This is a genomic window from Desulfomicrobium escambiense DSM 10707 (genome assembly GCF_000428825.1).
GTDB lineage: Bacteria > Desulfobacterota > Desulfovibrionia > Desulfovibrionales > Desulfomicrobiaceae > Desulfomicrobium > Desulfomicrobium escambiense.
This window is the reverse complement of the sequence record NZ_AUAR01000004.1, coordinates 57,672-246,769: the sequence shown is the minus strand read 5'-3', so window position 1 is coordinate 246,769 and position 189,098 is coordinate 57,672. Positions and strand designations below refer to the sequence as shown.

Sequence of the window (189,098 nt, the reverse complement as noted above, 5' to 3'; positions counted from 1 at the left end):
GGGCTGCCGCACCCGGTGCAGAAGTCCAGGGAGGCCAAGCACAACCCCCTGCAGCGCCTGACGTACCTGGGCCTGACGGCGATCCTGTTGACCCTGCAGATGGGCACGGGCCTGCTGTACTGGCTCTACAACGACTGGGCCATCTGGAACCTGACCTTCCTGAACCTGCGCCTGCTGGCGCTCATTCACCTGGCCTGCGCCTTCGCCATCCTGGCCTTCGTGGTGGTCCACGTCTATATGACCACCACCGGCCACACCCTGACCAGCCACGTCGCGGCCATGTTCAGCGGCTGGGAGGAGGTCGAGGAAGGCGAAGTGGCCGAGTGGGAAGTGCACGAGAAACGCTGAGTCATCCTCCCCTCAAGACTCGGGGCCGCGGTCCGCTGCTTGCGGGCCGTGGCCCTTTCATTGCGAGCAGTTCATTCACCGATGATCTTGACCAGCACGCGCTTGAGCCTGCGCCCGTCGAACTCGCCGTAAAAGATTCGCTCCCAGGTCCCGAAGTCGAGCCGCCCATCGGTCACGGCCACGACCACCTCCCGGCCCATGACCTGCCGCTTCATGTGCGCATCGGCATTGTCCTCGCCGACATTGTGCCGGTACTGCGCCACGGGCTCATGGGGGGCGAGCCTCTCCAGCCACTTCTCGTAGTCGTGGTGCAGACCCGACTCGTCGTCGTTGATGAAGACCGAGGCGGTAATGTGCATGGCGTTGACCAGCACGAGGCCTTCCCGGATGCCGCTCTCGCGCAGGCAGTCCTCGACCTCGCCCGTGATATTGATGAAGGCCCGGCGTGTGGGCACCTGAAACCAAAGTTCCTTGCGATAGCTTTTCATGCCTTCCTCCTGTGAGTCCTGCCGCCGTGTACCCTCGGGACAGAGCGGGTTCAAGCCGAACGTCCAACGGATTCCGGCGGGCGGGCGAAATCAAGGTCGCCGCCACGCGTTCATCCGCATGAATGAAAATCCTGCCCAACCGGTCACCCAACTTCTCGTCTTCATTGCACTGCGGGAATCAACGTGAATTTGTTCCCAACATTGACCCGACGCCGGTTCCCGGATATTGGTAGGACCAATTTCCATTCCAACCAAGGAGCAGCCCATGACCTACATTCCCGTCGGCGGACTGAACGTCGCAAAGCCCCTCTATGACCTTATCCGTGAACAGGTCGCGCCCGGAACGGGCGTGGCGGACACCGCTTTCTGGGCATCCCTGGAAACGATCCTGCGGGACCTGACCCCGCGCAACCAGGCGCTGCTGGCCAAACGCGAAGAACTGCAGAAGCGGATCGACGCCTGGCACCGCGAGCGGACGGGCAAGGCCCATGACCCGGCGGCCTACAAGGAATTTCTCATGTCCATCGGTTACGTCGTGCCGGAGGGGAGCGCCTTCTCCATCAGCACCGCGGGCGTGGACCCCGAAATCTCGACCATCGCCGGCCCGCAGCTCGTGGTGCCCGCCACCAACGCCCGCTACGCCCTGAACGCCGCCAACGCCCGATGGGGCAGCCTCTACGACGCGCTCTACGGCACCGACGTGCTGCCTGAGGACGGCGGCGCGACCCGGACCGGCAAGTACAACCCCGTGCGCGGCGCCAAGGTCATGCAGTTCGCGGCCGCGTTTCTGGACAAGGTGCTGCCCCTGGCCACGGGCAGCCACGCCGACGTCATCGAGTACCGCACGCGGACGGAAGGCGGAATGGAAGTTTTCGAGGCCGCCCTTCCCGGCGCCGCCACAGGCCTGCGCAACCCGGCGGCCTTCGCCGGCTACGCGCCCGGCACCCTGCTCTTCAGCAACCACGGCCTGCACATCGAGCTGTGCATCGACCGCGCCCACCCCATCGGCTCGGCCCACCCCGCGGGCCTCAAGGACGTGATCCTGGAGGCGGCCGTGACGACCATCGTGGATTTCGAGGACTCCATCGCCGCCGTGGACGGCGAGGACAAGGCCCAGACTTACGCCAACTGGCTGGGCCTGCTGCGCGGGGACCTGCAGGCCGCCTTCGACAAGGGCGGCAGGACCGTCTGCCGCAGCCTGAACCCCGACCGCGCCTACACCGCCCCCGACGGTTCGATCCTGACCCTGCCCGGCCGCAGCCTCCTGCTGGTGCGCAACGTCGGGCACCTCATGACAACGGACGCCGTGCTCCTTGACGGCCATGAAATCCCCGAAGGCATCCTCGACGCCATGGTCACGGGCCTCGTCGCCGTGCACGACATCAAGGAGCTCGGCTCCCTGCGCAACAGCCGCGCCGGCAGCGTCTACATCGTCAAGCCCAAGATGCACGGACCCGAGGAAGTGGCCTTCGCCTGCGAACTCTTCGACCGCGTGGAGGACGCCCTGAGCCTCGGCCGCCACACCATGAAGATCGGCATCATGGACGAGGAGCGCCGGACCTCGGTCAACCTGAAGGAGTGCATCCGCGCGGCCAAGGAACGGGTCATCTTCATCAACACCGGCTTCCTGGACCGCACCGGCGACGAGATCCACACCAACATGGAGGCCGGCCCCATGGTGCCCAAGGCGGCCATGAAGAACCAGCGCTGGATCCTGGCCTACGAGGACTGGAACGTGGACACGGGCCTGGCCTGCGGCTTCTCGGGCAAGGCCCAGATCGGCAAGGGCATGTGGGCCATGCCCGACCGCATGCGCCAGATGGTCGAGACCAAGCAGGCCCACCCCCTGGCCGGCGCCAACTGCGCCTGGGTGCCATCCCCGACGGCCGCGACCCTGCACGCCATGCACTACCACGAGGTGGACGTCTTCGCCCGCCAGGCCGAACTCGCCGGGCAGGCCAGGGCCAGCCTGGACGACCTGCTGACCCTGCCGCTGCTGGAAGGAAAGCTCGCGCCCGAAGAGATCCAGCGCGAACTGGACAACAACTGCCAGGGGATCCTGGGCTACGTGGTGCGCTGGGTCGACCAGGGCATCGGCTGCTCCAAGGTGCCGGACATCACGGACACGGGCCTCATGGAGGACCGCGCCACCCTGCGCATCTCCAGCCAGTACCTGGCCAACTGGCTACATCACGGCCTGTGCACCCCGGAACAGGTCCTCGAAACCCTCAAGCGCATGGCCGCCGTGGTGGACCGTCAAAACCACGGCGACCCGGCCTACCGCCCCATGGCCGCGGACTTCGAGGCCAGCGTTGCCTTCCAGGCCGCCAAGGACCTCATCTTCAAGGGCATCCGGCAGCCGAGCGGCTACACGGAACCCATCCTGCACGCCAGGAGACGGGCGCGCAAAGCCAAAGACCTCAAATAAGACTCCACAACGCGAAAGGGGCGGAATTTCCGCCCCTTCGCCGTTACAGCACCCTTCTGGCCTCCTGCCACAGGATCGAGCACCCGACCCCGCCGAAAATGAGGCCCACGCCGCCGTCGATCCACCGGGCCAGCCCCGCGTACATGGAGCGCATGCGGCCCGTGGACAGAAAGATGGCCAGGAGCGTGAACCAGGCCGTGACGATGACGATGACCTCGGCACCGTAGATCCAGCGCACCGCGCCGGGCGTGTCGGGGGTCATGAACTGGGAGAAGATGCTCAGAAAAAAGAGGGCCGCCTTGGGGTTGAGCAGGTTGCACCAGAACCCTTCGCGCCAGCCGCGAAAGGGGGAATCCTTGGATCCGGCCGGTACCTCCTCGACGCAGACTTCGGGCATTTCGGACTTCCGCGCCACGAGGCAGCGCGCCGCGATGTAGAGCAGGTACAGCGCCCCGCAGATCCTGATCAGCCCGAACACGGCCGGGCTCGACGCGATGACCAGGGCCAGCCCCAGCACGGAGTAGACCACGTGCACGACCAGCGCCGACCCGATGCCCAATGCCGTCATGACCCCGGCCATGCGCCCGCGCGAAAGGCTGTTGCGCAGAACCATGAAAAAATCCGGCCCCGGCGCCACCGCCACGGCCACCCCCACCGCAAACACCTGCAAAAACCCGCTCTCCACCTGAACCTCCTCAACATCACTCATGTTCATCCGAAAATTTCTTCGATCCGGTCCCGGATACGCGGCAAGGCTTTGGGTCGGTTTGCGGGGCGCGACGAAACTTCCTCGCCGGCCTCGTAATGCTTCCCGGCCTTGATCTCCGGTCAGTCGCTTTCGCTTCGGACGGGACACGGCCGGGAAGCAAACGATGCCAGGCTCGGTCGGACAGTCGCCGCGTCCCGCAAACCGACCCAAAGCCGTCTCGGAGCCACTTCGCCCACTTTCATCCGGCCCGCTGCACCGACCTCACCAGCCGCACATGAAACCTGCACGTCCTGTCCTGGGCCAGCACCGCCGCGCCCCCGACGTCCACGAACCAGGCCGACGTAAAGCTTCTGCGGTCCGCCGTCCACAGCCACAGATACCTGTCGCCGAACGGACGCCGGCAGAACTCTCCCAGTTCCTGCCCTGGCCGCAAGAGCGACACGGCCTCATCCACCGTGGGCATGCGCCAGCCCTCCGCCGCCACGGCATCCCGCCGCGCCAGGGCCATCCCCTCTTCCCAGGTCATGGGCCAGGGCGAGACCGGCCCCCAGACCAGACCGGTGCACCGGTCCAGCCATCCGTCCGCGATCTCCTCCAGCTCCGCTTCGTGAAACGTCCTCGGCCTGCACAGCCCGTCCAGAAAGCCGAAGGGACAGGACCGGGACACTCCGGTGCGCACGGGCTCCTTCCGCAACGCGCCCATGACTTCGCACTCGGCCTCGCGCAGCACGCAGTCCGCCCCGGCGCGCCTGTCCAGGTCAGCCTCCAGGGCACCCAGGGCCGCCCGCATGGCCGACGCGTCGGGGAACCGCGCTTCACGGTCCGCGGCCAGGGCACGGGCGAAAAATTCCTTCCAGACATCTGAAAAAAGCTCCGTCTGCGCGATGCCTTCTTCGGGCAGAAGACCCGTCAGCAGCCGGTGCAGGATCACGCCCACGGCATAGAGGTCGGACCGGGCGTCGGCCGTCTCGGGCCGCGCCTCCTGCTCGGGCGCGGCGTAATAGGGCGAACCGACCTTGAGCCCGCGCGGCCTGGCCCACGCCTCCCCACGCAGCCGCGAAAGGCCCATGTCGATGAGCCGGACCGTGCCGTCCGCGCCGAGCATCAGGTTGGCCGGTTTGACATCCAGATGCACGATGCCCCGGTCGTGCAGATACCCGAGCCCGTCGAGGGTCTGGCGCACGAAATCCAGGGCCGTGCGCGGCGGGACAATCCGCGTCGGCGCCTCCATGATCCGGCCCTCGCCGATGAGGGAGCCGACGTTCATGCACAGGTATTCGAGGACCATGAAGGGCCGCCCCCGGTCCTCGTCGAGGTCCCAGACCTGGGCGATGTTGCGGTGGTCGCATCCGGCCAGGATGCTCGCCTCGCGCAGGAACGCCTCGCGCACGGCTGCCGCGCCCATGAGATCCACAAGAATCTCCGGCGGTTCCAGGAGCTTCAGGGCCATGACGCGCCCGAGCTCCCGGTGCCGGACCTTGAAGACCCGGCCCATGCCGCCGCGCCCCAGAGGGCCGAGGACGGTGTAGCGCCCGATGTCCATCACCACAGCCTCGACCCGTAGAACTCGGGAAAGCCGCGCTCGCGGATCTTCGCCACGGTGGCGGCGATGTCGTAGGGCACGAAGCGCACGTCCACGGTGTTCCCGTCCGTGTCCCAGAGAAGATATTTCGCGTTATTGTTGCCGTCGCGGGGCTGCCCTACGCTGCCGGCGTTGACGATGCAGGGCCGGTCCACGAGGCCGAAGCGGCCCGCCCCGAGTTCGCGGCGTTCGATCCCGGCGCCGTCCCGGAGCAGCAGCATGAGTTCGTGGGTGTGCCCGACGAAGGTCAGGGGTTCGCCCCGGTCGAACCAAAAGGCCAAACGGTCGTCCGCGGCCTGGTACAGGTACGTCGTCACGCTGTCGGGCGGAAACCCGTGCACGAACCGCGCTCCGGCCAGCATGATGAAGCGCGGCAGGCCGGAGATGAAGGCCAGGCTGTCGGGGGACAGGAGAGCGGCGGTCAGGGCCAGGCCCTTTCTGGCCGTGGGGTTGAACCAGGACCGCTCGGACCGGCTGACGATGCCGAGCTCGTGGTTGCCGAGGCAGCAACGCGCCCCCCGGTCGCGCACGGACCGCAGCACCTCGTCGGGGTTGGGCCCGTAGCCGACCATGTCCCCCAGGCAGACGACCTCGTCCACGGCGAAAGCCGCCATGTCCGCCCAGACCGAGGTCAGGGCTTCGAGGTTGCCGTGAATGTCCGAAAGAATCGCAACGAGCATGCTTTCCCCATACGCCGAAGGCCGAGCCGCCTCTTTTCATTTGTCCCGGAGGGTGTTAAGCGGACGCTCAACCCAACCGTGAAGACATTCAAACACCGCCATCATTCCAATAAATTAGACGCTCAAGGAACGACCATGATCCGCAAATACATCCTCGTGTGCCTCTTCGTCCTCTGCCTGTCCTCGCCCGCCTCGGGCGCGACTCTAGGCGACGTCACCCTGCCCGACACGGTCACCGAAAGTGGGACGGAACTGAAGCTCAACGGCATGGGCATGCGTACCTTCACATTCTTCGACGTATACGCGGCCGGCCTGTACCTCTCCTCGCACTCGGGCGACCCGGCGGCGATCCTGGCCGCCGACGCGCCTCGGGTCATGACCATGCATTTCCTGCGCGAGGTCGGGGCCGAGAAGATCGCGTCGGCCTGGCTGGACGGCCTGGCCGCCAACACCCCGGCGGCCGACGCATCCCTGAAGGAGCGCTTCGCCAGCCTCGGCATCATGATGGAAACCCTGGACAAGGGACAGACCCTGGAATGCGTCTACCTACCAGCCAAGGGCACGACCATCCGGGTGCGCGGCCAGGTCAAGGGCGTCATCGAGGGCAAAGATTTCAGCGACGCCCTGCTGGCCTGCTGGATCGGCCCCAAGCCCGGACCCGGCGAAAAATTCAAGGCCGGCATTCTCGGCCAGCGTTAGACGCAAGGCGCCTCAGGGCGCCTTTTTCATTTCCTGTTCCAGGGAAAATAACGGCTCACGGCCTCCCAGGCGTAGCGCACGCCGCGGATCACGAACAGACCAAGCACCGTCAGCAGGGCGGCGTTGGTCCTGGCCGCCTGCACCGCGGACTCCTGAAAATAGGATTTGGCCTGCCGGTACTCCTCCTCGACGGGGGTGACCACGGGCGCGGCGTCGGATTCCTCCGCCTTCTCCACCGGCACAAGGGCACCCTTCTTCTCGTCCATCACATCTTTCTCCCTATGAATTCGCCCACCAGGCGATTGAAAGCATCCATATCCCCGCGCACACCGTAGCGCAGGGCCACATACGCGTCCGCGATCTCACGCGCCGCCGACCCCAGGTCCGGACGCTCCAGGCCGATGCGCCCAGCGTAGTCCACCGGTCCTTCCGAAGGCCGTCTGGGCAGCCCTGCCCGCTCCATCGCGCGGCAGAACCGGGCGTACAGGATGGCGACCGGGTCCGTGTGGGCCCGCCGCGAACGCAGCATGAACCAGAAGACCGTCCCCAAAACGACCGCCAGCCCCATGGCCAGCAGGCCCGCCAGCTTGCCGGCTCCGGCGCGGGTCGACGGGTCGAGGCCCAGACGCTGCCACAGGCCTCGCTGCCTGTCGTGGCTGAAACCCAGCACCCACTGGTTCCAGGAGTTGTTGGCCGCGTCCCAGCCCAGCTGGAAAAAGCGGCCTACCCGGCGCAGGGCCCGCAGTCCTTCGGGCACGGCCTCACCCTGCCCCTGCGGGGAGAACACGGCCTCGGCGCCCACGGTCAGCCGCTGCGGGGCGACCACGGAGGTCGGGTCCACCCGCAACCAGCGCCCGTCCTCCCAAACCTCGACCCAGGCGTGGGCGTCGGACTGGCGGACGATGAGGTACTGCCCCATGGGGTTGAACTCCCCGCCCTGGTACCCGACCACCACCCTGGCCGGCACGCCGGCGCTGCGCAGCAGGAAGGTCATGGCCGAGGCGTAATGTTCGCAGTATCCCCTTCGGGAGGCAAACAAAAACTGATCGATGATGTCCCCTTCCATGGCTCCGGGCTGCAGGCTGTACACGAATCCGCCCTCGCGGAAAAGGTCCAGGGCGGCCGCAATCAGACCGCGCGTTCCGCGGCCCTCGCCCCGCCACCTCAGGGCCAGCTCCCGGGCCTGAGGGTTGCCGTCCTCGGGCAGGGCCGTCCATTGCGGGCCCACAGGCTCAACGGCGGGCGCTGCCGGGGCGGAAACGAGGTCGTAGCGCATGCGGGAACGGATTAGGCGCAGGCTGACCAGGGTCCGGTCCGAACGCAGCACGGTCCCGCGCGGGGCGATGACCGGCAGGTCCAGGGCGAAGAGCCATTCCTTGCCGTGGGGCTCCACGGTCAGGGCGTACTCCGTCCGGTCCGGCGGAAGTCCGTCGGCCTTCTCGGCCAGTTCGAAGGGGAGGTTTCGGAACCATTTGCTCCCGTCGAATGTATCGAGCACGAGGCCGCGCCAATACAGGCTGTCGCGATCCGGGGCCGGGCCGAAAAAGTCCACGCGGAAGGCGACCTCGCCGGACAGGGACAGGCTCGAAACGGAGCCCGGCTCCAGGGTGCCGCTGAAGCCCGTGACGCCCTCGTCGCGGTCGTCCTGCACACCCCACAGGGCGCCCGGCAGGCGGGGGAAAAAGACGAAAAGCAGCAGGGCCAGCGGCAGGGACTGGGCCAGGAGCACTGCGCCGCTGCGCAGGTCCGGGGCCAGAGTGGGCCGGGCCGAGTGCAGGTGGACCAGAGCAGCCGTCACGGCCAGGACCGACAGGATCATGTACGCGCTCATGAGCAGGCCCTGGGAATAGAGCACGTTGGTCACGACCACGAAATAGGCCAGAAAAAGAAGGGCCAGCATGTCCCGCACGGACTTGCTCTCCACGGCCTTGAGCCCGAGCATGAGGGACAGGAGTGCCACGCCCTCGTCGCGGCCGAAGGAGCGGCCGTAGTACGCGAAGACCAGGACTAGGCAGCCCAGGGCCAGGATGACGCGCAGCCAGCGCGGCGGAACGGGCCAGCCGCGGTACTGCATGCCCAGGGCGTAGCCCCAGGACGCGCAGACGAAGCCCGCAACGAATGCCGGGACCCGCAGGAGATGCGGGGCAAAGGCCACGGCCAGGGCGGCCAGGACCACGCTGAAGCGCCGCTTGTCATGGATCATGCGGCCTCCGGCAGGAGGGCCAGGGCCTCCAGGCAGCGATGGGCGTGGGCGGCGCCGCTGCCCGGCTCGATGAAAAGGGCCGGCAGTCGCAGTCCGTAGCCGAGGCCCCGGCGTTCGGCCTCACGCACCAGCCCGGCCAGGAGGCTGATGCGCTCCTCGTATTCCGAGGCGCGGACCTCGTTCCAGTCGAAGACGATGGTCCGGGCCACGCCCGAGCGGTACTCCTTGGAAAAGAGGCCCAGGCCGCGGGCCGAGGCCTTCCAGGAGATACGCGACGGCCCGTCCTGGGGCCGGTAGGGCCGGATGCCGCCGAACTCGCCCGACTGGGCCACGGCGCCGAGGCCCCCGTCCTCGCCCGAGCCCTGCATGAGGTGCCAGTCCAGGGCGTCCACGGGCAGAAGGCGCGGGTAGACCAGGCCCGTCACGGGCAGGATGAGGGGCGACCAGGCCCGGAAGAGGCCCAAGGGATAGCGGGTGCTGACCACCACCTTGTCCAGGGGCAGCGGGCCGCGCCGGACCGTGGGCACGCCCAGTTCCAGTTCCCTGCCCTCGCCCGCTGCCAGAGACGCCTCGGCCGCAGCCTCGCCGACCCGCACCTGCAGACGCCTGCGCTCGCGCCCCGCGGCGCGGAACATGAGCTGCAGCCGGGCCTCGTCTCCGCAGTAGGCCGGCAGGAGCCGCCCGTGCTCCAGTTCCAGCCCGGCCAGGTTGGCATAGGCATGGATGGCCGAGACCACGGCCACGCTGCCGAGGATGAAGGTCAGCAGGAAGGCGAGGTTGTTGGTGTAGTTGATGGCCGCCAGGAGCATGGCCAGGAGGAAGGCGCCAAAGACCATGCCGGCCCTGGTGGGCAGGATGAAGATTCGTTTGCGGCCCAGACGCGCGGGCAGATCGGCCCGCAACCGGGCCAGCACTAGGTTGCGGATGAAACGTGGCAGGGCCATGCGCCGCTCCCGGCCCCGTCAGGGGATGGGCACCGCGTCGAGGACGGCGGCCATGTCCACGGGCGTGCCGCCGGCCGGGCGCAGGCGGTGCACGGCCAGACTCGGGAAGACGGCCTGCACGTCCTCGGGCAGGACGTAGTCGCGGCCGTCCAGGAAGGCCCAGGCCCTGGAAGCACGCACCAGGGCCTGCCCGGCCCGGGGCGAGAGCCCGTTGACGAAGCGCCCGCCGGCCCGCGTCCACTCCAGCAGGTCGCGCACGTAGCGCAGCAGCGGCGTGCTGGTGCGCACGTGGTCCGCGCGCTCCTGCAGGTCCAAGATCTCGTCGGCGCCGGTCACGGCCTCGGGCAGGACGGGCCGCCCGCCGTGCTGGCTGCGGCCCAGCAGCTCCAGCTCCGAGTCCAGGTCCGGGTAGCCCAGGCTGATGCGGAAGAGGAAGCGATCCAGCTGGGACTCGGGCAACGGGTAGGTTCCGGCCTGGTCCAGGGCGTTCTGGGTGGCCAGGACGAAGAAGGGCCGGGGCAGCAGGCGCGTGCTGTTGTCCAGGCTGACCTGCTGCTCCTCCATGACCTCAAGCAATGCGCTCTGGGTCCGCGGGGTGCCGCGGTTAATCTCGTCGGCCAGGAGCACGTTGGTGAAGACCGGGCCGGGGTGGAAGACGAAGGAGGCCTCGGCCGCGTCGAAGACCGAGACCCCCAGCACGTCGGCCGGCAGGAGGTCGTTGGTGAACTGCACCCGCTTGAAGTCCAGGCCCAGGACCGTGGCCAGGGCCTTGGCCAGGGTCGTCTTGCCGATGCCCGGAATGTCCTCGATGAGCAGGTGCCCCCGGGCCAGGAGGCAGGCCACGGACAGGCGCAGCTGCGTCTCCTTGCCCAGGACCACGCCGCCCAGGAGTTCCAGGGCCTTCTTCAGGGTGCCGTTCACTAGGCCCCCAGGAGCTGGCCCATGGAGTAGAGCCGGCCGGGTTTCTGCCCCGAGAGCCAGGACGCCGCACGCAGGGCGCCGCGGGCGAAGTTCTCGCGGGAGTGGGCGCGATGGGTGACCTCGATGCGCTCGCCGGGGCCGAAGAAGTAGACCGTGTGGTCGCCGACCACGTCGCCGCCGCGCAGGGCGTGCACGCCGAGTTCCTCGTGGGGACGGGCGCCAATGATGCCCTGGCGGCCGTAGTTACCGACGTCCTCCATCTTCCAGCCGCGGGACTCGGCCAGGACCTGGGCCAGCTTCACGGCCGTGCCGCTGGGCGCGTCCTTCTTGTGGTGGTGATGGATCTCGGTGATCTCCATGTCGTAGGCCTCGCCCAGGATGCGTTCGAGCATGGGCAGGACGCGGACCAGGGCGTTGACGCCGATGGACATGTTCGGGGACCAGAAGATCGGAATATCCCTGGCCAGGGTCTCCAGCTCCGCCAGCTGTTCGGCCGAGAGGCCGGTGGTGCCTATGACCACGGGGTTGCCGGTCTTGGAGGCCTTGCGGGCCGTGGACAGGCTCACTTCCGGAGCCGTGAAGTCGATGACGGTTGCGCCCGGGCAGGACGGCAGCAGGTCCTGCAGGTCATGCGCCACGGGGCAGCCCAGGAGCTCCAGCCCGGCGCTGTACTCGGCCCGCTCCACAACCCCTTGCACGCTGAAATCGTCGGATTCCGAGGCCAGACGGACCAGGGTGGAACCCATCCGCCCCTTGGCGCCCATGATGATGACAGGAATGCTCATTGTCCCAACTCCTCGTGTTGATGGTTCTCGTCCACGCCGATCAAGCGCACGTACTCTTCCTCGTTCAGGATTGCGGTGCCGAACTGCCGGGCCTTGGCCGTCTTGGCCGCCCCGACGTTTTCGCCGCAGACCAGGTAGTCGGTCTTGGCGTTGACGGCGCTCTGCACCAAGGCCCCCAGGGCCCTGGCCTGCTCCTGCATTTCCTCGCGGGAGCCGCGCATCTTGCCCGTGAAGACCACGTGCTTGCCCGCCAGGGGGCTCGCTCCCGCCGAGCCTTCGGACCGTGCCGCGCCCGTGGGACGGATGTTGAAACCGAGGGCGAGCAGATGGCGCAGGGTCGGGGCCATGCGTTCGAGACCCGCGGCGACGGAGCGGGCAGTGACGGCGCCGAAGCCGCGGATGGCTTCGATCCGCTCCTGCCCGATGCCAGGCAGTTCCTCCAGGCGGAAATTCTCCAGGAGCTTGCGGCTGTCGCCCTTGCCCAGATCCTCTATGCCAAGGGCGGCCAGGAAACGCCAGTCCTCGACCTCGCGGGTGCGGCTCAGGTACACGGCCTCGGCCAGGTTGGCCGATTGCACCGGCCCGAAACCCATCGCGCGGAAATCCTCCTCGCCCAACTCGTACACCTTTTCGAGGCTGTCATACCCCGAACGGACGACTTTTTCCACGGTCTTGCGGCCGAACCAGTCCGCGTTGCCCAGAATCTTGAACCAGTGCTCGATGGTCTGCACGACCTGGTCCGGACAGTGCTCGTTGCGGCAGAGCAGGAAATCGTTCTCACGCTCGAGATGCGTGCCGCACGAGGGGCAGGCTTCGGGCAGGTGCGCAGGAGCTGGGACGAGAACCTCCTCGACCTTGGGGATGACCTCGCCGCTGCGGATGATCTCGATCTCCGCTCCCGTCCCCAGGCCCTTCTTCTCCAGGAAGCCTGCGTTGTGGGCTGTGACGCGGCGGATGGTGGCGCCCGAGACGTTCACGGGGCTGACCATGAGCACGGGCGTGACCTTGCCCGTGCGGCCCACCTGCCAGACCACGTCCTCGACCTCGGTCACGGCCGTCTCGCCCTTGCGCTTGACGGCGACCTGCCAGCGGTAATGGTGGCTGGTGGCGCCCATGGTGCGGCGCACGTCCTCGTCCGTGACCTCGACGACCAGGCCGTCCTGCGGGTAGTCGACCTGCGCCGAAAGCTCGGCCCATATCCCGTCCAGGCGGGCCAGCAGCTCCGCCCCGTCCACCACCTCGCTCGGCAGTTCGCTGTACGGAACGAAATGCACGGCCTCGTCGGCCAGGGCCCTGGCGGCCAGTTCGTTGACCGTGTCCGAGGACACGATGCCGACCACGAGGTTGCGCGGGTGCTCGAAGGCATCGGACAGGTGCTCGTCGAAATAGCTCCGCAGGATGACCATCTCGCCCACGCCCCGGCCGCGGCCGCCCAGGGGGATCATGCCCTTGGCGAAGGCCGAGCTGACCTCGTAGCCCGATTCGCCGTTGCCGCGCGTGACGAAGAAGGTCCCGTCGTCGCGGCCGGCCAGGCCGTCGAGCTTGGGCGTGACGCGGTAGCGGACGTCCGTGATGCCTATCTCCCCTGCCTCCTTCTCGACCCGGGCCACGAAGCGGGCCAGTTCCTCGGCCGTGTAGGCCTTGTCCGTGGACAGCATGGGCGCGGGATGGCGGATTTCGCGCTTGCCGGCGAAAGTCTCGGGCTCCACGCGATGCAGGAAGGGGTGGTCGGGTCTGAGTTCGCGCAGCCGTTCGACAAGCTGGTCGTACTGCGCGTCGCTGACCACGGGCGCGCCGCTGCGGTAGGCTTCGTTGTACTCCGCCAGGCGCTCGGCCAGGCGGTCGGCCTCGGACGGCAGGTTCAGGGGCAGGCTCATGCCTCGCCTCCGGCGGCCCGGCCCGCGGCCTGCAGTCCGGGAAAATTCTCAGGCGGGCCCACGGCCACCAGGGTGTCGCCGGCCTCGATGGACGTTTCGGGGTGAGGGTTGAAGATCATCTTCCCGGAGGCCTTCTCGATGGCGATGATCATGAGATTGAAGCGCGGCCGGATGCCGGAGGTGATGAGGTTCGTGCCGACCAGCTCCGAGCCGGGCCGGATCAGGATTTCCTCCATCTGCAGGTTGTGGCCCTGGGTGGCCAGGTCCATGAAATCGGTCACCGTGGGCCGCAGCATGACCTGGGCGATGCGCTTGCCGCCGATCTGGTGCGGGGTCAGCACGCGGTTGGCCCCTGCCCGTTCCAGCTTGGCCACGGACTCGGGCCGGTCGGCTCGGGCGATGATGGTCAGCCGGGGGTTGAACTGGCGCGAGGACAGGGTGATGTACACGTTCTCGGCGTCCTGGCTGACGCAGGCGAAAAGGCCCTTGGCGCGCTCGACCCCCGCGGCCAGCAGCAGTTCGTCGGTGGTGGCGTCGCCGGCCAGGAAGAGGTGGCCGTCGCGCTCCAGCTCGAACAGCAGGTCGGGATCCCTTTCGAGGACGACCACGGTCAGCTCCTCCCGCCGGAATTCCTCGGCGATGACCGCACCGATGCGCCCGTAGCCGCAGATGATATAGTGATTTTCCAGGGAGTCGATGATCTTCTGCACCTTGCGTTTCCCCCATAAGTCGTGGAGGCGCCCCTCGACCACGACCTGCGTGAATGCACCCACGAGGTAGGCGAAGCTGCCCACGCCCATGAGAATGAGAAAGGAGACCATGAGCCGCGCCCGGTCCGACAGGGGGTGCAGCTCCATGTACCCGACGGTGGAGAGGGTCATGACCACCTGGTAGAAGCTGTCCAGCAGGTTCCACCCTTCCACCGCCATGAAAATGAACAGCCCGTAGAGGAAGACGCCCAGCAGGAAGCCGGCCCCCAGCACCAGCGGGAAAAAGGAGCCGAAACGGAACTTCACGGTCTGGTAGAGGCCGGTGAAGCCCTTGAGGCGGGCGGAGCAGCCGGGCAGGAAGCGGCGCAGGAACGAGCTGCGCAATGAGCACGTGTTCATGGTCGTGTCGCCTTCGAGCCTTCCAGGCTGTAACGTTTTTCCAAGGCCTTGATGCGGTCCCTGATGCGCGCGGCTTCCTCGAACTCGAGCATCTCCGCGGCCTTGCGCATTTCCCGAGCCAGTCTCGCCACTTCCTTCGCCGCGTTGTCCGGGCCGGGGTCGTACTCCGCGGTCCGCTCGGCCGCCCGCTCCTGCTCCTTGATTTCCTGATGCAGGTCGTACAGCACGTTCTCGGACTTCTTGCGGATGGACTGCGGGACGATGCCGTGCTCCTCGTTGTGCAGGGCCTGGCGCTCGCGCCGCCGCCGCGTCTCGCCCATGGCCTCGGCCATGGAGCGTGTCACGTTGTCGGCGTAGAGCAGGACCTTGCCGCGCACGTTGCGCGCCGCGCGGCCGAAGGTCTGGATCAGGGACCGGGTGGAGCGCAGGAAGCCCTCCTTGTCCGCGTCCAGAATGGCTACCAGAGAGACTTCCGGTATATCAAGGCCTTCGCGCAGCAGGTTGATGCCCACCAGTACGTCGAACTCCCCGGCGCGCAGGGCCTGGATGATGGCCACGCGCTCCAGGGTGTCGATGTCCGAGTGCAGGTAGCGCGCCCGCACGCCCCTGGCCTGCAGGAACTCCGTCAGGTCCTCGGCCATGCGCTTGGTCAGGGTCGTGACCATGACCCGCTCGCCCGCCGCGATGCGCTCCAGGCATTGCCCCATGAGGTGGTCCATCTGGCCCTTGGTCGGCACGATCTCCATCTCCGGGTCGAGCAGGCCCGTGGGCCGGATGATCTGCTCCACGACCACGCCCTGGGCCCGCTCCAGCTCCCAGGGGGCGGGCGTGGCCGAGACGAAGACGGACGTGCCGATGCGTTCCAGGAACTCGTCGAAGCACAGGGGGCGGTTGTCCAGGGCCGAGGGCAGCCGAAAGCCGTAGTCCACGAGGGTCTGCTTGCGCGAGCGGTCGCCGTTGAACATGCCGCCGACCTGGGGCACGGAGATGTGCGACTCGTCCATGAAGAGCAGGAAATCCTTGGGAAAATAGTCCAGCAGCGTGGCCGGCGGCTGCCCCGGTCTGCGGCCGTCGAGGTGCAGGGAGTAGTTCTCGATACCGTTGCAGTAGCCCAGTTCCTCGATCATCTCCAGGTCCAGCTGGGTCTTCTGCTCCAGGCGCTGGGCCTCGACGAGCATGTTGTTGGCGCGGAAATACTCCAGCCGAAGCCGCAGTTCCTCGCGGATGTCGCTCATGGCCCGGACCAGGTTGTCGCGGTCCGAGACGTAGTGGCTGGCCGGGTAGATGACGGTCTTCTGCACGCGCGCCAGGATCTCGCCCGTCAGGGGGTCCGTCTCGTAGATACCGTCGATCTCGTCGCCGAAGAACTCCAGGCGCAGAGCCTGCTCGTGTTCGTAGGCCGGGATGATCTCCAAAACGTCCCCGCGCACGCGGAAGGTGCCGCGGTGCAGGTCGTAGTCGTTGCGCTCGTACTGCACGTCCACCAGCCGCCCGATGACCGTCTCCATGGCGATGGGCTGCCCGCACTCCACGGGAATGACCATCTTGGCGTAGTATTCGGGCGAGCCCAGGCCGTAGATGCAGGACACCGAGGCCACGATGATGACGTCGCGCCGCGTCAGCAGGGCGTGGGTCGCGGCGTGGCGCAGCTTGTCGATGTCCTCGTTGATGGCCGAATCCTTCTCGATGTACGTGTCCGAGTGCGGCAGGTAGGCTTCGGGCTGGTAGTAGTCGTAATAACTGACGAAATACTCCACGGCGTTGCTCGGGAAGAGCCCCTTGAACTCGTTGTAGAGCTGGGCCGCCAGGGTCTTGTTGGGGGCCATGATCAGGGCCGGCCGCTCCGTGCGGGCGATGACGTGGGCCATGGTGAAGGTCTTGCCCGAGCCGGTCACGCCCAGGAGGACCTGGTCGCGCACGCCCTGCTCCACCCCGGCGCAGAGGGCGTCGATGGCCGCGGGCTGGTCACCGCGGGGCACGAATTCGGATTCAAGCTGGAAGAGGGACATGCGTACCTGCACGCCGCGCGGCGGGCGCGGCGCCGAGAGGGGCTATCTGGGTCTGACGCCCAGCACGTTGGGTGCGGGCCAGAAATTCCGGTTGCTGCCTTGAAAGAAGTCGGACTGGTATTCGCCCACGAACCGCCCGACATAGCCGGACACGTCGACGTACATGGCCGCGTCGGCCCCGCCCTCGACGTACATGGCGCCGATGAGGTCCAGGGGCAGGTCCAGGAGGGCCTGGGCGAACTCGTGCAGGGTCACCTGCGGCCTGCAGTGGATGAACAGCACGCGATTCGACACGTCCATGCCGATGGCCGCGGCCGAATGGCGGCGATCGTTCTGGGCCCAGAGATTCTCCCGCTCGCGGCTGATGAGGCGGTAGTTCTGGATGATGCCGTCATAGGCCGTGAGCACGGCCTCCCAGTCGGGGTCGAGCTTGCGGTCCACCCAGCGCACCCGAGGCAGGGAGGCTTCGCGGGGCTGGAATGCCAAAAACGCGCCGTAGCTGGGATGCAGGAAGTCGCTGACCAAGACGCTGGAATCGCGCATGTAGCCGGTGCTGCGCAGGCGGTCGTCAGAGCGGAACATGCCCGCATTGATGGCGGCCACGAAGCCCGAAAGCCTGGCCCAGTCCTGCATGCTGCGCATCTCGCCCGTTTTCAGGGCCGCGCCCAGAGCCAGGTCGTAGCGGTCCGGGTCGATGCGCAGCACGGCCATGCCGCCCTGCTGTCCTGCCAGATCGCCGACCCGGTCCGGAACCAGGAATTCGCGCAACTCCAGTCCGGGCGCCAGCAGCCTCCAGTCCTCCGCGTGCAGCGCGGAGGCTGTGGCGCAGAGCACCAGAAGGGAAAAGAGAGCGCGAGGGAGAATGGCGAACATGCGGGAGACTCCGTTGGGCCACGGCCTGGCCCATTGCCGATACATTCCACAGAAGCGGAATCATTTCAAGCAGAACCGGCCGACCGGCATTGAAGCCCGCGCCGAACCGTGCTAGACTGCATGAAAAATTGACGCCAACGCCTGCTCACGGAGGAAGGTCTCATGGAGATAGTCCGCAAGGAAGCCCAGTCCCCGCCGCCCTGTCCGCGCGGCCATGTCGCCACCGTCTGCATCCGGGCCTTCAAAGGCCGCAAGGATGTGCTGGTCCACCTCTTCCGGCCGCAGTGGGATCCCACTGAGGAAACAGGCTACCCTTGGGCCGAACTCGTGCGAGAGGACGCGGCAGGGGGCCGCGGCAACAGCCGCGAGGTGCTCATGGAATCCTTCACGGCCGAGGAGATGGACCGGATCGTCGAGTATCTGGCCGGCCGCTATGCCGAGCGCCTGACACGCATCACCACCAACGTCCTCGAATTCCCCCTGCCCGGCGGCCTGCTGTCCCTGCGCTCCATGCCCGAGGGCAAGGACATCGGCCGCATCCGCTTCGAGATCGTGCCGGGCTACCCCCTGCCCTTCACCGTGCACGGGCTGTACGACCTGAGCCAGCACAAGCCCATGGACCCGGGCGGCACCCAGAACTAGCTGTGACTGTCAAAAACTCATAATTCGCAGGCAGACCGTTCAAAAATGGTGAGATGCAAGGAAGCGAAAAAAGCCAGGACGCGCAGTGTATTGCACATACATAAGCGGTCTGGCTTTTTTCGCTGACGCCGCAGATCGCCGTTTTGGGACGGTCTGCTAGCCCGCTTCGCCCTCGAATGCCTGCCGCAGGAGGCGGAACAGGGCGCGTCCGTTCTTGGACGGCTTGCCTGCCTCCTTCTCGGCGGCCGCAAGACGCGCCAGGCGGTTCAACTGCTGGGGGTCCAGCCCGAAGCGCCCGACAAGCTCCGTCAGCACCTCCCGGTCACCGCCCACCAGGGCGTCCCGCCACTCCTCGATCTGATGGAATTCCTCGGCCTGCTGGTAACGGAGCTGATCCAACTCATCCATGGCCTGCCGCAGGGGCTCCGGGTCGATCTTGCGCATGACCGTGCCGATGAACTGCAGCTGGCGCCGCCGGGCTTCCTTGTCCTTCAGGGTGTGGTAAAAGCGCACGGCCTCGGCCAGGTCCTCGGGCAGGCCCAGGCGTTCCAGCTGCTCGGGCGCCAATTCCAGGAGGCTCTCGCCGAGCTTCTGCAGGGCGACCATGTCGCGCTTGCGCTGTGACTTGCTGGGCCGGCCTTCCCAGTCCTCCTCGTTTCCATAGACGAATTCGGTCATGTTGGACTCCGTAAAGTTCGTTCAGGGCCGCCCGCAGACCAGGCCGCCGTCGCGCAGGGTCCAGGCCCCGCGCAGGAAAGGCAGCTCCAGGGCCGCTTGCAGCCGGGAGAGAAATTCGACCCTGGGCACCTCGAACCCGCCGAAGCGGAGCATGTGCGCCGTGGTCTGCTGACAATCGAAAAGCGTGAAGCCAGCGCGGTCCAAGGCCCGCATCAACGTCACCAGGGCGGCCTTGGAGGCGTCGGGCTCGCGGTAGAACATCGATTCCCCGAAAAAGGCCCCTCCCATGGCCACGCCGTACAGCCCCCCGGCCAGTTCGCCGCCGGACCAGGCCTCGACGCTGTGGGCGAAACCCAGTTCGTGCAGGCGGCAGTAAGCGGCCAGCATCTCGGGCACGATCCAGGTGCCGTGGGCCCCGCACCGAGGCGTGTCGGCGCAGAGGCCGATGACCCGTTCGAAGGCCGTGTCCAGGGTGAACGTGAAGCGCCCCTGGCGCAGGATGCGCTCCAGACGCCGGGGCACGTGAATCCGCGAAGGTTCGAGGATGAGACGCGGGTCCGGACTCCACCACAGGATGGGCGCGTTCTCGCTGTACCAGGGAAAGATACCCTGGCCGTAGGCCATGAGCAGGCGCTGGGGCGAGAGGTCCCCGCCCACGGCCAGCAGCCCGTCCTCGTCGGCGTGGGCCGGGTCGGGGAAGACGGGCTGGGCGTTCAGGGCGAAGACGGTCATGGGGTCATCTGGGCGAGAAGGTGAACTCCAGCTCCTTCCCGTCCCGAAGGCCCACGCGCACCGCGCCTCCCGCGGCCAACTCGCCGAAGAGGATCCGGTCGGCCAGCCTGTCCTTGACCTCCTTCTGGATGAGCCGTCCCAGGGGACGGGCGCCGAAGGCGGGGTCGAAGCCCTTTTTCGCCAGCCACGATCGCGCCTCGGGGGTCAGTTCCAGAGTCACGTTCTTGGCCGCCAGCTGAACGCCCAACTCGGCCATGAACTTGTCCACGATCTGCTCCATGATGTCCTGGGTCAGGGAATGGAACGTGACGATGGCATCCAGGCGGTTGCGGAACTCGGGGCTGAAGAGCTTCTCCACGGCGGCCAGGCCGCGCAGGCCGCGGTCCTCCTCCACGCCGGCCTTGAAGCCGATGGCGTTGCCGCTCATCTCGCGGGCGCCGGCGTTGGAGGTCATGAGCAGGATCACGTTGCGGAAGTCGGACTTGCGGCCGTTGTTGTCCGTCAGGGTGGCGTGGTCCATGACCTGCAGCAGGATGGAGAACATGTCCATGTGCGCCTTCTCGATCTCGTCGAGGAGCAGCACGCAGTGCGGGGTCTTGCGGATGGCATCGGTCAGGAGGCCCCCCTGCTCGAAGCCGACGTAGCCGGGAGGCGCGCCGATAAGCCGTGCCACGGCGTGCTTCTCCATGTACTCGCTCATGTCGAAGCGCACGAAGGCCACGCCAAGGCAGCTCGCCAGCTGCTTGGCCAGCTCGGTCTTGCCCACGCCCGTGGGGCCCGTCAGCAGGAAGGAGCCCAGGGGCCGCTCGGCGTTGCCCAGGCCCGCGCGGGAGCGCTTGATGGCCTGGGCCAGCTGCTCCACGGCCTCCTTCTGGCCGAAGACCTGGCTGCCCAGGTCCTTTTCGAGGTTGGCCAGACGGTCGCGGTCCGAGGACGTGACGCGGGAACTGGGGATGCGGGCCATGCGCGCCACCACTTCCTCCACGTCGCGCCGGGTCACGGACTTGCGGCGGTTCTTCTCGCCCGAGAGGACGAAGATGGCGCCGGCCTCGTCGATGACGTCGATGGCCTTGTCGGGCAGACATCTGTCGTTGATGTGCCGGGCGGACAACTCCACGGCCGCGGTGATGGCCGAAGGCTGGTACTTCACGCCGTGAAACTCCTCGTAATAGGGCCTCAGGCCCATGAGGATCTTCTCGCTCTCGGCCACGCTGGGCTCGACGATGTCGATCTTCTGGAAGCGCCGGGACAGGGCCCGGTCCTTCTCGAAATGGTTCTTGTACTCCTCGTAGGTCGTGGAGCCGATGCAGCGCAGTTCGCCCGAAGCCAGAACGGGCTTGAGAATGTTGGAGGCGTCCATGGACCCGCCGCTGGTGGAGCCGGCGCCGACGATGGTGTGGATCTCGTCGATGCACAGGATGGCGCCGTCCATGGCCTTGAGCTCGGAGATGACGCCCTTGAGGCGCGCCTCGAAGTCGCCGCGGTACTTGGTCCCGGCCAGGAGGCTGCCCATGTCCAGGGCGAAGATGCGGGTCTGGGCGAACTGCTCGGGCACCTCGCCGCGGGCGATCTTGAGGGCCAGGCCCTCGGCCACGGCCGTCTTGCCCACGCCGGGGTCGCCGACGAAGATGGGGTTGTTCTTCTTGCGCCGGGCCAGGACCTGCAGGGTGCGCTTCAACTCCTCGTCGCGGCCGACCAGCGGGTCGATCTTGCCTTCCATGGCCCTGGCCACCAGGTCCACGGTGTATTTCTCCAGGGCGCTCTGCTTGCCGCCTTCCCTGGGCTCGGCCTCGACCGCCCCGCCCGCGTCGGGGAGTTCGTGGGAAATGTATTCGAGGACGCCAAGCTTCGTCAGGCCCTGGGCCTTGAGGTAATAGACCGCGAAGGCGTCCTCCTCCTCGAGCATGGCCGCCAGGAAGTCGCCCGCCTGGACCTGGGCCTTGCCGGCCGACTGGATGTGCAGGATGGCGCGCTGCATGGCGCGCTGCACGCTGACCGTCTGTACGATCTCGTGCTCTGGGCGCGGGTTCACGTCCAGATGGTCCGTGAAGAACTGCACCAGCTGCTTGCGCAGGCGGTCCACGTCGATGCCGCAGCCCTGCAGAAGATGCTGACCGTGAGCGTCCAACGTGTAGCTGTACAGCAGATGCTCCAGGGTCAAAAACTCGTGCTGGCGCAGCTTCACCTCGCGCACGGCATTCCCGATGATTCTTTCCAACTCCTTACTCAGCATTCACACCTCTTCCATGGTACAGCGCAGGGGGAACGACCTGGCCTTGGCCATCTGATGCACGATCTGCACCTTGGTCTCGGCCACCTCGGCCGTGTAGATCCCGCACAGGCCGATGCCCTTTTCGTGGACGCTCATCATGATGGCGAAAGCCTCGGTCTCGGACTTTCCGAACACATTCATAAGCACCTCCACGACGAAGTCCATGGACGTATAATCGTCATTATGCAGCAAAACCTTGAACTGCCGCGGCTCCTGCAGTCCGTCCTCGACGATGACGTCGGGCTCGGAGCCTGGAACCTCATATGGTGCGGTCATGGCCCATCCTATTCGTCTTCGCCGTACTCGTCGATCCAGGTCTGGAGGATTTCCACGACCTGCCTGGCCTGCTTGACCGAGGAGATGTTGAACTTGGAGTGAGGCGAAAACCGCCCGTTACGCTTCTGGTAGCGCCCGACCCGGAACTTGACGGGCCCGAACTCCTCCTCGCCGCGGCCGACCTCCTGGTAGGCGAACATGACCGTGGCCCAGGCGCCGCGCGTCAGCACTTCCTTCTTTAGTTCGCGGACCTTCTGGACACCGTCTTCGTCGGACCAGTCTATGGAAATATCGTCGATGGTTTCGGCCATGCTTTCTCCTGATGTTGTCTTGGGAATGCCGCCCAGCCGGGCGGCGCTGTAGATGGGAAGCGCCCCGCCGGGACTATTAATGCCGCGTGCGGTAAAAGCAAGCCTCAAAAAGCCGTCCGCCACGAGGGTCTCGGTGCCCGCGCATTGCCCACAAGAAGATGCGGAGAAACGAAAGCCCCATGCGATGTCGAATCGGCCATCCGTCGCACCCCTGAAATACCGTTACCCTTCTTGCCAATGCCGACAAATCGTCCTAAAATTGTTTTGATATTATAACATACCGATATTTCGAACTTTAACATGGAGACAGGAGATGGAGAAGATTCTGATCGTCGGCTGCAAGAATACCATGGACGATGTCTGCATCGGGTGTTCGCGCTGTCTTGTGGCATTCAACAGGCGGGTGGGGATTTTTGAGCTCTACGAAGACACGGAGGCGGAGATCGTCGGCATGGTCGGTTGCGGCGGCTGCCCAGCCCCGGCCATCGTGACCCGTCTGATGCAGGTCAAGCTCTGGAACGCGCCCATGAACGAAAAGCCCACGGTCATCCACATCGCGCCGTGCATCGCCGAACAGTGTCCCCACAAGGCCGAGATCATCAAGAAGATCACGGCAAAGGCGGGAATCCCGGTGATCGAAGGGACGCACCCCTACGTGCCTTCCGACATCTTCGCCTGACCGGCCGAGAGGGTCCGGGCGCGGGTTCGGACTCTCCCCCTTTTTTGCGTCCGGGGCTCAAGGCTTCGGAAGCGCCTCGGAAAGCCTGGCGACATCCCTCGGGGGACACGGTGCAGCTGGCCCGGCGGCGGCATCGTGCGCCGCTTTCCTTGAGGCGGTGCGCACATGCGTGACTTTTTTTCTACCCCTTCGAGCCAAAATATATTAGCTAGCATTCCCGTCTGAACTCATCGTTTCGATTTCGCAACACTCATTTATCCGAAGGAGCTTTTCATGCCTCTGAACGTTGTTGTCATCGGCGGCGTGGCCCTTGGACCCAAGGCCGCGTGCCGCATAAAGCGATTGGACCCCGACGCGAACGTGACCATGGTCGACGCCAGCAAACTGATCTCTTACGGGGGCTGCGGCATCCCATACTACGTATCCGGCGATGTCAGCGACCACCAGCAGCTGCAGGAAACGAGCTTCCACATGGTCCGTGACGAGCAGTTCTTCCAGGACTGCAAGGGCTTCACGGTCATGACCGAGACCCGCGCCCTGTCCATCGACCGCAAGGCCAAGACCGTCCTGGTCCAGCACAAGGACGGCACCCAGCGCGCCCTGCCCTACGACAAGCTGGTCCTGGGCACGGGCAGCACGCCCCGCAGGCTGCCCATCCCCGGAGCCGACCTGGGCAACGTCTTCACCGTCTCGACCCTGGGCGAGGCCATCCGCATCAAGGAGCAGGTTGCGGGCGGCGGCGTCGGCTCGGCCGTCATCGTGGGCGGCGGATTCATCGGCCTGGAGATGGCCGAGTCCTTCGCCGACATGTGGGGCATCGAAACCACGGTCATCGAGGTGGCGGATCAGGTCATGCCGGGCTTCATGAGCAAGGCCATGGCCACCATCGCAGAAAAGCACCTGGCCGAGAACGGCGTCACGGTCCGCACCGCCGAGATGGTCCAGGCCATCGAGGGCGAGGACGGCAAGGTCACGCGGGTGGTGACGGACAAGGGCGCCATCGACGCCGACCTGGTCATCCTGTCCGTGGGCGTCGTGCCCAGCGACACCCTGGCCCGCGAGGCCGGGCTGTCCTGCTCCGCCCGCGGCGGCGTCATCGTGTCCAAGACCATGCAGACCTCGGACCCGGACATCTACGCCGGCGGCGACTGCGTGGTCATCGAGAACATCGTCACGGGCAAGATCGGCTACTACCCCCTGGGCTCCCTGGCCAACAGCCAGGGACGCATCATCGGCACCAACGTGGCCGGCGGCAGGGAGACCTTCGACGGGGTCGTTGGCACCTACATCATCAAGCTCTTCGACCTGGCCTTCTCCGGCACCGGCCTGTCCCTGCCCGTTGCCCTGCGCGAGGGCTTCGACGCCTTCAGCACCCACGTCATCATGAGCGACCACTCCCACTTCTACCCCAAGCGCGACATGGTCAGCCTGGAGATCGTGGTCGAACGCCGCACCGGACGTGTGCTGGGCCTGCAGGGCGCCTGCCAGAACGGCGACTCCCTCAAGGGCCGCATCGACACCATGGCCGCCATCCTCAAGTTCCGTCCGACCCTGCGCGACGTGTCCAGCCTCGAAATGGCCTACGCTCCGCCCTTCGGCTCGGCCATGGACGTGCTCAACGCCGCCGCCAACACCGCCGAGAACATTCTGGTGGGCAGGAACGTTTCCATCCAGCCGGTGGAATTCGCCAAGCTCTGGGAAAACCGCGTACAGGAAAACCTGCTGTGCATCGACACCCGCGAGTGGGGCAACGCCGAACCGTTCGTAAACAAGTACCCGGATTTCTGGAAGAACATTCCCCAGGGCCAGATTCGGGGCAGGCTCGATGAAATCCCTAAGGACAAGAAGATCGTACTGCTGTGCAACACGGGCGGCAGGTCGTACGAATCCCAGGTCATCCTCCGGCATGCCGGCTTCCTGGAGCCGGTCAACCTGCAGGGCGGCATGGGCTTCATAAAGCAGCTCGGCTTCGACCCGAGCCAGGACGCTTAGGACTTCGGCCGGCCCTACGGGGCCGGCCTTTTGCTTTCCGGCTGCAGCCAACACTGCGCGACCGCATGGAGGACACACATGACCAGACTCGTTGCAGCCATCGCGCTGCTCTTTCCCGCACTGGCCTGGGCCGCGCCGACCCAGATCACGCTCTTCCCGTCCTCGGCCCAGGTGGAGGAAGTGTCGGCCCCGTCGTGCGCTCCGGCGGACGGGGGCCTGTCGTCCTGCACCCTGACCCTGCCCGGCCGGGCAGACCCGGCCACCCTGCGCTTCGGCAAGCTGCCGGGCACGGCGTCCATCGCCGACCTGACCTGGAAGGCCCGCCACGACCCCGATCAGGCCGCCCTGGCCCCCCTGCTGGCCAAACGGGACGAACTCACGGCGCAGCGGGATGAGGCCGCGGCCGAACTTGAAGGCGTGCGCGGCCGGCTGGCCTTCTGGAAGGCCCAGACCGAGCCGGGCCAACAGACCGTGGCCGCCCTGCGAGAGCTGGCTGCGGAGCTTGGTGCGAACCTGCGCGACGGGACCCGGCAGGCCCAGGCCCTGGAAAGGAACATCGCCGACCTGAACGGTAAGATCGCCAGGGTCGAGGAGGAGATCGCCGCGGCAGCGGGCCGGCAGCGCACGGTCTGGGAGGTCACGGCACTGGTGTCCGGCAACGCCCCGGGCGAACTGGCCTACTCCTACACCCTGGCCGACTGCGGCTGGACGCCGCTCTACCGCCTGGAGGCCCTGCCCGCGGCCGGGAAGATCGACTTCTCCTGGCAGGCCAAGGTCTGGCAACGCTCAGGCCAGGACTGGAAGGACGTACGTCTCTTCCTGGCCACCATGCAGCCCGAGACTCAGGCCGAGCCCTCGGACCTGCCGCCCTGGGAGATTCGTCCCATGCAGATTTTTCAGAAAACCATGGCCGCCCCGGCCATGATGGAGATGCGCGCCGGTGCCGCCGACGAAATGGTCGCGGCTGCGCCGGCTCCGCCCCGCGAGATCCGCCGTGCCACCTATGCGGCCTGGGACATGGGCAAGAAATCCCTCCCCGCCGGCGCGGAGCGAATCATCGACATCGAGCGCGGAACCTGGCCGGCCGCCTTCCTGCACCTCATGCGTCCGAGCCTAGACTCCAAGGCCTACGTCCAGGCACGAACCGAGTTCAAGGAGCCCAAAGAACTTCCGCCCGGCACGGCCTTCTTCCTGCTGGACGGCGCCATCGTCGACCAGCGCGAGTTCGCCCTGTCCGGACGCGAGGGCACGCTGTTCTTCGGCACGGACCCGCTGCTGACCTGCGAGACGGTACTGGGGGACAAGAAGACCGGCGAGAAAGGCCTCTTCGGCCAGAAGCAGTCCTTCGTGCGCCAGTGGACCCTGACCGTGCGCAACGCCGCCGCCCGCCCCGTCCAGGTCCGCATCGAGGAGCCCCGCCCCCTGCCCCGCGACGAGCGCATCACGGTGGAACTGACGGCCAAGCCCGAGCCCCTGGCCGAGGACGACCCGGAACTCCTGGCCTGGAACGCCACGGTCCCGGCCGGGGGGCAGAGCGTCATCGACCTGGGGCTGAAGATGACGGCCCCCGATGACCTCCACGTGGATCCGGGCTGGCGCTGGTAGGCGCCCCGGCCTGCCTGCAAGCGCAAACGCGCTCCGCCTCGCTCAGAGGGGGAGCGCGTTTTTCGTCAGGACCGGTGGAAACCAAAAAATCAGCCTCGCCTTGCCCTGCCTTCATCCTTGGGCGGCGCCAGCGGCGCACCGCACTTTTCGCAGCGGTCCCTGCGCCTGTCGTCGACCGAAGCCTGCTGCCTGTGTCCGCAGTGCGGGCAGACCAGCGTCCGGCCCATCAGTTTACGCACCATCTCGACGAGAAACATCACGCCTCCCCCGGGCCGGTCCCGGCCCCGTCGCCGTGTCCGAGAAAAAGCCCAGCCTTGTCCGAAATCACGCTCTGTTCGCCAAAGACATGGGCCCTGTCACCGGCGGCGAAGACCCAGTCAGCGGCAGGATTGAGCACTGTCTTCCCGTCCCGCTGCACCGCCACCACGGTCAGGCCATGCTCCTTGCGCAAGTGGGTCTGGGCCAGGCTCCTGCCTTCGACGAACGCCCCGGGCGCCACCGCCAGCACCATGGCACCAAAGGATGAGCACGTCCCTTCCAGGCTGCAGGCGTCGGCCGTGTTCAGCATGGACCGCCTGAGCATCCCGTACCCCTCGGCCCGGATCTCGCGCACGAAGCGCTCGATGTCCGCCTTGGGCACCAGGTACGTCGACAGGACGCGGATGAACATCTCGACGGAGGTCTCGTACTCCTCGGCCACAACCTCCTCTGCGCCGAGCTGCATGAGAGGCTCGATCTCGGCAACAAAGCGGGTGCGCACGACGATGTGCAGGGCCGGGTTGTGAGCCCGGGCCGTGGCCACGATGCGGCCGATGGCCGCCGGGTCCGAAATGACCACGGCCAGGATGCGCGCCTTGGCCACGTTGATGTGTTCGAGTACCGCCGCCTGGGACGCGTCGCCGTAAAGTATGGGCTCGCCCTTGGACCGCTCCCGGCGCACGGTGTCGGGGTTCATCTCCAGGATGACGTAGCGGATGCCGGCCGCCTTGGCCGCCCGAGCCAGGTGCCTCCCACCCAGGCCGAAACCCGCGATGATGAGGTGGTCGCTCATTTCGGCCTCGGCCTCCCTGGGCGGCGCGGCCTTGAGGCCGGGCGGCATGAGCCTGACCAGGCGCTCGGAGATGGCCGGGACTGCGGCGATGAGAAAGGGCGTCACGGCCATGGTCATGATGGCCACGGCCAGGAAGTACTGGTATTCCGTGTCCGTGAGCAGATTGCTGCCCATGCCCACGCCGGCCAGGACGAAGGAAAACTCGCCGATCTGGCACAGACACAGGCCGCCCAGGATGGCCACATGCCACGGATAGCCAAGGAGCCGGCCGGCCACGGCGGCCAGGGCGGCCTTGAGGACCAGGATGGTCGCGGTAAGTCCAAGGACCTGCGGCAGGTGCGTGATGACAAAGGCCGGGTCCAGGAGCATGCCGATGGACACGAAGAAGACGCTCGTGAACACGTCGCGGAAGGGCAGCACCCCTTCCAGGGCCGAATGGCTGTACTCGGACTCGCTCATGATGAGCCCGGCCAGGAAGGCGCCCAGGGACAGGGACAGGCCGACGTTCGACGTCAGCAGGGCGATGGCGAAGCACAGGCCCAGCGTGGTCATGAGGAAGAGCTCGCGGCTACGCGTGCGGATGACGGCCTCCAGAACGCGCGGGATGAGCTTCCTGGCGGCGACGAAAAGGACCCCGCCGACCAGGGCCGCCTTGACGGCCATCTCCCCCAGAGACAGCCAGGGGTTCCCCCCCGCGCCGGCCAGCAGGGGCACGAGGAGCATCATGGGCACCACGGCCACGTCCTGGAAGATGAGCATGCCCAGGGAGATGCGCCCGTGGGGCGCGCCCAGCTGGGCCTTCTCGGCCAGGAGCTTGAGCACGATGGCCGTGCTCGACAGGGCGGCCAGGAAGCCGATGAACACGGCCTTGCCGAGCCCCACCCCGAAGACCATGAAGGGCAGCTCGAAGACGGCGATGGTCAGCAGGACCTGGGCCGCGCCGCCGATGAAGACCGGTTTCCTCAGGCGCTGCAGCTCGTCCAGGGACAGCTCCATGCCGATAACGAACAGCAGCAGGATGACCCCGATCTCGGCGAAGATCTCGACCTCGTGCTCCGCGCCCACAAGGCCCAGCCCATACGGCCCGGCCAGGACGCCCGTCAGCAGGAAGCCGATGACCGGGGGGATCTTGAAGCGGTGGCTGGCGATGATGACGGCACAGGACAGGCCGAAGATCATGACCACATCCGACAGAATGGGTATTTCGACGCTCATGCCCCGCTCCCGGATGCCTGCTGCGGCCGCACGCGCCGCCGGTAGCTATCTGCGAATTCCAGGAGCCGCCTGGCCCTGCGCTCCATGTGCGCCACCCATGCCTCGAGGACCTCGCCGCCCTCGGCGGTCATGACGTACACCCGTTTGGCCGGCCCGGACCCTTCGGCCTCCCACCTGGATTCGACGAGCTTCTCCTCCTCCATCTGGCGCAGGTGGCGGTAGACCATCCCCGGCGGGACTTCGTCGCGCAGGAAGCCATATTCGGGCAGCCGCTGCAGCAGCTGATAGCCGTAGGACGGCCCGTCCAAGAGAGCCATGAGAATCGACGGCTGGATGTATCGTTCGGGCTTGGCACTGCCTGCGTGTCGTGCGCCGGATTCTTTTTCACTCATTGACATATATCCTTTGAGAACATATTTTCATTTACAACAAACCACTCCAACCAGGGAGGCCATATGAGCAGCTTTATTTTTGTACGTGAAAGACGCAAGGTCGAAAAGGGTGAAAAGCGCCCCCGCTTCCGCGTGGTCGGCACCACCGGCGATATCAAGATTCACGCGGAACACGCCCGCAAATGCGAACTGGACGAGATCGCCCGGGTCAGCGGCGCGCAGATCGTCTATCTGCCCAGCGACGGGGATGGAAAGGAAGGCATGAAGAAGGGCGAATAGCCCGGTCAGCCGATTCTCTGCCGAAAGAAAGGCCGACCCTTTGCGGGGTCGGCCTTTTTTCGTGGCATCAAGACCGTGTCAGTCCTTGTAGACGATGGTCCCGACATGCTCGCCGTTCAGTGCGGCCAGAATGTGCTCGGGATGCCGCAGGGCGTCGATGACCTGGAATTGCTTCAGGCACTTGGAGTTTTTGAGGAAGGTCAGGACAGGCCGCTCGACGATGAGATCGTCCAGATCCATGGTCATCAGGTCGGAGACCGAGATGCGATCGATGAACTGGAGTTCTTCGATGTTCTTGGCCTTCTTGGGATCGTCGCTGTACAGGCCGCGCTCGTCCTTCAGGTAGATGAGCGACTTGGCCCCGATGTTCTCGGCCAGCAGAAACGCCCCGCTGTCCGTGCGGTGCGGCGGAATGGAGCCGAATTCGGCCGGGTGCTCGAAGAACCCGTACGGGGGGATGCCCGTCGTGATGGGCAGGTAGCCCTCCTGGCAGAACATGGTCAGCTGCTCCAAATGGTCGCCGTGCCCGATGCGCACGCCGCCGTGCTTGGCCAGAAGCACGGCCAGCATCTCGGCGTTCTGGGACGAAACCTTGTCGCCGAGTTTGGACAGCACGCCCGTGGGCATGCCCAGGTCCACACCGATGTTGTAGACGTGGCGGGCGCGGGTGCCGCCGCCGGTCATGAGCAGGATCTTGAACTGCTCCTTGGCCTGGAGCAGCACGTCGATGATAGGGAACAACGCCTTGGAGCCGCGGTCCATGATGGACTGCCCGCCGATCTTGAGCACGTTCACGTCCGGGTGCATGCGGAAGTATTCCGCCGACTCGGTTTTGGCCAGGAACTTCTTGCTGACCAGGGACTCGCCCATGAGGGGGGTATCGATGTGCAGCCTGCCGGCTTCGGATTTTTCCTTGATGAGAGAAGAGCTCAATGTCGCCTCCGTGGTTGTGTGTGAATTTCCGTGAAGGCCCGGCGGAGCCTGAAGCCTCGACTTCCCGCGTACGCTTGACGCGCCGCGATCCCATGTCAGTCAAATAATCAAATCCCCGGCCGCATGCCAGGACAATCTGCGATTCATGGCCGTGTCAACCTCGCGTTTGCCGCCGTCGATAACGTTCTCGGATGCGCAGCCGAAGTCTTGGGCTGCAAATCCTGAAGAATATTTTCACAAGAATTAAATCACAATCAATATCGACATGTTAGAACAATCAGCCCTGTCTCAAAATTCTTGACGACATCTTCGAACATACGTATTTGTCTTCCATATAGACACGAAAATTATTTTAAGCGTGTCAATAAGTCAAGGGCCCAGTTCATTCCGCATCTGTCCCGATCCAGCGAGGTGACCACATGGCTCAAGAAACCCAGACAAAAACGGAAGCTCACGCCTCTTCTCCGGAACGCCCAGGCAGCAGGGCCGGCAAACTCCTCAACGATTTCCGGTTCGATCGCGTCGAACTGGCGGGGTCGTTCGGTGACCTGGGGACCCTGCTCCCGATTGTCGTCGGCATGATCCTCATCAACAAGCTCAGCCCCACGACCGTCTTCCTTTCTTTCGGTATTTTCTACATCATAACAGCTTGGTATTACAAACTTCCCGTGCCGGTTCAACCCTTGAAGGCCGTGGGTGCCATCGCCATCGCCTTTCCGGGCGAAATCACGGAACCCGTCATCGGAGCGGCGGGCGTAATTTTCGGAGGTCTGCTCCTGCTGTTCTCCCTGACAGGCATCGTGGACAGGCTGGCGAAGCTCTTCACGCCGCCGGTGGTGCGGGGCATCCAGCTTGCGCTGGGGCTGGTATTCCTCAGGAAGGGGGTCGAACTGATCGTCACGAAGGACCTCTTCATGTCAGGAGTGGCTGGCCATTTTCCGGATTCGAACATCAACCTGATCCTGGGCTTCATCGTCTTCGCCCTCGTACTGCTCCTGCTCGACAACAAGCGGGTGCCGGCAGCCATCGCAGCCGTGGGCTTGGGCATTGCGTCCGGATACCTGCTGGGCGGCCTCGACGGGCAGGTCCTGGCCCTCGGCCCGACAAGCGTCCGGGTCATGTCGTTTTCACTGCACGACCTCTGGACAGCCTTCATCATGCTGATCCTGCCCCAGATACCCCTGACCATCGGCAACGCCTGCGTCGGCACGGCGGATACATGCTCGGTCCTCTTCCCCGAGGACCCGAAGCTGGCCAAGGCCAAGGCGGGCAGTTTCGCCTTCACCATGGGACTGGCCAACCTGCCTGCGGGATTCTTCGGCGGCGTCCCCATGTGCCACGGCACCGGCGGACTGGCGGCCCACTACCGCTTCGGTGCGCGCACGGGGGGAGCCCCCCTGATGATCGGGGCCATCTTCGTCGTCCTGGCCCTGGTCTTCGGGCAGGCCGGCTTCACCTTCCTGACGCTTATCCCCAACTCCGTGCTGGGCGTTCTGCTGATCTTCGCCGGCCTCGAACTGTGCCCCCTCGTCAGGAGCCTGAAGGCCAACGAGGAGTATTTCGTCGCCCTGCTGATCAGCGGCATTTCTCTCGCCGTCCCGAACATGGCCTGGGCCTTCGGCATAGGCATCCTCGCGGACCTCTTCATCCGCAAGGCGAAAATCAAGATCTAGCAAGCCTTATCACAAGACGCGCCGGCAGAGGCACGGCATCCGCCGGACGAAAGCAAGCGCCCCGCATGTGCGGGGCGCTTCGTTGTGCAGACTTTCCGTGAAGTCGATCTGGCCAGCGTGTTTCCGCTTCGGCACAGGACCGCCTCGACAACTCGGCCGGCACTCATCCGGGATTTCACCACGTTGCTCGAAACTCCTGTCGGCAGGCAGCGTCGGGGGGCAACAACCCTCCGGGAACGGCTTGTCCCGAAGGCTAATAAATCGGGCAGCTCGGCGGCAGGTCCGGCACACGCCCCCGGGCCAGACATTGCTGGAGCTCTTGCCATAAACCCGCCCTGTTTTCCCTGGCTACGACCTGCACGCCCATCCATTTTTCGCAGGACGGAGACAACCCCACCGGATTGCTGACCCATGCGTACCCGGCCCGGACCATCTCTTCGTTGACACTCATGCCCTCGATCCAGACCAGACTGCGCATGCGGCCAAGCAGATCGCGCCCGACGTTGATGACATGAATCGACTTGCTTTCGACCAGCCGTGCAAAATACTGCGTACACTCATCGCCGAAATACTGGGTCTTGCGCGGCGCCTCCACTCCGTACAAATGAATGCGAACAATTTTCCCGTTGCAATTCATGACCTCTACAGTGTCACCGTCCAAGACATTGACGACTCGTCCCTGCCATGCATCGACCCTACCCGGCATGAGAACCAGCATGGCCAGGAGGAAACCAGTGTGCACCACTGCACGCAGTACAACCCAGTGATCCAACGGAAAGGCCTGAGAGAGGATAACGATCATTCCTGAATGCCGAGTGCTTCTACTCACTTTACCCCCGTGCGAGTTCGCCAAATTTTTGTCAAAGTCATACGGAAAAAAATACGAAACATCACGAACACATCAGACTGCTTCACCACAACGGGATAATTTTCTTTCCCGCTTTCTGACTGCAAACTCTTCCCGTCGACATGTTCGGGACGTCTCACTGCAAACAACGGACCGAAACGAAGACCAGGGCATTGACGAACAGACGCTTCTCGGATCATTTGCATGGTCGGAGGGCTCACCATGCGCGCATTCAAGGGCTCCTTGCAGCTCAAGTTCGTCTCGTCCATCATCTGCATCGTCGTGCCACTGCTGGGGATCATCTTCTTCTGGCAGGCCATGGCCGAGGAGCGGCAGGCCTGGACGCAGATGATCAACCAGGCCCGCGTGCTGACCCGCCAGATCATCCTGACCAGGCAGTGGGTGTCCGACAGCCAGGGCGTGTTCATCCGCCAGGACTCGCCCGGCGCCCAGGGCGGCGGGGGCTTCTATTCCGACCTGCTGCCAACGGAGCGCGGAACCCTGCAGCGCTTCACGCCGTCCATGGTCACCAAGCGCCTTTCCCTCTACTCTTTCAGCCAAAACCTCTACCGCTTCCGCCTGGCCGGACTGGCGCCCATGAACCCCGAAAACCGCCTCGACGACTTCGAGATGGAGGCCATCCGCAGCTTCGCCCAGACCGGCAGCCAGGAGTACTACGCCCTGGACAGGGGCGACGGCGATGCCGTCTTCCACTACTCCGCCCCCCTCTTCGTCGAAGAGGCCTGCCTGTCCTGCCACAAGAACTACACCAGCGGGACCATCAGCGGCTGTCTGAGCGTCTTCCTGCCGGCCCAGCACGTGCTCGACGCCCTCGGACGCAGCCGGGCCCAGCTCTTTGCCTCGGCCCTGGCCCTTATCGTCCTGACGGTCCTGACCCTCTACTTCCTGGTCCGCCACCTCGTGCTCAAGCCCCTTGGGCGACTGGAAGCCGTGGCCGACGGCATTAGCCGAGGAGAGTTTCCGGGCGAGGTGCGCATCGGCAGCGGCGACGAGATGGACCGCCTGGGCAAGGCGCTCCAGGACATGAGCGGCAAGCTGGTGGAGAGCCGTTTCCGGCTGGAGGAGAAGGTCAGGAACGCTACGGGCGAATTGGCCCTGGCCAACGAGGAACTGAAAACCCTGGACCGCCTCAAGACGGATTTCCTGGCGACCATGTCCCACGAACTGCGCTCGCCCCTGACCTCCATCCGCGGCGGCTTGGACTACCTGCGCCGCACCGAGACCGCCTCCGACAGGCAGGACTACCTGCAGATCATGGACAAGAACCTGCGCCGCCTGGTGCATCTGGTCACGGACATCTTCGACATCACGCGCATCGAGGCGGACAAGGTGCAATGGAACTTCGCCACGGGCGACCTGTCCGAACTGGTGGCCGAGGTGGTCGAGATCATGGCCCAGCAGGCCGAGGAGCGGGACGTGCGGCTGCGCTTCGACCCGGCCGGTCCCATGCCCGCGCGCATGGACCTGGAGCGCATCGAGCAGGTTCTGGTCAACCTCACGGACAACGCCGTCAAGTACTCTCCTCCAGGGGGGACGGTGAGCTTCGAGCTCGCCCGTGAGGGAGGGGAAGTCCGAGTCAGGGTCAGGGACCAGGGGCCGGGTGTGTGCCCGGAGGACAGGGAGGCCATCTTCAAGAAGTTCCACACGGCGCCGTCGTCGGGACGGGGGGAGAAGCCGGGCGGGACGGGGCTTGGCCTGGCCATCTGCAGCCAGATCGTGCGCGCCCACGGCGGGAGGATCTGGGTCGAGGACAACCAGGACGAGGGCAGCGTCTTCACCTTCACCCTGCCGGCAGGGAGGCTCCCGTGAGCACGGCGCGGCGCATCTTCGCCGTCGGCGACATCCACGGCTGCAACGCCAGGCTGACCATGCTCCTGGAACGCCTGCCCCTGGACCTGGAACAGGACGCGCTGGTCTTTCTCGGGGATTACGTCAACAGAGGGCCTGACTCGCGCGGGGTCATCGAGACGCTCCTGGACCTGCGCTCCCGCTGCCCACGCGCCGTGTTCCTGATGGGCAACCACGAGGAGATGCTGCTGGAATACGCCGCCGACGGCGACATCGACAGGCTCAGGCTCCTGCACGAGATGGGCGTCGAGGCGACCCTGGCCAGCTACGGCGCGGCCATGCGCGACCTGCAGGGCCTGTCCTTCCTGCCCGACTCCCACCGGGAATTCCTGGGTTCCCTACGCATGTCCTGGGCCAGCGGGCCGTACCTCTTCGTGCACGCCGACGCCTGTCCCCTGGCCGGCGACGCGGGGACCGCCCGGAAGGGCCACACTCCCGCCGCGGACCAGCTCCTGGCCAGCCGGCGCCTGGCCGGAGAAACGCCGACGGGTTCAGACCAGCTGGTGGTCTTCGGCCACACGGCCTTCGCCACGCCGCTGGTCCGGCCCGACCGCATCGGCATCGACACCGGTGCGGTCTACGGGAACATGCTCACCGCCCTGGAACTGCCGGCCATGCGCTTTCATCACGCCTGACCGCCCCCCTCGTCCCCGTCGAGAATCTTCGCCGAGTCGTAGACCCCGTCCAGGAAGCCGCGTGCCAGACGATGGGCCGTGCCGTCGTCGCGCATGACCGCGTCCAGGCACCGGCTGAAGCCGATCAGGCGGCCGAGCATGACCAGCCTGGCCCTGACGGCCTCCCGGCTGGCGCCGGTCAGGGAGGCCGTGACCAGATCGCCCTTCACGGACGTGACGAACCCGCTCTCTTCGAGCACCTCGCGCAGGAAGAGCGCGCGGCGGCTCGTGCGCTCGGCGCTCGTGCCGCCGCCCTTGAAGCGGAAGCGCACGTAGTTGGCCTGGGCGCTCCCCCCGCACACGGCGTCGAGCATGGCGAAGTGGTATTCGACGCGGCTGTTGAGATTGAGGTAGTCCCGGGCGGCCAGGGCATAGTTGAAGGAGCCCACTGGGCGGGCCGAGGCCGCGTCGAGCATGTTGCGCGAGAAGAGCCCCGACAGGGCCGAGCCCACGGCCCCCGGATGCCAGGACAGACCGGGCGTGGTCAGGCCTTCGCACAGGGCGGCCAGGGGCCTGGAGAGGATGTCGCCGGGGCCGAGGACCCGACGCCGCAGGCCGCCCCACCGGACCCCGGGCGCAGGGGCGTCGCGCCGCAGCCCGCCGCCCACGTCGACCACCAGGAAATGAAAGGGCACGCCGATGTCCAGAGGATGGAGCAGCCCGCCCGCCTCCTCCATGACCATGTCCCCGGCGTGGAACATGGCCAGCACGGCCATCTCGTGCGTGTAGCGGATGAGGTCGTGCAGGGAACGGCACTGGGCCAGGGAAAAGGTCGGGCCGTAGGCGTCGGTCAGGTTCAGCGGCGCCACCCGGCTGCGCAGCGTCTCCCGCGACGGGTCCAGGGTGCACCGCGCGGAGCCGTCCTGGGCCGCGCCACGCGTCCGTCCGCCCTGCGCGGGGAAGGCGGACCACAACTCGGGCGAGGCCTCGGTCACCTGGCCGTTGTCCGCGTCCAGCACCACCCACTGCTGCGCCCGCAAGGTCCGAGTCGCCCCGGCCGCGCCGGTGATCATGGGCAGGCCGAGCTCACGCGCGATGCATGACAGGTGGTCCGTAGGGTTACCTTCGTCGACGACGAGGCCGGCGAAGCGGGCCAGGTGCGGCGAGGCCTCGACCATGCTTTGGGGCAGAACCAGGACGCGCGTCCCGTCTTCGGCCTCGGGCATGGCCGCGACAACCTCCTCGAGTTCCGCCGCGCCGCGCACCGTCAGGACCCGACCCACGGCCTTGCCGGCGCCAGCGCACATGCCCGTGACCAGTGGCTCGGCCAAGGGGCCGGCCGGAGCGGCGCCCCCGCCGGCGACACGCAGGGGCCGGGCCTGCAGCAGATGGATATTCCCGTCCTTGTCCAGGGCCCACTCGATGTCCTGGGGCATGCCGTACAGGTTTTCGACCATCTCGCCGAAGCGCGCGAGGCGACCGACCTGCTCCGGGGAAAGGAGCGCCACCTCCCGTTCGGCTTCGGGCACCTCCTCCTGGCGCACCCCGCCCGCCCCGTCCGCCACCTCGCGCACGGTCTTGCCGGCGACGAAGACCTCCCCCTCCCCTTCTCCCTCGGGGGCGTCCGAACGCCTGGGCCGGTACAGGTCCGCGGGGGCCGCGCCGCCCACGGCCAGGGTCCCCAGTCCGGGCACGGCGCTTACGAGCATGCGTCCGCTGCCAGGGCGCCCCGGATCGCGGGTCATGAGCACCCCGGCCGCACGGGCCCGGACCATGCCCTGCACGAGCACGGCCAGGTCAAACGCCGCCGGATCCATGCCGATGCGCTGCCGGTAGGCCATGGCCCGGGCTCCGAAGCCGCTGGCCACGACCTCGCGGAAGGCGTCGAAAAGCGCCTCGTCCCCGACGACGTTGAGGACCGACGTATACTGACCGGCAAAGGAATGGGCCGCCGTGTCCTCGGCCACGCCGCTGCTGCGCACCGAGACGGCCGCACCGTTCGCAACGGCCGCGCCCATCGCGCGATGACAGGCCGACAGGGCCCCGGCCAGATCGGGCGGCAGGGGCGCGGACAGGATCATCTCCCGGATGGCCGCGGCCGCCTCCGCAAAACCGGCCCGTCCAGCCTCCACGTCGCCCATGGCCCTCCTGACCCCGGCCTCGATCCCGCCCTGCTGCAGAAACCTGCGGCAGGCCCGCACCGTGCAGACGAAGCCGTCGGGAACCGGCAGGCCCATGCGCCGCAGGGTGGCCAAGTTGGCGGCCTTGCTCCCGGCCAGACGGTGCGCGGACGGGTCGACCGCATCCAGGGGGAGGCAGGGCGCCGCGTGGCGCGGCAGGCTCGCCAGGGCCGCCAGGCTCTCGCGCACGTCGCCGGACATGCGGCCGTGCAGGGCGTAGAGTTCCTCATGGGCGTCGGCGGACAGGAGATTGAGGCCGTCGACCAGTTCGAGGGTCACGGCCAGGAGCTCCTCGGCCAGGGGGGACAATTCCTCGTCTTCGCCGCGGGCCAGGACGCGGTCCAGGTCGATGACCAGTTCCAGGGCCCGGCCGTTGTTCTCCAGAAACACGCGGAACGCGTGATAGCGCGCCTTGACCTCGTTCAGGGCCAGCTCCTCCCGCTCGGCCCGGCGGGCGCGCCAGCGGTCGACGATCAGGCGCCACGGGTTCACGTCGTCGCCTCGGCCGTCTCGACAGGCTCGTCCGAAACAGGGGGAGGCATGAACCGCGCGGAAAAATCGTCGAGGATGCGCCCGACGTCCCCCTCGTCGCCCATGACCGTGTCCATCTGCCGGCAGTAGGCGGTCAGGGCACCGAGGGTCTCAAGGGCCACACGCAGGCTGTAGTCCTCGGCCAGCTTGAGGCGCCCGACCACGAGGTCGGCCTCGCGCGTGACCAGGAAGTCCATGCGTTCGAGGACCAGGGCGATGAAACGGGCCCGGCGCTCGCGGCGCTTTCCCGCGGCCAGCCCGCCGGCGAAGCGGAAATAGACGTAGTTGCGGCTTTGCTCCGGGCCCAGATAGGCGTCGACCACGCTGAAATGGTAGCCCATGCGCAGGCTCAGATTGAGGTAGTCCGCCCCGGCGACGGCCAGAGAGGCGCCCTGGGCCTCGGTCCCGCCTTCGAGCATACCCATGGTCCTGGGCATGTTGGCCATGATGTCGCCAAGGCCCAGAGCCGAGGCGCCGTCATCCCAGGCCGCCGGCCGGTTCAGGCCACGCAGGAAGATCTCGAAGGGAACCGAACGCACGTCGTCCACGCCGACCTCATCCCCGGCCGCGGGGTCCACACCCCCGCCGACGTCGAGAACCCGCATGTCCAGAGGCACCCCCGCATGGAGACGACGCGAACGGATGGCTCCGAGGCCGGGCCGCCGCTCCTGGAAATGAGCCAGTTCGTCCACGGCGCGGTCGTGGCAGAAATGAAGGATGTCGTGCATGGTGCGGCAGCCCTGGACCGAAAAGCCGGGCGCTGCGGGGTTGACCAGGTGCAGGGGCATGATGAAGCGCAGCAGGCGGCGCAGGGTCCGGTATTCCGGATCCGTCGGGCTCAGGTCGCCGGCCGCGCCGTGCCGCAGCAGGGAGTCCAGGACACCGTCGTAGACCACGCCTTCGCCCGCATCGACGGTCACGCTGCGGCCGTCGGGGATGAGGCGTGTGGCGTCGGCCAGCCCGAAGACGGCCGGCAGGCGCAGCTCGCGGGCCACGGTGGCCAGGTGGCCGGCGGCGGTGCCGTACTCCGTGACCACGGCCGAGGCCATGCGCAGCACGGGCGTCAGGCGGGGCGAGGCCGTCCTGGCCACGGCCACGGCGCCGAGCGGAAAGTCCGCGGGCGCAGTGTCCTCGCGCACATGCACGGCCAGGCCGGCGGCCACGCCCGACTGCACGAGCTGGCCGCCCCTGGCCAGCACCGTGGCGCGGGCCATCTCCTCGGCCAGTTCGCCGTCCGAAGGCGCCTCCAGGCGCACGGGCCGGGGGCTGACGCGGCAGATGACGCACGCCTCCCCGGCGGCCTCGCGCCACTGCGCCTCGACCGGCACGCCCAACATGCGTTCCAGGGTCATGGCCGTCTCGGCCAGGGATTTGAGGGCCGAAAGCGGGATCAGGGCCGAGCCGCGGCCCATGGAGCGGCTCACGGCGTCCGTGGCCCGGCGGCCGTCGGCGAAACGCCTGCCGCCCTGGCGCGGCGTGATCTCCGACCGGACCATGTCGAAGGGGTGGACACGCCGCAGGAAAAACGCATCGTTGCCCGCTCCGGTCTGACGGGCCTCCACATGCAACATCTCCGGCTCGTCCTGGGCGCGGGTGCGAACCGCCCCGCTCACGTCCGCCGTCGGCACGGACAGCACGAGCACCGCCAGCGGCCCCGGGCAGGCCCGCGCCTCCCGTTCGATGCGCCGAACGAGTTCCAGCGCGGCGGGCAGACTCCCTTCCGGGCCGTGGTCCGCCTCGAACGCGAAAAGGTCCCCGGGCAGATCCCCGACGTCCTCGACGAAATCCCCTCCGGCGCGCACTCCGGCGACAAGGAGCACGCTTCGCTCCTCGCCCATGGCCTGCAACGCCGCCGCCAGGGACGATTCGGCCGTCTCCCGCGCCGCCGAAGTCTCGACCGGCGTCCCGACCCGCCCCAGCAGCGCGTCCACACCGACCGTCGTAAGCACCGCGCCGCGCGCCGCGCGCACGCCCGCGTGGCGCCCAAGCTCGGCCAGGCAGACGGCCTCGATGCCGACCAGGGGCTCCAGCTCCCACCCGATGTCCTCCAGGGCGAGGACCGGCGCGCCGGCGCGGCCGGAGTTCCCTCCGGCCAGGATGGCGTCCAGGACGGCCAGGATGTCCTGATAGCGGTCGTAGAGGGGGACGTAGGCGTTGCCCGTCAAGGCGTTCAGGCAGTAGACGGCGTGGTGCACCAGGGACGAGACGCGGCGCACGGAGCTTTCCAGGAAGGGCCGGTCGAAGATGTACTCGCCGCCCAGGGCCTGCTCCATTTCGGCCATGCCGGCCAGGGCCGTGTTGTTCAGTTCGAGAATGGCCTTGAAATTGTGGAACAGCGCCTGCAGACGCCAGACGCTCATTTCCGGCGTTTTCCCCCGCCGTCTGAAGATGCCGGACCGTTTCACGGGCGCGCGCTCCTCATGCGATGCGGATCGGGGATGCGGACCGGTCCTTGCCGTCGCGCAGCTCACCCTCGATGCGTTTGACGCAGTCCACGATGTCGCCGAGCTTGAAGGGCTTGGCCACGAAATCGAAGGCGCCCTTGCGGAACGACTCCTTGGCCGTCTCCAGGGTGGCGAAGCCGGTGATAACGATGACCCTGGTCCGCGGCGACGATTCCAGCGCGCCGGACAGCACCTGCATGCCGTCGGCCCCCTCCATCTTCAGGTCGGTGATGACGATGTCGAAGCTCGCCTCGCGCAGCCGGGCCAGGGCGCCGGCGCTGTCCGTGAAGGTTTCGACGTCGTATCCGGCCTTCTGGAAGGCCGGCTTGAGCCGCTTGCAGACGATGGGCTCGTCGTCGAGCACCAGAATGCGCAGCCGCGCGCCGTCCTGTTCCGTTTCACTCCTCATGTTCACCTCCGATGGAATCGCGCATGGCCTCCAGGAAGGCCCGGACATGCCGGGCCACGTCCCGCTCGCTGTGCAGCCGGGCGTCGAGCTGGCGCGCATAGCCGACAAGGCCGCCGAGCATGCGCAGACGGTGGGCCATGCGGGCCGCGTCCAGCTTCTTGACCCTGCCTACGACGAGGTCGCCATGGATTTCAACCCGGAAATCATAGCGTTCGAGCACCTCGGCCACGAACCTGGCGCGCCTGGAGCGGCGGATGAAGTCCGTCACGCCGCCCAGGAAGCGGAAATAGATGTAGTTGTCGTTGAGCTCGTCGCTGCAGTACGCGTCGATGATGTTGAAATGATACCCGAGCCGCATGTTGAGATTCATGTAGTTGCGGAGCACGACCACGAGGTTGCGGCCCACGGCTTCGGGACCGGCCAGGGAGGCGCTGAAGGTGCGGGTCACGCTGGCCATGAAGCTGCCCAGGTCCACGGACACGGGCTCCGTGCACCACATGCCGCAGACGTCCATGCCGGCCAAAAACTCCCGCAGGGGAACCGAGACGACCTGATCCGGCCGGACGGTCTCGGATTCGGGCGGGCACTCGACCCCGTCGCCGCCGTCCACAAGCAGCAGGCCCAGCGGGGCCGACGTCAACAGGCGCCGCGGCGAGGACAGGTCGGCCGCGCCGCGCCGCTCGCTCAGGTGAATCAGTGCCTCCACCGCGCTCTCGTGGATGTAGCGGGTGATGTCATGGAAGGTCCGGCAGGCCGAAGGCACGAAATTCTCCCCGTGCGGGTCCACGAGGTTGAGGGGCGCGATGTGCTTGAGCAGGCGCCGCAGCAGCCGGTACTCGTAGGAATCCTCGAAGGCGTCGTCCTCGGTCAGTTCGAAGCGGCCCACGGCGCCGATGCGCCCCCGGAAGACCGCGTTGCGGGTCGTGTCGAGGGTGATCTCCTCGCCCTCGCGCAGCAGTGCGGTGGCCACGCCGGCGTTGACCAGCGTCGGCACGCGGAACTCGCGGGCGATGGTGGCCATGTGCCCGGTGGGCGAACCGACGTCGGTGATGATGCCGCGGGCCTGGCGCATGACGCGGGAATAGCGCGGCGAGGTGTGCCGGGCCACGAGGATGGCCCCGGCGGGAAAACTCTCCAGGTCGGCGTCGGAGCGGACCAGGCGCACCGGGCCCGAAGCCACGCCGCGCTGCGCCACCAGACCCCGGCCCTCGAAGATCACCTCCGCGTCCCATGGGACCGTTTCGGCCGCGGCCGGATTTTCTGCGGCGGTCGTGGTCAGGCGCAGAGGGCGGGTCTGCAGGATGTGCAGCGTCCCGCGCCCGTCGAAGGACCACTCGATGTCCTGGGGCCGCTTGTAGTACCGTTCGATGGCCAGGGCGGCGTCCGCCAGTTCCTGCGCCTGGGCCGCGGTCAGAAGCGGCTCCTCGTCCGGCCCGTCGTTCTGCGGGCTCACGGTGCGGATCGCGTGGGGCTCGATGCGCTCGACGAGCATGGAGACCGCCGGGCCGCTGCCGTCGACGACGGTCCGGCACCCGCCGTGCGCCGCGTCCACGGCCATGACCTCGTCGGCGGCCGGGGCGTAAGAATGGAGCACGCCGCTGACCCGCCCGCGGACCATGAGCTGGCAGCCAACGGCCATGGACACCTCGTGCTCGCGGTAGCCGCGCATGATGCGGTACCTCCAGGCCGTGGCCGAATAGGCGCTGGCCACCACCTCGCGGTAGGCGTCCATGACGCGGTCCGGGACCACGTCCAGCACCGAGGCGTACTGCCCCGCGAAACTCGATTCGCCGTCCTCGTGCCAGGCGCTGCTGCGCACGGCCAGCAGCGCGTCCAGTCCGTCCCGGCCGGCCACGAGCCGCGCGGCCGCGGACCCGACATCGCGGGCCAGCCCCCTCGGCAGCGGGGCGTCGAGGATGCGGCGGCGCATGTCGGCGGCCAGTTCGTCCAGGGCCGCGGCGTCTTCGCCGTCCCAGGCCGCGATGCCCTTGCGGGCGCGTTCCAGCAGCCCCGCGGCGTTCATGAAATCGAAAAAGGCGCGGGAGGTAATGACGAAACCCTCCGGCGCGGTCAGTCCGAGACGGCCCCTGATGTCGCCGATGTGGGCCATCTTGCCGCCGACCTGTTCGATCTGGTCGTGGCCGACGTCCCGCAGTTCCAGGATGTAGGCGTCGCCCTCCACCTGCGGCCGGCCGGCCAACTCCTGCCAGAGCAGGTTGCGGATGCGTTCGAAGGCCATGAACAGGTCAACGTTCTTGCGCTGCGTCAGCACGCTCAGGTCGGAGATGAGCTTGAAGACGTGGTCGCCCATCTGCTCTGTGGTCTGCTCGATGTAACGCCTGTCGAAAACGTATTCGCCCCCCAGCTTGTCCCCCATGTCGGCCATGAGTTCGAGGATGCGGTTGTTGCGCTCCAGGATGTGCTGGAACTTCTTGAACAGCACCGCGAACGGGAGCTGCCTGGGCTTGGGGCGCCAAAAGGCGAACACGTTTCCGAACAGGTTGGACATGATGGGGCTCCGGATCAGTGCGCGCCCTTGCTCTGGAAGACCAGCCCGATGGCCAGCCCGCTCAGGATGGCGATGACCGTGGCCAGGACGCCATACAGCAGGCCGTTGTCGAAGGCCATGTGGCTGAGCCAGGCGGGCAGTCCGACGAGCTTCGCCCTGACGGGCATGGACGCGGTGTCGAGCACGGCGCCGTCCTGAACCGCCAAGGCCTCCAGGGTATACTCGCCGGGACTGAGGGCCGAAGGAATGGCCAGGCTCGCGGTGAAAGCCCGGACTCCGTCCTTGTCTTCCGCGAACTGAACCTGCTGCGCGGATTCGGCGTAGAGGCCGTTCCCGATTTTCAGGCGCAGCAGTTCGGTCACGGCATCCAGTTCGTCCGCGGCTGCGGGGTGCTGCTGCTCAATGCTCTCGTGCAGGCCGCCGACGCGCAGGGCGGCCCCGGCAGCGCCCAGGTCGTCAAAGCTTCTGGAGGCCGCCACCAGGTAGACGCCGGGCACGTTCTCGAATTCCACCGTGCCGACATTCATCCACAACAATCCGAGAACCTTTCCTTTCTCGCGCAGGTGCAGCGTTTGCGGCGCACCGACGAGACGCAGCACCACGTCGCTCCCGGCCGGAACCTCGCCGGACACGCGCAGGGTCGTCCCGTCGTACAGGGCGTCCATCAGGATCTCGTCCGGCGAAGACGTCAGGTCGACCTGACCGGCCGCATGCGCGCTTCCCGCGGCCACCAGGCCGAGCAACAGGGAGATGCAGACGAATTTAAGCAAAGAAGCATGCATATCAATGTCCTCCCATGTACGCCAGAAGCACGTCGGGCCTGGCGAGCAGATCGTAGAGCATCTTGACCATGACCAGGAGCACCAGCGAGGCCAGCAGGATCTTCAGCTGCTCGCCGCCGAGCTTCTTGCCGAGCTTGGCGCCGACCTGGGCGCCGACGGAGGACGCCAGCAGAAGCAGCAGGGCCAGGACGAAATCCACGGTGTGGTTCTGGGAGGCCTGCATGATGGTCACGTTGATGCAGGTGAACAGGATCTGGAACAGGCTGGTCCCGACCACGACGTGCATGGGCATGCGCAGCAGGTAGACCATGACCGGCACCATGATGAAGCCGCCGCCCACGCCCATGATGGCCGCCAGCACGCCGACCAGGGTGCCAAGGACCAGCGGCATGAGCAGGGAGATGCGGATGCCCGAGCGCGGGAAGTCCATCTGCAGGGGCATGCTGCGGAGCATCCTGGCGTAGCCGGATTCGGGCTTGGACTTGGACTCGGCCTTGGGCTGCCCGGAAGCGCGCATGGACTGCAGGCTCTCCAGGAACATGTAGCCGCCCACGAACCCGAGCATGAGCACGTAGGTCAGGCTGATCAGGAAGTCCGCGTTGCCGAGCTGTCGCAGCACCTTGATGATCTGTACGCCGACGCTGCCGCCGGCGATGCCGCCGACCAGCAGCAGGAGACCCATCTTGATGTCCACGTTGCCCATGCGGAAATGGGCGAAGGTGCCGGAGGTCGAAGCCCCGACGATCTGGTTGGAGTCCGAGGCCGCGGCCACGGTCGGCGGGATGCCGAACATCATCAGCAGCGGGGTCATGAGAAATCCGCCGCCCACGCCGAATATGCCGGACAGAAGCCCGACGGCGCCCCCGAGTCCCAGGATGACGAGCACGTTCACGCTGTTCCCGGCAATGGGCAGATACAGGTTGAAGGACAGGTCCATACGCTCCTCTTCAGTTGAATGTATGTTTGATCGGGGCCACGACTTCCACCCTGCAGGCGACGCGATGCCGGATGGCCTTCAGGGAGGCGCACTCCCCGTCCGCGCTGCGCGTGTCCCCGTCGGTGGCTTCGTACACCAGCAACGTGACTCTGTTGTTCTGCGTAAAGGCGATCACCTCTTCCTCATAGACGCCCTCCGTGACGAAATAGTTGATGCGGACGCCTTCGGCCTTGAAGACCTCCAGCATGAGTTCGAGGCGCTCCCTGACCGTGGTCTCCAGTTGCGCTTCGGTATAGGACAGACTCCGCGACTGTGGCGGAATGACGAGCAGCACGTTCACGTGCACATGGACGCGCCTGGCCAGGGAGCAGGCGCGCGAAAGCGCCTCCCAGGCGTTGTGCTTAGCGTCGATGGCAACGAGAATGTTTTCCATGGGTTCCTCTCATTGCCGACGACAAAGCAAGCTTGATGCCTGGGAAGAATCTATTTTTTATTGTCAATAAATCGGATAGTTACGAATAAAAATACGTGCCGGGCGTTTTTTCTTATTTCATTATGAAACATGACATGTTATTCACAAAGTCACCTTGTTTCAAAATGAAATAACGATAGCCACGGAGTCCGGCATGAACAGCAGCCCGGCATCACAACCCTCCCCCTGGTACGCCCTGCTCCGCCAGATCCATTTCAGCTCCATCAAGGGCAAGATCTTCATCGTCTTCGCCGTCGCTTTCCTCTCCACTGGCGCCCTGACGGCCCTCAACTACTGGAACCTGTCGACGGTCATGGAGCGCATGGTGCTGAGCGAGCACTACGACGACCTGCTGAACAACATCCTGGAGATGCGGCGCTTCGAGAAGAACTACCTGATCTACGGCAGCCGCCTCAGCTTCACGGAGATCAGCGCGAACATGGACGCCATCGACGAACTCATCGACATGCTCCGGGACGACCTGCCGCGCTTGGTCGGCGCGCAGGAGTTCGACGGCTTCCAGCAGACCGCCGGCGACTACCGCAACTGCATCATCGCGCTGACCTCACCCGCGTCGCAGCAAGCCGGGGCGGCTTCCGCTCCGGGGGACCGGGACGTCCAGCTGCGCAACCTCCGCTCCCTGGGCAAGGTCCTGACAGATTCCGCCGAGCGCTACAGAAAGATCAAGCGCGCCCGGATCCACGACACGATCCAGCGCACGTCCATGCTGCCCTTCGCCTTCCTGGCCATCGTCCTCCTGCTCATGATCCTGCTCATCAAGCTCATCTCCAGCGGGCTGCTGCGTCCCCTGGACGTCATCCGCGACATGACCAGCGTCGTGGCCCGCGGGGATTTCAAGCCCATCTCCTACGACGGCGTCCGCCTGGAGGAGGTCGCGGGGCTCATCGACGCCTTCAACCGAATGGCGCGTGAACTGGAGGCCAATCAGGAAGACCTGCTGCAGGCCCGCAAGATCGCGGCCATCGGCACCTTCACCGCGGGCATCGCCCACGAGCTCAACAACCCCATCAACAACATCGCGCTGACGGCCGAGAGCTTCGACGAGGAATACGGGGAGAGGATCGACGAGGACGGGCGGGAAATGCTGCGCGACATCCTGAGCCAGTCGGAGCGCGCCGCGGACATCGTCAAGAACCTGCTGGACTTCTCGCGCACCGAGAGCCCGACCTTCCAGTGCCTCCCGCCGGGGCAGGTCCTGTCGAGCACCATCAGCCTCGTCAGAAACCAGGCCCACGTGGCGGGAATTCAGCTCGAACTGGAGCTGGAGGACGACCTGCCCTGCGTGCAGGGCAACCTGCGCAACCTGCAGCAGGTCTTCACCAACCTGCTCCTCAACGCCATCCAGGCCACGCCCGCCGGCGGGCGGATCGGCGTCTCGGCGCGGCTGGACCGGGAGGAGCGGCAGGTGCGCATGAGCGTGCTCGACAGCGGCCCCGGCGTGCCGCTGAACATCAGGCAACAGATCTTCGAACCGTTCTTCTCCACCAAGGAGGTGGGCAAGGGCACGGGGCTGGGACTGGCCGTGAGCTACTCCATCGTCAAGCGCCACGGCGGGCGCATCGAGGTCCACGGCGAGGAGGGTCAGGGGGCCGAGTTCGTGGTCACCTTGCCGATACCCAGGAACACGGACAGGAACATCGAGGAGGAGGGCGCATGAATCTGCGCGTGGCCATCGTCGACGACGAGGAAATAGTCTGCCGCCGCCTGAGCCAGGTCCTGGCCAAGGAAGGGTTCGAGGTCGAGGCCTTCATGATGGGGCGTTCCTTTCTGGAACGCATGGTGCAGCTGCCCTTCGACATCGTGTTCCTGGACATGCGCCTGCCGGACATCAGCGGCCTGGAGCTGCTGCCGCGCATCAAGTCCCTGCGTTCCGAGGCGGAAGTCATTATCGTCACCGGGCACCAGAGCGTGGAGACGGCCATCGAGGCCATCCGCAACGGAGCTTTCCACTACGTCTGCAAGCCGGTCAACCTGACCGAGATCCGCCTCCTGGCCCAAAACGCCAAGGACAGGATCGCCATGCGCCTGGAGAACATCAGGCTGCGCGAGGCCCTGAAGGGCGACACGGGGCTGTCGGCCATCATCGGCAACAGCCCCGCCATCCAGGAACTCTTCGCCATGATCCGCAAGGTCGCGCCCGTTGACTGCAACGTCCTCATCCAGGGCGGCAGCGGCACGGGCAAGGCGCTGGTGGCGCGCTCCATCCACCAGCTCAGCCCCAAGCGCGACCACCCCTTCGTGGCCTTCAACTGCGGCGGCTTCACGGACGAACTCATCAGCAGCGAGCTTTTCGGCCACGAACGCGGCGCCTTCACCGGCGCCACGGCGACCAAGGTCGGGCTGCTGGAGGCCGCGGCCGGGGGCACGGTCTTCCTGGATGAGATCGGCGAGATGCCCCTGCCCATGCAGGTCAAGCTTTTGCACGTCATCCAGGAGCGGCGCATCCTGCGCGTCGGCGGCACCAAGCCCATCGACCTGGATATCCGCATCATCGCGGCCACGAACAAGGACCTCAAGCACGAGGTGGAGATCGGGGCCTTCCGCGAGGACCTCTACTTCCGGCTCAACGTCGTCTCCCTGTGCCTGCCACCCCTGGCCGACCGCCGTGAGGACATCCCGCTGCTGGTGCGCCATTTCACCGAGAAGTACAGCCTGGCCTTCCACAAGCAGATCAGCGGCATCAAGCCCCAGGCTCTGCAGCTCCTGTGCGGCTACAGCTATCCTGGAAACGTGCGCGAACTGGAGAACATCGTCGAGAGGGCCGTGGCCCTGACGGACAACGAGGAGATCGACATCCAGGACCTGCCGCGGGACCTGCAGCAGCTGGAGTTCAAGACCATCGAGGGCGACGGGCTGCCGACCCTGGAGGAGATGGAACGCCGCTACATCGTGAAGGTGCTGGAGAAGACGGGCTACAGCAAGAGCCTCACGGCCCAGGTGCTCGACATCCCGCGCACCACGCTGTGGCGCAAGCTCAAGGCCTACGGCATCGAGTGACGGGGCGGTTCTTTGCGGGAAGGAAGCGGCGATTCGCCCGGCTGTTCGCAGACGATCTTTTTTGTCCGCGGCAAAATAATCATTGACACCCAGGCACGAACCACCTAGACGTCTCTGGTCCTGACGGGAGTGAACGGCATCATGTGAAACGCCTTTTCGCGGCCCGGCTCCTTCTGGTAGCTGTTTACAGAAGGAAAACGGATATTTTTTTTACTTTTTTTCTTTTGAGGTTATTGTCTTGGCTAAGAACATCTATGTTGGTAATCTGCCCTGGTCCACCACCGATGCCGATCTGCGGAACATGTTTTCCCAGCACGGTGAAGTCACTTCCGCCCACGTCATCGAAGACCGTGAGACCGGCCGTTCCCGTGGCTTCGGCTTCGTCGAGATGGACGAAGAAGGCGCCCGCAAGGCCATCCAGGCCCTGAACGGCGCTGACATGCAGGGCCGCGCCCTGAAGGTCAACGAGGCCCAGCCGCGCGAAAGCCGCCCGTCCCGTCCCCGTTACTAAGCCGCATCATCAGATCACGAAGAAGCCCGTCCCAGACGGGCTTTTTTTTGGCCCGCCGTTCACCCGCAGTCCGATTTCCGACCGGTTCACCGCCCCCATAACACGTGGCGCCAGACTCCACGACTCTCCCAAGACATCGCAGCGGTTCGACCCGGAGCGAACATTCCCCCCTACGTCGCCTCGAACCTGTATCCCACGCCGGGGATGGTCAGGATGAGACGCGGCGCCTGGGGGTTTTCCTCGATCTTCTTGCGCAGTCGCTGCACGTGCACGTCCACGGCCCGGCTGTTGGCGTAGAGTTTGGAGTCGGCCCAGTTCTGGCCCTGAATGAAGTCGCGCGACAGGGTCTCGCCGGCATGGGAGACGAAAAGCTCAAGCAGGGCGAACTCCGTCCTGGTCAGATCGACCTCCCGGTCCTGGATGGTGGCCGTGTGGTCGCGGTAGTTCAGGCAGACCTCGCCCGAACGGCACGTCGCCGCGGGCTCGCTGCGCCGCGCGCGGCGCAGGACGGTCCGGATGCGGGCCGAGAGTTCCAGGGCGTTGAACGGCTTGACCAGGTAGTCGTCGGCTCCGCATTCGAGCCCGAGCAGCTTGTCGGCCACCGTGTCGCGGGCCGAGAGCATGATGACCGGCACATCGCTGTCCCGGCGCAGGATCTGACAGACCTTGATGCCGTCGATATCGGGCAGGCCGAGGTCCAGCAGGACAAGATCCGGCGCCTGCGCTTCCACCGCCGCCAGGCCGGCGCCGCCGCTCGACGCGCTCCGCACGGCAAAGCCGTCGAGTTCAAGGTTGGCGGTCACGGTCTTGACGATGTCCTGGTCGTCATCGATGATGAGAATGCTCTGACGTGTCATGAAAACCCTTGAGAATCCGAGCCGTTGAAGATTCAGGCCAGCCTATCGGCAGCCTCCGGCCATATCCGATACACATGTTTCAATTTCGTTACAACTTTAACTCCCAAAACGTGATTTTTTGTGGTATCGAGCCTAGATATTTGAAGCCCGACCAAGCTGGATGTGGTCGGACACAGTGAAGGACCCGGTTCACGCACCTGTACAGGAGGGAGTATGACCCAAAAGAAAGATGCATCCCGTGGACGCGGATGGCGGCTCGCGCTGCCCCCGGCCATCGCGGGCATCGTGGTAACGGTCGGGGCCGCCCTGGCCATGACGGCCACGGATCAGGCCATGTTCTGCGGCAGTTGCCACTCCATGGCCGAAGCGGCGCTGACGCACAAGAGATCCGTGCACGCCGAACTTGCCTGCAACGAATGCCACGCCCCGCACAACCTCGCCGCAAAGCTTCCGTTCAAGGCCAAGGAAGGCACCAGGGACATCCTGGCCACGGTCACCAGCACCATCCCGGACCTCATCCACCCCGGAGAGGACACCAAGGCGGTGACCCAGGAGAACTGCCAGCGCTGCCACAGCGCGACCACGTCCACCGTGGTCATGCAGAGCAAGACGTTCTGCACGGACTGCCACCGTCACGTTCCCCACACTCCGAAAATCCCCGTAGCCAAAAGGAGCGCCGCCGATGCGTAGCACCAGAACACTTTTCATCATGCTGGCCGTGGGCATGTCCCTGGCCTTGGCCGCCTGTTCCGACGTCACCGAGCCCAAGACCCCTGAATTCAAGACCAAGCTCAAATCCGACGAAATCAAGAATTCCGCCTTCAAGGCCGAATTCCCGCTGCACTACGAAACCTACCTGCGCAACAACGAATCGACGATCATGACCGAATACGGCGGGTCCGTGCCGTACAACAAACACGACAACGTCCATCCGCTGCCCGAGGGCTACAAGCACGCCCAGCCCTACCTGAAGAACCTCTGGCTCGGCTACCCCTTCAGCTACGAATACCGCGCCGCGCGCGGCCACACCTACGCCATGAAGGACATCCTGAACATCGACCGCCTGAACCGCTACGACGAGAAGGCCGGCCTGCCCGCCACCTGCTGGAACTGCAAGGGCGCGAAGATGAACGAATGGATCGGCAAATACGGCGACGACTTCTGGGCCAAGGATTTCAACCAGTTCCGCGAAGAAGTCGACATGGACGAAAACACCATCGGCTGCGCCAACTGCCATGATCCGGCCAACATGGAACTGCGCCTCTATTCCGTGCCCCTGCAGGACTACTTGAAGGCCGAAGGCAAGGATTTCAAGACCCTGCCGCGCAACGAGCAACGCGCCCTGGTCTGCGGCCAGTGCCACGTGGAATACTATTTCCAGGACAAGGGCTTCGGCCCGGCCAAGAAGCCCGTCTTCCCCTGGGCCGAGGGCAAGGACCCCGAACAGATCTACGCCTACTACAAGACCCACGGCGACACCAAGACCCCCGGCTTCGAGGGCAACTTCGTGGATTGGGTGCACCCCGTGTCCCAGACCCCCATGCTCAAGGCCCAGCACCCCGAGTACGAAACCTGGCACAACGGCGTGCACGGCGCGGCCGGCGTGAGTTGCGCCGACTGTCACATGAGCTACACCCGCCTCGACGGCAAGAAGAAGATGTCCAACCATCACTGGACCTCACCACTGAAGGACCCGGACATGAAGGCCTGCCGCCAGTGCCACACGGACAAGTCGCCCGACTACCTGCGCCAGCGCGTCATCTACACTCAGGACAAGGTCTGGGAACAGCTCATGGTCGCCCAGGACATCTCGGTCAAGGCGCATGAAGCCATCCGCATGGCGAACGAATTCCAGGGCGAGAAGCCGGCCGACTACGACCAGCTCATGATCGACGCCCGCGAAATGTGCCGCAAGGGCCAGTTCTTCTGGGACCTCATCTCCGCCGAGAACAGCGTCGGCTTCCACAACCCGACCAAGGCCCTGGACACCCTGGCCAAGTCCCAGCAGTACAGCCAGAAGGCCGTGGACACCGCCATCAAGGCCGCGGCCTTCACCACGGCCCAGGCCCTGTCCGGCGACATCAAGGAACTCGTGCCGCCCATTCTGGAACACAGCCGCAAGCTGCAGATGGACCCCGAGCACATGACCAAGCACCAGTGGTTCAAGTACCTCAAGCTCACGCCCAAGTCCGAACAGATCTGGGACGAAAACCGGCGCTTGGTGCCCAAGCCGGCCGCCGGCTGACATCGCCCTTTCCCGCATCACTGCACTCGACGGGGTTCCGGCACAGCGCCGGAACCCCGTTTTCAGTTCCGCGAACCCCGATTCGTCCATGAGTAGCCGGATTTTTCGCGGCCGAGCCTTGTTCTTTTCCCCCAAACAGGATAGTAAATACGCATGGCTCTCGTTAAAAACTATCGTTATTATCAATAGACTCAACCCCCCGGAGGTCCGGCTCATGGCAGAAGAAGTGGCAGTAGGCTGCACCCGACCGACTTCAGAAGTGGAACACGAACCAGAGGCAACACACCAACCCGCGGCACCACCAACCCAAGGAGCGCGCCCCATGATCCAGGTAGGCAAGAAGGCCCCCGATTTCTCCGCCCCGGCGTATTTCAACGGGGGATTCGTCAACATCAGGCTGTCCGACTACCTCGGAAAATGGGTGGTCCTGTGTTTCTACCCCGGTGACTTCACCTTTGTCTGAGCGACCGAAATCTCGGCGGTCGCCGAGAAGCACGCGGAATTCGCCAAGCTGGGCGTGCAGGTCCTGTCCATGAGCACGGACAGCATGTTCGTGCACAAGATGTGGGTTGACGACGAGCTTTCGAAAATGATCACGGCGAAGACCGTGCCCTTCCCCATGCTGTCCGACGGCGGCGGCAATGTCGGCAGGATGTACGGTATCTACGACGAGGCCGGCGGCGTTGACGTGCGCGGCCGATTCCTCATCGACCCGGACGGCAACGTCCAGGCCTTCGAGGTCCTGACGCCGCCCGTGGGCCGCAACGTGAACGAGACCCTGCGCCAGATCCAGGCCTTCCAGCTGGTGCGCGAAAGCAAGGGCACCCAGGCCACGCCTTCGGGCTGGCGCCCCGGCAAGCAGACCCTCAAGCCCGGCCCCGGCCTGGTCGGCAAGGTCTGGGAAGTCTGGACCGTGGACAAGGCCTTCGACTAGCCCCGACATCTCCCTTCATCACGAAGCGCCCGCTACTCCGGGCGTTTCGTGTTCCCAGCCCTCTTCATTCCCTAACGATCGACGACCAGACCAAGCGGTCCTGCCGGTCCCTGGTCACGGCCGACGACTGTCCGACTGAGCCAGGGTATCGTTTGTTTCCCCGTCGCGTCCCGCCCGAAGAGCAGATTTCACTCCGGCAGGCGCGACGGGGAAACATTACGAGGCCGGCGAAGAAGTTTCGACGGCCCTGACCAGGGCCCGGCAGGACCGCGACCGCACCGCCACACCCCTTTTGCCTACATACCACGCCCACAACTACTCATCAAACAATGGATTACCACAAACAATCAGCGTATTGATTTTCCTCATGAGCATCGTTCTCTTCCACGGGACTCCACCCAAACGGACGGACATCTCCAAGACCGATCGGCTGGAAGCGGCGTTGCAGCCCTCCACCGGCCGCTGCCTCGTGACCGGTCTCTCCGTCCCGCCGCAACCTCAACCGGACACGCATCCATGAAACGCATCATCGCGCCGATCCTCCTCCTGATCGCCCTGGCGGGAGGCTGGTACGCCTGGAAAACCCACTCCGCAGAATCCCGCAAGGATTCGCCCGCATTCCACGGCAACATCGACATACGCGAAGTGCGCCTGGGCTTTCGCGTCAGCGGGCGGGTACGGGAGATTCTGAAGGAGGAGGGGGACGCCGTGACCCCGGGAGAAATCCTGGCCCGTCTTGATGACGAGCCCTTCCGCAACGCCCTGGATCAGGCCGAGGCCCAGGTCGGGCAGTTCTCGGCCCGCCTGGAGGAACTGCGCAACGGCAACCGCCCCGAGGAGATCGAGCAGGCGCGCAAGATCCTGGCCGCCTCCGAGGCCGCACTGGAGAACTCCCGCCTCGTCTTCGAGCGCCAGCAGCGGCTCGTGGGCCAGGGAGCCGTGGCCCGCCAGGATTTCGACACCGCCAGCACCGCCTACCGTGCCTCGCTGGCCCGCCGCGATGAGGCCAGGGCGCGCCTCGACCTGCTGGAGGCCGGCACCAGGGCGGAACAGCTCGCCCAGGCCGAGGCCGTCCTGGGGACGGCCCGCGCCGCCCTGGCCCAGGCCCGCACCACCCTGGCCGACACCGTCCTGTCCGCGCCCGAGGCCGGCGTCGTGCTGACCCGGTCCGTGGAGCCCGGCAGCATGGTCCAGGCCGGGGCCACGGCCCTGACCGTCAGCCTGCTCAACCCGGTCCGCGTCCGGGCCTACGCGCCGGAGCCGCTGCTGGGCCTCGTCCGGCCCGGCCGCGAGGTGCTGGTTTACACCGATTCCCGCCCCGAACCCTACCACGGCCAGGTCGGCGACGTCTCGCCGCGGGCCGAGTTCACGCCCAAATCCGTGGAGACCGAGGAACTCCGCACATCCCTGGTCTACCGCTTCCGCGTCGTGGTCCGCGACGACGACGGCCTGCTGCGTCAGGGCATGCCGGTCACGGTGCGCCTGAAGGACTGACCATGGCCGCCGTCGAACTCCACGACCTGGGCAAGTCCTTCCCCGGGATGGACCAGCCCGCCCTTTCCGCCATTTCCGGGACGATCTCCGCCGGGAAGGTCACGGGCATCGTCGGCCCGGACGGCGCCGGCAAGACCACCCTCCTGCGCCTCATGGCCGGCCTCATGCGCCCGGACTCCGGAGGTCTGACGGTCCTCGGCCGCGACCCGGCGACGCAGGCCGGCGCACTGCGCCTCAGCGTCGGGTACATGCCACAGAAATTCGGCCTCTACGAAGACCTGACGGTCATCGAAAACCTCACCCTGCACGCCGATCTGCGCGACGTATCCGGCGAGGAGCGCGAACGCGCCTTCGCCCGCCTGCTGGCCTTCACGGGCCTGCACCCGTTCACCGCGCGGCTGGCCGGCAAGCTCTCGGGCGGCATGAAGCAGAAGCTCGGCCTGGCCTGCGCCCTGCTCGGCAGACCGTCGCTGCTCCTGCTTGACGAGCCCGGCGTGGGCGTGGACCCCATCTCCCGCCGCGAACTGTGGAGCATGGTGCGCGAGCTGGCCGGCCAGGGCATCGCCGTGGTCTGGAGCACGTCCTACCTCGACGAGGCCGAGGCCTGCGACGAAGTGCTCCTGTTCAGCCAGGGGCGCCTGCTTTTCGCCGGCAAGCCGCAAGACCTGACGGCGCCCATGCGCGGGCGGTGCCTGCATCTGGGAGGCGTCGAGGGGCGCAGGCGGCAGGCCCTGGCCCGTCTGCTGCAACGTCCGGAAGTGACCGACGGGGTCATCCAGGGCGCTAACCTGCGCATCGTGCTGCGCGAAGGCGCGGACCGGCCCGACCCCCAAGGCCTCGGCATCCTCGGTCAAACGGAGTGGAAAGCGGTGCCGCCGCGCTTCGAAGACGCCTTCGTCGATCTCCTGGGAGGCGGGCCGGGCGGGGAATCGGCCCTGGCCCGGGCCATGCCCGCGCGGGAGAGAAGCAAGGAAGAGCTGATCAGGGCCGCGGACCTGACCAAGCGTTTCGGGGACTTCACGGCCACGGACCGCGTCACCTTCTCGGTCCGCCAGGGCGAGATCTTCGGGCTGCTTGGGCCCAACGGGGCGGGAAAATCCACGACTTTCAAGATGATGTGCGGGCTGCTCGCCCCAACTTCCGGCCGGGCCGAGGTCATGGGCATCGACCTGGCCCACAGCCCCGCCAAGGCCAGGCAGCGGCTCGGGTACATGGCCCAGAAATTTTCCCTCTACGGTCAGCTCACGGTCCGGCAGAACCTCGATTTCTTCTCCGGGGTCTACGGGCTGGCCGGCGGACGCCGACGCACGGCCGTCGACGGGATGGTCGAATCCTTCCACCTCCAGCCGTTTCTCGACGCCCGGACCGACGACCTGTCCCTTGGCTTCAAGCAGCGCATCGCCCTGGCCTGCGCGGCCATGCACGAGCCGGACATCCTCTTCCTCGACGAGCCGACCTCCGGGGTCGACCCCGTGACCCGGCGCGAATTCTGGAATCATATCAATGGAATGGTCGAGAAAGGGGTGACGATCATGGTCACGACGCATTTCATGGACGAAGCCGAATACTGCGACCGCATCGGCCTCATTTTCCAGGGCCGGCTCATCGCCCTGGCCCCCCCCGACGACCTCAAGGCCGGCGTGGCCGGACCGGCGCTGCCCGATCCGACCATGGAGGACGCCTTCGTCGAACTGATCACCCGCATGGAGCGCGCATGAGCGGCTTTTCCCGGACCAGGCTGTGGGCGCTGTGCCGGAAGGAGGCGCGCCAGATCCTGCGCGACCCCAGCAGCGCCATCATCGCCTTTGTCCAGCCCATGCTGCTGCTGTTCATCTTCGGCTACGGCATCAACCTGGACATGGACCACCTGCGGCTGGGCCTGTGCGACGAGGACGGCGGGCCTGCGGCTGCGGAGTTCACGGCCCAGCTGACGGGGTCGCCGTACTTCGAGATAACGGGCGCAAGCCGCCCCCGGCTGGACCTGCTACTCGAAAACGGGGACATCCGGGGCTATGTCGTCCTTGCCCGCGACTTCTCGCGGCTCCTGGACAGCCCCGGCGAGACGGCGCCCGTGCAGGTCGTCACCGACGGGGCGGAACCCAACACGGCCAATTTCGTCGGGGCCTTCGTCAGCAACGCATGGCAGCAATGGCAGCAGACCCGGGCGAGGGACCGGGGGGAAACGGCGGCGCAGGGTGTGGAGGTGCAGACCCGCTACTGGTTCAACCCGGCCGCCGTCAGCCGCCACTACCTCATTCCGGGGTCCATCACCATCATCATGACCGTCATCGGGGCGATGCTGACCTCCCTGGTCGTGGCCAGGGAGTGGGAACGGGGCACCATGGAGGCCCTCCTGGCCTCCCCCGTGACCCGGACGGAGCTGCTCCTGTCCAAGCTGCTCCCCTATTACACCCTCGGGATCGTTTCCATGGTCGTGGTCGTGCTCTGCGCCGTCTTCGTCATGGGGGTCCCTTTCCGAGGATCCATCGCCGCGCTGTTCCTCGTGACCACCGTCTTTCTCCTGAGCATGCTCGGCATCGGCCTCTTCATCTCCTCGACCATGCGCAGCCAGTTCGACAGCGCCCAGACCACCCTCAACGTGGCGTTCCTCCCCGCCACCATGCTCTCGGGCGCGTTCTTCGTCATTTCGAGCATGCCCGCGCCCGTGCGGATGCTGACGTACATCCTCCCGCCCCGCTACTTCGTCAGCTCCCTGCAGACCATCTTCCTGGCCGGCGACGTCTGGCCGATCCTGCTGCCGGACATCGCCTTCCTGACCGGGACGAGCATCCTGTTTCTCGCCCTGACGGCCCTGAAAACAGCCCGCAGGCTGGATCAATGAACATGAACGCACTGCACCGCATCGCCGCGCTGATCCGCAAGGAACTGCACTCCATCCTGGCTGACCGGCAGAGCCGCGTCCTGGTCGTCATGCCCGTCATCCTGCAGGTCATCCTCTTCCCCCTGGCGGCCACTCTGGAAGTGAAGAACAACACCCTGGCCGTCCTCAACGAGGACGGCGGCCACGCCTCCGTCGAACTGGAGCAGCGTTTCGCCCGGGCCGCCGCCTTCACGAAAATCCTGCATCTGACCGGGGCGGAGCAGATCGCCTCGACCCTCGACGAGCAAAAGGCCATCGCCGTGGCACGGTTCCCCCAGGATTTCTCCCGGAAGCTGAACCAGGGCGTCCCGGCCCCCCTTCAGCTGCTCCTGGACGGCAGAAGGTCCAACAGCAGCCAGATCGCGGCCGGGTACATCCAGGAGATCACCACGGGCTTCGTCGCCGAACGCCTGCTCGCCGCCGGTGCCCAGCCCGCCTCGACCCTGGTCGTGATCAACCGCTACAACCCCAACCTGGACTACCGCTGGTTCGTCCTGCCCTGTCTGGTGCCCATCATCCTGACCATCAGCGCCCTCATCCTCACGGCCCTGTCCGTGGCCAGGGAGCGGGAGCACGGCACGTTCGAGCAACTGCTGGTCTCCCCCCTGACCCCGGAGATGATCATGCTGGGCAAGGCCGCGACCGTGCTTGTCGTCGGCCTCTTCCAGGCCTCGATCATCATCCTGGCCGCGGTATTCCTGTACGGGGTGCCGCTGTCCGGGTCCCTGGCCCTGATCTACGCCAGCTCGATCCTCTACTTTCTGGCGCTGGTGGGCGTCGGGCTGTGCATCAGCGCGGTTTGCGCCACCCAGCAGCAGGCCTTCATCGGCTCCTTTTCCTTCATGATGCCGGCCATTCTCCTCTCGGGCTACGCATCCCCAGTGGAAAACATGCCCCGGTGGCTGCAGACCGTGAACTGGATCAATCCCATCCAGCACTTCATCGTCATCGTGAAGGGCATCTTCCTCAAGGACGTCTCCCTCGCCTTCGTGCTCGAAAACTGCCTCCCCCTGGCCGTCATCGCCATGGTGACCCTGACCACGGCCGTGATCATCTTTCGCCGCAAATTCGGCTGACGGCTCCGGGCGTCACGAAGCCCGCCCCGACTCCTTCCCTTCCAGAAGCCGCGCGATCTCGTCCTCGCCCATGGGCTCGGGGTGCTTGATGTCCAGGCTCCGGGACCACTCGCGGGCGAAATCCTTCTGCAGCCACATGTTGAGGCCCATGGTCAGGCCCATGGCGATGAGGGCGCCGAGACTGGCCAGGAGCATGTCCTTGTGCGCGTCCCAGACGTCGCCCTGGGTGCCCAGGTAGGCCGCGCCCAACTCGCCGCCGAAGACCTCGGCCGCGGCCCACTCGACGAGTTCGTAGAGCATGGACGTGGACATGGTGAAATCCAGCGGCAGGAAATACCCCCAGAACCCTTCGGCGTTGGCCATGCGGAAGTAGATCTCGCGGATGGGGTAGGCCAGGAGCAGGCCGTAGGAAAAATGGACGACGCGGTCGAAGTTGTTGCGCTCCCAGCCGACGATCTCGTTGAAGGTCGTGCCGAAGGCGGCCTGGAACCAGGCGTCGTAGGGCACCTCGGCGTAGGTGTAGTGCGCCCCGATCTCGTGGATGCCCAGGAAGATGAAGATGAGGGTGTAGGAGATGCGGGAAAAGGGGAACTTTCCTGCGGACAAGAACATGAAGACGAAGAAAACGAGGACCAGCACATTTTCCAGGATCCAGTCCTTGCGGTCGAAAGGATCGACGGCCAGGACGGCGAACTCGACGCAGAAGAGAGCCGTCAGAAAGAGGAAGTAGGACTGATGGGAAATGCCGCGGATCCATTTCATCATGTTTTCTCCTGCTCGGATGCTTACGCGGGCGTAACCTCGGCGATGATGCGGGCCAGGGCGTCCATGTCCACGGGCTTGGACAGGTAGGCGGTCATGCCCTCGGCCAGAAAGCGTTCCCTGTCGCCGGCCATGGCGTGGCCGGTCAGGGCGACGACGGGAAGATCGGCGGGGATGTCGGGGTGGACGCGGGCGCGGATGCGGCGGGTCGTTTCCAGGCCGTCCATGTCCGGCATCTGAATGTCCATGAGCACGCAGTCGAAGGTCTCCCGTTGCAGGATGTCCAGGGCCGCACGGCCGTTGTCGGCCACCGTCGGCACGTGCCCGAGCTTGCCGAGCATTCTGGTCAGGGCCAGCTGGTTGATGCGGTCGTCCTCCACCACCAGGATGCGCCGCCCAGTGACCAATGGCGCCGCGGGCTCTCCCGCGGTTTTGGAACAGACGCGCTCGCCGATGCCGAGAGGCACGGCCACCTCGATGGTCGTTCCCCGGCCGGGCTCGCTCTGCATGGCGATCCGCCCGCCCAGCATGTCCACAAGGCGCCTGACGATGGCCAGGCCCAGGCCCACGCCGCCGTGGGAGCGCACCGACGAGCCGTCGACCTGGGTGAAGGGCTGGAAAATATCGTTCTGTCGTTCGCGCGGGATGCCCACGCCCGTGTCCGCCACGGAAAAAACGACCGCCATGCCGGCGTCCCTGTCCTCCCGCCGCGCCGTGATGCGGATGCTTCCCGTGGACGTGAACTTCACCGCGTTGCCGACCAGATTGAACAGGATCTGCCGCAGCCTCCCCTCGTCCCCGACGACCTGGGAAGGGATGGCGTCGTCGATCTCGAAGGAGAGGTCCAGCCCCTTGGCCTTGGCGGAAATGGCGAAGAGGTCCCGCACGGAGTCCCGCAGGTCGGCGAAATGAAACTCCGCCGTTTCCAGCGGCAGCTTGCCCGCCTCGATGCGCGACAGGTCGAGGATGTCGTTCAGGAGCTGAGTCAGGCGGCGGGAGGAACGGATGGCCGTGAAGACCGAGTCCTTCTGGTCCTCGTCCAGATGGGTGCGGCTCAGCAGCTGCAACATGCCGAGGATGCCGTTCAGGGGGGTGCGGATCTCGTGGCTCATGTTGGCCAGGAACTCGGTCTTGGCGCGATTGGAGGCCTCGGCCTCCTGCCGGGCCCTGGCCAGGTCCGAAACGTCCGTGAGCACGCTGACGTACCCGGCGACCTCGCCGCGGCTGGTCTTGAGAGGCGCCCTGGTGGCCAGCATGCGCCGCATGCAGCCATCGTCGAGGAGGCATTCGAGCGCCGCCTGCTCCGCCGGAGCCGACTCGATCACGAAGGACGACCCGAAAAGGATTTCCGGCTCGCCGACCAGCTCCTGCTCGGACCGGCCGACAAGGGAGCAGTAGGCGGGATTGCAGCGCAGAATGCGGCCGTACATGTCCTGAACGGAAACCGGGTTGGGCAGCCCCGAGAGAAGCGACGAGAGAAAGGCATGCTGCTCCTCCAGCCGGTCCCGGGCGGAGCGAAGTTCCTCGGTGCGCTGCGCCACGGCCAGTTCCAGATCGCGGTACTGGTCGGCCTGGCGCATGATCAGGGCCAGCAGGGACGACAGGCGGTTGAGGCTGCGCACGATGATCTCGATGCCCTTCGTATCCATGAGGCCGAGCAGCACGAGGGCCCCCACCATGTTCTCGCCGACGCGCAGCGGCACGACGACGGACTCGCCAAGGCCCAGGGCCTGCAGCAGCGCGCCGGCCGGAGTCTGATCCTGCGGGCTTGCGATCATGGCCTGGGTTGACGCGTGGCTCAGGTGGATGAGCCGGTCTATCTCGGGCCTGTGCACCAGTTCCGCGTGCCGGACCGGACGGACGGCCAGGATGCCGTGCGGTGCGTGATGACCCTGGCAGGCGGCCACGGCCACGGCGCGGACCCCGAGCAGTTCCCGGATCTGGTCGGCCACGTGTTCGGCGCAACGCACCGGGTCGTTGGCATGTTCCAGGGTGCCCACGGCCAGATCGGTGAAAAGCTGGTAATATGCAGGTGAATCAGCCTTCACGCAGCTCCTCCAGGGCGTCGGCGATGCTCGCCTCCAGGCGGGAGAGCCCCGTCTCCCGCACCGACATGGGCAGCCCGAGTTCGCGGGTGATCTCGTTCAGGGTGAAGCGGGGCACGGGAACGACGCCCGTGTCCAGATACATGAAGCGGTCGTGAACCTCGCTCAGCATTTCCTCCACGCCGCGCCCTCCCGCAAAGCCCAGCTCCTGTTCGAAGACGTCTCGCCAGCGCCGGGTCCATTCCGGCAGGAAAAAGAACACTCGGGCCTTGCGTAGCCGCCTGTAGTCCTCGCGGCCGAGCATGATCTCGCAGCAGTTGATGCCGCGCGTCTTGGCAAAACCGGGCCGGCGGCTGAGTTCGACGATGCGCGGCGTGCAGTCGCCGTAGATGAAGAGCACCCGTGCCGGCCGACGGACCTCCAGCAGTTCGTCGATCCTGTCCTGAAGCTTCTCGGGCCGCATGTGTAGCATGGAGTCGAGAAACACCGGGCGCAGGCCGGGAAAGTTCGGGCTCAGGGCCAGCAGTTCTTCCCTGAAGATGCCGCAGGTCACGGCCAGGACGTCCGTCACGTCACGGCCCCCGCGTCCAGGACGGCCCGGCGCACGGCCAGCAGGGTGTCCGGGTTCGTGTCGAAGGGCACGTCCGCGTGGCCCGAAGCCAGGATGAAGGCCCGGTCGCCGGCCCGATCGGCCAGAATGTCCGAGGCCAGGACCCGCGCCTCCTCCGGGGCCGCGCGCACCAGGGCCGGACCGCTCAGGTTGCCCAGGATGAGCCGCCCGGGGCCCAGGATCTCACGGGCGCGGGACAGGCTGTCGCGGGGGTCCATGACGAAGCCCGGCACGTTGGGCAGCTCGGCGTAATGGCGGAGATGGTCCTCGATGCGGTTGCCCCCGTGGTGGAAGACGACCGGCCCGCGGGACAGGCCGAAGCAGCGGGCCAGGGTGGGCAGAATGGTTTTTTCGAGCAGGCCCGGTGTGACCAGCCGCAGGTTGGCGAACATGACGGGGCAGGCCAGAAAGGTCGCCCCGGCATCGAACAGGGCTGCGGTCAGCCGCAGAAAATGGTCTTCGGACAGGTGCATGAACGCGGCGGCACGTTCGGGGTCGAACAGCAGGATTTCGAGCCAGGTCTCGATGCCCAGCAGCATGGCCGGCAGGTCCACGGGGGCCGTGACCACGGCGCAGACGGGCCTGTCCGCCCCGAATTCCCCGGCCAGCAGCCGCGTGGCCTCCACGAGGTAGCCCACGCCCGGGTCGAGCAGCAGGCCCTCGCCCAGGGGCTCGGCCAGATCCGGGTCGCGGAACGGCGGTTTGCGCACGTTGGGCGCGAAACGGTCCAGCCAGACCTCCTCGCCGCCGTAGGCCAGGGCCTCGAAAGGCAGGACGAAGGGCGTGAAGAGAATGTCCGGGTCCAGCAGGTCCACCACCTCACGCTGGCCTTCGAGGTATCGCCGCGGCACGGTGAAATACTCCCGCACCGGGCAGCCCGTGAGGCGCGCGCCGTAGAGGCTCAGGGTCAGGGTGAAGGCCCTGCGGTCCGCCGGTTCGCCGCGCAGGGCGCAGAGGACGCGTTCCAGGCTGGTCATGTCCCCTCCCCTTCGGGCCCGCCGGCCCAAAGCCGATCGAAGAGCGCCGGGGCCTGGATGGCGCTGGCCGCGGTGCCGTCGCCGCCGACCTCCCGCACGAGCTCGGGCCGCAGCTTGAAGACGGCCCCGCCCACGGCCAGGCGGATGCGTCCCGACAGGCCCCGGGCATCGAGTTCCGCCCGTACGGCCCGGATGTTCTCGGCCGTGGTCAGCATCATGGCCGAAACGCCGATGACCCGCGCCCCGTGTTCGAGGGCCGCGTCGACAAAGGCCGCAGGCGACACGTCGTTGCCCAGGTCGACGACCTTCCATCCGGCGGCGCGCAGAAAGACGGCCACCATCTTGCGGCCCAAGGAGTGATAGTCGTCCTCGACATTGCCGAGGACCACGGGCCCCTTGACGTCGAGCCGCAGATCTCCGTGGGACGAGACCGCGGCCAGCAGGACGTCCTCGGCGATCTTGCCGGCCACGTAGCCCTGGGCCAGGGAAATGCGCTCCCGGCTCCAGTCTTCGCCAACGCGCTGCAGCACCGGCTCCAGCAGGTCGTTGACGGCCGCCTGGAATCCCCGCTCATGGGCGAACCCGAGCAGCATCGCCACGGCCCCCTCGCGCTCGGCGTCGAGCATGAGAGAGAACAGGGTCTCCTTGAGCTTCTCGATATCGGTCGTATTTCCAACTGTCATGTCCCCTCCCGAGGCCGGTGGCATGTCGTATGGATTGATCATATTTTCGGCGAGTTGGCAACGCCGAACGCGTCTTTGCACACACGGCGAAGCGATCTCCCACCACGATCGGCGCGGGCCGAACCACCTGTTGACTTCACGGCCCATGGTGGCAAAGTCGGGGTTTACTTTTCCGTCCCGCACACCTATTGGACCCGGCTTCCGCAGGCATCTGGCCGCGCGGGAGCCCACATCCCGGCGCGGCGAGATCGCGCCCGCACCCTTCGGAGGAAAACATGAAGCGTTTTCTGGTTTCCCTGGGGCTTTCGGCCCTGCTTCTGTGTCCGTCCATGGCCATGGCCAAGGACCTGACCATCGGCCTCATCCTGGTCGGCCCCTACAACGACAAGGGGTACAGCCAGGCCCAGTACGAGGGCGGCAAGTACGTCGAGGAGAAGCTCCCCGGCGCCAAGCTCATATACCTGGACAAGGTCAACCCGGCCGACCGTCCCGGCCTGACCATCCCGCAGGTCGTCGACGACCTGATCGAGAAGGGCGCGGACCTGATCATCGCCGGGTCCGACGACATGAAGGACGGCATCCGCGAGGCCGCCAGCCTGCATCCGGACAAGACCTTCATCCACGCCTCGGGCGACGACGTCCTGACCGGCAAGGCCCCGGCCAATCTGGGCAACCTTTTCGGGCGCATGGAGTACGGCAAGATGATGGCCGGCTTCTCCGCCGCCCTGACCTCCAAGACGGGCAAGATCGCCTACCTGGGCCCGCTGATCAACGAGGAAACCCGCCGCCTGGCCGCCTCCGCCTTCCTGGGCGCCCGCTACGCCTGGACAAAGGTGCTCGGCAAGAAGGCCGAAGACCTGCAGTTCAAGGTCAGCTGGATCGGCTTCTGGTTCAACATCCCCGGCGTGACCACGGACCCGACCCAGGTCGCCACGTCCTTCTTCGACGGCGGCTACGACGTGGTCATCTCCGGCATCGACACCCCCGAGGCCGTGACCGTGGCCCGTCAGAAGCGCGACCAGGGCCGCGACGCCTGGGCCATCCCCTACGACTACGCCAAGGCCTGCGAAGGCCAGGGCCCGACCTGCATCGGCGTGCCCTACTTCAACTGGGGCCCGGACTTCCTGCGCCAGGCCAAGGCCGTGCAGGGCGGCACGTGGAAGCAGGATTTCGAATGGGTCACCCCGCACTGGGCCGACATCAACGACCACGACGCCTCCATTGTCGGCTTCAAGGCCGGCGAAGGCCTGAGCGCCGAGAACAAGGCCAGGCTCGACGCCTTCGTCGCCGACCTCGGCGCCAAGAAGGTCAGCCTGTTCAAGGGCCCCCTCAACTTCCAGGACGGCTCCGTCTTCCTGAAGGACGGCCAGGAGGCCTCGGACGAGCAGGTCTGGTCCCTGCCGCAGCTGCTGCAGGGCATGGAAGGCCAGTCCAGCGCCAAGTAAGATGATCGTCCTCACCGACATCGGCAAACAGTACGGCCGGGTCCGGGCCAACGATTCCATCAGCCTGACCCTGGAACCCGGCCGCATCTACGCCCTGGTGGGAGAAAACGGGGCCGGTAAGAGCACGCTCATGCGCATCCTTGCCGGCCACACCGTGCCCGACGCCGGGACCATCACCGTGCGCGGCCGGTCCCACGCCAGGCTGACCCCGGCCCTGGCCGCCAGCCTGGGCGTGGGCATGCTCTACCAGGACCCTCTCGACTTCCCCGCCCTGCCCGTCTGGGAGAATTTCAGACTGGGCGGGACGGCCCGCACCAGGGACCAGGTGATCGACAAGCTGGGCGAGCTGTCCAACCACCTGGGCGTCTGCTTCCTGCCGGGCGAAGCCATCTCATCCCTGACCGTGGGCGAGCGCCAGCTGCTGGAACTCCTGCGCCTGCTGGACCTCGGCGCCACGACGCTCATCCTCGACGAACCCACCACCGGCATCACCCCCGAGCAGAAGCGCAGCCTCTTCGGCCTCCTGACCCGCCTGGCGCGGGAGGAGGACCACACGGTGGTGCTCGTGACCCACAAGCTCTCCGAAGCCCTGGAGATGGCCGACGCCATCTTCGTCATGCGCCAAGGCCGCCTCGTGTCCACGTTGGAAACGCCCTGCGGAGAGGACGAGCTGGTGCGCCTCATGTTCGGCGAGGCCGTGGACCGGGCCGGGGACGTCCCGCCCGTGTCCGCCCCGCAGACGCGCCGCATGGTCCTGGACCGGGCCGTCTTCGCCGGGCCGAAGTACCATCTGGGCCCCCTGGGCGTCTCTGCGGCCCCCGGCGAGATGATCGGCCTGGCCGGCCTCGACGGCAGCGGGCAGGAACTCTTCCTGCGCGGCCTGTGCGGCCTGGACCGCCTGGCCGAGGGCGCACTCGAGCTCGACGGCCGCCGGTTCGAGCGCAACGACTTCAAGGCGCTGCACAAAGCCGGCGTGCATTTCGTGCCGGCCGACCGCATGAGCCAGGCCCTCTTCCCGGACCTGTCCATCCGCGAGCACATTCTCCTGGCCTTCCCGGACCAGGCCGCGCGCCTGGAGGATTTCCGCCGGGAACAGTGCGAAGGCCGCTTCAACCTGCGCGCCCACCCCGACACCCCGGCCAAGTCCCTCTCCGGCGGCAACCAGCAGCGCCTGCTCCTGTCTCTGATCCCCGACGGAGCCCCGCTCCTGCTCATGGAACACCCCACGCGCGGCCTGGACGCGGGCTCGTCCCTGCAGGTCTGGGAACACCTGCGCGAACGCTGCCGGGACGGCGCGACGATCTTCTTCTTTTCCCCGGACCTGGATGAGGTCATCGAGCACAGCCACCGGGTCCTGGTCTTCTTCGACCGCATGCTCGTGGCCGACGTTCCCCGTTCGGCCGCGACCGTCGAAACCCTCGGCGCGCTGATGGCCGGCAAAAACCTGGAGTCCTGGCATGCAGCGTAGCGTCTGGATGGAACAGATCCTGTGGCTGCTGGCCGCCCTGGCCCTGGCCCTGGTCCTGACGGTCCTCGTGGCCCTGCCTTCGGGCGCGCCCCCCCTTGAAACCCTGCGCATCCTCGTGCTGGGCGGTCTGGGCTCCATGTCGAAGTTCGGCCAGGTGCTGACGGTCTTCGTGCCGCTCATGCTCTGCTCGGCCGGTCTGCTCGTGCCCTTCACGGCCCGGTTGTGGAACATCGGCATCGAGGGCCAGGTCGTGCTCGGGGCCGTCTTCTGCACGGGAGCGCTCATGCCCGTGGACCAGGGCGGGCCCGCGCACATCGCCATGGCCCTGGCGGCCGGCATGCTCGGCGGGGCGCTGTGGGCGCTGCTGGCCGGACTGCTGAAGACATGGGGGCGGGTGCACGAGATCTTTTCGGGTCTGGGCCTCAACTTCGTGGCCATGGGCCTGACCATCTGGCTCATCTTCGGACCCTGGAAACGCCCCGGAGTGGCCTCCATGAGCGGCACCGAGACCCTGGACGCCGGCCTGTGGCTGGACCGCATCGGCGGCCTGGCCGCCAGCTGGACGGCACTTGGCCTGGCCTGCGCGGCCATCTGCCTCGTGGCCGTACTGCTGACGCGCACCCAATGGGGCCTGGGGCTCAAGGCCGTCGGGCAGAACCCCAAGGCAGCCCGCCTCTTCGACCTGAGCCCCAGACGGCGCATGCTGCAGGCTTTCGCCCTGTGCGGCGCCCTGGGCGGCCTGGCCGGGGCCGTGCAGGTCCTGGGCGTCTACCACCGCCTGCTGCCGAGCATCTCCTCGGGCTACGGCTACACGGCCCTGCTGGTGGGCATGATGGCGTCCTTCCGCATCCTGCCCGTGCCCTTCATCTGCCTCTTCTTCGCCGTCCTGAACGTGGGCTCCATCCAGCTGCCCCTGCAGCTGAACCTGGACTCCTCCTTAAGCGGCGTCATCCAGGGCTTCATGGTCCTGTCCGTGTTCGTGACCCAGGGCCTGCGCGCCTGGCTCATCCGCCGCAGGGAGGGATGCTGATGCACGAGTTCGCCCTCGTCCTGGCCGGGATACTCCTGGCCGGCGCCCCGCTGGTCCTGGCGACCCTGGGCGAGACCATCACCGAGAAGGCCGGGGTCATCAACCTGTCCCTGGACGGCACCATGCTGCTCTCGGCCATGGCGGCCTTCGCCCTGGCATCGGCCACGGGCAGCCCCTGGACGGGCGCCCTGGGCGGCATGGCCGTGGGCGCGGCCGCGGCCGCCATCCTGGGCCTGACGAACATCTATCTCGGGCAGTCACAACTGGCCGTGGGCTTCATCCTGACCCTGCTGTGCCGCGACCTGGCCTATTTCCTGGGGCATTCCTACTCCCGCCAGCCCGGTCCGACCTTCGGCCTCTGGGGCATCCCCGGCCTGTCGGAGACGCCCGTGCTGGACGCCCTGCTCGGGCGGCAGTCGCCGGTGGTGGCCCTGAGCCTGGCGGCCATCGTGCTGTGCTGGTGGTGGATGTACAAGACGGTCGGCGGCATGCGCCTGCGGGCCGTGGGCGAATCGCCGCGGGCAGCCTTCGGCCGCGGCATCCGCGTGCGGCTGACCCGGCTCGCGGCCTGTCTGATCGGCGGGGCATTGGTCGGCTTGGCGGGAGCGGCCTATTCCCTGGCCGTGAAACCGGGCTGGGGGCGGCCCCAGGGCTGCGAAGGCGCGGGCTGGATCGCACTGGCCATCGTCATCTTCGGCGGCTGGCACCCGGTGCGGGCGGCCATCGGCGCCTATTTCTTCGCGGCACTGCAGGTTTCGGGCATCTACCTGCAGGAGCTCTTCCCATCGGTCCCGGCCCAGGTCTTCCAGGTGGCGCCCTTCCCGATGATGATCGTCACGCTCCTGGCCGTGAACATCGGCCGCGTGTCCATCGTGCAGGACTTCATGCGCCGCTACCCGTTCCTGAAACGCTTCTCGGGCAGCTGGCCCATCACGTCGCCTGCCGCGTTGGGCCAGGATTTTGACCCGAAGAAGGGGCTGTAACGGCGACGTCCTGAAAAGCGGGCCTCCGGTTTGGGCTTCGTATATCTCTCAGCCTTCTACAGCCGCATCTCTCCCTCGGCCAGGCTCTTGAGCCGCTCCATGTCCAGGATGCTGATCTCCTTGCCCTGGACCTCGATAAAGCCCTCCTGGCTGAGCTTCCCGAGCACGCGCGAGAGGGTCTCCTGGGACGTGCCTAGGATGTTCGACAGCACGCCCTTGGTCACGTTCAGCTTGACCCGGACCGAGACGGGCTTCAGGGACTGCTGGTGGACGAGGTAGGTAGCCAGGCGCTGGGGGATCTCCTTTAAAGACAGGTTCTCGATGAGGACCGTGAATTCCCGCAGGCGCCTGGACAGCACGGCCAGCATGTTCATGGCCAGGGACGGGCTCTCGCGGTAGAGTTCGATGAGCTTTTTGCGCGGGAAAAAGTAGAGTCCGGCCTTGCCCATGGCCTGGGCGTTGGCCGGATAGGTCATCCCGGCGAAGACGGGCACCTCGCCCACGGGGTCGCCGGGGCCAAGGATGTGCAGGATCTGTTCGCGACCGTCGAATGACATCTTGAAGACCTTCACCTGCCCACTGGCCACGACATAGAAGCCGACGCCCTCCCTGCCCTCCTGGAAGAGCATGTCGCCCTTGTCGAACTCGCGCAGCTCGCCGATGCCTTCCAGCCGCCGCAGCTCATCCTCGGGCAGACCCCTGAAGAGCGTGCTCTGCCCCATGATCGTCATGAAATCCATCCGTACCGTCCTTATCTGGTGAAAACGAAGATGTTGGCAGAGAACACGTCCGGGTCGAACCCACTGCCGGCGTAGTCCGAGACGTGCTCGACCAGGCGGAAGCCGCGCGCCTCGTGGCCGGCGACGATGTCGGCCGACGGCAGGGGATGCAGGCGCACCTGGTCGTCGAAGACCCGCCTGCCCTCGATGTCCAGGCCCGTGCGGAAGGTCAGGCCGTCGGGCGTGATGTCCTCGTAGGCGCGGTGAAAGACCGCCCCGTCCATGACCTTGGCCGGGAAGGTGAAGGCGGGCAGGCCCAGGACGTAATCCCAGTTCATGACCTGCACGATCCAGACGCCGCCGGGCATAAGCCTCGCGGCCACGTTCTCGACGCACCCCCAGAACCTGTCGCGGGACAGGTGGGCGGCCGTGTTGCCGATGGAGTAGATCATGTTCCAGGGCCCGCCGAGGGTCGGGAACTCCGCCATGTCCATGACATGGAACTCGGTCTCGGGCCCGCGCGTCCTGGCTTGGGAGATCATGGCCGGATCGAGGTCCACGCCCACGGCCCGGACTCCGTCGCGGGTGAAGGCCGCGCAGTAGTCGCCCGTGCCGCAACCCAGGTCCAGCACCGGCCCGCCCCGGTCGCCGAGATGATGGTTCAGAAAGGCGTAGACGCCCGGACTGAAGGGAAAAATGCGGTCGTACCACTCGGCGAACTTGGAATACATGGACATGGTGACCTCCTTGTGGTGAACGCGAATCAGAACATCCTGATATGTCCGACCCGCCCCGAGGTCCAGCCCGAAGGGGCTGAAACGCTGTGCCCGATCCTGGATGCCGGGCAAGGTGGATGAAAATCGTCCACTAAATGGTTGAAAATCGTCCATGAAATGGTTGATTTTCAACCACACAAACCATACATTGCCGTCCATGTACACACGCCATATCTCATCCAACATTCTGGAATCACTGACAGACACACCTGTCGTGCTTATCCGTGGTGCACGTCAGACCGGTAAAACGACCCTGGTTCGGGACCTGATTCCGGAGCACATCTCGTCGGAATATGTCACCCTGGACAACGCCACGGCGCTCTCGGCGGCTCAGAACGACCCGGCCGGGTTCATCGCGGGGATCGGTAAACCGGTCGTCATCGATGAGATTCAGAAAGCGCCGGTACTCCTGCCCGCCATCAAGGAGCATGTGGACCGGGACCGCACTCCCGGCAGCTTCATCCTGACCGGCTCCGCAGACATCATGGCCGGCCTGCGCGTGACCGACTCCCTGGCGGGCCGCATGGAACTCTTCGACCTGTGGCCCCTGTCCCGGGCGGAAATCCGGGGGTCAAACGCCAACCTCGTGGACGCCCTGTTCGGCCCGGACCTGGACTGGCCCGCGCCGACCGAGGCCGATGTCATGAACGCCGTACTCACGGGCGGCTACCCCGAAGTGCTGGCCAGAAGCGGCGAACGGCGCAGGCAGGCCTGGTTTTCCGCGTACGTGACCACCATCGTGGAGCGCGACGTGCGCGACATCTCGAGCATCCAGGACCTGACCGCCATGCCCCGCCTGCTCCAGCTCCTGGCCTCGCGCACCGGCCAGCTCCTGTCCTACGCCGACATCTCGCGCGGCCTGACCATCCCCCAGACGACGCTCAAACGCTACATGGCCATCCTGGAGGCCACGTTCCTCATCCGCGAACTGCCGGCCTGGGCCGTGAACATCGGCAAGAGGGTCACCAAGGCCTCGAAGCTCCTCTTCTCGGACACGGGTCTGGCCGCCCATCTGGCCGGGATGAACCCCGACCGGCTGACGCACGACCGACATGCCTTCGGACACCTCCTTGAAAATTTCGTGGTCTGCGAGATCGCCAAGCACGCGACATGGTCCCGCAGCAGGGTCGCCCTGAACCATTTCCGGTCCCACGCCGGCCAGGAGGTTGACCTCATCCTGGAAGACCCGGCCGGCAACATCGTCGGGGTGGAAATCAAGGCCTCGGCCTCGCCCACGGCGTCCGACTTCAAAGGCCTGCGGCTCCTGGCCCAGTCCTGCCCCGGAAAATTTCTGCGGGGCGTCGTCCTGCACCTCGGCCACGACACCGTCCCATTCGGAGAAAACCTCCATGCCCTGCCCATTGCGGGCATGTAGCGAAACGTAGCGTACCATCAACACGTCAGACATCAAAGGACAGCAATGAATCCGACTCAGCAGCTCCTCATCAAGAATATCCTCCAGGCCCCCATCCAGGACGATCCGAACCAGGAGATCGTCTACGCAGGAACTCTCCGCTTCACCTACGCGCAGTTCCGCGAGCGCGTGGCCCGTCTGGCCGCGGCCCTCATGGCCCAGGGCGTGGGTCCCGGCGACACCGTGGCCGTCATGGACTACGACAGCCACCGCTACCTGGAGTGCTACTTCGCCGTGCCCATGATCGGCGCGGTCCTGCACACCATCAACATCCGCCTCTCGCCGGAGCAGATGGTCTACACCATCGGACATGCCGAGGACGACGTCATCCTCGTCAATTCCGACTTCCTGCCCCTGCTGGAGCAGATTCGCGGTCGGCTCGACACTGTGGGGAAATTCATCCTGCTGACCGACGACGGGGACGCGCCCGCCACCTCCCTGCCCCTGGCCGGCGAGTACGAGGCGCTCCTGGCGGCAAGCGAACCCCTGGCCGACTTCCCGGACTTCGACGAGAACACCCGCGCCACGACCTTCTACACCACGGGCACCACGGGCCTGCCCAAGGGCGTCTTCTTCAGCCACCGCCAGCTCGTCCTGCACACCCTGGGCGGCCTCGCCGCCCTGGGCACCAACGCCACCCAGGGGCGCTTCCACCGCGAGGACGTGTACATGCCCATCACGCCCATGTTCCACGTCCACGCCTGGGGCATCCCCTACATGGCGACCATGCTCGGCGTGAAACAGGTCTATCCCGGCAGGTACGTACCCGAGGCGCTGGCCCGGCTCATCAGTGTCGAAAAAGTCACCTTCAGCCACTGCGTACCGACCATCCTGCACATGCTCCTGACGGACCCCAAGTGCGCGCAGTACGACCTGAGCGCCTGGCGCGTGGTCATCGGCGGCGCGGCCATGCCCAAAGCCGTCTGCGCCGCCGCTCTGGAGCGGGGCATCGACGCCTTCACGGGCTACGGCATGTCCGAGACCTGCCCCATCCTGAGCCTGTCCCATCTGTCGGACACCGAACTGCAGCTCGACCGCGAGACGCAAATCGCCCTGCGCACCCGCACGGGCAAGGCCCTGCCCATGGTGCGGCTGCGCCTGGTGGACGACGAGGGGCTGGAAGTCCCGAACGACGACAAGACGCCCGGCGCCCTGCAGGTCCGCACGCCCTGGCTGACGGCCTCCTACCTGAAGGACGAGAGCAACTCCAAGCGGCTGTGGACCGACGGCTGGCTGAACACCGGCGACGTGGCCTGCCGCAACGCCGAAGGCAGCCTGCGCATCACGGACCGCACCAAGGACGTCATCAAGGTCGGCGGCGAGTGGGTCAGTTCCCTGGAGATGGAGGACATCATCCTGCAGCACCCCGACGTGGCCGAGGCCGCAGTCATCGGACGGCCCGACCTGCGCTGGGGCGAGACGCCGCTGGCGCTGGTGGTTCCCAAGCCCGGCGCCGCCCCCCAGGAGAAGGAAATCGTCCAGCACGTCAAGGGTTTCGTGGACAGGGGCGTGCTGCCCAAGGAGGCGGTGCTGTTGCGGGCGCGCCTGGTGGGGGCCATCGCCCGCACCAGCGTGGGCAAGACCAACAAGGTGGCCATGCGCGAACTATACCTGAAGGACATCGAGGACTAGACGCACTGCGAGCTTACGTCCGGGGGCCTTCCTGCTGCGCAGGGAGGCCCTTTGTCATTCCGGACCGCCGGACAGGCCGAAACGCCGCCTGTACGCGCCCGGCGAGAGCCCCGTGAGTTCCCGGAAAGCCTTGAAAAAGGCCGTGGCGTCGGCATATCCCACCATGGACGAGATTTCGCCCGTCGACTCGCCGCCCGTTTCCAGCAGGCGCTTGGCCCGCTCAATGCGCACGGCCTGCAGATATTGGGCGGGGGTGCGGCCCACGGCCCTGCGGAAGCGTCGCAGCAGGGTCCGCCCGGTCAGGTGCGCGGCCGCAGCCACTTCGCCGATCCTCACGGGCCGGGCGTGGTTGTCCTCGATCCAGCGCCGCGCCACCGCCACGGCCTCGTCCCCGGCGGAAGGCAGGGGCAGCAGGCTCATGTACGGGGTCTGACGGAGCCTGCCGGGGTCGAGAAGAAGCGTCCTGGCGCAGGACAAGGCCGCCTCCGGCGATATGTGGCGGGCGACGAGGTGCAGGGCCAGATCGAAGTAGGCCGTCACGCCGCCGGCGCAAACGTAGTCACCGCCGTCCACGAGCATGCGGTCCGGCTCCAGGGCCACGTCGGGGTAACGGGCGGCGAAGACCTGCGCCAAGCCCCAGTGGGTGGTGGCCGGACGCCCCCGGAGTATGCCTGCCTCGGCCAGGAAGAACACGCCCGCGCAGGCACCGCAGGCCACGGCCCCGGAAGCGTGCGCCCGGCCGACCCACGAAACCGTTGCCGCATCCGGTTCCGTCAGGCCGAAGGCCGGCGGGACATAGACGATGTCCCACTGCCGCAGACCCGCCCCAGCGTCGCCGAGGGCGGCGTCCGCCTGCAGCAGGGCGCCGGCGAAACAGCGCACCGGGGCGCCGTCGGCGCTCAGCACGGCGGTCTCGAACACCTCCCGTCCAGAGGCCAGATTGGCCACGGCCAGCGTATCGGAAAAACCGTGCACGCCCGAGGCGAGGCAGGAGTCGTAGGCCAGGATTCCCACACGCATATGCCCTCCCGATTGTCGATTTAGACAATTTTTTTGTCCAAACAGACCATTCCGTCAAGCCTTTCCAGCCACTATGTTTCCTGCATGCGCGGCGAAGGTCGCCGTGCCGAAACCCGGGAGGCATCCATGAACGCATCGCACAAGGCCCTCATCGTCATCGACCTGCAGAACGACTATTTTCCGGGCGGGGCTTTTCCCCTCTGGAACGCCGCCGCGACCCTCGGCAACGTCCTGGGCGCCATGAGCAAGGCGCGGGAGGCCGGGATGCCTGTCATCCTCGTGCAGCACGTGGCCGACGCCGCCAGAGGCCTCGCGCCGTTCTTCAACGCCGGCACCACGGGCGTGGAGCTGCACCCGGATGTCAGGGCGGCGGCGCCGGACGCCCGGGTCGTGATCAAGGTGAACGCGGACGCCTTCCTCGGAACGGAACTGGAGGGGATTCTGAAGGCGTGCGGAACGGAGGAGATTCTCGTCTGCGGCATGATGACTCAGAACTGCGTGACCCACACGGCCATCTCCAAGGCGGCGGAAAAGTACCGGGTGTCGATCCTTGCGGACTGCTGCACCACGGTCAGCGAGATGATCCACCTCATCGCCCTGAACGCCCTGGCCCCCAGGGTCGCGGTGATCGCTGCGGCTGAGGCGCTGTGACCGGACCCGTCGGGCATGAAAAACACTTTCTCTGCGCCGTCGTTTGGGGGTAACGTGCCTGCAACATGACATGGGAGGTTACCATGAAAGCGCAACTCCTGCATACATACGGCGAAACGCCTGATTTCCGCCCGGGCGAAATCGGCGCGCCGGCCCTGAAACCCGGCCACGTGCTCGTGCGGGTGGCCGCCACAAGCGTGAACCCCATCGACATCAAGATGCGGGTCATGCAACCGGCTTTCGCACCGGCCCTGCCCGCCGTTCTGGGCATGGACGTGGCCGGCGTGGTGGAGGCCGTAGGAGAAGGCGTGGAAGATCTTTGGCCCGGCGACGAGGTCTTCGGCTGCGCCGGGGGCATCGCCGACCTCCCCGGAGCCCTGGCCGAGTTCATGCTCTGCGACGCGCGGCTGCTGGCCCCAAAGCCGACGAACCTGACCATGGAAGAGGCGGCCTCCCTGCCGCTTGTGACCATCACCGCCTGGCAGGCCCTCTTCGACCGTGCGCGGATCACGCCTGGACAGTTCGTGCTCGTCCACGCCGGGGCCGGGGGCGTGGGGCATGTGGCCGTGCAGTTGGCCAAGGCCGCGGGAGCCCGCGTGGCGACCACCGTGTCGTCGACGCAAAAGGCAAACCTGGCCAGGGAGTTGGGCGCGGACAAGGTCATCGACTACCGCCAGGAGAAGCCCGAGGCTTACGTGGCCAGGCTTACGGACGGCAGGGGGTTCGACATCGTCTTCGACACCGTGGGAGGGACAAACCTGGACGCGTCCTTCGCCGCGGCGGCGCCGGGGGGCGCCGTGGTCTCCACCAACACGCGCTCCACCCACGACCTCTCGCCCATGCACGCCAAGAGCCTGAGCCTGTCCGTTGTCTTCATGCTCCTGCCTCTGCTCACCGGCCAGGGGCGCGAGGCCCACGGCGAAATCATGCGTCAGGCCGCGAAGCTGGCCGCCGGGGGCAGGCTGCGCCCACATCTCGGACACACGCTCTCCTGGCGGGACATCGCCAAGGCCCACGATCTCGTGGCCGCAGGCCGGACCATGGGCAAGGTCGCGGTGCGGATCGACTGACGGCGGCTGGGCGTCCCCTTGTTCCGGGCGGGATCGTGCTTATGAAAATCCGTTGACCGGCAACCCAAGCAACGGAGAGCCCCATGCGCACCCCATCCATCGATCCCGTCCGCTTCTCCTCCCACCGCGGCCTGAACCGCTTCCAGACCCTGCTCCTGCTCGGCCTCATGACGGGCTACGCCGGCTTCGTCGGCTGGATGCTCTGGGGGCCCGACGGCCTGTGGTTTCTCGTGATCTGGGGCGCGTTCCTGCTCATCTTCTCCCCGCGGCTCTCGGCCCGCTGGGTGCTCAGGATGTACGGCGCCCGCCCCGTTTCCCCGGCCCAGGCGCCAGAATACCATCAAGCCCTGTCCGTGCTGTCCGGCCGCGTCGGCCTCCCGAATCCGCCGTCCCTGTGGTGGGTGCCGAGCCCCATGGTCAACGCCTTCGCCGTCGGCAGCCGCGACGCGTCGGTCATCGCCGTGACCGACGGCCTGCTGCGCACCCTCTCCCCGCGCGAGCTCGTCGCGGTGCTGGCCCACGAGACGGCCCACATCGCCCACGGCGACCTCTTCGTCATGGGCCTGGCCGACGTCATCTCGCGCATCACCTCGGCCATGAGCTTCGTGGGCCTCGTGCTCATCTTCCTCTCTCTGCCCCAGGCCCTGGCCGGCGGCGACGTGGACTGGTGGCCCCTCATCCTCCTGGCCGCAGCGCCGCAGGTCAGCCTCCTGGCCCAGCTCGGCCTGTCCCGCACCCGCGAATTCGACGCCGACCTGACCGCCGCCCGCCTGACCGACGACCCCGACGGGCTGGCCTCGGCCCTGCTCAAGCTGGAACGGGTCCAGAACGGCTTTCTACGGCGCATTTTCTTCCCGGGCCGGGGCCTGCCCGAACCGTCCTGGCTGCGCACCCACCCGACCACGGAGGAACGCGTCAGGCGCCTGCGCGACCTGCGGCCGGAACGGACGCCAGGCGCCTGGGGCGGCTATTCCTTCGAACCGCCCTCCTTCCCCCACGTCCGCCTGCGGCAGCGGCCGCGCGGGGGCTGGTGGGGATACTGGTACTGACGTGTGGGATGCCGGCAAGGTGCTGGCAGCGATCCATGTCTGGATTGACGGCGTGAAAAGGCCCGGACCTACGGCACGAGGCCGCGGTCGGCAGGAAACTCATTTGGCGAGCAGAAATTCGTCGTACATGGCCCGGTAGTCCTCGACGGCCCCGGCGGGAAGCCAGCGTTCGAAGGCCTGCCTGTACTCCTGCGTGCCCCGATGACGCTGCAGCACGGCGTTGACCCGGACGATCATGTCCGATCCCCAGGCGGTGCGCGGCGCGGCGATGCGGCCGACGACCGGGACCAGCGCCTCCTTCAGGGGGACGAGGGCGATGTCGCGCTCCCGGCCTTTCATGCGGGCCACGTACGTGGCTTCGAAGGGGTAGGCCAGCACCCCGTCCACCCTGCCCCGCAGGAGCATGTCCAGCAGGCTGCCGAGCAGGTTGGAGCCCGTGTGGGCCACGATGCGGGGCTGGTCGGGCGCGGTCCGCAGCACGGTATCCACCTCGGGGCCGTAGGACCTGTCCACGGCCACGCCCAGGACCTTCCTGGCCACGAATTCCCGGAGAGCAACCCGGCCGCCCTGAGCGTTGCCCGCATCGTCGGCCCTGACCACGAGGCAGGCCGGCGGAACGAGCACGCATGGAATCGAATACTGCATGCAGGCATCCCGCTCCGGGTTGGGGATGATCCCCACCGCCAGAACCTTCTCCCCTTTTTGCATCCAATTCATGGTCCGGCTCAGGTTGGCGGTCAGGACATGATGGTCCAGGTCGGGCATCTCGCAGCGCATGAGGCCGTGGATCATGTCCGACGGCCCCTGCCCGGCGTACGGCCCGTCGACGATGCGCAACGGGGGGAAATCCGCGTGCATCCAGGTCACGGCGTTGGCTGCGACCTCGGCTGCCGGACACGCCCATGGCAGGCCGAGGCAGACGAGGAGGAGCATTGTTTTGCATAAATTCGACAACATACAAGAAATGTAAGACAAAACCGCGTAAACTTCAACATTGTTGCCGCCTGTATGACATTCGCGTTCCACGCGAGAGGGGGACACAAGCTGCAACTCCCGGCCAGAATTGCCGAATTTTCGCTTTATTCGGCGGCTCGACAGGCTTATGGTTCGGAAAATTTCACGGAGGAGCCGCCATGTCGCACCACTCGCACCGCTCCGGCTACGCGGAGCTCACCGAACGCCTGAACCGCTGTCCCCAGGGCGCCCCGCCATCGACGTCCCTGCACAAGATCCTGAAGATCCTCTTTTCCGAGCGTGAGGCCGAACTCATCGCCCTGCTGCCCATCAAACCCTTCACGCCCGAGAAGGCGGCCGAAGTCTGGAAGATGGACCTGACGCAAACCCGGAACATTCTCGACGACCTCGCGGGGCGGGCCATGCTCGTGGACATCGTGGCCGAAGACGGAAGCACTACCTACGTCCTGCCCCCGCCCATGGCCGGGTTCTTCGAGTTCTCCATGATGCGTACGCGCGGCGACATCGACCAGAAAGCCCTGGCCGAGCTCTTCTACCAGTACCTGAACGTCGAGGAGGACTTTGTCCGCGCCCTCTTCGCCGACGGCGAGACGCAGCTCGGCCGCGTCTTCGTGCAGGAGCCAATGCTCTCGGCCGAAAACGCCGTGCATGTGCTCGACTACGAACGGGCCAGCGAGGTCATCCGCACGGCCTCCCACCGGGCCATCAGCACCTGCTACTGCCGCCACAAGATGCAGCACGTGGGCCGCGACTGCGACGCACCCAAGGACATCTGCATGACTTTCAACACCTCGGCCGCATCCCTGTCCCGCCACGGCCACGCCCGACCCGTGGACACGGCCGAGTGCCTGGACCTGCTGGACCAGGCGCAGGAACACGGGCTGGTGCAGTTCGGAGAGAACGTGCGCGAGCGGGTCAACTTCATCTGCAACTGCTGCGGCTGCTGCTGCGAGGCCATGATCGCGGCCCGCAAGTTCGGCAGCCTCCACCCCGTGCACACCACGAACTTTCTGCCCAAGGTGGACGAGAACGCCTGCACCGGCTGCGGCAAGTGCGCGGCCGCCTGTCCCGTGGAGGCCATGGGCGTGGTTTCGGCCAACGACCCGCGCCAGCCCAAGCGCAAGAAGGCCCGCGTGGACGAGAACATCTGCCTGGGTTGCGGCGTATGCGTGCGCGCCTGCCCGGACAAGGCCCTGTCCCTCAAGCCGCGGGAGAAGCGCATCATCACGCCGCTCAACTCCGTGCACCGCACCGTGGTCATGGCCCTGGAGCGCGGCAAGCTCCAGCACCTCATCTTCGACAACCGCGTCCTCTGGAACCACCGCGCCCTGGCCGCAGTGCTGGGCGTGATCCTGAAACTCCCGCCCATCAAGCAGGCCATGGCCACGAACCAGGTCAAATCGCGGTTCATGGAATATCTGGTGCGCAAGTTTCCGGTCTGACGATGCACGCACGACGCCGGACGGCCGACCCGGGAAGTTCCCGGGCCGGCCGTCCGTTTTCAAATATCGCGGTTACGCTCTGCACAGCGCGGCCTCCGGCCCTGCGGCCGGCCTTCAACTCAGAGCACGCCGAGAAAAAGATATCCGCACAGCATAACGCCCATGAATCCCACAACCACGTTGATGGCCATGGCCGCGCGGGTGTTGTAGCCGACAGGGATGTCCATCTCGTGCAGGGAGGCCAGGAAATGCCTGTGCTGGAGCACGGAATAGATTTCGACGAAGGCGCCGAGCAGGATGAAGCCCATGCCGCCGATGAAGGACAGGTGCCGCTGGGCCCCGAGCACGCCCTGCACGCCCAGGATCTGCATGTAGAGGCCGAAGCGCTCGACGACGAATCCGAAGGCCATGAGTGAGATGCCCGTCCTGTTCCAGGAGAAGAGCGTGCGCTCCGCGGCGAAGAGCACGCGCGGGTCCGTCTGTCCGGTCATGATGTCCTCCTTGGGGTCCGGCTACATGGCTCCGCGGCCCAGGTTCACGCCCGTGGCCTCGGCCGTGCGGATGAGCTGGTGGTCCAGGGGCACGGTGCGGCACAGCCCGGCCAGTTCCGAGAGGGGCACGAGCACGATGTCCGGCGTCTTCAGGGCCACCATGGTCCCGAACTCGCCGCGCGCCGCCGCGTCCACGGCCGCGGCGCCCAGGCGCGTGCCGAGCACCCGGTCGAAGGCCGTGGGCGAGCCACCGCGCTGGATGTGACCCAGGACCGTGGTCCGCACTTCGAGGGGAATGCGCTCCCGGATCTGGTTGGCCAGGTGGAAGCCGATGCCGCCCAACTGCTCCACACCCTGCAGGCGGCTGGCGGCCGTGCCCTGGGTGATGCGCTCCCCGCCCTCCTCGCGGGCCCCTTCGGCCACCATGATGATGCTGAACGGGCTCTTGCCGCGGATGCGGTACTGGATCTTGGTCACCACGTTGTCGAGGTTGTAGGGGATCTCGGGAATGAGAATGATGTGCGCGCCCCCGGCCAGCCCCGACTCCAGGGCGATCCAGCCGGCGTTGCGGCCCATGACTTCGAGGATCATGACCCGGTCGTGGCTGCGCCCGGTGGTGTGCAGCCGGTCCATGGCGTCACAGGCCACCTGCACGGCCGTCTGGAAGCCGAAGGTGTAGTCCGTGCCTTCGAGGTCGTTGTCGATGGTCTTGGGGATGCCGACCACGGGCATGCCCATCTGCTGAAACTTGTGGGCCAGTTCCAGGGTGCCCTCGCCGCCGACCACGAACAGGCAGTCGAGGCCCAGCATCCTGAAGGTATCCATGGCCTGCTCGGACAGGTCGCTGACCGTGATCTGCCCTTCCTCGTCGAACTCGCGGTAGGCGAAGGGGTTGCCCTTGTTGGTCGTGCCCAGGATGGTCCCGCCCAGGGTCAGGATGTCCTTGGTGTTCCCGGTGGTCAGCTTCATGGTGTGGCCGAAGATGAGGCCGTCGAAACCGTTTTCGAGACCCAGCACCTCGGCGCCGTACTGGATGATGGCCGTACGGGTCACGGCCCGGATGACGGCGTTGAGGCCGGAACAGTCGCCCCCGCCGGTCAGAATACCCACTCGCTTCAAAGCCATGATCCCTCCTGGAAAATGCGATGATTACATGACATTGCCCCTACATCGGGTCGTCCCACACGTCCATCTCCGGCGTCGGAAGCCCGACACGAGTCGTGATGGGACGTATGGAAACGCATCCGCAGCACGGCATTGATCATGCTATCGGCCGATGTCCGTTCCCGCGAAACCCTGAACAGGGTCTCGGTCATGGCAGCCTTCTCGCAACCTGCCAGGCCTCGAATTCAGAAAGCCGGAGCCGGTACCGCGCCAGAATTCCCGGATGGAGCCGCTTCAATTCATCCTGCACCATTTCGACAAAGGCTTCGCGGTCCCGTATCCCTACCCTGTCAGCCGCGAACCGCTCCACAGCCGGCAACACGTCGTTACGTCCGGTCCGCACGAGACCTGCGACCAGCTCCCGCAATTCCTGCCGATACCGGAGCCGGATCGGATCAGGGTCCGCCAGGCTCTTGCGCACGGCCACATATTCCCGTGCGGAGCGCTCATAGGCCCAGACAAAAAGGTCGCGGAGCAGTTCGATGCGGTTCATTTCGTACACGCCCAGAATCGCGTCCACATACGTCCTGTCCGGCACGTCGATGAACGTCAGGGGCGACAGGTTGCTCTTGATCAGCGGGATGTTGGCGCCGAGGCGGGAGACCCGCTTGTTCACGTCTTCGAACGGCTGCAGGTACGGGATGTGAACCAGCACGAAGAACGCCTGTTCGAAAGGGTCCACGATGGCCGCAGCCTTGCCGAGAATGGCGTGGAAGCACTCCGTGACGACCTGGGGCAAGGCCAGGGGTACGAAGACGGACCCGCCGAAATGCACGGGCCGGGTGCGCAGGCGTCCAGATGCTTCCGGGTCGGACATCAGGTTCTCGGACAAAAGCCCATGCAGGCTGAGAAAGGTCTGCGCGTCGAAACCCACTAAATCCGCCTCGTCCAACAGCAGTTCGATGGCCGCCTTGTGGTTCAGGATCATCTGGGCATCCTGGGCATCCTTGCCTTCGGCCTGGCGACCGAACTCGATCAGGTTGCGCGTTTCGAGACGAGAATACGTGTTGCCCTCCAGGCGGCTCGAGGCCCAGGAAAGGTCGATCAGCAGCCGGTTCAGAATCGCCCGGCCATGCGTCCCCGCCGGCCTGTCGAACGCGCCCGTGTCGCCGATGCGCCGCAGATGCCGCCTGGCGACTTCGCCCAGGTACCAGGTTGAATTCGGGACATAGTCATCGAGAAAGTTCCGCTCATACCCGACCGGGTTCCGGCCGGCTCGCGGGCGCCGGATGTAGGCCAGAATCTCCCTGCCTTCCTCGGACAGGGGGATGCTGGCCTCGGCGTCGGCCTCGGCGCTGGACAGCCCAGACTCCGCCTGCTGGCCGAACGCGGCCGCGGCGCTCAGGCTGTACACGGTGGCCCGGCCTTGACCGGTAACCGCCAGAAGGCCACTCTCCCTGAGTTCGGCCAGCCAGCGCTGGACTGTGCGCGGATGCGGAGGATCGTTCAGAGCTTCCCGAATGCCGGTACTGGTCAGCCCCCCGGTATGATGCAGCAGAATTTCGCGGATTTCCGCCTTTCGCTGTGTGGAAATAGGCATGGTTGGGCCTTGCCGTGGTGAAAAGTGACAAATCGCGACATCATGCATGTCGCGATTTGTCGTGATTGGCAAGAAATATGTCGCGATTTAAGCGGCGAACGGCGCTTTTTGAACGGGAACGAACGGTGAGCGCCAATCATGACAGGCACATCTTCCAGAAGGAAGAACGCTCCACCAAACAAGAAGCTGAACGCTGCAATCGATGGACCGCGCCTTGAGGGTCCAGAGGACACGCAGTCCCGGAAACGTCGAGGACCTGCCGACATGATGCCGGCAGGCCCTCTGATTTTGATCTGTCGATCGAGGTTCCGGACCCGCGCCTTACCCTTCGGACGTCGTCGGGTCGATGATGGTCTTGACCTCGGTCACGCTGTTGGCAGGGAAGCCGCCGCGGGTGGCGTGCTCGCGTACGGCCGCCTCGTTCTCGGCGATGTAGACGCAGTAGATCTTGTCCGGCGTGACAAAGCTCTCCACCCACTGGATGGACGGGCCCATCTCCCTGAGCACGCCGCAGGAATGCTGGGAAATGCCCTTCAGGGTCTCGGCGGACATGCTGCCCGCGCCGGGAATCTCGCGCTCGATGATGTACTTCGGCATACAGTCTCCTTCCGGTTAGAGGACCGTGGCGGGTAAATGCGGGTCATACCGCCACAGGAATTTTCCGCGGAAGCGGTACATTCAAATACACGGCCAACATGCACCATATCCTGGAAAACCGGGGGATTGGATGCCTGGTTTAGCTCATCGCAAGACGCATGGTGCCCCAAAAAGATACAGTTTCGGTGAATTTCGTATCACTATGATCCACAATTCGAAATCCCTTCTCCCCGCCTCTGTCCCGTCACTGCAGAGCCTGGTCCAGATCGGCCAGGATGTCGTCGATGTGCTCGATGCCCACGGACAGGCGCACCAGGTCCGGGGTGATGCCGGCCGCGGCCTGTTCGGCCTCTGACAGCTGCGAGTGCGTAGTGCTGGCCGGGTGGATGGCCAGGGACTTGGCGTCGCCGACGTTGGCCAGGTGCGAGACCAGGCCCAGGCGGTCGATGAAGCGCCGCCCGGCGTCGAGGCCGCCCTGCACGCCGAAGACGACCATGCCGCCGCAGCCGCGCGGGAACATGGTCTTGGCCAGCTGGTGGGACGGGTCGCCCGGCAGGCCGGGATAGCGCACCCAGGACACCTTGGGGTGGGCCGACAGGAATTCGGCCACCTGCAGGGCGTTCTCGCTGTGGCGCTCCATGCGCAGCGCCAGGGTCTCCAGCCCCTGCAGGAAGATCCAGCAGTTGTCGGGCGAGAGGCAGGCGCCGAGGTTTCTGAGGGGCACAAGGCGCAGGCGCATGATGAAGGCCAGGGGGTTCAGCTCGCCCAGGTCATGGGCGTAGCGCAGGCCGTGGTAGGAAGGGTCGGGCTCGTTGTAGAGGGCGAACTTGGGGTCGGTCCAGTCGAAGGTCCCGCCGTCGATCACGGCCCCGCCGATGGCCGTGCCGTGCCCCCCGATCCACTTGGTCAGCGAATGCACGACGATGTCCGCGCCATATTCCAGAGGCCGGAACAGGTACGGCGTGACGAAGGTCGCGTCCACCACCAGGGGCAGCCCGTGCTCGTGGGCGATGGCCGCCAGGGCCTCGATGTTGGCCACGTCCAGGGCCGGGTTGCCGATGACCTCGGTGTAGATGAGCCTGGTGCGGTCGTTGATGGCCGCGCGCACGGACGCCGGGTCGTGGATGTCGACGAAGCGCGTGGTGATGCCGGCGTCGGCCAGGATGGACGCGAACATAGTGTGCGTGCCGCCGTAGAGGGTCGAGGACGAGACGAGCTCGTCGCCCTGGCGGCAGATGTTGATGACGGTATAGTGGATGGCCGCAGTGCCCGAGGCCAGAGCCAGGGCCGCCTTGCCGCCCTCGAGCATGGCCAGGCGCGTCTCCAGGGCCTCCTGGGTAGGGCTGCCGAGGCGCGTGTAGATGTGCCCGAGCTGGCGCAGGGCGAAGAGGTCGGCGGCGTGATCCGCGTCCTTGAACATATAGGCCGAGGTGCGGTGCACGGGCACGGCGCGGGAACCCGTGGCGTCCGGGGCGTACCCTGCGTGCAGGGCCTTGGTCTCGAATCGTTGCATGTTTCCTCCTTTCCGGGCCAGGCCCGGGGTCCGCTCCTCACGCGGCGGTTATCATGAAAATTCCGTATGATGCCAGAAGATTGGGCCAGAAACGCACCTGTCTGGCCGACCCGTCCGGGGCCGGGTTCACGGCCAGGGAGCGGGTGATGGCGAAGGGCACGGCCCGTGAATATGTCTTGAAATCCTCCAGGCTCAGCACGCGGATATTGGGCGTGTTGTACCACTGGTACGGCAGTTCCGGCGTGACGGGCACATGGCCGGAGAAGGCCATCTGCAGGCGGACCTGCAGGCAGCAGAAATTGGGGAAGCTGACGATGCCCCGCCGCCCGACCCGCAGCAGCTGATGCAGGAGTTCCGTGGGCCTGTAGGCCTGCTGCAGGGTCTGGGACACGACCACGTAGTCGAAGGCCTTGTCCGGGAAGCCGGGGAGCTCCGTGTTGATGTCGCCGTGGATGACCGAGAGCCCCTGGGCGACACAGGACACCACCTCGTCCTCGTCGTGCTCGATGCCCAGCCCCTTGACCCCCTTGGTGTCGCGCAGGTGGCGCAGGAGCCGGCCGTCGGCGCAGCCCAGGTCCAGCACGCGGCTGCCCGGCTCGATCCACGAGGCCACGATGCGCAGGTCGAAGCGCAGGTCCGGCGCGGCGTCCGCGCAGCGTTCAGCAGCCATGGAGCCCTCCCAGGAAGCCGCGGATGACGGTCTCCAGCCGCTCGTCGGGCAGCAGGAAGGCGTCGTGCCCCCACGGCGCGGTGATTTCGCAGAAGCTGACGTCCCGTCCAAGGGTCTTCAGCACGTCCACCACCTGGCGCGACTGGTAGGTCGGGTAGAGCCAGTCCGAGGTGAAGGACACGAGCAGAAAGCGGGCCGCTGTCCCGGCCAGGGCGCGTCTGGCGGGACTTTCGGGGTTGGCCAGGTCCAGGTCGAAATAGTCGGCGGCCTTGGTCACGTAGAGGAAGGCGTTGGCGTCGAAGCGCTCCACGAATTTTTTGCCCTGGTGGTGCAGGTAGCTCTCGACCTGGAAATCGCCCTCGAAGTTGAAGGCGAAGGCCCCGCCGCGCAGCTCGCGGCCGAACTTCACGTGCATGGACTCGTCCGAAAGATAGGTGATGTGCCCGATCATGCGCGCCACGGCCAGGCCCAGGTCCGGCCGCACGCCGTCGTAGTAGTCGCCGTTCTTCCAGTTGGGATCGCTCATGATGGACTGCCGGGCCACCTCGTTGAAGGCGATGGCTTGGGCCGAGTGGCGGCTCGTCGTGGCCAGGGCGATGATCCCGTCCACCATCTCCGGGTAGCTGGCCGCCCACTGCAGGGTCTGCATGCCGCCGAGGGACCCGCCGACCACGGCCCGCAGGCGCTCGACGCCGAGATGGCGCACGAGCTCACGCTGGGCGCGGACCATGTCGGGGATGGTCACGATGGGGAAATCCAGGCCCCAGTAGCGACCCGTGGACGGGTTGATGGAGGACGGGCCGCAGGAGCCCATGCAGCTGCCGATGACGTTGGCGCAGATGACGAAGTGCCGGTCCGTGTCGATGGGCTTGCCGGGTCCCACGTAGTGCTCCCACCAGCCGGGCCTGTCGTCGCCGGCATGGTAGCCGGCGACGTGGGCGTCGCCCGTCAGGGCGTGGCAGATGAGCACGGCGTTGGACTTCTCGGCGTTCAGTTCGCCGTAGGTTTCGTAGGCCAGTGACACGGGCCCCAGCCCCACCCCGCTGTCGAGGGCCATGGCGTGGGGCGGGTGGGCGAAGGTGAAGGACTGGGTGCGGACAATGCCGACGGTGGGTTGCGTCATCAGGTTCTCCGTAGTGGCGGGCGGGATGCCCGCAAACCGAACATCTATGAACATCCGCCCAGAGGTCAAGGCCGGGGGACTGCGCCGCTCCGTCTGGCCCTCGGCCCGCAGACGTGCTATGGGGCGCGAAAGCAACCACCGGAGGTCCCATGCTCAGAACCGACCTGCTCGAACAGCTCGACACGCCCACCCCGTGGGACATGATCATCATCGGCGGCGGGGCCACGGGCCTGGGCTGCGGCGTAGACGCGGCCAGCCGCGGCTACCGCGTCCTGCTCCTGGAGGAGCGCGACTTCGCCCAAGGCACGTCCAGCCGCTCCACCAAGCTCGTGCACGGCGGCGTGCGTTACTTGCAGCAGGGCAATGTGGCCCTGGTCATGGACGCCCTGCACGAGCGCGGCGTGCTGCTCCGAAACGCCCCCCACCTCGTCACCAACCAGGCCTTCGTCGTGCCGGACTACGCCTGGTGGGAGCGGCCCTTTTACGGCATCGGCCTCAAGCTCTACGACATGCTGGCCGGCAAGCTCGGCTTCGGCCGCTCGCGCATCCTCTCACGGGCCAAGACCCTGAACATGATCCCCAACCTCGAACCCACGGACCTGCGCGGCGGGGTCATCTACTACGACGGCCAGTTCGACGACGCGCGCCTGGCCGTCACCCTGGCCCGGACCATGGAGGACCTGGGCGGCCTGCCCGTCAACCACATGGGCGTCACGGGCCTGCTCAAGGACGGGGACGGCCAGGTCTGCGGCGTGGAGGCCACGGACTCCCTGACCGGGGACATTCGCCACCTGCGGGCCAAGGTCGTCGTCAACGCCACGGGCATCTTCGTGGACTCGGTCATGCGCCTGGATGACGCCACGGCCCCGCCGCTCATCGCCCCGTCCCAGGGCATCCACCTGGTCCTGGACAAGTCCTTCTCGCCCGGCGACACGGCCATCATGGTCCCGCACACCGACGACGGCCGCGTCATCTTCCTCGTGCCCTGGCACGGCCGCGTCCTGGTCGGGACCACGGACACGGCCCTGGACGCCCCGGCGGCCGAGCCCAGGCCCCTGGACGAGGAGATCGAATTCCTGCTGGAGCACGCCGGCCGCTACCTGACCCGCGACCCCAGGCGCAGCGACGTGCTGAGCGTGTTCACCGGCATCCGGCCCCTCATCCGGGCCCAGGGCACCGACCGCACGGCCTCCCTGTCCCGCGACCATCACCTGACCATCTCCCAGAGCGGACTGGTGACCATCGCCGGCGGCAAGTGGACCACGTACCGCAAGATGGGGGAGGACACCGTGACCCAGGCCGCGCGCCTGGCCGGCCTGCCGTCGCACTCGTGCAAGACCGAGAACCTGCCCTTGCACGGCTGGATGAACGGCCTGGACCCACGCGACCACCTCTCGGTCTACGGCAGTGACATCGAGGATATCCGCGAACTGATCCGCCACGACCCCGAGCTGGGCCGCCCGCTGCACTACAAGCTGCCCTACCTGCGGGCCGAGGTGGTCTGGGCCGTACGCCGCGAATGGGCCATGACCCTGCCCGACGTGCTGCGCCACCGCACCCGCGCCATCGTGCTGGATGCGGCCGTGAGCATGGAGATCGCCCCCGAAGTGGCCGCCATCATGGCCCGGGAACTGGGGCGCGACGGCGAGTGGGCCGAGGAACAGGTCCGCGCCTACCGCGAACTGGCCAGAAGCTGCCTGGCCGAGTGACGCAACCGGGCACGCCGCCGTATGGACTGAATGGACTGAATGGACGGGATGGCCCCGATGGACAGGGCCCGACCCAATGCCTTCAGGGGGCGTCCATTTCGTCCATACGGTCCATGCCGTCCACCTCGTCCATTATTCCTGCCCCTTGCCCCCCAGCACGGCCAGCGCCCTGGCCGGGAAATCCGTGATGATGCCCGCGGCGCCCTCGGCGGCCAGGCGGAGCATGTCCTCCGGGCGGTTCACGGTGTAGACGTTGACGTCGAAGCCGGCCTCCCGAAAGGCGGCCGCGCGGCCGGGCGCCAGGGTGCGAACGCAGGGGTTCAGGGCCGCGGCGCCCAGATCCCGCAGGCTGGCCAGGATGTCCGCCACGGGCGCGGCCGTGGCCTTTTCGTCCAGCAGCAGGCCCACGGGCACCTCCGGGCACAGCTCGCGGAAGAGTTCCAGCGAGGCCCGGCGGAAGGACGAGACGAGCACCTTGTCGCCCCCCAGCCCCGATTCCCGGATCAGCCGGACCGTCTCGTACACCAGCAGGGCGTCGTCGCCGCCCAGCATGTCCTTGATCTCGACGTTCACGGCCAATCCCGCGCCGCGGGTCCACTCCAGGGCCTCGGCCAGGGTCGGGACGCGCTCACCGGCGAAGGCGGCCAGTTCCTGCGGCGAAACCTCGCCGGCGGCCACGGTCCCGAAAGGGTCTCGCCTGGCGAACCAGCTTCCGGCGTCCAGTGACCGGAGCTGCGCCAGGGTCAGCCGGTCCGCGAGATGGTCGGCCCGGCCGGGCATATCCGGCCGCCGAGCGATGTCCGTGACACGCCGCAGGCCCTGGTCGTGGGCGACCACCACGGCGCCGTCCAGGGTCAGGCGCACGTCCAGCTCCCAGCCGAAGGCGCCCTGGGTCAGGGCCGCCCGGGCCGCGGCCAGCGTGTTTTCCGGGGCAGCGCTACGCGCCCCGCGATGGGCCCAAACCTTGGGAAATGCACTTGGATGTGGCATGAAAAGCTCCTGATGGGGGCAAGAATTGTGGACGTTATGGACGGTATGGACCTCATGGACGATATGGACGCCCCCAAAAGGCACTGGGCAGGGCCCCGTCCATCGGATCCATCTCGTCCATAACGTCCATTTCGTCCACCAAAAGCCCAGCCCTTCCTATCCGCGCAGCGGGCAGACCACCTTGCCGGTGATATCCTGCACGTGCCGCTCCGCAGTATCGTCCGAGAGGCGGTACCCGATGGCTTCGATGGCGTCCAGATTCTCGAAGAAGAGGTCCACGACCTTCGGGTCGAACATGCCGCCGCGCTCGCCGCGGATGAAGTCCAGGACCTTCTCCTTCGGCCAGGCCTTTTTGTAGACGCGGCCCAGGGACAAGGCGTCGTAGACGTCGGCCAGGGCGCAGATGCGCGCGGACAGACTGATCTCCTCGCCCTTCAGGCCGCAGGGGTAGCCGGTGCCGTCCCAGCGTTCGTGGTGCTGCAGGGCGATGGTCCGCGCCGCTGCCATGAGCTTGCGGTCCGAGGTGTGCAAGATGCGCTGGCCGATGACGGTGTGGTGCTTGATGCTCTCGTACTCCTCGTCGCTGAGCGTCCCCGGCTTGTTGAGAATGGAGTCCGGGATGCCGATCTTGCCGATGTCGTGCATGGGCGCCGCAGCCTCGAGGATGAGGATGTCCTCGGGGCCCAGGCCGTACTTTTCGCCGAGCAGGGCCGAGTAGGCGGCCACCCGCCGCACGTGGTTGGCCGTCTCCTGGGAGCGCGACTCGATGACCTCGCCCAGGGTGGTCAGCATTTCGCGCTGGGTCTCGATCATCTCGCGGTTGAGGGTCATGATCTCCGCGTTGTCCCGGTTGATCCTGCGCTGCTTGACGACGTTCAGGACCAGGAGCGCGATGATCACGCCGAGCACGACGATGACGACGAGGGCCCAGAGGATGACCTCGCGGTGCAGCTCGAAAAAGGACAGGGGGCGGTTCAGGACCAGCGCGCCCTGCGGCAGTGTCTCGACAGGGATGGAGAAACGCGAGAGCGCCGCGAAATCGTAGGTATGCCGGTTCACCTCCTGCAGCCCGCTGTAGGCATGCGGGGGGTTCTTCCCGGCCAGGCGGTCCAGCAGGGTCCGGGCAGCCATGCGGCCGTGCCCGAAGGCGCTGGTCACGCACCCGCCGACCACGCCCGTGCCCATTTGAAAGTCCCAGGCCACGTAGACCGGCACGGGCGAGGCGGCGGCCAGGGCCCGCGGGATGTCCTCGGCCGCAAAGACCTCCCCCGCCGCGTCCTGGAAATAGACCAGCAGGTAGATGATCTCCCCTCTGGCCCGCTCCCTGGCGAAGACTTCGAGCTGAGCCCTGGTCATGGGCGGCGCCACGTCCACCTCGACCTGTCCGGACAAAGCCCTGGCCTGTTCCAGAAACTCGCGCAGGATGGACTTGCCCGTAAGGGTGCCGTCGATGACCACATGGACCTTCCGCGTCCCGGGGTTCTGTCTGAGGGCCGCGGTGAGCGTCTCGACGTGCGCCAGCCGCTCGATGATGATGTTCATGTCCTCGGCGCCCGGCGGCACGGACTTCAGGTCGTTGATGCCGCAGGCCGCCACGGGTGTGCCGGGAAACAGCTCGTCCCGGTGCCGGACCGTGAAGTCCAGGGCATGGTCGTCGGTCAGGATGATCCCGTCGAACCGCTCCCCGGCGTACTTCTCGCGGAACAACTCCAGCAGGCGGGCCTGGTACGAAGGCGAATCGCGGTGTTTGGCGTCCATGTGCTCCACGCGCCAGCGCGCCCGAACCTCCGGGGCGTCCAGAACCGAGACGATCCCGGCCTGCATGTCACGCGTCCAGGCATAGTCCGGGGCGTAGGAGTGGATGACCAGCACCCTGGGGCCGTCCTGCCCGGCCGAGGCCGCCGAGGCTGGCGCCACGCCCGCTGCGAAGAGGAGGACCATGGCCCAACAAAGAAACGATCGGATATCCATGATGCCTTCCTACCACCCCGCTGCGGTCTGGGGCAAGGAATTCGAAGAGTCCACCTCCGCAGCCCTAAATGAGGGGCGCCAACTCCTCGACAACGCGTAGCGCGCCGGCCTGGACGAATCCGGGCCCGAAACGCCTCCGCCAGGATGAACCCCGTGCTTTCGGCGCAAGGCCACGTCAGGTCGGCCGCGAATCAGCCCAGGCCGCCCGCAACATGACCGTTTACAGAACCCCGGACTCCTCCTATGGGAGTTTGCCCTGGTCGGAGGGCTGTCCGCGCAATCGCGGAAGCCCGGCGTTCCATTCCCTGTTCCCCATGTCCGTTCCCAGCCCCGGACCCAGGAACGCTTCGACCCAAATCCATAGAACAAACACCGAAGGCGCCGTCCGGACCGGGTGGCGCAGTGGAGCAGCATCCATGCGATTTCGTTCCGTCTCTTTCTGGGGGCCGGTGGTCTCCCTGGTTCTCATCGCGGCCGCCCTGCGCTTTTTGAACCAGGAGCTCAGCCACGTCAGCGTCGGACAGATATGGTCCGCCCTGTCCTCCATCCCGCGCCAAGGCATCGGCCTGGCCCTGGCCCTGGCCGTGCTCAACTACATGGTTCTGGCCGGGTACGAGCTCTTCGCCTGCCGCTACGCAGGGGTGCCACAACCCCTGAAGCGCATCGCCATCTCGTCCTTCATCGGCAACGCCTTCGCCAACACCCTGGGCTTCTCCTTCCTTTCGGGGAGTTCCATCAAGTTCCGCCTCTACGCCGCCTGGGGTTTGTCCCCGGCCGACGTGGGACGCATCACCATCTTCACCACCGTCAGCCTCTGGCTCGGTCTGGTGGGCCTGGGCGGCTTGGCCCTGCTGCTGAGCCCAGAAGCCGCCCACACCCTGGCCCTGGGCGGCGACATCCTGGGCGCGCTCTTGGCGGCGCTTCCGCTGCTCTACATCCTGATGTCGACCCGCTGGCGCTCGCCCCTCTCGATTCTGGGCTTCCAGATTCCGGCCCCCGGAACGGCCATGGCGGCGGTGCAGGTGCTCTTTTCCATCCTCGACTGGGGCCTGTCCGGCCTGATTCTCTACGTGCTGCTGCCGGGCGATCCGGGACTGACGGTCTTCTTCACCCGCTTCATGCTGGCCCAGCTGGCCGGCGTGGCCAGCCAGGCTCCTGGAGGGGTGGGCGTCTTCGAGACGGCCTTCATGCTGCTCACGCCCGACGCCGCGGACAACGGCAGCCTCTTCGCCGCCCTGCTGGCCTTCCGCTGCATCTACTACATCCTGCCGCTGCTGCTGGCGGCCCTGACCCTGGCTGTGCGCGAAGCCCTGGAAACGGTCCCGGTCCTGCGCCTCCTGGCCCACGCCGGCGTGCGCGGCAGCGCGACCATGGTGCCCCAGGCCCTGGCCGCCCTGACCTTCGCTTCCGGGGCCGTGCTGCTCCTGTCCGGCGCCACGCCGTCCCTGGCCGGCAGGCTGCTGTGGCTGAAGGACCACCTGCCGGGCTCGGTGGTCGGCGGGTCCCACCTCATGGGCAGCGTCATCGGCATGTGCCTGCTCTTCCTGGCCCGCGGCATCCAGCGGCGCCTGGACGTGGCCTTCCACCTGACGGCGGTCATGCTGGTTCTGGGGATGCTCGCGGCACTGCTGCGCGGCGGCGACTACGAGGAGGCGATCATCCTCGGCGTCGCCCTGACGCTGCTCGTGGTCAACCGCGCGCGCTTCTCCCGTCATTCGAGCATGTTTTCGGACCGTTTCACCCCCGGCTGGATCGTGGCCATGGCCTTGGTCCTGACTGCCACCACGGCCCTGGCCGCCACGTCCTGGAAACTCGGCGGCCAGGCCGACGACTTCTGGCTGACCCTGACCACGGACGGCTCCGTGCCCAACGTGGTCCGCGCCTGGGCCGGGGCCGGAACGGCCGGACTGTGCCTGGCCTTCATGCGCCTGCTGGCGCCGGCTCCCTACCGCCCAGCCCCCGTGGGCCCCGAGGACGAGGCGTGCGTGCGCGGCATCGTGGCCGAAACCCCGCACACCCGCGCCAACCTGGCCCTGCTGGGCGACAAGACCTTCCTCTTCAGCCAGAGCCGCGAATCCTTCCTCATGTTCGGCGTCACCGGACGGACCTGGGTGACCATGGGCCCGCCCGTGGGCCGCGAGGACGAGGCCCAGGAGCTCATCTGGCAATTCCGCGAGACCTGCGACCGCCACTGTGGGCGCCCCGTCTTCTACGGCGTGCCCCAGGACCGGCTGCACCTCTTCTGGGACACGGGCCTGAGCCTGCTGAAGATCGGCGAGGAGGCCATCGTCGACCTGCCGTCCTTCCACCTGAACGGAGCGTCACGGCAAGGGCTGCGCTACAAGAAGAACAACCTGGAAAAGAACGGCTGCGTCTTCGAGGTCATTCCGCCCGAAGGGTTTGCGGGCATCGACGACGAACTCCGGGCCGTGTCCGACGCCTGGCTGTCCCTCAAGAACGCCCGCGAGAAAGGGTTCTCCCTGGGGCGCTTCGACCCCGACTACCTGGCCCGCTTCCATACGGCCGTGGTCCGGCAGGAGGGGCGCATCCTGGCCTTCGGCAATGTCTGGACGGGCGGCAGGACCGAACTGGCCATCGACCTCATGCGCTTCGTGCATGGCGCGCCGCGCGGCGTCATGGACTACCTGCTCTTCATGCTCATGTTCTGGGGCCAGCAGCAGGGCTTCGCGCGCTTCAACCTCGGCGTCTCGCCCTTCTCGGGCCTGGAGACCCACGCCCTGGCCCCGACCTGGAACAAGGTCGGCAACTTCCTGTATTCGCACGCCGAAGACTTCTACAATTTCAGGGGGCTGCGCGCCTTCAAGGAGAAGTTCGGGCCCACTTGGGAGCCGACCTACCTGCTGGCGCCGGGCGGCCTGGCCCTGCCGGGAATCCTGACCGAAGTGGCCGCGCTGGTGGCCGGCGGCGTGCGCGGGATGGTGGGCAAATGAAGGGCCTGATCCGCCTCGCCGCGCTTCTGGCGCTTCTGCTCCAGGCCGTGCCGGCTCCAGCCGGAGGGCTCCCGGCCGCAGGGCCACTGGCGTTCGGCCCCTTCGGGGAGCTGATCCTGCGCGGCCGGCAGACGGACCCGTCCATGGTCGCCATCGTGCTCTCCGACGACTCCGGCTGGGACAAAACCGAGGAGGAACTGGCCAGGGTCGCCGGAGAGGCAGGGGCGCTGGTGGCGGGCGTGGACGTGCAGCGCTACTTCGCGAACGTGGCGCGGGAGAACTACGAGCCCAACGTGTCCCTCGAACTCGAATCCATGAGCAAGTACGTGCAGAAGAGCCTGGGCCTGCCCCGGCTCACGGCCCCGCTGCTCATCGGCCACGGCGCCGGGGCGGGCATCGTCTACGCGAGTCTGGTGCAGGCGCCCGCCGGGACGTTCCCCGCCGGCGTGAGCCTCGGCTTCAGGCCGGAGCTGAAACTGACGCAGCCCTTCGGCTTCGGCCGCGGGCTGACCTGGACAAGGACGGCCGGTGGCGTGCGCTACGAGCCCTTCGCCAAGGCGGAACTGCCCTGGACCGTGGTTCAGGCCCAGAACGACCCGGTCTTTCCGGAATCCGCCCTGCGCGGCTTCACGGACGGCATGAAAGGCGTGCGGTTGAAGATTCTGCCCGACGCCACGGATTACGCCGACACGGCCATGTGGCGCGACATCGTCCGGGAGGCCGTGGAAGCCCATGTGCAGCACGAGCCCGACCTGAACGCCGGGCACCGGGGCGACGTCGACGACCTGCCACTGGTGGAGGTGCCCGCCGAGGGCCAGGCCTCGGACACCCTGGCAGTGTTCGTCACGGGCGACGGCGGCTGGGCCGGCATCGACAAGGACATCGCCGCCCTCCTGGCGAAAAGCGGCGTCGGCGTCGTGGGCCTCGACTCCATGAAGTACTTCTGGACCAGGCGCACGCCCCAAGGCGCCGGAGCGGACCTGTCGCGGATCATGCGCCACTACCTCGCGGCCTGGGGCTCGAAGCGGGTCGTCCTCATCGGCTTCTCCCTGGGGGCAGACGCCCTGCCGCCCATGGTCAACAACCTGCCCCCCGACCTGCGCGGCACCGTCCGCCAGATCTCCCTGCTGGCGCCGAGCAGGTTCGTGGAACTGGAGTTCCACGTCTCGGACTGGCTCCACGACGACGAGGCGGCCCAGGACATCGCCCTGCTCCCCGAGGTCCGAAAGCTCGCGCCCATTCCCCTGCTCTGCCTGCACGGACAGGAGGAGGAATCGTCCCTCTGCCGCGAACTGGGCCCGGACGAGGCCACCATCGTCACGCTTCCCGGTTCCCATCACTTCAACGGCGATTACACCCGGGTCGCGGCCCTCATTCTGGATCACCTGCGGAAATTCTGACCCCTCGAGGTCCGGCGACAAGCCGACCTCCCAGTATTGCCGGGTTTTGCGCGAAGCGGACCAGGCTGCACGCAACACGCCGGTCGCAATGAGTCGCGCCCGCCCGGTTTCTGCTGACTTTTTCCATCAAGGGCGCTACAACGGCGCATCCGACGCGGGCTTCACGCCCCGAAAACACGGCGTGCACCGGCACCGCCGCAACCCCGACCGAGGCCATGACCGACTTCTACGAATCCAACGCCCGGGCCTACTTCGAGCGCACCAACCGCATCGACCCATCGCCCATCCTTGAACCGCTGCTGCCCTACCTGCAGCCGGGCGGCGCCATCCTCGACATCGGCTGCGGTTCGGGCCGCGACCTCAAATGGTTCAAGGCGCGAGGCTTCGACCCAACGGGCCTGGAGCGCTCCCCGTCCCTGGCCGTCCTGGCCAGCGACCACTCGGCCTGCCCCGTGACCATGATCGACCTCTTCGACTACAACCCGCCCATGCACTACGACTGCATCCTGCTCATCGGCACCCTGGTCCACCTGCCCAAGCCGGAATTCCCCAGGGCCATGAGCAAGGCCAAGCGCATGCTCAAGGCCGGCGGCATCATGTACGTCAGCATGAAGGCCTGGGGAGGCAGCGAGGAGGCGGGCGACGGACGGGTCTTCCAGCTCTGGTCGGACTCGGAACTGCGCCGCGAGTTCGACAGGGCGGAGCTGCGCGTACTGGAGCACACGCGCAGCCGGTCCCTGCTGGGCAACCGCGACGTCTGGCTTGGGTACATCCTGCGCGCCGATCAATAACCAGCGCCGACGCCGCGGACGACCACGGCCGCAGAAAACACCCGTAGGGCAACCCGATCCGGGTCGCATCCGGCCCGACGAGGTGCTGTTTGGATGGTTGGGCGGACTTTCCGACTTGGGGCTTGCATGAAAGCAAAGAGCGGGCTAGAGGGGTTTTTGTTTCGAAGTTGGAGATTCATGGGAAGCATTCCGAAACGGCGGAGTGCTTCCTGTTTTTTTGTACCGTGCAAACCCGAAAGGCGTTTTCGTTCAGGAGCAGCCATGTCCAAGTGCGTCAAACTCAACCGTGCAGCCGTTGCCGTCGTGCTGCGTCGCCCCGTGGGCACCTGACCACGCCCTGAAGATTCCGGTCTAGTACCTGGGGGCGTGTCATCGGCATGCCCCCTTTTTTTTCGCCCCCTGCATCCCGCACGGCCGGGCCCGAACCTTTTGCAGCACATGCGCCCAGGAGGTGACCATGAGCACGAAACCCGAAATCATCATTACGACCCAGGACGCCGAGCGCCTGGAGATTCTGCTGGACTCCCTGTCCTCCGTGGCATTCCCGGCCAAGGCCGGACTCGCCGAGGAACTCGACCGCGCCGTCAGAGTGGACCCGAGGCAGGTCCCACCGACGGTGGTGACCATGAATTCCACCGTTCGGTTCGAGTTACAGCCGTCAGGCGGGGAGCGTTGCCTGAAGCTCGTCTACCCCGGCTCGCGCGACAACGACGAGGAGACGGTCTCGATCCTCGCCCCGGTGGGCAGCGCGCTGCTCGGCCTGTCCGAGGGCGACGAGATGCCCTGGCCCCGGCCCGGAGGCGGCACGCTCCGCCTTGTCATCAAGGAGGTCGTGGATCAGCCCGAACGCTCCGGGAACTACGACCTCTAGGATCATACGCCGCCGAAGCGGCCATCGTCGCGTTTTCAGGGGGCACGGCCCCCTGTTCCTCGCCAACCCTCAACGCCGCCACGAACGGAGGAGTACATGGTGGATCTCTCGTCAAAGACAACGGCCGCACTGCTGCCGACGGACATTCTGTTCCAGACGCCCTACTGGGCGCAGGTCAAGTCCCGCCTCGGTCTGAGGCCCCGCGCCTTCGACATCGCCACGGGCGGGCCGGGAGGCGACGTCCTCGTGCTGCTCAAGACCCTCGGGGACAAAACGGTGGCCATCGTGCCGCAGGGCCCCGAACATGCGCCGGAGCAGGAGGAATACGGGACCTTCATCGAAAACTTCTCCCTGGCCCTGGCCAGGCATCTGGAACCGGGCGTGGCCTTCATCCGCTACGACCTGCCCTGGACCTCCCCCTATTCCGACGAACTGCGAGAGGGCGGACGGACGGCATTCCCGGAGGGCAGGGTGCGCGAGATGCGCATGAACATGGGCACGCGGCACTGGAACATCCGCAAGTCCTTCGAGGACCTGACCGTGGCCAGCTCCCTCGTGGTGGACATCGGCGGAAGCGAGGAAGCCATCCTCGACGGCATGAAGCCCAAGACCCGCTACAACATCGGCCTGGCGCAGCGCAAAGGGGTCACGGTACAGACCGTAGGCCGGGAAAAGCTGCCGGAATTCTACGCCCTGTATTGCCAGACGGCCCGCCGCAACGGTTTCAAACAGTGCGGCTACGACCATTTTGCCGCCCTGTTCCAAAGTCTGGCCTCGTCGCCGGATCATTCGGAGCTGCTTTTTCTGCTCGCCCGGCACGGACGGGACATCCTGGCCGGCGCCATCGTCGGCATCTCCGGCAACGCCGCGAACTTTCTGTACGGCGCGTCGGCCAATACGAAGCGCAACCTCATGGCCCCGAGCCTCATGCACTGGACAGCCATGCGCCATGCCCGCGAACGCAGCTGCACGACCTACGAAATGGGCGCGGTCTCGCCCGGCGTGGACCCGTCCCACCCCTTCTACGGCCTGTACCGCTTCAAGACCGGCTTCGGCGGCCGCATCGAATACCGCTGCGGCTCCTGGGACTTCCCCCTGGATCAGGACGCCTACAGGGAGTTCAGCAACGCCGAGAGATTGTACAGAAGCGGAAGCAATGCATGACGGGGCGGGGCCCAGGCCCCGCCCCGCCTTCGTCCGCGCGAACCCGCGGGCTGCGCAGCGGCCGTTCGGAGCGGGCGTGATGGCGCCGCGCAATGCAGGACAACCCCTCATCGACCGGGAGAAAATGACCGCCTTGCGTCAGACACATGCTTGATGACCGGTTATGAGCTTGAATTCTCTGGCAATAACAGGCAACGTCACGTCCGTTCGGACAGCGCCGGGTGCGCGCCCTCGAACGGAGTCCGACCCCTTGGCCTTGGAGCAGACGTCTTACGCGATGTACGCAACTGCGCCTCGACTTGACTGCGCATGTTCCGCGATTCAGCGGCCAGCCGGTACACATGTCGACGTAGATGGCAGACTGAATTCTCCATACGCACGTACATGGATCTGATATCGAAATATAATCCACAGAAATAAAATTAAACACACATAAAATTAAAATTTTTTTAAATTTAAAATTCACAAAATAAGAAACTAACACACCTATCATTTATTAAAAAAAATGCTATTCAACAATATTGACTGGAAAAATATCGACTGGATAGAAGAGCTGAAGAATAATATTGTCAGCATAAATCAACTTCAGGAACTTTTCCCCGACACTGCAAAGGAAGAAGCGGCGCTCAGGGAGGTCGCCCAGATTCATCCAGTCAACATACCGCGATACTATCTGAGCTTGATTGACCCCAGCGATCCTGACGATCCCATCCGCAAAATGTGCTTCCCCTGCGCCGACGAGCTTATCGTGGCCGGAGCCATGGGGGAAACCACCCAGGACCCCTACGGGGACGACAGCCACGACAAGGGGCACGGGCTCCTGCACAAATACGACTACACGGCGCTGATCGTGGCATCAGAGTACTGCGCCATGTACTGCCGCCACTGCTTCCGCAGGAGGACCGTCGGGCGGACCCGGGACAGGAGTTCAGAACGCTTCGCCGGCGCCGTCAGCTATATCGCGCAACATCCGGAAATAACCAATGTCGTCATCTCCGGAGGCGACCCGCTGATGCTGCCCACTTCCCTGCTCCGGCAACTGCTGATGTCCCTTGCGGAAATCGACCACCTGGATTTCGTGCGGATCGGAACGCGGGTTCCGGTCACCTATCCGTTGCGCCTTTTCGACAGGGAGCTTCTGGACCTGCTGGACGAATTCAACGAGAGGAAAACTCTCTATCTGCCGACGCACTTCAACCACAGCAACGAAATCTCCCCCACCGCCACCGAGGCGGTCAATGGGCTCAGACGACGCGGGATCACGGTCAACAACCAGGCGGTGCTGCTGCGCGGCGTCAACGATTCCGCGGACAGCATCGTACACCTGATGCGCGGCCTGCTGCGCATCGGCGTCAATCCGTACTATCTGTACCAGTGCATGCCAGTGGCGAGGGTCCGGCACCATTTCCAGATTCCGTTGAAACGGGGGATCGAGATCGTCGACGCGGCCAGGCAGCGGCTCGATGGATACGGAAAGCGCTTCAAATTCATCATCGGTCACGACATCGGCAAGCTCGAAATTTGCGGCATGCATGACGGCAGGATCGTGCTCAAACAGCTGCATGGCCGATCGGGTCAGACCGAACTCGCGTCCCGCATCATCCTGCAGGACATCGATGAAAATGCCGGATGGGTATCGTTCTGATGCGCAGGTATGAGCCAGAGGAAAACGCGGAGACGCTCCAGGTGGTGCTCCCCGGCCCCACGATGTCCGGCTGCGGCCCGGGCCGGTTCCTTGCAAGGACAGATTCCGCAGCGCCACTCGAAACGGACGCACCGCGGACGACCCTGTTCTGCATCCCCCACGCCGGCGGGAGCGCAACCTACTACGCGAAGCTGAAGAGCTTCCCCGCGCGTCACGTCGCCTTCCAACCCCTGGAGATGGCGGGCAGGGGACGACGCAGCCGGGAGCCCCTGGCGACGAACATGGACGACATCGTACACGATCTCTTCCGCCACATCGCGCCCGTGGCGCGGACCGCACCCTACGCGATTTTCGGACACAGCATGGGCGCACTGCTGGCCCTGCTCTGCACCATGCAGGCGCGCGCGGCCGGCCTGCCGCTGCCGCAGGCCCTCTTTGTCTCGGCCTGCGCGCCGCCCGACGCCATGACGCGCAAATCGTCCGCCCCCGTATCGTCCCTTTCCCCGGAGCATTTGTGGCGGCACGTGGAGCAGCTGGGAGGAATCCCGACGTCCATCGCCGCCTCCGCCGAATTCCGCGCCTACCTCACGCCGATCCTCCACGCGGACTTCACGGCCCTCGACTCGTGGCGTCCCGAACCTGTTCCGCCGCTGCCCGTTCCCATCGCCGTCTTTCTGGGCGACCAGGACGCCGTGGGCGAACCCGTTGCCCGGGGATGGAGAAAATACACGACAGGCGGCTTCTCCATGCACGCCTTTCGCGGCAACCACTTTTATCTCCAGGACCATTGGGAAGCCTTGGCAGCGCACATGACGCAAACCATTTCCGGACTGCACCATGCGGGGTGAACACCCTCCCGACGCGTCTGAAATCCAGCACCGGCCAGAGCCGCCGGCTTCCCGCGAGGTTCTGGTTCTGGCAGCAGACATAGGCATCCTGGAGCGCAGCCACGAAGCGTCCCTCCTCGACCTCATCCCGAAGGAGCAGGCCCTCTCCATCCGCCGCAACCGTCTGAGCCTGGACCGGCAGCGCCGCATCCTGGCCAGGCTGCTCCTCGCCTTCGGGCTCGGGCTCCTGGACGGCTGGGACTTGCGGACCGGACTGGATTCCCTGCGCCATGAACCGCAGGGACGACCGTGGATTTTCGGCAGTTCCCGCCCGGTCAGCATCAGCCACGCAGGTCGGTGGGCCGTCGGAGGCATCGGCCCGGCCCGCGCCGCAAATGGCATCGGCGTGGATGCGGAGGAAATCAGGCCAATGCAGGCGGAGGACTTCCGTCTCGTATTCTCTGCGCGGGAACGTGAGGAAATCAGGCAGGCAGCCGTTCCCGCCTCGGAGTTGATCCGACGCTGGACGATCAAGGAGGCGGTCCTCAAGGCCGCCGGCACGGGCCTTCTGGATGATCCGCTGCGCATCGACACCTCGGGAAACGGTGTCTCCAACGGCATCCGCTGGCGTCACCTGCCGCTGTCGGAAGGCTATTGGCTGACCGTGGCCGGACTGCCCCACGGCGTCCCGACCAGGCTCGTCACGCCCTCGCGCGACCGGTTGCTGGCGAGCCTGGAGGCGACGGCACCCGGTGCGGCACCGGGTCCGGCCTGAGCGCAACACGCGAATGCACAACACGAAAAGGCGGAGATTGGCTTGAAAATCGTCATCTGCGGCAAGCACGACCTGGCCGGAAATCTGGCCCTGAACAGACTGGTGAACATCCTGGCGCCGCGGCATGAGGTTCATGTCGTCCTGTCCGATCTCGTGCTCAAGGCCGAGCGGCAGAATCCCCTCGCCGGACTGCTGTTGAAGCATGAGCGTGACCTGCCCGTGGCCAACCTTTATCCCTGGCTGGACTCCATGTTTCCCCGCGGAAGTCACGCCGCCTTCCAGACCCCCGCGGGGCTGGCTGCGACCCACGGCGTACAGGTGGAACTGTGGGGCTGCCCGCGCACGCCCCAGGCCGTCGAGGCCATGCTGCGTCTCGCGCCCGACCTCATCCTGTCCTGTCGTTACGACTACATCCTTCCGGAAGAGATGCTCCGGATTCCCCGCCTCGGCGCCTATGGCCTCCATCCCGGGCAGCTACCGCAGATCCGGGGGCTGTGCGGCCCCTTCCAGGCCATGCGGATGCGGCACGAACGCTCGGGGTGCACCCTCTTTCACATCGACCCCGAGATCGACAACGGAGCCATCGTCGACATCGGCTGGACCGAAATCGACTATTCCCGCTGCCTGCTGTGGAACTTCGTGCAGACCTATTTCGCCGGAACGGAAACCTTCCGCCGCCATCTGCCGACGCTTGAAGCCGGACAGCTCCTGCCGGGCTCCCTCCAGGACAAATCCGCGCAGCGGTACTTCTGCTACCCCACCGAAGCGGAATTCGACCGCTTTCTCGCCGATGACGGCAATCTCGTGGACCAGCAGGATTACCTGGACCTTCTCAGCCTGTATCTGCCGCACGGCCGGCAGGACGCCCTCATGCCGGAACTGGAGCGGATGGTCACTGCCGCCCGCGGCTGATTCGCCAGCACAGGGGAAAGGCCAGTGCCAGAACACAGACCGTAACCCCGGCCGCGACCAAGGTCCAGGTCACGCTGCAGCGCACCAGCGCCACGCCGAAGAGAACGGGTCCGAGCACCTGCCCCGAACGCTCCAGCGTACGGTACACGCTCGCGGTTTTTCCCCGGCCCAGCCTCCGGGAAGAAGCCAGGCCGATCACGCACATCATGGTCGCAGGGGCGGCCAGGCATTGCGCTGTCCCGATGACGGCGACCGAGAGCGCGGCCGCCGTCAATGTCGGCGAAACCGCGAAGATCAGCAGCGCCGCGCCTGACAGCAGGCCCGTGCACATGGCGAACAAATCCTTCCTGGGCGAACGGTCGAGCCATCGCCCCAGCATAGGCCCCACCGTAATGAAGCACAGGCCGTAGAGCATGAAGAGGCGGCCGATGTCCGACGGGCTCGTGTCGACCTCGGTCAGCATGAGCGGAAGCAGGTAATGCAGGAAACCGGTCAGGCACAGCGCCGCGGGGATGCCGATCATGCCGAGCAGGACGTGCATGCGCGGATCGCGCAGGAAATTCCATGCCTCCCCTGAAGCCCCACCGGGCGCCACACCGTGGGCTGGCGCGTGTGCCAGACCGCCGCTGACGCGTCGCGGGCGGCCGAAGAACAGGATCAGCAGCGCGACAGGGATCAGGCACGCCGCCACGGAAAAGACGAGATCGAAACCGATGCGCTCGGCCAGCAGCGCGCCGATGGCTGCGCCGCAGATGCTGCCCGCGAATATGCCCGCGAACACCCCAGCCAGGCTGTAACCGGCATCCTCCTCGTCGAGGGTGCCGATCTGTGCGGCCATGAGCACCAGACCGAACCCAAAGCCGCAGATCCCGCGCGAGGCGATCAGGCCGCCCAGGGAGGCCGACGCCCCACCCACGAACAACCCCATGGCCGCCGCCGCCACACCGACGACGAAGGTCGTGCGCCATCCGAAGCGTTCGGAAACCATGCCGGCGACGAGCAGAGCCGCGCCGGCGCAGATCATCTCCGCAGAAATGGGCAAGCCGACCAGCACCTGCTCAGGCAGCCCCCACAGCGGCGCATAACGCGCCCGGGCCAGAACGGGGATGAACGAGATGCCCATGTCGTAGGCCAGAAAGAAGAGGAAGCCGCCCGTGCGCAGCGCCTGCGCCGAGGAATCCCGGAGAGGGGCGCCATCGACGTGCGCCTGGTCCGGCATGGCACGGAGCATGCGCGAGGAGAGCAGCCCCATGATCCTGGCCAGTTCCAGCAGCAGGAGCAGGCTGATGGCCATGGATGTGGCCAGGTCCACTCCAAGGGCCCGTACATTGTCGGCCAGGTGGCTCTGGTTCATGTACAGGCGCAGGTGCAGCACCGCCTCGCGCTGCCGAAAACGACTCGGCCAGTAGCGATCGAAGGATTCCTCCAGAACCGGGACGCTGTCGTCCGTTTTCCCGGCCGAAGCCACCTTCACGCCGTCCGGGGTCGAAAGCGACGCCCCGCTCAGTTCGGGATGGTCGCCGACGATCCGCTCCAGCAATTCCTTCCCGCCCTGCAGGCCGCGCACGTCGACTCCCTTATGGACGATGTACTCGAAATCGCGCTTGAGGAATCGGGCCGCCAGGGCCGCCTTGTCGCGCATGGCGTTCTGCAGGAACGAGTCGAACAGCGACAGCATGGCCGCGGAATACGCGATCTGCATGCCCCCGATGAGCACCAGCAGCGTCATCCCCAGAGACCGTCCCAGCCTGCTGCGGGCTTCGGGCGTACTCGTCAGCAGGCCGATCCACGCCGCCAGGGTCGCCCCTGCGACGAGACAGGCCAGCGCCAGCAGAGCCACGGCCCAGCGGATGAATCCCTGCGTGGCCGCAGTGATCCGGCTTGCGGCAACCTCGAGCGCAACCCCGCCGACAACACCGTTATGATGCAGGGCGACAACGATGCGGTATGTCCGCGGACCGGCCCAATATTGCTGCCCGCCGCCCTGCGTGCCTCCGCCGAGGACGTTTCGGTCGTGGGCCCGGCGGGCCTGGCGGTCCTCATTCGCCCCCGGCCCTCCTTGCTCCCTGACGGCATAGAGGACATTCCCCCCGGCATCGACGATTTCCGCGGCCAGTATGCCGGGAGTCCCGTCCTGCAGATCCCGCAGCATCTCGCCCATGCCCGCATACTGTTCCAGAGGCTTGCCGAAACGCAGTCCGCGCTCGACGCTTTGGGCCAGGTGCCCGCCCGCGGCCCGGTATCCGGACAGCAGGGAGTCCGTGGCCAAGCGGTCCAGGGTGGACACGGACAGCAGTACATTGAAGCCCAGGGTCATCACGAGCGTCGCCACCGCCAGGGCCCCTACGCACAGGCGAAACTTGAAAAGGGCGTTCCAGGACATGGCTCAACGCTCCTTCCATGCGTCGGGCAGGGCCGTGTGTTCGAAGATCTCGTCGGCGACGACGAGAACGTCGAGCGGAAACGGAAAGCCGATGCGCACCGCAGTTTCCAGGTTGATGGCGATGGTCGGCTCCACCCTGTCCAGCATGGGCACCGATCTGGGCTTGGCCCCGTTCAGCACCGCAACGGCCTGATTGGCCAGAAACTGACCCGTGGGGCCGAAATTCCAGGTGGAAAAACCCATGAGCGCTCCGGCTGCGACAAATTCCGAACCGTCACGGGCAAAGGTGGGGATTTTCCAGTCATTGAGAAGCTGCAGGAGGGCCCCGACATCGTTCGTCTCCCGGTCGAAACAGTTCAGGGGACCGATGAAGAATGCATCCATGCCTTCCTCGCGCAGGCGGGCCAATCCCTGCCGACATTCGTCGTCCGTCTCAGCCGAAGAAAGGCGGCCAAAGGCCAGGACATCGAAGCCCAGTTCCGAGGCGACACTCCTGGCGTCGTCCAAGGCCGCGTAGACGCGACCTTCAGGCGTGTTCTGATACAGTATGCCGAGCTTCCTGAAGCGGACGACATCGTGAAACACGCGGAACATGCTTGTCCATCTGTCCGCGATGACCTGGCAGGTGAAGTTGTCCACCCCGGAATCCGCGACCCCTCGCACGACCCCGGCCGCCACGGGATCGGCCATGCCCATGCCCAGAATCGGAGTATGTCCGTTGTTTTGGGCCAGAAGCGCTTTGACCGCAGCCGTGCCCATGCCCACGACCAGGTCCAGATCTCCGCGTCGCATCAGTTTCTCCGCTAATTCGGGCAGCCGCGCCATGTTCTCCGGCTCCCAGCCAGGGCTGTGATGGGCATCCGGCGGATAGGCGACGCCCACCTCAGGTCTGTCGGCGAGGGCCTGCTGAAAGGCTGCGAAGGTGCGGTCGAAAAGCCAGAAGCGCCCGGCCTCCAGATAGCCGATGCGCTTGACGGGGGGATCCTGCGCCAGGGCCGGCGCGAAGGAGAGCGTGAAAATCACGCCCGGCACGAGAATGAGGACACGCAGAATGCTGGAGAAAAAAGATCGGCTCATATGACGGGCACCCTCCGGATCGCTGTCCGACCCGGTTCGGCCGAAAAGGGGCCGACGCTCACCCTGCGTGAAGGCGCTTCCGCCAGGGGCACGGCCCGGTCAGCCGGCCCGCAGCAGGAGATCGACGACGGGACACGCGCCACTATTCGCCGGTCTGGGGGGAATCCGGAGTCTTCGCGTTCACGGGCTCCGCGGCCAGGATGAGCAGCAAACCCACCAGCGGGGATAGCAGCATGCTCGCGAAAAAATTGCCCCAAAAACCGAATCTGGTCTTTCTGCCCAGAAAACCGACCAGCAGACTTCCAGCAAAAAAAATAACGAATACAGGCATTTAACTCTCTCCAATTGTGCATGTCGCGCGTAGCGGTCAATGTTCCATCGCGAGGTAGTCCGGCCTCACTTGGTGGCAGCCGGCGGCATCGCCTGCGGGTTATTCTTTGCGGGATTGAGCAACACCTTGTCCAGGCGTTCGAGGAATTCCACGAATCCCGAACTCCGCATGCGCCAGCCCGATTCAGGCCCCGGTCCGCCAGCATCCGCCGATGAGTTGGAATCGCCCGCCCCGCTTCGCGTGCCGGAATCCTCGACGTCCGCCTTCGGTGCAACGACGCCGGCGTTGTGCCCCGCGGAAGGCCGGGACGTGTCCTGGGTGTTCAGAATGAGGGGCAGGCCGTCCTTTCCGCTGCCCACCACGACGACCTTGGCGTTTTCCGACGCCGCAAGCTTGGCGGTGGCCTGGATGCCTTCGTAGCGCAGGAAGTTTTCGGTCATGTTCTCGTTCACGAGGGACTGATAGTACCGTACGGCCTCGCCTTCGATGGCCTTGCGCTTGGCCTCCTCCTTGGCTTCGAGGAGCAGGAAGTGGTAGCGCAGGTACTTCTGTTCGGCCACCAGCTTTTCGACAATCGATGTGCGCAGCACCTCGGGCAGGACGATCTCCCGGACCACGAAGCCGTGAATGAGAATGGGAATGCGCCCCATCTCCTCGGTTGCGTCAACCAGCATCTTGTCCTGCAGTTCTCCCCGCGCGGTGGAGTACAGGGCGTCCGGCCGAAAACTGCCGATGGTCTGGCGCACTGCGGAGGTCAAGATCGGCAGGATGATCTTGCGCCTGTAATCCGGTCCGATCTGCTGGTGCAGAATCGGCAGGCTGTCGCGGACGACCTGATAGCGTAACGATACCTGCACGGTCACCGTCAAACCGTCCAGGGTCAACACGTCGATGGCCTGAGTCTCCTCCTGGATACGCGTGTCATAAACGAACAAGGTGTTCCAAGGGGATATGACATGAAGCCCCTCTTTATAAACCCTGTCGAGAACCGTGCCACCAAAGAACCTGGAGTACAGGACTCCCAGCTCACCCGACCCGACCGTGATCATCATCCGCGGCCATAGAAAAGCCAGAAGCAGGACGGCGACGAAACCGGCTACAGTGAAATGCGTACGATAGCGTTGCAAGAAACGACGAATTGCGTCCAATATTTTTTTCATCATTCCGATCTGTACTGTTGCGTTGAGTACAAGGAAGCCCCACGCCAATAAGAATCCAACATATAGTCGATGCATTGCCGCTCAAAAACAACACATCGCTCATTATCATTATTCGTCTTTCCGATGCACATATTATGCATAACTGGACAAAGAGAAATATTCTTTACGAACAAACCCATTTCAGGTCTAGATGTAAGCGATTCTCGCGCCTGCTTGACAATGGACTTTGCATACAAATTGTTGCACAAACCGATACGCTTTGTATAATCACTGTTCTCGGCATAACATTCAAGACGCTCACGAATTATTGCTTCATGCTCCCTAGCGCTGACAACCGAAGCAAGCGTCGTATTGACCTTCTGATACAACTGCCTGGCTCTCTCGATATTGGAGGGCGGGGCAACGCTTCGGTAGTCGGTTGACCGCAGCACGACGAACCCCAGAAGCAGAGCGAGGCAAAGCGCAAGCACCTTCATGCAGCATCCCCGTCATGCCCGTTTTCGACGAACCGGCCGTCGCGCATGGCCAGCACCCGGTCGGCGACATGGAAGTAGCGGTCGTCATGGGAGATGGCGAGGATCGTGCGTCCCGCCCGCTTCAGGTCCGGAAGGAGCGTCTCGTAGAAGAACTTCCTGAATCCCGGGTCGAAATCTGCCGCAACCTCGTCCAAAAGGCAGACTTCCCGATCCTCCAGCAGAGCGCAGGCCAAGGCCAGGCGCTTGCGCTGCCCGGCGGAGAGGTCGAGGGTCGAGAACGTCCCGTCGGGCTCCAGGCGCACCTTGGTGTCGATGCGCATCAGAGCGAGCACCTCGGCCATGCGCCGCTCCGAGGCATCCACCCCCAGCGGCCTGCTGAACAGGTGGAAATCCGAAGGCAGCAAGGTGAAAAGGTTCCGGTACGTCTCCATACCCATGTCGGCCAGAGGCAAGCCGTTGACAGATATCTCTCCGCCCTGCGCAGGGTACAGACCGGCGACCATGTTCATGAACGTGGATTTCCCGGAGCCGTTCCCCCCGCGTATGAAGACGATTTCACCGCGGTTGAGCGAGAAGTCCTCCACGGCCACCCCAAATTGGCGCGTCCCCTGACGATCGAAATAATCAAACCGCACGTCGCGAATGCTGAGCGACTCGAAGACGGGCGTCTTCGGATCGGGGTGCTGCCAGCGGGAATTCACCCCTTCCTGTTCGCACGGCTCCATGATCTCGTCCAAACGGACCTCGAAGCATTGCAGTTCACGCAGGCTCATCTCCACCTTGGCCAGCATGGGCACAAAGCTCACCAGGCTGATCATCGGCGTCAGGCAGAACATGCTGAGGATCAGCAGGGTGGAGGTGGTACTGGCGTCGATATCCAGGAATCCCGGCATGAGAAAGAGGACCATGCCCAAGATCAGCAGGTTGAAGACCGCGAAAAAGGAAATCCCCTTGCCGTGGCCGCGCTCGGTGGACTCCCGCGACTCCGTGACCCGATCCAGGCCAGGGATGATCTGCCCGGCGAACAGGTCCGTGGTCTTGGGCTTGTGCTGCTTCAACTGGCGCAACCCGCCCTGCAGGTCGCGCAGACTCGCGGCGAAATCCAGCTCGGACCGACGCGCGGCCTCCATGAACGCGTACACCCCGCGCACAAGACGCAGGAAAAGGAACAGCCCCAGGCCCAGGAAGGCGACAACGGTCAAGGCCCCCACTATGGACACGGTGAACATTTTGACGAAAGCCACCACGATCATGACCGTGTTGACCGCAGAGGCCATGAGCATGCGCGAGGCTTCCACCACCAGTTCGCGTTCATCGAGCAGGGCGGACTGCACCACCGCTTTTTCGAGCTTGGCGAACTCGATCTGGCTGACGGCCCGCAGCTTCGTCGCAATGCGCATCCGCCAGCCCATGACTCCGCGCAGGGCGATGATCGCCGCACGTTCCGTCACATAGCGGAAAAGGCAGTAAAAAAAACCGAGACAGAGCAAAAAAGCCAGGAACGTGTGAAAGCGGATGCCGTCATCGAACATCTGCTCCAGCCCCTGGAGCACGCTGAACACGGCCAGGCCCTGCATCACGCCGGCGGCGAGGCACGCCCCCACGAGCCGGGATCCTTCCGGACCCGCTTCGGTGCGGAGCAGGTTGAAAAAAAGCGAGCGAGTGAATTGCAGCATGGCGAAATGAAACTGGCGCCCCCCGACACAGATACACAAATACGATACCACGGTCGGGAGCCGGCTCAACCCGGCTCCGACCGTCCCGAACGGCAATGCCTCAGACGAGGATCCACGCCGCGCACGCGCCTCCCCGGCGGAAACGGAGTCAGCCGGGTGGGCCCACGCGCCTGGAGCAGAATCAGCAGCGACCAGACTTGAGCGACGAACCTAGGCCGTGGCCCCGGATTCCGTCGCCGGCTCGGCGGCGTCAGCCTTCTTGCCGGGCTTCATCTTCGCGACCACGCCCTTGCCTTCCTCGAACTTGGTCTTGAAATAGGCCTTTGCGCCCTGCGCGTCGAAATTCAGCAAATTGCCGCCCTTCCTGAAGTGCCGGTCGAACACCTTGCCCATGGCATAGGTGGATGCGCCGCCGACAATGCTGATGGTCGCGCTGCCCGCCGTGGTGCCCACGATCGGCAGGCTCTTGAACAGGGAGGCGAAGAGCGGCACTGCGGCAACGGAAACAACGCCGCTGCCCAGGGAGGAAAGGATGGATTTCGCCCTCTCCTTTTTGAACTCCAGTCCGTAGGCCTTGGTCAGGGCATGGATCATTTCCAGCTGGACAGCGGTCAGTCCGGCCAGATCGACCAGCGGCAGCGGTACGAACCCGACCCCGATGGCCGCATAGACGCGCTTGCGGATCAGCGCATCGATTTCGCACTCGCTCGGCAGCGCCGCGGCCACAGCCTCGGCGGTCTCTTCGGGCATCGGCTCCAGATTGAGCCTGTCCTGTCCTTCTGCTTCCGTCATCATTTCGGAATTCTTCGTTGCCATCGTGGTACTCCGATGTGGTTTTGGTTGCATGTTTGGCCGAAAATGTTCCGGCAACCTATCTGGCTCCAGTTTCGTTCCGGACCGGTGCCAGGCTGGAGTCGAAAATTTCATCGGCCGTGATCAGCAGGATAAGGGGGACGTCCAGTTTCAAAGCGCTCGCGGTGTCCAGATTGAAGGTGATCTTGGGACTGTAGGGCCCCTGCACGACGGGCTCACCCTCAGGAATGAACCCCAACAGACGCGCGATCCGGCCTGCATAGTACTCGCCGAGGGGAACGTAATCGAGGGTGGAGAGCCCCATGAGGGCGCCCCGACTGACCTGGGCGGTTCCGTCGCGGGCGAGGGTCTTGATGCCCCGTGCGTGCAGTTCCTCGAACATCCTCCGGGGATTCCCCGTAGTCCAGTCAAAACAGTTCAATGCGGATATGTAAAAGGCATCAACCCCCCGGTCGACAAGGTCCTGCACGCCTGCGGCGCAGGAGTCGACGCTCTCCTCCTTGTCCAGCTTCGCGTACTCGACAAGCGTGAATCCCCTGTCCCGGGCCACTTCACGGGCCTCGTTCACATTGGAGTAGGAACGCCCCTCCGGGGAGTCGTGGTACATGATCCCCAGCCTGCTGAACGGCAGCGCCTTGTGAAAGAGGACAAAAACCTTCTGCCACTTGTCGGGCGTGTACTGCAGCGTCAGGTTCAAAGCACCCTTGCCCGTTTCGGCGTCGATGATTCCGGCCCCCACCGGATCGGCCACATCGATGGACACGATGGGCGTCTTCAGGTTGTTCGCCTCCAGGAGAGCCTTGGTCGCCACGGTGCCCATGCTGATGATCAGGTCCACGGACGGGTCGGACATGAGCCGCCTCGCTTCGGCGGCGTACGTGGACGAGTCCGCGTCCCAACCCGGGCTGACGTGCAGCGACTCGGGAAAGCGCACCCGGTCCAGGACGCGCAGCCGATTCAGGGACTCGGTGACCTTCCCGAACAGAAGGTTAAACTCCCAGTACGGGCCGGCCTCGAAGTAGGCGATGTTCCTGACCGGACGCAAAGCGTCATCCCCCCCGACAGCGGCAGCCCCAGCGTCCAGAGCGCAGGCGTTATCCACCGAAGCCCCCCCTCCCCCGCACAGAAGGAATACAAGAAAAATGACTGCCCGCAGGTTCAGACTACGCATGCGAAAATGACGCCCCCGGCAACGGAATCGAGAATCCATGAGAACGAAAAGCACGCTCTCTCACCTGAATTTTCCATGTATATCAAAACATACCGCTGAAAGTCTAGAAGGAAATATCCGTTGGCATATCGCGTCCATTCACAACTGTGGTTCTACTCTAAAAATGGTTCATAAATGCTACATATCCGCCGCGCTTCCACTGAAGTGGCGCGCACGCTCCAGCAAAAACAGAGAATAATAGACGCACCAATCAACACCGACAGCTTAATTTCGCAACGCGTACAAGATTTCTGCGCCAAGTTTAATCGCCTTTGAAATGGCCAGCTCGTTATTCACGCTGATTACGACTGCAAATCCAGACTGCCTGTCATAAAAAAACGCGGTTCCGAAACCCGGAAACGATCCCAGTTTGCCGACAAGCGTGATCGCCGGATCGTCGAACATGAACAGGGTGCACCCGTCGAGGAAACTGCCGCTATACCGGCATCCTTCTTCCCGGCCCCTGAACGTGGCGGATTCGCCGCCGACAAGACGCAACGGCGTGAGGGCTGCCGAATCAAGAACATTGTTTTTGAGAACACGGTCGAGATTGACTAGACGCACCACATCGGAGGGAGCGGCCACCAGGTTGCCCGTTCCCTTGGCCATGGAGAGCCCGGCCATGAGGGGCAGCGTCAGCGTCCCGTCGGTCGACGCGCTGTAGCCGCACGAGAGATGCGGAACAATGGTCCGGTCCCGGCCGATGGACAGGGATTCCATCCCCAGGCCGTCATGAAACATGTCCCGGATTTCTTCCTCGTACGTTTTGCCGGACACGATCTCGGTGATCACGGCCAGCATCAGATAACCGGTGTTCGAATACTGCTGCTTCGTGCCCGGAGCGAAGAGGCGGGGCTGTGCGCCGGCCATGCCGATGAGTTCCTCGGCGCTCCATTCCCTGGTCAGGTTCGTGCGGACCTCGGGCAGGCTCAGCATGTCGACCACGCCCGAGGTGTGGTTCAGCAGGTGACGCACCGTGATGTTCCTCCCATCAGGGAATTCCGGAAAGAACCTGGCGATGGTCGTTTCGTACCCCAGCCGCCCCTGCTCCACGAGCCTGCCGACGAGCGCCGCGGTGAAGACTTTCGTCACGGAGCCGATCTTGATCCGCTGGGCCGGAGTCATCGGCACCCCGTTTTCCACGCACGCAGTACCGAACGCCACGCTGACGGGATCGTCAGCCCCTTTCTTCAGCACCGCCACCGACATCCCCGGCAGGCCGCATTCGGCCATGACCGCCGAGCCCAGGCGCGTCACGACCTCGCGGACTCTTTCCGCCCCGCCTCCGGCATGGGCGACCTCCGCAACCAGCAGAGCGGCAAGCAGAACCAACTGCAGAAATCCCCTTCTTCGTGCATCAGACATGCTCAAGGTACTCCAGAATATGATGTGCGACGTTGCCGGCCAATCCGGGGGAAAGCATGGTTTCGTGCGTCCCCCCCGTCCATTTGAGCGTGATGTTATCCCTCTCCAAAAATCTGCCCCACCCCATGAACACGTCATCGACAAAGTTGCTCGCATAGGCGGAGATCTCCGTGGCGCGTACGAGCAGGAGCTTTCCGTCCGGATTGACCGGAGCCTCGTACCTGGCGGCGGCAATGGCGTTGCCCCTGTACGTCTGGAGCAGGTTCGCCATCTGGACCGAGTTGAAGCCGAACGGCAGCAGCCCGCTCCTCTCTCCGCATTCGACGAGAAACCTGAGACGTTCCTCCCTCGGCAGGGCCCGGACCATTGTCTCGTCAAAGGACAAGGCACCATCAAGCCTGGATTTGAGCAGGCCGACCTCGTCCAGCCCGGCGTCGTGCCGCGCGCGGCGATTGTCGGCCACGGTGTCGAGCACGATGACGGGCCCGACGGCGCGCCCCGTCCTCCCGTACTGCCTGGCTGCCTCGTAGGCCAGCAGCCCGCCGAAGCTCCATCCTCCGAAAATGATATCATCGACCCCGGTCTCGAGGATTTCCCGCAGATAATAGCCAGCCAGGTCCTCGACACGCTGCAGTTCCGTGTTCAGCGTCGTCCGCTCGGGGCTGAACCCGGCCGCCTCCACTGCATACACGGTATACGCATGCCCGAGATGGCGCGCCAGATCGCCATAGCAGAACACACTCCCGCCAACGGGGTGAAAGAGAAAGAGGTTCCTGCCGCCCTCACAGTGGCACAGCCGGATCACCGGGCCGCTGCCGCCCCTGGACTTTCCGGCGAAGAGCTCCGCCAGCCGCGCGATGGTCGGATGGGCGAACAGCTCCGTCAGGGAGACACGCAAACCGAGTTCCTTCTCGATCATGGCTGCGAGCCGGATGGCCAGGATGCTGTGCCCGCCGAGACCGAAGAAATCTGCGTCGGCGTCGACGGACTCGACGCCGAGCAGCCTGTGCCAGATGTCCGCAAGCTTTTCCTCGACCGCTCCCGACGGTTTCCGCCCGGAATCGACGCGCTGCACGGACAGCGGCGATGGCAGCGCCTTCTTGTCCACCTTGCGGTTGATGGAAAGAGGCAGCTCGACCATCGGCACAAAATAACCCGGCACGCAGTACGACGGGAGCCTCTGCTCCAGGTACTCCCGCAGCCTCGCGGCATCGACGCCGCCGACCACGTAGGCGGCCAGGCTCTTCTCCTCCCGCGCGTCGAACGTCTCGGCCACTACCGCCACCTGCCGCACTCCCGGAAACCCCGCGATGGCGTTCTCAACTTCCCCGATTTCAACGCGGTTGCCTCGTATCTTGACCTGCTGATCCTCGCGTCCGAGATAGTACAGCAGCCCGTGGCGGACAAAACCGAAATCACCGGTCCGATACCAGCGCCGCCCCTCGGCCTCGACAAAGGCCGAAGCCCCCCCCGCATTGAGGTAGCCGCGCGAGACGCCGTCGCCGACTATCCAGATTTCTCCGTTTTCTCCATCGGACACGACCTGTCCGTTCCTGTCCCGGATCGTGACGCTGACCCCGTCGAGAGGTGCACCGATGGGATAGGCCGCGAAAGCCGCATGGTTGTGAAAATCGATGCGGAAGGCCGTCGAGTCCACGGTGCACTCCGTAGGGCCGTACACGTTGTAGAGAACGACGTCCTCGTTGCCGGGAACCGAGTAGAACTTGCGCACGGAGTCCGTCCGCAGGATCTCCCCGGCCAGCAGAATCTTCTTCATGGGCAACGGGGTCTTGTGTTCGACCAGGTGCTCCACCAACACGTTGAAGAAAGCGGGCGTCATGTCGCACAGTTCCAGGCCGTGCCTGCGGACGCTGGCGCAGAAACTGCGGGGGTTCTTCCGCTCGCCGTCCGACAGGACGTACAGCGTCCCGCCAACCGCCACGGATACGGCCAGTTGCTGAATCGAAGCGTCGAAGGTCAGGGGCGCCACCAGCGCCGCCCGCCCGCAGCCCGAAGCAAAGGGAGCGAGGGCCCGCAGGATATGCAGCAGATGGCGATGCTCGACCACGACGCCCTTGGGAACGCCGGTGGATCCGCTGGTGTAGACGATGTAGGCCGCCTGCTCTGGGCGGCAGACGGGCAGGTCCCGCCGCGTCCGCGACGGCAGATGGCTCGATCCGAAGCGGGTTTGCGCAGGCCTGGGTGGCGCGGACGCGATCTTTCTGATCTCCACGTCATAGCGGTAGTCGGCCAGTTCAGCGACGGGCACGCGGGGCCGCGAGAAACGGACCTCCACGGGCACGGGGCTTTCCGCGGCCCACGTGGCGAAGAAGCGCTGCGGCACGAACAGCTCCGCTTCGGCGTCGAAACGGATCAGGCCGGCGTTGTCGTCCGTTTCCCTGGCGTAGCTCCGCAGGGCGTCCCTGAAGCCGTCGCGCCCCGCCAGGTCCGGGACCGCCCCCACGAACAGAACCCCGTCGTCCGCGAGCTTGGACACGGCATGGTCCAGGACGCGACGAAGGTAGTTGTACCCCGGAAAGCACTCCACCACACCGTGTATCGAGATCAGGTCGAACCCATCGTCGGCCAGGAAGCAGATGTCGATGGCCTCCATCTGGTGCACCTTGACCGCATCGACCCCGGCCAACCGCTCGACCCGTTCCAGCTCGTTTCTCGCCAGGTCCACGGCCGCATAGTGACGGGACGCGGCCTGCAGCGCCCGGGCGACGACTCCCGACCCGCTGCCGATATCGAGCACCTTTCTGGTCGACCGTCCGGCCAGCCCGGTTTTTTCGAGAATGTTCGACGCCATCGCCGCCAGCGCTTCGGCGGGCAGGTCCCGGCCGTCGAAAGCACTCTTCCAGGCCTGATCGCCGCCCCCTTCGGCCACGCGCTCCCAGAACGCGACGCTGCTCAACTCCGTGGACTTCTCCACCGCCCCCTCGAACTCGGGCGCGTCCAGACAGAGAATGTGGGCGATGCCGGGGATTCTGTAGCGCAGGTACTCGGCCTCGCGCAGGCAGCCGCTGTCGGTGATGATCAGCCTGGCCGGCTGGAGCATGATCTCCTGCCTCGCCCTGGGGATCTCGCGCTCCACGGGCAGATAGACCGCCCCGGCCCGCATGGCGCCTATCCCGGCGGCAAGGACCATGCATCCCCGCGCGCAGAGCACGCCGACCACGGCCTCGTCGCCGTACCCCCGTTCTAAAATGAAACCCGCGATGGCGGACGAGAGGGCGTCAAGCTCCGAAAAGCTGATGGATCTCTCCTCGTCCTGCACCGCGGCGCGGTCTGGATACCTGCGCACGATGCCGGCGAACAGTTCCTCGAAGGATTGCGCCTTCTCCCGGCCGTTATCGTCCTGTGGTTCGTCGAGCTGGAAATCGAATATCCTCACTGGGCACTTCCTTGCATCAGGCCTTGCAGAATCCGTTCAAAATAGCCCAGCCACTTCTCCGCCGTGGTCGGCGTGAGGAAGGCCGGATCATGGTCGAAACGCAGTTCGATGCCCTCGGGGCGGTCGAACACGCGGCAGACCAGATCGTGACAGTCTCCGTTTCCGGCGCCGCCGTCCTGCCCGTCAGAACCCGTGCCGTACGCGAACGCGATGCGCCGGCTGTCCGCCGGACCGGGCGCCGCGGCGGCGCCGTTTCCGGCCATGCCCGCCACGGCTTGGGCGAGCAGGTCGTCGAACTCCGTGTCGGCGTCCACGTGAAAGTGGGCCGTGGTTTCAGGATCGAGGTCGACGACCGTTTCGCTCCTGGCCCGGACCCGACAGAGCAGCGCCGCGAACGCGGCCAGCATGACGGCGGACACCGTGGCGCCGCTTACGGAGGCGAAATCGCCGACGCCCCTGCTCAAGGCGTCCGGCAGCTTCCTGCCGGCGCGTTCCCGCCGCGGCGGGTGGGCGGGCATGCGCCCGAAGGCCACGGGTCTGGCCGTGTCGCCCCGGACCATCAGATCGAGGATGCGAGTGAAATCCTCCGCCATGCTGGCGACGCTGTCCGGAAGAAACAGGTCGGCGTAGTACTCCAGGGCGAAGCTGATGCGGTCTCCGGTGTCGCTGCCGAAAATGGACAGATCCGCCTTGCTGGCCGGGTTCACGAAGCGCATGGTTTCGAAGAGCCCCTGCTTTCCCGCCCCGAACTCGAAGTTCATGTACGACAGAATGATCTCCGACAGCAGCGTCCTGTCCGGACTGACGGGAGGATGCAAATCCGTGAGCAGGTTGTTGAGGATGTACGAGGTGTGCCGGAAGGCCTCGTTACTGACCATCCGGTTGTCCTTGAGGATGTCCCCGAGAGGTTTCGCGCCGCTGACGCGTAGCCGCAAGGGAATCAGGGACGCGAGCATGCCCGCCGTGGCGAGGTGCTGTCCGCGGCCGTCGACGGTGACGGCGATGACGAAATCCGCCTCTCCCGTATAGGCGTGCACCAGGATGCTCCAGGCCGAGAGCACGATCTGGTAGTTGGTCACCCCCTCCCTGCGGGCCAGGTCCTTCATGCCCGCCACGAGCCCGGAGGACAGTTCGAACTCGTGCATGCCGCCGCGGTTGGTGTGCACCGGCGGTCGGGGGAAGTCCGACGGCAGGTCGGTCCTGGGCAGTTCGCCCTGGAACAGGCCCAGCCAGTATGCCTTGTCGGCACCGTTGGGATGGGTGAACTGATGCCAGGCGATGTCCTTCTGCTGCAGACGGACGGGCGGCAGGGACTGACGGTGATACAGGGCGAACAGGTCCGCGTTCAGCAGCGAGATGGTCCTGCCGTCGGCCAGGGCGTGGTGGATGTCGAAGAACAGGACGAACTCCTCATCCCGCACGTTCAGCAGGGCGACCCTGAAGAGATCTCCCTGCCGGAGGTCGAAGGGTTTGATCAGCTCGTTCCTACGCTCGATGTCGTCAAGCCGGATCTCCTGCAATTCGAAGCCCGTGAACGGATGGACGATCATGCTCGGCCGCTCCCGGTCGAAATCGCAAAATGTCGTGCGCAGCACCTCGTGACGCCGGATCAGCTCGCCCACGGCCTCCTCCAGCCGTCTCCTGTCGACATCGCGTGGGAGCTTCAGGAAGGCCGGCAGGTTGAAGCCGGTATGCCCCCCCCCGAGGAGTTGGGCATAGAGGATGGACAACTGCTCGCGACCGACGGGATATGTTTCGCGCGCCGGAGCCGGGGCGATGTCCGGAACTGCGGCCTGCCTCGCCGCAGCCTTTTCCAGGACGATGCCCACGAACTCCCCGATGGTCTGGCTCTCGAGCAGATCCATGACGCTGACCTGGACTCCGAACGCCTCCTTGACGCGCGAGACGATGCGCGTGCCTGAAATGGAGTCGCCGCCGAACTCGAAAAAATCATCTTCGCCCGTGACCTGTTCCTCGTACCCGAGGCAATCGCGGAAGATCTCCAGGATTTCCGCCTCGCCCGGCGCCTCCGCGCCGACCTGCGCAGGCTCTGCCGGCCCTGACGGACGATCCTCCCGCACCTCGCCAAGCTTATGGCCGCCGACGTCCTCGTCCGACATGGCCACGGCCACGACGGCCTCGCCGCAATTCAGCGCCCGGCACAGGACGCCGAAGGCCTGCTCCGGAAGAAGCTTTGAACCTCCGCCGTCCGCCTGCAGGCGCGCCGCCATGCCCACCTGCGCCCAGGCGTTCCAGCATATGGACAGGGCGGGAAGGCCCAGGGCCCGTCGACGGAGGGCGAACGCGTTCAGGTAGGCGTTGGCGGCCGTGTAGTCGGTCTGGCCGGGAGCGCCGGTCAGGGACGAGCGCGACGAGGCCATGACGAAAAAGTCCAGATTGTCCTCCAGGGTCGCCGCGTGGAGATTCCAGGTGCCCGTAACCTTGGGCGCGAGAACGCCCTCGTAGGCCGTCCGCGCCCTGGTCGCGAGAAAACCGCCGCCGGCCACACCGGCGGTATGGATTACGCCGACGATGGGCCCGACCTCCCGCCGCACGGCCGCCAGCACGTCCCGAACCTGTCCGGCCTCGGTGACGTCGCAGCGGTAGGCCGCGAACTCCCCACCCTCGTCGGACCGATCCCGGCGATGGAGAAGGACGACGCGGGCGTCCCATTCGTCCGCCATGCGTCGCGCCAGCGTCAGGGCCATGCCCCCGAGCCCGCCGCTGACGACGATGCAGCCCGGTCCGGGGGGGCGGCGCACGGTGTCGGCCGCGAGCCGTTCGAGTTCCGGCAGGCAGAGTCTGCCGTCGGCCCGGATCAGACAGGACCCGTGGGCCCGGCCGAGCACGTCCCGGAAGACGCGCACCGATTCGGCGTTGACGGCCTCCAGTTCGACATGCGCGGCCGTCAGCTGGGGCTCCTCGTGGCGCAGGGACAGGAGCATGCCGTGATCGAGGGCCCTTCCGTCTGACGCGTCAGGGGAGGCGTCCGCACCGCCGCCGAGCACGGTGACATGCAGGGGAGCACCCAGTCCGATCCGGCACACCTCCCGCATCAGGCCGGCGAAGTCCCAGTGCCGGGGCTCCGGGGACGGCAGATACACCAGGTGCGAGACTCCACCCCCCGCAATGTCGGCGGCCACGCTCCGGCGCTGCGCCTCTTCGGGTAGGGCTGTGCGCACGCCGGCCAGGTCGGCGAGGGCCTCGAACAGCGGGCCGTCCAGGCGGCCGAGCAGCATGACCCTTTCCGGCCGCGCCGGGCCGGATTCCCGCCCGGCAGGCGCGGCCGGTCTCCAGCGCAACCCGTATAACTCCGGCTCCGCGGCCGCGGGCTGCACGGACGCGAAGACCATATCGGCCATGTCGAGCAGCACCTGGCCCGCTTGGTCCGTGACCGTACAGTCGGCCGTGATCAGGGAGGCGTTTCTGTCCGTGACGACGACATGGGCGAAGACCGTCGCGGGCAGAGGCCTAAACAGCCTGACCCGGCCGCAACGGGCCGGAACGAAGCCGGGCGAGCCGTGCAGGGCCAGGCTCGCGGCCAGGTCGAGCAGGGCCGGGTGCCAGGGGAAGGAATGCGCGTCGGCCCGGAACTCCCCGGGCAGGGTCAGACGCGACAGCAACCGGTCGCCGGCGGCGGACACCCAGAGCGTCTCGCGGCAATCCCATCTGCCGCTGACGCCGACGAGGGTATTCCCCTCCGGGGCGTCGAAGGGCCGCATGCCCTCGCGGATGGCGCCGAGGTCCAGCCGGGCCGGAACCGCGTCCCCGCCCCTGACCGTCGCCCGCACCGCCGTCCGCCATGTCCCCCGATGCCGGTGCTGCAGTTCCACGGCCAGAACGCCGTCCCTGCGGTCCACGAGAAGCGAGGCCTGGTCGCCTTCGGCCAGGCTGACCGGCCTGAGCCAACGGAGTTGCTCGATGACCGGCACCGGGTTCCCGGCGGCCTCGCCGATGAGGCCGATCACAGCCATGCCGACCAGGGTCGGCACGCCGCCAAGCAGATGCTCCGCCACCGGCCAATAATCGTCCCGGCCGATGTCCAGCGCGAACGCGCTGCCGCCGGGCGTGGGCACCGGAGTGGAAAGGAAGCGGGACCTGAATCTGGGCCACATGGGGCTGTGCTCGAAGGGCGTCGCGGGCAGATGGACCCTGTGCAGGGGCCGCTCTGCGGGCCACAGCAGGCACCGCCCGCGCAGAAATTCCTCGGCGGCCGCGACGGCTTCGGACCGCGTGGCGAAGCCGGCCCCTGTCACGCTTCCGCTGAGGGGGCGGCCGACCCGTTCGGGCCGCGGACCGGCATCGAGGCCGTCGAGCAGTTCCTGTCGGGACGAGGCGCAGACCGCGATCCGCACGTCGAGATGCTCGCGCCCGGCCGTGAGCGTGCCCGCGATGGCATGCAAGGGCCAATGTTCATGCCGGGCCACGATGTCGCGGACCCGGCGGCAGTAGGCCGCCAACTGCTCCTCGCTGCCCGCGGACAGGGGCACGCAGTGCCAGCTCCCGTCGTCCCCCGGCAACGCCTGGCCGGAATGCCCCCGGAGCACGACGTGGACGTTGATGCCGCTCAGGCCGAAGGAACTGACTCCGCAATGCCAGGGTCTGCCGCCAGGCGGCAGCGGCTCCAAGACGCGGGGCACCCGCACCGGTGCGGCTTCAAAATCGATATGCGGGTTGGGCGTCTGAAAATGGGGCTGCGGCGGGACCTCGCCTCGCTTGAGGCACATCACGGCCTTGGCCAACCCCAGGGCGCCGGCCGCCGCATCGAGGTGCCCGATGTTGCCCTTGACGGACCCGATGGGGGCCTTGCGGGCCGGGGATGCCCCGGAACGGGCGAATGCCTGGGTCAAACCCTCGATCTCCACCGGATCGCCGAGCACGGTGGCCGTGCCGTGCGCCTCGAAGACGTCGATGTCGGCCAGGCCGATGGAGGCGCTGGCGGCCGCCAGGGCGATGACCTCGGCCTGCGCTTTGGGGTTGGGCGCGGCCATGCTGGAGGATTTGCCGTCCTGATTGACGGCGCTGCCGACGATGACTGCATGGATGGCGTCGCGGTCGCGCTCGGCCTGTTCCAGAAGCTTGAGCACGAAGACGGCCGCCCCCTCGCCCGCCCCGACGCCGTCGGCCCGCGCGTCGAAGGTTTTGGTCTGTCCGGAGCCGGATTCTATGGCGAAGGTCGCGTCGGTCCTGACCGGCAGGTCGATGATATGCGCCCCGCCGACCACGGCGACGCCGCAATCGCCCGCGCGCAGGCTCCGGCAGGCGTCATGGACCGCCTTGAGGACAGAGGAGCAGGCAGTGTCGACGGTTTCCCCCGGCCCTGTCCAGTTCTTGAGATAGCTAATCCTGGCCACGACATTGGAGGGTACGTTCAGCAGATACGTCTGTTCGGCCTGCTCCGGAAACGCGCGCGTCACGGCGTCCTGAAACAGCCGGTAGGGGCTTGCGCCGACGAACACGCCGACCGGCGCGTCCTCCAGGGCCGCACCACCGTACCCGGCGTCGTCGAGGGCCTGCAGGGCCGTCTGCAGGAAGAGGCGCTGCCTGGGGTCAAGCATGGCCGCGTCGCCCGGCGACATGCCGAACCGCCTGGGGTCGAAGGACGAGACATCGGACAGATAGGAGGCCTCGCGCAGCCGTGACGGGTCGAAGTGCAGGCCCACAGCCTCGAAAATCTGCCGGACTTCCTGACGCCGCCCGGTGGGCAGGGGCACATTCTTGTCGCGGCCCTGGGCCAGGTCGTCCCAAAAGCTGTCCAGGTCCTCGTAGTCGCCGAGGCGAACGGCCATGCCGATGACCGCGACCGGGGCGTCGGACGCGCCTCGGACCGCTACCGTACGTCGCGGCCCGGGCCGTTCCCCGATGCGTGCGGCCTGCTGCCGGACGGTACTCTCCGCGAACAGCCCGCCAAGGCTGAAAACTCCCGGCCACCGTACATCCAGAGCCGTGTGCAGCTTGACCAGAAGCAGGGAGTTGCCGCCGATTTCAAAAAAACCCTGATCGAGGTCGACGGTCTCCAGCTCTGGCAGAATCTCGCGCCACACGGCCCTGACCTCCTCCTGCAACGCCGTGGTCTCCCCCGCGCCGTCCGGGCCGGAGGGCGCCAGTCTGCGCCCGGTCACCCTCTTGCGGTCTGCCTTGCCAGACGGGCTCAAGGGGATCTCCTCCGCCACTGCCAGGGTCGCGGGCCACATGTACTCAGGCAGCAGGCCAGCCAGTTCGCGGCGGATGTCCGCGTAGGCCAGCCGCACGCCCTCGTGGGGGAGCACGAAGGCCTCCAGCGCGGACTGCCCGCCGATCTCCCCGACGCGCACCACGGCCTGCGACACGCCGGCACAGCGGCCCAAGGCGCTTTCGACCTCGCCGAGCTCGATGCGGAAACCGCGAATCTTGACCTGGTCGTCGTTTCTTCCGAGGTACTCAATGTTGCCGTCGGGGAGCCTGCGCCCCAAGTCGCCGGTCCGGTACATGCGGCAGCCCGGGTGGAAAGGGTCGTCGAGAAAGGCCGCGGCCGTGAGGGCGGGACGGCGCAGGTATCCGGGAGAAACCTGCACACCGCTGATGTACAGTTCGCCGGTCACGCCCAGGGGCACGGTCTGCAGGTCCGCGGCGAGCACGTGAATCCGGGTGTTGCTGACTGGCCTCCCGATGGGCACGGCATGCCCGGAAAACCCCCGGCAGGGGAACCAGGTCACGTCGATGGCGGCCTCCGTAGGGCCGTAGAGGTTGTGCAGCTCGCAGGGTACCAGGGCCTGAAAGCGCGCGACCAGGTCACTCGTCAGTGCCTCTCCGCTGGTGAACACGTAGCGCAGGCTTTTCAGTCTGCGAACCTCGCGGGGGCGGACTTCGAGATGATCGAGGAAGGTCCGCAGCATGGACGGCACGAAATGGAGCACGGTCACGCGGTTGGTCTCGATGGCCGCGACGATGCCGCCGGGATCCCGCTCCGCTCCCGGTTCCGGCAGAGCCAGGGACGCACCGGTCCAGGACCACCAGAACAGCTCCCAGACCGAGACGTCGAAGGACACGGTCGTCTTCTGCAGAATGACGTCGCCCTCACCGATGGGAAAACGGGACTGCATCCAGAGGATGCGGTTGACCAGGCTGCGGTGCTCGATGGGCACGCCCTTGGGCTTGCCGGTGGAGCCGGAAGTGAAGATGACGTAAGCCACGGAGTCCGGAGCCACGGGAACCGGGACGAATTCGCCATGGGCCGCGAACGGGTCTGGGCTCAACACGGTCCGGCCCGGTCCGGCGAACACGTCGGCGAACCTGGCCTCGCAGACCACGGCGCACGCGCCGAGATCCTCGAGCATCGAAGCAAGCCGCGACTGTGGCAGTGACGGCGACAGGGGCACGTACGTCGCACCGACGCGCAGCACGGCGAAGACGGCGACGATCATGTCCATGGAGCGCTCGAAGCAGACTCCGGCGAAATCGCCCCGCGAAAGGCCGCCGGCCTGCAACTGGGCCGCGAGGCGCGACACTCTGGCGTCCAGCTCCCCGTAGGTGCAGGACGCCCCAGCGGCGTCGCGCAGCGCCACGGCGGCTTTGCTTTGGCGCACCTGCGCGCGGAAGCAGCCGTCGATATCCCGCTCGATGTCCAGTTCCTCGGCCGTGTCGTTGCAGGCGTCGATGGCGGCCCGTTCATGTTCCGGCAGGATGGCCAAGCGGGACAGAGGGACGTCCCCCCCCTGCAGCACGTCGTCAACGAGCACGCATAGCCGCTCGCGCATCAGCAGGATCGTCTCTTCGCGGAACAGGGCCGCGCAGTATTCGATGTGCACGGACATGTCGCCGTCACGCCCTTCGCGGAAATAGAAGCTCAGATCGAATTTGCTGCCCGCGTGCTGCATGGACAGGGGCTCAAGGCGCAGCGGAAGCTGGTCGTAATCGGCCCAGCTCGCGTCCTCCAGTGCCACGAAAACGTCGAAAAGCGGGTTGCGGGAGGGGTTGCGCTCCAGCTTCAGGGCATCCAGCACCTTCTCGAACGGACAGTTCTGGTGGGCCAGCGATTCCTGGAACGCCTCCTGTGCGGCGCGGACCAGAGTTGCAAACCCCATTTCCGTGGCCAGTGTCGTGCGAATGGCCAGAGTGTTGACGAACAGGCCGACCATGTTCTGCACCTGCTCCAGCTCGCGGTTGGCCGCGGGGCATCCGACGATCATGTCGTTCTGCCCGGTGTGCCGGTACACGAAGGTCTGGACCAGAGCCAGAAGCGTCGGAAAGAGGGTCGCACCCATGTCCGCGGCCCGCCGTCTGAGGCCCTGGCTTCGCTCCCTGCCCAGGGAGAAGGCGACCACGGCCCCGTCGAGACTCTGCACGGCGGGCCTGGGAAAATCGAGCGGCAGCCGCAGGCTCTCGGGCAGGGGCAGCAGACGCGCACGCAACGCTTCGAGATCCGCGGGCTCCTGCGCCAGCTCCCATTGGACATAGTCCACATAGTCGAGGTCGAGGGGATCCCAGACAGGCGCGGTCCCGCGCAGCACGGCCGCGCAGGCCTGGTTCAACTCGCGCAGGAGGATTTCCGCGGACCAGCCGTCGAACACAATGTGGTGCAGGCACATGGCCAGGACCTGCCCGCCGTCTGGCTCCCGGAACAGGGCCGCGCGGACCAGGGGACGGTCCGGACCGAAGGGCATGGCGCCGAAGGCGTCCGGAGCGAAGGGACCGTCGTGGAGTTCGAGCCGCAGGGCGCCCGGCTCGACGAGCATCTGCTCCGGCTCGTCGGCCAGGACGCGCAGGCGCAGGGCGTCATGCCGCGCTTCCAGCAATCCCAGGGCGTCCTGCAGCAGATTCGGGTCCACGTCGGCGCCCAGGCGGGCAGCAAATGGTATCAGGTATACCCCGCTGTCCTCGTGCAGCCGCTGCAGAAACCAGATGCGCTTCTGGCTTGCCGACAGCGGGTAGCGGTCCCGGCGAGGCGCGCGGGCGATGCGCACGGCGGACGAGGCCGCTGTGCGCACTCGGATTGACAGGGCCCGTACGCTGGAATGGGTCAGGATGTCCTCGATGGTCAGACGAACGTGAAGCCGCCTGCCTATTTGGGCCAGGACACGCATGGCCAGCAGGCTGTGCCCGCCGAGCCGGAAGAAATCGGCATCCGCGGACGGCACCGGGCGTTGCAGGACGGACTCGTAAATGTCCCTGACGACATCCTCCACGTCCGGCGCCGCCGCGCCGACGGAAAAGTCCCCCGACGGCCGGGCCGCGCCGCTGGTCGCGGCGGCAGGCGCTTGCCGCACATGGGGCGCGACCCCTCCGGCACCGGCGGCCAGGGCTTCGAGCGCGGCGCAGGACACCGCCCCATCCGCCGCAACGGCCCGCGCCAGCCCCAAGAGGCGTTCGCCCAGGCCGCGCACGCGTCCATGGTCCATGCGGGACGGATCATACAGGAAGCGCACGCGCAACGTGTCCCCGGGGATAACGGAAATGCCGAGAGGGTAAGGGATCTTCTCAAACCCCTGGACGCGCAGCAGTTCCATCCGGTCGGCGTCGAAAAGATTGTCCGCGGGGTAGTTCTCCACGACCATGAGGTGATCGAACAGGTCCCGCCCGATGTCCGCCAGGGGCAGATACCCGTGGCGCAGCTGCTGGAGGTGCTGCTCCTTCAGGCCGCGCAGCAGCCCGCCCAGACAATCCCCTTCGGCCCAGCGCACCCGTAGCGGCAGCGTGCGGATGAACAGCCCCACGGCCCGGTCCATGCCGTCGACCTCGGCCGGCCGACCGGAGGTGACTATGCCGTAGACGACATCGCGGCTCCCGCCGCTTTCCGCGCCGAGCAGAACGGCCCACAGAGCCTGTACCAGCACCGACAGGGTCACGGAGCCTGCGCGCGCCGCGGCCTGCAGGCCCATGGCACAGGCCGGGTCCAGAGCCAGTTCCACCGTGGCCGGGTCGCCCGCCACTCCGGGAGTCTCCTGTCCGCAGATGCGGGTCGCGGGCGCGTCGGCCAGCAGCGCGGCCCAATACCGCCTGGCATCCTGCCGGTCGAAGGCCGACAACCACCGGGTGTAGGCTGACAGGTCGGCCGGTTGCGGCAGTTCCGCCGAGACCCCGTCCCGAAGACTGTCGTGCAGCGCGAACATCTCCCGCAACAGGATGCCGATGCACCAGCCGTCCATGAGCAGGTGATGGCAACACCAACTGAAGGTGAAGGTATCCGGGCCGAGGCGGAAAAGCTGGGCGCGCAGCAGCGGACCGGTCTGAGGGTCGAAGCCCTCGCGCCTCGCCGCGTCGAGGAGCGCGTCCATTTTTTCGGCGCCAAGGGCCTGCGGCAGATGGGAAAAGTCATGAAACGCCGTGCTGGTCCTGGCCTGCCGCAAGACAAGGCGGTGGAATTCCCCCTCGAAGGTCATGGGAAAGAGGGAGCGCAGGCTTTCATGCCGGGCCACCACGCCCCTCCAGGCCCCAAGCAGCAGAAAATCGTCGATCCGGCCCCGGAAATGAAAGGCGACCTGCTGCGTGTAGACGCCGTCGTCCCCGGCCAGATACTGGTAGAGCATGGGCTCGTGGCAGTCGTCCGGAGCGGTGACGCGTTCGACGTCTTCCCGGCGGCAGCCGCTTTTCTCCATGACCATGGCCAGAACGTCCTCGGACGCGCCCAGGCGCCTCTTCGCCCTCGCGGCCAGCACGTCGGCCCAGCCTTCCAACAGCCCGGACACCCACTCCCCGGCGAGGATGGCCGGGCTGAAATACGCCCCGAGGTGCAGGACGCCCTCTTCGTCGGCAAAGGCGATGACATCGAGGGGATTGTCCGGCCGGAACTCGGGATGCAGCAGATCGGGAATCGCTCCCGGCAGGGCCAGGGCGGGGAGTGCGCAGCATACGGCGTCCGCCGTGACACTCAACATCCCGAGATAATTGAAGCTGATCTGCGAATCGTAACGAAACACGTCGGGATGCGCTTGGCGCAGATACCCGTAGGCCGTACAGCTGCCCGGCGTGAAGTGTGCGTCCGGGTCGTAGCCCAGGGCCGCGTCCTCGCATGCGGCGACGGGACGCAGCAGCAGCGGACAGACGGCGGTGAACCAGCCCACGCTCTGGCTCATGTCGGCCCCGGGGAGAAGGGAGTCGCGTCCGTGACTTTCGAGGGTCACAAAGATCGGCTCCCGCTGACCTTGGGCGTGAAGGGCCATGGCCAGGGCCGTCAGCAGTTCCTTCAGCACGGTACGCGACCGGCCCCGATGCGGCTCGTCCACCCGGCGCTGCAGGAAAACACGCTCCGAAGCCAGGTCCGGCCCTTCGGTCGCCACACCCACGAGGCGCGCTCCGGGCGTACTGCACACCGCTTCCCAGAAATCGCGCTCCTCCCGGCCGGGAAAATCGCCGAACTCCGTCAATCTGTGCATCTCGACGGCCCTGGTCGCCATGCCGAGGGTTTCCGCCGCACGGCCGGCGCCCAGGCAGCAGGCTGTCAGATCCTGCCGCAGGCGATCAAGGGACACGGCATCCAGGACCAGATGGTGCCCGGCCAGCAGCAGCAGGCGCCTGCCCCCGTGTTCCGCCAGCCCCGCCCCGAACGTCGCGCCGCGCTCGGGGTCGATTCCGGCCAGTACGGCCCGCGCCACCGTGCGCACCGCCTCTTCCGGCGGCAGGCCAGCGTCGACGGAGCAGCGCGTCAGGCAGGGGCGTTGGGGCTGCGACAGCATCGTGGCCGCGCCGTCAAAGAAGGCGAGCCGCAGCGCCTCGTGCCTGTCCGGCAGCGTGCGCAGCCATTCCTCCAGGGCGCCCTCGTCCACCCGCGCGTCCAGTTCCAGGGGCAGCGCCATGCAGAAGCGTGTCCAGTGCCGCGGGTGGTTCCGCAGGAGGTCGGCCTGCAGGGGCAGCAGCGGCACGCGCTGCCCGCCCTCCACTGGCGCAAAGCGTACGGTCTGCAAGGGGGCGTTCCCGGCCGCGACCAGGGCGCAGAGGTCCGCGAACCGCGGCGTGCGCAGGAAATCGGCGGCCCCGAGAGCCGTGACGCCCCGCCGATGGAGCATCCCGGTCATCTGGATGGCCTTGATGGAATCGCCGCCGTCCATGAAGAAGTCGCTGTCCCCTCCCGGCGCCCGGCCCAGCATCTCCGTCCAGGCCCGAACCAGCGTCCGCGTCCCGTCCGGGACCTCGTTCCCGCCGCAGGCCGTTTCGATAAAGCCCCGGAAATCCTCCAGCAACGCGGCGCCGTCCTCGATGAACAGCGCGTCGTACTCGAGCACGAGCCGGCAGCGCGGCCCCGTTTCCAGGGTGAAACTGGCCGTCAGCTTGCTGGCCCTGAGTTCCGGGGCCAGCATGTCCACGGAGAGCCCGTCGTCCTCGACGCGGGGGACAGGGGCGTGGGTCGCCAGGACGTCAACCGCCCTGCCGTCGCAGTACCGGCTGTGCGCCACGGCCTCCTTGAGCCGGGCGGCGCTTTCCTCCACGGCCCCGACCATGTCCCGGTCCCTCCCGCGCAGGCGCAGGGCGACGGTGTTGACAAAAAAACCGACGGTGCCGAACTCTTCGCCGCTTTCTCGCAGCCCCACCGGGACGCCGACCAGGAGCTCCGGCCGGGCGTACCTGTCCCGCAAAAAGGCCGCAACCAGGGCCGCGAAACACGACAGGAGCGAGGCGCCTGCCCGGCCGGCCAGCGCTTCAAGGCTCTCGGTCATGGCGGGCGTGAGCTCCAGGGCGACCATGGCGCCCTTGCGCCTGGGCGAGGCATGCAGCACCGCCGCCGGAGGCGCGAAGACAGCGTCCCAGAAGGCCTTGTCCGCCGCGAAATCGGCCGAGCGCCGATACGCCTCCTCGCGCGCACAGAACGCCGCCTGGGTCGCCAGCCGCCCTGCGGCGCCCCGTTCCCCGCGCATGCCGCGCAGGGCGCCCGTCAGGAGAAGTTCGATGCTGTCCGCGTCACCGGCGATATGGTGCAGGAGCAGCAGCACCGCGAAAGCGTCGCCCGCCTCGGCGATTTCCAGCCGCACAGGGCATTGCGCGCGCAGGTCGAAAGGCGTGTGGATCAACTCCTGCATGTGCCGCTGGGCCGAGTCGAAATCCGGGAAGGCGGAGCGCCCGACAGGGATGGCGACGTCGGGGTCGCGACGGAAAAACGGGGCGTCGATTGGGCCCTGCACGGTGCAGCCCAGAAGCTCCTGACGGCCGATGGCCTCGGCCAGGGCGTCGACAAACGCCGCCGCCCTCTCCCCGCTAACCCTCATCAGCAGAGGCATGTTGTAGTCGATGGAACCGTCGTTGGCCTGCTGATAGGCCCACAGCTGGAACTGGTTGCGGTTCAGGGGGGCCTGGTCGCAAAACGCCGCCTCGGCCGCAGGACGCTTCTCCCGCAACAGCTTCGCCACGTCGTGGAGCGATTCGCAGCGCACGAATTCCCGGAACGCCACGTCCACCGAATACGCGGCCCGGATCTCGTGCAGAAGGGCCATGGCCTTCAGGCTGTCCCCGCCCTGGGCGAAGAAATCCCGCTGCGGATCGTAGGCGTAGCCGAGAGTCCGTTCGAAAATCCTCAACAGCCGGGGATCCAGGTCCGCCCCGCCCGAGGACGCGGCCTCGGCCCTGCCGACGATGGCCCGCAGGGCCTCGCGGTCGATCTTGCCGGTCACGGTCACCGGCATGGCGCCGAGCTCATGCCAGAAGGAGGGAATCATGTACCCGGGCAGGTTGTCCTTGCTCCAGCGCACGACGGAGTCGATGGCGCCTCCGGGTCGCAGCACCAGAAAGGCGGCGAGCGTGGTCTGGTCCGCGGCGTCCCGGCTGGCCAGGACAAAGGCCTGGCTGACGGCGTCGCACGTTTCGAGCAGCGCGGTCACCTCCCCGAGTTCGACGCGGTTGCCCCTGACCTTGACCTGATCGTCGGTCCGCCCGACCAGCATGAGATCGCCGTCTTCGGACCAGGAGGCGAGATCGCCGGTGGCGTAGACCATCTCGCCGCCGGCGCTGGAGAGCGGAAAGAAGCGCCGGGCCGTCATCTCGGCGTTGCCGTGGTAGCCGAGGGCCAGGCCGGCCCCGCCGACATGCAGCTCCCCCACCATGCCGGCCGGCAGGGGCCTGCGCCCGGAATCGAGGACATGAGCCCGGACGTTGGGGATCGGACGGCCGCAGCCGATGGGCTGGGACGAATCGGGCAGCACCCGTTTGATGGTGGCGCAGACGCTCGTCTCGGTCGGCCCGTAGGCGTTGAAATATGCGCAGCGTCGGGCGAGATGCAGGGCGTCCCGGGAGATGGGGGCCTCCCCCGCCGTGATGAGCACCCGCGGGCAGTACCCGTCGCGGTCCAGGAGGTGCAGGTAGGAAGGGGGCAGCGTCGCGACCGAAACGGCGTTGCCGGCCATGTACGCCTGCAGATTCCAGGGTTCGCTGCGCAGGGTTTCGCCGACGGGATACAGGCTCGCCCCGGCCAGAAGGGCCATGAATGTTTCGGACAGCGACGCGTCGAAGGCCGGAGAGGCGAACTGCAGCACACGATCCTCGGGACGCACGCCGAAGATCTCTATCTGGCCCTGGATCATGTTCGTGAAACCACGGTGGGGCACGAGAACGCCCTTCGGCCTGCCCGTGGAACCGGACGTGTAGATCAGGTAGGCGCCTTCCGCGGGATCGATTGTCTCCCTCACCTCCGCGGGGGCCGCGTTTTCGTGTTCCGGCCGGGCGGCATCCATGACCAGGGAGGGTTCGGCGTCGTCCAAGATGAGGCGCAGGCGCTCCGGGGGGGAGGCCGGGTCCAGCGGGAGATAGACAGCCCCGATGCGCATGATCCCCAGGATGATCTCCGGCAGGCAACGCACCCGCCGGGCGTGCACGGCGACGCGGTCCCCGCGGCGGACGTCCTTGTCCAGAAGCCACTTCGCGCACCGCAGGGAGCGCTCCCCGAGCGTCGCGTAGGACAATTCTTCCCCCGCCTCGTCCCTGACCGCTGGCCGATCCCGGTACCTCCCGGCAACGGCGTCGAACAGGTCCGGGATCGACGACAGCGGGTATTCCCTGCGCGGCCCGTTCTGCCAAACGCGCAGCTCGCGCTCCTCCTCGTCGAGCAGCATGGACAGGTCCGCCAGATCCGCACCTGCGTCCAACTGCCGGGAAAGGTGCTCCACCCTGCGTACGTAGCGCTCTACATCCTGCTCGCTCAGATGGTTGCAACTGCTGCGCACGGTCAGGGAGAACGTATCCGTCTCCGCTTCACGCAGCACCATCATGCCCAGGACGAGATCCTCATGCCTGCCGTGGACCTGTTCGGCGGTCTTGATGGGAAACTCGGGCGACCCGCTCGGCATGCCGGGGATGAAGTTTACGAACATGTCGCCCAGGCACGAGAAGTTCTTGTGCGGGAGCTCGCGCATGGCGACCTGGTGCGGGGTGCGGATATGGCGGTAGAACGACCGCCCCTGGGCGGAAATGTCCTCGAAGAGACCGGCGATGCTACCGTGCTCGTTCAGGTCGATCAGCACGGGCGGCATCGCCACCTGATACCCCTGCCGCCTGTGCAGCACCTTGCGCTCGCCGAAGGCGACGGGGTTGAGGATGACGAACTGCTTCTCGTCGCACATGAAGGCGACGATCAGGGCATGCAGGGCCGTGAAATAGATGTTGGGGCTGATGCCGTGGCGGAGGATGACGCGGTCGATGATCCGGCTCGTTTCCTCGCCGAGATGAAATTTCCTGTGCCGGGAATTTCCGAGCACATCCGCATGCCCCGGCCGGGCCCGGAAAATCCGCTTCTCCGGGATCCGCTCGAGATGGCGTTTCCAGAATTCCATGTCCCGCGTGAACTTGGCCGAGGCGAAATGCTCCCGATCCTCCCGGTACACGTCCAGCCAGACTGGATGCTCGTCAATGGGAACGTTCTCGCCGCGCATCAGGCTGGTGTAGATGTCGGCGATGAAGCCGACAAAACAGAAGGTCCCGAACCCGTCGAGGGCGATGTGCGTGCATTTCAGGGCGAAGAAACTTTCTGCGTCCGAACGGATGAGAAGAAAGCGTACAGGGCGCTCCCCCAGCGACTGCTCGAAAAACCTGTCGTGTTCACGCTCGATCTCATCCTGGGTGTCGCTCCCGCCTGGCAGATCGACAAACGAGATATCGACATCATCGTAGCTGTGCAAAGCAAAGAACGGTTCCTTTTCATCCAGATGCATCTTCCCCGTCATCAAAACGTGATGCATCAGCGCAATACGTATGACCTCCAGCAATACATCCCTGTCGATACGCCGCAGTATTCGAAATTTTGCCAAAATGCATGCATTGTCTTCATGCCCGGAATAGTGCTGAGAAATCCATACTTCTTTCTGAAAACTGGTGAAAAAAGCCTTCTCAGACACACTCTGCGGCATATGATTCCCCATACGGTCTCAAGTTCCGATGCAATCATTCCGAAGGGTTCAAGCGTACTCAATCTTTGGCAAAGAATTGGAACGCCTCGTAATGATTTTCCTGTAAGAATGGCTCAAGAACCCCACAATACCACCTAAAATATACCGTCCCGGAGTCAGGACGGCACAAGCTCACAGGCTGATATTATTGGAAAAATGGGTACATAGTTCGCTTGGTTCCGTATGTCAAACGGCATAGGAAAAACTGTATCGCCTGAGCGCAAAAAAAGGCCTACAGGTGATTTTCCTGTAAGCCTTTGTTTTTCCTGGTCGGGGCGACTGGACTCGAACCAGCGGCCCTCGGTTCCCAAAACCTAATCCTACCATTTTCACCTATTTGCATCACTTTGCATTATTTATTATTTTTCAGATAGTTAAGCAAAGTCGACTTTCATTGACTTTTCTCATTTTTCACCTATTTTCACCTCGAATGTTGGGCATAGTGTTGGGCAGACGATCCTCGGTTTAAGCCCACCAGCCCTTGGTTTGGAGGAAAAATGCCATCACGAAAACGCGAAAAAACGCGCTATCCAGGCGTCTATTTCGTCATCGGCACTGGCGCGGATGGAAAACCGGAACGAGTCTATTACATCGTATACCGCAGGGATGGAAAGCTGATCGAAGAGAAAGCTGGCTACCAAGGCCGTGACGACATGACCGAAGCCAGGGCAGCCCGCTTAAGGGCCGAGCGCATAGACGGAAAGTCCGATTCGAACAAAACCCGGCGCAACAAAATCAAGGCAGAGAAAGAGGCGGACGACAGTCGCTGGACGCTCTCCAAACTGTGGACTGAGTACAAAAAAAGCAAAGTTGATTTCAAAGGAATCAAGACTGACGAGAGCCGATTCATACGCTATCTCGAAGTTCCTTTCGGTCACAAGGAGCCCGAGGAAATTGCTCCACTGGATGTGGATAGGGTTCGAGTGATGATGCTCAAATCAAAGAGTCCGCAGACTGTCAAAAACACACTTGAATTGTTTCGACGTATTATCAATTTTGGCGTTAAAATGCACTTATGCTCTCGCTTGCCCTTTACCATTGAGTTTCCAAAACCAGATAATCACAAGACTGAAGATCTGACACCAGATGAAATGGAGCGTCTTTTCAAAGCGATTGCTGAAGATACGAACATACAAGCAGCAGGGATAATGAAAGCAGCCCTTTTCACAGGCATGCGCCGTGGAGAAATATTCAAGCTGAAATGGTCTGATTTAGATTTCGATAAAGGTTTCATTTTTATCCGCGATCCCAAAGGCGGAAAGGACCAGCGGATCCCAATGAACGAAGCGGCCAGACAACTGTTTCTGGACCACCCCAGAACAGGCAGTGAATACGTCTTCCCAGGCCGAAATGGAGGCTTGAGAAAAGATGTCAAACATCAAACAGCACGGATAAAACGCCGCGCCGGACTTCCTGAAGATTTTCGAGCTTTGCATGGACTCAGGCATGTGTATGCTTCAATGCTAGCCAGCTCTGGTCAAGTTGATATCTATACACTACAAAAGCTATTGACACACAAATCTCCGCAAATGACACAGCGCTACGCACATCTTCGTGATGACGCTCTAAAACGAGCAGCTGAAGTGGCAGGAAATTTATTTGCGAATATTGAAAAGCAAAATACTTCGATAGATGTTGAAAATCCAAAAACTGCATAAATCGAAAAAGCCGCTACAGAAACATCTGTAGCGGCTTTATAATTAGTGTCGAAGGGGGGACTAGCGGAGGCGTCGCAGCTAATTCTTCAAAATCAATTAAATTTAGCTACTTAAGCACAAAAACACTACGTAATTTTTGACCTACATTCTTGACCCCGCAGAATCAAGCAAAAAAAATGAAAACTCATCAGCAATTGCTTTTGGGGAGGTTTACATGGCCATCGGGGACACCTTGGTTTCGTACTAGGTTTTGTAGCACCTGGGCGCTTTTAGGTGCGTCCCCCCCCCGACAAACAAACCGACTGAACAAAATAAAATAGGGTTACAGCATGTTACTGTAACCCTCGTTTTATTTTGGGTGTCGATTGTGGTGCGGGGATTCTTGCGACATGTTGTCACGAAAATCAAGAGACGCGGCATGGAACGGCATCTTCGTTGTCTCCGTAGACGTCCTCAAAGGCTTTCCTTATACTACTGCAGCGGTCTTCCCACATGCCGATGTCCAACGCTGCCTAGTGCACATGGCGCGTCACAGCCTCAAGTTCGCGAACCGAAAGCAGGGCAAATATGTCGCCGCCGATCTGAAGGCCCTTTATACGTCGATGACCGTGGAGGTCCGCATCGTCTTCGCGGCGGCGACCATTGCGGAGAGAGATGGGAGGACCTCGCCCCACTGACGAGTTTTCAGACCGCAGTCCGGGTTGACCCACAGCCGTTCCGGCGGGATGTGCCGGGCTGCCTTACGCAGCAAATCGACCATGGCCTGCGCTTCCGGAACGTTGGGTGAATGGATATCGTACACGCCCGGCCCGATCTCGTTGGGGTAGCTGAAGCTGTCGAAGACATCGAGCAGTTCCATGCCCGAACGCGAGGTCTCGATGGTGATGACGTCGGCATCCATGTCCGCGATGGCCGCGATGATGTCGTTGAATTCCGAATAGCACATGTGGGTGTGTATCTGCGTCTCGTCCCTGACTCCGTTGGCCGCGATGCGGTACGCGCCCACGGCCCAGTCCAGGTATTCCCGCCACTGCGATGTCCGCAACGGCAGCCCCTCGCGCAGAGCCGCCTCGTCGATCTGGATGATGCCGATGCCGGCCTTTTCCAGATCCAGCACCTCATCACGAACGGCCAGGGCCAGTTGCAGGCAGGTCCGGGAACGGGGCTGGTCGTCGCGCACGAAGGACCAGTTCAGAATGGTCACCGGGCCGGTCAGCATGCCTTTCATGGGCTTGTCCGTCAGTGACTGGGCAAAGGTGATCCACTCCACGGTCATCGGGCCAAGGCGGGAGATGTCTCCGAAGATGATTGGTGGTTTGACGCAACGCGAACCGTAGGACTGCACCCAGCCGAAACCGCTAAAGACATAGCCCCGTAGTTGCTCGCCGAAGTATTCGACCATGTCGTTGCGCTCGGCCTCGCCATGCACAAGGACATCGAGGCCCAGATCCTCCTGCGCCGAGACCACGCGCCTTATCTGGTCCTGCATGGCCTGGACATAAGCTTCCCGTTTCAGCTCGCCGGCCCGGTACTGCCTCCTCGCCGTGCGGATTTCCGCAGTCTGCGGAAAGGAACCGATGGTTGTGGTGGGATACAGGGGAAGGCCGAACCGCCGTCTGTGCAGGGCCGAGCGAACGGGATACGGCGACCGGCGGTTTCCCCAGGATGGCTCGATGGCGTCGAGGCGCGCCTTTACGATCGGGTCGTGCACGCGGGTCGAGGATCGGCGTCCCGCCAAGGCCTTAGCGTTGGCGGCGAGTTCCCCGGCCACGGCCGCACGCCCCCTGTCCAAGGCCCGGCCGAGCAGCCTCAGCTCGTCGAGTTTCTGCGCGGCAAAGGCCAGCCACGAACGGATCTCCCCGTCCATGTCCGTTTCCAGGTCGAGATCCACGGGCACGTGCAGCAGAGAACACGACGGGGCGATCCAGAGCCGGTCCCCCAGGCGGGCGTCCAGGGGTTCGAGGACATCAAGAGCGGCTGCCAGATCCGTCTTCCAGATGTTGCGGCCATCGATGATGCCCACGGACAGCACTTTTCCCTTCGGCAGCCTGTCCACCACGGCGGGCAACTCTTCCCGGCCCCGCACGGCATCCACGTGCACGCCGTCCACCGGCAGGCCGAGGGCCAGATCGAGGTTCTCACCCAGGCCTCCGAAGAACGTGGTCAGCAGCAGCCTGACGCCGCGCCCCGACAAGGCTGCGTAGGCCCCGGCGAACATGTCGCGCTGACGGGGCTCCAGATCGGTGACCAGCACGGGTTCATCCATCTGCACCCAGCCCACCCCGCGCCCGGCCAGAAGGCCGAGCAGTTCGACGTAGACCGGGAGCAGGCGGTCCAGGAGGCCCCATTTGTCGGAGCCGTCCTTTTCCTTGCCAAGCCACAGATAGGTCATGGGTCCGATGAGCACCGGCTTGGCCGATACGCCAGCGTCCCGGGCCTCGTCCACCTGTTCGAGGATGCGCTGCGGATGAAGGGTGAACTCCGTCCCGGATGTGAACTCGGGGACGATGTAGTGGTAGTTGGTGTCGAACCACTTTGTCATCTCACCTGCCGCCACGCCCGCAGCGTCACCCGCGGTGCGGCCGCGAGCCACACGGAAATAGCGGTCCAGGACGGTCCCCTGACAGGCTTCGGCCCGCTCGGGGACGTTGCCCAGGGCGAAGCTCATATCCAGAACCTGATCATAGAGCGAAAAGTCCCCCACCGGAACCAGATCGAGCCCGGACTGCCGCCGCCAGTTGGCGGTGCGGATCTCGCGGGCGGCCTCCTCGAGGTCGAATGCGGACAACTGCCCCTTCCAGTGGGCTTCGAGCGCGGCCTTCAGTTCCCGGCGGGCGCCAACGCGCGGATAGCCCAGATTATGCGTGTATGCCATGACGGTATCCTCTTGTTGAGTTGCAAAGATGACGCCGTGATTACCTGCTTGCATTCATGAATGAAAATGGTAATTTTTCAGAATCGCATGAGCAGAATTCATAGATAAGGAAACCGCATGGCAGGCATCGAACGCATTCACCTGGAAATCCTGAGGGCCGTGCAGCGACACGGCTCGCTGACCGCGGCGGCCTCAGCCCTGAACCTCACGCAGTCCGCCTTGAGCCACAGCATCCGGAAGCTGGAGGACCGGCTCGGGGTGGAGATCTGGCATCGTGAGGGACGCAGCCTGCGCCCGACCCAGGCCGGCGAATACCTCCTGAATCTGGCCGACCGCCTGGCGCCTCAGTTCGCCCAAGCCGAGGAACGCCTGAGGCAGTTCGCCCAAGGTGAACGCGGCACTCTGCGCATCGGCATGGAATGTCATCCGTGCTACCAGTGGCTGCTGAAGATCGCCGCGTCGTACCTGGCGGCCTGGCCGGCCGTGGACCTGGACGTGAGGCAGAAGTTTCAGTTTGGCGGCATCGGAGCTCTGACGGGATACGAGATCGACCTGCTGGTCACGCCCGACCCGCTGTACGTACGGGGTCTGCTTTACGAGGCCGTATTCGACTACGAACAGGTGCTGGTGGTAAGCGCGGGACACACTCTGTCCCAAGCGGACCACGTCCGGCCGGAACAGCTCGCCGGAGAGGTCCTGATCACCTATCCGGTCAGCGTTGACCGGCTGGACGTCTTCACCCGATTCCTGACCCCGGCGGGAGTCAGTCCCAGGCAGCACAAGCTGATCGAGACCACGGACATCCTGCTGCAGATGGTCGCCAGCGGACGGGGAGTGTCGGCCATGCCGCGCTGGCTGATCGAGGAGTGGGCCGACAGGTTTGCCGTTGTCCCGGTCAGGCTGGGCAAGGACGGAATCGACAAGCAGATCCACCTCGGCATCCGCGAGGCCGATGCGGACACCGACTATCTGCGGGCCTTCCTGAACTTGGCGCGCGAGCACCGCGACGCCGTCGGGAGAGGGAGAAATGCGGTCGGATGATGCGGCAAGGAAGCCGTCACGCCCGTTCAGGCGGCCGGAAATCATGCCAGAGTGGTGGACACCCTTGCCGTCCGGCTAACGCTTCCCCCTGTCGGGCGCGTAGAGGACTTGCACCTCCAAGTGAATGTGCCCCGCCGGGCGCACAAAGAAAAAGCCGTTGAAGCTTTCACTTCAGCGGCTTATCTTTTCCTGGTGTCGAAGGGGGGACTCGGTGCCCTATAAAAGTCAATAGCCTGAAATCACGATACTATTTTTCAAACAAACACTTTTCCTACGGAATTTTGACCTACCTTTTTGACCCACTTTGATCAACCACAAATCCTGATCGCAGGATCATTGAATTCCAGCTTCGGACTTGGAAAAACATCTTACGCACCACGAACGTGGACAAATGAAAGTGCGGAGGGAGCGTGACATGACAACACTCACTCCTCACCACCAACACAAGAAGTGCCTCAGCCAAATTAAGAAAATTGAACCGGACTCGCCGCTATCCCTCGCATCATAGTAACACACTAAGTTTTTTAGTTATATTTTAAACTGCCAGACCGAAAGGGAGCTATCCCTTTTTTTACTGATTTATTTCGTTTCTAATATTTTTATGAAGAAATATTTCTCATTTAATTAGTAACATGATTTTTTTGCCTTATATTTTTTTTATTTATCTAATTATTTAATTTCTTATCTCGTTTTAGCATCTAATTTTACTCGTAAAATGCAATAAACGAGATTATTTTTTTGTAACTAGTTGAAAAAATTATTAATATATATAGATATTTTTTTATCCCCCCAACATAACCTTCTCGTACGAACGGTTATGGAGGGAGGTTCGCCTCCCTCCATAACCGTTACAAGATGTCAATCTCCTCATCCTGAGCAACGCCCGTAGGAGCGTCTTCGTTACTTTCCTCAGATGTTGACAATTCCGACATCACCGCCACCGCGAACACGCCGGCAACTCCGGCGATGCACCCGCCAATAAAACTCAGTATTTTTCCCATTCTGTCCTCCCTGGGCATAATTTCATTAGTCATCAAGTGTCTCCCTTACAATTTCCAGTACAGCGATCGCGATAGCTATGGCTGGTCCCCAACTCATATGAATTTCCCTCCCTTGTAGTGCTCAAGAGAACGAATGCGGCGAACATGGCTCAAACGAATGATGATCCTGTCAGGCGGTCCGAGGATCGGGCCTTGTAATCTCCTTGCTTTCATATCGGCTCCTTTTTGGTTGAAACAAAACGGGGGACCATTGGCCCCCGCACGGTTGTTGACTGGTTGGATGTATCAGCACCCAAGAATCGCGCCCTCCAGCAGAGTAAACATCGCTGGGGCTAGCTCCGTCATGGAGTTCACCACGGCGCTGCGCCCTGGCAGGAGCACGTTGATGCCGGGGCTGGTGATCCCGATGCCGTATATCTCGAAGCCCGCCTTGCATCCCTGCTCGATCGCCTGAGTCGCGCACTCCAGAGAATCCGGCTCCCCATCCGTCACGACGAGAATGAGCTTTCGCAGCTCGCCCAAAGGCAACATATCCTGCATGACCCACCACAAGGCTTCCCCCATTGGCGTGCCGCCTGCGGGGACGAGGTCCAGATTTGCGTGCACCTTCTGGCCGTGCGTGATGACGGGGGCGACGGTTGAATACGAGCCATTTTGCAACTGCGAACTGGGAAACGCGGTCACGGCGACGTTGATCTTTGATGCTTCCAAGGCAGAGGCGACGGCATAGCAGGAGCAACAGGCCAAGCGGATCCTGCGAACCATTGATCCGGAGCAGTCGAGCAGGATGTGCACGGTGGTATCGATCCCGGTTCGCTCGGCCTTGACCCGGAAAAGCCTGGGATCCGAAACTGCCAGACGATGGAGCTGCCCGGTATCCAGACGACCCCTTCTTCCGCTGGAAGCGCGTGCCAGGATCTTGGTTTGGAGAAGCCCTTGCATCCTAGTCCGCAGCGCCATGGACGCCATCCGTGCCTCCAAGATATCCGTCTCGGTCAGGGGGGCTGCACTTTTCTCCGTGGGGATGGCCACGGTGACGGCTCCTTCCTGGGACTGCCGAGACGTGGCCTGCAGGGTGTCCGCCAGGATATCGCCGAGGCTTTGCGGGAGGACGTCCTCCCCTGCCCCGACCAGATCACGGACATGCTCCTTTGCCTGGTCCTGATCCTCTCTGCCTGGGAAAGCCCCTGAAGCGTCGGCATCATCTGAGCTGTCACGGCCGTCATGGCTGCCGTCTCCCTCAGGGGCGTCATCCTGCACCTCCCCTCCCCATTCGGACTGGTCGCTTTTTTCATCTTGGGCTCCGGGGGCATTTCGTTCAGAACGCTCTAAGGTGTTCCGCGCATCCGGTTCGAACCTGGCGTCCCCAGGTTCGTCCTGATTAGGCGACACTGGCTGTTCGGTTGAATTCGCGTACTGATCCAGAATACGCACAATTTCACGGGCGAAGTCTATGGCGTCCTGGGTCGAACGGCATCTGGTTCGAACCACGGTGAGCACGCGTCCAATCTTCGGCCTTATCCCCGGAAAAACCGTGTCCAACTGTCCAGCCAGAATGTCCCGCTTGCTTGACAGGGCCTGGACATCCCAGGACCGGATTTCGAGCAGGAGCCAGTTAAGAATGATAGCCGCAGGTTGGGCAGGCTCGTCTTCCGTCTCCGTGCCGAAAACATGCGAGATCAGCCAATCGAAGTTCTGGCGGCATCCAGGGAATATGGACGCGAGTTTGTGCTCAACGCGCCAATCCTCCAAGGTGTTCCACACATGTTTTTCGATCGGCATGAGCGAAGCGTCCTTCAAGGCCTGGAAATCCGTATCCCGAACATGTCCGGCCTCGTGGTCCAGGTATCCGCGAGCCATGGCCAGAAGGGTTTCCGGTACATCGCCCGGCAAGGACGGCAGACGGATGACCGTGCCGTCCGTATAGGCGTCAGTACCTCCTATCTCGACTTTCACTCCGTATTTTCTGCCGAGCACGCTTGCCACCAAGGGCAGCGAGCGCATTACGGCCCGTGTGTCGATCATCTGTGCCTCCAAATGCGAAAAGCCCCGGAGCTTGTGACTCCAGGGCTGATCGGGTGAATATGTTCATCATTACCAAAGCCCGCAGTTGGGCAGTACCGGTTGCATGGGAATGTCCGGGAATATCGGCGGCAAATCGTCCACCGTGGGCAGGATGTCCACTTCCTCCTGGACATCCAACTCCGGCATCTCCCCCTGCCCTTCGACCAGAAGCGACAGAAGGTTCTTGGAAGTCGTTCCGTCCATTATCTTCTGTCCATGCTCGATGAGGGCGTCCGTGTCCCGCAGCAGGGAGACGAGGCCCTGAAGCATGAGCAGGTTCGCACCTTCGATCCTGCCGCGTTTGGGCAAGTGTTCGAACGCAGTGTGAATGAGGTCCGCAACCGGAGATACCCTCGGCTCGACGCAGCTCAGGCCCGAGAGTTTCTGATGGATGGTCCGCAGGGGCGAGAGAGCCTTACGGGTGATCTCGGTCTTTCCGGCAAAACATTTGTGCCAGGCCTCCGTGGCCGCCTTGGAAACCTCGCCGAACAGGGTCTGACCCAGGCTCGCGACCTCGTCCTTGAGTCCTTTCATGACCGGGTCTGCCGCATTGGGGGGAACGATGCGGTAAAGCCGCCAGATGAAGCCCATTCGGCTTCGGACATAGTCAGCGCTGACGGTCGAATCGGCGATGATCTGCTCCCAGCCCGAGTGTTTAGCGATCCAGTCCCGAACGGATTCATCGTAGCGCGACAGGAAATCCTCCTTGGCAGCGTTGAAGTCCTGCAGGATCTGATCAAGCTCGGTCACGATGGCGTCCGCCTGGCTCTCGGGGATGGCCCATCCGCCAAGGAAGCGGATACCATGCCTGTCCAGAAGGCTCACGGCCCTGGCCTTCAAGGTCCCGAAGACCCGCAGGGCTTCCGGATCGCAGACCCTCTTGCTGCCCAGGGACGCCAGATCCTCGGGGGGTAACGTGGCCCCGGCAAAGTCCTCGGGGCTCAATTTCTTGCGTGCCGTCCAGATATTCACCTCAAGGTGCAGGGCCAGGAGGCTGTCCAAGACCTTGATGTCGGTTTGCGTGTTCATGTTCTTCTCCTCAAATAAAAAGAGCGCCTGGTGTGGCGCCCTAATTTCCGTTCACGATGATGAAGTCCTGCCGGTCGATCTTGACCAGCACCCTACGCCACATCTCCTGGATGGGGCATTCGTTCTTGCACTCCCGGCTTTTGATGGTCCGGGTGACGCAGGTCTCAAATGGCTTGCTATCAAAACCTCCCACCCACATGCGGATGGTCAGCCCCAAGGTGTTGACCTCGGCTTTCCAGTGATAGCGAAACCCAGTCTCGGGAACCTGCTTGGCCAGTTCGATGGACCGGTGGAAAGGGAAATCCGATTGAGCTCTATTCATATAAATGCTCACTTTGGTTAGTTATGTTGATTTTCAAAATGTGACCCAGCAAAGCCGGTATCCTTCATGGATCTTGGCCAGAGCCCTATCCATCATCTCCTGCACCGGATTGCCCCTGGCGCATCTGGCCAGTTCCAGGACGCGGCCTTGACCGGCGGTGTTGAGTCGTCCCCACTGCAGGGCCAAGTCGTTTGGGTGCGTCACGGCTTTCCAGAACTTGCCACCATGTGGCGTGGGTTTTTCCAGGAGAACGGATGGAGGATGGGCGCAGGTTGTCAGGTAGGAGGGGTTGGCAACCATGGCCTGAAGGACCGAGGTCATGGCTTGGCGCACTTTGGTCAGGTCGTCGGGAGTGGGCGCATCTTTTTGTGTTTCAGCAGCAGCACTCCTTTCTACTCCCCCATGGACTGCGGGAAGACGCGCTGGGCGAGTTCATGGAGCATGGCCCTGGTTTCCCTGGTGGCTCGAAAGCCCAGGGCGCGGTCCAGAGCGTATGTCACCGGCTGCACTCCTTGCCGGGATAATGGCTGGAATCGCACGGTCAGATCAGCCCAGCGCAGAAGGGTCCGAGTCGAGAATGTGACCTCGATGCTGTTGGCGATTCCGACACCGGCCTCGCCCATGAAAAGCCGACGGACCTCGTTGGCGTATTCGACCATTTTCTTGCGGATGGTCTCGGGAAGTTTCGGACAGCATCCGCCCAAGAGCTTCTCCTCGGCGTCGCGAGCAGGATACCCCATCTCGCACAGCCAGAAGCGATCGAGAAAGGCGAGGTTCTGCCGAAGGGTTCCCTGATACAGGCCCGTCTCGTCGGATCCTCCGTTGGTATTGGCCGTGGCTGCGAAACGGAACATTGGGTGAGGGATGATGAGTTCACCGCCATTCTCCGCGATGCACAGCGCCTCACCATCGAGAACGCCGTTGAGGCCCGTGGCCGTAGCCGGTTCGAGCAGGTCGATCTCATTGAGAAGAAACAACCCGCCAAATTTCATGGCCAAGGCCAGAGGGCCGTATTCGAATTCCATGTTGCCGTTGCGAACCGACAGGTGCCCCACCAGGTCGGGGAACTCCAGGCGGCTGTGCCCAGTGACCTCGAAGACGGGATAGTTAAGCCTGGAGGCCAGCTGCTTGAGGGCGCTCGTTTTCCCACTACCTGTGGGACCGAAGATATACAGCGGGTCGGAAATGTTCATCAGCCAAACTGCGATATCTCGGCTCGTCTCGTGGAAAATGTAGCCAGGATCCGGGGTCGGTGTATAGCTGCAGGAGCTGGCATAGCCCCGGATGATCCTGCCCGACGGGCTGCCGCTGAAAACTGTCCCTGCGTCCAGTTCCACGGCCTGGAGTTTTTCAAGTTCGTCGTGAATGGTGTTGGTCATTTTCTGCTCCATAAAATAGACATCCCGGCCGCCCTGTTACAGGTAGCCGGGATTTCTTGGCTGATAATTTTCTGAACTACGATCGCTTGTTAATCCTGCTGATGGTCAGCCGGTCAAAGGGCTTTCCCTCCCACTCGCACCTGGCGATAATCGCGTCCGCCTTCTCCTCACCAAGGACAGTCGAGAGTTCCAAGCGCAATTGCTCCTTGTTCAGGGTGCGCCTGCCATTTTGCGCCGAGACCCGGAAGCGATGGCTGCCTGCATTGATCCAGGATCCGCCGACATCGCTCAAGGCATAAGCGGTCCTGAGTCCCTCCTCGATTTCCGATATCTCGACTTCAAACTCGCCCTGTCTGGCCTTCAAATCTTTGAGCAGGTCCAGCGTATCGCTCCACTGCGGCTGATCGAGCCCATCAAATTTCGGGCAATCGGCGTTGAATTCGCACCACGAGCACAGGGGATGAAACCCCTGGGCCGTGGGCAGGTCGTCGAGGTCAGCGCCCTTATCCCTGGATGCTTCGACGTCGTTCCAGAGGTCCTCTGCTGCCTTGAGGCAGAGGCCCAGCATGGTGTCATCCGGCAGGTATGGCCCAAACGCATTGGCATCCGACATGGAGAGGCAGAGCACCCAGGCCTCGATGTCGACCGTAGAAGGATGGGCGGGCATTTCGATGCCAAGCTTCGCCCTGCAAATCTGCGGAAACGTGAGCCCGGCCTTCCCGTGACTATCTTCAACATGGACGCCGAATGCCGGCTGGCCCCAAAGCGCATGCAACAGCCCGACCTGACCGTAGACCTGCGTTTCGTACGAAGAATACAGCGTTGGTGGGATTTGCTCGCAGCTTTTCAGCTCAAGAATCCGCACCGTGGGTTGCCCTACTTCGCTTGCGAATACGAAGTCCAAGTGCGCTCGAATCGGCACCCCTTGGTGGCTCGTCACGATTTCGAGTTGCTCAATAACGGGCAGTCGTTGCTGCCTGAAGACTTGGGTAATACCAGCCTCGAACCAATGGCCGCGTTGCAGGCGCAGTTGCCTGGCCAGCACAGCCGCAAGGTCGTGTTGGTGAAGGTCGTCGCCATGCCCGAAGAGCTTGCGACCCACGGCTGCACGAGGGCACTCTAGGGCGCGACCTATGTCCGACATGCCGATATACCGGCTCCGGTCACCCAGTGAAGACGCGGTTCTTTGCGCCGAGGATTCGATAAGCCCCTTGGCCAGAAGCGCCATGAGACCGTGGGACCTGTCCACTTGAGCTTGGGCGGGATCGTTCATGCTACCCTCCAAAATGACGAAGGCCGCCCGAGTGGAGCAGCCTTCGCTTGTTTTTTGTATATTGAATTTCATGATGCTTGCGCATATTTCCACCACATTTTCCGTTGAGGATTCCATTTGAACCCGGCGCCGGCCAGGAGATCCTTCTTGGCCTGGGTATTGCCGGTGGCCACGATGCACACCTGCCCGTCTGTGGCGGTGATCTCCTGGTAGGTGATGCCGTCGAGTTTCGGGAGTTGGGTTGGCTGTGATCGACCGGAAGGATGCGGAGAAGGTGCAGAGTCCTGCATGGCGGGATTCCTTTTCTGGCGCTGCCCACCCTTGCCGGAGTCCTTGGGCAAGTTCCCGTCGGTGTCGTCCTCGGTCACGATGCCGAGCATGGCGGAGATTGAGTAGCGCCGAATGTAGGTCATGGCGATGCCAAGGCCCTGGGGGTCGTTCTTCGGCAAGGGGACAACCGCGTGCGAGGACTGCCACTGCCCGGATTCGGCGTGGACCAGCTTTGTGACCAAGCCCAGATGCCCAGGCTCGGCGGGTACCGGGTACTGGGTAAGCCAGATACCGTTGGTAAGCAGCGCTTCACGGCAGGAATCCATGACGCTGTTGAGGGTGGCGTAGTTAGAATGTGTGAAAGGGTTCAGCCGATCCTTAGTTGCAGGTTGCAAGACACGTTGCACTTGTATTAAGGCTTTAGCTAGTTTGATTGTTTCGGATGAGCAGTAACTTTGATCGTGCATGACCACTCCTTTGTTGGCAGGAAAAAATGATCTCCACAAAAGTGCTTCTGTGAGGATTCCTTCGGACTCTCAAAGAAGTAATATATGACTGTATTAATTTGATTAACAGGCCTTCAAGTGCGTAACAAAATAAAACCAAAGACTAATATTCAAAATTGTTCCATAAGCGAACATTTTCTGCAAATTCACGGAACTGAACAATATCAACAAGAGCAAAACAGGATAGGGAAACATGATTATTTGCAATAAACTATCAAAAAGTTATGCATTTTCCGTTGAAGAAGGCGTTTATATCGCTTCTGGATGTGTGAAAATGGACGAGAATGGACAAAGAAGAAGTATTTTTGAAGGATATGTACCAAATATTAAAGAACGCGATAAATTTTGGACTAAAATTAAAGAATCAAGAGCAGATCAAAGGAATTGCTGTATATTCAAGAGCAAAGAAGAATATGAGATTTTTAAATCTAGCATTCAAGAACCAAAATCTAAGCGACCCCCACGTACACTACAATAAAATGGGCGCTCTCACCGTTCCAGAAAAGTAGAGAGCACTGATCAAGCTTGATACCCTTGACAGGTGTGACCTGCCGGAAAATTTCGAACCACTCAAGTTTTTGCTTTTTTGGGCAATCAGTCTACTGCGGTTATCTGGAGCAATGATGGTGGCTGGCTGGACGCGATCACCTGCCAGTCACCAATTTTTATCAAAGTACTCGAAAATATCAGATTCAGTAACTTCTATCTGATGACGATGACTTTACCCTTATCGCAGCAACAATATTGAGCTATTATCGGCAACAATTCATCGTTCTTCGGGACATTGCTCAGAGACTGACTTGACCATTCTTAATCGCCCTAATAGCAAAATTTGCTTCACTGCCCGTCAAATCATCGATCGATTTCCCATACATATTCCTGACCACATCCTCCGGGTCTAGTCCACGACCTGAAGCACATTGATGCAGCAAGTTAACCTGTTTGTCTGAACGAGGCTTGTTGCCACCCCCGTTCAAGGCGCTCTTATCCTGAGACTGGCCTTCCGGCAGGCCATAGACATTGTCCGCATCCTGAACTGCTGTGAGCAGAATAGGCTCTGAATCTTGCTCCTGACCGCCTTCCAAGGCATTACGAATATTGAAGGCGTCAGAGAGGACACGTGACTTGGCACGAGTAGAGGCTATGCGCACAAAACTGTCCACGCACCCCTTGGGGACATTGTCGGGACTCGCGTCTCCGATGTCCGCGAACACCTGTCCACCGGATGTAACCAGACGCGCCGCACAAATGGCGCGCATCTCGTTTGAGGCCTGCGGAAACTGGAGCACGGCGACCTCCAGACTCTGCATCCCACACTGGTGGGCGTAGTCGATCATGGCCGGATAGGTGGCGACTTCCTTGCCACGAATGTTCATGATGCCACTCTGCTTGACCTTAGCCTTCTTTTTGTCATCACTCATAACGACCTCCATGTAAAATGGTGAAAAAAAATATACGACCCAGACAGCTACTACTGGATCGCCAATAATAGCTCTGAGCAGACCTCAAAAAATATCTATTCCAGGGGAAATATAGACGTGAAATTACGAAAGAGAGAATTCAGCAGGATATTTGAACCAAGCGAAATGAAGGCAAGAATACTATCTGTTTTTAGGAATACGAGATCCTCCTCTGATCCAAGATCCTTTTGGCAAGCCGTCCTTGTCCCTAGCCTTGGCAATATAGCTAGCCTGATACTGCATCTTCTCCAAAGTTTCCTCAGCATCCGCCGATCCACGACGATACATCAAGCCATTCTCCTGCTTATTGCCACCCCTGTCCTTGTTGCAATAGTGCACCAATCCGTCCTGATCATTTTTCAAAACTATTCCCCAATAATGCTCAGCTTTTTTCAAAACCGTATACTCGGACTGAATAGCATTTCCATTGACCAAAGCTAAGCAATGATAGTGAGGATGAGAGGATTTATCTTTCTTATCAGGCACCCATTCTAATTTCATATCCACCAAGTGACCACCAGTCTCCATTCGATCAAATGATCGTTTCATATACTCGCAGAATCTAGAGATGTGCTTCTTGTCATATGGAACAGAGTCATCACAAGGATATCTGAGATCGAATCTGACTTGTTGAACCTTGGAGTGGTTCTCAGTCATATAGTCCAACTTCTCTCTATAGCTCTGAAGAGAGGAACTAAGACATCCTAGTCCTTTCTCTTTGTTGGTGTTAATAGGAAGATCCTTATACTCGTTCTCATATATGACTTTCTGTCTTCTCATATCTGCCTCCTATACTGTTTATGTTTGTTGAAATGAAAAAGAGACTGACACACTCTGCGTATATCAATCCCAATATATCTGTTTGCACATTGTCGTGTGTGTGCTAATATCGATATCAATGTTTGAGCACTAACGTGTCTCTCTGAGAGTTATTCTGAAAACTTGTTTTCTTCTGGATGATTATGATTGATTTTATTTTGATGACACACTGGTGGCGTGTCTCACTGATACTGACTGTCTTGTTTCACACTTTCGTGTATGTGTTTATGATTGACTGTTATTCTTCTCATTGTCATGAGAGTGAATATATTTAACTTAGTTTGACTCTGTCTCTCTGTATATTATACTAATCAAATAATTTATTACAAAGTGAATTTATTAATTATGTATTTATTTTTTATTTAAGTATACTAATTAAAAAATCTATTAACAATAATCATATTAAATAAGAAGGTAATACCATATTACCTAAATTTACTAATAGAATAATAGTTGAAATTCCTGTCTCATCTGAAAAAAATTCTTGAATCTGCCATATAATAATCTTGGTGGAAAAGTTGACATCCACCAGACTTGCCAAAGAGGAACCCTCTCGGGCTATTAACGATCACTTTAAACAGCTCTCCAAACCCAAAATTTCAAATTTCATTTTTCCCGTCCAACCTGTCCACTGTCCTGTCCACTGGACATTACTAGTGCTCCCCTTAAGGGGAGCACTAGGACGGCTTCGGACGGACAAAAATTTGCCCAGTTTGATGCGGCTGATCCGGTCGAGGGTGGCCGCGCCGAACAGCTTGTTGTGGAAGGCGTCGTTCCACTCCCAGAAGTCCAGATTGCTTTTGATGATCGTCGGCCGCCGCTCGTAGCGGTCCGCGATGATGTCGTGGAAGTCCTCATCCTGCCCGGAGCGCATGGGCTTGAGACTGAAGTCGTCGATGATGAGCAGATCGGCTTTAGTCAGCGCCGCCAGCTTGCGCTCGAACGTGCCCACTGCCCGCGCCGAGGCGAGTTGTGCCCAAGAGCTTGGCGTGGGAGGAGAACACCGTGTCGTAGCCGCGACGTACGGCGATGCGCCCCAATGCCTGGGCGATGTGGCTTTTGCCGGTACCGCAGGGGCCGACGATGAGCACCGGGACTTTCTCCTCCAGGTAGCGGCAGGTGGCCAGATCCATGATCTGCGCCTGGTTCACTCCGAGGTTGAAGGTGAAGTCGTAGCCTTCGAGTGTCTTATGCGTGTTGATACCGGCCCTGCGTTGCCGCATGACGAGTTTACGCTGTTCGCGGCGGGCGATCTCGTCCTCGATGAGCAAGGCCAGGAAATCCACGTAGGCGAGCTTCTACTCCACGGTCTGCCGGTTGCGGACCTCCAGAGAGTCCAGGATGCCGGAGAGACGGAGCTGTTTCAGATGAGGCGTAAGCTGGGGGATGGGATTCATGAATGCGTCCTTCAGTTGAGCAGTTCAGGGTTGCGGGAGAAGCGGGATTTTCCGCCGTAGGCATCAGGCAAGGCGATGGGCAGGGGCAGGCCTTGCTGATCCAGACCCTTCTCCAGGACGTTCTTCACGCTACGATACGTGCCGGCCTCGTGATCCAAGGCTCTGGCGCAGGCCGCCTCCAGTCGTCGTTTGCCGTAACGACCGCCGAGTTGCCGCAGGCCTTGAACGGCACGCAGGTTGTCGAGGACGCGGTGTGCAAAGAGACCGTGGACCAGTTCCAGGCAGCGCTCACCGACCTTTTCCGCCTGCGCGAGACACCACTGCGGGTCACGCATCAGATAGGCCTTGGCCTCCGGCGGCAGGTGGTCCTGCACCGTGCTCCGTGCGCCGGGTTTGTACATTCTGGGGTGGCTGGCCACGAGCTGTTGTTCGTGGAAGATCTGCACCGTCTATTCGGTGGCCCGCAACCAGAGCGACTTGTGCACCAGCGTGAACGGCGCGGAATAGAACGATTTTTCGAACTGGACATGGCTGTTACCGTGCAGCTTCACCGACGCCCAGGTTGCCAGCTCGGGCGGGATGTCCGGTAGGGGCCGCAGGAAATCCCTCTCCATCTCGGCGAAGCGAACCAGAGATTTCTACCACTGCCTCATGGTGCCATAGATGCGACTTCCGGCCCTGCCCAGGCCCCATTGTGGAGCTCGCGATCGGCGTCGGCCAGATCCCAATATGGGTGGAGGCCGTAGTTTCCAGTCGTACGGCCCAAGAAGCTTACACGTTCTAGATCGGATACAGATTTCAAGGTTGCACAGGCTGCATGTGCGCTGTTACCGACGACCATAACCTGCACAAAAGAAAGATGGCACGCACCCGCGAAAGGATACGTGCCACCATGTTGTTCAGTCGACAGCCAATCTAAGCTTCATCGTCATCAACTCCGAACTCACCCTCCTCGACAGATGCCCCTTTCGGCCTCAAAAGACCAGCCTGCTGGAGTTTCTTTAGACGATTATGTGCCGTCCCCTTGGATACTCCGACTATTGAAGCCAGTTTCCTGACGCTTAGATTCGGATTCTCCGTCCGGGCTGCAATAATTTTCGAGTTCTGGTCATCGAGTTTGATAGGAGCATCATGACAATCTGTTGACACGGAAGGCATGCGCCCAGCATCGCAATCTCCACCACTGGAAGGCATATCTTTGCGGGTCATGCAGGGCACATCCTTTCCTTCGGAATCTGTGTCCTCTTCCATCTCAGACAAGGATTTCAATTCCGCGATACCAGCGTCTTCATCGACGTTCAGCATGAACTCTATCGGCTGGACATCCTTGCTTCCGAGATTCCGGTGCTTTTCAACAGACAGCCTAAACAGTTCTTGATTCTTCACCTTTTCGAGCTTCAAAACAAGTTCAAGGCCCAGTTCCTTGCCGATCGTCCCATAAGAATTGCGCTTATTCTTCCCGGTGTGGTCAACGACGATTGTCGTTTTACCTTGCAGACTATTCGCGCGCATGAACTCATTGAAACCCCGTGCACCATCAAGCTGAGACCCCATTGCATTCGGGAACAGGCAGAACATGCTGTCAGCAATGATCACATCAGCCCATGCTATGTCCTCCTTGAAGCGCTCTCTTTCCTCAGGAGTTTCGAGCTGAATCTCTCTTCCCTGAATCCTAGCCGCGATAATCCTGAGATTATCCTGCAAATGCTCCGGGGTCCCCATGGCTTTGAAGATCATGGAGTAACGCTTCTGCAACTCTCTCCCCCCCATCTCACCATCAATGACAAGAACTCGAAGTGGGCGAGGAGCTTCAAGGCGTCCAACAAACAATGATCCTCCTGACACACATGCAACTGCAATAAAACAAATCAGCCACGTCTTCCCCGACCCTCTGTGCGCATAAACCAAAACCCTGTCGCCCTTCATGATCATCGGACCAAGAACAACTTCTGCATCGGACAAGGGCAACGCAACCAATTCGCTTCCGCTGATCGCGGATGCAACGAAATCCGGGTCAAAGTCCAAACCAAAGCGTTCCTTCGCATCTTTGACAAATTCAGCCCTATCCGCGACCTCGTTTTTCTGAAGCAATGATTCCGTGATGTCCTCATCCAAGGCCGACAGCATCGCGCTCGCAGACGTTTGATCAGCCTGCAGTCTAGCCCGGGGCATCAAGAAGCCGATTGGGCCTACACCCAAGCGCTTCATCGCACGGTATAACTTGTTGGCCCTTTTGTAGCCTTCTGCTCCTGGGGATACAATTATAACTACCAAACGACCATTCAACGCACCCCAATCTGTTCCGTCGATCGTAGTCGACTCCCCCCCCGACCATGTCGTCAGCCCCACGCTCTTCAGCAACCAAGAGTGCTTCTCTCGAAGATACTCAACCTGCGCCTCGTTCTCGCAAATTATGACTGGACGTTTGTCATTATACAACAAATCCCATCGATACAGCGGAAACGGATCCAACGGATGAAGCCAGTCAAAAATAAATCGTCCGGAAGCGGTTTTCCAGAGAGTAAGGGGCAATTTTTCAATCTCCCCCTCTGGTGACTGAAAATAGCACGTACAAAAAGTAACTTTGTTATCCAGAGTAGGATAGAAGTACACCGACTTAAGAGTAAAACCATGATCCTGCACAGGATTTTTCTCTCGGGGCGTTCTATCCAACATCGATTTATCAAACGAATGAACACGGGAGCATCCTGGCTTATAACCATATTTGTAACGCTCAGCCTTAGAAGTACTGACGTTTCCACGTCTGGCAAGTTCTTTATAGGCCATATTTTTAATAAAGCCTAAGTGCCGACACCCGTAACTTTCAAAGCTCATCGTCCCGGCGATTTGCGCCAACCGTCCATCCATAGGCGTGGATTTCTCACCCGGTCTCTTCATGGTCCAGAAACCACACTGGCCTTCACCTAAGAACACCCTAAGCCAATCAGAGCAAAACACATTCCCTTCAAGATGACCATTCGGATGAAAAACCTTCAGCATGGGAAGCAATGTTAATGGATCCTGCGTTTTCCTATTGATCAGATCACGTTCAAGCTCTTCAGAAGCGCTATCTGCCGCTCCATAAGTCCAAAAAATTGTAGTCTCTGCATTCGACATATTAACCTCCTATGACCTATAATGATTAATCTTCATTGATTCCAAGTATGCAGTAATGTCAGCAGTAGAATATCTGACAGACTTTCCATACTTCACGTACGGCAAACCGACCCCCTTAAAGCGATGTTGGCGGAGTGTATAAACACTCACGCCAATAAGGATTGCGACTTCCTTCTCATTCAGCCATTGATATCCCAGATTATTATTTTGACATTGCCCGTGCATACTCGTATCGATCCTGTTAAAAATGAGTTGAAGCCATATGCGTTGATCTTCGACAATCTCAACAACAAGCCTCATGCCCTGCTGCTACCCCTCGACTAGAGACACTAGTCACTCTGCCAATCGAATTTTTTCCATCATCGCACCTCCTGCTGGATTCATTGCTTAAAAACAGCTCTCTGATATCCTGACGCAAGTGTGCAGACGAACATGAATACCAGTTCTGAATTTTGGTAATCCTCATTGACTTGGGCGATACAGAACTGACCCCGAAAGTTTGCACAAGTCTTTAGGTGGGCAATCTGCTAGTCCCGACCCCTTCAAACGCAGATGATCAGGGAGCAGAGAATGACAAAGAAGACGAGACGGAAGCATTCCGCGGAATTCAAGGACAAGGTGACCTTGGTCGCGAGATGTAGGCGACTAGACCCATACCAAGTTGGCGCAACGATTTGAGGTGCATCCGAACCAGATCACAGAATGGAAACCGCAACTCAGCGAGCGGACTGCCGGTGATGTCTTCGGCAAACCATCCGCCAGCGAGCCCGAGGAGGGCTTGAAGGTTCTCCACGCCAAGATCGGCCAACTGACGCTGGAGAACATTTTTTAGAAAGCACACTCAGCAAGGTGGGATTACTGAGCGCAAAAAGATGATCGACCGCGAACACGAAGTCTCAATCATGATGTCAGGCTGAACTCGTCGGGACAAGCAACGACAACGTGCATAATCGGCCCCAGCCGACAAATTCCGCCGACCTAGTGCTCATACGTAGCATTGACGAACATCTTGAGTTCCTATTCATAGGAACTCAAGCGCTCCGGGACCAATTGGTGGCCCGAGCGGGACTCCGCGTAGTGCCCACAAGCATGATCTCAGGCAACAGTATTGGGATTAGCGTGTTGTTCCGAATGTTAATCAGCCCCCCTATGGCACCAAACCGGGACAATATAGGCAAGTAAGAAAGGCGGAGAGATTCTTCTTAAGAAGCCGCTCAAACTGGGGAGGGGGCATTTCTAAAAACTATTTCTTTTTACAAACCATTTTCGCTAAATCTTTAACTGATCCAACTTCATCATCTTTTTCATAACAAATGACACTATTTTTTTTTGTTTTTCTATAAATAGTTTGCAACAAGTCACGATCTATTTCACTACGCACAACTCCATCGTTTTTAAAATCAAACGACGTATCTTCCACATAAGCATCAAAATTTTCAATATTTTTATTTTTGCTATTCACTCTGCTATTTGTAGAAATAATCATACACTTATTAACACACTCATCTGCATTATCCAATGCCTTTAATGCATTTATATATATTTTTTTACTATCACACATATGCTCGCCAATGAATTCATCTTCTGACAAATAAGAATACCGCCTCCTGACATACTCTAAATAATCATTATTTTTTATTAAAAAACCAAACGCATCTCTCGGACTACAACCACGTATATTAACAAGATCCCACATTATCAAACCAAATACCCTATTTTGCAATCCTGAAATATCAAAAGAACTTTGCCGAATAACTTTACAATTTCTTGAAAGGTATTCTAGTTCACGCACAGACAACTCTCTACCATCAACTTCGCCCATCATAAGCAGCGTATCAACAATACTCGTTTGAATATAATCTAATGTCCTATCAATATCAAAATCTGGAGATGCAAAATCTACAAACATTGCATATGAACCCTTAACACAACTGCATTCATCAACATCTAGCCCACATATAACCTCGCTTGGACTAAAGTATTTATAGTAATCATCAAATTTTTTAAAACAGAAAAATCTCTTCTCACTTACACTGTCAATATCTGAAAATATATTTTTGATACAATATTTCTTTTTATGCAAATATTTAGCGTGAGATGCATAAATATTATATTTAGCAGATATCTTATATATGAATTTTAAAGACTCTTTCCTTGATTTTTCAGACATCAACTTCATATAAAAATCATCTAAATATCCTGTAATACCCAAATCATCTCCGCTATCATTAAAATTTTTATTGTAGTAATAATCCGAAATTCCACAATAATATTTTTCATTATTAATTTTAGCTACATAAATATCTAAAATTAAATCAATAACATCTATTTCAAAATTTATATCAAATCTTTTTGTTTCATCCTCAACAATAAAAAGCTCATCAAGCTTATTTTTACTAAAATATTCCCTGCAAAAATCAACCAAATTTTCTATATTAATACTCAATTCGTCATAAAATTCACTTTTAAATATGTGCCTAAGTGAATATTCTCTATGAATAAAATAAATAAACTTAAAATTGTTGTCCATTTTATTCTAATTAATATAAAGTTATTGTTTTAAATAAATATTCTTAACACAAAAAAATTACAACTGATATCGCAATATTCAAGTTTTATGAAATATATTTTATACATAATCAACTGTAAGAATCAAGAATTTCGGAGAACAGCGCCATAACACCGTCAAGATGTTAGGCAGAGTGTGGGGCAGAGCAAAAGTCGACAAGAAAAAACGATCTGGAATCTACATCCCCCTCGTTTTCTTAATAATCGTGGCGAAATTATTCGAACGTACGCCCCTCGGTTCCTGGGGTAATTGAAAATCAATACAAGGCCGCGCGAACTAAGCGAACTGCTCGCCAACCGAATCGGCCAAACTAATACTAATACAGAGATCGAAACCCACCGAACGACGATGACATCTGGCCCAAGATGCACTCTCTTGTCGGATGCGGAGCAAGCTTCAAGCGGATTCACCACAGCTACCTGTCTAATCCGGAGCGCATTACCTACCGCTCCATTCCGAACTCATCACATCATTTCCCGGCGGCCCCAACTACTTTGCTTCCCAAGAGATAACAGAAATATTGACCGTCCTGTTGGGCATAGTGTTGGGCAGACCAAAAATCAGCAAGAAAAAAGGGCCTGGATTTTACATCCAAGCCCTTGTTTTCATTCTGGTCGGGGCGACATGATTCGAACATGCGACCCTCGGTTCCCAAAACCGATGCGCTACCAAACTGCGCTACGCCCCGAAGAGCGCAGTTTCTACACAGCCGCGCTTTGCACTGTCAACAGCTTTCTGGCTTGGCTGGACAGGGTCGGGGCTTGGCCGTATGAGCTTGCTGCATGATTCCCCCCATTGTCGTGCTGACGGATTTCGGCCTTGCGGACCCCTATGTCGGACAGATGAAAGGGGCGCTGCTGCGCCGGGCGCCTGCGGCTCCCGTCGTCGATCTCTGCCATGAAGTCCGGCCGCACTGCATCCTGCAGGCCGGCTTTCTCCTTGAGGCCAGTCGGCCCCACTTTCCTGACGACAGCATCTTTCTGGCCGTGGTCGACCCCGGAGTCGGGTCGGAGCGGTCCATCCTCATGGCACGGCTGGGCGGGCAGCTCTTTCTGGCGCCGGACAACGGACTGTTGTCCTTCCTGCATGGCCAGGGCGCATCCTGGTGGCGTGCGGAGCTGGACACGGCCACTGCCAGCCGCACCTTCCACGGCCGGGACCTCTTCGCCCCCCTGGCCGCACGGCTGGCGCTGGGGGCCGACCCGTCCGCACTGGGGCGGGCTGTCGACCCCGGGTCAATCGTGCGCCTTGAACAGACCTGGGCCGAGGCCGGCGAAGGATGCCTGGACTGCGCCGTGCTGCATGTGGACCGCTTCGGCAACTGTCTGCTCAACCTGCGCATTGAGGCCCTGCCCGCCCGAGGCCGGGCCTGGATGCTGGACGACGGCCGCCGTATCGCCCGTGTCCCGACCTACGCCGACCTCGCGCCGGGCCAGGTCGGGCTGCTGGCGGGCAGCCAGGGCGTCATGGAGCTGGCCGTGAACGGCGGTTCCTGCGCCGACCTCCTCGGCCTCGCACCGGGCCGGACGTTGCGCCTGACCTGCACGGAGCAACGCCCATGAACCCGCTGCACGACTTCCTCGTCGCCCTGACCTTCCTGACCCGCCTGGGCCGGGCCCGCATCTCCTCCAACGAAGAGATCAGCCGCTCCATGGGCATGTATCCCCTGGTCGGGGGGCTCATCGGCCTTGTCCTCGCCCTGGCCTCCCTGCTGCCCCTGACGCCCTGGGTTCTGGCCTGGATCCTGACGGGCCTGAACATCTGGGTCACCCGCGGCCTGCACTGGGACGGCTGGGCCGACCTCTGGGACGGCTGGGGCAGCGGCGCCACGGGGGAGCGCTTCTGGGCCATCGTCAAGGACAGCCGGAGCGGGGCCTTCGGGGTCATGGGACTCGTGCTGGGCCTCGGGGCGCAGACTGCGCTGTTCGAGCGCGCCGTCGCCCTCGGGGCCTGGAACGCCCTGCTCTTCGCCCCAGTCTTCGGCCGGTTGTGCTGCCTGGTCCTGGCCCGAGCGGGGCGCACCTTCGCGCGGCCGGGTCTGGGACAAAACGCCCTGCTGGGGGCGACGCCCACGGCCCTGGCCGTGGGTGGCCTCACCGCCGCGACTGCGGCCCTGACCCTGCCCGCAGGACACGTCCTGCCCGCAGCGATCATCTCCATCGCGCCACTGGCCGGTCTGCTGTCCCTGGCCCGCCGCGAGGGCGCCATGAACGGAGACTTCCTGGGCGCGGCGATCATCGCCGGGGAAATCTGCGCCATCCTGCCTCTCGCATTCCATTTCTGACCAAAAGCCTGCCTGGACATATGCTCTGAACGCTGCCGAAGGTCCGTGATTTCACGGAGAATTCAGCCATTATAGCTACGTATATCAATGTATTGCCGGGTTCATTGACCCCTGATTTTTTTTCGCGTAGCAGCCCTTGGACGCCGCGATTAAGCGCCCGCTCAAGGCATTCCCGTTTGCCGGGCCGCGCGGCGAAAATCATACAGGAGATCACCATGGACTTTCCACATCTCAAGATCGGCGATCTTGTTGCAAAAATTCCCATCATCCAGGGCGGCATGGGTGTCGGCATCTCCCTTTCGGGGCTGGCCTCGGCCGTGGCCAAGGAAGGGGGCATCGGCGTCATCGCCGGCGCCATGATCGGCATGGGCGAGCCGGACATCGGATCCAACTACCGCGAGGCCAACATGCGCGCCCTGGCCACCGAACTGCGCAAGGCCCGCGAGAAGACGAGCGGCATCCTGGGCGTGAACATCATGGTCGCCCTGACCAACTTCAGCGACCTGGTCAAGACGTCCATCAAGGAAGGCGCGGACATCATCTTCGCTGGAGCAGGCCTGCCCCTGGACCTGCCCTCCTACCTCAAGGACGGCGCCAAGACCAAGCTCGTGCCCATCATCTCCTCGGCCCGCGCCGCGACCATCATCTGCAAGAAGTGGCTGTCGAAATTCGACTACCTGCCCGACGCCTTCGTGGTCGAAGGCCCCAAGGCCGGCGGACACCTGGGCTTCAAGCCCGAGCAGATCGACGACCCCGAGTTCTCCCTCGAAAAGACCGTGCCCGAAGTCGTCGAGGCGGTGAAGGAGTTCGAAAGCAAGGCCGGACGGCCCATTCCGGTCATCGCCGCAGGCGGCGTCTGGGACGGCGCGGACATCTACAAGTTCATGCAGCTCGGCGCCGCCGGCGTGCAGATGGGCACCCGCTTCGTGGCCACCCACGAGTGCGACGCGGACATCAAGTTCAAAGAGTCCTACATCAGCGCCAAGGAAGAGGACATCCAGATCATCAAGAGCCCCGTGGGCCTGCCCGGCCGTGCGGTGGACGGGCCTTTCCTGCAGGACGTGAAGGCGGGCCTCAAGAAGCCCTTCAAGTGCCCCTTCCACTGCATCAGCTCCTGCGACTTCACCAAGAGCCCGTACTGCATCGCCCTGGCCCTGGTGAACGCCAAGAAGGGCCTGCTGAAACACGGCTTTGCCTTTGCCGGAGCCAACGCCTACCGGGTAAGCGCCATCGTCTCCGTGAAGGAGCTGATCGAGTCCCTGCGCCAGGGCTACATCGAAGCCGCCACGGCGGCCGGCGCGGCGTAAACGCATCCACGACCGACCATGACAAGCCCGGCCCGCGCCGGGCTTTCTTTTTTGCGCACGCTTCTTGCTTGGCTCGGGCCATGGCGCGCCCTTTCGTTTTCAAGCTCGAAAAAGTCCTGGAGTACCGGACGCAGTTGGAGGACCAGGCGAAACTGGCCCTGAGCAAGGCCCTGCAGGACATGCAGGAGCAGGCCGCGCGCGTCGAAAAGCTGGAAAGGGACCTGGCGGCGTGCCTGGATGAGATGAGCCGGATCAAACAGATGACGCAGCCCGAGCTGTGGCTGTGGTCCGGCTGGCGCAACCGTCTGGAACTTGACAAAAAACAGGCGCAGGCCAAACTGGCCGGACTTGAACGGCTGGTCGAGGAACGCCGCCTCGATCTCGTGGCCAAGGCCAAGGACCGTAAACTCCTGGAGAAACTCCGGGCCAAACAGGCAGTCAGACATGGGCAGGAAGAACAGCGAAAAGAACAGAGCGCTTTCGACGAAACAGCCACCCTCCGCTACGGGCGCGCGCCTTATTAGGCTGGTCCAGGCCACGGCCGTCCTGGCCGCGATCAAGCTGGCGGCCATCGGCATGCTGTGGATGCCGGCATCCGAGCCGGACAGCCTGCTGCTGCAGCCCGTGGCCATCCGTCCGGCCATGGCCCAGACCCCGCCCGCCGCGGCCCAAGCGCCTGCACCGGCGGCAGAGAGCCCGGCAAACAGCGACAGTCAGGCGGAAAACGCCACCGCCGCCGCGCCGACGACCGACGCGGAGCGGACCCAGGCCCTGAACACCCGCGAACAGGCTCTGGACAGGAAGGAGGCCGAACTGAAGGCCCTGGAGGCGGAACTCGACGGGAAACTCGAGAACCTGCGCGCCCTGGAAATCCGGATGCAGAAGCTCATCGATTCCGCCGGCACCATCCAGGACGAGAAGATGGCCCATCTGGTCGACGTCTACTCCAACATGAAGCCCAAGCAGGCGGCGCAGGTTCTCGAAACCCTGGAGGAGGGCATCGCCGTCAGAATCCTGGCGGGCATGAGCGGCCGCAAGGCCGGCGAAATCCTGTCCTCGGTGCGGCCGGACCGGGCCGCCTTCCTGTCCGAGGCCCTGACCCGCCTGCAGACCGGGACCAACTGACCATGCCGCGCATCCGCCTGACCGTGGCCTACGTCGGCACGCGCTACCTGGGCTGGCAGATCCAGGGCCGGGGGCAGACGGTCCAGGGGACCCTGGAGGAAAAGCTGGCGCGCATCTGCCAAGAGCCAGTGCGGGTACACGGCTCCGGCCGGACGGACTCGGGCGTGCACGCCCTGGGGCAGGTGGCCCACTTCGACGCGCCCGACTCCAAGGCCCGCATCCCCTGGCAAAAGGCGCTCAACTCCATGCTCCCGGACGACATCGCCATCCTCGACGCGCGCGAGGCCGAGCCCAGCTTCCACGCCCGCTTCTCGGTCCGCTCCAAGCGCTACGCCTACACCCTGTGGACCGAACCGGATTTCACCCTGCCCCAGCGCGCGCCCTTCGTCTGGCCCGTGCGGAACCTCGACCTGGAGTCCATGGACCGGGCCGCGGCGTTCCTGGCCGGAACCCACGACTTCGCCGCCTTCCAGAACGCGGGCACCGAGGTCAAGGGCACGGTGCGCACCCTGGAGCCCATCCGCCGCGAACCGGGCCAGCACCCGTGCGAATGGGTCTTCCGCTTCCAGGCCGACGGATTCCTGAAGCAGATGGTCCGCAACCTCATGGGCCTCCTGGTCGAGGTCGGCCGCGGCGGCATGAGCCCGGACGAGGCCCGGGCCGTCCTCGAAAGCCGCGACCGTCGCCTGGCCCCGGCCACGGCTCCCCCGCAGGGGCTGACCCTGGAAGAGGTCATCTACTAAACAAAAGCCGGGAACGGCCGAATACATTCGAAACGCCCCTGTCTGCAGCCCGAGGGAGAACGCCGTGGCCCTGACCGACCTGGAAAAACTTTTCGTCTACACCACCGCCAACCAGACCTGGCAGCAGGACCTGCTCATGAACGCCTACTTCCAGGGCTCAAGCGTAGGCGCCAACCTGCGCGAGATGGTCCTGGGACGACCGGCGGTCAAGCCTCTGACCAACCCCTACGACCAGGCCATCACCGGCCGCCTGCGCGCCGACAGCGCCACCATCCGGCAGGGTGCGCGCAACGTGACGGAGGCCGCATCCATGGTCGGCATCGCGGCCGAGGCCGTGGGCACCATCAAGGGCACCCTGCAGGAGATGGAGAGCATCGCCAAGCAGGTCAAGGACGGCGACCTGGCCTACTCCGCATCCGTGGCCGCGGAATACGACGCCCTGCGCGACAAGATCGTCGGCATCGTCGCGTCCACGGGCTACAACGGCATTGCCCTTCTCGACGGCAGCCGTTGGGGAACGGAGCAGATCGACGCGGCCGGCAACGTGCACATCCAGTCCAACCTGAGCGGCAACCCGCAGTACGGCGGCTTCGACGTGACCTTCCGCGCCCTGGACACGGTGCCCTGGTCCACCGACCTTTCGGGCACGGACCTGAACAACGCGACCACCCTGCAGACCCAGCTCGACAGGCTGTCCGGCTACATCGGAGACATGGCCACCCAGGAGTCGCTGTACGCGGAACGCCAAAGCGGCCTCGCCTACCAGGCCACGGCCCTCGAATCCCAGGCCGATCTGCTCGATCAGGCCGTGGAGGCCCGCCGCCAGTCGCCGACCCTGTCCCTGGAGGAAATCCTGGTGCGCCTGCTGCTACGGGACACGGGGACGCTCATGGACGAACTGACCTGAACGCCCATTGGTCCCATGGCGCCCGGATCATGGTCGGTCAGACCCCAGCGCGGCCATGCAGGAACATTTCGCTTTTTCCTTGATACGGCTTTTCATCGGTCATATCCTCTGACGCATCCGTTCCATTCACCCCGGAGGTTCTCATGACCAAGACCAGATCTGTTTTCGCGACCATCCTCCTGTCCATGGCCTTGCTGGCGGGAGCAGGACCGGCCATGGGCCAGTCCGATCTCCTCAAGCAGGGGCTCGGCCTGATGTCCTCCGGCGGCTCCGGGTCTTCGTCCCTGACCCAAGGCGAGATGGGCGACGGCCTCAAGGAGGCCCTGCGCGTCGGCACAGAAGCCGTTGTGTCGCAACTCGGGAAGACCGACGGATTCAACGGCGACAAGGCCATCCACATCCCGCTGCCGGGCCAGCTGGCCACGGTGCAGAAGGCCCTCAAGGCGGCCGGCTATTCGAACCTGGTGGACGACCTGGAACTGAAGCTCAACCGCGCCGCCGAACAGGCCACGCCCAAGGCCAAGGCCCTCTTCGTGGACGCCATCGCGGCCATGACCATCCAGGACGCCCAGAAGATCCTGAACGGCCCCGACGACGCGGCCACCCAGTATTTCCGCAAGTCCATGGGACCTGGCCTGGGCACCGAAATGAAACCCATCGTCGATGCCACCCTGGCCGAGGCCGGGGCGGTGCAAGCCTACGACGCCATGATGGGCCAGTACAAGGCCCTGCCCTTCATGCCCGACGCCAAGGCCAACCTGACGGACTACGTGGTGGAGAAGGGCATGGACGGCATCTTCCACTACGTGGCCAAGGAGGAAGCCGCCATCCGCACCAACCCGGCCGCGAGAACCACGGACCTGCTGAAAAAGGTCTTCGGCAAATAGCCCAAACAACGTGAGGGCGAAGCCCCCGGCCTCGCCCTCACCCGCCCCGGGCACCCCCAGGTCCATCCCGCCCACTCGGTCCACTCAGTCCATCCCGTCCACAACCCCCAGAATTTCCTTCGTCTTCTCCTCCATGAGCGCCCTGTCCCCGCGCGATTCCACATTCAGGCGCAGCACGGGCTCGGTGTTGGAGGAGCGGAGGTTGAAGCGCCAGTCGGCATACTCCAGGCTCAAACCGTCCGTCGTGTCGCGGACCAGGGCCTCCGCGCCGAAGCGCGCCTCCACGGCGGCGATGGCGGCCTTGGCGTCCTTGACCCTGCGGTTGATCTCTCCGCTGGCCGGGAAGGCGCGCATGGCGTCGTCGACCAGTTCGGCCAGGGACTTGCCGGTCACGCAGACCAGTTCGGCCACCAGCAGCCAAGGGATCATGCCCGAGTCGCAGTAGGCGAAATCGCGAAAATAGTGATGAGCGCTCATCTCGCCGCCGTAGACCGCGTCCTCCAGGCGCATGCGCTCCTTGATGAAGGCGTGGCCGGTCTTGGACATGATGGGCCGTCCCCCGGCCGCGCTGACGGCGGCTATCGTGTTCCAGGTCAGGCGCGGGTCGTGGATGATGCCGGCGCCCGGATGCTTGCGGGCGAAGGCCTCGCCCAGCAGGCCGACGAGGTAGTAGCCCTCGATGAAGCGGCCGGTTCCGTCGAAGAAGAAGCAGCGGTCGAAGTCCCCGTCCCAGGCCAGGCCCAAGTCCGCGCCCGTCTCGACCACGGCACGGGCGGTCATGTCGCGGCATTCCGGCAGGAGCGGGTTTGGCACGCCGCTCGGAAAATTGCCGTCAGCTTCGTGCAGGATCTTTTTAAAGGTGAATGGCAGCTTGGGCTCCAGCAGGTCGACGACGGCCCCGGCCCCGCCGTTGCCCGCATTGACCACGATGGACAGGGGCCGCAGGGCCGAGCGGTCGATGTAGGACAGCAGATGGTCGCGGTAGCGCTCCCGCACATCCAGGGACTGTTCACGGCCGATGCGCTCGGCCGCCGGGAACTCGCCGGTCGCCGCCAGATCGCGGATGGCGAAGAGGCCCGTGTCGCCGCTTATGGGCTTCGACTCCTCGCGCACGAACTTCATGCCGTTGTAGTCCTTGGGGTTGTGGCTGGCCGTGACCATGATGCCGCCGTCCATGCGCTGATCGAAGACGGCAAAATAGACTTCCTCGGTGCCGCACTCGCCCAGGGCGTAGACGTCCACGCCGGATTCGACGAGCCCGCGGGTCAGGGCCGCGGCCATGGCCGGGCTGGACAGGCGGATGTCGTGGCCGACCACCACGCGGGACGGCTTGAGCCAGGCGGCGTAGGCCCGGCCGATGCGCCAGGCCAGGTTCTCGTCGAGTTCGTCGGGCACGCGGCCGCGGATGTCGTAGGCTTTGAAGCAGGAAAGGTTCATGCGTCGGCTCCTCGGATAGGGTATGATCGGCCCGTCAGCGGCCGGGATCATGGCTACCGGGACGGAGGCGGCTTGATCAAGAAAAAAGAGCGACTCACCCAAACGTCATCGCGAGCGCAGCGCGGCCTGGTCGGGCAACGCGCGAGATCCATTCTCCACATCCCCTACCGGCGGACCGGTACAAGTCTGCCGGTTGACTTTTACCTGGATCGCGCCTTTTCTCTCCTGCGTCGAACCGCACCGCAAACCCCGGAACCACCATGTCCTCTTCAGCCTGGACCACGCTGACCCGCCCCCTGCGGCACCGCAACTTCCGCCTCTTCGCCTCGGGGCAGATCATCTCCCTCGTCGGCACCTGGGTCCAGAACGTGTCCGAGGCCTGGCTCGTGTACCGCCTGACGGGATCGAGCGCCGCCCTGGGCCTGGTGCGTTTCGCGGGGCTGGCGCCCGTCTTCGTCCTGGCCCTGGTGGGCGGGGACTGGGCCGACCGCGCCAACCGCCGCGCTATCCTCATCGGGACCCAGACCGCGGCCATGGTCCTGGCCTTCATCCTGGCCGCGCTGTGCTTCACGGAGCAGGCCCGGGTCTGGATCATCGTCCTGCTGGCGGCCATGCTCGGCGTGGTCAACGCCATCGACAACCCCACCCGGCAGTCCTTTGTCGTCGAGATGGTCGGCAAGGAAGATCTCCCCAGCGCCATCGGCTTCAACTCCTCCATGTTCCATGCGGCCCGCATCATCGGGCCCGGCGTGGCCGGGGCGCTGCTGGCCACCGTCGGGGAGGCCTGGTGCTTTACCCTGAACGGGTTGTCCTTTCTGGCCGTCATCGCCTGCCTGGCCCTCATGCGCCTGCCCGACACGCCCAGACCCGCAACCCAGGGACAATTCCTGTCCCGCATCAAGGCCGGCGTCGCCTTCGCCTGGACGAACCCTGCCATCCGCAGCCTCCTGGCCCTGGTGGCCGTGACCAGCCTCTTCGGCTCCTCCTTCCTGGTGCTCATGCCCGTGGTGGCCAGGGAAGTTCTGGGACGCGGGGCCGACGGCTACAGTCTGCTCATGACGGCCGCCGGAGTGGGCAGCCTCATGGGCGCCCTCATCCTGACCCTGCGCAAAAACACGGGTCTGTGGGTCCTGCGCTCCGTGGCGTCCCTGGCCTTCGGCCTGACGCTGATCCTCTTCTCGCTGTCCCGGACCTTCTGGCTCTCGGCCCTGCTGGCCGTGCCCTGCGGGCTGTTCATGATCCTGCTCATGGCCACGTCCAACACGCTGGTCCAGACCCTCACCCCCGACGAGATGCGCGGCCGGGTCATGGCCCTTTTCGCCATGATGTTCATGGGCATGTCGCCCTTCGGCTCCCTCGGGGCGGGTCTGACGGCCGAGTTCATCGGCGTCGGCCCCACCCTGGGCCTGTGCGGCGCGGTCTGTCTCGTCGCAGGGCTCGTTCTGGGTCGCAGACGCCGGGACAGTTGATTCCGCAATACTTCCCTTCCCCTGCGACGGACGCGACCGTCCCCACCACGGCCGCACGTCTCTCCCCTGCAGCCACGTCGAATCCCGACGATTTCGTCCGGTGTCCGGTTATCTTCATCACAAAACATGTTTTCGGCTTGTGGACAGCCATAAAATCGGATATATTTAATAAGAATTGTTCTTATAATACGGAGGTCCCATGCTCGATTCCAAGTACCGGAAATTCCGGGACGCAGTGGCCGCTTTCGTGCCGGCCGGGCGTATCATCACCGACCCTTTGCGTCTGCTTGCCTACGGCACGGACGCGAGCTTCTACCGGCTCATCCCCAAGATCGTCATCAACGTGGAGTCCGAAGGCGAAGTGGCCCGCATCCTGCGGCTGGCCCACCGGGATGGCATCGAGGTGACCTTCCGCGCGGCCGGCACCAGCCTTTCGGGCCAGGCGGTCACGGATTCGGTGCTGTTGCGCCTGGGCGAAGGGTGGCTGGGTTGCCGCATCTACGACAACGCCCGCCGCATCGACCTGGAGCCGGGCATCATCGGCAGCCACGCCAACCGCGCCCTGCTGCCCTTCGGCAAGAAGATCGGGCCGGACCCGGCCTCCATCGACACCTGCAAAATCGGCGGCATCCTGGCCAACAACGCCAGCGGCATGTGCTGCGGCGTGGCCGAGAACAGCTACAAGACCCTGGAGGAGCTGCGCCTGGTCTTCGCCGACGGGACCATTCTGGACACTGGCGACGACGCATCGAGGCGCGCCTTCCGGGACAAGCATCCCGAGATCATCGGGGGGCTTGAGGACCTGCGCCGCCAGGTCACGGCCGCGCCTGAACTTGAAGCGCGCATCCGGCACAAGTTCAAGATCAAGAACACCACGGGCTACAGCCTGAACGCCCTGGTGGACTTCGAGGACCCCTTCGACATCCTCAAGCACCTCATCGTCGGCTCCGAAGGGACCCTGGCCTTCGTCTCCAAGGTTACCTACCGAACCGTCGTCGAGCACGCCCACAAAGCCTCGGCCCTGATGATCTTCCCCGACATCCGCACGGCCTGCGAAGCGACCATCATCCTCAAGAAACAGCCCGTGGCCGCCGTGGAACTCATGGACCGTCCGGCCCTGCGCTCGGTCCAGGACAAGGACGGCATGCCGCCCTACCTGAAGGAACTGAGCGAAACGGCCGCCGCTCTGCTGGTCGAGACGCGGGCCGAGGACAAGGCGACCCTCGACGCCCAGATCGCGACCATCAGAGCCGCCCTGGCCGGAGTGGCCATGGTCCGGGACATTGAGTTCACGCCCGTGCCCCAAGAGTTCGCCAAGCTGTGGAACATCCGCAAGGGCCTTTTCCCGGCCGTGGGCTCCGTGCGCGCCACGGGCACCACGGTCATCATCGAGGACGTGGCCTTCCCCATCGAACGCCTGGCCGACGCGACCCTGGAGCTGCAGGGCCTGCTGGAGAAATACGGGTACTCCGAGGCCATCATCTTCGGCCACGCCCTGGAGGGGAACCTGCACTTCGTCTTCACCCAGGACTTCGGCGACCCCAAGGAGGTCGAGCGCTACAGCAACCTCATGGACGACGTGACGGCCATGGTCGTGGACCGCTACGACGGGTCCCTCAAAGCCGAGCACGGCACGGGCCGCAACATGGCGCCCTTCGTGGAGATGGAGTGGGGCAAGGATGCCTACCGCCTCATGCAGGACATCAAGCGCATCTTCGACCCCAAGGGACTCCTCAATCCCGGCGTCATCCTGAACCCCGACCCCAAGGCGCATCTCAAGGATCTGAAACCCCTGCCCGCGGCCCACGAACTGGTGGACAAGTGCATCGAGTGCGGGTTCTGCGAGCCCATCTGCCCGTCCAAACACATCACCCTCACGCCGCGGCAGCGCATCACGAGCTGGCGCGAGATCCAGCGACTGCGAAACATTCCCGAAAAAAGCGCGGAGCTCGCCAAGCTGCTCAAGGCCTACGGCTACCAGGGCGACGGCACCTGCGCCACGGACGGGCTGTGCGGCACGCGCTGCCCCGTAGGCATCGACACGGGCAAGATGACCAAGGCCCTGCGGGCCGAGCACGCCACGGACGGCCAGAAGAAGGCCGCCGACTGGGTGGGCGGGCACTTCGAGGGCGTGGCCCGGACGGTCTCGGGCGTGCTGAGCACCGTGGACGGCGTCCACGCCGTGGCCGGGACGCGCTTCATGGACGCCTCGTCCGAGGCCCTGCACCGCGCCTCGCTGAGGCGCATCCCGCGCTGGAACGAGCAGATGCCCAGAGGCCTGGGACGGATCAAGACCCAGCCCATCGACGAGGCCAACCCCTTGAAGGTGGTCTACTTCCCGAGCTGCATCGCCCGCAACATGGGACCGGCACGGGGCGAGAAGATCGCGTCCCTGCCCGAGGTCACGGTGCGGCTGCTGCGCAAGGCCGGGTACGAGGTCGTCTTCCCCAAGGGCATGGGCGGGCTGTGTTGCGGTCAGGCCTTCGAGAGCAAGGGTTTCGTGGCCCAGGCTGACGCCAAGAGCGCCCATCTGGAGGAGGCCCTGCTGGAGGCCACCCGCGGCGGCGAGCTGCCGGTGCTGTGCGACACGAGCCCGTGCCTGAAGCGCATGCAGGAAGTCCTGGACCCGCGCCTCAAGCTCTACGACCCGGCCGTGTTCGTGCTCGAATTCCTGCAGGACAAGCTCACCTTCGTGCGCAAGGACAAGCGCGTGGCCCTGCACGTGACCTGCACGTCCCGCAAGATGGGACTCGAAGGGAGGCTCCTGGAACTGGCCGGAAAATGCGCCGCCAAGGTTGTCGTGCCGGAGGACGTCTTCTGCTGCGGCTTCGCCGGGGACAAGGGCTTTTCCGTGCCGGAACTCAACTCCTCGGCCCTGAAGACCCTGGCCGACAAGGTCCAGGACTGCAACGAAGGCTATTCCACCAGCCGGACCTGCGAGGTCGGCCTGGCCCTGCACGGCAAGATCCCGTACCGCTCCATCCTCTATCTCGTGGACGAGTGCACCGCATGACCGAAAACGCCCCGCAGGATCCTGCCTGCGGGGCGTTTTGCGCTTCTTTTCCTGTGTCAGAACGTGAGTATTAGGACACCGGTTGCGGGCCGTATGCCGGCCTGTTACATAGAGGCGTCCCATTCTCTGCTTACGTGCCGCAGCGGCACGCGCACAACATCTGCGTGCGGCCCTCCCTGGGTCCGTACCCTTCACGGAGTCCACCATGCGCCTCGTCATCATCCTGCTCGGCCTGCTCCTGTCCCTCCAGGCGGGAAGCGCGCTGGCCATGGAAGCGTCGGAAAGCCCCGCTTCACACCCCCTGCCTGCGGGCAGCGCCATGCCAGACCTGCAACTGCGGGGCGAACTGGCCCCCGAACACCTCAAGCACCTGGGATTGACCGGCGCGGAGCCTCACAGCCTGTCCAATATCCAGGCCAAGACCGTCATTCTCGTGGCTTTCAGCATGTACTGCCCCCACTGCCAGCGCGAGGCGCCGGTCCTCAACGAGCTGAACGCCCTGATCAAAAGCCGCGGGCTGGCCGACGACGTGAAGCTCATCGGCGTAGGCATCGGCAATTCGGATTTCGAGGTGCAGGTTTTCCGGGACAAGTACGCCGTGACCTTCCCCCTGTTTTCGGACCCCGATTTCAAGGTCAACAAGGAGATCGGCGAAGTCGGCACCCCCTTCTTCTATGTCCTCGACCTCGACGCGCAGCAGAAGAAAATCATCGTGGCCGACACCCAACTCGGCCGCCTGGACTCCGCCGCCACATTTCTGGACGATGCCCTGAAAGCAAGCAAAGCCGCGAGGTAGCCACATGTCACGACATCTGATCCCCTTCGTCCTGGCCGCGGCTCTCGTGTGCATCGCGCCGCTGTACGCCATGGCCCAGAACTCGGGCATCCCACAGAACCACCTCTTCCAGGTGGGTGAACTCAAGCCCGTGGACAGCACCCTGAAAGTCAAGATCGGGGACCCGGCCCCGGACTTCAGCCTGCCGACCATAGACGGGGGCACGGTCAGCCTTGCCCAGTTCCGCGGGAAAAAGAACGTGGTCCTGTCCTTCGTGCCCGCAGCCTGGACCCCGGTCTGCTCGGGACAGTGGCCCGGCTACAACATCGTGCAGGACCTGTTCGACCAGACGGACACGCAGCTCATCGGCGTGAGCGTGGATAACGTGCCCACGCTGCACGCCTGGGTGCAGGAAATGGGCGGCGTGTGGTTCCCGGTGGCCTCGGACTTCTTCCCCCACGGCAGGCTGGCCGACGCCCTGGGCATCCTGCGCTCGACGGGCGAGGCCGAACGGTCGTTGTTTCTGATCGATAAGCAGGGCGTTATCCGCTACATTGACGTGCACGACATCAACTCCAGGCCCGACCTGGGGCCGCTGGTCAAGGCCATGCAGGAATTGAAGCCGTAAGGAAGCCGTTCAGGACCGCCGCGCCCCGCACCCATGACGACGGCGCAGGCGGACACGCGGGATGGGTCGGGGTCGTCATGCGTCCTCCCGCACGGCAGTCGTCCGTGCCGGCCGGCTCAGGAAAGTGATGATGGCTCTGCACATGTGCCTGTGCAGAGCCTCCTCGGAAAAATGGCGATGCCATGTCGCGCACGCCTCCCGGCACATCCGCCCGAAGTCGGAGCGCCTGGCCTGCAGCCTGCTCCACAGCGCCTGACCGACGTCCCCCAGTTCGTGCCGCGGAATGAAGATGCAGAACCGGTCGTAGTCTATCGTGTCCTGAAAGGGCAATCGCCCGAAACCCTGCAGCACCACGGGTATACGGCCGAAGAACAGGGTCTCGAAGAAGCGCACGGACAGGGGGCCAATGCCCGGCAGGCAGAGAACAGCCAAGGAATCCCGCGTCACCCGCCTGAAGAGAGCCTGCCTGTCGGCCCCGCCGGCCGGGGCCGAGGCCAGAAAACTCCCGTCCCTCACCTCCCCTTCAACGAGGTCGAAACACGTGCGCAAGCGCCTGTCCCGTTCCAGCATGGACAGGACCAGCCTGCGCAGCCTGTTGGTGTTCGTCCCGACGAACGAAATGTCGTAGCGGGTTTTCTCCAGCGAAAAGGCATAGCCGCTCGCGGCCACGTGTTCGGGCAGTCTGTACCATATCTGCGTCACGCCGGGCCGTTCAAACCCGCAGGGCAGGCTGACCTTGAAAAGCAGCGCCTCCGTTCCAACGACGCTCTGGCTGTCTCCATGGTCGACCAGCACATGCCGCGACTCGAAGCGGCTGAAGTGCGGCAACCGGTGCAGGAAAGCCAGAGATTCCCCGACTCCGAGGGCGTCGACAAGCCAGCCTATGTCGTAGGGAAAGAGGATGAAGTCGGCCCGCCGCGGGTCGTCGACGCGCACCAGGCCATCGCCGGTGGATGCGTGCCACGCGTCGAGAAAGAAATCCGCCCTGCCGTGCCCGGAGCAGTTCTTAAAAAACGATCTCATGGACGCAGGCAACTCGAAATGCCGCCCATCCTCGTAAATCAGACATGCGGTCGTCATGGCCTTCGCATCCCGTCGCGAGAGGCAGGGTCGGTGCGATGCCGCGGCGGGCAGGGAACGATTGCGCGGTTCATGGATTCCCCCTATGAAATAACAGGCACGCAACGCAACGAGCAACACGGAGAAAAATCATGGAACTCCTCGACGCCATCCACACCCGACGCAGCATCCGCAAATACACCGACACGCCCGTGGACGAGACGATGATCGAAACCATCCTGCGGGCCGGAATGGCCGCGCCCTCGGCCGGCAACCAGCAGCCCTGGCACTTCGTCGTCGTCACGGGCAAGGCCCGGCTCGAAGCGATTCCCGCGTTCCACCCCTACGCCAAGATGGTCGCCCAGGCGCCGCTGGCCGTCCTCGTCTGCGGCGACCCCGACGGCAAAAAATGGCCGACCTTCTGGGTCCAGGACCTGAGCGCCGCCACCCAGAACATGCTCCTGGCTGCCCGCGGCCTGGGGCTTGGAAGCGTCTGGGTCGGCATCTACCCGGAACAGGACCGCATGGACGGCTTTCGCAGGCTCTTCGGCCTCCCCGACCACATCCTCCCCTTCTCCCTCGTCCCCATAGGCTGGCCCGCCACGCCCTTCGAAGCCCTGGACCGCTTCCGGCCGGAACTCGTACACCGGGAGACCTGGAACGGCTGACAAGACAGGGCCCCGCGATCCCTTGCGGAAAAGCGGGGCCCGGATGGCTGTCGTCCTCCCGGCCTCAGAACTCGACCCCCACGCTGAAGACAGCCGTGAAGGGCGCCCCGACATAGTAGCCAGCCCCGCCTTCCCTGGTGCTGAAGGCCGTGTCCGAGGCCCACAGCCGCCCGCTGTCCACCCGCGAGTAGGCTCGGCTGTAGGTGTTGCCGCCCACGGAGAGATTCAGGTCCAGGCCCGGATCCTCATCGGGCCAGCGCGGCCGCAGTTCCACTGCGCCGCAGCGTGCGCCCACACCCGTGCCCAGCCCGGCCGGGATGGCACCCTTGTAGATGGCAAGGCTTTCGAAATTCTCCATGTCGTAGATGTACTCGCGCGGACCCATGGGGTTGCCGCCCCAGTTCGGCACGCCCTCCAGCGTCATGGACCCCAGGAACCCGCGTACGCCGCGCACGCGCGTGTTCTTCTGCTCGGCCGTCAGGCCGTAGGGGTCGACGCTCTCCACCTGCACGCCCGGCAGGGTGCCCATGGCCTCGTACACGCTGGTCTCGGCCCTGGTCCCGGACAACTCCAGGCCGCTGCGGGTGATCTCCGTGCCCGTGTAGACCTGCTCGTTGGCCTGACGCGTCGGCGTGACCAGCCTCTCCTCCACCACCTTCATTTCTTCCAAGACGACGTCCCCTTCCCCGGCCCAGGCGGCGCCTGCCAGCGCCGCCGACGCACAGCGCCGCCGCGAATCCCCGGACACCCATGACACCCTCCTCAGTATATTTATTTATGGTATTTATTATTTAATAAATACTTTTTTAATATTCGTAACACTATTGAGCGCACCGGCCCACGCGTCGCCCGAACGGCGGGCCGTATGGCGCGCCGCGGTGCAGGGACACAAATCGACGAGTGGGCGGCGGTGCCGCGGATCAGATCTTCTGCTCGACCATCCGGAAGCACGGGATGCACAGCGTGGCCCCGGCGAAGCGCCGCGTGCGCGACTCCATGGTCTTCTCGCCGCAGTGGTCGCAGACCAGGCTCTGCAGGATCTTCGGTGGGCGGGGGGCGCCCTTTTCCATGGGCGTTATGAGGAACATCTCGTCCAAGGGCAGTTCCATGAACCGCCGCTGCAGGCCGGAACGCAGGTCGGCCATGCGCCGACGATCCTCCTCCGTGGCCGAGCCGTCGCCGCTCTTGCGCATCAGTTCGGCCAGTTCGTCGTCCATGCCGCCGCGGGCCGCCGGGTTGAGCAGCGCCCGGAAGCCCTGACCGCTCTCGCGTCGGAAGAAGGAGAAAGCCATCTTGCCGTGGTCGCGGTGGATGAGGTTGCCCTTGCCCATGGTCGCTCCCGTCAGGAACTGGATGGCGTCCACGCCGCACATATCGGTCTCGACCACGGCCACGATCTCGGAATCCCTGGGGTTGTCCAATTCGCGCAAGGCCAGCTCGGCGGCACGGATGCCGATGGCCAGACCGGGGCAGCTGTGCCCGTGAAAGGCGATGGTTGCGTCGATGCGTTCCTGGGGAAACTGACAGGACATGACTTCTCTCCTTAGGTTGTTGGAATGATGACGGGTTGGCCGTCGAGATGGTGGATGGCGACCGGCAGCCCATAGACGTCGCTGATGATGTCGGCGGTCACGCCGGCGACATGGGTCATGGCGTGGATGGTTCCGCCTTTCAGAAAAATGGCCTTGTCGGCATGGCGCAGGGCCATGTTCAGGTCGTGCATGCTCATGACCGCGGCGATGCGGTGCTCGTCCACAACGCGGCGCACGAGGGACATGATCTCTACTTGGTTCTTGAGGTCCAGGGCGCTGGTCGGCTCGTCCAGGAGCAGAAGGGACGGCTCCTGAACCAGGGCCCGGGCGATGCAGACCTTCTGCAGCTCGCCGCCGCTCAGGGTGTCGATGTGCCGCATGGTCATGGACGAAAGGCCCAGGGTATGGATGACGGCCTCGGTCCTGCGCAGGTCGTCGGGTCCGGTGCGCCAGCGGATATGCGGGGCGCGGCCCATGAGCACGGCATCGAAGACCGTCAGGCGCGAAGTCTCGCTCTTCTGGGAGACGTAGGCCACGTCCCGGGCGATCTCGGACGGGGACATGGTCAGGACGTCCCGGTCCTCCACGAGCACGGCGCCGCCCTTGGGGCGCAGGATGGCGTTCATGCACTTGAGCAACGTGGTCTTGCCCACCCCGTTGGGGCCGAGGATGGCCAGCAGTTCGCCCCGCTCCAGCCGGAAATCGATGTCTCCCAGCACGGATCGGCCGTTGTAGGAGAAATGGAGGTCGCAGACCGAGAGCATCATGACCTGCCTCCTCGGATGATGAGCCAGAGGAAGGTCGGCGCCCCGAGAAAGGCCGTCAGCACGGACACGGGCAGGAGATGCGGAGCCAGGACCAGGCGGGCCGCGGTGTCCGAGGCCAGCAGAAGCAGGGCACCGCCGACCAGGGAGGCGGGCAGGAGAAAGCGGTGGTCCGCGCCGATGAGCCGACGGAACATGTGCGGCACCACCAGGCCGACAAAGCCGATGATGCCCAGAAAGGCGATGAGCACGGCCGTGACCAGGCTGGACAGGAACATGCCGGCCATGCGCACCCGCTCCACGCGCACGCCCAGCCCCCTGGCCGTCTCGTCCCCGGCGTCCATGGCGTTGTAGCTCCAGCTTCCCGCCCAGAAATAGAGGAAGCATGGGGCCACGACCGCGGCCATGAGCCCCAGTTCGCCCCAGGTGGCCCGGGACGTGTCCCCGAATGTCCAGAAGACCATGGCCGCCAGCTGCACGTCCGTGGCGAAGTACTGCAGGAACATGGTCGCGGCCGTGAACAGGGCGCCCAGGGCCACGCCCGTCAGGACCATGGTCTCGGGACGCGCCCCGCGCAGCCGCGAGATGGCCACGATGATCCCCGATGCGGCAAGGCTGGCGACGAAGGCGGCAATCGTCGTCAGATACGGGTCGGTGATGGTCGCGGCGACTCGCCCCGAGGTCGTCAGGCCCGAATCCAGAACCATGACGGCGAACGCCGCGCCGAAAGCGGCGGCGTGGGAGATGCCCAGGGTGAAGGGCGAGCCCAGGGGGTTGCGCAGGATGGCCTGCATGACCGCCCCGGCCACGGCCAGGCCGCCGCCGGCGACCATGGCCGCCAGAGCCTGGGGCAGGCGGATGCCGCGCACGATGGCGTCAACCCGCGGGTTGTCCGAAACCCCGGCCAGGCTCGACAGGACGTCGCCCACGGACAGCCCGGCCGGCCCGACACCCAGGGACAGAACCAGGCACCCGGCCAGGGCCAGGGCGGCCAGGAGTACCACCCCCGTCTTCCAGGCCAGGTAGCGCCGGTACTCCTCGGGAACGCGGCCGTGATCGGCGTGCATCAGCGCACCGGAATCCGCGTGTAGGCCATGTTCCCGAAGGCCTCGTTCATGGCCCCGAACACGGGCCTGCCGACGATGAAGGCGTAGATCTCGTCGGCCTTGGCCGCAGGGTCGATGTCCGCGAATCGGTCGGGGTACAGGGTCTTGCCGACGAAATAGGCGTTGGCCAGGATGGACTCGTAGTTCTGGGCGTACCAGTTATACGGCAGCACGCCGAAGACCCGCCCCTCGCGCACGGCCGTCAGGGTCGCATAGGCCGGGTCGGTGCGCAGCTCGTGCAGGCCGCCCGCCTCCTCGCCTATCTGCAGGGTCGAAAGGTCCAGGAAGAGGTAGTCCGGGTCCCAGGCCACGATCTGCTCCTTGGCCACGCTCGTGGTGCTGACGTCACGGGCCGCGCCGCCCTGCTCGTGGGCCAGATTGCGGGCGCCGACAAAGGCGAAGGGCGGGTAGCCCGGTTCCGTGGACTGGAAGCCGTGGGGGCCCTTGTAGGCCACCCCGCCCAGGTAGGCCGAGGGCCTGTCCTGGATGCCGGCGGTGCGGGCCGCCAGGTCGGCGATGAGCGCGTCGAAATAGGCGATGAGCTGTTCCGCCCGTTCGTGTCTCCCGACAACCACGCCCATGAGGCGCAGGGAGGCGTAGAAGCTTTCCCGCGCGGCGCCGAGGTCGCCGGCGTCGAGGACGATTACGGGCAGTCCGGTCTTGGCCTGCAACTCCACCGGGTCGTGGCCCATGGTGGCAAAGGTCTTGAAGATGACCTGCGGCTGCGGCTCCAGGGTCAGGATAAGCTCGGGGTTGTCCTGGCCGCGGAACTGTCCGAAAATGGGCATGGTCTTGAACTGCGGGTTGGCCAGGGCGTAGGGCCTTGCGTCGAAGCGGTTGGCCTTGGCCTCGATGTCGTCCACGGCCACGGCCAGCCCCTGGGCTTGAAGATAGGTCAGCAGGCGCAGACAGCCCGAACCCGAGCAGATCACGCGCTCGACGCTGTCGGGGATGGTCTGGACGCGCCCCGTGGCGTCGGTCACGGTCCGGGCCCCGGCCGGTCCGGTGATCAGGAGGAAAAGAGCAAGGAAGAACGCGATTCTCGGCATGGTCCGCTCGCAAAGGTTGAGATGTAAATCCGGACCGCCCGCCAGGGCGGCATGAGACTGATGCGCGTACTTCAGCCCCCCTTGAGGGAGAAGCGAATGGGCAGCATGGCCGCGCACTCCACGGCTCGCCCGCCGCGCACGGCCGGGGCGTACGCGGAAGCCCTGGCCGCCTCCAGGGCCGCCTCCTCGAAGCCGTGCCCACCGCCCTCGACCACCGCCGCGTCCTTGAGCTCCCCGCAGGCGCCGATGACCAGGCGCAGGACGACCCGCCCTTCCCGCCCCTTACGTCTGGCGGCCTCGGGGTACTGCGGCAGGACCCGACGCACGAAGCGGGGACCGTCGGAGTCGCCGAAGGCGGCATTGACCAGAGCCGTGCCGATCCCCCACCGATCGTGGAATGGCCCGGCTCTGATGCGCCCCCGCCGAAATCCTGTCCCAGTCCGCCCGCGGTCGCCAGGACCGTGGAATTCAGGGCAGCTCCCTGGTGAGGGCCCGGTTCGGCCGCACTCAGCGAAGGCTGCACCGTCTCGGCGGCCTGCGCGTGGGAAGAGGCGAGGGTTACGACAGCACGGACCCCAACCTCGCCGACGCCCGGACTGCCTCCTCGACCCGGATAGGGCCGGAACCCTGCGTCCCCGTCAGTGGGAGAGACAGGTCGAGACAGCAGGGATCGGTCGTATCGATAATGGTGCTCATGCTCGCGGCTGAAGAAAGTCATGTTTTCTGGCAGGTTCGAAATATCCCAAAGCAATCGTGTGATCAATATAAAAATCATGCTATTTTTAAGTTACTATTTTGATATTCATATTAATTCAGTCTTCTTTTCGGGAAATAGGATGGGACTGCGGCAGGAACTGCGAAACGAGGTGCGGCAAAAAATTGCCGCACCTCGTTTCGCGGTCACGGGTGCACAGTGATGCCGAATGCGGGGAAAAACGAAAAACGCCGCGCCTGTCAGGCCAGCTTCAGTTCGTATTCGGCCAGCTTGTAGCGCAGGGTGCGCGGGCTGACGGCCAGGATTTCGGCCAATCGCGCCTTGCTGCCGCCGGCCTCGGACCAGGCGCGGACGATGGCGGAGACCTCGGCCTGGCGCACGGCCGCCTCCAGGGTCATGACGCCCTGGCCGCACTCGACGGCGGGCAGGCCCGTCGCGATGCGCATCTCCAGGGGCAGGTGGCCCGGCTCGATGACGTTTTCGGCCGTCAGGAGCACCAGGCGCTCCATGAGGTTCCTGAGCTCGCGGACGTTGCCGGGCCAGGAATACTTGCACAGGGTCGCCAGGGTGGCGGGGGCGAGGCGGACGTCGGGCTTGTGGTAGCGGTGGCGGTACATGGCCAGGAAGTACTCGGCCAGGGGCGGGATGTCGTCGGCCCGTTCGCGCAGGGGAGGCAGGGTCACGGGGATGACGTTCAGGCGGTAGTAAAGGTCGGCCCGGAACTCGCCGACCGCGACCATCTTGTGCAGCAGGCGGTTGGTGGCGGCCACGATGCGCGCGTCGAAGGGCAGCGTCCTCTCTCCGCCCAGGCGGCGGAAGGTCTTCTCTTCCAGCACGCGCAGAAAGTCGACCTGGTTGGTGGGAGGAATCTCGCCCACCTCGTCCAGGAACAGCGTCCCGTCGGCGGCCATCTCGAAGCTGCCCTTGCGCTGCCGCTGGGCGCCGGTGAAGGCCCCGGCCTCGTGGCCGAAGAACTTGTCGGCGAACAGCTCCCCCTTGAGCACGCCGCAGTTGACGGGAATGAACGGCTTGGCCCGGCGCCCCGAGAGCTGATGCACGAGGCGGGCGAAGAGTTCCTTGCCCGTGCCGGACTCGCCGTAGACCAGGATGGTGGCGTCGGAACCGGCCACCTGCATGGCCAGACGATAGAGGTCGCGCATGGCCCGCGACTGGATCACGAACTTGCCAAGCCCCTCCTCGGTCCCCAGTTCGAGGATCTCCGCTTCAAGCTCCCCGGCACCACGCGGCAATTTTCTGCCGAGCGACTCCGATTGCGCACGCAGACCAACTTCAGAACCAACACCTTGATTTTTCGACATCAATACTTCCTTTCTCCATGACGCTGCGCTTCAGAAAGCGGCCACCGGAAGAGTTCTCTGTCGCACCGCCTTTTTGAGAAAAAAGGCACAAACTTGCCGATCCGGCAATTTCTTGCCGATTACTCCTTGGCCGACACCCCGTCAATGCGCAAATACCGCCAGTTCTCGACTGGCATGTTCCTTGCGAAGACAGCAACCCGAATGCGCTTCGCATCGTGCTATGGCAACAATTCAGGCAAGGAACCGTGTAAACTGGAGAGAGACAGGAATGAAACTGAACAAAACGTGGATGCGAATTCTGGGAGGGGTCGGACTGGCCGCGCTCCTGTTGGCAACTTTGGCCTGGGCCGACAACAACACCGACATCGCCAATGAAGCGGCCAAACAGATGGCCGAAGCGACGGGCTCCCCGTCTTCCATGCCGTGGTGGGCATGGCCGACGATCCTGCTTTTCTTCTGCTTCGTGCTCGGCATTATCGCCGTGCTGGCCGGCGTCGGCGGCGGCGTGCTCTTCGTGCCCCTGGTCAGCGGATTTTTCCCCTTCCACCTCGACTTCGTGCGCGGCGCGGGCCTGCTCGTCGCCCTGGCCGGAGCCCTGGCCGCCGGACCGGGCCTCCTGAAGCGCAACCTGGCGAGCCTGCGCCTGGCCCTGCCCGTGGCGCTGATCGCCTCCAGCTGCGCCATCGTCGGCGCCTTCCTGGGCCTGGCCCTGCCGGGCAACGTGGTCCAGATCTGCCTGGGCGGCACCATCATGGGCATCGCCATCCTGCTGCTGACCTCCAAGAACACGGCCCGTCCCGTGGTCACCAAGCAGGACGCCCTGGGCCTGGCCCTGGGCATCAACGGCGCCTACATGGAAGCCAACGGCGAGATCGTCGAGTGGAAGACCCACCGCACCCTGCCGGGCCTGCTGCTCTTCATCATCATCGGCATCATGGCCGGCATGTTCGGCCTGGGCGCCGGCTGGGCCAACGTCCCGGTCCTGAACCTGCTCATGGGCGCGCCGCTCAAGGTCGCCGTCGGCACCAGCAAGTTCCTGCTGTCCATCACCGACACATCCGCCGCCTGGGTCTACCTGAACCAGGGCTGCGTCATCCCCCTCATGGCCATCCCCTCCATCATCGGCCTGATGATGGGCTCCTTCGTGGGCGTGCGCCTGCTGGCCAAGGCCAAGCCGGCCTTCATCCGCTACATGGTCATCGGCGTCCTGCTCTTCGCGGGCGGCAAGGCACTGGCCAAGGGCCTCGGCTTCTAACTTTCAGATCGCAAGGAGAACAACCATGAACAGACCCGATACCAACGCCCCGGCCGAACAGATCGCCTACGCCAACCTCCTCTTCTACGGATGCTGGAGCGGCTTGGCCCTCATGATCGTGACGTACTTCCTGTATGTCACCGGCATCATGGATCCCTACGTTTCCATGGAACTGGTGACCAAGTTTTGGTCCCAACCCGTTGGAGAATACCTGACCCAGAACAACGTGCCCACCGGCTGGGGCTGGGCTACCCTCCTGAACAAGGGAGACTTCCTGAACTTCATCGGCATCGCGCTCCTGGGCGGCCTGACCATCATATGCTACATCCCGATCATCTTTGCGTACCTGAAGAAAAAGGACATGGCCTTCGCCATCATCTCCCTGCTCGAAGTCCTCGTGCTCTGCTTTGCCGCATCCGGCATCGTCGGGGGCGGCGCGCACTAGGCGGTATCTGAAGTGCTGAAACGCATCGAAGATCTGGTCCGCGGCGAGTGTCCGGACCTGCCATCACTCCTCGACGGGCTGCCCATGGGCGTGGCTCTGCTGGATGGCGACGGGCGGGTCCTCATGCTCAACAAGGCCCTGGAGGCGCTGACCGGCTACAGCCGGGAGGAAGTGCGCGGCCTACCGTGCAGGCATGTCCTGCGCAGCCGCGCCTGCATCCAGGGCTGCCCCCACGGGCGGGAGGAAGCTGCGGACAAGGGTATCGAGACGGACTGCATCAACCGGCACCACCGCAAGATCCCCGTGCGCATCACGCCCGTCCGCGTCCGGGACGGCGAGAACAGGCCGGTCTGCATTCTCGACATCGTCGAGGACCTGACCGCCCTGCGCGAAATCGAATCCCGCCTGTCCCAGGCCACGGGCCAGGGCCAGTTCATCGGCCGCAGCCAGGCCATGCAGAAGATCCTGAACCTCGTGCCGGTCATCGCGCAGCATGACTCCCCGGTGCTCATCACTGGGGACACCGGCACGGGCAAGGATCTCCTGGCCGAATCCGTGCACAAGGCCTCGCCCAGATCGCGCGAACCCTTCATCCGCTTCAGCTGCGGCCCGATGCCTTCGGAACTGCTGGACGCCGAACTCTTCGGGCGGGTCCAGGCGGACGATGGGGAACTCAGGCCCGGCCGCTTTCAGCAGGCCCACGGCGGCACGCTCTACCTGTCCGAGATCTCGGACCTGCCCCTGCCGCACCAGAGCAGGCTGGTGCAGTTCCTGGACGAAGGGACCGTGTTGCCCGTGGGGGCGACCAAACCCATGCGGATCAACGCGCGGCTCATGGTCTCCACGGCGGAATCGCCGGAAAGGCTCGTGCAGGAGGGGCGTTTGCGCGAGGACCTCTTCCACCGCATCTCGACCATCCGCCTGCACCTGCCGCGGCTCAAGGACCGCGGCGAGGACCTGGGCTTCCTGCTGCACCACTTCATGTCGCAGTACGCCGCCCGCTTCAAGAAGCAGATCACCGGCATCAGCCCCCGTGCCCTGCGCATCGTCAGCGAACACGACTTCCCGGGCAACGTCCGCGAACTGAGAAACATCATGGAATTTGCGGCCATGGTCTGCTCCGGCGACACGATCCGCACCGGCCATCTCCCCGGCCATCTGGTGGTGGATTCCGCCGGCGCCGGCCCGGCCTCCCGTCCAGCCGAAAAGGCCCGCAAGGCCCCGCGCAAGGGCGCGGAGGGGAACTAGCCATGGAACGAAGAGCACTCATCGCCATCGCCAGGGACGAAGTCGCCCCGCGCTTTGACCTGACCAAGGAAGCCCTGCTATTGTCCATTTCGGAGAGTGGGGAAATCGTCCAGAGGAAGTCCTTCCTGCTGGCCGACGCCTCCGGGGACGAACTGTGCGACCTGGCCCTGTCCAGGGATGTCGGAACCATCGTCTGCGGAGGGATCGAGGACGAATACTTCCACTATCTGCGCTGGAAACGCATCGAAGTAATCGACTCGGTCATGGGTCCCCTGGAGCGCGTCATTCCACGTCTGGCCGCAGGCGAGCTCAAGGCCGGGGACATCCTTTTCGACCGGGCCGGGGAGTCCGCATGAAGAACATCCTGTCCGCCCCCATCAGCAACATCGAGGCCGACATCGGCACGGAGATCAATTCGCCCAAGCGGTACCATCTCCTGCGGCGCAAGATCGTCTCGCTCATGGCGCTGGTCACCCTCATTCCCCTGCTGTCCCTGGCCGGGCTCAACTACTACGAGCACCAGAACACCATGGCGGCCGAAATCCAGGCTCCCCTGCGGGCCCTGGTGGGCAAGGCCAAGCATTCCTTCGAGCTGTTCCTGGCCGAGCGCACCTCGGCCGTGAGCTTCATCGCCTCGGCCTACTCCTTCGACGAACTCTCCGACGACGCAAATCTGCAGCGCATCTTCCAGGTCATGCGCCGGGAGTTCACCGGGTTCGTAGACCTCGGGCTCATCGACGTCGCCGGCAACCAGGTCAGCTACGCCGGCCCGTACGACCTCAAGGGACGCAACTACACCGAACAGGCCTGGTTCCACCAGGTCCAGTTCAAGGGCACCTACGTCAGCGACGTGTTCCTGGGCTTCCGCAAGTTCCCCCACGTGGTCATCGCCGTGCGGCACACCACGGAGAGCGGCCGGTCCTGGATCCTCCGGGCCACCCTCGACACCATGCACTTCGACCGCATCATCTCGGCCATGGGTCTGGAGCCCGGCAGCGACGCGTTCCTGGTCAACCGAAACGGCATCCTCCAGACGGAATCCCGCCGCTACGGGAAGGTGCTCGACATCCTGCCCTTCGAAATGCCCTCCACCAGCGGCGAATCCAACGTGCAGTCCTTCCGGGACCAGAAGGGGCAGAACAATTTCATCGCCTCGGCCTTCATCGCCAACACGGATTTCGCCCTGGTCGCCGTGAAGCCCAAGCCCACGGCCTTCAGCACATGGTACACGGTGCGCCTGGACCTGCTCTTCATCTTCGTCTCGAGCGTCATCCTCATTTTCCTGGCCGTCTACAGGGTGACGAGCCTGCTGATCTCGCGGCTGCAGGAAAGCGACGAACAGCGCATGGGCGCCATCCACCAGATGGAGCACTCGCAGAAGCTGTCCTCCATCGGGCGCCTGGCGGCCGGCGTGGCCCACGAGATCAACAACCCCCTGGCCATCATCAACGAGAAGGCCGGGCTCATGCGCGACATCATGAACCTGCGCCCGGACTTCCCGGACAAGGACAAGTTCGGCCGCCAGATCGAAGCCATCCTGCGCTCCGTGGAGCGCTGCAGGGGCATCACCCACCGCATGCTCAGCTTCGCCAAGCGCATGGACGTCAAGATCGAGGTCCTGGACGTGAACGCGGTCCTGGTGGAGACGCTGGGATTCCTGGAGCGCGAGGCCCAGTACCGCAACGTCGAGCTCAGGCGCGAACTGGCCCACAACCTCCCGCAGATCCCTACGGACCACGGCCAGATCCAGCAGGTCTTCCTGAACATCCTGAACAACGCCCTGGCAGCGGTGCCCGACGGAGGGCAGATCGTCGTCAGGTCGTGGGACGAGAGCGAGGGCTTCATCGGGGTTTCGGTCCAGGACAACGGCTGCGGCATGTCCGAAGAGACCGCCAAGAACATGTTCGAACCGTTCTTCACCACCAAGAAGGAAAAAGGCACGGGGCTGGGCATGTCCATCACCTACGGCATCGTCAAGCGCCTGGGCGGCGAGATCCAGGTCAAGACCAAACTCAACGAGGGGACGACCATGACCATCCTGCTGCCCAAACGCTCTGTGGAAGGGTAACGATATGGATATAAACGAATGGAACATCCTGCTGGTCGATGACGAGGTCGAATTCGTCACCACCCTGGCCGAACGGCTCGACCTCCGGGGCATCGCGGCCCGCGTGGCCCACGACGGGGAATCGGCGCTGAAGGCCGTGGCCGACGCCGAGCCCCACGTCATGGTTCTCGACGTCATGATGCCAGGCATGAAGGGCATCGAGGTCCTGCAGCGCGTCAGGGAGCAGCACCCGGCCGTGCAGGTCGTCATGCTGACGGGCCAGGGCAAGACCCGCGACGGCATCGAGGGCATGCGCCACGGCGCCTTCGCCTACCTGACCAAGCCCCTCGACATCGAGGAGCTCATCCGCACCCTCTCGGAAGCGGTCGCCGCCGGCCAAGGAACGCACCATGCCTGAAGTCGCCCGCGAAACACGGTTCATGGGGACGGTCACGGCCATGAGCATGCACGAGATGCAGAACATCCTGGCCATCATCCGCGAGTCGGCAGGCCTTCTGGGCGACATCATGAAGGTCAACGCCAGGGTGGACTTCAAGCACAAGCCCACCCTGGAACGGACCCTCGGGCACATCTCGTCCCAGGTCGACCGCGGCAAGGGGCTTCTGGAAGCCACCAGCCGACTGGCCCACTCCGCTGACGCGGACATGCTCGAAGCCTGCGATCTGGGCGTGCACGCTCGGACCCTGGCCCTGCTCTCCGAGCGCATGGTGCGCCTCAAGGGCGCGTCCGTCGAGTTCACCCCGGCTACCAGGGTCCTGCCCGTGGCCGTCGGCGCCATCTGGGTCCTCATGGCCGGCTTCAGGGCCGTGCAGTGGGCCGTCGGGAACGGCGCCAAGGACTGCGTGATCCGCCTCTGGATTGACGAGGGGCCGGATTTCCACGTGCTGAACGTCGCGCCGCCCAGCGGGACCACCCCTGACCTGTCCGGCCTGAGTGACCTGAACGCGCTGCTCGAACAGGGCCGGATGGAGTGGGACGGCGCGCGGCTCAAAATCTTCTTTCCCGTTTCACGTCAGGATTGAACGCCATGGACGCCCTGAACATTCTGCTCATCGACGACGAAGAGGCCTTCGTGACCACGCTCCAGGAACGCCTGGAAATGCGGGGCTTTGCGGCCAGGGTCGCCCTGGACGGCCAGAGCGGTCTGGACCTCATCGCCCAGGATCCACCCGACGTGGTCGTGCTGGACCTGCGCATGCCGGGCATGAGCGGCCTGGAGACCCTGCGGCGCATCCGTGGCGCATGGCCGGGACTGCCCGTGATCATGCTCAGCGGACACGGCTCGGACCAGGATTTCGAGGCCTGCCTGAATCTCGGCGCGGCCCGCTATCACAAAAAACCCCTGGACATCGAGGATCTGCTCGAAAGCATCCGCACGGTGACCCAGGGACACGCGCCCGGCAGGTAGGTTCGCATGGTCCATGTACTGGTGGTCGACGACGAACGCGATTTCGCGGATCTGCTGTCCGAAAGGCTGCGTGCCAGGGGCATGGACGTGCACACGGCCTACGGCGGAGAGCAGGCCCTTGAGATGGCGCGCGCGCTGCACCCCGAAGTCGTGGTCCTCGACATCACCATGCCGGGCATGAGCGGCCTGGAGACCCTCGGCGCCCTCAAGGCCGAAAGGCCGGGCCCGGAAGTCATCCTGCTCACGGCCGACTCGACCCTGAACACGGCCGTGGCCGGCATGAAGGGAGGAGCCAGGGACTACCTGACCAAGCCCGCCGACATCGACACGCTGGTCGCGGCCATCGGCGATGCGGAGGGGCGGCACATGGAGGCCCTCTCCAGGCAGCGCATGACCGAAACGGCCAAGCTGGCCGCGATGGGCGAACTGGCCACAGGGGTGGCCCACGAGATCAACAACCCCCTGCAGGTCATGATCAACGAGGCGGGCTGGATCGAGGAGATCCTGCGCGAACCGGACTTGACCGAGGCCAACCGTGCGGACCTCCGGTCATCCCTCGAACTGATCCGGCACCAGGCCGGGCGCTGCAAGGCCATCACCTCGAAACTGCTGACGCTGCGCTGCGCCCTTGACGCCAAGGGCGCAACCACGAAGCTGCCGCTCCTGGCCCGGAGGCTGCTGGCCGAGCGCCGCAAGCGGATCGAAGCCCTGGGGGTGGAGATCGTCCAGGAATGGACCCCGGCCCTGAGCGCCGTGGACATACCGGAGTCGGAATGGGGCCAGGTCCTGGCTAACGTCATCGACAACGCCCTGGACGCCATGGAGAACACGAACGCCGCGGACGCCCCGGGCGCTGCCGCACCCGTCCTGACCCTGCGGGGCGTTTGCGCCGACGCCCGGATGGAGGTCACGGTCCGGGACACGGGCTGCGGCATCGAGGAGCATCTGCTGACGCGAATTTTCGAACCCTTTTTCTCCACCAAGGAGGTGGGCAAGGGAATTGGATTGGGGCTGGCAATCTGCCATGGCATCATCGAGGCCATGGGAGGGGGCATCAACGTGCACAGTTCCCCTGGGCACGGGTCGACCTTCACCATACGGGTGCCCATGGCCGTGCATGCGCACAACGAAAACAACGGGCCGGGAAGTCCGGCATCTGCCAAGGAGGAGAAAATATGAACAAGATGAAGCTGCTGATCGTGGACGACGAGAAGGATCTGTGCCGGATCCTCGCCGACCGTCTGAATATCCTGTACGGCATTTCCCCGGACGTGGCCCACACCGGCGACGAAGCCCTGGAAATGGTCCGCAAGGGTAATTACGACGTCGTGGTCCTGGACATCGAGATGCCCGGCATCGACGGCATCGAGACCCTGAAGCGTATCAAGGAGATCAACGCCAAGATCCAGGTCGTGCTCTTCACCGGCCACGGCAGCGAGGAGACCCGCCGCATGGGCGAAGTCCTGGGAGCCTTCAGCTACGTCGACAAGATCGACGGCCTGCCCAAGCTGGCCCCCATGATCGAAGGCGCCTTCCGTCTGCGCAAGGTCCTCGAGGACACCTACGCCGACGCGGCCATGAACGAGTACAACTGATCCCGGACAGCGGTCCGAAAACAGCCAAGCGCCTGCCGGGACGTTTCCGGGCAGGCGCTTTTTCGTCCCGGCTCCGGGCAGAGCCGTGGAATGCGACTGAAAGCTTTCGCTTGAGGGCTCAGCCCAGGCCGAGAATCCTCTTCAACCTGGCCAGGACCTTCTCGCCGTCCTCGCGCCCCGGCAGGGCCGGCACGGCGTTCAGCACGCCCAGGCCCTCGCTGTCCTCGTGGAAGGTCTCGCCATCCATGTCCGTGACGACCACCGTGTTCAGCATGGCGTTGACGCGCAGCAGTTCCGTCAGAAACGCCTTGTAGTCCAAACCCGGTGTCATGGCGTCGGCGACGACGAGTTTCCAGGGGGCCTTGGCTGCCCGGCCCAGCACATCGGCCCGGCTCTCGGCCCACTCCACTTCCCCGCCCAGCCCCTGCGCAAAATCGCGCAACGCGTCCTTGCGGCCGGTGACAATGACCACCTGCATGTTCCCTCCTGGTGTAGGTACGTGAAAAGGCCGGGCCTCCCCGTGCACGGAGGCGGCCCGGCCAGGGAGGATGACTAGTGCCCGCCGCCGCAGGTGTATTCCTGGGTGAAGCGGACCAAAGCGCCCTTGAGCAAGGCGTCGACGGCCGTGCCGACATTGGGTGCGCCGGCGCCGTAGAAGACGTCGATGCCCACCTGGTTGAAGCCCATGAGCGGGCGCATGCCCATGCCGCCGGCGATGAGCAGGTTCACGCCGTTGCTGGCCAGGTGCTGGACCGGAGCCATGCAGCCGCCCTGCTCGTGAGGCACGTTGGGCAGGATGCCGACCTGGGCCACGTTGCCGTTCTCCACATCGACGATGGTGTAAACGTCGCAGTGCCCGAAATGGGCGCCGACTTCCGCTTCAAGCCCGCCGGGCGCTGCCGAGGGGACCGCAATTCTGAACTTTTCCATGATACTTCTTTCTCCTTGTACGAAACGCTTACGAGTGCAAAAGATCCGTGATTTTGAGCCACGCCTCCCGGATGTTCCGGGCGATCTCGCTGTCGGGCCCCTCGGTCACGGCCTGGCGACGCACCATGGCCTCGGTGACCGCCGTGTCGTGGGGCAGACGAGCCAACAGGCTGTATCCCTTTTCCGAGCACAATGCATCAATCCTACCCGCATGCTCGGGATTGAGGTCGTGTTTGTTGATGATGACGGCGACCTTGGTGCGGAAATGGTCGCACAGCCCGGCCACACGCTCCAGGTCGTGCACGCCGGATGGGGTGGGCTCCGTGACCACCACGGCCAGGTCCGTCTGGGACAGGGAGGCGATGACCGGGCAGCCGATGCCCGGAGCGCCGTCGCAGAGGATGAGGTCCAGGCCGCGCTCTTCGGCCAGAACGCGCGCCTCCTTTTTCAGGCGCGAAACCAGAAGGCCGGAGTTCTCCTGTCCGGGAAAGAGCTGGGCGTGGACCATGGGCCCGAAGCGGGTGTCGCTCAGGAAGCGCTGTCCGCAGTGCCTGTCGGGGAAATCGATGGCCTGCTCGGGACAGAAGGCCACGCAGACCTTGCAGCCCTCGCAACGCAGGGGCGCGATGCGGTAGACGTCCCCATCGGGGTCGATGGCGTCGTACCGGCACATGGAAGCGCACAGGCCGCAACCCACGCACTTTTCCGGGTCGATGACCGCTTCGTGCCCCGAGATGAAGGCCTCTTCCCGGACCACCGCCGGGTCGAGGAGCAGATGCAGGTCGGGCGCGTCCACATCCAGGTCGCAGATGACCTTGCTTTCGGCCAGGTGGGCGAAGGCCGCAGTGATGGAGGTCTTGCCCGTGCCGCCCTTGCCGCTGATGACGACTATCTCACGCATGATCGGCCTCCTTGCCCATGGCCATCAGTTTCGCGGCCAGGCCGGAGAACAGCTGGCCAAGGCCCTGGTCCATCTCGGCCAGCACCAGCCCTTTGGAATAGTGCTCGGCGATGTCGCGGCGATAGGGAATCTCGGCCACGATGGGCAGGTTGCGCGCCGCACAGAATCCGTAGACGCGGTCGTCGCCCAGCCCGGCGCGGTTGATGACCACGGCCATGGGCTTGCCGTAGGGCGCGAAAGCCTCGCAGGCGAGCTTGAAATCATGGAAGCCGAAGGGCGTGGGCTCGGTCACGAGCACGATGACGTCGCTGTCGGCCACGGCGCTCATGGCCGGGCAGCTCACGCCGGGAGGGGCGTCGACGAGCACGTCCAGCCCCTTGGCACGGGCCTCGGCGCGCATGTGCGAGCGCACGACGCGCATGAGTGGCGGGCTCATGGCCTCTCCCACGCGCAGCCGTCCGGTCGTGCAGGGAATCCGCCCGCGCGAGACGCCGAACTCCATGACGCCGAGCTCGCGCGTGGCCACGCCGATGGCCCCTTCGGGGCAGATGGCCATGCACCCGCCGCAGCCGTGGCACATCTCGGGGAAGGTCATGATGGCCT

158 protein-coding genes, 1 tRNA gene and 1 pseudogene (1 of these 160 only partly in view) are annotated in these 189,098 nt (G+C 64.3%); 69 read left to right on the top strand and 91 right to left on the bottom strand.

Translation table 11 applies throughout. The features are described from left to right. A partial coding sequence (locus tag G394_RS18100) for a cytochrome b/b6 domain-containing protein (RefSeq protein WP_043774847.1) occupies positions 1 to 348 on the top strand: 348 nt, incomplete at its 5' end. A gap of 71 nt (positions 349 to 419) precedes the next feature. Here the strand turns inward: G394_RS18100 and G394_RS0105505 are convergent. Next, positions 420 to 836: a secondary thiamine-phosphate synthase enzyme YjbQ gene (locus G394_RS0105505; RefSeq protein WP_028576807.1), complete on the bottom strand. Its 417-nt coding sequence runs from the start codon at positions 834 to 836 to the stop codon at positions 420 to 422. Positions 837 to 1,101: 265 nt separating this feature from the next. Between G394_RS0105505 and G394_RS0105500 the strand changes: the two genes are divergently transcribed. Then, on the top strand, positions 1,102 to 3,264 hold the full coding sequence (locus tag G394_RS0105500) for a malate synthase G (protein WP_028576806.1): 2,163 nt from the start codon (positions 1,102 to 1,104) through the stop codon (positions 3,262 to 3,264). Between the two features lie 43 nt (positions 3,265 to 3,307). On the opposite strand, the gene G394_RS0105495 is transcribed toward G394_RS0105500, so the two are convergent. The 3 genes from G394_RS0105495 to G394_RS0105485 form a co-directional block, all read right to left on the bottom strand. Then, positions 3,308 to 3,973 carry a LysE family translocator gene (locus G394_RS0105495; protein ID WP_169725535.1) on the bottom strand — a complete coding sequence of 222 codons (666 nt, stop codon included), beginning with the start codon at positions 3,971 to 3,973 and terminating at the stop codon, positions 3,308 to 3,310. 238 nt (positions 3,974 to 4,211) lie between these two features. Next, positions 4,212 to 5,516 carry a protein kinase domain-containing protein gene (locus G394_RS0105490; protein WP_028576804.1) on the bottom strand — a complete coding sequence of 435 codons (1,305 nt, stop codon included), beginning with the start codon at positions 5,514 to 5,516 and terminating at the stop codon, positions 4,212 to 4,214. After that, positions 5,516 to 6,235 (bottom strand): metallophosphoesterase family protein, encoded by a 720-nt coding sequence (locus tag G394_RS0105485; RefSeq protein ID WP_028576803.1) that lies wholly within the window; start codon positions 6,233 to 6,235, stop codon positions 5,516 to 5,518. Before G394_RS0105485 ends, G394_RS0105490 begins: the two co-directional genes overlap by 1 nt. A gap of 135 nt (positions 6,236 to 6,370) precedes the next feature. On the opposite strand from G394_RS0105485, the gene G394_RS0105480 reads away from it, so the two are divergent. Then, positions 6,371 to 6,934 (top strand): chalcone isomerase family protein, encoded by a 564-nt coding sequence (locus tag G394_RS0105480; RefSeq protein WP_028576802.1) that lies wholly within the window; start codon positions 6,371 to 6,373, stop codon positions 6,932 to 6,934. 26 nt (positions 6,935 to 6,960) lie between these two features. On the opposite strand, the gene G394_RS0105475 is transcribed toward G394_RS0105480, so the two are convergent. Genes G394_RS0105475 through G394_RS0105435 form a run of 9 tightly spaced genes read right to left on the bottom strand, consistent with a single transcriptional unit; the run spans position 6,961 to position 17,655 of the window. Then, positions 6,961 to 7,200 carry a hypothetical protein gene (locus G394_RS0105475; protein WP_028576801.1) on the bottom strand — a complete coding sequence of 80 codons (240 nt, stop codon included), beginning with the start codon at positions 7,198 to 7,200 and terminating at the stop codon, positions 6,961 to 6,963. After that, the gene (locus G394_RS0105470) at positions 7,200 to 9,137 is read right to left on the bottom strand and encodes a transglutaminase TgpA family protein (protein ID WP_028576800.1); all 1,938 of its coding nucleotides are present in this window, start codon (positions 9,135 to 9,137) and stop codon (positions 7,200 to 7,202) included. Before G394_RS0105470 ends, G394_RS0105475 begins: the two co-directional genes overlap by 1 nt. After that, entirely contained in the window at positions 9,134 to 10,081 is a 948-nt protein-coding gene (locus G394_RS21730; RefSeq protein ID WP_028576799.1) for a DUF58 domain-containing protein, read from the bottom strand. Before G394_RS21730 ends, G394_RS0105470 begins: the two co-directional genes overlap by 4 nt. 18 nt (positions 10,082 to 10,099) lie before the next feature. After that, positions 10,100 to 11,002, bottom strand: coding sequence for an AAA family ATPase (locus G394_RS0105460; protein WP_028576798.1), 903 nt, complete (start codon positions 11,000 to 11,002; stop codon positions 10,100 to 10,102). Further along, a complete protein-coding gene (gene dapB, locus G394_RS0105455; protein WP_028576797.1) occupies positions 11,002 to 11,787 on the bottom strand; it encodes a 4-hydroxy-tetrahydrodipicolinate reductase in 786 nt (261 codons plus the stop codon). The genes G394_RS0105460 and dapB overlap by 1 nt, the downstream gene beginning before the upstream one ends. Then, complete coding sequence (locus G394_RS0105450; protein WP_043774792.1) at positions 11,784 to 13,664, bottom strand: BRCT domain-containing protein; 1,881 nt, start codon at positions 13,662 to 13,664, stop codon at positions 11,784 to 11,786. Before G394_RS0105450 ends, dapB begins: the two co-directional genes overlap by 4 nt. Beyond that, entirely contained in the window at positions 13,661 to 14,773 is a 1,113-nt protein-coding gene (locus G394_RS0105445) for a potassium channel family protein (protein WP_084435364.1), read from the bottom strand. Before G394_RS0105445 ends, G394_RS0105450 begins: the two co-directional genes overlap by 4 nt. Beyond that, on the bottom strand, positions 14,770 to 16,782 hold the full coding sequence (gene uvrB, locus G394_RS0105440) for an excinuclease ABC subunit UvrB (protein ID WP_051306971.1): 2,013 nt from the start codon (positions 16,780 to 16,782) through the stop codon (positions 14,770 to 14,772). The genes G394_RS0105445 and uvrB overlap by 4 nt, the downstream gene beginning before the upstream one ends. A 42-nt stretch (positions 16,783 to 16,824) precedes the next feature. Then, positions 16,825 to 17,655 carry a phosphodiester glycosidase family protein gene (locus tag G394_RS0105435; protein WP_028576793.1) on the bottom strand — a complete coding sequence of 277 codons (831 nt, stop codon included), beginning with the start codon at positions 17,653 to 17,655 and terminating at the stop codon, positions 16,825 to 16,827. 162 nt (positions 17,656 to 17,817) lie between these two features. Between G394_RS0105435 and G394_RS0105430 the strand changes: the two genes are divergently transcribed. Then, a complete protein-coding gene (locus tag G394_RS0105430) occupies positions 17,818 to 18,297 on the top strand; it encodes a hypothetical protein (protein WP_028576792.1) in 480 nt (159 codons plus the stop codon). Positions 18,298 to 18,453: 156 nt separating this feature from the next. Here G394_RS0105430 and yjgA read toward each other — a convergent pair whose 3' ends face one another. Genes yjgA through G394_RS0105405 form a run of 5 tightly spaced genes read right to left on the bottom strand, consistent with a single transcriptional unit; the run spans position 18,454 to position 22,566 of the window. Further along, positions 18,454 to 18,975: a ribosome biogenesis factor YjgA gene (gene yjgA / locus G394_RS0105425; RefSeq protein ID WP_028576791.1), complete on the bottom strand. Its 522-nt coding sequence runs from the start codon at positions 18,973 to 18,975 to the stop codon at positions 18,454 to 18,456. A gap of 21 nt (positions 18,976 to 18,996) precedes the next feature. Further along, positions 18,997 to 19,707: a leucyl/phenylalanyl-tRNA--protein transferase gene (aat, locus tag G394_RS0105420; RefSeq protein WP_028576790.1), complete on the bottom strand. Its 711-nt coding sequence runs from the start codon at positions 19,705 to 19,707 to the stop codon at positions 18,997 to 18,999. Between the two features lie 4 nt (positions 19,708 to 19,711). After that, positions 19,712 to 21,940: an ATP-dependent Clp protease ATP-binding subunit ClpA gene (gene clpA / locus G394_RS0105415; protein ID WP_028576789.1), complete on the bottom strand. Its 2,229-nt coding sequence runs from the start codon at positions 21,938 to 21,940 to the stop codon at positions 19,712 to 19,714. Further along, the gene (locus G394_RS0105410) at positions 21,941 to 22,255 is read right to left on the bottom strand and encodes an ATP-dependent Clp protease adaptor ClpS (protein WP_028576788.1); all 315 of its coding nucleotides are present in this window, start codon (positions 22,253 to 22,255) and stop codon (positions 21,941 to 21,943) included. It abuts the gene before it with no gap. 8 nt (positions 22,256 to 22,263) lie between these two features. After that, positions 22,264 to 22,566, bottom strand: coding sequence for a hypothetical protein (locus G394_RS0105405; RefSeq protein ID WP_028576787.1), 303 nt, complete (start codon positions 22,564 to 22,566; stop codon positions 22,264 to 22,266). A gap of 313 nt (positions 22,567 to 22,879) precedes the next feature. On the opposite strand from G394_RS0105405, the gene G394_RS0105400 reads away from it, so the two are divergent. The 3 genes from G394_RS0105400 (at position 22,880) to G394_RS0105390 (ending at position 26,842) form a co-directional block, all read left to right on the top strand. Continuing rightward, positions 22,880 to 23,245, top strand: coding sequence for a CGGC domain-containing protein (locus tag G394_RS0105400; RefSeq protein WP_028576786.1), 366 nt, complete (start codon positions 22,880 to 22,882; stop codon positions 23,243 to 23,245). A gap of 273 nt (positions 23,246 to 23,518) precedes the next feature. Beyond that, complete coding sequence (locus tag G394_RS0105395) at positions 23,519 to 25,237, top strand: FAD-dependent oxidoreductase (protein WP_028576785.1); 1,719 nt, start codon at positions 23,519 to 23,521, stop codon at positions 25,235 to 25,237. A 78-nt stretch (positions 25,238 to 25,315) separates the two neighbouring features. Further along, on the top strand, positions 25,316 to 26,842 hold the full coding sequence (locus tag G394_RS0105390; RefSeq protein WP_028576784.1) for a DUF4139 domain-containing protein: 1,527 nt from the start codon (positions 25,316 to 25,318) through the stop codon (positions 26,840 to 26,842). 89 nt (positions 26,843 to 26,931) lie between these two features. On the opposite strand, the gene G394_RS21115 is transcribed toward G394_RS0105390, so the two are convergent. The 3 genes from G394_RS21115 to G394_RS18090 are packed head-to-tail and all read right to left on the bottom strand — an operon-like array spanning position 26,932 to position 29,500. After that, positions 26,932 to 27,102, bottom strand: a complete 171-nt coding sequence (locus G394_RS21115) for a transposase (protein WP_156902458.1) — start codon at positions 27,100 to 27,102, stop codon at positions 26,932 to 26,934. Beyond that, positions 27,099 to 29,108, bottom strand: a complete 2,010-nt coding sequence (locus G394_RS18095) for a monovalent cation:proton antiporter family protein (RefSeq protein ID WP_051306970.1) — start codon at positions 29,106 to 29,108, stop codon at positions 27,099 to 27,101. The genes G394_RS21115 and G394_RS18095 overlap by 4 nt, the downstream gene beginning before the upstream one ends. Next, positions 29,105 to 29,500, bottom strand: a complete 396-nt coding sequence (locus tag G394_RS18090) for a PadR family transcriptional regulator (protein WP_051306969.1) — start codon at positions 29,498 to 29,500, stop codon at positions 29,105 to 29,107. The genes G394_RS18095 and G394_RS18090 overlap by 4 nt, the downstream gene beginning before the upstream one ends. 63 nt (positions 29,501 to 29,563) lie before the next feature. Here G394_RS18090 and G394_RS0105370 point away from each other — a divergent pair, with 63 nt between their 5' ends. After that, positions 29,564 to 29,779, top strand: a complete 216-nt coding sequence (locus G394_RS0105370) for a hypothetical protein (protein WP_028576783.1) — start codon at positions 29,564 to 29,566, stop codon at positions 29,777 to 29,779. A 78-nt stretch (positions 29,780 to 29,857) separates the two neighbouring features. Here G394_RS0105370 and G394_RS0105365 read toward each other — a convergent pair whose 3' ends face one another. Beyond that, positions 29,858 to 30,649: an amino acid kinase family protein gene (locus G394_RS0105365; protein WP_051306975.1), complete on the bottom strand. Its 792-nt coding sequence runs from the start codon at positions 30,647 to 30,649 to the stop codon at positions 29,858 to 29,860. A gap of 482 nt (positions 30,650 to 31,131) precedes the next feature. Here G394_RS0105365 and G394_RS0105360 point away from each other — a divergent pair, with 482 nt between their 5' ends. Continuing rightward, entirely contained in the window at positions 31,132 to 32,385 is a 1,254-nt protein-coding gene (locus tag G394_RS0105360) for a putative sulfate/molybdate transporter (RefSeq protein WP_051306968.1), read from the top strand. A gap of 253 nt (positions 32,386 to 32,638) precedes the next feature. Here G394_RS0105360 and G394_RS0105355 read toward each other — a convergent pair whose 3' ends face one another. After that, entirely contained in the window at positions 32,639 to 33,187 is a 549-nt protein-coding gene (locus G394_RS0105355) for a thermonuclease family protein (RefSeq protein WP_028576780.1), read from the bottom strand. A 267-nt stretch (positions 33,188 to 33,454) separates the two neighbouring features. Between G394_RS0105355 and G394_RS0105350 the strand changes: the two genes are divergently transcribed. Together G394_RS0105350 and G394_RS0105345 are read left to right on the top strand one after the other, a co-directional pair. Next, positions 33,455 to 35,062 carry an ATP-binding protein gene (locus G394_RS0105350; protein WP_169725534.1) on the top strand — a complete coding sequence of 536 codons (1,608 nt, stop codon included), beginning with the start codon at positions 33,455 to 33,457 and terminating at the stop codon, positions 35,060 to 35,062. After that, entirely contained in the window at positions 35,059 to 35,736 is a 678-nt protein-coding gene (locus G394_RS0105345) for a metallophosphoesterase family protein (protein ID WP_028576778.1), read from the top strand. The genes G394_RS0105350 and G394_RS0105345 overlap by 4 nt, the downstream gene beginning before the upstream one ends. On the opposite strand, the gene G394_RS18085 is transcribed toward G394_RS0105345, so the two are convergent. Genes G394_RS18085 through G394_RS0105310 form a run of 7 tightly spaced genes read right to left on the bottom strand, consistent with a single transcriptional unit; the run spans position 35,727 to position 45,940 of the window. Next, positions 35,727 to 38,387 carry a PEP/pyruvate-binding domain-containing protein gene (locus G394_RS18085; protein ID WP_051306967.1) on the bottom strand — a complete coding sequence of 887 codons (2,661 nt, stop codon included), beginning with the start codon at positions 38,385 to 38,387 and terminating at the stop codon, positions 35,727 to 35,729. The genes G394_RS0105345 and G394_RS18085 overlap by 10 nt on opposite strands. After that, the gene (locus G394_RS18080; RefSeq protein ID WP_156902456.1) at positions 38,384 to 40,786 is read right to left on the bottom strand and encodes a PEP-utilizing enzyme; all 2,403 of its coding nucleotides are present in this window, start codon (positions 40,784 to 40,786) and stop codon (positions 38,384 to 38,386) included. Before G394_RS18080 ends, G394_RS18085 begins: the two co-directional genes overlap by 4 nt. Positions 40,787 to 40,844: 58 nt before the next feature. Next, positions 40,845 to 41,279: a response regulator gene (locus G394_RS0105330; protein WP_028576777.1), complete on the bottom strand. Its 435-nt coding sequence runs from the start codon at positions 41,277 to 41,279 to the stop codon at positions 40,845 to 40,847. Beyond that, on the bottom strand, positions 41,269 to 43,788 hold the full coding sequence (locus tag G394_RS0105325; protein WP_028576776.1) for a PEP/pyruvate-binding domain-containing protein: 2,520 nt from the start codon (positions 43,786 to 43,788) through the stop codon (positions 41,269 to 41,271). Before G394_RS0105325 ends, G394_RS0105330 begins: the two co-directional genes overlap by 11 nt. 14 nt (positions 43,789 to 43,802) lie before the next feature. Next, positions 43,803 to 44,570, bottom strand: coding sequence for a TIGR02186 family protein (locus G394_RS0105320; RefSeq protein WP_028576775.1), 768 nt, complete (start codon positions 44,568 to 44,570; stop codon positions 43,803 to 43,805). Position 44,571: 1 nt separating this feature from the next. After that, positions 44,572 to 45,507 carry a sulfite exporter TauE/SafE family protein gene (locus G394_RS0105315; protein ID WP_028576774.1) on the bottom strand — a complete coding sequence of 312 codons (936 nt, stop codon included), beginning with the start codon at positions 45,505 to 45,507 and terminating at the stop codon, positions 44,572 to 44,574. A 10-nt stretch (positions 45,508 to 45,517) separates the two neighbouring features. Continuing rightward, a complete protein-coding gene (locus G394_RS0105310; RefSeq protein ID WP_028576773.1) occupies positions 45,518 to 45,940 on the bottom strand; it encodes a universal stress protein in 423 nt (140 codons plus the stop codon). Positions 45,941 to 46,133: 193 nt separating this feature from the next. Here G394_RS0105310 and G394_RS0105305 point away from each other — a divergent pair, with 193 nt between their 5' ends. From G394_RS0105305 to G394_RS0105295, 3 genes are all read left to right on the top strand, one after another. Beyond that, complete coding sequence (locus G394_RS0105305) at positions 46,134 to 47,657, top strand: sensor histidine kinase (protein ID WP_051306965.1); 1,524 nt, start codon at positions 46,134 to 46,136, stop codon at positions 47,655 to 47,657. Continuing rightward, entirely contained in the window at positions 47,654 to 48,997 is a 1,344-nt protein-coding gene (locus tag G394_RS0105300) for a sigma-54-dependent transcriptional regulator (protein ID WP_028576771.1), read from the top strand. Before G394_RS0105305 ends, G394_RS0105300 begins: the two co-directional genes overlap by 4 nt. 238 nt (positions 48,998 to 49,235) lie before the next feature. Beyond that, positions 49,236 to 49,508 carry an RNA recognition motif domain-containing protein gene (locus tag G394_RS0105295; protein WP_028576770.1) on the top strand — a complete coding sequence of 91 codons (273 nt, stop codon included), beginning with the start codon at positions 49,236 to 49,238 and terminating at the stop codon, positions 49,506 to 49,508. A 170-nt stretch (positions 49,509 to 49,678) separates the two neighbouring features. Here G394_RS0105295 and G394_RS0105290 read toward each other — a convergent pair whose 3' ends face one another. Further along, on the bottom strand, positions 49,679 to 50,365 hold the full coding sequence (locus G394_RS0105290; RefSeq protein WP_028576769.1) for a response regulator transcription factor: 687 nt from the start codon (positions 50,363 to 50,365) through the stop codon (positions 49,679 to 49,681). 213 nt (positions 50,366 to 50,578) lie between these two features. On the opposite strand from G394_RS0105290, the gene G394_RS0105285 reads away from it, so the two are divergent. The 7 genes from G394_RS0105285 (at position 50,579) to G394_RS0105250 (ending at position 58,995) form a co-directional block, all read left to right on the top strand. Further along, positions 50,579 to 51,055 carry a cytochrome c3 family protein gene (locus tag G394_RS0105285; RefSeq protein ID WP_028576768.1) on the top strand — a complete coding sequence of 159 codons (477 nt, stop codon included), beginning with the start codon at positions 50,579 to 50,581 and terminating at the stop codon, positions 51,053 to 51,055. After that, entirely contained in the window at positions 51,048 to 52,610 is a 1,563-nt protein-coding gene (locus G394_RS0105280; RefSeq protein ID WP_028576767.1) for an ammonia-forming cytochrome c nitrite reductase subunit c552, read from the top strand. The genes G394_RS0105285 and G394_RS0105280 overlap by 8 nt, the downstream gene beginning before the upstream one ends. Before the next feature lie 214 nt (positions 52,611 to 52,824). Continuing rightward, the gene (gene prxU, locus G394_RS21590) at positions 52,825 to 53,544 is read left to right on the top strand and encodes a thioredoxin-dependent peroxiredoxin (RefSeq protein ID WP_084435362.1); all 720 of its coding nucleotides are present in this window, start codon (positions 52,825 to 52,827) and stop codon (positions 53,542 to 53,544) included. Between the two features lie 516 nt (positions 53,545 to 54,060). Beyond that, positions 54,061 to 55,038 (top strand): HlyD family secretion protein, encoded by a 978-nt coding sequence (locus G394_RS0105265; protein ID WP_028576764.1) that lies wholly within the window; start codon positions 54,061 to 54,063, stop codon positions 55,036 to 55,038. Between the two features lie 2 nt (positions 55,039 to 55,040). Next, positions 55,041 to 56,756, top strand: a complete 1,716-nt coding sequence (locus G394_RS0105260) for an ATP-binding cassette domain-containing protein (protein ID WP_084435360.1) — start codon at positions 55,041 to 55,043, stop codon at positions 56,754 to 56,756. After that, positions 56,753 to 57,880 (top strand): ABC transporter permease, encoded by a 1,128-nt coding sequence (locus G394_RS0105255; protein WP_028576762.1) that lies wholly within the window; start codon positions 56,753 to 56,755, stop codon positions 57,878 to 57,880. Before G394_RS0105260 ends, G394_RS0105255 begins: the two co-directional genes overlap by 4 nt. A 2-nt stretch (positions 57,881 to 57,882) precedes the next feature. Then, complete coding sequence (locus G394_RS0105250; RefSeq protein ID WP_028576761.1) at positions 57,883 to 58,995, top strand: ABC transporter permease; 1,113 nt, start codon at positions 57,883 to 57,885, stop codon at positions 58,993 to 58,995. A gap of 12 nt (positions 58,996 to 59,007) precedes the next feature. Here the strand turns inward: G394_RS0105250 and G394_RS0105245 are convergent, their stop codons facing one another. Genes G394_RS0105245 through G394_RS0105225 form a run of 5 tightly spaced genes read right to left on the bottom strand, consistent with a single transcriptional unit; the run spans position 59,008 to position 64,072 of the window. Next, positions 59,008 to 59,760 carry a DUF2238 domain-containing protein gene (locus G394_RS0105245; RefSeq protein ID WP_028576760.1) on the bottom strand — a complete coding sequence of 251 codons (753 nt, stop codon included), beginning with the start codon at positions 59,758 to 59,760 and terminating at the stop codon, positions 59,008 to 59,010. A 20-nt stretch (positions 59,761 to 59,780) separates the two neighbouring features. Continuing rightward, on the bottom strand, positions 59,781 to 61,805 hold the full coding sequence (locus G394_RS20055; protein ID WP_051306964.1) for an ATP-binding protein: 2,025 nt from the start codon (positions 61,803 to 61,805) through the stop codon (positions 59,781 to 59,783). Next, positions 61,795 to 62,373: a DUF1638 domain-containing protein gene (locus G394_RS0105235; protein WP_028576759.1), complete on the bottom strand. Its 579-nt coding sequence runs from the start codon at positions 62,371 to 62,373 to the stop codon at positions 61,795 to 61,797. The genes G394_RS20055 and G394_RS0105235 overlap by 11 nt, the downstream gene beginning before the upstream one ends. Continuing rightward, positions 62,370 to 63,389, bottom strand: a complete 1,020-nt coding sequence (locus tag G394_RS0105230) for a uroporphyrinogen decarboxylase family protein (RefSeq protein WP_028576758.1) — start codon at positions 63,387 to 63,389, stop codon at positions 62,370 to 62,372. The genes G394_RS0105235 and G394_RS0105230 overlap by 4 nt, the downstream gene beginning before the upstream one ends. After that, positions 63,386 to 64,072 (bottom strand): cobalamin B12-binding domain-containing protein, encoded by a 687-nt coding sequence (locus tag G394_RS0105225; protein ID WP_051306963.1) that lies wholly within the window; start codon positions 64,070 to 64,072, stop codon positions 63,386 to 63,388. The genes G394_RS0105230 and G394_RS0105225 overlap by 4 nt, the downstream gene beginning before the upstream one ends. A 275-nt stretch (positions 64,073 to 64,347) precedes the next feature. Here G394_RS0105225 and G394_RS0105220 point away from each other — a divergent pair, with 275 nt between their 5' ends. From G394_RS0105220 to G394_RS0105205, 4 genes are read left to right on the top strand one after another with little or no spacing between them, the layout of a single operon-like run. Further along, complete coding sequence (locus G394_RS0105220) at positions 64,348 to 65,517, top strand: BMP family lipoprotein (RefSeq protein ID WP_028576756.1); 1,170 nt, start codon at positions 64,348 to 64,350, stop codon at positions 65,515 to 65,517. A gap of 1 nt (position 65,518) precedes the next feature. After that, entirely contained in the window at positions 65,519 to 66,985 is a 1,467-nt protein-coding gene (locus G394_RS0105215; protein WP_028576755.1) for an ATP-binding cassette domain-containing protein, read from the top strand. After that, positions 66,975 to 68,015 carry an ABC transporter permease gene (locus G394_RS0105210; protein ID WP_043774789.1) on the top strand — a complete coding sequence of 347 codons (1,041 nt, stop codon included), beginning with the start codon at positions 66,975 to 66,977 and terminating at the stop codon, positions 68,013 to 68,015. The genes G394_RS0105215 and G394_RS0105210 overlap by 11 nt, the downstream gene beginning before the upstream one ends. Next, entirely contained in the window at positions 68,015 to 68,998 is a 984-nt protein-coding gene (locus tag G394_RS0105205; protein WP_028576753.1) for an ABC transporter permease, read from the top strand. The genes G394_RS0105210 and G394_RS0105205 overlap by 1 nt, the downstream gene beginning before the upstream one ends. A gap of 56 nt (positions 68,999 to 69,054) precedes the next feature. Here G394_RS0105205 and G394_RS0105200 read toward each other — a convergent pair whose 3' ends face one another. Together G394_RS0105200 and G394_RS18065 are read right to left on the bottom strand one after the other, a co-directional pair. Further along, a complete protein-coding gene (locus G394_RS0105200; protein ID WP_028576752.1) occupies positions 69,055 to 69,738 on the bottom strand; it encodes a Crp/Fnr family transcriptional regulator in 684 nt (227 codons plus the stop codon). Between the two features lie 11 nt (positions 69,739 to 69,749). Next, positions 69,750 to 70,454, bottom strand: a complete 705-nt coding sequence (locus tag G394_RS18065) for a class I SAM-dependent methyltransferase (protein WP_043774784.1) — start codon at positions 70,452 to 70,454, stop codon at positions 69,750 to 69,752. A gap of 253 nt (positions 70,455 to 70,707) precedes the next feature. On the opposite strand from G394_RS18065, the gene G394_RS0105190 reads away from it, so the two are divergent. Next, positions 70,708 to 71,868 carry an ATP-binding protein gene (locus G394_RS0105190; protein WP_245578259.1) on the top strand — a complete coding sequence of 387 codons (1,161 nt, stop codon included), beginning with the start codon at positions 70,708 to 70,710 and terminating at the stop codon, positions 71,866 to 71,868. A gap of 45 nt (positions 71,869 to 71,913) precedes the next feature. Next, positions 71,914 to 73,539 carry a fatty acid--CoA ligase gene (locus tag G394_RS0105185; protein ID WP_028576750.1) on the top strand — a complete coding sequence of 542 codons (1,626 nt, stop codon included), beginning with the start codon at positions 71,914 to 71,916 and terminating at the stop codon, positions 73,537 to 73,539. A 54-nt stretch (positions 73,540 to 73,593) separates the two neighbouring features. Here G394_RS0105185 and G394_RS0105180 read toward each other — a convergent pair whose 3' ends face one another. Next, positions 73,594 to 74,559, bottom strand: coding sequence for a GlxA family transcriptional regulator (locus G394_RS0105180; RefSeq protein WP_028576749.1), 966 nt, complete (start codon positions 74,557 to 74,559; stop codon positions 73,594 to 73,596). Between the two features lie 126 nt (positions 74,560 to 74,685). Between G394_RS0105180 and G394_RS0105175 the strand changes: the two genes are divergently transcribed. The 3 genes from G394_RS0105175 to G394_RS18060 all read left to right on the top strand — a co-directional run bounded on the left by G394_RS0105175 (position 74,686) and on the right by G394_RS18060 (position 77,329). After that, the gene (locus tag G394_RS0105175; protein ID WP_028576748.1) at positions 74,686 to 75,210 is read left to right on the top strand and encodes a cysteine hydrolase family protein; all 525 of its coding nucleotides are present in this window, start codon (positions 74,686 to 74,688) and stop codon (positions 75,208 to 75,210) included. A gap of 83 nt (positions 75,211 to 75,293) precedes the next feature. After that, a complete protein-coding gene (locus G394_RS0105170) occupies positions 75,294 to 76,280 on the top strand; it encodes a zinc-dependent alcohol dehydrogenase family protein (RefSeq protein ID WP_028576747.1) in 987 nt (328 codons plus the stop codon). An 83-nt stretch (positions 76,281 to 76,363) separates the two neighbouring features. Further along, complete coding sequence (locus G394_RS18060) at positions 76,364 to 77,329, top strand: zinc metalloprotease HtpX (protein ID WP_084435358.1); 966 nt, start codon at positions 76,364 to 76,366, stop codon at positions 77,327 to 77,329. 99 nt (positions 77,330 to 77,428) lie between these two features. Here G394_RS18060 and G394_RS0105160 read toward each other — a convergent pair whose 3' ends face one another. After that, positions 77,429 to 78,262 (bottom strand): TIGR02285 family protein, encoded by an 834-nt coding sequence (locus G394_RS0105160; RefSeq protein ID WP_028576746.1) that lies wholly within the window; start codon positions 78,260 to 78,262, stop codon positions 77,429 to 77,431. Between the two features lie 200 nt (positions 78,263 to 78,462). On the opposite strand from G394_RS0105160, the gene G394_RS0105155 reads away from it, so the two are divergent. Further along, on the top strand, positions 78,463 to 79,746 hold the full coding sequence (locus tag G394_RS0105155) for a 4Fe-4S dicluster domain-containing protein (protein ID WP_028576745.1): 1,284 nt from the start codon (positions 78,463 to 78,465) through the stop codon (positions 79,744 to 79,746). 119 nt (positions 79,747 to 79,865) lie between these two features. On the opposite strand, the gene G394_RS0105150 is transcribed toward G394_RS0105155, so the two are convergent. From G394_RS0105150 to metX, 7 genes are all read right to left on the bottom strand, one after another. Next, positions 79,866 to 80,237, bottom strand: coding sequence for a YidH family protein (locus G394_RS0105150; protein WP_028576744.1), 372 nt, complete (start codon positions 80,235 to 80,237; stop codon positions 79,866 to 79,868). Between the two features lie 21 nt (positions 80,238 to 80,258). Continuing rightward, positions 80,259 to 81,362: a 6-phosphofructokinase gene (locus G394_RS0105145; protein ID WP_028576743.1), complete on the bottom strand. Its 1,104-nt coding sequence runs from the start codon at positions 81,360 to 81,362 to the stop codon at positions 80,259 to 80,261. Positions 81,363 to 81,549: 187 nt separating this feature from the next. Next, positions 81,550 to 82,941 carry a Fic family protein gene (locus G394_RS0105140; protein ID WP_028576742.1) on the bottom strand — a complete coding sequence of 464 codons (1,392 nt, stop codon included), beginning with the start codon at positions 82,939 to 82,941 and terminating at the stop codon, positions 81,550 to 81,552. A 321-nt stretch (positions 82,942 to 83,262) separates the two neighbouring features. Further along, complete coding sequence (locus tag G394_RS0105135) at positions 83,263 to 83,538, bottom strand: DUF4242 domain-containing protein (RefSeq protein ID WP_028576741.1); 276 nt, start codon at positions 83,536 to 83,538, stop codon at positions 83,263 to 83,265. Between the two features lie 244 nt (positions 83,539 to 83,782). Continuing rightward, entirely contained in the window at positions 83,783 to 85,051 is a 1,269-nt protein-coding gene (locus G394_RS0105130) for an O-acetylhomoserine aminocarboxypropyltransferase/cysteine synthase family protein (protein ID WP_028576740.1), read from the bottom strand. Positions 85,052 to 85,088: 37 nt separating this feature from the next. Continuing rightward, positions 85,089 to 85,721 carry a methionine biosynthesis protein MetW gene (metW, locus tag G394_RS0105125; protein ID WP_211226225.1) on the bottom strand — a complete coding sequence of 211 codons (633 nt, stop codon included), beginning with the start codon at positions 85,719 to 85,721 and terminating at the stop codon, positions 85,089 to 85,091. Beyond that, entirely contained in the window at positions 85,711 to 86,844 is a 1,134-nt protein-coding gene (gene metX / locus G394_RS0105120) for a homoserine O-acetyltransferase MetX (protein WP_028576738.1), read from the bottom strand. Before metX ends, metW begins: the two co-directional genes overlap by 11 nt. Before the next feature lie 149 nt (positions 86,845 to 86,993). Here metX and G394_RS0105115 point away from each other — a divergent pair, with 149 nt between their 5' ends. After that, on the top strand, positions 86,994 to 88,553 hold the full coding sequence (locus tag G394_RS0105115) for a glycerol-3-phosphate dehydrogenase/oxidase (RefSeq protein ID WP_028576737.1): 1,560 nt from the start codon (positions 86,994 to 86,996) through the stop codon (positions 88,551 to 88,553). Positions 88,554 to 88,685: 132 nt separating this feature from the next. Here G394_RS0105115 and G394_RS18055 read toward each other — a convergent pair whose 3' ends face one another. Both G394_RS18055 and G394_RS0105105 read right to left on the bottom strand, forming a co-directional pair. Next, positions 88,686 to 89,543, bottom strand: a complete 858-nt coding sequence (locus G394_RS18055; RefSeq protein ID WP_043774782.1) for a glycerophosphodiester phosphodiesterase — start codon at positions 89,541 to 89,543, stop codon at positions 88,686 to 88,688. 156 nt (positions 89,544 to 89,699) lie between these two features. Further along, positions 89,700 to 91,514, bottom strand: coding sequence for an HD domain-containing phosphohydrolase (locus G394_RS0105105; protein ID WP_028576736.1), 1,815 nt, complete (start codon positions 91,512 to 91,514; stop codon positions 89,700 to 89,702). Between the two features lie 416 nt (positions 91,515 to 91,930). Between G394_RS0105105 and mprF the strand changes: the two genes are divergently transcribed. The 9 genes from mprF to G394_RS0105055 all read left to right on the top strand — a co-directional run bounded on the left by mprF (position 91,931) and on the right by G394_RS0105055 (position 102,850). Then, a complete protein-coding gene (gene mprF / locus G394_RS0105095; RefSeq protein ID WP_028576735.1) occupies positions 91,931 to 94,465 on the top strand; it encodes a bifunctional lysylphosphatidylglycerol flippase/synthetase MprF in 2,535 nt (844 codons plus the stop codon). Continuing rightward, a complete protein-coding gene (locus tag G394_RS0105090) occupies positions 94,462 to 95,865 on the top strand; it encodes an AcvB/VirJ family lysyl-phosphatidylglycerol hydrolase (RefSeq protein WP_028576734.1) in 1,404 nt (467 codons plus the stop codon). The genes mprF and G394_RS0105090 overlap by 4 nt, the downstream gene beginning before the upstream one ends. Positions 95,866 to 96,080: 215 nt before the next feature. Beyond that, positions 96,081 to 96,656 carry a class I SAM-dependent methyltransferase gene (locus tag G394_RS0105085; RefSeq protein WP_028576733.1) on the top strand — a complete coding sequence of 192 codons (576 nt, stop codon included), beginning with the start codon at positions 96,081 to 96,083 and terminating at the stop codon, positions 96,654 to 96,656. A gap of 457 nt (positions 96,657 to 97,113) precedes the next feature. Next, positions 97,114 to 97,527 carry a nucleoside diphosphate kinase regulator gene (gene rnk / locus G394_RS0105080; RefSeq protein WP_028576732.1) on the top strand — a complete coding sequence of 138 codons (414 nt, stop codon included), beginning with the start codon at positions 97,114 to 97,116 and terminating at the stop codon, positions 97,525 to 97,527. Between the two features lie 96 nt (positions 97,528 to 97,623). Continuing rightward, entirely contained in the window at positions 97,624 to 98,691 is a 1,068-nt protein-coding gene (locus G394_RS0105075; RefSeq protein ID WP_028576731.1) for a lipid II:glycine glycyltransferase FemX, read from the top strand. Positions 98,692 to 99,196: 505 nt separating this feature from the next. Next, positions 99,197 to 100,336, top strand: a complete 1,140-nt coding sequence (locus G394_RS0105070) for a KamA family radical SAM protein (RefSeq protein WP_051306961.1) — start codon at positions 99,197 to 99,199, stop codon at positions 100,334 to 100,336. Beyond that, positions 100,321 to 101,184: a thioesterase II family protein gene (locus G394_RS0105065; protein WP_084435353.1), complete on the top strand. Its 864-nt coding sequence runs from the start codon at positions 100,321 to 100,323 to the stop codon at positions 101,182 to 101,184. The genes G394_RS0105070 and G394_RS0105065 overlap by 16 nt, the downstream gene beginning before the upstream one ends. Beyond that, positions 101,174 to 101,938, top strand: a complete 765-nt coding sequence (locus G394_RS0105060) for a 4'-phosphopantetheinyl transferase family protein (RefSeq protein WP_028576728.1) — start codon at positions 101,174 to 101,176, stop codon at positions 101,936 to 101,938. The genes G394_RS0105065 and G394_RS0105060 overlap by 11 nt, the downstream gene beginning before the upstream one ends. 42 nt (positions 101,939 to 101,980) lie before the next feature. Beyond that, positions 101,981 to 102,850 (top strand): formyltransferase family protein, encoded by an 870-nt coding sequence (locus tag G394_RS0105055; RefSeq protein ID WP_028576727.1) that lies wholly within the window; start codon positions 101,981 to 101,983, stop codon positions 102,848 to 102,850. Here G394_RS0105055 and G394_RS0105050 read toward each other — a convergent pair. The 10 genes from G394_RS0105050 to G394_RS0105005 all read right to left on the bottom strand — a co-directional run bounded on the left by G394_RS0105050 (position 102,831) and on the right by G394_RS0105005 (position 133,039). Then, entirely contained in the window at positions 102,831 to 105,233 is a 2,403-nt protein-coding gene (locus G394_RS0105050; RefSeq protein ID WP_028576726.1) for an MFS transporter, read from the bottom strand. The genes G394_RS0105055 and G394_RS0105050 overlap by 20 nt on opposite strands. Positions 105,234 to 105,236: 3 nt before the next feature. Beyond that, positions 105,237 to 106,310: an ABC transporter substrate binding protein gene (locus tag G394_RS0105045; RefSeq protein WP_028576725.1), complete on the bottom strand. Its 1,074-nt coding sequence runs from the start codon at positions 106,308 to 106,310 to the stop codon at positions 105,237 to 105,239. 142 nt (positions 106,311 to 106,452) lie between these two features. Beyond that, positions 106,453 to 106,641 (bottom strand): hypothetical protein, encoded by a 189-nt coding sequence (locus G394_RS0105040; protein WP_028576724.1) that lies wholly within the window; start codon positions 106,639 to 106,641, stop codon positions 106,453 to 106,455. 65 nt (positions 106,642 to 106,706) lie between these two features. Next, positions 106,707 to 107,690: a prohibitin family protein gene (locus G394_RS18050; protein ID WP_245578263.1), complete on the bottom strand. Its 984-nt coding sequence runs from the start codon at positions 107,688 to 107,690 to the stop codon at positions 106,707 to 106,709. Between the two features lie 583 nt (positions 107,691 to 108,273). Continuing rightward, positions 108,274 to 109,881: an ATP-binding cassette domain-containing protein gene (locus G394_RS20050; protein ID WP_169725532.1), complete on the bottom strand. Its 1,608-nt coding sequence runs from the start codon at positions 109,879 to 109,881 to the stop codon at positions 108,274 to 108,276. A gap of 282 nt (positions 109,882 to 110,163) precedes the next feature. After that, the gene (locus G394_RS18040; RefSeq protein WP_051306959.1) at positions 110,164 to 110,769 is read right to left on the bottom strand and encodes a YcjF family protein; all 606 of its coding nucleotides are present in this window, start codon (positions 110,767 to 110,769) and stop codon (positions 110,164 to 110,166) included. Between the two features lie 55 nt (positions 110,770 to 110,824). Then, on the bottom strand, positions 110,825 to 111,868 hold the full coding sequence (locus G394_RS0105020) for an ABC transporter substrate binding protein (RefSeq protein ID WP_169725531.1): 1,044 nt from the start codon (positions 111,866 to 111,868) through the stop codon (positions 110,825 to 110,827). A 333-nt stretch (positions 111,869 to 112,201) separates the two neighbouring features. Beyond that, positions 112,202 to 113,341: a serine hydrolase domain-containing protein gene (locus G394_RS20045; protein ID WP_245578262.1), complete on the bottom strand. Its 1,140-nt coding sequence runs from the start codon at positions 113,339 to 113,341 to the stop codon at positions 112,202 to 112,204. Continuing rightward, positions 113,334 to 116,738, bottom strand: a complete 3,405-nt coding sequence (locus tag G394_RS18030; RefSeq protein ID WP_043774779.1) for an alpha/beta fold hydrolase — start codon at positions 116,736 to 116,738, stop codon at positions 113,334 to 113,336. The genes G394_RS20045 and G394_RS18030 overlap by 8 nt, the downstream gene beginning before the upstream one ends. Beyond that, the gene (locus G394_RS0105005; protein ID WP_169725529.1) at positions 116,735 to 133,039 is read right to left on the bottom strand and encodes a non-ribosomal peptide synthetase; all 16,305 of its coding nucleotides are present in this window, start codon (positions 133,037 to 133,039) and stop codon (positions 116,735 to 116,737) included. The genes G394_RS18030 and G394_RS0105005 overlap by 4 nt, the downstream gene beginning before the upstream one ends. A gap of 536 nt (positions 133,040 to 133,575) precedes the next feature. Here G394_RS0105005 and G394_RS20660 point away from each other — a divergent pair. Both G394_RS20660 and G394_RS21820 read left to right on the top strand, forming a co-directional pair. Further along, positions 133,576 to 134,736 carry a tyrosine-type recombinase/integrase gene (locus G394_RS20660; protein ID WP_084435340.1) on the top strand — a complete coding sequence of 387 codons (1,161 nt, stop codon included), beginning with the start codon at positions 133,576 to 133,578 and terminating at the stop codon, positions 134,734 to 134,736. Between the two features lie 379 nt (positions 134,737 to 135,115). Next, positions 135,116 to 135,350 (top strand): annotated as a pseudogene (locus G394_RS21820) (transposase); the annotation flags it as partial. On the opposite strand, the gene metE reads toward G394_RS21820, so the two are convergent. After that, positions 135,329 to 137,611, bottom strand: a complete 2,283-nt coding sequence (gene metE / locus G394_RS0104995; protein ID WP_028576720.1) for a 5-methyltetrahydropteroyltriglutamate--homocysteine S-methyltransferase — start codon at positions 137,609 to 137,611, stop codon at positions 135,329 to 135,331. The pseudogene G394_RS21820 and the gene metE sit on opposite strands and share 22 nt — an antisense overlap. A gap of 117 nt (positions 137,612 to 137,728) precedes the next feature. On the opposite strand from metE, the gene G394_RS0104990 reads away from it, so the two are divergent. Beyond that, positions 137,729 to 138,652, top strand: a complete 924-nt coding sequence (locus G394_RS0104990; protein WP_028576719.1) for a LysR family transcriptional regulator — start codon at positions 137,729 to 137,731, stop codon at positions 138,650 to 138,652. An 848-nt stretch (positions 138,653 to 139,500) separates the two neighbouring features. On the opposite strand, the gene G394_RS0104985 is transcribed toward G394_RS0104990, so the two are convergent. From G394_RS0104985 to G394_RS0104955, 8 genes are all read right to left on the bottom strand, one after another. After that, complete coding sequence (locus G394_RS0104985; RefSeq protein WP_156902452.1) at positions 139,501 to 139,653, bottom strand: hypothetical protein; 153 nt, start codon at positions 139,651 to 139,653, stop codon at positions 139,501 to 139,503. A gap of 285 nt (positions 139,654 to 139,938) precedes the next feature. Beyond that, positions 139,939 to 141,678, bottom strand: a complete 1,740-nt coding sequence (locus G394_RS0104980; protein ID WP_028576717.1) for a cobaltochelatase CobT-related protein — start codon at positions 141,676 to 141,678, stop codon at positions 139,939 to 139,941. 69 nt (positions 141,679 to 141,747) lie between these two features. Then, entirely contained in the window at positions 141,748 to 142,746 is a 999-nt protein-coding gene (locus G394_RS0104975) for a DUF3150 domain-containing protein (RefSeq protein WP_028576716.1), read from the bottom strand. Between the two features lie 40 nt (positions 142,747 to 142,786). Continuing rightward, positions 142,787 to 143,068, bottom strand: a complete 282-nt coding sequence (locus G394_RS0104970) for a hypothetical protein (RefSeq protein ID WP_028576715.1) — start codon at positions 143,066 to 143,068, stop codon at positions 142,787 to 142,789. 33 nt (positions 143,069 to 143,101) lie between these two features. Beyond that, entirely contained in the window at positions 143,102 to 143,389 is a 288-nt protein-coding gene (locus G394_RS21110; protein ID WP_156902450.1) for a hypothetical protein, read from the bottom strand. A 71-nt stretch (positions 143,390 to 143,460) separates the two neighbouring features. Further along, positions 143,461 to 144,447 carry an AAA family ATPase gene (locus tag G394_RS0104965; protein WP_051306957.1) on the bottom strand — a complete coding sequence of 329 codons (987 nt, stop codon included), beginning with the start codon at positions 144,445 to 144,447 and terminating at the stop codon, positions 143,461 to 143,463. A gap of 76 nt (positions 144,448 to 144,523) precedes the next feature. Then, positions 144,524 to 145,720: a hypothetical protein gene (locus G394_RS0104960; protein ID WP_028576713.1), complete on the bottom strand. Its 1,197-nt coding sequence runs from the start codon at positions 145,718 to 145,720 to the stop codon at positions 144,524 to 144,526. 68 nt (positions 145,721 to 145,788) lie between these two features. Further along, on the bottom strand, positions 145,789 to 146,457 hold the full coding sequence (locus G394_RS0104955) for an ERF family protein (protein ID WP_028576712.1): 669 nt from the start codon (positions 146,455 to 146,457) through the stop codon (positions 145,789 to 145,791). Positions 146,458 to 146,689: 232 nt separating this feature from the next. Here G394_RS0104955 and G394_RS21105 point away from each other — a divergent pair, with 232 nt between their 5' ends. After that, positions 146,690 to 146,974 (top strand): hypothetical protein, encoded by a 285-nt coding sequence (locus G394_RS21105; protein ID WP_156902448.1) that lies wholly within the window; start codon positions 146,690 to 146,692, stop codon positions 146,972 to 146,974. 310 nt (positions 146,975 to 147,284) lie between these two features. Here G394_RS21105 and G394_RS0104950 read toward each other — a convergent pair whose 3' ends face one another. The 8 genes from G394_RS0104950 to G394_RS21810 form a co-directional block, all read right to left on the bottom strand. Next, positions 147,285 to 147,917, bottom strand: a complete 633-nt coding sequence (locus G394_RS0104950) for a hypothetical protein (RefSeq protein ID WP_028576711.1) — start codon at positions 147,915 to 147,917, stop codon at positions 147,285 to 147,287. A gap of 180 nt (positions 147,918 to 148,097) precedes the next feature. After that, positions 148,098 to 148,736: a YagK/YfjJ domain-containing protein gene (locus G394_RS20650; RefSeq protein WP_084435336.1), complete on the bottom strand. Its 639-nt coding sequence runs from the start codon at positions 148,734 to 148,736 to the stop codon at positions 148,098 to 148,100. A gap of 607 nt (positions 148,737 to 149,343) precedes the next feature. Beyond that, entirely contained in the window at positions 149,344 to 149,727 is a 384-nt protein-coding gene (locus tag G394_RS21725; protein ID WP_281168264.1) for an ATP-binding protein, read from the bottom strand. Further along, entirely contained in the window at positions 149,690 to 150,061 is a 372-nt protein-coding gene (locus G394_RS21720; RefSeq protein WP_281168263.1) for an ATP-binding protein, read from the bottom strand. Before G394_RS21720 ends, G394_RS21725 begins: the two co-directional genes overlap by 38 nt. A gap of 122 nt (positions 150,062 to 150,183) precedes the next feature. Then, the gene (locus G394_RS20040; RefSeq protein WP_028576710.1) at positions 150,184 to 150,618 is read right to left on the bottom strand and encodes a hypothetical protein; all 435 of its coding nucleotides are present in this window, start codon (positions 150,616 to 150,618) and stop codon (positions 150,184 to 150,186) included. A gap of 3 nt (positions 150,619 to 150,621) precedes the next feature. Next, positions 150,622 to 150,786 carry a Mu transposase domain-containing protein gene (locus G394_RS21815; protein WP_425387220.1) on the bottom strand — a complete coding sequence of 55 codons (165 nt, stop codon included), beginning with the start codon at positions 150,784 to 150,786 and terminating at the stop codon, positions 150,622 to 150,624. Positions 150,787 to 151,087: 301 nt separating this feature from the next. Further along, positions 151,088 to 153,289, bottom strand: coding sequence for an AAA family ATPase (locus G394_RS20645; protein ID WP_084435334.1), 2,202 nt, complete (start codon positions 153,287 to 153,289; stop codon positions 151,088 to 151,090). 9 nt (positions 153,290 to 153,298) lie between these two features. Next, positions 153,299 to 153,514: a helix-turn-helix domain-containing protein gene (locus G394_RS21810; protein ID WP_425387222.1), complete on the bottom strand. Its 216-nt coding sequence runs from the start codon at positions 153,512 to 153,514 to the stop codon at positions 153,299 to 153,301. A gap of 454 nt (positions 153,515 to 153,968) precedes the next feature. On the opposite strand from G394_RS21810, the gene G394_RS21100 reads away from it, so the two are divergent. Then, entirely contained in the window at positions 153,969 to 154,121 is a 153-nt protein-coding gene (locus G394_RS21100; RefSeq protein WP_156902446.1) for a hypothetical protein, read from the top strand. Positions 154,122 to 154,532: 411 nt separating this feature from the next. On the opposite strand, the gene G394_RS21095 is transcribed toward G394_RS21100, so the two are convergent. Together G394_RS21095 and G394_RS0104915 are read right to left on the bottom strand one after the other, a co-directional pair. Continuing rightward, complete coding sequence (locus tag G394_RS21095) at positions 154,533 to 155,819, bottom strand: hypothetical protein (RefSeq protein ID WP_156902444.1); 1,287 nt, start codon at positions 155,817 to 155,819, stop codon at positions 154,533 to 154,535. 650 nt (positions 155,820 to 156,469) lie between these two features. Then, positions 156,470 to 156,546 (bottom strand) — tRNA-Pro (locus tag G394_RS0104915). A 94-nt stretch (positions 156,547 to 156,640) separates the two neighbouring features. Between G394_RS0104915 and G394_RS0104910 the strand changes: the two genes are divergently transcribed. The 8 genes from G394_RS0104910 (at position 156,641) to G394_RS0104875 (ending at position 163,111) form a co-directional block, all read left to right on the top strand. Continuing rightward, the gene (locus G394_RS0104910; protein ID WP_028576707.1) at positions 156,641 to 157,420 is read left to right on the top strand and encodes an SAM hydrolase/SAM-dependent halogenase family protein; all 780 of its coding nucleotides are present in this window, start codon (positions 156,641 to 156,643) and stop codon (positions 157,418 to 157,420) included. Next, entirely contained in the window at positions 157,417 to 158,142 is a 726-nt protein-coding gene (locus tag G394_RS0104905; protein WP_028576706.1) for an adenosylcobinamide-GDP ribazoletransferase, read from the top strand. The genes G394_RS0104910 and G394_RS0104905 overlap by 4 nt, the downstream gene beginning before the upstream one ends. A 215-nt stretch (positions 158,143 to 158,357) precedes the next feature. Continuing rightward, positions 158,358 to 159,449 (top strand): NAD(P)H-dependent flavin oxidoreductase, encoded by a 1,092-nt coding sequence (locus G394_RS0104900; RefSeq protein WP_028576705.1) that lies wholly within the window; start codon positions 158,358 to 158,360, stop codon positions 159,447 to 159,449. Positions 159,450 to 159,529: 80 nt separating this feature from the next. After that, the gene (gene fliJ, locus G394_RS0104895) at positions 159,530 to 159,973 is read left to right on the top strand and encodes a flagellar export protein FliJ (protein ID WP_028576704.1); all 444 of its coding nucleotides are present in this window, start codon (positions 159,530 to 159,532) and stop codon (positions 159,971 to 159,973) included. After that, the gene (locus G394_RS21500; protein ID WP_156902442.1) at positions 159,894 to 160,574 is read left to right on the top strand and encodes a MotE family protein; all 681 of its coding nucleotides are present in this window, start codon (positions 159,894 to 159,896) and stop codon (positions 160,572 to 160,574) included. The genes fliJ and G394_RS21500 overlap by 80 nt, the downstream gene beginning before the upstream one ends. A 2-nt stretch (positions 160,575 to 160,576) precedes the next feature. Further along, on the top strand, positions 160,577 to 161,317 hold the full coding sequence (truA, locus tag G394_RS0104885; protein WP_028576703.1) for a tRNA pseudouridine(38-40) synthase TruA: 741 nt from the start codon (positions 160,577 to 160,579) through the stop codon (positions 161,315 to 161,317). 64 nt (positions 161,318 to 161,381) lie between these two features. Further along, positions 161,382 to 162,224: a flagellin gene (locus G394_RS0104880; protein WP_028576702.1), complete on the top strand. Its 843-nt coding sequence runs from the start codon at positions 161,382 to 161,384 to the stop codon at positions 162,222 to 162,224. Positions 162,225 to 162,367: 143 nt separating this feature from the next. Continuing rightward, complete coding sequence (locus G394_RS0104875; RefSeq protein ID WP_028576701.1) at positions 162,368 to 163,111, top strand: DUF4197 domain-containing protein; 744 nt, start codon at positions 162,368 to 162,370, stop codon at positions 163,109 to 163,111. A gap of 84 nt (positions 163,112 to 163,195) precedes the next feature. On the opposite strand, the gene G394_RS0104870 is transcribed toward G394_RS0104875, so the two are convergent. Then, positions 163,196 to 164,548, bottom strand: a complete 1,353-nt coding sequence (locus G394_RS0104870) for a phosphohexomutase domain-containing protein (RefSeq protein ID WP_043774775.1) — start codon at positions 164,546 to 164,548, stop codon at positions 163,196 to 163,198. A 260-nt stretch (positions 164,549 to 164,808) separates the two neighbouring features. Between G394_RS0104870 and G394_RS18000 the strand changes: the two genes are divergently transcribed. The 4 genes from G394_RS18000 (at position 164,809) to G394_RS0104850 (ending at position 170,433) form a co-directional block, all read left to right on the top strand. Then, positions 164,809 to 166,017 (top strand): MFS transporter, encoded by a 1,209-nt coding sequence (locus G394_RS18000; RefSeq protein ID WP_051306952.1) that lies wholly within the window; start codon positions 164,809 to 164,811, stop codon positions 166,015 to 166,017. 199 nt (positions 166,018 to 166,216) lie between these two features. Continuing rightward, the gene (locus tag G394_RS0104860) at positions 166,217 to 169,030 is read left to right on the top strand and encodes an FAD-binding and (Fe-S)-binding domain-containing protein (protein ID WP_028576699.1); all 2,814 of its coding nucleotides are present in this window, start codon (positions 166,217 to 166,219) and stop codon (positions 169,028 to 169,030) included. 205 nt (positions 169,031 to 169,235) lie between these two features. Further along, positions 169,236 to 169,826, top strand: coding sequence for a peroxiredoxin family protein (locus tag G394_RS17995; protein WP_043774773.1), 591 nt, complete (start codon positions 169,236 to 169,238; stop codon positions 169,824 to 169,826). Positions 169,827 to 169,830: 4 nt separating this feature from the next. Continuing rightward, positions 169,831 to 170,433 (top strand): redoxin domain-containing protein, encoded by a 603-nt coding sequence (locus tag G394_RS0104850; protein ID WP_028576697.1) that lies wholly within the window; start codon positions 169,831 to 169,833, stop codon positions 170,431 to 170,433. 75 nt (positions 170,434 to 170,508) lie between these two features. On the opposite strand, the gene G394_RS0104845 is transcribed toward G394_RS0104850, so the two are convergent. Then, positions 170,509 to 171,456: an exostosin domain-containing protein gene (locus G394_RS0104845; protein WP_028576696.1), complete on the bottom strand. Its 948-nt coding sequence runs from the start codon at positions 171,454 to 171,456 to the stop codon at positions 170,509 to 170,511. Between the two features lie 188 nt (positions 171,457 to 171,644). Here G394_RS0104845 and G394_RS0104840 point away from each other — a divergent pair, with 188 nt between their 5' ends. Further along, on the top strand, positions 171,645 to 172,160 hold the full coding sequence (locus G394_RS0104840; RefSeq protein WP_028576695.1) for a nitroreductase family protein: 516 nt from the start codon (positions 171,645 to 171,647) through the stop codon (positions 172,158 to 172,160). A gap of 64 nt (positions 172,161 to 172,224) precedes the next feature. Here G394_RS0104840 and G394_RS0104835 read toward each other — a convergent pair whose 3' ends face one another. The 7 genes from G394_RS0104835 to G394_RS0104805 all read right to left on the bottom strand — a co-directional run bounded on the left by G394_RS0104835 (position 172,225) and on the right by G394_RS0104805 (position 178,576). After that, positions 172,225 to 172,821: a TonB-dependent receptor plug domain-containing protein gene (locus G394_RS0104835; protein ID WP_084435367.1), complete on the bottom strand. Its 597-nt coding sequence runs from the start codon at positions 172,819 to 172,821 to the stop codon at positions 172,225 to 172,227. 259 nt (positions 172,822 to 173,080) lie between these two features. Continuing rightward, the gene (locus G394_RS0104830; RefSeq protein WP_028576693.1) at positions 173,081 to 173,692 is read right to left on the bottom strand and encodes an FmdE family protein; all 612 of its coding nucleotides are present in this window, start codon (positions 173,690 to 173,692) and stop codon (positions 173,081 to 173,083) included. An 11-nt stretch (positions 173,693 to 173,703) separates the two neighbouring features. Further along, on the bottom strand, positions 173,704 to 174,459 hold the full coding sequence (locus G394_RS0104825; RefSeq protein WP_028576692.1) for an ABC transporter ATP-binding protein: 756 nt from the start codon (positions 174,457 to 174,459) through the stop codon (positions 173,704 to 173,706). Then, positions 174,456 to 175,523 carry a FecCD family ABC transporter permease gene (locus G394_RS0104820; RefSeq protein ID WP_028576691.1) on the bottom strand — a complete coding sequence of 356 codons (1,068 nt, stop codon included), beginning with the start codon at positions 175,521 to 175,523 and terminating at the stop codon, positions 174,456 to 174,458. Before G394_RS0104820 ends, G394_RS0104825 begins: the two co-directional genes overlap by 4 nt. Continuing rightward, positions 175,523 to 176,611 (bottom strand): iron ABC transporter substrate-binding protein, encoded by a 1,089-nt coding sequence (locus tag G394_RS0104815; RefSeq protein ID WP_028576690.1) that lies wholly within the window; start codon positions 176,609 to 176,611, stop codon positions 175,523 to 175,525. Before G394_RS0104815 ends, G394_RS0104820 begins: the two co-directional genes overlap by 1 nt. A gap of 71 nt (positions 176,612 to 176,682) precedes the next feature. After that, positions 176,683 to 176,937: a TonB family protein gene (locus tag G394_RS0104810; RefSeq protein WP_028576689.1), complete on the bottom strand. Its 255-nt coding sequence runs from the start codon at positions 176,935 to 176,937 to the stop codon at positions 176,683 to 176,685. Positions 176,938 to 177,565: 628 nt separating this feature from the next. After that, on the bottom strand, positions 177,566 to 178,576 hold the full coding sequence (locus tag G394_RS0104805; protein WP_245578258.1) for a sigma-54 interaction domain-containing protein: 1,011 nt from the start codon (positions 178,574 to 178,576) through the stop codon (positions 177,566 to 177,568). A 337-nt stretch (positions 178,577 to 178,913) separates the two neighbouring features. On the opposite strand from G394_RS0104805, the gene G394_RS0104800 reads away from it, so the two are divergent. The 10 genes from G394_RS0104800 to G394_RS17975 are packed head-to-tail and all read left to right on the top strand — an operon-like array spanning position 178,914 to position 186,664. Next, on the top strand, positions 178,914 to 179,900 hold the full coding sequence (locus G394_RS0104800; protein WP_028576687.1) for a TSUP family transporter: 987 nt from the start codon (positions 178,914 to 178,916) through the stop codon (positions 179,898 to 179,900). Between the two features lie 25 nt (positions 179,901 to 179,925). After that, positions 179,926 to 180,345 (top strand): hypothetical protein, encoded by a 420-nt coding sequence (locus G394_RS0104795; RefSeq protein ID WP_028576686.1) that lies wholly within the window; start codon positions 179,926 to 179,928, stop codon positions 180,343 to 180,345. A gap of 12 nt (positions 180,346 to 180,357) precedes the next feature. Continuing rightward, on the top strand, positions 180,358 to 181,593 hold the full coding sequence (locus G394_RS17990; RefSeq protein ID WP_051306951.1) for a sigma 54-interacting transcriptional regulator: 1,236 nt from the start codon (positions 180,358 to 180,360) through the stop codon (positions 181,591 to 181,593). 2 nt (positions 181,594 to 181,595) lie between these two features. Beyond that, positions 181,596 to 181,949: a NifB/NifX family molybdenum-iron cluster-binding protein gene (locus G394_RS0104785; RefSeq protein WP_028576685.1), complete on the top strand. Its 354-nt coding sequence runs from the start codon at positions 181,596 to 181,598 to the stop codon at positions 181,947 to 181,949. Next, entirely contained in the window at positions 181,946 to 183,661 is a 1,716-nt protein-coding gene (locus tag G394_RS0104780) for a sensor histidine kinase (protein WP_028576684.1), read from the top strand. Before G394_RS0104785 ends, G394_RS0104780 begins: the two co-directional genes overlap by 4 nt. 4 nt (positions 183,662 to 183,665) lie before the next feature. Then, positions 183,666 to 184,058, top strand: coding sequence for a response regulator (locus tag G394_RS0104775; RefSeq protein WP_156902440.1), 393 nt, complete (start codon positions 183,666 to 183,668; stop codon positions 184,056 to 184,058). Beyond that, a complete protein-coding gene (locus G394_RS20035; RefSeq protein ID WP_028576682.1) occupies positions 184,051 to 184,683 on the top strand; it encodes a hypothetical protein in 633 nt (210 codons plus the stop codon). Before G394_RS0104775 ends, G394_RS20035 begins: the two co-directional genes overlap by 8 nt. Positions 184,684 to 184,688: 5 nt before the next feature. Next, complete coding sequence (locus tag G394_RS0104765) at positions 184,689 to 185,069, top strand: response regulator (protein WP_028576681.1); 381 nt, start codon at positions 184,689 to 184,691, stop codon at positions 185,067 to 185,069. 6 nt (positions 185,070 to 185,075) lie between these two features. Continuing rightward, positions 185,076 to 186,248 (top strand): sensor histidine kinase, encoded by a 1,173-nt coding sequence (locus G394_RS17980; protein WP_051306950.1) that lies wholly within the window; start codon positions 185,076 to 185,078, stop codon positions 186,246 to 186,248. Continuing rightward, a complete protein-coding gene (locus G394_RS17975; RefSeq protein ID WP_051306949.1) occupies positions 186,245 to 186,664 on the top strand; it encodes a response regulator in 420 nt (139 codons plus the stop codon). The genes G394_RS17980 and G394_RS17975 overlap by 4 nt, the downstream gene beginning before the upstream one ends. A 118-nt stretch (positions 186,665 to 186,782) precedes the next feature. On the opposite strand, the gene G394_RS20030 is transcribed toward G394_RS17975, so the two are convergent. The 4 genes from G394_RS20030 to G394_RS0104735 form a co-directional block, all read right to left on the bottom strand. Beyond that, positions 186,783 to 187,142: a hypothetical protein gene (locus tag G394_RS20030; protein WP_051306948.1), complete on the bottom strand. Its 360-nt coding sequence runs from the start codon at positions 187,140 to 187,142 to the stop codon at positions 186,783 to 186,785. Between the two features lie 74 nt (positions 187,143 to 187,216). After that, entirely contained in the window at positions 187,217 to 187,594 is a 378-nt protein-coding gene (locus tag G394_RS0104745) for a NifB/NifX family molybdenum-iron cluster-binding protein (protein WP_028576680.1), read from the bottom strand. 28 nt (positions 187,595 to 187,622) lie between these two features. Then, positions 187,623 to 188,495 carry an ATP-binding protein gene (locus G394_RS0104740; protein WP_028576679.1) on the bottom strand — a complete coding sequence of 291 codons (873 nt, stop codon included), beginning with the start codon at positions 188,493 to 188,495 and terminating at the stop codon, positions 187,623 to 187,625. Further along, positions 188,488 to 189,098, bottom strand: partial view of a 4Fe-4S binding protein gene (locus G394_RS0104735; protein WP_028576678.1) — the 3' portion only. It continues 259 nt past the right edge of the window; the window shows 611 of its 870 coding nt (coding positions 260–870); its start codon lies beyond the right edge, outside the window; it ends in the stop codon at positions 188,488 to 188,490. The genes G394_RS0104740 and G394_RS0104735 overlap by 8 nt, the downstream gene beginning before the upstream one ends.

Bases quoted from the DNA above. Each gene is read 5' to 3' on its own strand.
- G394_RS0105505 (WP_028576807.1), bottom strand. From the start codon at position 836: ATGAAAAGCTATCGCAAGGAACTTTGGTTTCAGGTGCCCACACGCCGG.
- G394_RS0105500 (WP_028576806.1), top strand. From the start codon at position 1,102: ATGACCTACATTCCCGTCGGCGGACTGAACGTCGCAAAGCCCCTCTAT.
- G394_RS0105495 (WP_169725535.1), bottom strand. From the start codon at position 3,973: ATGAGTGATGTTGAGGAGGTTCAGGTGGAGAGCGGGTTTTTGCAGGTG.
- G394_RS0105490 (WP_028576804.1), bottom strand. From the start codon at position 5,516: ATGGACATCGGGCGCTACACCGTCCTCGGCCCTCTGGGGCGCGGCGGC.
- G394_RS0105485 (WP_028576803.1), bottom strand. From the start codon at position 6,235: ATGCTCGTTGCGATTCTTTCGGACATTCACGGCAACCTCGAAGCCCTG.
- G394_RS0105480 (WP_028576802.1), top strand. From the start codon at position 6,371: ATGATCCGCAAATACATCCTCGTGTGCCTCTTCGTCCTCTGCCTGTCC.
- G394_RS0105475 (WP_028576801.1), bottom strand. From the start codon at position 7,200: ATGGACGAGAAGAAGGGTGCCCTTGTGCCGGTGGAGAAGGCGGAGGAA.
- G394_RS0105470 (WP_028576800.1), bottom strand. From the start codon at position 9,137: ATGATCCATGACAAGCGGCGCTTCAGCGTGGTCCTGGCCGCCCTGGCC.
- G394_RS21730 (WP_028576799.1), bottom strand. From the start codon at position 10,081: ATGGCCCTGCCACGTTTCATCCGCAACCTAGTGCTGGCCCGGTTGCGG.
- dapB (WP_028576797.1), bottom strand. From the start codon at position 11,787: ATGAGCATTCCTGTCATCATCATGGGCGCCAAGGGGCGGATGGGTTCC.
- G394_RS0105450 (WP_043774792.1), bottom strand. From the start codon at position 13,664: ATGAGCCTGCCCCTGAACCTGCCGTCCGAGGCCGACCGCCTGGCCGAG.
- G394_RS0105445 (WP_084435364.1), bottom strand. From the start codon at position 14,773: ATGAACACGTGCTCATTGCGCAGCTCGTTCCTGCGCCGCTTCCTGCCC.
- uvrB (WP_051306971.1), bottom strand. From the start codon at position 16,782: ATGTCCCTCTTCCAGCTTGAATCCGAATTCGTGCCCCGCGGTGACCAG.
- G394_RS0105435 (WP_028576793.1), bottom strand. From the start codon at position 17,655: ATGTTCGCCATTCTCCCTCGCGCTCTCTTTTCCCTTCTGGTGCTCTGC.
- G394_RS0105430 (WP_028576792.1), top strand. From the start codon at position 17,818: ATGGAGATAGTCCGCAAGGAAGCCCAGTCCCCGCCGCCCTGTCCGCGC.
- yjgA (WP_028576791.1), bottom strand. From the start codon at position 18,975: ATGACCGAATTCGTCTATGGAAACGAGGAGGACTGGGAAGGCCGGCCC.
- aat (WP_028576790.1), bottom strand. From the start codon at position 19,707: ATGACCGTCTTCGCCCTGAACGCCCAGCCCGTCTTCCCCGACCCGGCC.
- clpA (WP_028576789.1), bottom strand. From the start codon at position 21,940: ATGCTGAGTAAGGAGTTGGAAAGAATCATCGGGAATGCCGTGCGCGAG.
- G394_RS0105410 (WP_028576788.1), bottom strand. From the start codon at position 22,255: ATGACCGCACCATATGAGGTTCCAGGCTCCGAGCCCGACGTCATCGTC.
- G394_RS0105405 (WP_028576787.1), bottom strand. From the start codon at position 22,566: ATGGCCGAAACCATCGACGATATTTCCATAGACTGGTCCGACGAAGAC.
- G394_RS0105400 (WP_028576786.1), top strand. From the start codon at position 22,880: ATGGAGAAGATTCTGATCGTCGGCTGCAAGAATACCATGGACGATGTC.
- G394_RS0105395 (WP_028576785.1), top strand. From the start codon at position 23,519: ATGCCTCTGAACGTTGTTGTCATCGGCGGCGTGGCCCTTGGACCCAAG.
- G394_RS0105390 (WP_028576784.1), top strand. From the start codon at position 25,316: ATGACCAGACTCGTTGCAGCCATCGCGCTGCTCTTTCCCGCACTGGCC.
- G394_RS18095 (WP_051306970.1), bottom strand. From the start codon at position 29,108: ATGAGCGTCGAAATACCCATTCTGTCGGATGTGGTCATGATCTTCGGC.
- G394_RS18090 (WP_051306969.1), bottom strand. From the start codon at position 29,500: ATGAGTGAAAAAGAATCCGGCGCACGACACGCAGGCAGTGCCAAGCCC.
- G394_RS0105370 (WP_028576783.1), top strand. From the start codon at position 29,564: ATGAGCAGCTTTATTTTTGTACGTGAAAGACGCAAGGTCGAAAAGGGT.
- G394_RS0105365 (WP_051306975.1), bottom strand. From the start codon at position 30,649: ATGGGCGAGTCCCTGGTCAGCAAGAAGTTCCTGGCCAAAACCGAGTCG.
- G394_RS0105360 (WP_051306968.1), top strand. From the start codon at position 31,132: ATGGCTCAAGAAACCCAGACAAAAACGGAAGCTCACGCCTCTTCTCCG.
- G394_RS0105355 (WP_028576780.1), bottom strand. From the start codon at position 33,187: ATGATCGTTATCCTCTCTCAGGCCTTTCCGTTGGATCACTGGGTTGTA.
- G394_RS0105350 (WP_169725534.1), top strand. From the start codon at position 33,455: ATGCGCGCATTCAAGGGCTCCTTGCAGCTCAAGTTCGTCTCGTCCATC.
- G394_RS18080 (WP_156902456.1), bottom strand. From the start codon at position 40,786: ATGAGCGTCTGGCGTCTGCAGGCGCTGTTCCACAATTTCAAGGCCATT.
- G394_RS0105330 (WP_028576777.1), bottom strand. From the start codon at position 41,279: ATGAGGAGTGAAACGGAACAGGACGGCGCGCGGCTGCGCATTCTGGTG.
- G394_RS0105325 (WP_028576776.1), bottom strand. From the start codon at position 43,788: ATGTCCAACCTGTTCGGAAACGTGTTCGCCTTTTGGCGCCCCAAGCCC.
- G394_RS0105320 (WP_028576775.1), bottom strand. From the start codon at position 44,570: ATGCATGCTTCTTTGCTTAAATTCGTCTGCATCTCCCTGTTGCTCGGC.
- G394_RS0105315 (WP_028576774.1), bottom strand. From the start codon at position 45,507: ATGGACCTGTCCTTCAACCTGTATCTGCCCATTGCCGGGAACAGCGTG.
- G394_RS0105310 (WP_028576773.1), bottom strand. From the start codon at position 45,940: ATGGAAAACATTCTCGTTGCCATCGACGCTAAGCACAACGCCTGGGAG.
- G394_RS0105305 (WP_051306965.1), top strand. From the start codon at position 46,134: ATGAACAGCAGCCCGGCATCACAACCCTCCCCCTGGTACGCCCTGCTC.
- G394_RS0105300 (WP_028576771.1), top strand. From the start codon at position 47,654: ATGAATCTGCGCGTGGCCATCGTCGACGACGAGGAAATAGTCTGCCGC.
- G394_RS0105290 (WP_028576769.1), bottom strand. From the start codon at position 50,365: ATGACACGTCAGAGCATTCTCATCATCGATGACGACCAGGACATCGTC.
- G394_RS0105285 (WP_028576768.1), top strand. From the start codon at position 50,579: ATGACCCAAAAGAAAGATGCATCCCGTGGACGCGGATGGCGGCTCGCG.
- G394_RS0105280 (WP_028576767.1), top strand. From the start codon at position 51,048: ATGCGTAGCACCAGAACACTTTTCATCATGCTGGCCGTGGGCATGTCC.
- G394_RS0105265 (WP_028576764.1), top strand. From the start codon at position 54,061: ATGAAACGCATCATCGCGCCGATCCTCCTCCTGATCGCCCTGGCGGGA.
- G394_RS0105260 (WP_084435360.1), top strand. From the start codon at position 55,041: ATGGCCGCCGTCGAACTCCACGACCTGGGCAAGTCCTTCCCCGGGATG.
- G394_RS0105255 (WP_028576762.1), top strand. From the start codon at position 56,753: ATGAGCGGCTTTTCCCGGACCAGGCTGTGGGCGCTGTGCCGGAAGGAG.
- G394_RS0105250 (WP_028576761.1), top strand. From the start codon at position 57,883: ATGAACGCACTGCACCGCATCGCCGCGCTGATCCGCAAGGAACTGCAC.
- G394_RS0105245 (WP_028576760.1), bottom strand. From the start codon at position 59,760: ATGATGAAATGGATCCGCGGCATTTCCCATCAGTCCTACTTCCTCTTT.
- G394_RS0105230 (WP_028576758.1), bottom strand. From the start codon at position 63,389: ATGACCAGCCTGGAACGCGTCCTCTGCGCCCTGCGCGGCGAACCGGCG.
- G394_RS0105225 (WP_051306963.1), bottom strand. From the start codon at position 64,072: ATGACAGTTGGAAATACGACCGATATCGAGAAGCTCAAGGAGACCCTG.
- G394_RS0105220 (WP_028576756.1), top strand. From the start codon at position 64,348: ATGAAGCGTTTTCTGGTTTCCCTGGGGCTTTCGGCCCTGCTTCTGTGT.
- G394_RS0105215 (WP_028576755.1), top strand. From the start codon at position 65,519: ATGATCGTCCTCACCGACATCGGCAAACAGTACGGCCGGGTCCGGGCC.
- G394_RS0105210 (WP_043774789.1), top strand. From the start codon at position 66,975: ATGCAGCGTAGCGTCTGGATGGAACAGATCCTGTGGCTGCTGGCCGCC.
- G394_RS0105205 (WP_028576753.1), top strand. From the start codon at position 68,015: ATGCACGAGTTCGCCCTCGTCCTGGCCGGGATACTCCTGGCCGGCGCC.
- G394_RS0105200 (WP_028576752.1), bottom strand. From the start codon at position 69,738: ATGGATTTCATGACGATCATGGGGCAGAGCACGCTCTTCAGGGGTCTG.
- G394_RS18065 (WP_043774784.1), bottom strand. From the start codon at position 70,454: ATGTCCATGTATTCCAAGTTCGCCGAGTGGTACGACCGCATTTTTCCC.
- G394_RS0105185 (WP_028576750.1), top strand. From the start codon at position 71,914: ATGAATCCGACTCAGCAGCTCCTCATCAAGAATATCCTCCAGGCCCCC.
- G394_RS0105180 (WP_028576749.1), bottom strand. From the start codon at position 74,559: ATGCGTGTGGGAATCCTGGCCTACGACTCCTGCCTCGCCTCGGGCGTG.
- G394_RS0105175 (WP_028576748.1), top strand. From the start codon at position 74,686: ATGAACGCATCGCACAAGGCCCTCATCGTCATCGACCTGCAGAACGAC.
- G394_RS0105170 (WP_028576747.1), top strand. From the start codon at position 75,294: ATGAAAGCGCAACTCCTGCATACATACGGCGAAACGCCTGATTTCCGC.
- G394_RS18060 (WP_084435358.1), top strand. From the start codon at position 76,364: ATGCGCACCCCATCCATCGATCCCGTCCGCTTCTCCTCCCACCGCGGC.
- G394_RS0105160 (WP_028576746.1), bottom strand. From the start codon at position 78,262: ATGCTCCTCCTCGTCTGCCTCGGCCTGCCATGGGCGTGTCCGGCAGCC.
- G394_RS0105155 (WP_028576745.1), top strand. From the start codon at position 78,463: ATGTCGCACCACTCGCACCGCTCCGGCTACGCGGAGCTCACCGAACGC.
- G394_RS0105150 (WP_028576744.1), bottom strand. From the start codon at position 80,237: ATGACCGGACAGACGGACCCGCGCGTGCTCTTCGCCGCGGAGCGCACG.
- G394_RS0105145 (WP_028576743.1), bottom strand. From the start codon at position 81,362: ATGGCTTTGAAGCGAGTGGGTATTCTGACCGGCGGGGGCGACTGTTCC.
- G394_RS0105140 (WP_028576742.1), bottom strand. From the start codon at position 82,941: ATGCCTATTTCCACACAGCGAAAGGCGGAAATCCGCGAAATTCTGCTG.
- G394_RS0105135 (WP_028576741.1), bottom strand. From the start codon at position 83,538: ATGCCGAAGTACATCATCGAGCGCGAGATTCCCGGCGCGGGCAGCATG.
- G394_RS0105130 (WP_028576740.1), bottom strand. From the start codon at position 85,051: ATGCAACGATTCGAGACCAAGGCCCTGCACGCAGGGTACGCCCCGGAC.
- metW (WP_211226225.1), bottom strand. From the start codon at position 85,721: ATGGCTGCTGAACGCTGCGCGGACGCCGCGCCGGACCTGCGCTTCGAC.
- metX (WP_028576738.1), bottom strand. From the start codon at position 86,844: ATGACGCAACCCACCGTCGGCATTGTCCGCACCCAGTCCTTCACCTTC.
- G394_RS0105115 (WP_028576737.1), top strand. From the start codon at position 86,994: ATGCTCAGAACCGACCTGCTCGAACAGCTCGACACGCCCACCCCGTGG.
- G394_RS18055 (WP_043774782.1), bottom strand. From the start codon at position 89,543: ATGCCACATCCAAGTGCATTTCCCAAGGTTTGGGCCCATCGCGGGGCG.
- G394_RS0105105 (WP_028576736.1), bottom strand. From the start codon at position 91,514: ATGGATATCCGATCGTTTCTTTGTTGGGCCATGGTCCTCCTCTTCGCA.
- mprF (WP_028576735.1), top strand. From the start codon at position 91,931: ATGCGATTTCGTTCCGTCTCTTTCTGGGGGCCGGTGGTCTCCCTGGTT.
- G394_RS0105090 (WP_028576734.1), top strand. From the start codon at position 94,462: ATGAAGGGCCTGATCCGCCTCGCCGCGCTTCTGGCGCTTCTGCTCCAG.
- G394_RS0105085 (WP_028576733.1), top strand. From the start codon at position 96,081: ATGACCGACTTCTACGAATCCAACGCCCGGGCCTACTTCGAGCGCACC.
- rnk (WP_028576732.1), top strand. From the start codon at position 97,114: ATGAGCACGAAACCCGAAATCATCATTACGACCCAGGACGCCGAGCGC.
- G394_RS0105075 (WP_028576731.1), top strand. From the start codon at position 97,624: ATGGTGGATCTCTCGTCAAAGACAACGGCCGCACTGCTGCCGACGGAC.
- G394_RS0105070 (WP_051306961.1), top strand. From the start codon at position 99,197: ATGCTATTCAACAATATTGACTGGAAAAATATCGACTGGATAGAAGAG.
- G394_RS0105065 (WP_084435353.1), top strand. From the start codon at position 100,321: ATGGGTATCGTTCTGATGCGCAGGTATGAGCCAGAGGAAAACGCGGAG.
- G394_RS0105060 (WP_028576728.1), top strand. From the start codon at position 101,174: ATGCGGGGTGAACACCCTCCCGACGCGTCTGAAATCCAGCACCGGCCA.
- G394_RS0105050 (WP_028576726.1), bottom strand. From the start codon at position 105,233: ATGTCCTGGAACGCCCTTTTCAAGTTTCGCCTGTGCGTAGGGGCCCTG.
- G394_RS0105045 (WP_028576725.1), bottom strand. From the start codon at position 106,310: ATGAGCCGATCTTTTTTCTCCAGCATTCTGCGTGTCCTCATTCTCGTG.
- G394_RS0105040 (WP_028576724.1), bottom strand. From the start codon at position 106,641: ATGCCTGTATTCGTTATTTTTTTTGCTGGAAGTCTGCTGGTCGGTTTT.
- G394_RS18050 (WP_245578263.1), bottom strand. From the start codon at position 107,690: ATGATCACGGTCGGGTCGGGTGAGCTGGGAGTCCTGTACTCCAGGTTC.
- G394_RS18040 (WP_051306959.1), bottom strand. From the start codon at position 110,769: ATGGCAACGAAGAATTCCGAAATGATGACGGAAGCAGAAGGACAGGAC.
- G394_RS20045 (WP_245578262.1), bottom strand. From the start codon at position 113,341: ATGTCTGATGCACGAAGAAGGGGATTTCTGCAGTTGGTTCTGCTTGCC.
- G394_RS0105005 (WP_169725529.1), bottom strand. From the start codon at position 133,039: ATGCCGCAGAGTGTGTCTGAGAAGGCTTTTTTCACCAGTTTTCAGAAA.
- G394_RS20660 (WP_084435340.1), top strand. From the start codon at position 133,576: ATGCCATCACGAAAACGCGAAAAAACGCGCTATCCAGGCGTCTATTTC.
- metE (WP_028576720.1), bottom strand. From the start codon at position 137,611: ATGGCATACACGCATAATCTGGGCTATCCGCGCGTTGGCGCCCGCCGG.
- G394_RS0104990 (WP_028576719.1), top strand. From the start codon at position 137,729: ATGGCAGGCATCGAACGCATTCACCTGGAAATCCTGAGGGCCGTGCAG.
- G394_RS0104985 (WP_156902452.1), bottom strand. From the start codon at position 139,653: ATGGGAAAAATACTGAGTTTTATTGGCGGGTGCATCGCCGGAGTTGCC.
- G394_RS0104980 (WP_028576717.1), bottom strand. From the start codon at position 141,678: ATGATCGACACACGGGCCGTAATGCGCTCGCTGCCCTTGGTGGCAAGC.
- G394_RS0104975 (WP_028576716.1), bottom strand. From the start codon at position 142,746: ATGAACACGCAAACCGACATCAAGGTCTTGGACAGCCTCCTGGCCCTG.
- G394_RS0104970 (WP_028576715.1), bottom strand. From the start codon at position 143,068: ATGAATAGAGCTCAATCGGATTTCCCTTTCCACCGGTCCATCGAACTG.
- G394_RS21110 (WP_156902450.1), bottom strand. From the start codon at position 143,389: ATGACCTCGGTCCTTCAGGCCATGGTTGCCAACCCCTCCTACCTGACA.
- G394_RS0104965 (WP_051306957.1), bottom strand. From the start codon at position 144,447: ATGACCAACACCATTCACGACGAACTTGAAAAACTCCAGGCCGTGGAA.
- G394_RS0104960 (WP_028576713.1), bottom strand. From the start codon at position 145,720: ATGAACGATCCCGCCCAAGCTCAAGTGGACAGGTCCCACGGTCTCATG.
- G394_RS0104955 (WP_028576712.1), bottom strand. From the start codon at position 146,457: ATGCACGATCAAAGTTACTGCTCATCCGAAACAATCAAACTAGCTAAA.
- G394_RS21105 (WP_156902448.1), top strand. From the start codon at position 146,690: ATGATTATTTGCAATAAACTATCAAAAAGTTATGCATTTTCCGTTGAA.
- G394_RS0104950 (WP_028576711.1), bottom strand. From the start codon at position 147,917: ATGAGTGATGACAAAAAGAAGGCTAAGGTCAAGCAGAGTGGCATCATG.
- G394_RS20650 (WP_084435336.1), bottom strand. From the start codon at position 148,736: ATGAGAAGACAGAAAGTCATATATGAGAACGAGTATAAGGATCTTCCT.
- G394_RS21815 (WP_425387220.1), bottom strand. From the start codon at position 150,786: ATGGAGAGGGATTTCCTGCGGCCCCTACCGGACATCCCGCCCGAGCTG.
- G394_RS20645 (WP_084435334.1), bottom strand. From the start codon at position 153,289: ATGTCGAATGCAGAGACTACAATTTTTTGGACTTATGGAGCGGCAGAT.
- G394_RS21810 (WP_425387222.1), bottom strand. From the start codon at position 153,514: ATGCACGGGCAATGTCAAAATAATAATCTGGGATATCAATGGCTGAAT.
- G394_RS21095 (WP_156902444.1), bottom strand. From the start codon at position 155,819: ATGGACAACAATTTTAAGTTTATTTATTTTATTCATAGAGAATATTCA.
- G394_RS0104910 (WP_028576707.1), top strand. From the start codon at position 156,641: ATGATTCCCCCCATTGTCGTGCTGACGGATTTCGGCCTTGCGGACCCC.
- G394_RS0104905 (WP_028576706.1), top strand. From the start codon at position 157,417: ATGAACCCGCTGCACGACTTCCTCGTCGCCCTGACCTTCCTGACCCGC.
- G394_RS0104900 (WP_028576705.1), top strand. From the start codon at position 158,358: ATGGACTTTCCACATCTCAAGATCGGCGATCTTGTTGCAAAAATTCCC.
- fliJ (WP_028576704.1), top strand. From the start codon at position 159,530: ATGGCGCGCCCTTTCGTTTTCAAGCTCGAAAAAGTCCTGGAGTACCGG.
- G394_RS21500 (WP_156902442.1), top strand. From the start codon at position 159,894: ATGGGCAGGAAGAACAGCGAAAAGAACAGAGCGCTTTCGACGAAACAG.
- truA (WP_028576703.1), top strand. From the start codon at position 160,577: ATGCCGCGCATCCGCCTGACCGTGGCCTACGTCGGCACGCGCTACCTG.
- G394_RS0104875 (WP_028576701.1), top strand. From the start codon at position 162,368: ATGACCAAGACCAGATCTGTTTTCGCGACCATCCTCCTGTCCATGGCC.
- G394_RS0104870 (WP_043774775.1), bottom strand. From the start codon at position 164,548: ATGAACCTTTCCTGCTTCAAAGCCTACGACATCCGCGGCCGCGTGCCC.
- G394_RS18000 (WP_051306952.1), top strand. From the start codon at position 164,809: ATGTCCTCTTCAGCCTGGACCACGCTGACCCGCCCCCTGCGGCACCGC.
- G394_RS0104860 (WP_028576699.1), top strand. From the start codon at position 166,217: ATGCTCGATTCCAAGTACCGGAAATTCCGGGACGCAGTGGCCGCTTTC.
- G394_RS17995 (WP_043774773.1), top strand. From the start codon at position 169,236: ATGCGCCTCGTCATCATCCTGCTCGGCCTGCTCCTGTCCCTCCAGGCG.
- G394_RS0104850 (WP_028576697.1), top strand. From the start codon at position 169,831: ATGTCACGACATCTGATCCCCTTCGTCCTGGCCGCGGCTCTCGTGTGC.
- G394_RS0104845 (WP_028576696.1), bottom strand. From the start codon at position 171,456: ATGAGATCGTTTTTTAAGAACTGCTCCGGGCACGGCAGGGCGGATTTC.
- G394_RS0104840 (WP_028576695.1), top strand. From the start codon at position 171,645: ATGGAACTCCTCGACGCCATCCACACCCGACGCAGCATCCGCAAATAC.
- G394_RS0104835 (WP_084435367.1), bottom strand. From the start codon at position 172,821: ATGAAGGTGGTGGAGGAGAGGCTGGTCACGCCGACGCGTCAGGCCAAC.
- G394_RS0104830 (WP_028576693.1), bottom strand. From the start codon at position 173,692: ATGTCCTGTCAGTTTCCCCAGGAACGCATCGACGCAACCATCGCCTTT.
- G394_RS0104825 (WP_028576692.1), bottom strand. From the start codon at position 174,459: ATGATGCTCTCGGTCTGCGACCTCCATTTCTCCTACAACGGCCGATCC.
- G394_RS0104820 (WP_028576691.1), bottom strand. From the start codon at position 175,523: ATGCACGCCGATCACGGCCGCGTTCCCGAGGAGTACCGGCGCTACCTG.
- G394_RS0104815 (WP_028576690.1), bottom strand. From the start codon at position 176,611: ATGCCGAGAATCGCGTTCTTCCTTGCTCTTTTCCTCCTGATCACCGGA.
- G394_RS0104800 (WP_028576687.1), top strand. From the start codon at position 178,914: ATGAAACTGAACAAAACGTGGATGCGAATTCTGGGAGGGGTCGGACTG.
- G394_RS0104795 (WP_028576686.1), top strand. From the start codon at position 179,926: ATGAACAGACCCGATACCAACGCCCCGGCCGAACAGATCGCCTACGCC.
- G394_RS0104785 (WP_028576685.1), top strand. From the start codon at position 181,596: ATGGAACGAAGAGCACTCATCGCCATCGCCAGGGACGAAGTCGCCCCG.
- G394_RS0104780 (WP_028576684.1), top strand. From the start codon at position 181,946: ATGAAGAACATCCTGTCCGCCCCCATCAGCAACATCGAGGCCGACATC.
- G394_RS0104775 (WP_156902440.1), top strand. From the start codon at position 183,666: ATGGATATAAACGAATGGAACATCCTGCTGGTCGATGACGAGGTCGAA.
- G394_RS20035 (WP_028576682.1), top strand. From the start codon at position 184,051: ATGCCTGAAGTCGCCCGCGAAACACGGTTCATGGGGACGGTCACGGCC.
- G394_RS0104765 (WP_028576681.1), top strand. From the start codon at position 184,689: ATGGACGCCCTGAACATTCTGCTCATCGACGACGAAGAGGCCTTCGTG.
- G394_RS17980 (WP_051306950.1), top strand. From the start codon at position 185,076: ATGGTCCATGTACTGGTGGTCGACGACGAACGCGATTTCGCGGATCTG.
- G394_RS17975 (WP_051306949.1), top strand. From the start codon at position 186,245: ATGAACAAGATGAAGCTGCTGATCGTGGACGACGAGAAGGATCTGTGC.
- G394_RS20030 (WP_051306948.1), bottom strand. From the start codon at position 187,142: ATGCAGGTGGTCATTGTCACCGGCCGCAAGGACGCGTTGCGCGATTTT.
- G394_RS0104745 (WP_028576680.1), bottom strand. From the start codon at position 187,594: ATGGAAAAGTTCAGAATTGCGGTCCCCTCGGCAGCGCCCGGCGGGCTT.
- G394_RS0104740 (WP_028576679.1), bottom strand. From the start codon at position 188,495: ATGCGTGAGATAGTCGTCATCAGCGGCAAGGGCGGCACGGGCAAGACC.